The sequence below is a fragment of the Proteiniphilum saccharofermentans genome (assembly GCF_900095135.1).
GTDB classification, from domain to species: domain Bacteria; phylum Bacteroidota; class Bacteroidia; order Bacteroidales; family Dysgonomonadaceae; genus Proteiniphilum; species Proteiniphilum saccharofermentans.
This window is the reverse complement of record NZ_LT605205.1, coordinates 461,371-692,056: the sequence shown is the minus strand read 5'-3', so window position 1 is coordinate 692,056 and position 230,686 is coordinate 461,371. Positions and strand designations below refer to the sequence as shown.

The following is a 230,686-nucleotide window of genomic DNA, read 5'->3' as shown; positions in this document are numbered from 1 at the left end:
ATGTGCCGACCATATTACATAAAATAAAAGTTTTGCAAGAAGTCGGATTAGGATATATCAAACTGGGACAATCCTCCACCACCTTGTCGGGGGGAGAAAGCCAGCGGGTGAAATTGGCTACCGAGCTGGCCCGTATCGATACTGGGAATACCCTTTATGTGTTGGACGAACCCACTACAGGGTTACACTTTGAAGATATTCGCGTACTTCTGGGAGTATTGAACAAATTGGTAGATAAGGGCAATACCGTGATTGTCATCGAACATAATCTCGATATTATCAAATGTGCCGATTATATCATCGATCTGGGGCCGGAAGGAGGAGAAAGAGGAGGTCAGATCCTCGCTAAAGGAACTCCCGAAGAGATTGTCAATAACGGAAAAAGTTATACTGCGGTTTATCTCAAAGAGGAGTTATAATAACTTGCATTTAAAGTTAAAAATGTCATAGCCATGAACATTTAAACCAACTTTTTGTTTAGAGATTACAGAAAAAGGACAATTAAGAATGTTTTCGTTAAGCTAAATGAGAAAGTCAAACTTGTTTGAATGTTTTCGATTAGCATACTTGAACTTTCCCATAGCGAAAATTGAAAATCGAGGAGCAAAGGCGACTCAAAATGACTAATGAAATTGAACAATTTTAAATAAGCAATAATATAATGGCAAGTATTACATTTAAAGGCAATCCCGTTCACACAACCGGAGAGCTGCCCCAAAAAGGTGTGGCTGCACCCGATTTTACGTTGGTAAAGGGAGATCTTTCCGAAGCTAAATTATCGGACTTCAGAGGAAAAAATGTTGTTCTCAATATTTTCCCGAGTATCGATACCGGAGTATGTGCCGCCTCTGTGCGTCGCTTCAACCAGGAAGCCGCTTCATTAAAAGATACGGTAGTGCTTTGTATTTCTGCCGACCTGCCCTTTGCTGCCGGGAGATTCTGTGCGGCTGAAGGCATTGAAAATGTTGTTACACTTTCTTGTTTCCGCGACAAATCATTCGCCGAAAATTACGGACTGCTAATGAGCGACGGCCCATTAAAAGGACTTTTGGCCCGCGCTGTGGTAATAGTGGATCGTGATGGGAAAGTAGTATATACCGAACTGGTTCCCGAGATTGCACAGGAGCCGGATTATCATTCTGCAATCAACTCGATAGTGTAGTTTGTTTCATGAAGATTGTGTTAACAAGGAAGGTCTGCGAAGTGATTCGCGGACCTTCCGCTTTTAAGCAGGTAAGATTATTCCATACATCGCAGGAAGAACAATTATCGGCATCATTCTTAGCAGAAGACAAAGGCTCCAAACAGACGGCCTACATTCAACTGGCCGGGACTGTTATTCTCCTTATCGGAGGTATTTATCTGGTAGGTAAGAAAAAATAGGAAAAATGCTGAATAGTATAAATACTTGGCTATACCGCACGTTGTGGTGCGTTTTTCTTTATTCTTATCAATATTTCTTTTTTACTTTCGCGCTCTTCCTCAATATCATAATCATCCTGTAATCCAAGCCAGAATTTAGCTGTTGTCCCAAAATAGGATGCTAATCTGAGTGCTGTATCAGCAGTGATTCTTCTTTTCCCTTTTATAATTTGAGAAATTCGTGTCTGCGGAATATCTGTGTCTTTAGATAATCTGTATGCTGTTATCCCAAGAGGGTTTAAGAACTCCTCTATTAAAATCTCTCCAGGATGTATGTTTGCTAATCTATCCATTTTTAATCCTCCAGGCTTTAATGATAATCCATTATCTCAACATCGTGTGCATTATTATCAATCCACTGAAAAACAATTCTCCATTGGTCATTAATCCTGATGCTATAGAAGTCAGAACCCTGTAATTTTTCAAGTCGGTTGGATGGAGGGATTCTCAAATCGGATAAATTTTGCGAGTTATTAAGCATTCTTAATTTTCTTCGACCGATTTGTTGAATTTCAACAGGCATCTTTTTGACACGCCCTCCATCCCATATTTTTTCAGTATCCTTTGAACCAAATGAAATAATCATACTATCATTTCACATTACTAATGTCAAAGATAAGTAATTTATTTCAGATTAGCAAGTAATTATAGAAAAGATTAACCGTATTATATTTTCACCACTCGTTATCGTATGCCCTTACTAACCGATCCGTCCTTTTCCATTGTTTTTCTGATGTTTCATAGAAAGTGCTGCATCCAAAAAGTTAAACAACACTAATACTCTTCAGGAAGAGGTTTTCCTGAAGAGATATCAGTGAGAGATATAAATATACAAAAACATGATTTGGCTCCTTCATAAAAATATTATCTGGAATTTGAAAATTCAAGACCCCCACATATAGACAGTCTCTTGATACGATCAATCCCTCAGGCCATACAGGCACAGGATACTAAAACGTTTCATGCAGTTATTAATAACCTTATTGCATCCATAAGGAAAAACTCCTTAAACGGAGGAACCAATCCTTATCCTGACATAAAAGATTATAACCTTATCAACAATGACTGGATGCAGGATTCAATCTGTTTGAATAGGGATATCCAACGAAAATTAGAAAATATTTTTCATTCCCACTCGGGAAAAATAAATCATTTTATTTATAACAAATCAGACATAGGTACTATTCGTCTTACCAACGAACCTGTATATCCTGAATTTCCGGATGAAACGATTCGGCTTGTTGGCTTATTTCGCTACTGGAACATGATCAACTATTTTTATGTTTCCAAGAACTACATGGATAAAAGTTGGGATGAAGCGCTGTATGATGCAATACCCCGTTTTCGTGTTGCCGATGCGGATACCACTTATCGCCAATCGATATACCGGTTAACCAATGAATTGAGAGACACTCATGCTTCTATTCCGCCCACAATAGACACCTATGTTTTTGGCAGTTATCGCCCAAATTTTAGGATGAATTGTATCAACGATACTTTTATTATTCACAAAATAAGAGTTCCCCAACTTCCATCCCAGGATTTTCAAATTGGAGATATTGTATTAAAAGTGGATAACAATGCCATACGGGGTTTATACGACAATTTACTCCAATATGTATGCGGAGGGAACAAATGGTCGAATCAATCATTCGGGTGCAATGCTGTCTTGTCGAGAAGTGACACTACTACAGTATTTACACTCTTAAGAATGAATGATACAATCACTGTCAAATCAAGAAACCATACAGCATATGATCTGTTTCAGCAAGAATTAAATATTGAAAAACAAAATCGAAAAAATAAATTATATAAATGGGTCAATAACAGTATAGTGTATTTTAATTTGGAGTCAGCCACTCCAAAGAATTTCAATAAAAATTATAAACCTATCCAGTCTGCTGCTGTTATTATTCTGGATCTAAGATGTTATCCCAATGGCCGATTAATAGCCAATTTGACAGACGCGTTTGTCCCTCCTGATTCTTTTTTCGCCTATACAACTTATCCTGATACAAGGTTTCCCGGCATGGTACGGTATTGTAAATCTACTTCCCGGAAAATTGGAGATAAAAAATATTTTAAAGGTCGTGTTATCGTTTTGGTCAATGAATATACTGCCAGTTATGCTGAATATACCGTCATGGCATTACAGGCAAATCCAAACATCATCACCGTGGGAAATTCTATGTCCGGGGCAGATGGCAATGTTACATTCTTTGAATTTCCAGGGAAAGTCACAACCACTTTTTCCGGTATTGGTATTTACTACCTTGATTTGACACCCACACAACGGGTAGGCGTACGTATTGATCAGCTTACTGAACCTACCATAGAAAGTATTCAAAATAATATCGATACCGTTTATGAGCAGGCCTTAATTATTGCAAAAGAGCTGTAAAGGAAGAGAGTCCCATAAACAGAATAGCAATAATAGGCACCCCACTTGTTTTAATTATTTTTTCATTCCCATAGTATTTACTTTTGAAAGATACAAATATGAGTCCACTTTAAAAAGTCTTTTTTGCGAAAAACTAACGCCCTTCAGATAGTTCAGGAAGGGGTGAGTTCTATTGTTTTTTTTTCGTAATTCACAACACAGGAACTTATATTTTAGTCTACTTTGATCCCAATTCTATTGAATTTGAACAGTATTCTTTATGGTTTTCTTATCTTTGCATATCATGTAAAACGAACCTAAGATGAAGGGATACAAACTAATTAATTCAATATCAGGCTGGAGCGTCTTTCTTGTATCTGCAATCGTATATTTAATGACTATTGAACCCACGGCCAGTTTCTGGGACTGTGGAGAGTTCATCACCCAGGCCTATAAGCTGGAAGTGGGTCATCCCCCCGGCGCACCTATTTTCATGCTGGTGGGCAATCTCTTCACCCAGTTAACACAGGATCCGTCGCAGGTAGCTAAAATGGTCAATATCATGTCGGCATTGATGAGCGCGTTCACCATCCTGTTCCTTTTCTGGACTATCACCCATCTGACCCGTAAACTTGTGATTGCAAAAGAAGGTGGAGAATACGAATACAGCATAGGCCAAACTATCGCGGTGATCGGCAGCGGCCTTGTAGGTGCGCTGGTCTACACTTTTTCCGACACGTTCTGGTTCTCGGCCGTGGAAGGTGAAGTATACGCCTTCTCATCCATGCTCACCGCCCTGGTGTTCTGGCTGATCCTCAAATGGGAGGATAATGCCGATAAGCCCCATTCCGACAAGTGGATCGTGCTGATCGCCTATGTCATGGGGTTATCTATCGGCGTGCACCTGCTTAACCTGTTGTGTATCCCGGCTATCGTACTGGTCTACTACTTCAAGAAGAATGAGGCTCCCGACTGGAAAGGCGGGATCAAGGCCCTTCTGTTATCCTTCGGGCTTATCGCTATATTAATGTGGGGGATAATCCCCGGTTTCACCAAAGTGGGTGGATGGTTCGAACTATTCTTTGTGAACACGTTGGGATTTTCATACCATACAGGCACACTTGTCTATATTGTTCTCCTGTTTGGCGTGATCGGATGGACACTCTATGAAACGTTCTCCACAAAAGGGCAGGAACGCCGTGCCAGGACTGCTTTCTTTATCAGCCTGGGTATGACAGGAATCCTTTTCATCGGCAGCAATGCCTGGCTATGGGTATTACTCATTGCCGCAGGCCTCTATTTTGCATTCAGACACAAAAAATTAGAGGTCAGATTTATCAATCTTGCGGCAACCTGCCTGATGGTCATCGTTATAGGTTTCTCAGCCTATGCTATAATCCCTATCCGCTCCAACGCCAATCCTCCGCTCGACCTGAACTCGCCGGAGAATATCTTTTCGCTCGGAGGTATGCTGAGCCGCGAACAGTACGGACAGAGACCTCTTCTCTACGGAACTACTTATGCCTCTCAACCGGCAAGGAATGCCGACGGATCGTATATTGTAGAGAGTGAACGTACGTCCTATCGGCCGGTAGTGAAAACTTCGCCCGAACAAAAAGACCGATACGAAAAGAAAGTGACATCTATCAACTATAAATACACCAATACCATGCTGCTTCCCAGGATGCATTCGCACTCCGGGAACCCGTCGTTCAGGAACCATAGCATGGGATATGAACAATGGAGCGGTGTAACCAACCTGAACCAAAAGCCCACTTTCCGGCAGAACCTGAAATTCCTTTTCAGCTACCAGGTCAACCACATGTACTGGCGCTATTTCATGTGGAATTTCTCCGGCAGGCAGAACGATATACAAGGCCACGGCAGCATTACCGCCGGCAACTGGATCACCGGAATTCCTTTCTTCGATGAGCATGTACTGGGCCTGGGGCCGCAGGATGAGGTCGCACCCGACATTGTTGACAACAAGGGACATAACAAATACTATATGCTTCCGCTGCTGCTCGGTATCATCGGTATCCTTTACCAGTTACAACTGAAAAATAAGGGGAAACAGAGTTTCACCGTGGTCTTTCTACTATTCTTTATGACCGGCCTGGCCATCATCCTCTACCTTAACCAGACCCCGTTCGAAGTGAGAGAGCGCGACTACGCTTACGCAGGTTCTTTCTATGCCTTCACCATCTGGGTGGGGATGGGAGTGGCCGGTATCAGCTACTTCCTGAGGAAATATATAAAGAATACCATTGCCGCCACGGCACTTGCCACAGTGGCAACCCTCTGCGTCCCTGTACAGATGGCGTCGCAGAACTGGGACGACCACGACCGTTCGGGAAGGACACTGGCAAGGGATACCGGCATGAATTTCCTGAGCTGCGTGGGTGAGAACGCCATTCTCTTTACCAATGGCGACAACGACACCTACCCGCTCTGGTACGTGCAGGAAACAGAAGGCTTCCGTACCGACGTGCGGGTCACCAACCTCAGCTTCCTCCAGACGGAATGGTATGTGGCCCAACTGTTGCGTCAGGCATACAAATCGGAACCACTTCCCATCAATTGGACACCTCAGCAGTATGCTGGCAAAGAGGGAAGTGCTGCACTTATTATTACACGTCAGGCACAGGAAGATATACTTCGTCAGAATAATATCCCATCCATTTCTTTCGGATCCTATTTCGATGTGAATGCCTTTAAAGACACGCTTTCCCTGAAGCAGACGATGGAGAACCTGAAGACGGGACAAAACAAACCGATGACTCAACTTTACAATATCGATGATATGCTTGTTATCCCGGGCAATGTTCTTTCGTTAGATGTGGATACTGCGCGGGTAAACTGGAAAAGCCTTGCGGCAAAACCCTCGGACAAGATGTATATTGATCTTAAAGGTAAGTCGTATGTCTCTTTTAGTGAGCAGATGATCCTGGAGATGCTCGACAATATCAATGACGGTCACTGGCAGCGCCCCGTCCATTTCGCAACCACCGTCACCCCTTCGCTCTATATGAACCTGAAAAACCGCAACTTCTCGCTCAACGGCCTTACTTATCAGGTGGTGCCCGGTACGCCTCTTTATAACGGAGTGAATATAGAAGCCGCATACGACAATATGGTGAACAAATTCAGGTGGGGAGGGCTTGAAAAGAATCCGGATATCTACTTCGATGAAACCAGCCGGGGGATGCTTTCCTCCTACCGCCTTTCTTTCACACAACTGATCGACACCCTGATTGATGAGGGAGAGAACGAAAAAGCGCTCACAGCACTGGATAAAGTCACAACCATGATTCCCTCTTCAGCCGTAGCTTACGGTACTGACGGGATAATTTTTGCCAGGGCGTACTACCGTCTGGGCGAAAAAGAGAAGGGCGAAGTGCTTATAGCCGACATCAGCGACAGGATCAATAAAAACCTCGACTGGTTCGTACGGTTAAACCCCGTACAACTGTCGAATTCCCTCTCCGATGTGATATGGAACAACATCACCCCCATGTTACAGATCACAAACATTTACCAACAATATGATAAAGAGAAATACAGAATAATGGCCAACGACCTGTTGCAACGGGCGCAAACGTTCTATACATCAGGTATTCCCTATGTTGGGGACACGCTCTTGAAAGAAATCACCGACAGTTCGTTACGCGGATACTATTCCACCTCTGCCGACGATACGTTACACCGGGCTATGGAAGAAGAGACAATACAGAAGGCGCTCAACATGATGCAGCAATTCAGCCCGAGATTATTAAAAGATTATTCTGAAGAAAAATGATACATCTGCAACTATCGAGATATAGGTTCATTTCCAATATAAGGCTCCGAGGTTCCAATGAATTAGTAAACTAAGAGAGATTCTTTAAATCCTTTCTCGTATCCTAATTAGGTGAACATATGTCATAATTATAAGTTGAACTATATGAAATTTAGCACAATACTGATTATTGCCTTAGTAACATTTTGTATAGGTTGCAAAAGGAAACCGGACAATATTGCTCAAGACCAGGGAATGTTCCTTCAAAACTTGGAAACATTTTCTCGATTGTATGGATATGCCCGATGGTTTCATCCAAGTGACGAAGCACAGGAAATAGATTGGGACAAGTTTGCCGTTCTTGGCATTCAAAAAGTTGAAAATGTCAATTCATGTGCAGAATTGAGAGATACTCTTTATCGACTTTTCTCGCCAATAGTGCAAGAATTACAGATTTATGAAACGCAAAAACCGGAAATATTTGATCCTGAGATTCTTCTTTCTCCTGATCCAAAAGCAAAACCGGTAGCATGGCAACATTACGGTGTTTACGTGGATAACCGACCAAATATTTACAATAGTATAAGGACTTATAAAAGCGAAATAGATACAGCGATGTTTGACCGTATACCTCAATTTGGCGAAATCATTAAAGAACCCATTGGTAGTAACCTGATTTGTGTGATTCCTTTGACCTTACTTACGAACGATATTTCTACTTATCCCAAAACAGATAAACCAACATTAGCCCGATTTCAATCTGAATTGGATAATATAAATATCGACGGGCATTTTTTCGATCCGCAGGTAAATTTGGCAAGCGTTATTATTACATGGAATGTGCTTCAACACTTTTTCCCATATTTCGATGTAATTGATACGGACTGGAATGAAGTTTTGGGAGAAACAATAAAAAGTACGCTTACCAACAAACGAAAGAAAGATTTTTTTGTGACACTGAGCCAAATGATTTCGAAAATTGATGATGGACACGGGATTGTTTTTGAAGAACCGATGTATCTTCTGCCGATAAGGACAGAGTTTATCGAAAATAAGATTGTTATTACAGCTTCAAATGATACCACTTTAAAACGAGGTGATATCATCCTCGATATAGACGGAAAATCAGTTATGGATGCATTGGATGAAAAGGAAAAAATAATATCCGGCTCACCCCAATTACGGAGATACAGGGCGTTGAATATCTTGGGAGGCAAACTGGATCAAGGCAATGCAATAAATATTCATACATTTGAATTTGCGAATAATAAGAAGGAAAACAAACCTGAATTGGGTGGCGGAACCCGGCTTTTGATTGAGCGAGACGGTAAAGGACAAAACCTAATCGTTGCAAATTCGAGGGATGGAAGCATAATTTTCAACCCGATAGATGGACGAGAATACTTGTCCGAAACGATTATTGAAATAGAATCCGGAATATATTATATCAACATGTCTAATTGCACCGAAAAAGAATTTGAACAAAAAAAAGACATTTTAGCCAAAGCAAAAGCTGTAATTTATGACCAAAGAGGTAGCAGCAGATTGAGTTTTTTTCAAATCCTGCCCTACTTGATAGAAGAACCGGTTACTTCTGCATGGTGGAATGTTCCGCAAACCGTTTATCCTGACCGGAAAGAGGTGGAATTTCATATCTCAAATTGGACTGTTCAACCTAAGCAACCGTTTTTTAAGTCCAAATCTATCATAATCAATGATCCCTCAGTTGTAAGCGCAGGCGAAACAATGATGGGTATCATTGATCATTACAACCTGGCAACTACCGTAGGAGAACTGACAGCCGGCTGTAACGGTAATGTCAATTATATTAACCTGCCATGTGGTTACCGGGTTATGTGGACAGGGATGAAAGTATTGAAGCACGACGGGAACCAACTTTATCTAAAAGGTTTTGAACCCGACTATCCGGTAAATAAAACCATCAAGGCTATAAGGGAAGGACGGGATGAATATTTAGAAAAAGCGCTGGAAGTTGCAAGACTGTAAAAATAGAAATACAGCTTTTATACTGTTTCCATATATCCACCAGTTATGTGACATTTTTTTGTATTTTTGTAGTAGAGCTTTCATTTAGCGTTTGCTAAGGGAATTGAAATAATTGTAGAAATTCATGTATTAATCCTATATGGCCAAAAGAAAGAGAAAAAGGCAAAGCCCAAGACAGAAACCAAAACAAGGTCAAAAGAAGAAAATCGTTTCCTTTTTGAAGAATGAACGGGTGCATTTCATTTGGGGGGTGATTGTCGCCTTCATCGGCATCTTTATGCTGCTCGCCATTATATCATTCTTCTTTACCGGCGCAGCCGACCAAAGTAAAGTAATAAACAAAACATACATGGAGGTCGTCCGTTCAGGTACATCCGATATAGATAACTGGACAGGCGCGGGAGGTGCCTATATGGCTGAAAGGTTGGTAAATGACTGGTTCGGTCTCTTCTCCGCACTTATCCCCATCTTCCTAATTTATATCGGGCTGAAAATAATGAACGCTACGAGTCTCTCATTCCTGAAAGCCCTTTTTATCACCGCATTTGGCCTTATCGGCGGTTCAGTGTCCAGCGCATTTATCCTTGACAGGCTTTTCCCAAATACGCATGTGAAATGGGGTGGCGCCCACGGTATCCAGATTGAACGGATATTGGAGAACAGCATAGGATGGCCCGGAATTATATTACTCATCCTGTTGTTCATCACAATAATAGTCGTAACATTACGAAAGAGTTCGATGTACAAGATACAGGAAACACTGATCAATGGCACATCCTCTTTTGCACCACAAAATGAGACATCTCCTGCACCAGAGGAAGACGACTGGTATGAGCCTGAAAAAGAAAAAAAACCGGGATTGCTTAAACGCTTCTTCACATGGATGAAAAAAATAAAACCGCTCAGGGAAGAGCAGCATGAGCAGGAAATAGCTGAGGATGAAGAGACAGACCAAATAGTGCAACGTAAAACCCCGACTGCCAATACTACACACAACTTTACGGAGTCCACGACCATATCTCCAAAGCCACCGGTAACAAAGAGACCATTTCCGGTTGAGAATGATTTCGAAGTGATCGTTCCTGAGGATGATGAAACAGCTATCCACATACCCCATGCGGAAGAGAATAAACCAAAGGAGGAGACAAAGAGCCCGGAAGGAATGACACAGGAACTAGAAGAAGATTACGACCCGCGGAAAGACCTCTCTTCATTCAGATTCCCCACCATGAACCTGTTGAAGATATATAATACAGGCGACAGAGCTGTGGATATGGACGAGCAGAATGAAAACAAGGAGAAGATCATTCATACGTTGCGCAACTATGGTATCGAGATCACCTCTATCAAAGCGACCGTAGGCCCCACTATTACGCTTTACGAGATCGTACCTCAAGCGGGCGTGCGTATTTCAAAGATCAGGAATCTTGAAGATGATATCGCGCTCAGCCTCTCCGCACTGGGTATCCGTATCATTGCACCCATGCCCGGAAAGGGAACCATCGGTATTGAAGTTCCCAATAAAGACCCGCAAATCGTTTCGATGCAATCGGTGATCAGTTCTAAAAGGTTTCAGGAATGTGACTACGAACTACCCGTGGCATTGGGAAAGACCATTACCAACGAAGTCTTTATCTTCGACCTTACCAAAATGCCCCACCTGTTAGTGGCAGGGGCCACCGGGCAAGGGAAATCGGTCGGCTTGAACGCCATCATTACCTCTTTGTTGTATAAAAAGCATCCGTCGGAAATGAAGATGGTACTGATCGACCCCAAGATGGTGGAGTTCAATATCTATTCCGCTGTCGAAAAGCACTATCTGGCGAAACTGCCGGATGAAGAGAAAGCCATTATCACTGATGTGACCAAAGTGACCCAGACACTGAATTCACTCACCAAAGAGATGGACGACCGTTATGAGTTGCTGATGAAGGCGCATGTCCGTACCGTCAAGGAATATAACGAAAAGTTTGTCAAACGCCGTCTGAACCCCGAAAAGGGACATAGGTACATGCCCTATATTGTGGTAGTGATTGATGAGTTTGGTGACCTGATCATGACGGCCGGAAAAGAGATCGAGATGCCTATCGCCCGTATTGCACAGAAAGCGCGTGCCGTGGGGATGCATATGGTGATCGCCACACAGCGTCCCACTACCAACATCATCACCGGCACCATCAAAGCGAACTTTCCTGCCAGGATGGCCTTCCGGGTTACTTCCCAGATCGACTCCCGCACCATCCTCGACATGAGCGGGGCCAACCAGCTCATCGGACGGGGGGATATGCTCTTTTCACAAGGAAGTTCGCTTATCCGTATCCAGTGTGCATTTGTGGATACTCCCGAAGTGGAAGAGATCTCCCAATACATCGGAAAACAGCGGGGATATGATGCTGCTTTCGCACTTCCGGAGGTGATTTCCGATATGGAAGCCGGAGCCGGTGCTACCGACCTGGGTGACAGGGATCCTCTTTTTGATGAGGCCGCCCGCCTTATTGTGGTGCATCAGCAGGGATCTACCTCGCTTATACAGCGTAAGTTCTCTATCGGCTATAACCGTGCCGGAAGACTGATGGATCAACTCGAAGCCGCAGGAATAGTAGGTGCCGTACAGGGCAGCAAGCCCCGCGAAGTATTCATTGCCGATGAATATTCACTGGAAAAGTTGTTGGATTCATTGAGATAAGCGACCGGTATAGTTTTTCGGATGTAGACTCTCAGGATGTGAATTCCCAAAATAAACTAACTCCCGTTTTTGCAGTCCAATCCATCAAACAAACAAAACCAAAACAGCTAAAATGAAGACGATCTCATCCATATTATTAATTTTTCTCCTGTCAGGATATACATTCGCCCAGAATTCAAACGATGCCAAGGCGCTTTTGGACAAAGCATATGCCACTTACGAGACTTCCGGCGGCATCAGATTATCATTCAAATCGACACTGACCGATAAGGATGGAACAGTCTATATACCCCAGTCAGGCGAAGCCTATATAAAAGGCGATAAATTCAAACTCGAGATGGAAGCGATGGATATCTGGTTCGACGGAAAAACCCAATGGGTATTGATGAAAGATGTGAACGAGGTAAATATCAGTGTTCCTACAGCCAGTGAAATAGCCTCTATCAGCCCATTGGCGCTTCTGGGGATATACAAGAACGGATTTACGTTGAAAACACCTGCTTCCAAAACAATCAACGGAAGGAGCACACACCTGATCGATATGGTTCCCGCCAGTCAGAATAAAGATTTCAAATCCATCACCGCAGCCATTGATAAGGAGAGCGGCAATATCATACAGGTAATCCTTACCATGGCCGATGGAATGAAAAATAAAATCGATATTTCCGGCTACAACACGAACCATCAATTTAGTGATACCCTATTCAGGTTCGACAAAAACGATTATCCCGGCGTTGAAATAGTAGATCTCAGGTAAGTCCATATTTTCCGTTTACCGCAAATAGATTATGATAATAACCGATGCGGTATATGGAAGAAAAGTTGTAACTTTGAACTAATTAATAATCCATACGCCTTCCCCCGGTATAACAACAGTGAGGAAGGATTTTAAATTCAAGAACAGATATGAGAAATAAGACACGTTGCCTGATCATCGGATCAGGACCGGCCGGCTATACAGCTGCCATTTACGCTTCACGCGCCAATCTCGAACCTATTCTCTACGAGGGCCTGGAGCCGGGAGGACAGCTAACGACTACCACCGAGGTGGAGAATTTTCCCGGTTATCCCGACGGGATCACAGGGCCGGAGATGATGGAAGATCTTAAAAAACAGGCGCAGAGATTCGGTACGGATGTCCGTTCCGGAAGGGCTACTGCTGTCGACTTTTCGGTACGTCCGCTTAAAGTGACGATCGATAATGAACATGTGATCGAAGCTGACACGGTCATTATCTCTACCGGAGCATCCGCCAAATACCTAGGCCTTCCTGACGAAACCAAGTATGCCGGACAAGGTGTGTCGGCATGCGCTACCTGTGACGGTTTCTTTTACCGTAAAAAAGTAGTGGCTGTAGTGGGTGGCGGCGATACAGCCTGTGAAGAGGCCACATATCTGTCGGGGCTGGCGTCAAAAGTCTATATGATTGTCCGCAAGGATCACCTGCGTGCTTCCAAGATCATGCAGGAGCGTGTAATGAACAATCCCAAAATCGAAATACTTTTCGAACATAACGCGGTAGGCCTCTACGGTGAAAACGGAGTGGAAGGCGTCCATTTAGTAAAACGTTTGGGTGAACAGGATGAAGAACGGTACGACCTTCCCATCGACGGATTTTTCCTCGCTATCGGACATACTCCCAATACTGGTATATTCAAAGATTTCATCAAGATGGACAAAGTAGGTTATATCATTACTGAACACCCTACTGCGAAAACCAATGAGGAAGGAGTTTTCGCCTGCGGCGATGCGGCCGATCCCATTTACCGTCAAGCTGTCACGGCAGCCGGAACCGGATGCAGGGCTGCTATAGATGCGGAACGTTATCTTGCGGAGAAAGGCTTGTAAAAAACAGTTTACTATTGCTTATCCTATTCAATAACCGGGAAGGAGAAGAACCCACAGGGGTTTTTCTCCTTCTTTGTTTTGAGACTACTCATAGAAGAGTTGAAAGATATCCGTGATAAGGCCCGTTTTAACATTTCATTTTTTTTCATCACGAATATTAATCGTATTTTTGCCTTTCATATAAAACACGACACATGAAAAAAATTCTGTTACTTGCGGGCATACTCCTATGGGGAATACCTCTCTTCGCACAATTAGACGGGACCTATAAAATCGGGGCAGACTCCATTGCTTTCTCGGGTGAAAAAGTGACCTTCCGCATAAGCGGTTTCGGAGGACTCTCTTCAGCACACGTGGGAGAAGGGAAGTATGAGTTATCGGGGGATTATCTTTTTATCCACACAACGGATTACAGCGGTGATAAGACTAATTTCGAGTTGTTGGACGGTTCGAAAAAAGACACTTGTGTCGTGCATACAGTCAGTTCACAGAACTATGCCGTTCAGGGCATCCTTGTGGAATCACGAACTAAGTCGGGTAAACTGATCAGCGGCAAGGTAACAGGTAACGACGGAAAAGTATTCTTTACCCCTTGCAATAAAATCGCCTCCATATCAGCCACTTCACTGGGATATAACTCCATCTCCCTTGATTACACACCGGGAAAAGATTACCAGATAAGACTTGCAGAGAACGATATAATAGAAAACAGGACGGTTGTTTTCAAGATCAATTTCATTGACGAGGAAACCCTTTCCCTGCTGATGCTGACAGAGGATTTTAAGACCGGCAAAAACAGGGACAAGGAACTACAGAAATTAGAAAAAAGGGCACGAAAAACCAATAAACTGGATAAACGGTTAAAAAAGGTCTATATACCCTATAACAGGAGAAACTAATTCCTTGTACAAAACGTTTGCCGGTTATGCCAGCAAACGTTTTACTGTTTCGGAGATATCTTTTCCTTCGGCCTTGCCTGCAAGTTGTTTGGACGCAATTCCCATCACTTTCCCCATCTCTTTCAGGGAAGATGCCCCTACCTCCTCAATAATACGCTTCACGGCGGCTTCCAGTTCTATAGGGGAAAGTTGTGCCGGAAGGAATTCCCGGATCACTTCCATTTGCGCGATCTCCGGTTCAGCCAGATCGTCCCGTTTTTGTGCGGTATAGATTTCGGCGCTGTCCCTGCGCTGTTTCACCATCTTTTGCAAAATGGCTGTCGTCGTCGCGTCCGTAAGCTCATCCCCCGCACCTTTAGCGGTTTTGGCTTCCAGCAGTTCTTTCTTAATCGCCCTCAATGCTTCCAGCCGCACTTTATCCTTGGCCAGCATGGCTTTCTTTATCTCGTCGGTAATTGTATCTATTAGTGACATATGTTTGATTTGATGATTTAATATTAATCTCGTTCAATCTTACTCAATCGAATAATGAGGATGATTGTTGTTGCTGTACTTCCGTCGAAAAGATACGGGGATTAAAATTGGATTCGCGTTTAAAGACAGGTGTCTTCTCCAACGCCTCCAATACTTTATCATCATCCAACTCGTCGATAGTCAATACGAAAGGCTCTAATCGGTAGTTGACACTGGTCAGTGTCTTCAAACCGGTTTTGCCGTAATATTTCTCGATCAGTTCTTTATCTTTTTTCTCTTGCTCCAGTTTCGCATCCTTCTCGATCTGTTGCTGGATCTGCTCGGCTCTGCTCTTTTCCTGTTCATGCTCTTCGATACCCGGCACGCTGGTAATCGAAAAACCGGTAGCGAGCAATGTCACCTTCACTTCTTCGTCGAGCGACTCTTCCACGGCAGCTCCCCAGATAACCTCTATCTCCCTGCTGAATTTCGACATAAAGTCGTGGAGCGCATTCATCTCTTCCATCATCAGCGGATGTGCTTCGCCAAAAGAGAGATTGATAAGTATCTTCTTGGCACTGAACACATCGTTATTATTGAGTAACGGTGAGTGCAGCGCATTCTTTATCGCATCGTTGATCCTGTCCTCTCCTTTACCCAGACCACTACTCATAATAGCCACACCACCGTCTTTCAGTGTGGTGTTCACATCGGCAAAGTCGAGGTTCACATGTCCGTGCACGGTGATGATCTCGGCGATGCTCCTGGCGGCTGTAGCCAAAGTATCATCCGCCTTGGCAAAAGCGTTCAACATAGTCAGGTCGCTGTAGATATCACGCAGGCGTTCGTTATTGATCACCAGCAGCGCATCCACGTTTTTCGCCATCTCTTCCACCCCTTTCAATGCCTGCACGATTTTCCTTGGGCCTTCAAACATAAAGGGAATGGTTACAATACCAACCGTGAGCACTCCCATATCTTTTGCCACCCTAGCCACCACGGGGGCAGCTCCTGTTCCGGTTCCACCGCCCATCCCGGCAGTGATAAAAACCATCCGCGTGCCGTCGTTCAGGAGATCTTCAATCAGGCCGACACTCTCTTCAGCCGCACGCTGTGCAATCTCGGGTTTATTACCGGCTCCAAGTCCTCCGGTGGTCTGACCGCCCAGTTGCACCTTTACCGGTACCGGCGATTCCATCAACGCTTGGTTATCAGTATTACACAAAGCGAAAGAGACATCGTGTATCCCCTCTTGAAACATATGGTTCACGGCGTTACCGCCACCGCCACCCACTCCGATCACCTTGATAATAGCGTCGGTGCGGCTCTCTATCTGAAAATCCAATAATTCGTCGTCCATCTGCTGCAAATAAAAACAGTGTTATTCATCATCCTCTTCAGAGAAAATACCTCCGAATACATCTTCCATTTTCGAGAAAAATCCCCCTTCCTGCTTCTCTGGCTTGGATTTCTTCACTTTAGGGGGTTTAGGTTTTTTTTCGGGTCTCGAATTTCGCCCTATCCCGCTGAACCAACCGGAAGCACCGGATCTGCCGCTTTCTTCATCTTCAACTTCGACGGGTTCTGATTTTATCATCTCACAATTCTCTTCACCAAAAAGAAGCATTCCCAACGCTTGGGTGAATGCGGGATCATGCATCAGGTCGGGAGAATTATTTATAGAGGTTTTTTTGGCAGATGCTCTTCTTACCGGCATCTTCAGTTTCTGTGTGAGATAGAGGTCGAGGTTTTTGAGTTGCGAGGCACCGCCTGTAATGATCAGCCCTGCACCCAACTGGCCTTCATATCCCGACAGAGAGATCTGTTCCTTGATATTGGCCGTTATCTCATCCAGCCGCATGCCTATCACCTTATTCAGTTCGGTAAGATCGACATCCGGTTTCGAAGAAAAAGGAGACAGGAACACGGGTCCGTCCTGGCTTTCGAAAGCTTTCCCGAATTTTATCTTAAGTTGTTCGGCATCATTCTCGGTAAAGTTCAACGCACAGATATCTTTCGTGAGATTCTTTCCGCCAAAAGGAATGACTACCATCCGACGGAGTATTCCACCTTTGTAGACCGACAATGTGGTAGTGCCTGCCCCAAAATCCAAAAAGACACAACCCAACTCTTTCTCCTCATCATTTAACGCAACGGATGCCGATGCCATCGGCCCTACGATATAATCTGCAATCTCCAGATCGGTTTTAGCTGTAATACTTTTCTTTATGTTTACGAGAAGATTGGGGCGCCCGACAATCAGCTTGAAACCGGCCTCTATCTCGGAGCCTGTTACTCCCACCGGACCCGGTTCCGGTTTATCGTCGATATAATATTCCACATCCGCAATCCTGTAATTGCGTTTCAGTTCGGGCTGGAATTTCTCTGCCAATTTACGTAACCGGTTCACCTCTTCCTCTGTGACCATTCCGGATGAGATCCGCAGCATCTCACTGAATTCCATCGTATGCAATGATTGCCCTGATAGAGAAACATATACTTTACCGATTTTTCGCTCCAGGCTATTTTCGAGCATCATGATCAGTTTGTGTACATTCGCTCCGGCCTGTTCGATATTGTAAATCATACCTCTGCGGATCGAGTTCCCGGAATCGATGGAACTGCTTGCCAGAATGGAGATAACCCCATTTTCGTTTTTACGGCCAACAACTCCTTTGATCTTGGAAGTGCCAAGATCAATTACAGCTATAAATCCTGATTGCGTCATATTATTCAGTCAAAGATGAACCTTGGTTACAGTTACACTATTTTTTTAACAAACGTCCTGACAATGCCTTTTGTTTGCTTTTTAACATCATTTGCACCAAAGCAATTCACGCATACCAACCGGAAATGAAATTTCCACCGGCTGTATACCTATTTTTTCGTACAAACCACCTGGTTATCATACTTCAGATTGATGGAAGAATAGCGATTCCATCCCACCACATTGAGTCCTTCCTCCACAAAACGGGCAAATTTGGCCAGCTTTGCCTGATAATCGTCGAGACTCCCCATAATGATCCTGAAATCACCTGCCCTCGGGATCAACTCCACATCCTGATTCTTTTGCACGACTATCTGCTCTATCCATGCATCCCAATCGGGATGGGAACTGAGGAAGAGGGCAAAGTCATACAGCTGGTTCCGGGCAAACTCCTCGTCAATGACCCCGGTGGCGACAGGTACATACACAGCGAAATTACCGGAGACGGGCATGATACGTCGCTCATTATCCACATAAAAATTACCCTTTACATCAGAGATAACTCTCAATACCGGTTTCCGTTGAGATACCGTCGCCATGACGGAACCGCCCGGGGTGATGAACACCCTTGCAGACTCTACCAGCCTGTTGGTAAGGATGGTATCCCGGATGGCCAGCGTGTTGATCTCACCGAATGTCTTGCCGACCGGATCGAGGTCGTACCGCTTTACCAGATTCACAATATCCTGCGCCGATACAAACCGGTAGTGGGCACTGTCTTCAATCACTACGCCAAAACTCTCACATACTCTGTTTCTCGACATATCCCTGAAATAGGATGCCGAAAAGATCAGGTATCCAATGACCACCACTGCAATCAATATGATGAGAAATTTTTTCACCGGCCAAAAATATTTTCAACTACAAAGATACAATTTGTTATTCAATCGTATGAACTCTTCAAAATCATTTACTTCCCGACAAATATTTTTCTGTCAGTACCTGCTCTATTTCAGGGAGCAATCGGTCAATATCACCTGCTCCGAACGTCACCAGGACCTCCACATCTTTTTCCCTGAGCAATGCGATCAATTCCCCTTTTTTACAAAGCAATTTCTCCTTCGACCTTATCTTATCGAAAATGATCTGAGAGGTAACCCCTTCGATGGGTTCCTCCCGGGCAGGATAAATATCCAGCAGTACCACATCGTCCAAAAGAGACAAACTATCTGCGAACTCCAGCGCAAAGTCACGGGTACGCGAATAGAGATGGGGCTGAAATACAGCTGTTATTTTCTTATCAGCATAAAGCACTTTGATCGAAGTGATGGCAGCCGACAATTCACGGGGGTGGTGGGCATAGTCATCAATGAAAACAATTCTGTCGCTCTTGATATGGAAGTCGAACCGCCTCCCGGCTCCCTGGAACGTGTGTATTGCTTCTTTGACCTCATCCGGAGTAACGCCGCACAGTAACGCCGCTGCGGCAGCAGCCACGCTATTCTCCACATTGATTTTCACAGGAATACCGGGTGAAATATCACTGATTATTACCGAAGGGGTCACCAGATCGAAGACAATCTCTCCATTTCCTATCCGGATATTCTCCGCATGAAAATCGCCTTCCGATTCACCATAACTCCATATCTTTACCGTTTCTCCGGTACGGGGGGTCATCGGTATCCCTTTTTTCATGATCAGGTGTCCATCAGGACGGATGAGAGAGGTAAACTTCTCAAAGCTCTCCCGATATGCTTCCTCCGTACCATAAATATCCAGATGATCGGGATCAGCCGAAGTGACGACAGCAATCCATGGTTCCAGCCAGTGGAAAGAGTGATCGTACTCATCGGCTTCCACTACCGTGATATTACTCTTCTCCGAGAGCAACAAATTATTATTATAGTTCTTCAGGATACCCCCCAAAAAGGCATTACAATCCACTTGTGACTGCCGTAAAAGGTGAGCGATCATGCTCGATACGGTGGTTTTACCGTGGGTTCCCGCCACACAAATAGCATTGCTACTGTTTGTAATCTCACCGAGCAACTGAGCTCTTTTCATTACCATATAACCATTCTTCCGGAAATAGAGCAATTCGCCATGTGATGCGGGGACGGCAGGAGTATAGACTACCAATGTTTTTTCTTTATCGAAAAATAATGCCGGAATGGAGTGAATGTCATCCTCATAATGGATAAATGCACCCTCTTTCTGCAATGACCTTGTAAGTACCGTTTCAACACGGTCATATCCCCCCACCTTTTTCCCTTTCAAAAGGAAATAGCGGGCCAGGTTGCTCATGCCAATGCCACCAATACCTATAAAATATATCGATTCGTAATTCATTTGCTTCAATCTCCTTCAATCTCCTTCAATCTCCCGAGAGAATAATCTTTTCAATCTCATCGACGATCCGTGTTGCCGAATCGTGTTGTGCCAGTTTTATGATATTCTCACTGAGTTTCTTCAATTCCCCGTCATTTCTCACAAGCGCTATCGCTTTATCAAACAGAATAGCAGGAGCCTCAGTATCCGTCACCATAATAGCTGCGTCTTTGTCGACCAGTGCCCGTGCGTTCTTTGTCTGATGATCTTCTGCCACGTTGGGGGAAGGCACCAGAATGACAGCTTTTCCCAGCAGGCTGAATTCAGAGATAGATCCTGCACCGGCACGGGATATTATCAGGTCAGCCACAGAATAGGCCCAATCCATCCTCGAAACAAAATCAAACAGATGTATGTTGGGTGGTATTTTACCTTCCGACTGCAGTTGCTGTATCTCTTTATAATAATATTTCCCGCATTGCCAGATCACCTGAAGATCATCGGCTTTAGCCAACTCTGGAAATGCGTGTATTATACTTTGATTGAGTGTACGGGCTCCAAGGCTTCCTCCCACCATTAGAATAGTCCTTTTGGCGGGATCCAGTTGAAAATGAGCATATCCCTCCGCCCGATTCTCTTCCGATACCACCAGATCCTGCCGGCAGGGGTTACCGGTAAGGACAATCTTCTCTTTTGGGAAAAATTGCTCCATTCCTTCATAGGCTACACAGATAGTGGCTGCCTTGCGTGCCAGCATCTTGTTGGTTACACCGGCATAGGAGTTCTGTTCCTGAAGAAGTGTCGGCACACCCTTCGCGGCTGCCGCTCTCAGTGTGGGGCCACTGGCATACCCTCCTACCCCCACCGCGATAGCGGGTTTGAAATCATCTATGATCTTACGTGCCTTTTGCATACTTCTGAAGAGCTTCATCAACACAGAGAAATTCTTCAGAAGATTCTTCCGGTCGAATCCGGCAACGGGCAGTCCAACGATTTTATATCCGGCTGCCGGCACACGCTCCATCTCCATTCTGTCTTCCGCCCCCACGAAAAGTATTTCACTGTCGGCCCACCGCTCTTTCACGGCATTGGCAATACTTATAGCCGGGAAAATATGTCCACCCGTACCGCCGCCGCTGATGATTATCCGTTTCATACGATCAAAACTATTTATTTTCAAAGGTATCATATGGAACTCGCTTTAATCATAAACTTATGAATTAATGATTTACCTGCTCGTTTCATACCTGAATAATTTCAAATTCAACCTTATCTTCCAACTTGTCGACCGACTCTTTTATTCTATTTGCAGGATTATGGAAATTGTTATTGTTCTCCTCATCCTGCCCTGGTCCTGTTTCAAATGCCTTCCTCTCTTTCTTTTTGCCGATACCAAAACGATCGGCACTCAGGATCAACCCGAAATAGGCACAAGTGATAAGTGTGGAGGTCCCCCCACGGCTCACTAATGGTAACGGCTGGCCGGTGACCGGGATCAGGTTGACTGCCACCGCCATATTGACAAAAGCCTGTATGGAGAGCATCAGTGCCGACCCCAGGACGAGATACTTGGGAAAGAGTTTCTCAGTCTTTCGCGCGATCATTCCCGCGCGAATCAGAATAATTACATAGAGCAACAGGACAAAAAGCCCTCCCAGAAGCCCCATCTCTTCAATGATAATAGCATAGATAAAGTCGGAATAGGCTTGTGGCAGAAAATCGCGTTCGGTGCTGTTGCCGGGAAAGACTCCTAATACACCACCGTTGGCAATGGCTATCTTGGCATGTGCCACCTGATAATTTTCGTCGGTAATTGTAAAATACTCCTCTTCCGACAACTCTTTATGGGTACTGAAATTGGCAATACGGTTCTTCCATGTACCCAAACGGTTTAACGGGCCGGATTCGGTCCAGTTGTCGGGAATCACGTTTAGCATCAGGATAAACAGGAGCACTACGGCAATCCCCACTCCGGCTACTTTTAACAACCGCAGTATCTTCACATTGCCGATAAACATCAACAGATAACAGATCCCAAACAGCAACACAGCTGTCGACAGGTTATCCATGGCGATGATCCCACAGACAACCACCATCAACCCAATCATCCATCGGAAGAGGAGGCCGTCGTTCTCTCCGTTCTGTTTGCTGAGAAGAAAAGCGATGGTTCCCATTAGTGATATCTTGGCTATTTCCGAAGGCTGGATAGTAAAACCCATAAAAGATATCCACCGGTCGGCCCCATTGACGCTGGTACCTATAAATGGCGTCAGTATGAGTAATACAATAGCTCCTATCAATACAAAGATCAACGATGAAAAATAGCGATAGGGTATATTATGGATAAGCAGGATCACCCCCACCCCCCCTATCAGAAACATGGCATGCCGCAATATCGGCCCCCACATATTCTGTTGGCGATAAACTATGGTGCTGGTAGCGCTGAATATCTCTACCAATGAAATAACACACAGAATGATAAAGACCAGCCAGACCACTTTATCACCTTTAAATATCTTACGTCCGAAATCACCTAACGAAGATTCCGTCTCCATTCCCCCTTCATAAAGTTGATCGGGATCGGCCATTTGATTACTGTCGTTAAGCATAATTTGATTTGTTGATTTATTGATTGAGAGATTGAGGGAGATTGAACAAGATTGATTGAGATTGAACAAGATTGAACAAGATTGAACAAGATTGAATTAATAAAATCACCCAAATACTTAGACACTCTCCCCAGTCTCCTTTTCCTCTTAGGCACTTTTCCACCTCAATCACAATCGTCTGACGCACTCCTTAAACTGGTCACCACGGTCTTCGTAATTCTTAAACAGGTCGAAACTTGCACAACAGGGTGACAGCAAAACCGTATCACCTTTCTGTGCCAGTTGATAGGCTGCCTCTACCGCTTCTGTCATAGAACCGGCATCTCTAATCTCATCCACTTTACCATCGAAGAAGGCGTGCAGTTTACTGTTATCTTTCCCCAGAAAGACCAGTGCCCTCACCTTGCTGCGTACCAATTCTTCAATTTCGGTATAATCGTTCCCTTTGTCAGTTCCTCCGAGGATCAATACTGTTTTCGTACGCATACTCTGCAAGGCATACCAGCATGAATTCACATTGGTCGCTTTGGAGTCGTTGATATACTGCACTCCACGTACCGTAGCCACTTTCTCGAGCCGGTGCGGGACTCCTTTGAAATCGGACAGGGATGTACGTAACTGTTCATCGCTGACATCCATCAGTTTTGCGACAATACCCGATGCCATCGAGTTATACACGTTATGCATCCCTTCCAAAGCAAGCAATTCCAGTTCCATATCGAATATATTTTCTTTCGTTTGAATGTACAGTTTCCCATTTTCGGTATATGCAGCCATATGACCGTTTTTTTTCTCTCCAAAGGGATAAGTGGTGGCCGCTGGTTTCAACTTCTCAATTTCTTTCGTCACTAAAGGATCATCTATCCAATAAATGAAAGCATCTTCAGTCCTCTGATTCCGGATGATTCTCATTTTGGCCTCCACATAATGCTGTAAATTATGATCGTAGCGATCCAGATGATCAGGGGTAATATTCAGGAGCACTGCAATATCGGCTTTAAAATCATATACCCCTTCCAATTGGAAACTACTTAATTCCAATACGTAATAGTCATACGACTCTTCCGCCACCTGGCGGGCAAAGCTCTTTCCGATATTACCGCCTAATCCCACATTCAATCCTGCCGAGCGAAGGATATGGTAGATCAGGCTGGTTGTGGTGGTTTTACCGTTACTTCCGGTGATACAGATCATCTTTGCATCCGTATATCTTCCGGCAAACTCAATCTCGGAGACTACAGGAATACCTTTTGCCAACACCTTTTGCATGATGTAGGCAGTGTCGGGGATACCCGGGCTTTTCACAATTTCATCGGCCGTCAATATATATTCCCCAGTATGTTGTTTCTCCTCAAAAGCGATCCGGTATGCTTGAAGCGTTTCACGATGTGTATCGTTCAGCACACCACTGTCGGAAAGAAATACCCTGAAGCCTTTCTTCTGCGCGAGTATGGCAGAACCCACACCGCTCTCACCGCCCCCCAATACCACTATTAACTTTTTATCCATCAATCCTTCATTTAATTGTACAAGCCGACCGGTTCTATACTCGCCTGGACCTACCCGACCATTACCTTTCCCTTACCCGGAACATCATTACCGCATTTTGAGTGTCGCCAGTGCCAATACTGCCAAAATCATCCCTACTAACCAGAAGCGGCTTACGATCTTCGGCTCTGCCAATGGAGCGAAAGGCTTCTGAATAAGGGCATCGATACTTCCATCACCCGGTTTCTGGTAATGATGATGCAGCGGGGTCATCTTAAAGATACGCTTACCGACACCATATTTTTTCTTCGTAAACTTAAAATAGGCTACCTGGGCGATAACAGATAATGCCTCCACAAAAAAGACACCACATAGAATTGGCAACAAGAGTTCCTTGTGGATCAATACGGCAAAGACACCGATAATCCCTCCCATTGTCAGACTACCTGTATCGCCCATAAATACCTGCGCCGGATAAGCATTATACCAGAGGAAGCCGACACAGGCCCCCACAAAGGCAGAAGCAAAAACCATCAGTTCATCACCACCCGGTATATACATTATATTGAGGTAAGAGGCAAAGTCGACACGCCCCGAAACATAGGCGAGGATACCCAATGCCACCCCGATAATCGCCGAGGAACCGGAGGTCAGTCCATCCAGTCCATCCGTCAGGTTGGCACTGTTAGAGACCGCCGTCACGATAAGGATCACCACCAGAATGAAAACAATCCATACCGCAGTATCTGCATAATCTCCCATCCACCTGACAAGCCATTTGTAGTCGAAGTTATTATTCTTTACAAAAGGAATGGTAGTACTGGTAGTCTTTACATCCTCATTCTTATAAGTCACCTCCTCTATCACATTATTGACACGGATTTCAGTATTTTCCCGGACAACCATTTCAGGACTGAAATAGATGGTAAGGCCAACGATCAGCCCCAGCCCGATCTGTGCCACGATCTTGAACTTTCCTTTCAATCCCTCTTTATCCTTTTTGAATACTTTAATATAATCATCGGCAAAACCCAATGTACCCAGCCAGACAGTGCTGACAAGCATCAGGATAATATAGATATTCTCTAATTTCCCAAAAAGTAATGTGGATGCTAAAATGGAAAGGATCACAATAACTCCTCCCATAGTGGGTGTACCCCGTTTGCTATATTGACCTTCCAGATCGAGATTCCGTATGGTTTCCCCTATCTGTCTCCGTTGTAATACGCTGATAATCTTCTTCCCGACAAAAATCCCGATCAACAGGGAGAAGATAGCTGCCATTGCAGAACGAAACATCACGAACTGGAACATGCCCGCTCCGGGAAAATCGAGTTTGTCTAAATATTCAAATAGATAATATAACATACAAATTTAGGATTTGGGATTTGAGATTCAGGATTTGATCAATCTCACTCAATCTCATTCAATCTTTTCACTTTTAGTTTTTAGTTTATTAAATATTTTTTCCACCTCTTCCTTGTCATCGAAATGGTGTTTTACTCCTTTTATCTCCTGATAATCCTCATGCCCTTTGCCGGCAATAAGAATCACATCTCCCGGTTGTGCCAGCGCACAGGCAGTTTTGATTGCTTCCCGACGGTCGGCAATAGTAAGCGTGTTGCCTTTCTGCTCTTCGGTAAGCCCATCGAGCATATCCTGGAGGATTTCTCCCGGTTCTTCAAACCGGGGGTTGTCAGACGTAAAGACTGCTTTATCACTGAGTTGCACCGCCTCCCGTGCCATAATAGGACGTTTAGTCTTGTCACGATTCCCGCCGCATCCCACTACGGTGATGATCCGCCCTTTCCTGTTCAGGACACCATCAATAGCACTCAACACATTGGAAAGAGCGTCCGGCGTATGTGCATAATCGACAATCACCGTATAGCCCTGCGGCGAACGGAGTGTCTGGAATCTGCCTGCCACAGGCTTCAGCAGAGAAAGCGTTCGTAGCAATTCTTCTTCATCGAGCCCAAGCAGGATTCCCGCCCCGTATACAGCCAACAGGTTATACACATTAAATGTGCCCACGAATTGCACGGTCAGTTCTTTTCCATTTATCTCTATATCTGTACCGTCGAAATGCTTTTCGAAGATACGGGCTTTGAAATCAGCCATCCCCCTCACCGAATAAGTGTATTGCGCAGCCTTCGTATTCTGCAACATGACCGGTCCGTTTTTGTCATCGATATTGGTCAGTGCAAAGGCATCAACCGGAAGATCATCAAAAAAGGACTTTTTCACATTGCGGTATTCCAGCATATTCTTATGATAATCGAGATGATCCTGGGTCAGATTGGTAAAAACAGCTCCTGCAAACCGAAGTCCGTGCACCCGTTTCTGGTGAACAGCATGTGAACTCACCTCCATAAAAGCATATTCACAGCCGGCATCGACCATCTTACGCAGGAAATCGTTGAGAGTAACAGGATCGAGTGTGGTATGCGTAGTGGGATACCGTTCCCCGTCCACGTAATTGGCCACTGTGGAAAGCAATCCCGAAGGATAGCCCAGATGGCGGAACGCATCGTACAGTAATGTAGCGATAGTGGTTTTCCCGTTTGTTCCGGTAACACCGACCAGTTTCAGCAATGACGAAGGATGACCATACCATGCCGAAGCTATCTGAGAGAGAGAGATAGCACTCTGTTTTACCTGTACATAGGTCACGCGTGAAAAATACTCCTCGATCATCGGCTTGTCATACACTACTGCCACGGCACCTTGCTCTATCGCCTTACCGATATAAGCATGACCGTCGGTAAAGATCCCTTCTACCGCAATAAAAAGGGAACCCGGCGTTACCGTACGAGAATCGGACGTGATGGATGTCACCTCCACCTCACCGTTGCCACGCAGGGCAATAACATCACAAGCCTCAATCAATTTACTCAGTTTCATTTTTTTTGAATTTTGGATTTCAAAATCACCTTACCACCTTACCGCATCGTAATAGTGACAGTAGTACCCTTCACCAGCTTCTGACCGGGTGAAAGCGACTGGGATACTACTTTTCCTGCCCCGATAAGGTTTACTCTCAGTCCTGACTTCTCCAACAGATAGATTGCATCGCGGGCACCCATTCCCCGAACATCCGGAATTAGGCCGCTGTTCAGCGCTATTGCTTCCGACCGGTAAGTGGTACTGTCGTACTTCATCTTCACCCAATCGGCAGCCTCTGCCGGACCTTCCGCCGGTAAATTCAGAGCGTTCAACAAAGACCGGTTCCGATCCCAGTTCCCATTTTTCAACACCGGTTCTTTATGCAATGTAGAGTCTGTCTTACAATCCTGCACATCCAACTGCACTTTCCTTAAATAGGTCTGCTCCGCAATATTTTTAAATACCATACCGGCCATTCCGCCTCCTGAAGGTACCCCCTTGGGTTTTCTCAGTCCTACGAAAATAGTATACATCGGATCATCCGCCGGAAAATAACCACAGAATGAAACATAATAATTGGCATAGCTTCCTCCGGAGGCGATCTGTGCCGTACCGGTCTTACCGGCTATGGAGAAATAGTCCGAACCCACCACTTTGGCTGTACCGTCCTCTACCACTTTCAACAGCATCTGGTGTATCTGCTCCAATGTGCTCTCCTTACACATCTTCGGATTGACCACTTCTGCTTCAACATTCTTCACCACTTTCCCTTTTTCAAAAAATTGCTTGGCAATAAAGGGTTTTATCATTGTCCCACCATTCGCGATACCATTATAGAACATCAGCATATAGATAGGAGGCACCTGGGTTTCGTATCCAAACGACATCCAGGGAAGGGTGGTCTTCGACCAGTAATTGGTTTTATCATCGGGAAAGCGGATGGATGAAGTACCTTCTATCCCCTTCAATGGCACATCCCATGTGAGCCGCTTTCTTAAACCGATACGGTCGATCCCCTCTACAAATTTTGTAGGGTTGTTTTCGTATCCTTTCAATACAATTTTACTCATTACCACATTCGACGAGACAGCCATCCCCTCAGCCACAGTCATGTAACCTCTATTCTGCCCCCTGCGCCAGTAGTGATCCCTGACCCATCTTCTGTTGTACTGGAAGAGTCCGTTTCCCACATAAAATGAATCGGCGGGAGTAACCACCCCATCATCGAGTGCTACCATCGTAGTCACCGTCTTAAAAGTTGAACCCGGCTCGTTCATATAGGAGAATGCATTGGGGTTGCCTTCGGCATAATTCCCATTACTCAGACGGTCGAGGTTGGCAATTCCTTTTATTTCACCGGTCTTTACCTCCATGATAATGGCTGTACCCGACTCGGCATCCGTCTCAATCAACTTCTCCCGCAAAGCCCGTTCAGTTATATCCTGTATGGCCGCATCTATGGTAGTGACTATATCCCATCCCTCTTCGGCCGGTTTCTCCACTACATCCATCCATTTGCCTTGTATCTTCTGACGGAATTTCACTCCCGGGACACCCCTTAACAATGAGTCATACTTCAATTCCAATCCGCTGGCCCCTCCCTTGTCAATATCCTTATATATACTACCAACTGTACGGTTGGCCAAATTGCCAAAAGGTTTTTTACGGGCGTTACGTTCCTCGGCAATCAATCCACTGCGGTTAGAGCGTTGGTTCCAGAAGGGGTAGGTACGGATCTCCTTTAAATCGACATAAGAGATATCGTTTCGCAATATCCTAACATACCGCGAACGGATCGGCACTCTCTTATCAATCTCTTTTTCCTTATTTTCAAGTATCTGCCGTTCTTCTTTTTCACGCATCGACCATCCATTCATGATCACATTCTTATACTGGGCGGCGGTCCTGTCAGGGAATTTTTTGGACAATGCTACCGAGAGGTCATCCACATATTTAATAAGTGTATCTTTCTGCATCCCATCTGCCCAGAAATCCATATAGATACTGTATAGCGGTTCTGTAGTTGCCAGAAGTTTGCCGTCGTGCGTGTAAATATTGCCTCTTTTGGGCAGGATCACACGATCCCTGATCACAGTCTCCTTTTCACCTACTTCACGCCATTTTTTCCCTTCGGCAGTAAATACGATCTTTCCGGCAGAAAAAATGATCATCACGGCAAACACCATCAACAGGGCAACGATAAAACCGTATCTACCCAAGATGGCCCGTTTGTTATTCCGATTTTGTTTCTTCATTTTCTGTTAGTAGATCAATTACATTAGTCGTTTTGAATCGCCTTCGCTCCTTAATTTTCAAATCTACGCTCGGCAAAACAAATAAATTTGCTTATCGAAAACGTTCTGTTTATTTATCCAAATAGTAAACAGGCTCATTTGTCACTTTCAGTTCCAAACCAGCCTCCTCAATACGTCGTTCAATCTCGCCCTGCCTGCTTGCTTCAGTAAGACTCGAAGAAATGGTGAGCGATTCATATTTTGCATCCCTGAGCTCCTGCTGTAATTTCTCTATCTCAGCCATCTGCTGAAGCACTTTATATCGATGGCTGATAAACAAAAACATCACTAGCACAATAGCAATAACAAATCTCATGTTTTTGAGGAAGAAGTCCTCAGTGAGGACACTCCCCCCAAAAACACGGACAAACGATTTGCGTATGTTATCGAACTTAAATTTCATTATTCCAGATCCAGATTCAAAATTCCGGTCTCTCAATCTCCCCGGTCATATATCATTTTTCCACCTAATCATCTATCCACTTTTTCCGCGATACGCAACTTGGCACTTCTTGATCGTGGATTCCGTTGCTGTTCTTCTTCCGACGGCACAATCACTTTGCGGTTTACCATTGTGAAGGGTGTCTCCACATTTCCGTAGAAATCCCTTATAAGTTCTCCTTCGAAATTGGCTGTCTTGAAAAAATTTTTCACCAGGCGGTCTTCCAGCGAGTGATACGAGATCACACAAAGGCGTCCTCCCGGCTTCAGCACCCGCAAAGCCTGCAAAAGCATCTCCTTCAGTGCATCCATTTCACCGTTCACCTCAATACGAAGTGCCTGAAATGCCTGCGCCAGCGTTTTTTTCTCTTTTTCCCTACGGGTGAATGGCTCCAGAATTGCAAGGAGGTCATCTGTCTCCCTTATCTGTTTATCCTTCCGGTATCTCACCACCGCCGAAGCTATCTGGCGTGCATTTCTCAACTCACCGTACCGGAAAAAGAGTTCAGCCAACTGCCCCTCATCATATTCGCGGAGGATATCGGATGCCCTCTTTTGCGCCTGGCGATTCATACGCATATCCAACTCACCCTGAAAACGAAACGAAAAACCACGCTCTGATATATCAAAATGATGAGACGACACTCCCAGGTCAGCCAGAAGACCATCCACTGCTTCCACGCCGTGATATCGAAGAAAGTTCTTCAGGAAGCGAAAATTGGTATGCACAAAAGTAAAACGGGGGTCGGCAGAAATATTTCGGACAGCATCCTCATCCTGATCGAATGCAATAAGTCGTCCCTTTTCACCTAATCTGTTCAGTATCTCACGGGAATGCCCTCCGCCACCGAAAGTGACATCGACATACACTCCGTTGGGACAAATGTTCAGCCCGTCGACACTTTCATCAAGCAATGCCGGCGTATGATATACCACTTCACCCTGTCCGCCATTCAAAACCATATTCCCCTTTATTTGATTTCATCAGACATTTCCTCGCAACGACATAATCCAAGTAAACTTGTCTTCTGTCCGTATTGCTTAATGGAAATGCTCCATCAATTGCTGCAATTTCAAAGAAAACTCGTCGGGATCAACCAACGGCTTTTCAAGTTTCTCTTTCGCCCAAATCTCAATTGTGTCATCCACACCGAGAAAACGAACATCCGATTCAATGGAAACCATCTGTAAATAACGCTTCGAGATAAGTATCCGTCCGTTCGCATCCATTTCAAGCCTTTCAGCATCCAGCACAAACTGGCGAAAGATCTGCTGTTGTTCTTTATTCCATTTATTTAATCTGCCACGGAGTGTCTCGATCTCTTTCTCCCACACGCTCCCTGGATACAATACAAGACATTCCTGGAAAATATCTTTTCGAAGCACAAGAAATTCCTCCCCCTCGCTCTGCAAACGCTTGCGAAAGATTGCCGGCACAAAGATCCTTCCCTTTGCATCGGCTTTTGCTTCCATATTTCCCAGAAATTGCAGCATATAGTATACCTTATAACGCGGTAAAAGTACAAAATAATCCACTTTTCCCCACATTTCCACACAAAAATTTATAAAAAAGTTTTCAACAGCCAGCAAATATTACAGAAACTATTAATTATCAATACATTAATAAAAAATTAAAAGTGGGGAATTTTACCCGGCTATTTCCAAAATGATCACCCCTTCCCTCTAAATTGAAGATTTTTTGGATGATTGTTCACTTATATCCACTATTTTTGTACTTTTGCGACAAATTAGAAGAAGAGTATGATGCAATGGATCACAATGCATTCCGGGTTGATATTGACCGTATTTTAAGAGATAAATCACCCAGATATTACAATAAAATTCCCAAATTTCTGATCAATTGGCTCAAGCGGACTCTCCATCAGGATGACATTAACGGCATCCTGGAACGGAACCAGGGACTTGAGGGGGTAGCATTTATGCGTGCCCTTATCGATAAAGAATTCAAATTAATGCTTCAAACCAGGGGGGAGGAGAGCATTCCCGATGAGGGAAGGTTTATTTTCGCATCCAACCATCCGCTAGGCGGACTTGACGGTATTTGCCTTTCTGCCATTTTGGGAGAAAAGTACAACGGGAAAATCCAGTATCTTGTAAATGATGTACTTTATTATATTGATCCGCTGAAACCTATCTTTGTACCCATTAACAAATACGGTTCCCAAGCTAAAGATTCGGCACGGGCCATCAATGAGGCTTATGCATCTGACACCCAGATAATCACTTTTCCGGCCGGACTCTGCTCCAGAAAGCAGAAAGGGCTCATCAGAGATCCGGAATGGATGAAAAGCTTCATCATAAAAGCGGTTGAATACAAAAGGGATGTTATTCCGGTACATTTTGCAGGCAGGAATTCCAATTTTTTCTACAATTTTGCCAATCTGCGCAAATCATCGGGTATAAAATTCAATGTAGAACTGATCTATCTGCCCGACGAAATGTTTAAGAATAGCAACAAGTCGTTCACCATCACCTTTGGCAAGCCTATTCCCTACCAAATGTTCGACAAATCCAAAACACCGGCAGAGTGGGCACAATATGTAAAAGATGTGGTTTACTCGATGGCATAACAACGGCTCATTAAAAAAATAAAAAAGAAAAAGTATCATGGAGAAGATCATAAATCCTATCGATAAAAATTTGATAAAAAGTGAACTGACCGTTCAAAAGAGGGTCAGAACGACCAATAAAGCCAATAATGAGATTTATGTATTCACAGCGCACGATTCACCTAACCTGATGAAAGAAGTCGGAAGGCTGCGTGAGATCGCTTTCCGCCACTATGGAGGGGGGACCGGTTTAGAAGCAGACATCGACCAATACGACACGATGGATGTGCCCTATCGGCAGCTGATCGTATGGGATCCCGAGAATGAAGAGATATTAGGCGGCTATCGTTTTATCTGCGGTTCGGATGTGGAGTTTGACGGGCAAAACAAACCGATGCTTGCCACCGCCCATCTTTACAATTTTTCAGAACAATTCATTTCAGAATACCTGCCACATACCGTAGAATTGGGCCGGTCATTCGTTTCACTCGAGTATCAGTCGACATTGCTGGGTAGAAAGGGCATTTTCGCACTTGACAACCTATGGGACGGATTGGGAGCTCTCACCGTGATCGATCCGGGGATCAAATATTTTTTCGGGAAAGTCACCATGTACGGCACCTACAATAAGGATGCACGCAACATGATCCTCTATTTCCTTCACAAGCATTTTCCCGATAACGAAAAGCTGGTAACCCCCATCGATCCGCTCATGACAAATACCGACATAGTCCGGATGAAGCAGCTCTTTACAGGAAAAAAATTCAGTGAAGATTACAGGATACTTAATAAGGAAGTACGTGCGTTAGGGTATAATATACCTCCGCTGATCAATGCTTATATGAGTTTATCGCCCACCATGCGCTTCTTCGGTACTGCCATCAACGATGAGTTCGGAGATGTGGAAGAATCAGGTATCCTCATTGAGATAGACCAGATACTGGAAGAAAAACGGGCACGCCACATTGAGTCTTACCTGAAGAGTAATCCCAGCAAACGTTTTCTTATGTTGCTCAGAAAAAGGATAGCCGGTAGTGCGGGAAGAAGAAAGGTTACACTCCCGAAATTAAAGCGTATAGAAAAAAGGAAAGAGAGAAAATAGGTACCTCCCGGTATTTAATCACCTCTTCACACTATCAAAAAGACAGGAATACATCCAATATTCCCGTACTGGTCTTGCATACCCACTCCTGAACCGGACATTTTCACGCCCCCTCACACCAAATCACAACTAACTGATAATTCAACCCTTATCCTCTAAAATGCAATCGTTTGCACAAGCAAACCGAGTTAATTAACTTCGTTTTAATATTGATCCGCCTAAGAAAATCTAATTTTGATGCCAGAAGTAGGGTGCCAATAATATAGTAAATAAATGTCCATTAACCGTTCGTGTCTTATTGTTGTACCACCTGATAGCTATGTGAAGGACGAAGAGAGTATTAATCAGTTAATCTTATAATGTTAACAATATGTATGTAAATTTCAAAAGAATTACGAGAGTGTTTCTGATGACGATGTTATCAGGAATGCTAATGGTTTTGTCGGCCAGTGCCCAAACCGGCGCTACGATAAATGTGAGAGGAATAGTTACTGATATTGCCGGCGAACCTATTATCGGCGCCAATATCCTTGTACAAGGTACTTCCTCGGGTACAATTACCGACTATGACGGTAATTTTACGCTTCAGGCTCCTGCCGACGGCGTATTGGAGATAAGCTATATCGGCTACAGACCGCAATCGATTCCCATCAACAATAGGAGTACTATCAATGTAACGATGGAGGAAGATACGGAACTATTGGAGGAAGTGGTGGTAATCGGTTACGGAACTGTACGCAAAGATGATGCAACAGGCTCTGTAGTTGCTATTGATGCATCTAAAATAAATAAAGGCCTTGCCACTTCTCCTTCCTCACTATTGGCAGGACAGGTAGCCGGGTTGAGCGTGGTTTCATCAGGCGGTGCACCCGGATCGGCTTCCAATATCCGGATCAGAGGTGGATCGTCAATGTCGGCCAGCAATGACCCGCTAATTGTTATCGACGGTGTACCTGTAGACACTGAGGGTATCAACGGGATGGCTGACCCGTTAAGCACTATCAATGCAAACGATATCGAAACATTTACCGTTCTGAAAGATGCATCCGCTACTGCTATATATGGTTCAAGGGCATCCAACGGTGTGATTATCATCACAACGAAAAAAGGACATAGCGGAAAACTGCAGGTGGCATACAACGGGTCTGTGTCTGTCAGCACCAAAACCGGATTAGTAGATGTGATGGATGCACCCACTTTCAGGAATTATGTTATTGACTCTTTCGGGGAAGACAGCCAGCAGGCCGCCGCATTAGGCAATACCCAGACTAACTGGCAGGATCAGATATTCAAAACCGCTACCAGCACCGACCATAATGTCAGTCTTGCCGGTTCAATATCTAATTTCCTTCCCTATCGTGTCTCGGTGGGATATACCAATGAAAAAGGTATCCTGAAAACTTCCGGATTAGAAAGGTATACGGGAAGTATCAATATGTCACCCTCCTTTCTCGACGGCTCATTAAGAGTACAATTGAATGCCAAGGGTGTTTATAACACCAACCGCTTTGCCGATCGTGGTGCCATCAATTCGGCCACCCAGTTCGATCCGACCATGCCAGTCTATTCCGAGACCAACTCTCCTTATGGAAATGGGTATCATATGTCACTCAAAACCGACGGGACACCTATCGATATCGGATTGGCCAATCCGCTCGCCATACTGGAGCAAAAATCGGACAAATCAAAAGTCTACAGGAGTATCGGTAATATGCAGGTCGATTATAACCTGCCGTTTTTGGAAGGACTGAGAGCCAACCTCAATATGGGATACGATATCTCAGAAAGTAACGGAGACGTAATCATAACTGACAACTCTCCCATGAGTTGGGTATGGGGCAGTTACAAAGCGGGCTGGGGTGAGAATTCCACCTATTACCAATACAAAAGTAATACCCTGCTTGACTTCTATCTGAATTATAACAACAATTTCGGTGTACACCGGATCGATGCGATGGGAGGATACTCCTGGCAACGTTTCTACAGTGAAGAAGAGAATAAATTTCCCTATTCTGCAGCCATGGCTGCACAAACGGGAAATGAGTTCTACAAGGAAGGGAATGATTATTCTACGGAAAGCTATGTAATTTCCTTCTTTGGCCGTTTGAATTATTCATTGCTGGAACGTTATCTTTTTACGCTCACATTACGTAACGACGGTTCTTCCAGGTTTAGTCCGGGCAATAAGTGGGGATTGTTCCCATCTGCAGCCTTCGCATGGCGTATCATCAACGAACCATTTATGGAAAATGCCGGTGATGTGATGTCCGACCTGAAACTACGGTTAGGATATGGAGTTACCGGACAGCAGAACCTGGGTAACGGAGATTATCCGTGGATGGGAAGATATAGTTACAGTAAGGCGGGAGCTAATTATTTCTTTGGCAACACCAAAGTTCCCCTGATTCGACCGTTGGCATACGACGAAAACCTGAAGTGGGAAGAAACAGCCACTTATAATGCCGGATTGGATTTCGGGTTCCTCAATAACCGTATCAGCGGTACATTCGATGTGTACTACCGTAAGACCACCGACCTGCTGAATACTGTAGGTATAGCTGCCGGAACAAACTTCAGCAACGAGTTACTCACTAACGTAGGGGAACTGGAAAACAAGGGAGTTGAGTTCAGCATCACGGGTCGGCCCATCGTAAGCAAGGATTTAAACTGGAATGTCAGTTACAACATCACTTATAATAGAAACAGAATCACTAAGTTGACCATTAATGATGATCCCAGCTATGTGGGTGTACGTTTCGGTGGCATCGACGGCGGTACGGGTAACAATATCGCCATCCACAGCGTAAATTATCCTTCTGGTTCTTTTTATGTATATGAACAGGTATATGATAATGACGGAAGACCTCTGGAAGGAGTGTTTGTGGATCAAAACGCAGACGGACAGATCAATGAAGAAGATATGATCGTTTATAAAAACGCAGCACCTGACCTGTTTATGGGACTATCTTCTCAGTTGTCATACAAAAACTGGGATCTCAATTTCTCACTGCGGTCCAATATCGGAAATTATGTATACAATAACATACAATCGAATCGTGAGTCAAGGTCAATCACCTACGATCCTTCGGGTTGGCTGAAGAACAAAGTGAATAGTGCTACTTTCACCAATTTTGATGCCGTCCACTATCAGTCAAGTTATTATATCCAAAATGCATCCTTCTTAAAGATGGATAACATCTCAGTGGGGTATAATTTCAATAATGTATCCAATTGGCTGCAATCCGCAAGGCTTCATTTAACCGTACAGAATCCGTTTGTGATCACCAAATACAAAGGACTCGATCCGGAATTCACCAACGACGGTATCGACAACAATATCTATCCTCACCCACGCGTATTTATCCTTGGGTTTAATTTAAACTTTTAATTCTTGAAAAATATGAAACGAGTAAAATATAAATTTCTGTTCATCGTAACAATCAGTCTAATGATTGCAGGACTCTCATCCTGTCTCGATGACTTAAACACCATCCCGCTCGACAAGGAAGAGTTAGTGTCGGAAGTGGTTTTCGGAAGTGAAATAGGCCCCTATCAGGAACTGCTCGCCAAGATTTATGCCGGTCTGGCTATCAGTGGTAACGAGGGCGGCGACGGTGATCCCGATGTGGCTGGTGTAGACGGAGGAAGCCAGGCATCTTTCCTGAGAGGGCTTTGGAACCTGCAAACCCTCCCTTCCGACGAAGCGTTATGTGCGTGGAATGACGTAGGTATCCCTGATCTGAATTATATGACCTGGACAGCAAACAACGTATTTATCAAAGGATTTTACTATCGTCTCTATTATCAGATTAACCTGGCTAACGCATTGTTGAGAGAAACAACCGAAGAAAAACTCTCTTCAAGGGGGGCAAGTGAGGAAGTGAAAGCGCAAATCAAAACCTACCGCGCCGAAGCCCGCTTTGCCCGGGCTCTCTCTTACTACTACCTGTTGGATATGTTCAGGAATGTGCCTTTTGTGAATGAAGATAGTCCGGTAGGCAGTACGCTTCCTCCACAGATCATGGCGGAAGACCTGTTTGATTATATCGAAAAAGAACTGACAGAATGTGAAGCGGATATGCTCGATCCATTTGTGGGTTATCACCCAACCTACTACGGACGTGCACATAAAGCCGCCAACTGGGCATTGCTCTCACGTCTCTACCTCAATGCGGAAACATATATGGGAGTGAATAAGTATACGGAAAGTATTACTTACAGCAAAAAGGTACTCGACGAAAACTTTGCCCTTGACCCGGTGTATAAGAATGTATTCACGGCTGACAACGAAAATTCGGTAGAAATGATCCTTCCAATCCGTTACGAAGGGGAAGATACCCAGACCTGGGGAGGAATGACTTTCCTGATGAGCAGTACGGTTCCTTCCGCCCTGCAGGCCGAAATAAATTCAGTGGGCGCATGGCAGGGTAACCGTGCGTTGGTTTCCCTGTTACGCTTTTTCGAAAGAGAAAACAGACATGAAGATGATACCCGTTTCTCTATGGTACGTACCGACCAAACCGAGAACAATGAAATTGTAGACCCTTCCCTGTTCACCAATAACGGAATACCGATCGTGAAATACTACAATACCTACAGCGACGGGACACTCCCGCCCAGTAATATTGTGTATACCGATTTCCCGCTCTTCCGCCTGGGCGAGATCCATCTCAATTATGCGGAAGCTGTCCTAAGAGGCGGAACAGGAGGTGATCAGGCCACTGCACTGCAACTGGTAAACGACCTTCGCCGACGCGCCTATAAAAATGAGGCAGCGACAGCAGCCACAATTACCGCCAGCCAGCTTACGCTCGATTTTATCCTGGACGAGAGAGGTCGTGAATTTTTCTTCGAGGCACAGCGTCGCACCGACTTGGTCCGTTTCGGGAAATTTACCGGCTCCTCCTATATATGGCCGTGGAAAGGCAATGTACCCGCAGGAAGATCCATTGCCGACACTTATAAGGTGTATCCCATTCCTTCCGACGATATAGGAGCTAATCAAAACCTGACGCAAAATCCGGGATATTAGTAATGTGAATAATGTGCCAATGAGACTAATGAGATGATTTGATAATGTAACGATGTGATAATTCAATGACTATTCATTAGCTAATTTTACCATTTACGAATCATCACATCAGTAAATCAACTAATCAAATATATTCTTGACTCTAAACAAATAATCAATCATATGAAGAAGATATTTAGTTTAATAATTCTACTGGCCGGTATAGGATTTTTCCATGCATGCGAGGATAATGAAAAAATTGTCCTGCAGCAGCCGGAGAGTTTCGTGCTCAACATACCCAAGTACGCTTCGGGGATATATGACCTGAAGAATACGGAAACGATCGAGTTTACCACTTCTCAGCCCAACTATGGGTTTACTGCCGCAACCCTTTATGCAGTGCAGATTTCCCTCTCGCAGAATTTCGCGGAATATACCACCCTGCCGGGTACTTATTCCGCAGCCAAATTCGACATATCTGCACAGGATGTAGCCGTAGCATTGGTCGCCTTGCATGACGTGGAAGAGGAAAGTGATTATCCCGCGGATCCGCATCCCCTGTACGTTCGTCTCACTGCCACCATCGCGGGGAGCAAGGTGGAACCGGTCTATTCAAATGTGATCCAACTCCCTCAGGTACTCGGTTATTTTGCACTTGAAGCAATGACGATGCCCGAAGAGATGTACCTGATCGGTAACGTGGCCGGTAACTGGGATTGGAACAGTGCCACCGAGATGATCCCCGTATGGGGATCCCCCGGAAAGTTCTGGGCAATGCAATATCTCGGACAAACCGAAGGTGGCGATAATGCGGAAATCAAATTCAATTACGCTATGGCGTGGAATGGAAATGAGTTTGGCTACAATGAGGTAACCATTGGTGAAGGTTCTGCCGGATTGGCCGGTACATCCGACGCTGGCGGCAATATAGGAATAGGGAATCCCGGATGGTATATAGTAGTGGTAACCACTGCCATCGAAGGGCGTGAGTATACGTTTAGCGTGGACTTCCTTCCGCCCCATGTTTATCTGCAAGGGAATGTAAATGGCGGTCACTGGGGAACTACCGATGAGATCCACCGGTTTGCGATACCCGCACTATCTCTGGGAGCCGATGCAGAATTCATATCGCCTGCGTTTACTGCCGCTGCCCAGGGAGATGACGACGGCGGAGTACGTGCCAGCATCCAGTTGCCCGGCCACGAATGGTGGCAGACAGAGTTCATGGTGTTTGACGGCGTATTCGTACCCCGCGGCGCAGGAGACGACCAGGCTCGTGTAGCTGGAACAGCGGGACAGAGATTATCCATTAACTTTACCAAAAGGACAGGTAAAATAGAATAACTATAAAAATGTGTACAATGAAACCTAAAATATACCTTTTGACAACCCTGCTCGCATTGGTCGGCTTCGGATCATGCGATGATGTATACGACCATATGGCCGCCCCGCCGCAAGCCTATGAACAGGAAGATGCACAATCGGTCGAAGGATTCACCATTGCCCTGGGATCAGGCTTTGGTTCGGCGATAGTATTGACGGGGGAAGCACTGGAAGAGAACACCCCTTTCGAAGCGGTCAAGGCAACAGCTACTCCGCAATTGGCGGAAGGCGCTACCGTCACTTTCAAACTGGAGTTGTCATCTACAGATGATTTCGAACAGGCTTTGGAACTTCCATCGATGAGTGGGAAAAATACAGCTACTATTACCCCCGCAGATCTCGATGAGGCAGTAAAAAGCCTCTATGGGAAAGCACCTTACGCCCGGGAACTCTTTATTCGGGTAAAATACTATATCACCGACGGCGCTTCGTCGGTGATGATGCCTACCCCGGTTATATTGGGCCCTGTTACCGTCACTCCTGTCGGCCCGGTTATTGAAGAGGAGTATTACCTGATTGGCAATATCAATGAATGGAATATTGAAGATCTCGATAACTACAAATTCAACCATAGTGGTAAAGATGTATATGAAGATCCTATCTTTACTATTTTGGTGGAAATGAAACAACCGGAAAGCGGGGATTTCAACGGATATTTTAAGATCGTTCCCAAATCGAGTAAAGAGGCCGCTTCGTGGGATGGTCTGCTGGGTAACCCCGTAGACGGGAACACTGAATTGGAAGGGGATCTTATCATTGAAAATTCCCAGGCTATGCGGGTAATGGAACCGGGTTGGGTAAGGATTACACTCAATATGATAGAGTATACCTATACAATCCAACTTTTAGGCTATACGAAAGATGTTGTTTATATGACGGGAAACGCTATTACTGGTTTGCCGGAGTGGAACAATGAGATTGGTGCAATCGGAAACGGCCTGCAAATCCTCTTCGCCGACAATAGTTCGGCTGATTCGAAATATACCTTCACGGCACATTTTACAGGAGGAAGGGAGCAGAAGTTTCCGATTAAAGCCGGAGTGTGGGATCCTTGCTGGGGCTATAGGGATGGTGCATTGGTGCTGGAAAATAACTCTCCCAATCTACCCGGTCCCGCTACGGACGGTTACTATACCTTAAAGTTAGACTTGGGGACTTTAACAGCTGAATATATACCCTATACAGGTGATGTTAGCGTTACCTATAATTCAATGGGGGTAATTGGAACGGCAACGGCCGGCGGATGGGATACCGATACGGATTTAACCCAGGTAGCCGAACATATCTGGACTTCAAATGCAATAGAACTTATGCCGGGCTTATTAAAAATCCGCGCGAATGATGCCTGGGATGTCAGTTGGGGAGCCACTTCCGAAGATAATCAGTCTCTCCCGTTCGGAACAGGCACAACGAATAATGGAGCAAACATAGCAATAGAAACAGCAGGAACCTATTATATTGCTTTAAATGATTTGACGGGACATTATATTATCATACCGACATCAGAGTTACCATAAACAAATGGTAAATGGGATTATAAAAAGCACGGTGACTGTGCCGTGCTTTTTGTCGCTTTTCGCTTGCTGCACGGCAAAGCAGAATTATCACAGCATTTTGCTTAACGAATCACGATAACGATAGAATAATGCCGCTCAGGTATTTAAATTGGACAAATGATGAAAAAGCTTTTTCTCTTTTGCTTTTATCTATTGGTTCTGTGCCTTTCCTGCCAACAAACGACGACGGAGGTAAAACCGGAAGATATGTTTGCCAAAGGAGCCGATATCAGTTGGCTACCACAGATGGAAGCTGCCGGATACATTTTCTACAACGACAACGGCACTCCCGAAGATTGTTTCAAGATACTCAAAGACCACGGCATCAATTCTGTCCGGTTACGCACGTGGGTGAATCCTTCGGATGATCCGCACAGCGGCCATTGTAGCAAAGAAGAAACAGTGTCCATGGCAAAAAGGGCAAAGGATTGGGATATGCGTGTCATGATCAATTTCCATTATAGCGACAGTTGGGCCGATCCGGGCAAACAACACAAACCCAAAGATTGGGAAGGACTCGATTTCGATCAACTTAAAGAAGCGCTGTACGATTACACTTATGACGTGATAACGGCGCTAAAAGAAGCAGGCGTAACACCCGAATGGGTGCAATTGGGGAATGAAATTCCTACCGGAATGATCTATCCCGAAGGGCATACCGACAACTGGCCTCAATTGGTGCAACTGATCAACCACGGATACGAGGCCGTCAAGGCAGTCAGCCCCACCACAAAAATCATCCTGCATGTCGACCAGGGAAATAACAACGAACGCTTTCGCTGGTGGTTCGATAATGCGGAAAAATACGGGGCAAAATACGATATCATCGGTATGTCGTTTTATCCATGGTGGTTAGAAGGAAAACCCGATTACAGTGAGATCATCGACGATTTGGGCCATAACCTGAACGATATGGCAAATCGTTACAATAAAGAGGTGATGGTAGTGGAAACAGGCGGTGAGGATACCAAACCGCAAAATACGTATGAGATGTTACGTGCCGTGATCCGGAAAGTGAAGGAAGTACCCGACGGTAAAGGAACGGGCGTCTTTTACTGGGAGCCGCAGGGTGCCCGTTCGTGGAGCCGTTATCCGCTCAGTGCATGGGGTGATAACGGGCGGCCGACAAAAGCAATGGATGCTTTTATAGAGTAATGAATCATCAGAGGAATTAAAAATATAAATCCCTGATCATTTTTTCAATCTACTTATCTGCATTAAATATAATAATCGTATGAAGAAAATAATTTTACTTTTTTCCCTTATTGTAATAGCAATATCTACGGCACACGCCCGTGAGGTGCATGTCGAACCCTCGTTTTGGTGGAGTGGCATGGAAGAGCCGGAATTACAGTTGATGGTATACGGCGAAAATATTGCCGGTTATATTCCGGAAGTGACTTCAAAAAATGTGAGAATCAAAGAATCGGTACGGCTGGAAAGTCCGAATTACCTGATCCTTTATCTCGATATCTCGGAAAGCAGCCCCGAAACATTCGATATCCTGTTCACCGACGGAAAGGAGAAAATCACTTATTCTTATGAATTGAAAGAACGTAATCCAGACAGATATAATATAAAAAGTTTCGATGCATCAGATGTGCTCTACCTGATCATGCCCGACCGTTTTGCCAATGGAGATGCATCCAACGACCAGATCCCGATGCGGATGCCATACAAGGTAGACCGCAATCACCACAGCGCACGGCATGGAGGCGACCTGAAAGGCATATCGGACCGGTTGGATTACCTGTCCGACCTGGGCGTAACCGCTATCTGGCTCAATCCGGTACTGGAGAATGATATGGAGGGCGGATCGTACCATGGATACGCCACCACCGATTACTACCGCGTGGATCCCCGTTTCGGCACCAATGAAGAGTACGCAAATCTGATCGCCGACGCCCATTCCAGAGGAATGAAGGTGGTGATGGATATGATCTTCAACCATTGCGGAAGCGACCACCCCTGGGTGAAAGACGTGCCCTCGACGGATTGGTTCAACAACATGGGTGAATATGTGCAGACTTCGCACATGAAAGAGATGTATTTCGATCCCTACGCCTCGGAATATGACAAAAGCAAAATGGTGGACGGCTGGTTCGTACCTACCATGCCTGACCTCAACCAACGAAACCGGCATGTGGCAAAATACCTGATCCAGAACAGTATCTGGTGGATCGAATACTCGGGAGTCGATGGCATCCGGCAGGATACCTATCCTTATGCCGATTATGACATGATGGTCGACTGGATAGAGGCCGTAGAGAAAGAATATCCCCAATACAATATCGTGGGAGAGGCATGGCTCAACAACCCTATCGGCACCTCTTTCTGGCAGAGAAACAGTCCGATCAACACGAACAACACCAAGTTGAGATCAGTGATGGACTTCCGCTTTATGGGATTGTCGCACAGCGCTTTCTTTGAAGAAACGGGGGAATGGAACGGGGGACTGCACGGCATCTACGACCACATGACCTACGATTTTATCTATCCCGATATCTATAATGTACTGCGCTTCCTGGACAACCATGATACCGACCGGTTCCTGAAAGAGTATCCCTCCGATCTGGCCGGATGGAAGCAAGGGATTACGTTCCTGCTCACCATGCCTGGCACCCCGCAGATCTACTACGGCACCGAATTGCTGATGAATGGCAACAAAAGCCGAAGCGACGGCGATATCCGCCTCGACGTGCCGGGCGGGTGGCCCGGGGATAAGACGGATCATTTCACCGCAGAAGGGCGCGACAGGTTACAGAATGAAGCGTTCAACTTCATGAAGAAGCTGCTCCACTGGCGACAGGGCAACGATGTGATCGCGTATGGCGATATGAAACATTATGTGCTGCAAAAAGGCGTTTATGTCTATGAGCGTTACTTAGGGGATGAAAGCGTATTGATTTTTATGAACGGGACATCGAAACAGGTAGAGATAAACCTCGACCGGTACGCCGAGTCAATAGGAAACAGTACCGGATGGACTGACCTGCTCTCGGGTAGAAATGTTTCGCTGGAAAAAACGCTGACACTTGCGCCCAAAGAAGTGCTTGTGCTGGAATGAAAAACTAATTCACTAATAAGCCAATCCCGATAAATAGGGACAAGTAATGAATAAATGTGCCAATACGACTAATGAGACTAATATGAATAATGGATTAATTTAATTGGCATATTAATAAATCAGCACATTAATATAGTCTCTTAAGAAACAAAAGTTTCAACGCATTTTTTGAACGGTGAAAACGTTCTGGAATGCTTAATTCTAAAATATAAAAAATCATATGCAAATATCCTCAAAAGCGTTCTACTTACTGCTTCTCCTGCTTTTCGCTTTTGCCTGCGGGGAAGATCCGGTGGTTACTCCGGAACCCGAACCCGAACCGGAACCACCTGTAGTGATTAAGGCAGGCCTTTCATGGAGTCCCGAAGAGGCAGATGCCGAGAAGGAGCTGACCATCTGGTTCAAGCCACGTTCAGGCACACCACTCTATAATTACCAAGGTGATGTCTATATTCACACGGGCGTTATATCGGAAGGCGTATGGCGATTCGTTCCTGCCGGGTGGAACGAAAATCTGCCGAAATGCAAAATGACGAAGGTAGAGGGTGAACTGAGCACATGGACTATCAAATTCTCCCCATCTATTCGTCAATGGTTTGGTTCGGGAGAAACACCCGTGAACAAACTGGGTATTGTTGTCCGCTCTGCCGATGGATCGAAGCAAACCGAAGATCTTTTTATCCCTGTCACTGATACGCAGTTCAAAGCCTTTGAGCCGGCTGCGGTGAAAACAGGAAACATGCCGGCAGGTCTAAAGCATGGTATCAATATAGTGAACAATAGCACCGTCACATTGGTACTATACGACAAGGATAAGAGCGGAAACCGGAAGGATTTCGCCCATGTTGTCGGCGACTTCAACGGCTGGACATTGAGCAACGATGAAAAATCGCAGATGTTCCGGGATGACGCCGAAGGCTGCTGGTGGATCACAATTAACGGACTGGATCCTGCAAAGGAATATGCTTTCCAGTACTACGTGGGTAAAACAGACGGAGATCCTATCCGCGTGGCCGATCCTTACGCCCGCAAAATACTCGATCCCTGGAACGATCAATATATTTCACCAACCACTTATCCCGATAACAAAACCTATCCGGAGGGAGCCATCGGGATCGTTTCGGTATTCCGGACCCAACCGGAATCTTACAACTGGCAGGTTCCTGATTTCGAGATCCCGTCACTGGACAACCTGGTAATTTACGAAATGTTGTTCCGCGATTTTACGGAGAGCGGTGATATCAACGGCGCCATGGAGAAACTCAATTACCTGCAATCACTCGGCGTGAACGCCATCGAACTCATGCCGGTACAGGAATTCGACGGGAACGACAGCTGGGGATACAACCCCGCGTTCTTCTTCGCCCTGGATAAGGCATACGGTACCGACAGGATGTACAAACAATTTATCGATGAATGCCATAAGCGAGGGATAGCAGTAATATTCGACGTGGTTTATAATCATGCTACAGGTGAAAATCCGTTTGCCAAAATGTGGTGGGATTCCGCAAACAGCCGTACGGCAGCCAATAATCCTTACTTCAACGTAACGGCACCCCACCCTTACAGCGTATTCCATGATTTCAACCATGAATCGGATTTAGTGAGGGAGTTTGTGAAGCGCAACCTGCAATTCCTGCTGGAAGAGTACAATATCGACGGCTTCCGGTTTGACCTTACCAAAGGGTTTACGCAGAAGCAATCAACGGAGTCGAACGCACATGTGTACGATGCTTCCCGTATAGCTATTCTGAAGGATTACAACAATGCCGTCAAAGCGGTGAAACCGGATGCCTACGTCATTCTGGAACACTTTGCAGACGACCGTGAAGAAACTGAACTGAGTGGGGAAGGGATGATGGTCTGGCGTAATATGAACCACGCATACTGCCAAGCGGCGATGGGGTACAAGGAAGACTCCGGTTTTTCAGGAACCTATTACACCTCTTCTTCCCGTCCGATTAACAGTCTGGTCAGCTATATGGAGAGCCACGACGAGGAGCGTGCGGCCTACAAACAGGCCCAATGGGGTAACGGTATCCTGAAGACGAACTTCAACGCACAAATGTCGCAACTGGCAACCAATGCCGCCTTTTTCTTTACCGTACCCGGCCCGAAAATGATCTGGCAATTCGGCGAGTTGGGATATGATGTTTCGATCGATTATAACGGACGTACCGGTAAAAAACCGGTGAAGTGGGAATATATGGATGTACCACAGCGAAAGGAACTACACGATACCTATACGAAACTAATCTCCCTTCGTTTCGATCATCCGGAACTGTTCAATGCGACCGCAGAACTCGATTGGAAAGTAACACCCTCATTCTGGGAGGACGGCCGGTTTATCACCCTTTCCTCTTTTGGCGAGGCGAAACAGGTAGTGGTGATAGGGAACTTCACCAATGACCCTATCTCGGCCACCTTCCCGGAAACCGGTACCTGGTATAATTATATGACGTCCGGCGAACCACCGTTGAATGTAACATCGACCACAAATATCACCGTCCCGGCGAACAGTTTCAAAATGTATACCAGTTTCACAGAATAAACAGGATATCTCAGTAACTGTTTCAATAATGCCCCCAAAAGATCTTTGTCTAACCTTTTGGGGGCATTTCACTTTTGTGGTATACCCTTCTTTTTATTTCAGAAACGGGGTGGCGGTATGTTCAGAATCCGTGTAAGACGATCAGGAACGGGATAGTGGACGATTTCAGGAGTGGGACGGTATAAGGGTTAAGGAATCAGGAACCTGCTCCTCTTCCGCGAACAACTGTCCTGCCATCCGTAAACTATCCAACTGAAACATCACCCTGTCCTGCACAAGCATAAAGCTATCCCTCAATTCAGGCTTCACCGGCAGGTAGGGAGGCGACTCGATGGTAAGGGGATTGACGGGCTGGTTGTTCTTGTGTACCCGGAAATCGAGATGAGGGCCGGTAGAGAGTCCGGTAGAACCTACGTAAGCGATCACATCCCCCTGCTTTACCCGACTCCCTTTCTCAATCCCTTTGGCAAAGCGGCTCAGATGCATATAGGTGGTAGTATAGGTCGCATTGTGTTTCACCTTCAGAAAATTTCCGGCTCCACCACGTTGAAATCCTTTTTCGATCACCACCCCATCACCTATTGTCTTGACCGGAGTACCCACCGGTGCGGCATAATCCACACCGTGATGGGGACGGCTGCGCTTCAAAATAGGATGATAACGTGAATTGGAGAATTTCGAAGTGATGCGGAAAAAATCAAGAGGATTTTTTAAAAACGCTTTCCGCAGACTATTTCCCTCTTCATCAAAAAACTCCATGATAGAATCCTGTTGAAACGGGATGGCCCGGAACTTCTTCCCCTGATGCGTGAAAACTGCCCCTTCGATAGAAGAGATTCCTACCCTAGTAGTATCGTCTATATAGGCTACGTCATACATCAAGCGGAACGAATCGCCTTTTTTGACATCAAAGAAGTCGACCTGCCAGGCATATACATCCGAGAGTTTAAGTGCCAGCAAAGCCGGTGCACCGGTATCCATAATCGCATTCCATAGAGAAGAGGTAATTGTTCCCTCGGCATATTCACGTTTCAGGGTAACCGGTTTTGTATAATCATATACACTGATTGTATCGCCACTTAAGTCTACTACAGCGTAATCGGTACGCGACTTTTCAAAAACAACGTATTTCACGGCCGCCGTAGAGTCGGTAATCGCCGCATACGAATTCCCAACCTGTAATCTTGAAGGAGGATAAATGGAAGATACCGCATCTATAATCTTCTCCCTTTTATTGGCTTCAAATCCCAGATTAGACAGAATAGTGGCAAGATACTCCCCACGCCCTATTTCATAATGGGTTACATCCAGCGAATCGACGCATATCCCATATTCATACACACAGCTTGTCTCTTCCTGACCAGTCTGGCCAACCTGTTGTTCCTCCTTTTTTAATCCACATGAAACAACAGCGACTATCAGCAAAGAATAGATAATCGACTGAATCGTTTTTCTTCTGTTTGTCTTATACATAACTGGTTACATTTACCATTTTTCCGGTTCCGTAACAGGCAAGAAAAATAGATGATTACCTGACAGATTCACAGATACAGCCTGTATTACGCGCTTTTGGATACCGGGAGGCAGAATGGATCCGACTTAGTTAATTGAGTACAAAGATGCACAAAAATCTCAGACAAGCAAAAAAATATCGGTGTTCTGTCACCTCGATCGTACCTCTTTCCTCATAAATGAAATGTAAGCCAACATAAAAAAGAGGAGCGTGATGGAGATCAATCCTGTGAGTTGAGGCCATACCACAAGCAAACTTTGTCCCAATGACAGGGGACTTGGGATAGCACCATCCATCTGTTCGAATGTGAGTGGTCCAAGACTCCTTACCGAAGGCATCAACATGGTCATGGTGATCTCCTGGAACAATTCCCCGGGTGAAAACCGCAGTAAATTCAACATAAACTTCTGGTAGCGGACAACCTGATCAGGCATGGCCATAGGCGAGGGACTCAACGCTTTGCCTACCACATTCATGATAATATTATAAAACAGGCTGAAAAACAACCATACGGCTATCCCCGACAATGCGGAGGTGGCAGGTTGTTTGCTCTTGATGGAGAAGAAGAGCGCCAGATTGAGCCAGAGCGCAATGTAAACCATTGAAAGCAACAGGAAGAGCACGATACGGCAGAATTCTTCAGCAGTGGGTGGTATACCGATAAATATCAATCCGAAACCCATTACCAGAAAGCCGAGAGCAAAAAGCATGATGCCAATCACAAAAAGTGCAGCTATCCATTTTGCATTTAAGATATAGTCCCTGTAGATAGGTTGCGACAGCAGGCGGCTTAAAGTCCCTTTGTTCTGTTCGGTATTGATTGCATCAAATCCCAACGCGATCCCCAGCAAAGGGCCGAGGAAACCTATAAAAACAGCGAACGAAGGCAAAGCGCCGTCTGAAGCTGTAAACAGTTTTAGAAAAAGAAAATTATCATCGGTACTCCCCTGTTTCACAGCTTCGCCTATATTGCTCAGCGCCGTATAGAGTGAACCCATACAGGTCAGGGCAATGAGAATGATCAAAATAACAGCTTTCCAGCTTCCCATATAATCGGATATCTCTTTCCGCACTATTACCCAGAAAGGCTTTGATATATTATTCATGTTCATTCCCTCCTAAATAATGGTTATATACCTCTTCCAATTCTCCTGGTTTATTATGCAACTCATTTATATCGATCAGGGTCAGCAACCGTCCTTTTCCGAACAACCCGACACGGTCACATAGTTGCTGCACCTGATGCAAATGATGCGAAGAAAAGAGTACAGTCAGTCCGTTCTCATGACTTAGATGGCGGATCAGATGGATAAAATCCTGCACACCAGTAGGATCAATACCGGAAGTGGGTTCATCCAGAATGATAATTTCCGGATCTTTAATTAGTACATCAGCCAATCCGAGCCTTTGTCTCATCCCTTTTGAATATTTCCCGGTCCGTTTCTCCGTCTCGTTTCCCAATCCCACACGATGAAGCAGGGACGCAGCTTTCTCACGAGCCTCAGATAGGGGAATCCCATTCAGTTCTGCTGTATAAATGAGGTTCTCCATTCCCGTCATATCTTCATAAAATCCGACATCTTCAGGCAGATAGCCTACTTTTCTCTTTACTTCGACCGGTGAAGTGGTAGAATTGATCCCGCAAACCGAAACACTCCCTGCGGTGGGCTCCGTCAAGCCCAGGATCATCAGGATGGTAGTCGATTTTCCGGCACCATTGGGTCCGAGCAAGCCAAAAATTTCACCCTTCCGTATGTTCAGGTCAAGATTGTCCACAGCCGTAAAATCCCCGTACCGCTTTGTCAGACCGGTTAACTCAATTACATGCTGAGCCATTTCTACCTCCTTCCGTATTTACGGAACAGATAAAAGATTGTTCCCACTACTGCCAGAATAATTGCGACCCCTATCCATCCCCAGAGCAGAGGCGTTTTCACAGTCATCCTGAAACTGGCACTTTTATTTACCTCAGGCGTATTAGCACTGATATTCAATACATAATCACCGGGGATAGCCTTTTTCGAGGCCCTGACAACAGCCTGGATATTTACACTTTCACCGGCTTTCAACGCATCAACAGAAACAGGCTCAAAACTTACCTCCCAGCCGGCAGGTTTACTCGACGACAGTTTGATATCTTTCAATTCTGCAGATCCGGTATTATTCACCACCAAATCGATACGCTTCGTATCTCCGGCCGTGATGTCAGAGCTTAACAATCCCCTTGGAGTGGTAAGTTCCATATCATAAGAGCCGGTCACTACCACTTCAAGTTCCAACTCGTCGGAAGTGGTTCCGGTGGTCGCCTGAACAGGGATTTTATATGTTCCCGCCTCTACATTGCCGGGCGGCGTGATCTCAATACTAATGTTCTCCGTAGTGTTCGGCTCCACCTGTGCCGACGTGGCCTGCTTCCCTCCGGCACGGAAAATAACATTCCATCCCCGGGGTGCAGCAGCCATCAAGGCGTAGAGTTGTGTTTCGGCGGTCTTGTTGTTCAGATTGGCATTGAAGTTGAAATTAGACTTGGCATTGCCCTGCATATTAGGCTGGCTTGTGGTGAATTCGGTTTTAAAGGTTCCTTGTGAAGATACCGTCACTGAAAGCGGGAGTTCAGCTTCTCCTGCACGTACGACAAAACGGTAGTTTCCTTTGTTCACCTGCAGCGGAACAGTCACCTGAAGGTTAAACGATTTTTTATCGCTAGGCATGACGGCAAGCTGATTGACGATATAGCTGCCTGACTTTATTTCCCACTCCCAACCGCGCGGTATGCCGCTGACGGAAATGTCAGGATTTTTGAGACTCTCCGTCTCATTCACAATGTCGATACTGTAATTAATGGTTTCTCCCGGCGGTACGGAGATTTTAGTGTAAGGCGTGTAGAGCAGCATCTGTTTTTCCTTCTCTTCCGCATGTAAGAGGGCAACGAAGCCCACAAAAAAAATCATCCAAAATTTCAATTTACATTTCATCATAGCTCATTCACAATTACGATATATTATTATAATTTATAGCCTATACCGTGCAAAATTTTAACGCAGGATCCGACGACATGCGTTAAAAAAAATCCTGATCAAGTGAACCAGTTAAAAATATATATGTTATTCAGAATGAAAGCTGCGAAAACAGCCGTACAAAATTAAGAAGAAGAAAAGAACAAGATTGTTAATTTTTACAAAAAATAGCCCATTTAATATTTAATTATTTCTAAAGGGTTCTCAGATACAGAAGATAATTCTTGCCGGCCAGAATCTTCTATTATCCGACAATTATCTCCTTCCTCTTTGACCGTTTTAAAACTTATATTAACTTTGCGTAATTAACAAGGATAAAATCACGGTTAGACAGCAAACATCCACTATCCGTATAAGTACGGGTGAATATTTGTTTCAAACACAAAAAAAATAATCTTATGAAGTCGATCGCAATTATTTACGGCTCGAGCACTGAACACACTAAGAATGCAGCGGAAAGAATCGCCGAACTGCTGGCTGATTACTCCCCCACCCTTGCAGATATTTATGATGGCGATGAAACGCCTTTCCTGACCCATGACGTATTGATTCTGGGTGTATCTACCTGGGGGGTACAGGATCTCCAGGACGATTGGAATGATTTCTATCCCAAGTTGGAAAAACTGGACCTGACAGGAAAAACCGTAGCCCTTTTCGGATTGGGTGACGCTTCTATTTATCCGAGTTCCTACGTGGATGCCATGGGTATATTATATGAAATTGTCATTCAAAAAGGAGCAACCGTTATCGGGGAAGTTTCTCCCGAAGGATATGATTTCGAATATTCCAGGGCATTCAAAGACGGTAAATTCATCGGGCTACCGCTCGATGACGATTACGAACCCGACCTGACGGAAGGGCGTATCATTAACTGGATAGAAAAACTGAAACCCTATTTGGAATAGATCCTGTATTCCCAGGGTTTCAATTCCATTTCTTCCACAGGGAGCACTTCGGATGTGTCGGAAAAAGAAGAAAATCCTTCACCCGGCACATTTCCGTTAAATTGTACATTTACGATTTCATTGCTGAAATTGAAAACGCAAACCACTTCGTTTCCATTGTTCACCCGTTTGAACGACCACACCTTTTCAGTACAATCGTTAGGTATCTCTGTCATCTCCCCGTCACGCTCCTGAGCTGAGAGTGCTTTATTCTTCTTTTTGAATCTGTTCAGCTTCCTGTAGAAGTCACTGAAGCTACCCTCATCTTCCCATTCAATAATATCCTTCTCAAAAAATTCCAGCCGGCGGTTCAATCCCACTTCCTGTCCACTGTATATCAGGGGAATTCCAGGGAGCATATAGGTCAGTGCCGCGAAAGGTTTTGCTGCTTCACCCATCCGTTCGAATTCGGTACCGCTCCATGAATTCTCATCGTGATTAGAAGTAAAATACATCGGTATGGCATGGGATGAAAAACGTTCATTCATTCTTTGCAGGGAAGCGCGTAATGAATCGACAGGCTCTTTTCCCTGTGCTATACTATTCATTTTATGATGGAAGTCCCAGGCGTAATAGGCATCGAACACCGACTCGTTCAATTCCGGTTTTTCCGCCTCGGCTAACAGGAAGATATCCGGATTCAGCATGACCAGGGAATCCTTTGCCACCTCCCAGAAATCAGTAGGTATTTCACCGGCCACGTCGCAACGAAAGCCGTCGATACCAGTCTCCCGGATCCAGAATTTCATCACATCGATCATCGCTTCACGCATCTCGGGAACAGAGTAGTCCAACTGGGCAATATCAGTCCAGTCGTACATAATATTCAGATTTCCCAAACTGTCCCTTACATACCATTCGGGATGAGCTTTCACCCATATAGCATCGCGGGAAGTATGATTGGCGACCCAGTCGAGAATCACCTTCATTCCCTGGTCCTGTGCTTGCTTCACTACAGCCTTAAAATCGGCCAGCGTACCGAACTCACTGTTGACCTCAGTATAATCCTTGATGGAGTAATAACTACCCAGCGAACCCTTTCGATCCTCTTTACCGATAGACTGTACCGGTATAAACCAAAGGATATCTACTCCCAGCTTCTTTAATCTGGGCAGATGCTCCGAAAAAGCATGGAGTGTCCCTTCCGGCGTATACTGTCGTATATTTACCTCATATATTACTGCATTGTAAACCCATTCAGGATGTGCACTTTTAACAACATTCCCGTTTTCGTGACTCCTGTCCCGATTGCCGCATGCCACCAACAGCACCGACAAAAGAAATAATAGAAATATTTTTTTCATTTTTAAGAATAAAGACTATTTTAAATTTGGGATTTCGGATTTGGGATTTGGGATTTCGGATCTGAGACTTGGAAATTCAAAATCTCCCGGTCTCCTCAATCACCTCAGTCTCATTTACGCAGCCGATACACATCATCCCTGTCCTGGACAAAAAAGACGGAAAGTCCCCCCAAGACAAGTGAACAACCGGCAAGCACCATCGTCAGAATCACCTGTCCATGGAACAGATCGCGGGTAATAGAACCCAGGATACTGGCGGCCAGTATCTGGGGTATCACGATAAAGAAATTAAAGATTCCCATATATGTACCCATTTTAGCTGCCGGTAATGAACCGGTAAGGATCGCATAAGGCATAGAAAGGATGCTGGCCCAGGCGAAGCCCACTCCTATCATCGGAATAAGCAGCATCATGGGATCTTTGATAAAATAGAGTGAGATAAAGGATATTCCTCCTAATGCCAACGCTACCGCATGGGTTGCTTTCCGGCCTACCTGCCGGGCAATCAATGGCAGAAGAAAGGCAGTCACAGCTGAAACGGCATTGTACACGGCAAACAATACCCCTACCCAATTGGCACCCTGGTTATACAAAACCGATGTAGAATCGGTCGTACCATATACATGCTGCGTAATGGCCGGTGTAGTATAGATCCACATAGCATAAAATGCCAACCAGGAAAAAAACTGTACTACAGCCAGTTGTCCCATTGTCCTGGGCATATGCAACAGATCGTTCATAATCCCTACTAATCCTGTCGGCTCATCCGATTTCCCTCTGAGAAGGCCTGAGATGATCAGGATAATACCGAATAGGAGTAACAGACCTCCCACAATATAAAGCTGTTCATTTTGACTTCCCAGATCGGTAAACATGATCAACAAAGTGGCGGCAACACCTATGATCGTCCATATCGCACCATTCTTTAAAAATTGCGAGGGAGTTACCGCTGCTTTCGCAACCATCTTCACTCCGGTAGTTCTCTCTTTCTCCTCCTCAAAAGCAGCCAGCTCCTCCGGAGAATACTCCTTCGATGTGAAAACGGTATATAGTACTGAAGCAAGCAGTACAATACCCCCTATATAGAATGATAGTTTTACTGACTGGGGAATAACTCCCTCGTCTGCTATATTGGAAACGCCGAACCAGTTGGTCAATATATAGGGTAATGCAGAAGCTACTACAGCACCGGTACCGATAAAAAAACTCTGCATGGCAAAACCCATCGTCCTCTGTTCGGTAGGAAGGTTATCACCTACGAATGCCCTGAACGGCTCCATGGAGATATTGATGGATGCGTCCATGATCCACAGCATCCCGGCAGCGATCCAAAGGGAGGGGGAGTTGGGCATAAAGAACAGTGCCAGCGTAGTAAAAAGAGCGCCTATCATGAAATAGGGCCGTCGGCGTCCGAAGCGGTTCCATGTCTTGTCACTCAAATGGCCGATGATGGGTTGCACGATCAACCCGGTAATGGGAGCGGCGATCCACAGAATGGGTATATCTTCCACTCTTGCACCGAGCGTCTCGAAAATACGGCTCACGTTCGCGTTCTGCAAAGCAAAACCGAATTGGATACCCAAAAAACCGAAACTCATGTTCCAGATCTCCCAAAAAGATAAGCGCCTTTTCTTCATGTTGTAAGATTATTGAATGATATAAATTTAATGGAGTAAATATACTTCCCTTTTAATATCCGGAAACGGGTTTTCATAAAAACCAATTATTTTTTTCATGCAATCGTATGCATTTCTCCACTCGCCCTACTCATACTATTCGGCTTCGTCGTTGTTCATTCGCTCCGTTTATGTTTAACAACTGAACAACTACCGAATAACTATTTTCTGGTCGAACCCTTGATCACCAGGTCAGTCTTGATCAGCCGGCTAACGATCCCCGGTTTGGTCTCTTTGCCTTCAATACGGTTTATCAGCAACCGTGCGGCTACTTTCCCCATCTCGAACCCATGCTGGTCCACGGTTGTCAGGGTTGGATCAGTCACATCCGTAATATAACTGTTGGTAAAGCCGCATACCGATATCTCTTCCGGTATTTTAAATCCGGCAGATTTCGATATCTGCATACAATAGGCAGCTACCTCATCATTGACACAGAAGAAGGCATCGGGATGAGGATTTAACTGCAACATTTCCGGTATTACTTCCCTTGCCAGTTCAGGAGTATCACACACCCTGTTCATCTCCTTCAAAATAGGCAATTTATGTTTCCTTAATGCGTCTTCATAACCCATACGCCGGTTATTGGCGATAGGCATCGATGGATGGGAGCCAAGAAAAGCAATCCGGCTACATCCCGTACTTATCAGGTATTCAACCGCATTGAATGCACCTGCATAATCATCCACCACCACTTTGTCGGTATTGATGCCGGTACAGATCCGGTCGAAAAAGACAAGGCGGATATTATTATCGACGATCTCCTGAAAATGGTGGTACTGCTGTGTTTCTTTCGACTGCGATGCTAAAATCCCACATACCCGTGCATCAATCAGGGTTTCCACACTCTTCACCTCACGCTCATAATCTTCCTGGGAATGACAGAAGAGTAACTTATATCCTTCACTCTCGGCCTCCTCCTGAATTCCTGAAAGTACCGTAGAGAAAAAATAATGCACAATCTCAGGCACAATGACTCCAATGGTATTATTCCGATTCGTCCGAAGTTGCATCGCAAGCGTATTGGGTTTGTATTTGTGCTGTTCCGCATATTTTTGCACAAGCTTTTTTGTATCCTCACTGATGGCAGGATGGTTTTTCATCGCTCTTGAGACGGTGGATGGAGAGAGATTCAGTGCTTGGGCAATATCTTTCAGGGTTATCTGTCCCATATATCAATATTATTGGTTCCTCAAAAATAAGCAAAAAAAGAGAGGAAAGCAACAGATATTTTCTACTTTTGTCTTAATAATCAACTTACCACTATGAACGAAAACAGAAAATGCACTTTACAAGTCCAGTCCGAGACCGGAAAACTGGAAGCCGTATTGGTTCATTATCCCGGTGCCGAAGTGGAAAACATGACTCCCAGACATGCACAAAGAGCTCTGTACAGCGATATACTGAACCTTTCTATTGCCCGCAAGGAATATGACCAACTGTTAGCTGTACTGAAAAAAACATCGGATGTCTATGAAGTGGCAGATTTACTGGAAAAGGTACTGGAGCATGAACACCTAAAAGAGGATCTGATCCGGAAAATATGCATCACAGAACAGGCAACAGAGTATATCGATTGGCTGATGTATCTTCCGGCCTCCAGCCTCACGAAAGTACTGATTGAGGGACTTCCCCTGCAAATCAATACCTTGACCGACTTCTTACGCGAAGAGTATTATGCGTTGCAACCACTCTATAACTATTATTTCACACGCGACCCGTCGGCCGTTATCGGAAATAACGCGTTGATATGCAAGATGGCTAACAGCGTTCGTGTACGGGAATCGCTGATCATGGATGCCATATTTAAAAGCGACCTCTTTTTTACTGGAAATGTGGTGAACAGTTATGACCTGTCGCAAAACAATCCTTTAATAAAGATGGAGGGTGGTGATATCCTGGTGGTGAGAGATGATATTTTGCTGATTGGAAATGGAATGAGGACAAGCACACAGGGAATAGACCTGCTGACGAGGGAATTCTGTAAGACCGGCTCCGGGAAAAAACATGTCATCGTTCAGCAACTGCCCGAGTCGCCCGAATCATTCATTCATCTCGATATGGTCTTCACCCTGCTCGACACCGACAAGGCAATGGTCTACAAGCCACTGATCATGAACGACTCTCCCTATCAGACAGTACACATGCAGATAGACAATGGGAAGGTGACAAAAATATCCTCCGTGAATAGTATCTTAACCATTCTACGTAAACTGGGAGTGGATCTGACACCGATAGTATGTGGCGGTAAGTCGGACGATTGGGACCAGGAACGGGAACAGTGGCATAGCGGTGCCAATTTTCTAGCACTCGCACCCGGTAAAGTGATCTCTTATGCAAGAAATATCCACACATTGGAAGAGCTGGACAAGCATGGGTTTGAAGTGGTGAAGGCAGCCAATGTCATCAACAGTCAATGGGATATTGCCTCTGCAAGCAATTGCGTGATCACCCTCGAAGGATCGGAGCTCCCACGCGGAGGTGGCGGCCCAAGATGTATGACCATGCCGTTACGTAGGACAATCGAATAATCACCGAACAAGCATTGAACAACAACCAAACAACTATAGAATATCTTTTATATCCGCCAGCCTTTGCACAGTGTAAGTAGGTTCAAAGCCATCCGAAGCTATCCCTTTCGGGTTAAACCATACCTGTGCGATCCGGCTTTGGTATGCCCCGACAATATCGGCATCCCAGCTGTCTCCTATCATAATAGTCTGGTCACGCCGCGAATTGGTATTCTTCAAAGCATAAGTAAATATGTCGGGATGAGGTTTATTGATGGCTGCATCCTCCGAAAGGATTACCTTGTCAAAATAAGGTTTTAGTCCCGAGTTTTCGATTTTTTTGAATTGAACCTCCCTGAATCCGTTGGAAAGAATATGCATCCTGTATTTTGGTTTCAGGTAATCCAATAGATCCAGAGCCCCATCGATCAGCTTCGTCTTACGGGTAGTTCTTTCCAAAAAATCATCACTCAATCTCTTTGCATACTCCGGGTCATCAATCCCGAACGCCCTCACAGGAGCCAAAAAGCGTTCCACTACGAGCTTCTCCTTGGTGATCTCCCCTTGCCCGTATAAACCCCAGAGATGATAGTTTCCGGGCAAATAGACACGGTAATATGCTTCAAACGTAGGATAGAATTCCTCATATCCGTAATCCCGATAAATTTCTTCCAGACACTCTTTCCCGTTTCTATGGATATCCCAAAGGGTATCATCCAGATCTATAAAAAGATTTTTATATTGCATCAGTAAACAATCACGGAGTGGTTTCAGGCCACTCCGCAATATTTATTTTCAGTTTGACATTATCTACCTGTTGATCAATTCACTTCAATAATCAAGTATTTAGTAAGGCTCCAGAAACGCTGGGTATCGGTAATCTGGAAAGTGAGATTTCCATCGCTACCTTTCACAAATTCATAGGTACCCTCAGGGTGAGTAGACCAGAGTTTACCCTTTGAAGTATACAGCGGGATTTCAGTCACCTCACGCACATCTATCTTCAGGAAATAATCCTTATTGAATGTATCCTGTAAGACTCGCGTCTGTTGGAGAAATCCTCCGGAAAGTATCTTCTGGTCTTTCAGTTCGCCGGCCGTACCAAAAACATAATAAGCAGTGTGCAATGACCTGTCCTGTTCACGGATAGTGTGTGATTGCTGCTCAGCTTCCACAGCGAGTGAAGCGATATCCTGTGACAATTGGGTGATCTGCTCATCTTTTTGCGCCAATTGAGCCTGTAATTCAGCCAGTCGTGTTGAACTCTCCCTCATCTCGTTATTCAAACGGTTGATGGTATTTTTTAACGAGACTATTTCCTTACTACTTCCGCTGTATTTCCTATTCAGTTCATCTAACTGGGTTTTATTCCTCTGCAGTATCTCATTGATCATCTTGAAATTATCATTCACCCTTTCGCGGGTAGCCTTACTCATTTCACCTCCTTCTGCCGATTGTGTAGAGATATACTTTTCCGCTTCCCTGATTTTGGTGAAATTTTCCTCTACCTCACTGATCACAGCCATCATCTCGGCTGCTTCAGCTTCTGTTCCGGCAGACTGCTGCAACAAAGAATCACGTTGAGCCTGAAGCTCTTTATACTCTTTTGATTCCCTTACGTTTGTACATGAGACAATGAGTCCGATGACAAAAAACAGTATTCCAATCTTCTTCATATGATTACAAAATTTTTCTTCTCTATTAAACGATTGATATTATAAAAAGTTTTATTTGTAGATTATACTTTTATTTTCCTGCTACTACAATAACAAATTCTCCTCTTGGTTCATTTTCGGTAAAATGGATGACCAATTCACCAAGAGTACCTCTGACCGTTTCCGCATAGAGTTTCGATATCTCTCTTGATACCGAGGCCACCCGGTCATCACCCATATTCTCGGCTAATTGAGTGAGCGTCTTCACTACACGATACGGCGACTCATAGAAAATCATGGTCCGGCTCTCCTCTGCCAGTTGTTTCAACCGTGTCTGCCTTCCTTTCTTCTGTGGAAGAAAGCCTTCAAAACAAAAACGCTCGGAAGCCAATCCTGATTCTACGAGAGCAGGTACAAAGGCTGTCGCCCCCGGGAGACACTCCACCTCCACCCCCTCCTCGGCACAGGCTCGCACGAGTAAAAAGCCCGGGTCGGAGACTGACGGCGTACCGGCATCCGATATCAAAGCGATACAATCTCCTGATTTTATCCTCTCCACAATATGCGCCACCGCCCGATGTTCATTGAATTTATGGTGAGATTGCATACGTGTCCCTATATCGAAATGCTTCAACAGAACACCGCTGGTGCGGGTATCTTCCGCCAAAATCAGATCACATTCTTTCAGCACTCTGATTGCCCTTAGCGTGATATCTTCCAGATTACCTATCGGTGTGGGCACCACATAGAGTTTCCCTATGTTCACTGCTTTTGCACTCACTCAAATCCTTTTTTGATAACCAGGAGAAACTCCTTTACCGTCTGACTTTCGAAATTCCAATTCAACTCTTTCTTCAAGTAATTTTCAGCTTCGTCAAAACTACCCAGGCCGTTTAATATCTCCATTACTCTATTCATCTCCTGGCGATTGTTACTGAACAGTTCCCTCTGGAACAAAAAACGATCGTTGAGACTGATCCCTCGTTTCAAATCCAACAAAGCAGGAGGAGCCTGAATAATATCATTCAATGAGCGTGCAACCCGTTTTTCCTCTCCGTTCTTTTCCGGAAGAACTTGCGCCACTTCGACGGAGGGGGGAGTCTCTTTACTGATTCGCGGATCCCGGTATTCAGGCAAGATAATTTTTTCCGTAAAGCTGACTCTTTCTTCTATTACAATCTCATCTGTTGCCGGGGAAGGCTCCATCACTGCTTCGGAATGCTTTGGTTGTTCCGGGTGCTCTGGTTGTTTTGAATGCCCCGATTCTTCTTCTTGGGAAAGTTCCGGTTCCCTGGCAGGATTATTACGTCCGTCCGACTCCGACAGGAATCGTACCAACCGCTCCATCTGCTCTTTCATTTCCCCGATCTGCATCAGTTCCAGTTCATGGAGCGATCGTGAAATCTTTTCTATCCGGTCGAAAGAAGCACTAAAAAATGAGAAAGGCAACGTATCACTTTCCTTGACTGAAAGGAGACGTTGTTCCAACAATTTCAGATCACTCAAAAGCTGATCAATATATTCATTTCTTTTTTTCGACATTTGATATCCTTTTTGCTGGTGATTTCCATTATAGGCTCACTATGAGCATTGTTCCACTTTTACAACTCACAAAAGTAATCATTATTTGGAAAGCTCCACAAAATCATCAGGCAAATTCACAAGAAATAACTTCCTTGAACTGCGGGTAATAGATGTATAAAGCCAACGGTAGAAGCTTTCACCCATATAGGATTGCTGGATATATCCCAGATCGAGAAATACATTCTTCCATTCTCCGCCCTGTGCCTTATGACAGGTAACCGCATACCCGTACTTCACCTGTAAGGCATTGAACCAGGGATTGGATTTTACCTTCTTAAACCTCTCCCGCTTACGGGATATATCGACATAATCCTCCATTACGTTGAAAAAGAGTTGGTCGTTTTGCTCCCGTGTAAGCCCCGGAACTTCGGTATGCAACACATCGAGAATGATTTTCGCTTCAAATTCAATTTCATAATCACGGTGATACAACAACACATTACAGAACCTGAAACCATACATCTCTTCCTCACCCCTCACGCGCTGTACCTCTACAAATTCACCGTTAGCCAGAAAGTCAAGGTCTTCAAAATTCTCTACCCAGAAATAGTTATTTTTGGTGATCATCAGGATGTCTCCCGCAGAAATCTCCTCCTCGCGGTACAAAACCCTATTCCTGATTCCACTATTATAAGCATTCACCCGTTTATTGGAGCGGGAAATGACAATAGTTTCCTCCATACCCTCCTTCTGGTAAGCATGGGATATCTCATCTATCAGTTCTGTTCCTGTAATACGTACTACATCTGCAAAGCCTTCCAATTTTAGTTTCGGATACTCTTCCGTCATCTGAAACCTCAATGCATTCCTCAGTATCGTGGCATTGTACAGGATACCCGACTCTTCCTCCTGGCGCACGATCTGGGTTAGGGTCGCTTCCGTCACTTCAAGCGAATAGGAACGTAACATATCCCTGTCGAGAGCAGGACTGTTTTCCTGTTTCACCGGAGGTAACTGGGCACTGTCTCCCACGAACAGTATCCTGCACCCCTGGGCAGAGTAGACATACTCTATCAGATCGTCCAATAATCTTCCGGTTCCGAAAATAGAAAAATCGGGCGATTCATTACTGATCATCGATGCTTCATCTACAATAAAAAGCGTATGCTTATGCAGATTCTCAGAAAGGGAAAAATGAGGCGATCCCTCTGCAAACTTCTGCTGACGATATATTTTCTTGTGGATAGTGAATGCCTGTTGGGCCGCATAACCTGAAAAAACTTTTGCAGCCCTTCCGGTAGGCGCCAACAGAACGGTTTTTTGCCTGAATTCAGTCATTGTCTTCACAAGACTTCCGATAAGTGAGGATTTCCCTGTACCTGCATATCCGGTCAGTAAAAAAATATGATCGTCGATCCTTGAAAAAAGAAAACCGGCGATCTTTTCCAGGGCTTTCATCTGGTCGTCCGTGAAGTTAAACGGGAAATTCTCGCTGATTTTCTCAATAAAAAACCGATTTACCATTTTTTTTGGTATTTTTTCCCGTAAAAGTAGCACAATTATCATTCTTTTTCTAAATTTGTAGTCTAAAATCAGAAAATCAGAATTTAAACAGTATAAATATTAAAAAGGAAAAGTCCATGAAAGTTGTAATGAGAGTGCTTTTAGCAGTAGCCATTATTCTTTTGGCTTATGTTAGCTGGAGAAGTATCCAAGGACAGATTGATTTTGATGCAGAAGTAAAAAAGCGTGACAGGGCAGTTATCCAGCGTTTGGTGGATATCCGTACAGCGCAAGTCGCTTTACGTGCCCAGTCCGGATCTTACACAGCCAGTTTTGACACACTGATCCAGTTCGTAAAAGATGGAAGAATCGCTACCGTAGTAAAAGCAGGAGATCTCACTGAAGCTCAGTTGGAAGCAGGTATGACAGAGGTAAAAGCCATGCAGATCATCAATTCAGGGGATGAAAAAGCCATAAAGGCTGCGGGGCTTTGGGATGAAACAAAAAATGCTCCTCAGTTGGTAAGAGACTCTATCTACTCCCCTGCCGTTCAGGTTTTGTATCCGAATCGCCGCAATTTCATTCCGGATTCACTGGCATTCGTACCCTATGGAAACGGGGCTAAATTCGAAATGGGAGTCGATTCATTGATTACAGCATCGGGTTACCCTATCCAGGTGTTCGAAGCAAAAACACACTACTCGGTTTACTTGGGAGATCTTGACCAAAGATTAGTGGATCAGAAAATCCAGGAAGTGCTTGATCGTCCGGGTAACAGATATCCGGGAATGCAGGTGGGTTCACTTGAAGTGGCTAACAATAATGCCGGTAACTGGGAATAAGGATCTTCCCACATCAGCGTATGTTTTTACCTGAAAATATTGATCTGGCATATTCGGAAAGATACAATTTATCCATTCGGCTGTCGCCGAATGGATTTTCTTTTTGTATTTATTGTCCGGGTGACCCGTCTATTTTTCATTTTCAGGAAACCGGACTAAGTGGTAAACTCTCCTATATAGACAACATCAAAAAACTGATTTTTGACCTTGGTTTTTTTAGTCAGACATTCAATCAGGTAACAGTTACTGTCGTTTCTCCTTTTTATACGCTTGTTCCCGAAGCTTATTTTGAAAAGAAGCGGATTGAAGAGTTGTTCCGGTTCAATTTTCATGAAACGAACGGTGTTATTCTTACAGATAGTACTCTGGAAAATGATCTCCGGACTCTTTTCAATGTAGATGAAGAAGTACATTCATTCCTTTCACGGAATTTATGGAATCCTACATTCCACCACCACTCTTCTATTCTTACCCGTCTGTTCATATCCCATAGGGGTGATGAAACCGGAAAGTGTTGCTTCGCCGATTTTCACGACAAATATGTCACTATAGTTTGTTTCTCAGGAAACCGGCTGCTCTCTACGAATACGTTTCTGGCAACTGATCCTCATGACGCCACTTATTTTATCGCAAGCGTGTGGGAAAAACTCACTTTCGACCAATCTACGGACAGGCTTTTTCTTTCCGGCAATATCGATTCCCAAAGGGCGACGATAGACCTGCTCAAAAAACTGATCCGACGGGTGGAGCAGGTGGAATTGAGTCCGAAGGTGGTATTGACAGAAGAGCAAAAGAGGACGCTTCCCACTGATATATTGGCTGCCTTATGCGTATAATCGGAGGAAAATACAAATCCAGACGTATTCAGGTTCCACCAAATCTGAAAGCCCGTCCTACGACTGATTTTGCCAAAGAAGGGCTTTTTAACGTCCTCAATAACCTTTTGGATTGGGAAGAAATAACCGCCTTAGATCTTTTTTCCGGAACAGGAAGTATTGCTTTTGAGTTGATTTCAAGAGGATGTACCTATGTAGTGAGCGTGGAACAGAATCAAAATCATTTTAATTTTATATACCGGGCACAGGAAAAACTCGGAGCAAAGGAATTGTTTCCTGTAAAAGCAGATGTATTTAAATATCTGCAATCTCTGAAACAACAATTCGATTTTATCTTTGCCGACCCTCCTTATGACCTTCCCGACCTGGAGAAAATTCCCGAAATTATCCTCAATAAACAATTGGTCAAAGAGGGAGGATTCTTTGTCATGGAACACTCCAAAAACCATCACTTCTCACACCTCCCGCATTTCAAAGAAGAGCGGAAGTACGGGAATGTGCATTTTTCCTTTTTTGAGTTTTAGATCCTGCTTTTTTCCATAAATCAGAGGACATTCCCACCTTTCCGCATGGTTTTTACAAGAAAATAACGTATATTTGCCACAATAAAATAACAAATTGTCAAATGGACGAAGATTCCCGAAAATATAATAACAGTAATACCTTTGACCTGTAAGGGAATACCCTCCTTTCAGGCAAAGCAGAAAGGAGAGTATGATGACAGATACCCGAATCAATTTTCAGAGACTCATAAAAGAGAGGGCATGGACTACCCTGAAAACGGAACTCACGAAACTGGATGTTCCCGATATCACTTACCTTATTGAGCATAGTAACCAACTCCACTCTATTATCTTATTCCGGCTGCTTCCAGGAGAAGAAGCAAAAGAAGTCTTCCGTGAACTCCATCCCGACAAACAGGGCGAAATTATCAACGGCCTGGCACATCATGCATCGCGTCTCAGTGACCTGATGAATAATATGGATCCGGACGACCGCACAGCCCTGTTTGAAGAGTTACCCGGAAAAATAGCCCAACAACTCATGCAATTGTTGAGTACGGAGAATCTGAAGAAAACCACACAATTGCTCGGATATCCGGAAGAAAGCATCGGGCGGTTGATGACGCCCCAGTATGTAGCGGTGAAATTACATTTCACTGTGGCAGAGACATTGCAACATATCCGCCGCTTCGGAAAGGAATCTGAAACATTAGATATAGTATATGTGGTAGATCAACACTGGAAATTGCTCGACGACCTCCCTATCCGCGATATATTACTTGCCGATCCGGATGAAAAGATAGAGGATCTGATCGACCACAAACTCGTGGTATTAAATGCCTTCGACGATCAGGAAACCGCTGTACAGATATTTAAGGATTACAATCGGGTAGCTTTACCCGTTGTGGACAGTACCAATACACTACTCGGTATCGTTACGATTGATGATATTTTCGATGTGGCAGAAGAAGAAGACACGGAAGACTTCCATAAATTCGGTGCGATGCAGAATGCTGTCATCAATCCCGTGCTGGCTACCGTTTCATTTCTCTACAAGAAACGGGTAGGATGGCTACTGGTGTTGGTGTTCATGAATGTCTTCTCAGGATATGCCATGTCACAATTTGAGAATGTAATTGAAACGGTCGTTGCCCTGGTATTTTTCCTGCCTCTGCTGATAGACAGTGGAGGAAATGCAGGTTCACAATCTGCCACCCTGATGATCCGTGCCCTGGCCATAGGCGATGTTCGCCGACAAGACTGGATACGGCTGTTGAGTAAAGAACTTGCGGTTTCATTACTACTAGGTATAACTATGGCAGCAGGAGTCTCCCTGATCGCCACCTGGCGTGCACCAGATATCATTCCCGTGGTTGCTCTCACCATGCTTGCCACAGTGATGGTGGGTAGTATGATAGGCATGCTGTTGCCTCTTATCTTTACCCGGATGAAGTTAGACCCAGCAACGGCCAGTGCTCCCATGATCACCACCATTTCCGATATAATGGGTGTACTCATTTATTTTTCCATGGCTAAATGGTTTTTCGGATTGTAAATGCCATTCTAAGTTCAACTTAGAAGTGCAACACCCGGGTGTTGTTTTTTGAAATGATTTCTTCAAAACAATCATGAAAAACACCGCGGGGGTTTGCCTAACGGCCGGGGGCGCGAAGCCCCCGAGGAGAGTCAAGCGGCAACATAAAAGAAAAAGGAGACCGAAGTCTCCCTAAAATTAACTATTATGTTGCTTATGAGAAAAAAATACAAACAGTTAACTTCAGAACAAAGGTACGCGATTTATTTAGGTATAAAAAATGGTGACAGCCAGCGAACCATCGCAGAGTCCATAGGGGTCAGTCCTTCAACGGTGTCCAGGGAACTGGGTCGTAACAAGAAGAAACATGGAGGTTACTCCTGGCGCTTGGCTCACGAGATGGCACAAGAGAGAAAGGAGCGTTTGCCCGGGAACAGGGACACCCCGGAGTGGATTAAACAGAAGGTGTTCCGGCTTGTCCGTGATGAATGGTCTCCCAAGCAGATCAGCGGATATTTGGAGAAATACAAGCAAATCCGGGTTTCCCACGAGACCATTTACAAGTGGATCCGGGAGGACAAAATAGCCGGGGGTGACCTTTACACGCATTGCCGCCACAAGCTCAAGCACCGCAAGAGGCCGGTGGGGTCAGTCAAGGGCATCCCCAACCGGAGAAGCATCCGGGAAAGGCCCGTGGAGGCCGACGGGAGCCGGTTCGGTGACTTTGAAATGGACACGATAATAGGAGCCAATCAATCGGAGGTGATCTTGACGGTAACGGAAAGGAAAACGAACCTTGTAATGACCAGGGGACTGCCCCGGGGCAAGGACTCCAAGGAGGTGGCAAAAGTGCTTGCTAACATGCTGCTACCCTACAAGGATATAATAAAGACCATCACCACGGATAACGGCACGGAGTTCGCCGCCCATGAAATGATAACTAAAAGACTGGGAGTCCCCGTATATTTTACAGACCCCTATTCATCGTGGCAAAAAGGAGCGATTGAAAATGCTAATAAACTCATCCGGCAATACATCCCCAAGGGGGCATCATTCAAGGACTATCCCCCGGGGAGATTAAAGCAAATACAGCATAAATTGAACAATCGACCAAGAGAAAAATTAAGCTTCAGCACACCAAAAGTTGAGTTTTACAAACAATTAATGTAAATTGCACTTGCTGCTTGACTCTGCTCATCCCTATTTTGATTATACAAACTTCCTACAAACAAAAAATTGGGATATCTTTGCACCGCATTCTTATAAAATCAAATAAATATGCGTAAGAAACAATTGAACACGATGAAGGTATTTCGTTTCAAACGATTTGCCCGTAAGTCGTACAGCGTTTTCAACAGCCTGCACAAAGCGGTTACGATCGGCGTACTGTCCGGTTGTGCGTTGATAAGCGCCCATGCGACATCGGTAGAACCGGCGGAACGGACATATACCGAAACAACCACAGACTCCATTCCTCTGACAGAGCTGGATGAAGTGGTGGTTACCGCTTCAAAGGTCGACCTGCCATTGAACCTGGCAGCCAAGCAGGTAACCGTTATTTCGAGACAGGAAATTGAGCGGGCGCCCGTTCGCAGTATTGAAGACCTTTTGAATTATGTGGCAGGTGTAGATATCCTGCAACGCGGGCCGCACGGCGTACAGGCGGACATTTCCCTTCGCGGCGGGTCATTTGACCAGACAGCCATCCTCCTCAACGGTGTAAACCTCACCAACCCTCACACAGGACATTACAGTTTTAATATTCCTCTCAATCTTTCCGATATCGAACGCATCGAGATCGTACAGGGGCCATCCTCATTGGTGTATGGCGCCAGTGCCTTTTCCGGCGGTGTGAATATCATCACCCGGAAAGACACGGAATCGAACGGTTTCGCCAAATTAGAGGGTGGTATGCACGGACTTTTCGGCGCTGAGGCAAGAGGTGCATATAAAACGGACGGTTCCCTGCATACCTTATCGGCAGGATACAAGCATTCCGACGGATATATCCGGAATAGCGACTATAATATTGTAAATCTCCTCTGGCAAAGCCGCTTTGAGATCAACGGATCCAATCTCGACCTTCAGGCAGGATTGAATGATAAAAAACAGGGCGCCAACACGTTCTATACAGCTGCTTATCCCGACCAGTTCGACGATACGCGGGGCGTTTTTGCATCTATCCGCGGTGAGACCAACGGACGGCTCAAATTCATCCCGCATATCTATTGGAGCCGTCATTATGACGAATTCCAACTTATCAGGGAAGGAACTCCAAACGTGCCTGACTGGTACAAAGACCATAATTATCACCGGAGCGATGTCTTCGGCATGAACCTCAACATGCAATATGTCTCCCTATGGGGGATCACCGGTTTTGGAGGTGAATTCCGTAACGAAGGTATTATGAGTAATGTGCTGGGGAAACCAATGGAAGACACCATCGGGAAATATACCCATTCGGATAATCGCACTAATATCAGTTATTTCCTGGAGCACAACTTCATCTTCAACCAATTCACCTTCTCGGTAGGTGGTCTACTGAACCATAATACGGCGGTAGTGAATAAGTTCGACCTGTATCCTGCGCTGAATGCATCATACCGGCCGTCAGAGTCGCTGAGGATTTATGCTTCGTGGAACAAAGCCACCCGCATGCCCACTTTCACCGACCTCTACTATACAACTGCCACCCATACCGGCAACAGCAACCTTGAGGCCGAGTTGTCGGAAGCATTCGAAGCCGGGCTGAAATATACACATCCCATCATCAGAAGCAGTATTGCTGCTTTCTATATGAAAGGAAGAAATATGATCGACTGGGTAAAACCGTCTCCCGACGCATTGTGGGAATCGAGGAACCACACAAAGATCAACACAAAAGGATTTGAAGCTACCATAGGTCTCGACCTGAAAAAATGGTTCGGAAGCGGACAGCCCTTCGAATCATTCAATATCGGATATATGCATCTTCATCAGAATATGGTAGAAGATGAATTGATTTCTAACTACACTCTGAACTATCTCCGCCACAAATTCACGGCTTCACTACATCATGATGTAGTAAAAAACCTCACTCTGTCGTGGAATTTCCGCTGGCAGGAAAGGGCCGGCTCCTATGTGCAGTATGTCGATTTACAACCCGGGGAACGGGTAGATTTTACACCCTTTTCTTTATTAGATGTAAGGGCCAACTACAAATTCCCCCGTATCGATTTGTTTGTCAATACAAATAATATATTCAACTCCACACATGTAGATTTCGGCAATATCCCCCAGCCGGGATTCTGGTTATCGGGAGGGGCAACTATAAAATTATAAAATTATAAACATAAGAATGCATCGCTGCTACAGGTAGATGGATAGCCTACATGTTACAAGAGGCTATTTCACCTGTGGCGGCGTTTTTATTTTGACAAAGTAAGATCAAAATTGTATATTTGATCTTTTATCTATGAATATCCAAACAGTAACGATATGTTCCGAAAATTAGTTGCTATTGAACCAATCAGCTTAATTCCATCTGCAGAACAAAAGTTGGATTCATTTGCCAGGGAAGTAACTCTTTATCATGACATTCCTGATGATGATAACGAAATCGCACACCGAATCGGGGATGCCGATGCTGTATTGCTCAGCTATACTTCGCACCTCGGCAAACCGGCTCTGGAACAATGTCCCAATGTGAAATATATTGGCATGTGCTGCTCCCTCTATTCTCCCGAAAGTGCCAATGTAGATATCCACTATGCCAACAGCAGGGGAATAACCGTCACAGGCATACGTGATTATGGAGACGAAGGTGTTGTTGAGTATGTGATCAGTGAGTTGGTACGTTGTCTGCACGGATTCGACCAGGAACCATGGGACGGTATGGCAAGGGAAATCACGGGGATCAAAGCAGGTATTATAGGTCTCGGCAAATCAGGGGGTATGATCGCAGATGCTCTCCGTTTCTTCGGGGCAGAGATATCCTATTTTGCCCGCAGTGAGAAAGAAGATGCCAAGGCAAAGGGGTATCGTTTCCTGCCATTAGATGACTTACTTTATGAATCGGAAGTGATTTGCTGTTGTCTCAACAGGAATACCATATTATTGCATGAAGCACAATTTAAAAAATTAGGCAATAAAAAGATACTTTTCAATACAGGTCTCTCTCCCGCATGGGATGAAGTCCCTTTCCTGCAATGGCTTCAGGGAGATAACCTATGCTTTTGTGATACAGCCGGTGCACTGGGAGGAGAACATCTTCTCAATCACCCGAATGTACGTTGCATGCAGACATCTACCGGACGTACACGACAGGCGTTCGGTCGCCTGAGTGAAAAGGTACTCCGGAATCTATCGGATTATACCGGTATCAGAATACAATAGGAGAATCAATATTCTGAAGGGTGCTTACTACCGACCAAGCGGCAATTTCGGGTGTGGCACTATATACATCGACCACAGCATGCACCTGTTCATTCTTTATTTCCACCCGCTGCCTGTCCCCTACAAAGTCGGGGGTCGACTCCATAGCCACCTTCAATTTCTCGGGACCGACTGTCGCCAGTGAAGCCGCTACTGCTACATTCAGGCCGGTAGGAAAGGTCGCTATCGCTTCCCTGGCTGTTCCCAAGAAGACCACCTTATTGGCAGTCTCCATTTCGGGAGTATAAAAAGGAGATCTTCTCAATGCCCTTACACCTTTTACATTCCGAAAATCCGCGGAAGCATTTCCCATCAGTGTAGCGGTTCTGAGCACATCAAATCCGCCTGTGGCACCGGAAGCAATGTATACCCGCGTACCATGGGCAATAGCTGCCCTCTTCACCTCTTCATAAAAGGGCGTATCGGCTAAAGCACCAATCGACAAGGTTACAATAGATGTTCCGTTTTTAAGTGCAGGCAGAGCCAATTCTTTCATCGCTGCAGGAGAAGCAGCTTCTATCAGGAAGTCCGGCTTTAAAGCCAGCAACTCCTCCAATGAGGAACATGCTTTACATACACGCCCTTCTGATTCCATTCTGGCGGCGAGTCGTTCAGCTTTCAACACCGTTCTGGAATAGACACCTACCAGGTCATAACCGGGTAACAACCCTTGTAAAAGGGCGTCGGCCACAATATCGGCCAGATAACCGCATCCAACAATCACTAGTTTTTTCATATATGCAAAGATAGTCACTTTTTGACGGAGTCACAATAATCCGGTAAAACAGCAAAAGCAGATTCCCTTTATTAGTCATAATCCCAATATTTTTCACTTATTTTGCATTTCAATTATATGAGGGATCCTTCCAAGTTGGTGAAAAGAGAGAAAGATATTGCTTCAATTTATACCCTGTATGTGGATGACCTATTCACATATGGTTGTTATTTAGGCTTTGCCAGAGAGATCGTGAAAGATGCCATTCACGATATTTTTATAAAAATCACTACCGACAGCAATAAGTTGGACAATATATCCAATATTAAATTCTACCTTTTCAGATCACTGAAGAACAGGCTTCTGGATATCCATAAAAATCAAAGGGAGCATATTGACCTGGAAAATATAGATCTTCTACAGGAAATACCTTTCAATATACAAGTGAATATAGAAGACCTGATGATCGAAGAAGAGGAACAGATGCAGATAAAAACAGGTATTGAACAGATGCTCAATTCTCTTACCGACCGACAGCGGGAAATAATCTATCTTCGTTATGTACAGGGTTACGATTATCCACAAATTGCCGAATTACTTCAAATTTCGGTACATGGCTGTCGTAAACTGGTATCTAAAGCTATTCTCAGCCTTCGGGAGAAATTCGGTATTTTTTTTCTTCTGGGTTACCACTCCTATTTTCTTCTTACCCTTAAATAATATACCTACAATCAGTCAGCCGGATTACCGTCCACATCACCGACCAGCACACCGGAAATACACCAGTAGCTAAGACTGTTTCCGGCAGGATCGCCCACGGGAATAGTAACCTTAAGTTGATGTTCCCCTGCTTTCATATCACCCACACGGATATATACCGGATAACTTACTGTGCCGGGGCACCAGCCCGACCTGCTCAGGTCGGAAGAAGAGAGTCCGTTTGCAAAGTTGCCCGAAGCCGGATTGAGTTCACGATAGCTGCCACAATCCTCTCTCCACGGAGTGTATGCAATAATCCGTTTTCCATCCAGAAATATCTCGTTCAGTTTCGGGTTGAATTCGTCTCCACCGCCCCAACCACCATGTCCGGTGGATATGTAACGGATATATCCGTCTTTCAGATCCCTATCAATTTTGAAATTGACGGTAAGAGAATCGTTCCGGAACATATTTTCGGGATATGCCTGACCGGCCATCTCCATAATATTAACAGTTGCGAAAAGCGGATAGACCTCTTTTGGTGCGCTTTCCCGTTGTGGGTAATATTTAATGTCAAGCGTAACATTATGCCCGTCATGTGAATAATTACCGATCCATGCACCTACCCATACATCACCTTTAAGGATGGAAGCATAATCAGTAACCTCCTGCTTGAAAACTACGGAATCGGGCCAATTATAATCCGCCACTTCAATATGATTGTATCCGCGTACTCCAAATGAAGTATAGAAGCGCATTAATTCAAACGGGGGAAGATAATCATCGGTCACAACCATCCCTTCATACGGATTCCCATCCTTGTCATGATATACGGGAAGGCTTTCCTTGCCGTGGAGAAGGCCATCGAAGAAGGATCGCTCCCTTTCCGTCGGAATAATAAAAATCGATCCGGTACGGTCATAAGCATCCCCTTCCGAATAATGTGATAACTCAGTAAAGATGGAGTAACCCATATTTTCTTCCGGAAGTTTTACCTTTCTCATCAGGATCGATCCGTTGGCAAACCGGAGGACTTTTTCTTCATCCAACTGTGTCACTTTGGGAATATCCCTGAAATATATGCTTTCGTGATCAAACACATTGACCGCGATCACCCGGCTTTGCTGGATTTTGTAGTTAAAAGCCGGTGCTTTCAACTCAACTCCCCGCAGCGTAGGCTCCAACACTGTCTCTTCGTTGAGCAATTCCACCTTACTTGCCACTGCCGTAGGATTACCATTCCTTACTACTTTCAATACTATCCCTTCGGGGATTGCTACTCCCGGCTGTACGGAGCCATACATACCCAGTTCGGTAGTGTACCAAATTTCGAGAGTATTGGAATTGATGATAGTTTTTGCTTTCTTGCATTTATAACCGGCAATCACCTCCGTCTCATCTAAAAACTCAAGCCCCTCGTTGATGGTAAACGAACGGATGGTATAAATAGATTCTTCACCTTTCAGGAGCGCTGTTTTGATCTCTCTTCCTGTGTTGTAATCGAGATAGGTAGGCTGCACCGGCGCATCGGTGTCCCTTCTGTGGGAGACAGTGGTAATTTTTGCCCAGTTTCCTGATATCTCCATCACGGTTTTGGCTCCGGAAGCACCCTCTCTTGATCCCATAGGATAGGTAATCCTGATCGTTTTATACTCTTTTTCACCTTCAAAAGTATCCTTCCTATCCGTTGACAATTGCATTTTCGATGTTTCTACAGCAAGCACCGCCACAATAGTAAGGATCCCTGTCAAAAATATTGATATAGTTCGTTTCATACGATTATTTATTTAGACTATCATACTCCTCTCATACAATGTGCAAATTTAGGGAAAGTTTCGCCGTCACTTCATCCAATTCATTATTTTCCCATCACAAATATGTTAAAATTATGAGATTTTATCAGAAAAAGGGTATAAACAAAATCCAAAGTCGTCTTAATATAAAAAGGATGCCTTGAAACACTAACATATCCTTTTAGCATACAGTAACAAACACTTGAATGAATACTGACAATACTTATACCAGCTATACGGATTTTTTAAAAGATAAAAAATTCATCCAATGGCAACTGATGCCCAATGAAAATTTAGATATCTACTGGCAAAGTTTCATCGGACACCACGCTGAGCACAAAAAAAATATACAAAAGGCAATTACTTATCTCAAAAAGATAGGGCTAAATGAAAGCGATTTAAGTGAGAATGAACGCACAGTGCTCCTTGAAAAAATTCAGAGGACCATCCGGCAAGAGAAAAAGATAAAGCAGCGCAAACTTTTTTGGTATACATCAGCCTCTGCAGCTGCGATTGCATTGATTATTATTGGAATTACACTGTTTTATCCATCTTCGGTATCCATCGACATTCCGGATAAAGAACTTATTACAGGAGAACTGTTGAATAATGAGGATATTCAGCTTATTACAAGTGGAGAAGCTATTATATTTAAAAATGATGTAGAGGTAACGCTCAATGAAGAAGGAACAGCTGAAATTGTACAGGCCAATAATGAGACCAGTAAAGTGAAAATTGACCGGGATAAGCTTAATTCGCTGGTTATCCCATATGGTAAGCGCTCTACACTCACTCTGGCTGATGGTAGTAGGGTGTGGCTCAATTCCGGATCAGTACTCGAATTTCCGGCACAATTCAGCGGTAAAAAACGGGAAATACGTCTGGCATCGGGAGAGATGTATATCGAAGTCGCCCACAACAAAGAAAAACCCTTCTACGTACAGACCGGTGATTTCAACGTAAAAGTATATGGAACCAAATTCAATATTTCAACTTATTCCGGTTCACCGCAATCGGTAGTATTGGTGGAAGGGAGTGTCAGCCTGCAATCGAAAGATCACAAGGAATTGTTTATAACACCTAGCGAAAAGGCCGTTTATTCCGGAAGCGGTACATTCGATACACAAAAAGTCGATGTAAATCAATTCATCAGTTGGAAGGACGGCTATCTTTCTTTCGACAAGACACCAATGACCGAAGTGTTGCAGCAGATCGGCAGATATTACAACCTTTCGTTCGATTTTGAAAATGATATAAACCTGCAAAAACGGACTTGTACGGGGAAAATATATTTATCTGATAATCTGGATAATGTTATGACGATTATAAGTTTACTATCTTCCACGTCCTATCAGAGAACTGAAAATAAAATCCTTATTACCAATGAACTCTCTTAAATTGATATGCCTATGGATAAGTAAAATGAAAAGTGAAAAAGGTCGAACGATACTGCGAATATCGTCCGACCGGAGATAATTTAATTTTCTTAGTGCAATAATAATTAAATCATGCAAATATATGAATAAACAATCTATTGGGAAAGAAAAAAATTCCAATTATATCCAACGCATTCTAAAAATTATGAGAATAACAGTATTCTTGTTCTTTTTCTGCATTGTCTTTTCTCACGCAGCCACAAGCCATTCTCAGGAAGCGAAACTCTCGCTTCATTTAAAATCGACAACCATAAAAGAGGCTTGTAAAGAAATAGAGAAGCAGAGCGGACTTGTGTTTGTCTTTGCTGACAATACCGAAGACGCTACGGAGAAAAAAGTAAATATCCGTGTAAGCAGCCGATCCATCAGTAATATTATGGATAACCTGCTTTCCGATACAGGACTGGAATATAGGATATTAGATAAACAAGTGGTTCTTTACAAGGAAGAGAAAAAAATCGATGTCTCGGAAATCCGCACTATTATCCTAGAAGAAAAAGTACAGCAACAGAAAAAGACAATTACCGGAAAAGTCAGGGATAATAACAGTGAAGCCATTATTGGGGCGAACATTATGGAGAAAGGCACTACCAACGGTACGGTAACGGATATCGATGGGAATTTCACCTTAAGTGTGGAAAATAATGCCGTACTTCATGTTTCCTATATTGGATACATAACACAAGATATTCCTACGACAGGAAGGACAATTTTAGAAATCGTTTTACAGGAAGACCTGAAATCGCTAGATGAAGTAGTGGTTGTTGCTTTCGGCAAGATGAAAAAAGAAGCCTTTACAGGTTCTGCCGGTGTCATGAAATCGGATGATCTGGTTAAAGCGCAGGTGAGTAATCCCGCCAGTGCGTTGGCCGGACGCGTAGCCGGTGTACAGTTGTCCAACTCTTCGTCTCAATTAGGCAGTTCCCCTTCTATAACAATTCGCGGATTCGGTTCTATTTCTTCCGATACGGAGCCTTTAATTGTGGTGGACGGGATGCCTTTCGACGGAGACCTCAATTTGATTAATTCAAGCGATATTGAATCGATGACTGTACTGAAAGATGCCGCTTCAAATGCTCTTTATGGAGCACGCGGTGCAAACGGTGTAATCATGATTACCACCAAACGAGGTACAAGTGGGGATGCAAAAATTACCTTCGATTCCAAATGGGCCTCCGAATCATCTCGTTACAGTGCGAAAAACAGACTGTTTCCGTCTCCAGAACGGTGGATCCAAGGTCATCCATTTTGCTTCCGCCGGTCGCTCCCGGGAGTTGCGGCTCCCGGGAGAGGCAGGAGATTATTCCGATTCAGTAATGACAATATCGCTCGGTATTTCAAATTTCTCTTGCGGAGGTGCCACCTCTTCCACCGATATAACTTCCGAAGAGGTGGCTATGCCCATCGTCTCACCCTCCATCTTCATCATCACGTTGCCCCACATCACATATTCCACTTCCGTTCCCTTATCGCTCCTTATGCGCATCTTGCGGCATTTATAGCCCAGAAATTTCACCTCTCCGAGATCTTCCATCTTCATCTTTCCCAGCAACTCGTCTGTCAAGCTCTCGACATCCACCCCCAGCGGATTGATTGCCCGGGTCTGCTTATAATGTTCACCGCTCTTCTTGTCCAGGTCGATTTTCCAGTGATCGTCCCCTTTGATGATCTCCAGCGTGTGGGAGGAGTAATCCTCTCCCATCACCTCCATCGGTACTGTTGTCTCGATTGCCTCCCACTCGCCCCACTTATCGAAATAGGTGACGATCTCCATCTTCATGCCCATTGCCTTGGAAGTGGAGCGTATGATTCCCTGCTCGATGGGGTATCTTCTCTTGCCAGCATCCGCTTGCAGCTCTTTTACCGATAACTTTTCTTCTCCGGTATCTTGCCCCCTCTTCTCTCCTGAGCAGCCGCCCAGAAGCAGGGCCAACAATAAAATGGATATTACCTTTTTCATGATTGTCACTCTTTTACAATTCTACTTTTCAGTGATTTATATTTCATGCTTTCTCTGGCAAGCGAGACCAGCTTCTCGACTACCATCTGCGGAACCGCAATGTCATCGCCCTCCGCCTCCAGGGTGAAGAAGATATCCTCCACCCGTCCCGTGTAGTAGCTGGAGTAACGCACCATCTCTTTTCCGTCCCATTCCGCAGTATACCTGTAGCTTCCGCCGGCACCCCACTCCCGGATCCTGATATCCGACAGCTTCCCGTCATGATTTGGATGGATCCTTTTTTTTTATCTTTTCGAGCTTCATGGACAATACCATGCTCTCCATTTCTGTCCGGGCTTTAACCTCTTCGTCGCCGCTTTCCGAATTATAGATATTGAGCGAGACGGTAAAGTTGTACCCCTTGCCGTCATTTCTACCGGTCAACGTATCAAAATTGATAGAGGCAAAAAGGGGATAGAGAATGCAGCTCGCCCTGCCTACCGTGCGACACCCTTCCGGTAGAATATTCAGTAACTCCGACGGCACTTCGAATACCAAAACCGATCCATCCCCTAACTTATGCTGTTCAATCAGATTAACTGCATCTCGAACACCGCCAAGCATCTGCTGCACCATTTGGGCTTGGCTCAACTGATCCTCCAGGGTGTTCAGATCCTGATGAGGCAGCTTGGAATCGTCCGGGACAACAGCCCTGATTGTATCCAGGAGATTCGTTGCAAACGTACAGGAGAGGATCAGCTGACAGAGAGTCAATATCACAAATCTTCTCATGATGATTTTTTTTACAGTTTCACAAACTCTACCCTGCGATTCAACGCTTTGTTGACCGGAGTATCATTAGGTGCCACGGGAGAGGTTTCACCCGCTCCATCGGTCTCCATGCGAGATGCATCGATACCGAACCGGGTTACCAGTTCATTCTTTACCGATTCTGCACGACGTTGAGAGAGTTCCAGATTTTTGGCATCATCGCCATCACTGTCGGTATGACCCACAATCTTTACCCTTACCGATTCATTCTCCTTCAGTACTTCGGCAATGTTTTTCAGGGTGCCGAACGATTCGGCTTTCACCTCGGCCTTGTTCACATCGAATGTGATGCCGTAGGTAATCAGTCTCCCTTCGGTGATCAGCTTGCTGCGGGTGTCGGGCGACGCCGTGGTGATCTTGATATTCGACACGAGAGGGGCGCTGTGGCGGTCCCATCCCGAGAAGCGGATACGGTTGAACTTCACGTCGGGATAGATATTGGTCGGCATGTCCAGTACCTTTGCATTCTGGTGATAGATACGTACCCGCCGTTTCTGTATCCAGATGATTACATGGTTCTCCTGCTCGCGGATCACCGGATTCCGGGTTGCACTGCCTGTAATCCAATCCTCCGAATCCTTGTAGCCATTCGTCTCCCACCGGTCGTGACTGGCAACGATGTGTAGTCCCGCCACACCGGGAAATAGACCATCGTTCATCTCCTTCGGTTTTCCCTCTTCATCCTGGTAGAGCGTGAACTGGATTCCATGACCAAACTCCTCATCGGGAATGATGTCGAACTCCACGATGAAATTGTCGGGAAAATCGATCTGACGGGTGTAACAGTAGCAGGCATTATCCCCGTTCAAGTGAAACCACTTTCCCGGAGCGATATTGACCGTCTTCACTTCACCACTGCCGTCTGTCGTCCACAGTGCCGGAAAATCACCAATGGCGTCCTGCGAGAAATCCTCGAAATAGAGGATCTTGTCGCCCGGGACGAAGTCGTACTGGCTGGTGCTGACCAGCTTTTGCGAGGCTGTCTGCCTTGCCTTCCCGGTCGTCTCCTCCCGGCTCGCTTCCTCCTCCATGTCAGCCTCTTCCTCTGTTACCTCTCTTCTTGTCACTGACTCCTCGGCTTTATTCAGCGTTTTTTCGGTCACCTCTTCCGCTTTCTGTTCCACACGTCGCTCTACTGTATTCTTTGCAGCCTCTTTTGCCGCGTTGCCCAGCTTGTTCAGCCAACTTTGCGCATCTGCCCCGGCAATGAACAGCAGGCAAAAACTTAAAAGGATAATGATCTTTTTCATCTCACTACGTTTAATTAAAAAATGAGTCCTGAAGTTGAAAGGATCAATGCGCCCATGACTGTGGAGAGGATGGCCGAGACCACTATCACACAGAGCAGGCTCACGATGAAATAGGTGCTCTTTTTCTCTTCCGGCGTACTCATCATGGGTACAAGGCCCAGATAAAGCAGGTATAGACCGTAAAGTCCGCACAATGCCGCAACAACCGACAGGTTGGGTAGCAGCAGGAGTATCCCGGCCACGCACATTGGCGTGTAGGAATAGGCTACCAGTGAGAATGACCTGTCGAAATTGTTCGTAGAACCAAATTTATCGGCAAGGTTAGCGATGATCCAGGCCGATAGGTAAGCTCCGCCCAATGTGGAGACGAGCGATGTTACCGCGTGCCGGATGCCCAATCCGATAAAACTCGAGTGAAGACCCATCAGGTTGAATCTGAAGAGTCCGAATCCAATGAATCCCGCAATGGCCGGGATAAGTGCCAGGGGGATCAGGTAGGAGACCAATACTTTTGAGTGTGTGTCGTTTTTCTCCGATATTACTTCCCATTCTGTTTTGGGATTCAACAAAATGTTTTTTACTTTGCTTATGATTTCCATAAAACACTTATTTTAATTTTGTTTGTTCATTGACTGTTTTTCCAGTAGATCTTTATTTCCGGTTCATCGAATACAAAATTAGGGGTTGAAAAAGGGTGAAAATAGACCCAAAAGGGAGTTTTTTAATGCTGTGGATGAATTTAACTTTGTCCTGAAATGACCATCCTGGTTTGCCGGGGCAACGCTGTGATATTAATAATTATAACGTTAAGTAAAATGGGGACTTTCATTAGGAGTAGAGGCTTGATCGTCCTGTTTCTCGGGTTGTTCATGCGATCTCTCTGCGGAACAGCCCAGAGTCTGGATAGCCTAGAGAACCTGTTGAGTGGAAACAGCCTCTCGTCGGAGGAGTACCTGACGGTATGCGATGATTTGAGTTGGGGTTATCTCGACCACGATTTCGGAAAATCAAGACAGTATGCCCTGTTGGGTATCGAGCGGGCAAAATCGGACAAGAATCCGCTCATGGAGGCAAGACTTTACCGGAATCTGGGTGTGGCCTACTACATGAACAGCCAGATGGATACGGCCCTGGCATACCTGAACCGGTCGCTCGAGAAAGCGGTCCACCTCAATGATGAGCAGCTGGAGGCTGCTGTTTACAGTGCCATCGGTAACCTGCACAATGTGTCGGGTGATTACAAAGAGGCACTGACCTATTACCTGAAGGCACTCCCCATATTCGAGAGGTACAATAACAAGGACCGGATCCGGTCGCTACTTGGAAACATTGCAACCCTTTACTTCAGCCTGATCAATCTGAACCAGGCCGAGAAGTATTATATGGAACTCGAAAAGGCGAGCGAGGAGGCCAACGATCTATACAATATAGGTCGTGCATATGAGGGATTCAGCAAGATTGCGCTGAAGCGGAATGATTTTAGGTCTTCGCTGGAATATTCGGAAAAGGCGGCCGAAATATTTCACAAGGGAGGTTACAAGTCATCGGAGGCGATTGCACTTCAAGGGATAGCCATGGTCTACTACCTCGATTTCAAGGATTATGCCAAGGCGAAGGAGTATGCGCTGAAAGCGTTGAAGTTGACACAGGAGATCGGTTACGGTGCCGATATTGTCGGTTCGTTGAATATCTTGTCGAATATCTATTTTAACGAAAAAGATTATGTAAACTGTTTGAATTCGGCACGGGAGGCGATAGCCACCGACACTACGGATGCCAACGTGACCACCAATCTTTATGCAAACATGGTTCGGGCCGGCATATTTCTGAACAATCACCAGGAGACGCTGGAGTATTTCGACAAGTACCGCAGGCTCATCGATATCCGCTCTTCGACAGAGTTCGAACGGGCGATGGCTGAATTGGAGAAAAAGTATCAAACCGAAAAGAAGGAGCTCCGCATACGGAACCTGGAGAAGGAGAAGCGGCTCCATTTTATTATCTATCTGGTGAGTACTTTTGGTCTTTTTCTCTTCCTGCTGGTACTCTATTTGCGTACCAAGACGATAAAGGCCAACGAGGAGTTGAACCGGCAGAAGATTATTCAACTGGAACAGGAGAAGCAGCTCATTGCGGCCCAGGCTGTGATGAGTGGTGAGACTGCCGAGCGCACACGACTTGCCCGTGACCTTCACGATGGCCTGGGTGGAATGCTCTCGGCTGTGAAATTAAACCTATTTGATATGAAACAGAATGTAATCATTGAAGAGGAGGATGTGGCACGGTTCAATAAGGTGATGGAGATGTTGGACGCTTCGATCAGGGAACTTCGGCGTGTGGCACACAACATGATGCCCGAAACACTTTCCCGTTACGGTTTGAAGAGTGCCCTGAACGATTTCTGCAATAACTTCAGAAATGTGAAGTTCCATTACTTTGGAACAGAGCAACGGCTTGAAAAGAAGATAGAGACGGTGATTCACCGTGCTGCGACGGAGTTGATAAACAACGCATTGAAACATTCCGGTGCTGAAACTGTCAATGTCCAGTTGGTGTGCGGACCCGACCTGATTTCGCTCAACGTCCAGGACGACGGCAAGGGATTTGATACTGCTGCCGAAACATCCGGGGCGGGGCTGGACAATATCCGTACTCGTGTGGCCGCAGTAAACGGCTCCATGAATATCCACTCTGCACCGGGTGAAGGAACCGAAGTGGATGTGGAAATAAAGATCTTGTAAGATGATAACCGTTCATATCGTTGATGACCACAAGATCCTGGTGGAAGGATTGAAAAAACTGATCGACAGTTCCGGCTTTGCCACTACTGTTGATCTGAGTTATACCGGAGCTGAATGCCTCTGGAAACTGGGATTTAACCAGCCTCAGGTGCTCCTGCTCGATATCAATCTGCCCGATTGTAGTGGCATTGAACTCTGCAAAACGATAAAAAACAGATTCCCGGGGGTGAAGATAGTGGCACTTACCAGTTATTCCGAATACACCATTGTGAGGCAGATGCTTGAAAACGGAGCTTCGGGCTATGTCATTAAAAATGCCATGCCCGAAGAGATCCTGTTGGGTATCCAGACCGTTGCAGACGACAAGACCTTCTTGTGCGAGGAGATCGACTGCCTGATGAGCAAAAGATCCCTTGAGCAGATCTGGCTGACCCCGCGTGAGAGAGCACTACTGAGACTTATCGTGGATGGATATACCAATCCCGAGATTGCGGAAAAGATGTTTCTCTCCGTGGAAACCATCAACAATTACCGCAAGAAGCTCCTGTGCAAGCTCAACGCCCGCAATACGGCGGTTCTGGTACGTGTAGCGCTGGAGCGGAAACTGGTGTGACTGTCCCGTTACCCTTCGATGTTGTCGCGTAATGGCTTGTATTCTACAAATGCCTCAATCGCTTCGTATGAAGCCAGTCCCAGTTTGTCGTACATGTTGGCCGTGGCCCGGTTGCGCTCTTCGGAACGTTGCCAGAATAACCGCTCATCATCACCGAGGAAAGGTGCGCTCTCCATTTGTGACTGGTGACGCAGGATGGCGTTTCTCTTTTGACGAAGCTCTTCGGGAGAGATCGGTACAGCCATTTCGATGTGGTCGATTTCCCATTCCTTCCAGGCACCACGGTACATCCAGATACGGCAATCCTTGAACCAGTCGTCATCTTTCATCAGGTCTATTGCGGCCAGGATGGCATCGAGACACACTTTGTGGGTCCCGTGCGGATCGGCGAGGTCGCCAGCAACGTATATCTGGTGGGGTTTGATGCTTTCAATGAAGTTCTTGACAATCACCACATCCTTCTCCGAGATGGGATCTTTCTTCACCTTTCCGGTTTCGTAGAACGGCAGGTCGAGGAAGTGGACATGGCTGTGAGGCAGCCCCACATATCTGTCGGCCGAACGGGCCTCTTCCCTGCGGATCCGTCCCTTCAGGAATCGAACTTCAGGAATATCCACATCGTCCGAACCCTTTTCATGGAAAAGGTGATGCAGTATGCTGGATAATTTATCCAGGGCGGCCTTGTTGTCAGGGTCGTACTCCCTGATGAGGTGTTTGAATACCGACAGGTAACGGATCACCTCCTCGTCGCCCACGGCAATATTACCTGAAGTCTGATAGGCTACATGCACATCGTGTCCCTGGTTCACCAGGCGTTGGAAGGTGCCACCCATGGAGATCACGTCGTCGTCGGGGTGGGGGCTGAAGATGATTACACGCTTGGGATAGGGTTTTGCCCTTTCGGGACGGTTGGAGTCGTCGGCATTTGGTTTCCCGCCTGGCCATCCGGTGATGGTGTGCTGTAGGTCGTTGAAAATCTTGATATTGACATTATATGCTGAACCGTAAAGGGTAATGAGCTCGCTCAGTCCGTAATCGTTGTAGTCCTTGTTGGTCAGTTTCAGTATAGGCTTGTTCACAATGCCGCACAACCAGACGATTGCCCTGCGGATAAGCTTGCTGGTCCATTCACAGTTGGTGACGAGCCAGGGTTGGCTGATGCGCGTCAGGTTGCTTGCGGCTGCCAGGTCGATATAGACATCTGCATCGGGATGTGTCTGCAGTACCGATGCGGGAGCCGATTCAGTGACGCTTCCTTCTACCATCTGCTTGATGCTTTCGGCCTTCTGTTCGCCCCATGCAATTAGTGTGATCCGTTTTGCACGCATCATGTCGGCTATACCCATGGTGATGGCACTGACAGGCACCTTGTCCAGCGATTCATAGCTGGATGCAATATCGCGGCGTGAATCTCCGTCGAGCACCACAAGGCGCGTCTGTGAGTGAAGGTTGCTCCCCGGCATGTTAAAGCCGATATTTCCCTTGCTGCCCAGTCCCAGCAGCAGGTAGTCCAACCCTCCCAATTGATGCAGCGCCTCTTCATACTCCTCACATTTTTCAGCGATAAGATCCTTCTCGATATCGGCATCAATCGAGTAGATGTTGTCGGGATCAATATCGATGTGATTCAGGAAGCTATCCTTGATGAACTGCAGATTGGTCAGGGCGGGTTCGGTAACCGGATAGAACTCGTAGATATTGAATACGACCAGATTACTGAAACTGACACCCTCCTCCTTGTGCATCCTGATCAGTTCCTCATACACCTGGATGGGAGAAGATCCACCCGATACGCCAAGGATAAACTTCTTACCCTCTTTCTGATGTTTTAGCATCAGCTTCGCAATATTGGCTGCAATTTTTCTTGCTGCACGATCCGACTTTTCATAGATGTGAACCGGAATCTTTTCGAAGCGGCTGAGCGTATATTCTTCAAAATCGTTTTCAGGCCTGTAATACCTTTGAGGTATTCGATCAAGTGTGATGTAAGAGCTTAAATCTAATCGCATGACATGATTTTAAAAAAAATGTTTCTCGTACAAAAATAGCCATATTTGAGTTATTATTGAAAAATATTTAATAAATATTGATCAGGCAGAGTCAAGCAGCAAGTGCAATTTACATTAATTGTTTGTAAAACTCAACTTTGGGTGTGTTAAAGTCCAATTTTTTCCTCGGTCTTTCATTCAGCCTGTGCTGTATCCGCTTCAATCTGTCGGGTGGATAGTCCTTGAAGGACGCCCCCTTGGGGATGTATTGCCGGATGAGCTTGTTCGCGTTTTCGATCGATCCTTTTTGCCATGCCGAATAGGGGTCGGTGAAGTACACCGGGGCTTCCAGCATCTCCGTGATCCGTTCGTGCGCCGCGAACTCCAAGCCGTTGTCCGTGGTGATCGTCCTTATCACGTCCTTGTAGGGTAGCAACATGCGGCACAGCACCTTGGCCAACCCTTTCGAGTCCCTTCCGCGGGGCAGTTCCCCGATCATCACGAGGTTCGTCTTCCTTTCCGTCACCGTCAGTATCGCCTCCGACTGGTCGGCCCCTATCATCGTGTCCATCTCGAAGTCGCCGAAGCGCTTCCCGTCGGCCTCCACGGGCCTTTCCCGGATGCTCCTGCGGTTGGGGATGCCTCTAACGGAGCCCACCGGTCTCTTGCGGTGCTTGAGCCTGTGACGGCAATGCTTGTAAAGGTCGCCCCCGGCCTTCTTGTCCTCCCGGATCCACTTGTAGATGGTCTCGTGGGAGACCCGGATATTCTCCTTCTTTCTCAGGTGTCCGCTGATTTGCCCGGGCGACCAGTCCTTGCGCACGAGCCGGATCACCTTTTGTTTGATCCATTCCGGGGTGGCCCGGTTGCCGGGCAGGCGTTCCCTTCTCTCCATCGCCATCTCGTGGGCCAGTCGCCACGAGTAGCCCCCGCGCTTGTCCTTGTTGCGCTGCAACTCCCTGGACACCGCTGAAGGACTGACACCTATCAAGCTCGCGATCGTCCGCTGGGTGTCACCGTTTTCTAAACCTAAATAAATCGCGTACCTTTGTTCTGAAGTTAACTGTTTGTATTTTTTCATAAGCAACATAATAGTTAATTTTAGGGAGACTTCGGTCTCCTTTTTCTTTTATGTTGCTGTCCGACTCTCTTCGGGGGCTTGCGCGCCCCCGGCCGTTAGGCAAACCCCCGCGGTGTTTTTCATGATTGTTGTGAAGAATCATTTCAAAAAACAACACGTGGATGTTGCACTTCTAAGTTGAACTTAGGTGGGGATATAACTCCAACGGTTTGAGAAATTATGAGACCACGAACTCTCAACAGTTTTATGAAACATATTATAAAATGTTATATAACTATTATGTAACAGCCGATGGAGGTGATATGTCCGCCGCTGATGCGCATTCCTTGGCAAATAGCCATTTGATCAATTCATCCAGCGGTGTTGGCCCGGGTTATATGGTTTATTCGGTTCCAAATGGAGAGGATTTTATTCAGCAAGGTGGAGTGATGAATCCCAATGCTACTATGGGAACTCTCTATACCTACAACAACCAAAAATTCTGGTTACAAGCCGACGATTGGGAGAAAGAAGGTTTACAGAATGGATTCCGTCAGGAATATAATGTATCAGTCTCAGGAACATCCAATCGTGTCAATTACTATACGTCATTGGGCTACCTCAGTCAGGAAGGAATTCAAGAGGGGTCATCCCAAGATCGATTGACAGCGCGCGTGAAACTGGATTATCAGGCAAAAAAGTGGATGAGAGTCGGAGCGAACTTTAATTACACCAAATATAAATACGGTCAAACATCCGAAGGCACTATCGGTACCGGAACCATCTGGAGTACAATAAAAACTTTAGCGCCTGTTTATCCGGTCTACTACCGTGATGAAAACAAAAATATTATGATCGACCAATGGGGTGAGAAGATGTATGATTTCGCAAGAAACTATGATTTGAGCCGTGCAGGCGGTGTCGGAGGCAATGCTATTTTCAGCAACAAATACAGAAATGATGAGACAAACGGCAATTCAAATACGGCTAGTGGCTTCGTAGATTTCTTATTAACAGACGATTTGACTTTCACAATGAATGCCAATAGCTATATTTATGACCGTCGGAGCACTTATGTAACTAGTCCTTTCGTAGATTACTATACCGACTCTTCCAATAACGGTTACCTATCCAAAGGTTCATATCGTACCTCTTCATATAATATGCAACAACTTTTAAACTATATGAAGCAGTTCGATAAACATGAAATAACGACTCTTCTCGGTCATGAATACTATAACTATAAATATGAGTCTCTAAGCGCTTCCGGATATAATTTTGGCATTGACGGCGTCTATGAGCTCTCTGCTATGCTGAATAAATATTCTAATCCATATTCATATTCTTCGGCATACAATAATGAAGGTTACTTCTTCCGAGGAATGTATAACTACGATCAAAAATATTACGCTTCCGTATCTTATCGCCGGGACGCCTCTTCCCGATTCTCCAAAAAGCATCGTTGGGGTAATTTCTGGTCACTCGGCGGTGCCTGGATTGTTTCCAAGGAAGATTTTTTTAATTCGACTAAGATCAACTCTTTAAAACTCAAACTATCCGTAGGCTCCCAGGGGAACGATAATATCGGAAATTATCTTTATGCCAATTCCTACAATATTGTCAATAATGATAACGAAGTAGCTTACCAGTGGCGTCAGAAAGGCTCTGAGACAATTACATGGGAAACCAATACCAACTGGAATACCGGAGTGGAATTTGAACTTTTTAATCGTCGCCTGAATGGTAGTATTGACTATTTTTACCGGAAAACCACCGATATGCTTTTTTCCTTAAATACTCCACCTTCTATTGGTTACACCAGTTATGTGACTAATATGGGAGACATGCGTAACTCGGGGGTTGAATTTGATTTACAAGGTGTATTGATAGATAATAAAGACCTCCAATGGAGTGTCAATTTCAATATTTCTCATGTAAAAAACAAGGTATTAAGTCTTCCCGAAGCGATCAAGTCCATGAATGTGGAAGGATATAATGGATATGTAAATCTCGATATTTCATTCGTATCTAAATACAAATATTTTGTAGGTGAAGGTCTTTCTCTGTATACATGGTATTTGCCTAAGTATGCCGGCCTGGACACTGAGACGGGGGAATCCCTCTATTACAAGGATATTGTGGATGAAGAAGGCAATGTTACGGGTCAGGAGACAACCAAAGACGTCAACCAGGCTACTGATTATTTGATAGGTGACGCACTTCCATCCTTTTATGGCGGTTTGGGTACCACGCTCAGGTATCGCGGCTTTGATTTTTCGATCAACACCAATTTTCAGCTAGGAGGGAAAGCATACGACTATACCTACCAAACATTGATGCACACTGGTGGAACTACAGCGACTACCTGGCATCTTGACATACTTAAAGCTTGGACTCCTGCTAACACAAATACAGATATTCCACGTTTACTATACTCCGAGAAGTATTCTCAAAATCCTCGTTCCGACCGCTTTATCACCAGCGCAAGTTATCTGAACATACAGAATATCAATCTGGGATATACATTACCATCTTATCTCACCCGCAAATTTGATATTGAAAATATCCGTATCTATTTCTCCGGTGAGAATCTTTTTTATCTCTCCTCACGTCAGGGGTTTGATCCTCGTTATACGTTGAAAGGGTATTCTAATCCGGAACTGTACTCCCCAATACGTACGCTTTCGGGTGGTATTTCGTTGATATTCTAACAATAAGAACAAAACAAGATGAAAAAATATCAAATAATTTTTATAGTAGCCGCTCTGTTATCTTTTAATAGCTGTATACAAGAAACATTACCGACAGAGTATGTGTTGGACTCACAGATACAGGCTTCCGAAACCGCTTTGAAGGGAATGGTAAACTCCATTTATACTACCATGGCCGGTTATTCCAACGAAGACGGAGGTATTGAAACGATCTCATATGGCAGTATGCGTGCCATGCTTGAACATGCTACAACTCCGATGATATGTACGGGAGCAAACGGCTATAATACAATGGGTGCATGGAGCTACGGGGCTGTAAGTGCTACTGGCTCCAATCGCGGAATTTACCCCTCTTACCTCTATTATGGCTATATCAAAAATGTGAATGACGTGATTAGATTGATAGACATTGATGATCTGAATGACACCAAAAAAGGGTTCCTTGGTATTTGTTACGCTTATCGTGCCCTCTATTATATGGATTTAGTACAAATTATGGAATATAAAAAACCCACTGATAATCGTTATACCTATGTGGAACCTGAAAATGATCTCACAAATAAAGGTGTACCCATCGTGACAGAAACCACTACATCAGAGGAGGCTTCCAATAATCCACGGGCCACCGTAGATGAAATTTACGACCTAATTTTAAGTGATTTACAAAAAGCCGAGACCTATTTAACAGGATATACCCGTACCGATAAGACACAGCCTGACCTTGCCGTAGTGTATGGCCTCTATGCACGCGCCTACACCAACCTCGCTTCCCGGGTAAAGATTTCAGCAACTTACAAAGATGAAATTGATTACTGGAAAAGCGCTTTCGAGTATGCAGACCGAGCGATTGTCGCCTCAGGATGTACTCCTCTCACCGAAGCGGAATGGACTGATCCGACAAATGGTTTTAACAATCGCAATTCGCAAAACTCATGGATGTGGGCTACATCAATTTCTGAGAGTAATACTACGGCTTCGTCCACAGGATCCTTCGTTCTTGCAATGATCATGGGAACGGAAACTAACTTTTCTGCCTATGGATGGCGAGTGGGACGTTCATTAGACCGTAAATGGTACGAACGCCTTTCTGACTACGATTTCCGCAAAAAATCATGGTTAGCTCCCAATTTCTTTTATGAATCGACTAACCAGAAAGAAGGAGAACCTTACCTGGTTGAGAAAGATGCGGAAGGTAATTTGGTAAATAATAAATGGACAATGGGGCAAGACAATTCCAGCTCTGTCCAAAGCGATTGGAGTGACGGCTATTCCGGTTTTGGAGTTGATAATTATCAATACAAATTGAACAGTAGTCCTTCTTGGATCCGTTCACGCATTAATAAAGGGTATGGTTTTATGTCTTGGCCATGGCTTTATGTAAATATTAAGTTCCGTCCTAATAAAGGCGATTACAGAACATACGCTGTTGGAGGAGCAACTGATTATCCGATTATGCGTGTGGAGGAGATGTATTTTCTGAAAGCCGAAGCTCTTCTTCATACTTCCGGTATAGCCGAAGCTTCCAAGGCATTGGAAGATATCATAAAAACAAGGAACATCACTTACAGCTTCACGGCCTCTTCTGCTGAAGATTTTATCGACGAATATACATTCCAGAAAGGAATTGAATTCTGGGGGGAGGGTATCAATTACTTCGACGCCAAACGGCTGGAATTGGGAATCCATCGTGGATATTTGGGTACTAATTGTGAACGTTATCAACACGCACTCAATATGGATGACGTATTTGTTGGATGGACTCCCGGCTGGAATCAGGCGGAATTGAATGCCAATCAGGCTCTTTATCGCTACAATAATCCATACACTAACCCATCTGTTTATTATTTTTACAAGTCAAATGATGAATTCAGACCCTATTATGGTATAGATTTAGATTGATAAATCGGGAAAAGGTGGAATTTTAGTTTCCACCTTTTCTCTTTAATCCCTTACTTAATCTACCCTAGATCTATATTTATCATGATAAATAGTCGTTTTTGTTATTTTTTCATGATTAAAAAAATGACCTTTTACCTATTTTCCCAAATAAATAACTCTATCTTTGCTGCAAGAAATCAACTAAATAACTGAGACGAACGCGATTAAAGCTATTATTCCGTTAATAGCAGCTAAAGAAACAAGCGACGAGAATAACCTGATGGTATTCTAAAGCGGAAAACAGGTATAACCACGCTGACCTACTTAAAAACAAAGGATCTTAGACAATGAAAAAAATTACCGTATTAACAGTATGGCTTTTTGCCTCTCTTATGTATGCCCAGCAAAATGTGAATTACGATGAGTCGAAAGTCCCTTCGTATGTGCTGCCCGGGCTTTTGCAATGTGAGAACGGAAAGGTGGTCTCGACCATAGAGCAGTGGGAAACGCAGAGAAGGCCGGAACTGCTGGAGTTATTCACTTCACAGGTGTATGGATGTAAGCCTGAGGGAAAGATCGACGTTACCTACGAAATACTGACGGAGAACCCTGGTGCGCTGAACGGTAAAGCAACCGGCAAGCAGGTGAAATTTACTTTTTCCAATGGGAAGAAAAAAACAGAAGCTATCCTTCTGTTGTATATTCCCAATAAACCGGCAGGCAAAGTGCCTGTTTTTGTCGGCTACAATTTCAAAGGAAATCACAGTACTACTTCAGACACAACGGTTCTTTACTCTCCCGTTTTCCATCTGGTAAAAGAACCGGATCATCCCGATTGGGAAAGAGGGAATCAAACAAGCCGATGGAGTTACGATAAAATTATCGACCGGGGATATGCCGTGGCAACTATGTGCTATCACGATATTTATCCCGATAAACCGGAACTAAGAAACCATAGTATCGTTTCCCTTTTCCCTGATTATAACCCCGATACCATTGTCCCCGATGAATGGCAAGCCATAGGTGCCTGGGCCTGGGGATCGAGCCGGATCGTCGATTTTCTGGAAACCCAGGAAAGGATAGACAGTGACAAGATCGCCATCATGGGACATTCCCGGCAAGGAAAGGCTGCGCTTTGGGCCGGCGCCCAGGACGATCGTTTTCGTATTGTGATATCCAATGATTCGGGTTGCGGTGGCGCGGCACTCTTCCGAAGGGAATTCGGGGAAACCATCGACATTATCAATAAAAACTTCCCACACTGGTTCTGTAAGAACTTTCATCAGTATAATAACCGGGAAGAAATATTGCCGGTAGACCAGCATCAGCTTATTGCCTTGATAGCGCCCAGAAAAGTGTATGTGGCGAGCGCCGAAGAAGATCTTTGGGCAGACCCCAAAGGTGAATTCTTATCCGCCTATCATGCAGGCCCGGTATATCTTCTCTACGGATTGACAGCCATCGATTCTGACAAGATGCCGCAATTGCATAAACCGATCATGGGAGACATAGGTTACCATATAAGAGCAGGCAAACATGATGTGACGGAATATGATTGGGAGTGTTATCTGGATTTTGCAGATAAGCATTTCAAGAATTAATTTGTTTTTAATCAACTTCAACAACATAAGATGAAACTAATTTCATCCATTATTCTCCTGTCGATCGTTTTATTCGGTTGCACAGGTACAGCAGAGAAAAAACTCACTGACTATGTGAACCCTTTCTTAGGTACAGCCACCCTATGGGAACCTGAGGATCTGGGATATGTACGTACCTGGGATGTACGTACCTGGGGGGCCGAAGTCTTTCCCGGAAGTTCCCTGCCCAACGCCATGGTGCAGTTGAGTCCCGTCACCCAGTTCCGGAGCGGAGCGGGATATCAATACGAAGATACGGTGATCTACGGGTTCTCACATACAAATAAAGGGCACTGGAATCTGTTGCATATTCCCCTGTTACCTGTTACCGGAGAGATTGCTCCTGGAAATTATGCCTCCGCTTTCAGTCATGATAACGAATCGGCTCACCCGGGCTACTATCAGGTATTCCTCGAAACATATAGTATCGACGTGGAACTGACTACCACCCTGCGTTGCGGATTTCACCGGTATACCTATCCCAAGGGGGAAGACAAAAAGCTGATTGCCGATATGACCCGTTCCAACAATCGGGTAAAGGACTGGAGCATCCAAAAGGTAGATGAGTATACTTTTTCCGGTTTTCAGGATGCCGAAGGAAAAATGTATTTCTATGCAGTATCCAATTATCCGGTAGAGGATATCCAACAGGTAAAAGACGATCAGCATGAAATTTCACTGGTAAATTTCGGGGAAAACCGTCAGGAAGACCCGCTGGAACTCAAAATAGGATTCTCCTTTGTCAGCATCGAAAATGCAAAGATGAACTTGGAAGAGGAGATGCTGAATAAAAGCTTCAATCAGGTACGGGAAGAAGCCGATGTAACATGGAACAGTTTACTCTCAAAGATCAAAGTATCAGGCGGTAGCGAGCGTGAAAAAGGGATCTTCTACTCTACCCTCTATCGCTCATTCCTCTGGCCTGCCCTGCGCAGCGATATAAACGGGGATTTCACGGATGAAACAGGAGAAGTCACCAATGAAGGATTCCGCTATTATACCAATCCCTCGTTCTGGGACGACTATCGCAACAAGTTGGTACTACTGGCTATGCTATCACCCGATGTGACTGCTGATATCATCAAATCGATTACTGACAAGGGGGAGAAAAGAGGCGGTTATATGCCAACTTTCTTTCACGGCGACCATGCCTCGGTATTCGTGGCTGGCAGTTATCTGCGCGGTATTACTGATTTCGATCTCGAACGTGCCTACAAGCTGTTACTGAAGAATGCCACCGTCCCGGGACGCGGCGGCAGACCCTATCTTGATGAATATATCGAACGGGGTTGGATTGCGGAGAAAGATACTACCAACGTACCTACGTGGGATGAATACAAGGCTGCTGTCACCAAAACAGTGGAATATGCCTATGACGATTATGCCACAGCTTTAATCGCCAAAGAGCTGGGCGATGAAGAGCATTACACGTTGCTGATGGGACGTTCCAACAATTACAAGAACCTGTTTGACCCATCCACCGGTTTTTGGCGCGGGAAGATAGATAATGGAAACTGGATTGAGGATTTTGACCCCTACTATCCCTACTTTGCCTATATGTACCGGGAAGCGAATGCCTGGCAATCGCTCTTTTTCGCTCCTCACGACCCGGAAGGGATGATCGCTTTATATCCCAGCCACCGGGTGGTGGAACAAAAGCTCGACTCACTCTTTACCGAACCGTGGAGAGGATATGAGGCGCACAATATGACCGGCTTTATCGGTAATTACTGTCACGGTAACCAACCCTCCCACTCGATACCTTACACCTATTACTTTATCGACAGACAGGAGAAAGCACAATGCGTGCTGGATAGCATCATGGATCGTTTTTACGATATGGGTGCTGAGAAACTGGCTTATGCCGGGATGGACGATGCGGGTGAGATGTCGGCCTGGTACGTGTTCAACGCTATCGGACTTTATACCTACTCGCCTGCCGATCCGGAATATATCATCTCTGTACCCCTGTTCGACGAAGTGAAGTTCTCTCTGGGTAAAGGAAAGGAATTTACAATCAGAAAAGAAGGCAGCGGAAAGAAGATACGGCAGATCAGATATGGCAATGAACCCATAGAAGGATGGTTTATTCAACACAACCAACTCCTACAGGGTAAAGAATTGGTAATATCTACTGAATAGTATCAGGAATACTCTATTTACAGGACCGGACCCGGGGAAAGGATCCGGTCCTTTATTTTCATACGACTAAAATATTTATTTTCAATGGTGTCGTATGGAACTCGCTTTTAGTCATGCTCTTGTGTGAGAACAATTATCATGCTCGTTTCATACTATAACTATTTGAGAATAATTGTTGTTGATTGAAAGTAGGATGCCGTTGACCGATAAAACCCACCTTAAGGATCCTTTTTGACAAAATTGAATTTCGAAACGACAGAAAACAATTTGGGTTCAATGGACGAGGTTTATTTGATTTTAATAATATCTCAGTTTTAATCAGATACCAGTGACCCAGAGTAACAAATAATTATTACATTTGCATATATATACTTAATCGGGCAATAAAGATGAAAACATATTTTGGATTAATAGCATGGCTGGTTGCAGTGTGTTTATGCGCCCAACAAAATGTGAATTACGATGAGTCGAAAGTACCTGCGTATATCCTTCCCAACCTATTGCAGGCTAATAACGGAGAAAAGATTACCAGTGCGACACAGTGGGAAACGCAGAGGAGACCGGAACTACTGGAGTTATTCGCTTCACAGATGTACGGCCGTACACCAGAAGACAATATCGATGTCGCCTATGAAATAGTAACGGAAAATCCCAATGCCATGGATGGGAAGGTAACCTCCAAGCAGGTGAGATTTATTTTTTCGAATGGAAAGAAAAAAATTGAAGCTCTTTTATGGATGTACATACCCAACAAGCCGACGGGTAAAATGCCTGTTTTTGTAGGGTATAATTTCAAAGGAAACCATAGTACTACTTTTGATACAACGGTACTATATTCTCCTGCTTTCCATTTGGTGAAAGAACCGGATCATCCTGATTGGGAAAGAGGGAATCAGGCAAATCGATGGAGTTACGATAAAATTATCGATCGTGGATATGCCATTGCGACAATGTGCTACCACGATATCTACCCCGATAACCCGGAGCTAAGGGATCACAGCATTGTCTCTCTTTTTCCGGAATACGATCCTGAAGTTATTGCTCCCGACGAATGGCAGGCCATCGGTGCCTGGGCCTGGGGGTCGAGCCGGATCGTGGATTTTTTGGAAACTCAGGAGAAAATAGACAGTGACAAGATTGCCATCATGGGACACTCCCGCCAGGGGAAGGCAGCTCTATGGGCCGGTGCTCAGGACGAACGTTTCCGGATTGTGATATCCAATGATTCCGGATGTGGGGGCGCTGCCCTTTTCAGAAGGAAATTCGGTGAAACCGCAGCCGTCATCAATAAGAATTTCCCCCATTGGTTCTGTAAAAATTTCCGACAATACAACGATAAGGAGGAGACCCTCCCGGTGGATCAGCACCAACTTATCGCCTTGATAGCACCAGGAAAGGTATATGTGGCAAGTGCCGAAGAAGATCTTTGGGCAGACCCGAGAGGTGAATTTTTATCTGCTTACCTTGCCGGCCCGGTCTATCGCCTATACGGATTAACTACTATTGATTCGGGAGAAATGCCGGCGTTGCATAAACCAATCATGAGAGATATCGGTTACCATATAAGGGCTGGCAAACATGATGTAACCGAATACGACTGGGAGTGTTACCTGGATTTTGCAGATAAGCATTTCAAATAACGATCCCCGAAGAGCAGATAATAGCAAATTTGATATTCAGTTTTATTTTTCCTATATCTTTTTAAGAATAACTGTTTTTGCCTGGAAATCGTTCGTTTTCTTCGCAATCAGGAGGATTTCATTCCATCTCTCAAGTGGGACATAAGACTTTCCATATGTCTTACTCGCTGATATGAATAATTTATTTCCTTCGAGTTTATAATCGGAGCGAAACCCACCGTAGTCATTCGAATAGTCGGAAGACAACGCATCTAACCCATCAACGGTATATCCTTCAGGAATCTCTATCTCAATATCATAGTTCAGGCTCATGGCAGTCGGGAGATAGGCTTCAATAGTACGTTTTTCATCCCGTTCTGTGGGTTCCCAATGTTGTCCTATCAGTCTGCCCACTTCAAGGATAAGATTATTCCCTGCATTCTTCACCAATCCGTCCACTGTATAAGACACCATATAATCCAATGCCGGACGGTCGGTTGCTATACCCATCGAACTGAAAAAATAGTCCCCGATCTTTTCCGGTTTTTGTCCATGATATACGGTAAGTTCCAGCTCAACATTCTCTTTTTGTTCCTTCTTATGACTCTCTAACACAGAAGTATACTCATCAACACGCTTGCGGGTTGATTTGTTTTCCTGCAATTCCTCCATTAATGTTTGCCGTATACCCAGCTTTTCTCTCATTTCTTTATCCCAATCTTCATAAAGCAGCAGTTGCCAATAATCTTCTTTCACATTACCCGTACATCTTAAATTACGTTTTACGTTCAGATGGGACGGATTATCAGTTGGAATAATCACTTCAATCCGGGAAGTTAAAAGGTTATCCTCTGTTTTTGATTCAGGGATCTCATATTGTCCCTCACTACCTTCTATGCCATACTTTTTATTGGCAGCATATTTGACCACTTCAACGGTGGATGCTGTCTCTCCCTGATACGCAGGAGGAACTTCGCCGGCGTATCTATATCCATTTCTGAAAAAGAAAAGCTGATGATCATTTGCCAACAGGCCGGTTACAATATCGTCATCCGAAACCACCCCTAAGTTCAACTTAGGATATGGCAATGTTTTACAGAATAACTTACGATTTTTTTTATTTTAAAAACTATCTTGTATTTTTGCCATTCATAACAAAACAGGTTATCACCTTACTCATGTTTCGCACTTCCCTCAAACCATTGACAAAGAAATAGAAGGGAAATGCATTATTATCTATATCTCTGTACTATAACATTTTATATTTTACAATTTCTCAATCGTCCTTAACCATCACCGAACAACACAGTGCAATGATCATGGATTCTGCTTTTGGATTGGCCAACATTTTTTCAAGTAAATCATCGGCATCCATCTCCAATACCTCGCATACTGAGCAGGCTAACTCGATGAACAGCCCCCATAGCCGTCTGTCGAGTGTTTCCCTGAGCACATCGGCGTTCATTGACCGATAGAGTGCCCCTTTCGACTCGTAGTTATCGTACCGGAAACGCAGTGTCAATAACAGATAGGCTATCATGCTGATGGTCGTTTCTGCTACCTGGGCGTCAAAGTTACTGGATTGACATCTTCCCAGGTTCAACAATTGCTTCGATTCTCGATTGAACACCTCCACAACCCATCTTACCTGGTAATGCCTGATCAATCCCTTGAACGTCAGCTTCGTGTCCGTCGTCAACAAAACCTTCCATTTGTCATTTTTGCCCCGACGACTAAAGAAAAGGCAGATCTCAACACCTTGGTACAGCACTTTGGCCTGTTTGTACTGGTAACCCAGGGAACGGCAGCGCCTGGCTTTGCCCAGCATGTTATTGATCTGGGCGTGGGTCAGGCTCTTACCCTGGTACTCAAACTTAGTCTTTGCAAACTTGTACATCCCGATCAGGTGAACTTCCTTGTCCTTCACACCCCGGATAGCCTGTATCAACGCATCGCAAGTAAACCAGCTGTCCACCAGGACGTAATCAACGCGAAGCCCGCGATAGATGGCCGTGAAAAACATCCGCAGGACCATCTGGATCTTGTTCGTGTCCACTTCTTCCACACGTTTAGCGGTATACGAGTCCTTGATACGCTTGCAACTGTATTGCTTGCGGATCTGCTTTTTGCTCATCCCAAAGGGGCGTTCCTGATTCTTCCCTTTCTCCCGGTGAAGACTGAAATCCAGTGGCATGGAGGACTTGCCGTCCCAGTACATCATCACCAACAGCTTGAATCCAAGCACGTAGCTGTTTGTTACATGATCCCATACCTTCCCGATCTTCTCTATACGCTTACCGGTTTTGGACAGGGTGGTGTCATCGAAGATCAGGTAACGGGATGAGGTATCATCTACATCACTATCTTTGGACGTCACCGTCAGAAAACGATGCACAAGATGCCACATAAGCATCCGCCAGCATATAAAGGGACTGTTCTTCAGGCGATAGAACACATCCTTGCCCATGGTGGAACCTTCACCTGTGGGGCTGTTCAGATAGGAGTTGACCGTCTTGTCTGAACTGACCACCATGGAGACCAGCAGGGCCAGGACCATTTTAAAATCATATCCCCGGGTCTTGAACCATTTGAACTCAGAAAGACCTTCGCTTAGCTTCAACGCCTTGAAGCGGCTAAAAATATCTTCCGCGGAAACCCTGCCGGGGGTAAAGTCCGCTTTCAACTCTTGAATCTTTTTAACATCTTTGTCCCGCAGCATATTTTAATGGTTTGGCTTCCATCGCTAAGATAATCATTTTCAATGATATATCAGCTAAAATATGCTGCTTTTTTTATCTCTTATCCTCTGATTATCAACTTCATTTTTAACTGCGAAACATCAGTCACCTTACCGTTTATCAGGCAGGGAATAAATTAAAGAATGGATTCTCAAACTAACAGGAACAGAGGGAACGGCTGGGCTTTGCTCCCTTTCGTACTTTTCCTTATACTTTACGCCATCACGTACGCTATCACACGTGACCTACGCAATATGCCCGTCTCAGTGGCTTTTACAATAGCTACGGCCGTCGCCATTCTTTCTGTGCGACGGACTCCTTTCCCGGAGCGGTTACGTATCTTCTCAAAAGGTGCCGGTAATGAAACTATCATGCTCATGGTCGTCATCTTCATCCTTGCCGGCGCTTTTTCTGCCATTGCCGGTTCAATGGGAGCTGTAGACGCTACCGTAAACCTGATCCTTTATACCATGCCGCCACAGGCCATCATGGCAGGATTGTTCGTAGCGGCATGTGTGATCTCCATGTCAATGGGCACTTCAAGCGGGACCGTTGCCGCGCTGGCACCCATTGCCGTCGGTATTTCAGGGCAAACCGATATAGCCCCGGCCATGATACTAGGTGTAGTAATCGGGGGTTCCATGTTCGGTGACAACCTCTCGTTCATCTCCGACACTACTATTGTAGTAACCAAAACACAAGGCTGTAAAATGACCGATAAGTTCCGTGTCAACTCCATGATTGTTATCCCGATGGCAATCATTATGGTGATGATCTATATCTTCATGGGACGTGATATTACCGTCACCGACAAAGTGGCTTTCGACAGTGCCGACTGGATAAAGGTAATCCCCTATCTCGTCGTATTGATCACTGCATTGGCAGGTGTGGATGTGATTATCGTCCTCCTGACCGGAATAGTACTTTCGTCATTTTTCGGATTGATCTCTCCCGATTTTTCAATATGGGATCTGACGTTATCAGCGAGAACAGGTATTGTCTCGGATATGGGTGAACTTATCATAGTCACTATTATGGCAGGCGGAGTTTTCGAAGTTATCAAATACAACAAAGGGATCGATTGGCTTATCCATATACTCACGCGCAAAATATCGTCGAAACGTGGTGCGGAATTCTCCATTGCCGGTTTGGTGATGTTCACCAACTTCTGCACCGCCAACAATACTATCGCCTGTATCATCACCGGTCCGATTGCCAAAGATATCAGTACCCGTTTCGAACTCGACAACCGCAAAACGGCCAGCCTGATGGATACCTTCTCCTGCTTTGTGCAAGGTATGATCCCTTACGGCGCACAATTACTCATTGCCGCCGGAATAGCGAATATCAATCCTGTAGAAATCGTCCCCAGGCTTTACTATCCCTTCCTGATCGGTATAGCCGCCACTATTGCCATTGCAGTGCGTTACCCGAAACGCTATTCTTAAAAACCTCGGTGCTGCATATTCCCGAAGATCGTGTCGGAATGAAGTATCAGGTCGACGTACTGTGCCCTCTTGTAGATTAACAGATTGTCGTTTTTATTGAGTACACTGTCCGAAAGTTTTCCCCTGAACTGATCCAAAGTATCGTAACCTTTCCTTTCCATCCATTCCTCAATCTCACGGATCATTCCTGTGATCTGTTTCATCCCATGCCTGTAGACAACGCTTACCACCTGTACACAGGTTGCACCGGAGAGGATCAGCTTGATCACATCATCCCCGTTGAAGACACCCCTGCTACCACATACGGCAGCATTCACACGGCCGTAGAGCATTCCGGCGATACGCAACGACTGTTTGTAATCACCCTTTTTACTCAGGTTAAATGCTCTTCTGTGACTCTCCTTCTCAATATCGATATCAGGCTGAAAAAAAGAATTAAAAAGCACCATTCCGTCCACGCCCGCTTCATCGAGACGTTTCGCGAAGTGAAGAATATTGGTATAGTCGGAACTGAGTTTTACACTCACCGGTATGGACAGTTGTTTTTTTATCTCAGTAACCATCGCTATCTGTCGATTTTCGATTTCTGCCGCATCAAGGTCGAACTGCGTGGGTGTCTGATAAAGATTGAGTTCTATTCCGTCCACTCCGGTCTCTTCGATCAGGCGTGCATAGCGGAACCAGGATGATTCGTTCACGGCATTCAGACTGGCTATCACCGGTACGGAAAGGCTTTCTTTCGCATTGCGGATCTTTACCAAGTAATACTCGATCTCGGAACGATCGATATCAGGGTGAAGCGAAGTCATCTCGGCATGGATATCGTTATACTCGTCCTTCAACTCGTCGAATTGCAGATCTTCCAACTGTATCTGTTCTTCAAAGAGTGTTTTATAGACTATGGCTGCAGCTCCCGCCTGCTCGGCTTTTTTCAGTGAATCGATCTCAGATGACAGTTCTGATGCCCCCAGTATGACCGGGTTTTTGAGCGGAATGCCCATGTAGGATGTTTCCAGGTTCTTCATACGACTATATTTTTTATATATTAATTTCTCACGATCAATGCCAAAATACCAGCTTCTATCTTTATATTAATCCTCATGGCCGGTTCAGGCACAGGATTCCCGGCATATCAGTTTATAAAAATTCACCTCAATACAGGTTTAGCATACAAGACAAAGTTACATTTTTTTCACGAAAGAACCATATCGGGATATAAAAATATAGTTGTTAAGCATCATCCAAGAGTTACTGTCGCTGTATTACGGTATCGGGGAATTTGTATCGGGAAAATCGAGCGAAGGGGCTTGGGGAACGGGAGTTATTGGCCAAATCTCGAATCAACCACAACAAGAATTACCCGGCTTGCTCGGTTTTTCGATTGATCACCCCTCTATATCATTAAGGTCGAATTGTTCAAAATAGTCCAAATTCCGGATACTAAGTGCCCTAGCCCGACCTCTGGCACGTTTTTCCAAAAACTCTTCGTAGGATTTTACAGCATAATGGTTGATACGAATAACATCGTGCTGGGGGTTGCGATCTCTGAAATTCTTTCGAACCGATTGACCGTGCGAATCAACAGTTTTTCCGGACATTCTTGCTACTTCATGGCAACCGATAAATGAAAAGACACGACGTGGATTGACAATACTCTTAACATTCCTGTTCAAAATATGGCTTGGTTCCGAATGTCTTTTAAATCGCTCCATGACCCCTCCGGCCACTTTTTTTCTGGCTCCACCGCTACCATATACCAACCAATTAACTTCTACTGCGGACGCACCCTCGAACCTGCACAAAAACTGGGGAATCGTTTTGTCTTGCATAGGCACTATGAACTCATCCAGATCAATAAACGCAATCCAACGTGCATCCAAACGATGTTTTTCCAAGCAATCATCATAGACCGGCAGTTGTTGTTTCACCCCCTTCCTAAACACATATTCCACCAACCCTGATACTATGTAAGGTTCCAATACTTCTTTGGTATTATCCGTACTTTCGTTGTCATATATGTAAAACTTCTCTATTCCTAAATTATGATGCCATTCTATCCATTCCTGAAAATAGGGGCCTTCGTTTTTTGCTATTGCGCAGACAGCCAGATAATGCTTCGGAGATACCGTCCTATTGCGATATACCTTCCAGCGGAGTTTAAGGGCCCGTAGTAATCCATAACGCAAAATTCCCCGCCATTGGTTCCTCGTCATTTTGTGTGGGATGATTCCTGCCATGACCTCCGCAAACCCCTTACGCATCAAAAAGGATAGATCAGATTTTACCAATTCCTCACGCCACTTCTCCCTTTTCGATCTGTTAGGAATAAATGCCGTCAGAAAGTTTGCCATTGATTTATTTATGATCATTCGTTGTCGTCTTCACCTTAATAATGGATTAAAAGAGAAATTCATAATAAAGACACATAAAACTGAAAAACACTGCATTATTTTAGTTTTTTTAATAATAGGATAGCTTTTTCGCTTCTTGTTTCAAGCGTTCTACTTCTTGACCAACTCGCATGATGACTTATAAATTTCTTCACGGACAACCTGTGTAGGGTCTTGTCATTCCAATATTCGGATTTCAACTCAAGAAGGTCGATTGAATTTTTTCAACCGTCATGAAGTGAATTTATTGATAAAATGTTGTAAGCGGGTGAAGATTGATTCCATACCATAATTGCTGAAGTGATGTATTGCAAAAATAAGGATAAAAGGGAAAATATAGGTAAGTGGAACGGGAAAAGAGTGGCTCATGGTTAAAGTTGTTTAAATCTTATATCTCGTTTTCTTTGGAGCCCTTTGGCGTCCTGCAAAAAAGAAAAACTGCTGTAAATCAATTGATTTACAGCAGTTTTTCTTGGTACTCGGAGCGGGACTTGAACCCGCACAACCGTAATGGTCACAAGATTTTAAGTCTTGCGTGTCTACCATTCCACCATCCGAGCGCACCTTGAGCGGAAGACGGGACTCGAACCCGCGACCCTAACCTTGGCAAGGTTATGCTCTACCAACTGAGCTACTTCCGCAATAATATTTAATTCTTTTACCGGATCCGCTGCCCGTTACTTCCTTGCCAAGGTTAGTTCCCATTTCCTTTTTGGGGCAAGGTTATGCTCTACCAACTGAGCTACTTCCGCAATAATATTTAGAACAAAGATTATTAACGCATTAAAAACTCTGCCCTTTTTTGCGACTGCAAATGTAAATATGTTTCTCCGTATTTCAAAGCAATAAGGAGAATTTTTACAAGCAGAACTTAATTTATCTTGTTTATACCGCCCTACACACCTATTTCTATCGTTTCCCGCACAGCATCCTGAGTCAGTTTCTTGGCATAACTGATAAAGAATCCGGTGAGTAACAGATTCAAACACATAGCCAAAACCGAGACAATCAGCAACACACCTCCCAATTGATATCCGATCGCTATAAATAACACTCCGGCACCTACCTCTCCACGGGTAAACATACCCACTGAAACGGCAAGTCTTTCGCCAATCTTGCGATCCCGATAAAAAAGTAATGGAAAGAGCTTTCCTATATTGGAAATCAGAGTTACCAAAACGACATGCAAAGCAATCACTCCCCAGGAAGGTATCGGTATGCGGGAAATTATAGAGGACGACTGCTCCGCAACTGTACCGAAGTCGACTCCAAGAAACAAAGGCATACTCATCCCAACCAATAACATAAAGAGGTAAGATATAGAATTTCCTACCCTTTCACTTTTCAGATCGGGTGCAGCATTATGGTCACCTTTCATAATCATCCCCAGAACAAAAGCCGGAAGAAGAATCTCTATATGAATACTGCCGTCACCGCCGAAAAAATAGGTCGACACCCGGTAAAGGGCTTCAATCAGGGCATACATAATGACAGAATACAATAATATTGACTTCCAGTCCTGACGGAGATTGTAGGTGTTCATCTTTTTCCAGCCCACCCATATCAACATGATGGCGACAATAAGTATCACGAACATCTGCCAACGCATTCCGATCATCAGTATCTGCAAAGGGATCATTAGCAGGATGGTATCCAGGTCGTCAAAAATAGCCAGCACCTGTACCTTTTTATACACCCATGTATGCTTTAATCCGGCAGCAATCAGCATCGTGAACAGAATACCTGCCGAAGTGGGAGCCGCGAAACGGCTCAACAGGAATGTTTCCTTCCAAGCATCTCCACTCCCCCATAGTTGCATCCCGGACGGCGCTACCGCAAACAGATAATACAGGGCTACCAGTATCCAGGGGAATGCAGCCGCTCCCATAGCCACCAGATAATCTTTCGAATAGGATCGCCATTGTTCTTTATTTATTTCGAACTCGCGCCCTACATTGATCATGATAAACGCCAGCGAAACATATAATAATGCATCTAAGAAAATCTTGAACGAATAGAAATTATCACCTAAAAGATGAGGGACAAGCTGTGATAAAATAAGGCCGGTAACCAGCAAGAAAGAGAAAATAAAAACTTTTTTCATTCAGTAGAATTATTAAGGGTATAACAGAAAAATAAGTAAAAAGAATTATACCCGTGAAAAATTAGGGTGCAAAGGTAGTAAAAAAAATCGAATTACCACCACGATAATGGCAGCGGGATCAAAAAAAGGCGTGTTTTTTATCAAAAATAATATTAAATCCCCCTGAGGTTAATTGACTACCCGGTAACTGCCATCCTGCAGCGGTAACACATTGTACCGTTGCAAGGGCTCCGTTGAAGGCCCCGACTCCACACTGCCGAGACCGAACATAGTAACAAAAACGGAACCGCATGAGACACATTTTACCTTACCGTTATATCCCTCATTCTCTTCATAATCGGGGGTTACGGTTATTCCTTTGCTGTCCTCGTGAGGACAGCAAAGATCAAAGGCGTGCAGATCCCCTCTTGCGTCGGAGACGACCAACACCCCGGCGTAGCCAAAACGGTCGGAAGGAAGACGTCGCTCTTCCTCGGTAAAGATTTTATATGAGTGCGGATTATTCAATATGGCGTCATAACCACTGGGGTCAACCCTGAAATTCACAGGTGCATACGGAACGGTCTGACGGGCTGTTTCGTCCCCGCAGGAAAATGCAAGCAGGATAATAACCGAAAGGACAAACACCATCCGTCTCATAATGTAGCTCCGTCAAGGATCGCATCAATCCGTTCCAGTTCTTCTTTCGTGAATGAGGTATTCTCTAACGCCTTGAGATTATCCTTCAACTGCGATACATTACGTGCACCCACAATAAGAGACGTGACTCTCTTATCTCTCAATGTCCAGGCCAATGCCATTTCGGCCATGGTCTGCCCTCTCTGTATAGCCATCGCATTCAACTGCTTCACCTTATCCACAAGCAATGAGGTCACCTGTTCTTTCTGCAAGAAACCGGATGGATTGGCGGCACGCGAATCTTCAGGAATTCCATTCAAATACTTATCGGTAAGGAGCCCTTGCGCCAACGGGGAAAAGGCAATAAATCCGGAACCGAATTCTTCTGTGATGTCCAGGATATCCTTTTCAGGCAGGCGATTGAACATACTATATTTATCCTGAAAGATGAAACAGGGAACATCTCTTTCTTTCAGGTAGTTCATAGCAACACGCGCCTGTACGGGTGGATATTTGGACAAGCCTATGTAAAGAGCCTTCCCCTGTCGCACAATATCGACCAGCGCCTGCATTGTCTCCTCTACCGGCGTATTGGGGTCATAACGATGTGAATAGAAGATATCGAAATACTCCAATCCTGTCCGTTTAAGACTCTGATTGATGCTGGCCATAAGATATTTCCTCGATGAACCGTCTCCATAGGGGCCATCCCACATCAGATGCCCCGCTTTGGAGGAAATGATCATTTGGTCGCGATGGGAAGAGAGATCCTCTTTCAGGATCTTTCCGAAGTTCGATTCTGCTGATCCCGGAGGAGGACCATAATTATTTGCCAGGTCGAAATGGGTTATGCCCTGTTCAAAAGCATGTATTACCATTTCACGTGCAGTCTCATAATCATCGGCAAATCCAAAATTATGCCAAAGCCCCAGTGATATTTTAGGGAGTTGTACGCCGCTGTTTCCACAATAAGAATAATGTGTCATATCTGTTTAATTATGAAGGGTTGAATATCTCATTGCATTCTCTTTTCAATCTCAGCATCCGATATCACGCTGATTATAGTTTGTCCGTCGGGGGTATAAGTAGGAGAAGGTGACGCAAAGAGTTGGCTCACTATAAGCAACATCTCCTCCGTAGTCAATGTATTTCCGTAAGGAATAGCCGTCAGATTGGCAAGCGAAAGCGCTATTGATTCCTGTATTTCCGATTTCACGTCACTTCCCGTCTCCATACTTTTTCCGATCATGGAACGGATCAGTGCGGCAGGAGCAGCATTTTCAATTTCAGAAGGGACAGCCTGTATGGCAAAGCTGTGATTACCCAGATCGCTCAATTCAAAACCCAGCGCCTCCAAATCCTCCATGATGGAAGGCAAGGCGGCTGCCTCGGAAGCCGACAGTTCCAACACTTCGGGGAATAATACCCGTTGGGAGATTCCCCTTTTATTCCTTATCTGCTCCAGATATTTATCGAAAAGGATACGTACATGCGCCTTGTGCTGATCAATAATCATCAATCCCGACTTGACCGAGGTGAGTATATATTTCTGCTTATACTGGTAATGTTCCGGGGAAAGTTCAGTCTCAGGCAAATTACGATCGCCCCCCGCCGGCTTGAACAAGGTAGCGGGGGTTCTACCCTCTATCTCATCAACCAATTCCTTTTCTTTTTCGAATCCTTTATAAAGCTGCTCCCAGCCAAAAGCAGGCACTTTCGGCTGCGGGGTTTCAGTACGGTGACTGTGAAAAGGATTATAACCGGGATCAACATTCACCTTCGGCATCGAAGAGGTGCGGGAAGGGTCGTAGACCGGTATTTCGGGTGCATCATCCCTGTCAAAGTCGATGGTAGGAATCGCATTGAATTTCCCCAGCGACTCTTTTACAGTCACCATCAGTATCTGCCAAAGAGCCTGTTCGTTCTCGAATTTAACCTCCGTCTTGGTTGGATGAATATTCACATCAATCGTATCCGGGTCGACTTGAAAATAGATGTAGTAACCTGGTTTCTCGTTGGCCGCAATAAGCGGCTCAAACGCGGTAGTGACCGCACGGTGGAAGTAGGGATGCCGGATATACCGGTTATTGACGAAAAAGAACTGGTTTACTTTCCCCTTCCTGGCAAATTCGGGCCGGGCTATATAGCCATAAATCTTCCCAAGCGTAGTCTCCTCGTTGATTTCGATCAACTGCTGATTCGTATTTTTCCCTTCTATCTGAACGATGCGTTGCCTCAGTCCCGTTTTGGGCAGATGGAGTGTTTCCACTCCATTTTCAATCAGTGTGAACTCCACATCAGGATTAACCAACACGATACGCTCGAATTCGGTAAAAATATTTCGTCGTTCCGTCTCATTGGATTTCAGGAATTTTCTCCTTGCCGGCACATTGAAGAAAATATTCTTCACGGTGATTGAGGTCCCGGTAGCTGCTGCCACCATCTCCTGTTTTTCGACCTTCGATCCGGAAATGACCAGCAGCGATCCCAATTCATCCTCTTCCCTCCGACTCTTTACCTCTATATGGGAGATCGCAGCAATAGAAGGGAGAGCTTCACCCCGAAATCCCATCGTGGTAAGTGAAAACAGATCATCGGCACTCCGTATCTTGGAGGTGGCATGACGTTCGAAAGCCATCCGTAGATCGGTAGCAGACATCCCTTTGCCATTATCAATAACCTGGATAAAGGTACGTCCGGCGTCCTTCACACTGAGAATAATATGTGTAGCGCCGGCGTCGAGCGAGTTCTCGATCAGTTCCTTCACTACCGATGCAGGGCGCTGTATTACCTCACCCGCAGCAATTTGGTTGGCAATGGAATCCGGAAGGAGATGAATAATATCAGGCATATTCTATATCCGTGCTATCTAACGTAAAAACCAGAAAAAGAAGATCGCGAAAAGAACCACAAGGATAATGATAAGCAATCCATTATTAGCGAAAAAAGAATTTATCCCGGAACTTTCCTTCTCCTTACGTTTTTTCAGATGACGTGTCTGGGAAACAAATTCCGTCTTAAAATCCTTCCTTTCGACCGGTTTTTCCTCCGGCAATACCCCCATCTCCCTTTTAACTTTCTCGATCCTGTCTTGCAAGTTCTTCTTGCGCTCCTCCTCTTCCGGATTATAAAGGATAGGCGTATAATTGAATTTACGCGGTTTTCGGTTATTATAAAAAAAGAAAACACCCATAATAAGCTGCTGTTTGGTTTATGAAAAAATAAAAAAACGAAGTAAAACAGGCAAATCACACAAGATTAGAGCGTGATATCTTCTCTCTCAAAGCGTCCCCGACGGGGTTCTGTGGCTTCGGAGCTACGCCGTTCATTCCTGCGGAAAATATCATCAGAACCAGTAGGTCGCAAATAATTGAGCCAGACAAATTCTTTCAGTCGAGTCTCTTCGGGTTTTAACAGGGGCAAAGGAGTCATGACTCCTGAAGTCGCTGAATACGTCTTTAATTTCGTAATCCGGTCCTTTTCTGTATCCATCTCCAGATAAGCACTCTCCATCCTATTCAACCCGATGATAGTACTGTCTTCCTGCATTGCATAGTATAGTGAAACTGCATCACCTTCCACCAGGACATGATAGAGTTCCCCGTCACGGAAGAAAGCGGTCATATCCCTACCGCTCAATTGATTGAACTGATCCTCTTCCATCCTTTCCTGGATAGCCAGTGCATAATCTCTCACAATAGCTTTTTCGATGGTGGAGTCGTTCAGGAAAACATCGATCCGGTTTCCCAGTATCTGATTATTATCGCTCCATATTACAGGATCACCAATCATATAAAGTATGGAGTCGGCTGAGGCATAGTGCAGCGAGTCACATACACCCTGAAGGTCTGAGCGATAGAAACGTACGTTATAGAAAGCCTTCACATCCCGGTATATTGAATCGGTTTTCATGATGAGCGTGTCACCGTGCACATACAGGCTGTCGCCTTGGGAGTAGTCAATGGCATATGCCTTGTCTGTAGCCATTCCATACTCCGTCTTTTCATCATAATAGCCATAATTCCCCCTCAGGATAGCCTTCTGGGCCTTATCCTCCAGGAACATATCGCCAAACACCTCTCCCTGTCCCGTTTGACGGTTATAGAGTATAGTATCGCCGATAAGTACTTTTGTCCCGTCATTGCTATACACTTCCGAACGGTCCAATAATTTGGAGTCGTCTGTCACAGTATTATACCATCCCTTGCTTGTATGCACATAACCGCTGTCGGATACAATACGTGAAGGACCCAGGATATCGACAAATTTCGACTCGGTGTTGTATTTCAACGTATCGGCATAAATAATATAGTCTTCATTGACCAGTTTCACACTGTCATTGAACAGTGCCTCCTTAGTATCAGGGCTATATTGCCCCCAGTAAGAAGTCAACTCGTTCTTCTCATCCACCAGCATCCCTCCATCGAAGTAATATCCCAGATTGGTAGTACGGTCGTAATCGAGGCTATCGGTAAAGAGCGTAGCAGTCCGGTCTTCCATCCGGATATTATCACGAAGCCGTGCCAACCGGATATTTCCATCGTAGTGCAGGTAGTCGCCATACACAAAAATGGTATCCCCCTGCTCCATCCTCACATTGCTGAATGCTTCAAATGAATTGGCCTGCTGATAGAGGTAAGCACTATCGCAATACATGAATGCCCCTTCGTGATAAAAGACCACATTACCTGTAAAGATTTGCGCATCGAATCCATCCCTCTTGCTCAAAAGATCAGCCTGCCTCATTTCCACAATCTCCACCGGAGGATCCGCAGATTGTTGCCGGGGAGGCTGCTGTGCATAAGTCGACGCTAACATAAGCGAAAGTAGCCCGAACAAAAGTATGCCTCCTCTGAAAGATTGCAAGCGTTGTTTCCTCATTGCCGTAAGAACACAGTTATTTTAGCCAATCCTTGTATTTATATTCGCATCCTTGCCATTCGGGATCTATACGAACATACGTTTTCCTGATTTTATCCTGCAGCCATTCATCCACCAGCTTTTGCTGTTTGGCATTCTCGGCCATCTGTTTGATGATCTGGTAATCGTTATTGATATTAGCCCTATGCCCTTCGTTACGGTCGGTAATTTTAATAACTGCTGCCACCTCCCGCCCTTTATCATTTATCATAATAAATGGCGTGGACACGTCTCCTTTCTTCATTTCGCCCGCAACCTTCGCAATGTCCTGATTTAACTCGTTCAGGGCAAACCGTGGCGTACCGGCATTGGCACTTCTGGGGGTATTATTCACCATGATCCCTCTGTTATTCCGGGTGTCTTTATCTGCAGAGAGGTAAGTGGCTGCATCGTCAAACGTAATTTTCTTGTCCATGATTCCAGTCCTGATAGAGTCGAGGCGGATGATCGCCGTATCGAGAGACACCTTAGGTGCTTTCGGCTTCAACAATATATGCCGGAAGTTTCCCATATCGTTTCTCCGTTCGATCAACTGGATGATATGAAAACCATATTCAGTCTCCACAACATTCGATACTCTTTGCGGGTCATTCAGCGCGAAGGCCACATTGGCAAACTCAGGAGACAAAGAAGAACGGTTCATAAAGCCCAATTCTCCTCCTCTCATAGCCGATCCCTGGTCTTCGGAATGGAGTATGGCCAATGTAGACATGCTATTTTTGCCACTGGTTATCTGTTCCGTATAATCTCTCAACTGCGCCTTGACCCTATCAATTTCCTCCAATGGAATTTCCGGCTCTACCGTGATGATCTGCACTTCCAGTGTCGTCGGAATGAAGGGAAGGCTGTCCTGGGGAAGGCTGTTATAATATTTCCGGATTTCGGAAGGTGTCAATTGCACGCTTCCGAAATGCTTCTGTTGCACACCTTCTATGAGTTGCTGTTCACGGAGCTGCTCACGCAGGTCTTCCCGGATGGCAGTCATACTTTTACCCCAATATTCTTCCAACCTCTCTACTGAACCAACGGAAGCAATATATTCATTGATCATGTACTCCAGTGAACGGGTCACCTGTGATTCCTGCACTTCAATACTGTCGAGCTTCGCCTGATCGAGAAACAGTTTCCTAATAGCCAACTGCTCGGGAATAAAACAATAGGGATCACCTTCAATACGCTGATTCTGCATCAGTATCTCTTTGCGGTATTCTTCCACCTCTGATTTCAGGATAGCTTCATCGCCTACCACCCATACAATCTCATCGACCACATTATTCTGGGCAATCATCAGACTGGGAACGAATAACATCGCCATAAAAAAGAACAATATCTTCACTGAATATTTCATATGATTATTTTATTGTTTTATTTCGGTATATGGAACCTTTGATGTTCAAAATAATCATTACCTTCGGGTGTTTAATGATTATTTTAAACATGTCGGTTTCATACGATAATATTTAATTTTTTACACTGTGCCCGTATGGAACTCGCATATTATCATGTTCTTGAGCGAGAACAATTTTCATGCTCGTTTCATCTGAAAAACTACATTCCAACTCTTACACCCCAATTCTGGGAGTGTAAAAGTAATGATAATCCCCTTAGCAGCAAAATAGTTTGATGGTTAAAAGTAGTTATATCGGCAGAAGGGAAGGTTCGCCGATTTTAAAAAAGCAAGCAGCCTTTTGATTTAAAATAAAATTTCTTTTTGTTTTTCTTTTTTATTTATAGATATTTGTCCTTTTAATATCTTAGTAAGATGAAAACAACCTTAAAAGAGATTTACGTTCTGTTGGCATTGATGCTCGTTATATTTTCTTCATCTACGACTTCAACAACAGGGAAATCGGACACCCCTCCAAAAGTGATTGTAGCATATGTTACTTCCGGGAGTTCAATTATGCCTGATCCGGCATATATGACACATATTAATTACGCTTTCGGACATGTAAACGATTCATTTAACGGAGTACGTATCGACAATCCAGACCGATTAAAACAAATCGTTTCCCTAAAAAGGAAAAAACCGTCCCTAAAAGTACTACTGTCGATTGGAGGATGGGGCAGCGGCCGATTCTCCGAGATGGCCGCCACGGCAAAGAACAGAGAACAGTTTGCGGAAGAATGCCGGCAGATTGTAAATGAATTCAATCTTGATGGTATTGATCTCGACTGGGAATACCCTACGAGTTCTGCCGCAAATATCTCATCTTCTCCCGATGACACTGACAATTTCACCCTCCTTATGAAGGATATAAGAGGCGCCATTGGAAAAGAAAAGTTGCTAACATTGGCTTCTGCAGCATCTGCCAAATATATCGACTTCAAGGCCATTGACCCCTATGTGGATTTTGTGAACATCATGGCTTACGATATGGCTACTGCCCCAAAACACCTTTCAGCACTGTATCCTTCCGAGCATAGTGGCCGTTTAACATCCGACGAAGCGGTAAAAAGACACCTTGCGGCAGGATGCCCCAAGCATAAACTAGTGCTTGGTATGCCATTTTATGGCCGAGGCGAGAAAAACAAGATCCCTGACTTCATCGATTATAAAGAGATTGAGAAACTGACAGGTTTCACCACTCTTTGGGATGAAAGAGGGCAGGTTCCCTATCTTGTCGATTCAATCGGACAATTGGTCTGCGGTTTTGAGAATCCTCGTTCATTAACAATCAAATGCCAATATGTAAAAGACCAGGGACTGCTAGGCGCCATGTATTGGGAGTATAACTGTGACAACGAAGCGGGAGACCTAAGAAAGGCCGTTTACGAGACAATTATGCATTGATTTCCCCGTTGGCCACTGGATAAAAACAAACAGAGGCGCCATCAAGACGCCTCTATAGCAAAATATCTAACCTGAAGTTATCCTTCGATTGCTGCCTGTGCTGCGGCTAAGCGTGCTATAGGCACACGGAACGGGGAACAGGAAACATAGTTCAGTCCCACCGTATGGCAGAATTTCACTGACGACGGTTCGCCCCCGTGCTCTCCACAAATACCGCACTTAAGGGTGGGTCTGACTTCACGTCCTTTCTGCACAGCCATACTTACAAGCTGTCCCACTCCATTTTGGTCGAGTACCGCAAACGGATCATGTTTCAGGATTCCCTTATCCAGATACATCGGCAGGAATTTAGCTACGTCGTCACGACTATAACCGAAGGTCATTTGCGTAAGGTCGTTCGTTCCGAATGAGAAGAAATCGGCTTCTCTGGCAATCTTATGCGCCGTAAGCGCTGCACGTGGTATCTCAATCATCGTACCGATCTTATACTCTACCGAATCGTTCTTTTCTGCAAATACTTTTTGGATAGTATTTTCGATGATGTCTTTCTGGGCTTTGAACTCATGGACGATACCGGTGAGGGGAACCATGATTTCAGGACAAGCGGTAATACCTTCTTCCTTCAGCTCAATGGCCACTTCCATTATGGCTCGGGCCTGCATCTCGGTGATCTCCGGATAGAGGTTTCCAAGGCGGCAACCACGCAATCCGAGCATCGGGTTTGATTCGAGCAATCCTTCCACCCGTTCGTGAATATCTTTGTAAGAGATCCCCATTACCCTGGCCATTTCCATCTGCCCTTTTTCATCGTGAGGGACAAACTCGTGCAATGGCGGATCGAGCAGGCGAACAGTAACGGGCAGGCCGTCCATCGCCCTGAAAATTCCGGCAAAATCCTTTTTCTGCAATGGGAGCAGTTTCTCCAGCGCTTTTCTACGTCCCTCTTCATCTTTTGCGAGGATCATCTCCCTCATGGGAATAATCTTATCTTCTTCAAAGAACATATGTTCCGTACGGCACAAACCAATACCTCTAGCTCCAAAATCGCGGGCCACTTTGGCATCACGCGGGGTGTCGGCATTGGTTCTCACATCCATACGGGCATATTTATCGGCGATCTCCATCAGTTCGTTAAAATCGGCATCCAGTTCAGCATCCTGGGTTTCTATTCTACCTTCATATACAAGACCGGTGGAACCGTTCAATGATATCCAGTCTCCCTCTTTCAGTTCCTTGCCGTGAATGGTCATGGTACGTTCTTTATAATTGATCACCACATTGTTGGCAGCCGAAACACAACATTTACCCATTCCTCTTGCCACTACGGCTGCATGGGAAGTCATTCCGCCGCGTGCGGTAAGGATTCCCTGCGCAGTAGCCATACCGCGTAAATCTTCAGGCGATGTTTCAATACGGCAAAGGATTACTTGTTTACCTTGCTTGCTCCATTCTTCGGCCTCATCGGCATGAAATACCACCTGACCGGTAGCAGCTCCCGGGGAAGCAGGCAGACCATTGGTCAGCGGTTTTGCCTGAGCTAACAATTTCTTATCGAAAACAGGATGGAGCAACTCATCCAACTTTTCAGCGTCACACCGTTTCAGTGCAGTTTTTTCATCAATATATCCCTGGTGGAGCATATCAATAGCGATTTTCACCATCGCAGCACCGGTACGTTTTCCACTACGGGTCTGCAATAACCAGAGTTTTCCGTCCTGGATGGTGAACTCAAGGTCTTGCATATCCTTGAAATAGTCCTCCAGTTTCTGCTGAACTTCAATTAATTCCTTTGCACATTCGGGAAGCGCTTCTTCGAGTGAAGGATATTTTGCAGCACGCTCCTCTTCTGAAATACCCTGCAGTTTTGCCCAACGACGGGACCCCTCGATAGTAATCTGCTGAGGTGTGCGTACTCCGGCAACCACATCTTCGCCCTGGGCATCGATCAGATACTCACCGTTGAAGATATCTTCCCCGGTAGCAGCATCGCGGGTGAAAGCAACTCCTGTACCGGAGGTCTTACCCATATTACCATACACCATTGCCTGCACATTGACAGCGGTACCCCACTCTTCAGGGATATTGTTCATCTTACGATAGAGGATCGCACGTTCGTTCATCCAACTATCGAAGACGGCACAAACAGCTCCCCACAACTGATCCCAGGGATCTACCGGAAAATCATTACCGGTATTTTCCTTTACGGCCGTCTTGAATCTTTTCACAAGTTCTTTCAGGTCATCGGTGGTAAGATCGGTATCCAGTTCTATTCCTTTGGATTCCTTCACCTCATCCATAATCTCTTCGAAAGGATCAATATCTTCTTTGCTTTGGGGTTTCATTCCCAATACCACATCCCCATACATCTGCACGAAACGGCGATAGGAATCCCAGGCAAAACGCTCATTACCCGACTTTTTGGCAATTCCCTCCACGGCATCATCATTCAGGCCAAGATTTAACACGGTGTCCATCATTCCGGGCATGGATACACGCGAGCCGGAACGGACAGATACCAGACAGGGGTTCTCCTTGTCTCCGAACTTTGTTCCTGTCAACTCTTCAATCTGGGCTACTGCTTGCTCAACTTCCTCCTTCAGGAGACCTACCACATAATCTCTACCCAATTCGTTATATTCCGTACAGACTTCAGTAGTAATAGTGAAACCCGGAGGAACGGGAACGCCAATTAAATTCATTTCTGCAAGATTCGCACCCTTCCCGCCAAGCAGGTTTTTCATATCTGCCCGCCCTTCAGCTGCACCGTTTCCAAAGGTATAAACTCTCTTTTTTTTCATTTTGATATTAAGTTATGACAAGTAAATGTTAAAATTTTATTATTATTTTTATTATAATCCGGCAAATATAGCAATTTATCTAAAATATAAATCATTATGACATATTACTTTTCTCTATAGGGTATTATATTATATCTCTTGTATGGAATCCGGGACTGGAAGCCTCGCAGAATCAGGATTTAACGGTTCTCCGTCCAGAGTATCCAACCCTGCCGTTAAAGTATCTGTTTCTAAAAAAGCGGATTGTTTACCTCCAAAAAATACATCATATATCTGAATATGAGGCATTAAACCCGTCGGATCCTGCAGGTGTACAAAACCCCTTATTTCGGTGATAGTATCTCCCGGAATATATTTTGATCCGGAAAGTTCATATACTTTATTTTCCCTTATTTCCTGAAACCGATAGATGGTAGTATCTGAATAAACCATTGTAAGCAATGATATAAGGGAAGGGGATAAGTTTGGTGAAATTCCGACTGCACTGAATCTAAACACAAAATCATCTCCGGCAACTCTTGAGGAAATTTCAGAGGAGTCGAAATGAAACCTGAATCCTCTTTTTGTGTCGGGCATCGAGAATATATAAACAGGAGGCAGGTAAGAGGGTGGCAGTAGTGCGGGATCGACCTGCTGCCCCTGATTCTGTTGTGCCACCATAGCATCAATCTGCTGCCGGTTCCGCTGCAAACGGGCCTTTACTGAATCGTTCATTTTCAGATAAAGATCAATCCTATCGGAATACCACGATAATGAGGTATCCCATTGTGCCTGGGTAGTCCTATGTGCCTGGAATACCTTATTGATATATGCTTCTTTCTTTTCGGGAGTGTTGAAATTCTGGTAGTCGTTTTCCATAGTTGCCTCGGCGATATACACGTCATACATCAGCCGCTCCATCTGCTTCCTGTTCAACACCTCCTTGGGGCGATTCTGACAGGAATAGGCCAGTCCACCTAACAGAATGAACAGAAAAAAATATGCAACACTCTTTTTACTCTTCACTTCTGATTTGCTGATCTTGTTTCTCGTTTTCCAGTTTTTCACGCTCAACTTTCGAGAGCAATGAATAGGATAATGTTCTTCTGTAAAAAAGTAGTATCAGGATAACCCCCACAGTAATAGCCGAATCGGCAATATTAAATATGAACCGGAAGAAAAGGAATTCCTCTCCCCCCAGAAAAGGGATCCAATCGGGGTATGTACCACTGATCAAGGGAAAGTAGAACATGTCTACCACTCTCCCGTGCAACAGTGAAGCGTATCCTTCTCCCCAGGGAACAAAGGAGGCGACATGTCCCGGATAACTGGCTTCAAAGATAACACCATAAAAGATACTATCAATAATATTTCCCGAAGCTCCGGCAAGGATCAGCGCCACACAGGCAATAAATCCGGCTCCGTAATTCTGCTTTATCAGCCGCGACAAATAAATGACAATAAAAACCACGGCAATGATACGGAAAAGCGAGAGAAACAATTTTCCTCCCGCCTCAATACCGAATGCCATCCCGTTATTCTCTACAAAATAGATCTTAAACCAGTCGAAAACATCAATGGCATCATACAGACCCATATGTGTTTTCACCCATATTTTAGAAAGTTGATCGACAAGGAGCACCGCCACAACAACGGCAATGGCAATCCATCTATTTCGTATACTATTCTTCATGCGCTTTTCTTTGTTTTACGGGCACAGAAAGCCTGAGAAGAGCTTCACCCTTCTTCCTACTTTCACAAGTACCGCCCACATCTTCATCGGGAAAGTGATTATTTCTTCTTTTGCGATTTAGCTTCAATACTCAATGTGGCATGGGGTACGGCACGAAGACGTTCTTTCGGGATCAGCTTGCCGGTTTCACGACATATGCCATAAGTTCCGTTCTCAATGCGTACCATGGCAGCCTGAAGATTCTGGATAAACTTCATCTGACGTTGTGCCAGCCTTCCCGCTTCTTCTTTGGAGAGGGTAGACGCACCTTCTTCCAACACTTTATAGGTAGGGGAAGTATCCACCGTATCGTTTCCGTCGGCATTGGTGACGGCAGCACGGTAATTTTCATACTCCTGTTTGGCTATCTGCAATTTCTCATTAATGATAGCACGGAATTCTTCCAATTCCTCGTCTGAATATCTCGTCTTTTCGCTCATAATAGTTCATTATTTATTTTTTGCAAATATAGGCATAAATCACATAATTCTCAACTGTTTCTTACAATGCTGATAGTGAGCGTTTCATCATCAATCTCTATCACATCTTCAAGCGGTCCGCTCACCATGATGATCTCATCGGCCAGCACCTGATTTTTAATATAAGCGGCATTATGGGTAACAGCATCATCAAAAGCAGGATTGGACGAAATCCTGACATTGATCCTATCAGTAATTTCGAATTCCTTCGCTTTGCGCAGGTTTTGTATCCTGTTCACCAATTCGCGGGCGATCCCCTCTTCTTTGAGTTCAGCCGTAAGGGTGACATCCAGTGCCACCATCAGCCATCCTTCGTTAGCCACCAGCCATCCCGGGATATCTTCTGAGATGATCTCCACATCATCGAGTGTCACCAACGCTTCCTGTCCTTCTATAGTTAAACCGAAGCGACCGTTCTTTTCCAGTTCCTGGATCTCTTGGGGTGTCATGCCCTGTATTCTCGGGGCAAGCTGCTTCATTATTTTCCCGTAGCGTGGGCCCAGTTTCTTGAAATCGGGCTTCACCCGTTTCACTAATATCTCGCTTGCCGTATCGACAAACTGCAACTCTTTCACATTCACCTCACTGAGGATCAACGACTCTACAGCCTGGATATTTCTTTTCTGCTGCTCATCTACGACGGGGATCATAATCTTGGAGAGCGGCTGGCGCACCTTGATATTCACCTTACGGCGTAACGAGAGTACAATGGACGAAGCAGTCTGGGCAAGATACATCTGTTCTTCGAGTTGCTTATCGATAAGCGAATCGTCCCACAATGGAAAATCAGCCAGATGTACCGATTCAAACTGCTCACTATCTGTTGCTGAAGTCAGATCGAGATAGAGCCGGTCAGCATAAAAGGGAGCGATAGGTGCCATCAGCTTTGCCACGGTCACCAGACATTGGTACAGCGTCTGGTAGGCCGACAACTTATCATCGGTCATCTCTCCTCCCCAGAAACGTTTACGATTGAGGCGTACATACCAGTTGCTGAGATGATCGTTCACGAAATCTGCAATAGCACGTCCCGCTTTGGTGGGTTCGTATGCCTCATAACTTTGATCGACCTCTTTTATCAGCGAATGTAACATCGACAAAATCCAACGGTCGATTTCGGGCCGTTCATCGAGGGCGATCCGCTGATATTGATCGTGGAAATCATCCACGTTGGCATATAATACAAAGAATGAATAAGTGTTATAGAGTGTCCCGAAAAATTTACGACGTGCCTCTTCCACTCCTTCTATATCGAATTTCAGATTCTCCCATGGAGCAGCATTGGTGATCATATACCAGCGTAACGGGTCGGAACCATGCCGTTCTATCGTTTCAAACGGATCTACCGCGTTACCCAGCCGCTTCGACATTTTATTGCCGTTCTTATCGAGCACCAACCCGTTGGACACCACATTTTTAAAAGCTACGCTTCCTTTTACCATTGAAGCGATGGCGTGCAGGGTATAGAACCATCCGCGTGTCTGGTCTACTCCCTCCGCAATAAAATCGGCAGGAAATATTTTTTGAAAATCATCTTCTGCAATATGGGGATAAAATACCTGCGCAAAAGGCATGGCACCACTGTCGAACCATACGTCGATCAGGTCCGTCTCACGCTTCATCGGTTTGCCGCTATCGGACAACAGCACGATATCATCCACATAGGGACGATGCAAATCTATCTTATCATAGTCCGCCCCCTGGCCTTCTTCCAGATTCAGGCCACTCCAAGGCAACTCTTTCATCACACCGGCATCCATTGCCTTGCGTATCTCTCCAAACAATTCCTTTACGGAACCGATGCATTTCTCCTCTTTACCATCCTCGGTGCGCCATACCGGAAGGGGCGTACCCCAATAGCGGCTGCGGCTCAGATTCCAGTCCTGCAGGTTCTCGAGCCATTTCCCGAAACGTCCGGTACCGGTAGATTGCGGCTTCCAGTTGATGGTGTTATTAAGTTCTATCATCTTATCGCGACATGCCGTCGTACGGATAAACCAGCTATCCAGCGGATAATACAATACCGGTTTATCGGTCCGCCAGCAGTGCGGGTAGTTGTGCACCTGTTTTTCTATACGGAATGCGCGGTTCTGCTGTTTCAACATGACCGAGAGATCCACATCGAGCGTAGCATCCTCATCGGTAAGCGAATCGTCATAGGCATTTTTCACATACCGGCCGGCATATTCACCGTATAGTTCTGTATTTACATTATGCCGCACAAATCCGGGATCGAGGTCTTCAATACGGAAATATTTCCCGGTGAGGTCAACCATGGGGCGAAGATTCCCTTCTTTGTCGGTAAGGGTTAATCCGGGCACATCATTCTCCTTTCCTACTTTCGCGTCGTCCGCACCAAAAGTAGGGGCTATATGTACGATACCTGTACCGTCTTCCGTGGTTACGAAATCACCCGTCACCACTTTCAAACCGTTGTCCGACACTTTCACCCAGGGAATAAGCTGTTCATAAGCTATACCGGCCAGTTCAGCGCCTTTCCACTCCTTATCAATTACACGGAAAGGAATATTCTTGTCGCCCAGCTTATAATCATCCCACGAAAGTTCAGCGTTTTTCGCGGGGAAATAGGTATTCAGCAGGTTTTTAGCCAGCACGGCAGTCATCGGCCTGCCGCTGTAAGGATTATAGGTCTGCACCGCTACATAATCGATCTTGGGTCCTACAGCGAGCAGTACGTTGGAGGGCAGAGTCCAGGGCGTAGTGGTCCATGCCAGGAAGAACGGCTCCCCGAATTCAGTCCACTCCGGCAGCGGATTCTTTATTAAGAACTGAGCCGTACAGGTCGTATCTTTTACATCGCGGTAACACCCCGGCTGATTCAGTTCATGTGTACTGAGGCCTGTACCGGCCGCGGGCGAGTATGGTTGTATGGTGTATCCCTTATAGAGATATCCTTTTTCGTATAAATCTTTCAGGAGATACCACAGGGTTTCGATATAACGGTTGTCATAAGTGATATAGGGATCGTTCATATCCACCCAGTATCCCATCTTCCGGGTAAGGTCTTCCCACTCCCGGGTATATTTCATTACTTCGGTACGGCACGCCGCATTGTACTCTTCGACCGATATTTTTTTACCGATATCCTCCTTGGTAATTCCCAGCGATTTCTCCACACCTAATTCCACGGGTAACCCGTGCGTATCCCACCCTGCTTTCCGGTTGACCAGAAAACCTTTCATGGTTTTATAACGACAGAAAATATCTTTAATGGAACGTGCAATCACATGATGGATGCCCGGCATCCCGTTAGCCGAGGGCGGCCCTTCGTAAAATACAAACGGCGTATGTCCCTCCCGCGTCTCCAGACTTTTCCTGAAAACCTCTTTTTCATCCCAGGCTTTCAACATCTCCCTGTTTATTGCCGAGAGGTCTAAATGGCTGTATTCCGGAAATTTCTTATTCATTGTCAATGAAATTTATACCACACAAAAATTAAGGTGCAAAGGTAACAATAAATTGAGAAACGGCAATTGAAACCCGGTACAAAAAAAACTTATTTCTGCAATTTACACCCCCGATTTGATACAAAATTCAACAATTTACACCCCCGATTTGATACAAATATTACCATTTTCTACCCCCGATTTGACACAAAATATTATATTTGCAGAAATATTGAAGCTATGTTTGAACGAAATATTATTGCAGAATTAGAGAAATGGGCTGCAAAATCGAACCACAAACCATTGATATTAAGAGGATCTCGTCAAGTTGGCAAAACTACGCTTGTGGACTGTTTTTCGAAGAATTTCACAAATTACCTGTATTTGAATTTTGAAAAAAATCCGAGCACAATGGCTTTGTTCGAAAAAGAACAGGAAATTGACAATCTTATGGCTGAAATTTTCCTTTTTTGCAACAAGGAAAACAAACCGGGCAAAACGCTTCTGTTTATTGACGAAATTCAAAATTCAAACAGGGCCATCACTAAACTCCGTTATTTTTATGAGGCAAAAATACCTGATTTATATGTGATAGCAGCGGGTTCACTATTGGAAACGATGTTGAACAAAAAAGCATCTTTTCCTGTCGGACGGGTAGAATATTTGGCTGTCCGCCCCTGCGTTTTCAACGAATTTCTGAGGGCTATCGGCGAAACGCAACTTGAAAAAGCCTTGCCTGACGGTCAAATACCCGAAGCATTACATGCTAAAACAATAAATTTGTTCAACACTTTCACACTTATCGGCGGCATGCCTGAAGTAATTGCAGACTATGCCGCAAACAAGAATTTTGTTGGCCTGAACAGCATTTATGAAAGTTTACTGACAAGTTATCGTGATGATGTTGAAAAATATGCCCGAAACGATACAATGAGTCAAACTGTCCGCCACATTTTACAAGCGGGATGGAAATTTACCGCAGAACGCATTACTTTAGGAGGTTTTGCCGGATCCTCGTATAAGGCACGTGAAATGGGAGAAGCGTTTCGCACATTGGAAAAAACCTTTGTCCTGGAACTTTGCCATCCGACAACCGATACGGTTGTCCCCATAACAAAAAATTTGAAACGCTCGCCGAAATTATTCTGGCTCGATTGCGGTCTGGTAAATTATGCTGCAAATGTGCAAAAAGAAGTGTTTGGGGCAACCGACATTTTAGACGCGTGGCGGGGAAAAATTGCCGAACAAATTGTGGCGCAGGAACTACTTGCTTTAGATAACCGCGTTTCGAATCAACGGAACTTTTGGGTACGAAACAAAAAAGACTCCGATGCGGAAGTGGATTTTGTATTGCAATATGACAGTCAGGTTATCCCCATAGAAGTAAAATCAGGACATAATGCTAAACTCCGGTCCTTACATTTGTTTATGGAAGAAGCGCCGCACGATATTGCAGTAAGGATTTGGTCACAGCCGTTTTCAATTGACAAAGTCACGACACAAAAGGGGAAAAAATTCAAACTGGTCAACCTGCCGTTTTATTATATCGGCGTACTCAAAGAAATATTGAAAGAAGTACAAAAAACAGTCTGACTTCAGTGGACAAATAGGACTTCAACCACTATACCACTGGGCAGAATTATTTATCTTCAATACCATGCTGCACATCATTAGAACAGCTCTTTTTTAAATCATCGATTTGCGCAAGCAAGCGCTGGTTGGTTTCATGGAGATGTTTGTTTTCATTGATTTGGGCACCCAATTGAACGGATAACTCCTCTATTTTTCTTATCAAATCGGATATATCTATTGGTCGGATATATTGTTCCTCTTTTTCATTCAACTCATTATCAGATATAAGCATAGGAGCGTCCCCCGGGAGAAACCAAGCCGGATTCAAATCATGATAAATATCTAATATCTCTCTCAGTTTATCCACACCCAAGCTCTTTCCACTGTCTAAAAAACCTACCGACAAACCTGTTTTCAGGTAAAATTTATTTTTACTAATTCCTTTATATTTAAGGTATTCCAATATTTTTTGCTTATCGGTCATGATTTTTATCTTTAAAAATTTGGACAATATAGATAATTATCTTTATCTTTGCAGTGTGAATACTCACCACGTCTTCAAAGGTAGATATAATTGTAAAAAATCTAAGAATATGGAAGCAAAAAAATTACCGCCGCCTAAATTACCCCTGCTTTTGCCGCACGGCTGGAAAAAAGAAGTCGCCCTGACGCTGGGCATCCATCCGAATACCGTCAGCCGCGCCTTGCGTTCCCAAAAAGGGATAACCTATATAAAGATCGTAAAGGCAGCTGCGGCAAAATATGGAGAAAAAACGGAGACCTGATAACAATACAACAAAGAAAAATCTAAACGAATGGAATAATACTCTATTGATAATAAAATCTAATTCAATGAGATTGAAAACATACGGATTAATTTTATCAAAAAAAACACTCGATCCCGCTCCAGAAATGGAATGTTAAGTAACTTATTCTTCATTTTCTCTTCACGGGTCCTTAACATTATTAGCCTTTCTTTGCGGTCGAATTTCAATAATCAGTTATTTTATTAAAAGTTTATTCAACATGACAGAAAAACAAATGACATCAAAAAACATGTTACGTGTGAATCTACTTGCAGCCTGCGTTTTATTCTGGTGTACGGTGTATTCGCAAAACGTGACGTTAAGAGGAACGGTTAAGGATGCAAACAACCTGCCTCTTATCGGAGTGAATGTGGTAGAAAAGGGTACCACTAACGGTACCATTACCGATATCGACGGGAATTACACCTTGTCTGCGCCTTCCGGAGCAACCATCGTTTTTTCATATATTGGCTTTGCTACACAGGAAGTCCAATGGGATGGGCAATCCGTCTTAAACATGGTATTACAGGAAGATGCGGAACTTCTGGATGAAGTGGTGGTAGTCGGATACGGAACTTCAAAAAAAGTAAATCTCACAGGGGCTGTAGAACAGGTAACCAGTGAGGTTTTTGAAAACAGGCCGGTGAACAATATGACCCAGGCGTTGGTGGGTGTTATACCTAATCTAAATATACAATTAAGCGATGGAAAACCCACTCAATCACCTTCATACAATGTCCGTGGTACAACCTCTATCGGTCAGGGAGGCAGCGCCCTGGTCCTGGTGGATGGCGTAGAGGGAGACCCCCGTATGCTCAACCCGAATGATATTGAAAGTGTTTCGGTGTTAAAAGATGCAGCTTCCGCTTCAATCTACGGTGCAAGAGCCGCATTCGGCGTAGTGCTGATTACGACAAAATCAGCATCCAAAGGAAGAACATCATTGAATTATACCGGGAATTTCACCTCCAAACGGCCTACAACGGTTCCGGACAACATCACAGATTCCTATCCATGGGCAAAATCATTCAGTGATGCGTGGGCTAACTGGAACGATAACGGAAATACGCCCACTGCCATCAACAAGACAATGTCATTTTCACCTGCTTATCTGGAGGAGATCAAAAGAAGGTGGGAAGACCCGTCTCTTCCCCGGATTGAAGTGAATCCTGTTACGGGCGCATATGAATATTATTATAGTACGGATTGGTACAAAGAGCTTTACAAGGATAGTTTTTTTGCACAGGATCACAACATATCCATGTCCGGCGGAAATGATCTTGCTTCATTTTATCTGAGCGGACGCTATAATGGAGAGGATGGGTTGTATAAATATAATACCGATAAGTATTCAATGTATAATCTGAGAGGGAGAGGCAACATACAGATATTCAAATGGTTGAACATCGATAATAATGTAGAGTATTCCTCTATGAAATACCGGCAGCCTGTCAATGTGGGTGAAGGATCCAATATATGGCGCAACATGGCGGACGAAGCCCATCCTTTGGCACCGCTTACCAATCCGGACGGGACCTTATCATTTCCTGCCGCGTATACCTTAGGGGACAGGTATCTGGGAAAAAACGGCGCGGATCTGCATCAGAACATAATAAAGAATAAAACCGCATTGGAAGCTGTTTTTCTCGATAAAAGCTTAACGCTGCGTGCGGATTTTACTTTCCAGAATACGGAGTACGGCCACCAGCAGGTAAGGGTACAGGTTCCGTACAGCCGTTATGAAGGCCAGACCGGGTATACCGGAACCAACACCAATGATTTGCAGGAACGTCGCAGCACAACGGATTACCTGGCTACAAACGTGTATGCCAATTATATCAAATCATTTGAGCAAAAACATAACTTCGAATTTCTTGCCGGGTTCAACTATGAACAATCCGTATATAAAAACGTGACCATGACCCGGAACGGAATCGTTTACGAAGATGCCAGGGATATTAATCTTGCATTGGGGAATAATATCACCACATCAGGCGGATACAGTAAATGGCGGATTGCAGGCAGCTTCTTCCGGATAAATTATAATTTTATGGAGCGCTACCTGCTGGAGGTAAACGGTCGTTACGACGGTTCATCAAAATTCCCCAGCAACCAGCAATGGGCTTTCTTTCCTTCCATATCTGCCGGATGGAGATTATCGGAAGAATCTTTCTGGCAAGTGGATCCAAATGCAATTTCAAATGTAAAATTCAGGATATCTTACGGTTCATTAGGTAACGGATCGATCAGTCCTTATACATTTACGGAAAATTTCGGGATCAGCCAATCCGGGAGGATACTAGGGGATACACGTCCTCAACGTACCGCCCAGCCCGGGGTGATACCTAATTCCCTGACATGGGAGACTGCCACGACGGGAAACATAGGATTGGATATAAACGCGTTAAACAACCGCTTATCATTTACCGGCGATATTTACAGACGATGGACGGATGACATGTATACCGTGGGACCCAGCGTGCCTGCTATTTTCGGTACCAGCGTCCCCAAAGGCAACTACGGAGCACTGGAGACCACAGGCTGGGAAATATCCTTACACTGGACAGACAGATTCATACTGGGAGGAAAGCCGTTCAACTACAGTGTCAGGGCAACATTGGCAGACTCGAAGTCGGTTATCACAGACTATTATAATCCCGATAAAAACCTTACGGACTATTATATCGGCCAGACAATCGGGGAAATATGGGGATACCGGGTAGAAGGCCTGTTCCAATCGGAAGAGGAGATTGCCAATTCACCCTCTCAATCCAATATCCTGGCTCACAATACCCGAAGAAATTATGTAGGTGATTTAAAGTTCAGGAATCTCAATGGAGATGATGAGATTTATCACGGTTTGAACCGCGCGGATGATTCCGGCGACAAAACAATTATCGGCAATAACTCCGCCCGGTATGTTTACGGATTTAATCTGGGTGCCGACTGGAATCGCTTTTTCCTGACGGCCTTCTTTCAGGGTGTGGGTAAACAGCAGTGGTATCCTTCCAGAGAAGCTCGCTTTTGGGGACAATACAATCGTCCTTACAACGCTTATCCCCGCTGGCAGGAAGATCAACAATTCCGTCCGGAGCTGCAAAACTTCGATGCTTACCTGCCGCTTATATCGGGTTATACCGCTCAGAATGCAAACGGTCAGTTAGCCCTTCCCAATGACCGGTACCTGCAGAATGTAGCATATATAAGATTGAAAAACCTTCATTTCGGATATACGCTCCCTACCGGTATCTCTTCAAAGATCCAGGCGAATGATATAAAAATTTACCTCTCCGGGGAAAACTTATGGACATGGTCGCCTCTCTATAAAATTACGCGGGACACGGATGTTACAAACATCTGGGGTGCCGGTACTCAACTAACCGGACTCAACAGTGATGATAGACGGACTGATGGCGACGGTTACAATTATCCTACACTACAATCAATCTCTTTAGGTTTATCTATCAACTTTTAAAACAGAGTACAATGAAACGATATATTTATATATTTTTAAGCTTCTCTTTTATATTGAACTTTATAGCCTGCGACCTGGAAGAATTGCCCCAGGCTACCGCGTCGCGCATCGCCATTTTTGAAACGGCAAGCGGTCTGGAACTTTATTCCAATTCGTTTTATGAAATGCTGCCTACCCCTTACGACGGTGTTTTTGCCATAGACGATAACAGTGATTTGATCGCGCGTAATAATGTTGATTCTCGTTTCATGCCTAACGCATTAAGCCCCGCTACAAGCAGCGGGTGGTCATGGAGTAACTTACGGAATATCAACTATTTTATTGAAAACACGGAACAAAGCTCCGTCGCGGAGAAAGAGCATTACCTGGGATTGGCCCGTTTCTTCAGAGCTTACTTCTATTTTGGAATGATAAAGCGTTTCGGAGATGTACCCTGGATTGACCGCACGATAGATGTTGATGACGATGAAACCCTGTATGGTCCCCGCCATGACCGGTTTGCGGTGATGGAGTATGTACTGGAAGATCTGAATTACGCCATAGAGCATATCTCAACAATCTCGGAGCCTACCCGCACTCTCATTACGAAGGATGTGGCGAGAGCCTTCAAGACACGCGTCTGTCTTTATGAAGCTTCTTTCAGGAAGTATCACACGCAATATGGAAAAGAAGGCACAGCCAACACTTGGTTTGAAGAAGTGGTGAAAACAGCCGATGAGATCAAGGGTTACTCCTTGATAGAAGGGGCTAACGCCTACCGCAATCTGTTCCTCCAGAAGACTCCCAATAGCAATGAAACGATATTGGCAGTTACTCTGGACGCAAATTTACAGGTATTCAGTTCCAGAAACAGAAGAACGATAAGCCCTACTTACGGGAACCGCCCTTCCCTGACGCGCCGGTTTATCAATACCTATCTGAATATCGACGGTACTCCCTTTACAAGCGATCCTGATTATAGAACAACCCCATTTACAGAAGAGGTAAAAAACAGGGATCTGCGTCTCGGTCAAACCATCCGGATCGGGGATTACCACCGTACCGAAAACGGAGTACCGATCATTGCTCCTCCTAATCTGGAGCAGGCATATACAGGTTACCAAATCATAAAAGGATGTTACGACGAGCGATTCCCGTATGACGATGAAAGCCGGAATGAGAACGCACACCTCATATTCCGTTATGCCGAGATCCTCCTGAATAAAGCGGAAGCTTTAGCCGAACTGGGTACGATGACAGATGCCCAGTGGGCATCAACGATCGGCTCTTTAAGAGCTCGTGCCGGGATACAAGGGGCGACACTCACTCAAAAACCTTCGACAGCCGATCCTTATATGATTGAGTTTTATGATGGTAAATTCACTGATCCGGTTTTATTGGAGGTGCTCCGCGAACGCGCCGTGGAAATGATCACGGAAGGGTTAAGACCCGACGACCTGATCAGATGGCGTTTAGGCGAATTATTTGCCGAAGCTCCCATGAATGGAATGTATGTGCCTGCATTGGGCGATTATGACCTGAACGAAGACGGCATAATGGATGTCTGTTTTTACCGGGGAGAACGGCCTTCCTCTTCGCAAGCCTCAGTTTTTGTTGATGTCACCTCCGCCGGGGTTGGCAGCAGGATTTTATCGAATGGCACTTCCGGAGAAATTATCTGGAATCCGGGAGCAAGAGAGTGGTTGGATAAAAAGTACCTATACCCAATCCCTGAGGCGGATTTACTGAAAAATCCCAATCTGGGACAAAATCCCGGATGGGAATAGTATTGTCACCGGTATCTCAAGCAAGCCTGTCAATTATTTTCACAGGCTTGCTTGTTTTTCTTGATCGGAAAATGTAATTTCGGGCTTTAAAACATTTACCGAGTCTCTCCATCGGTACAGGTGCTTATCAATGACGATGAGACCTACCTCGACATCACGGTAGACTCCAGGATAAATGTACGGCAGAAAGATTTGTCAGGAAAAACATTACATACACATATAATCAACGGAAAAAAATGAAAAAAACAGTATTTATTTTAGGTTTGTCTCTTATGACAATAATAGCAGCAGCCTGCACGAATAACAATAGTGGGGAAGAATGCAACCTGAGAGTAGCATCGTTCAACCTGAGGATGGACACCCCAAACGATGGTGAGAATGCCTGGCCGAACAGGAAAGAGATGGTGAAAGGCCTGATCAGATTCCACGATCTTGACATTATCGGCACTCAGGAAGGATTTAAGCATCAACTTGATGATATTCTTGAATTGAACGGCTATACCTATGTGGGAGCCGGGCGTGATGACGGTAAAGATGCCGGTGAGCATTCGGCCATCATCTACAAAAAAGATCGTTTGGAATTGCTTGACAATGGTGATTTCTGGTTCTCCGAAACACCTGAGGTGCCGGGAAAAGGATGGGATGCCACCTGCTGCAACCGCATCTGCTCATGGGCAAAATTCAAAGACCAGGTATCGGGAAAGGAATTTTTCGTTTTCAACTCACACTACGACCACGAAGGAAAAGTGGCACGCAAGAATTCTTCGCTGTTACTGATAGAAAAGATCGGGCAAATTACGGGAGACAGCCCGGTATTCGCTACCGGCGACTTTAACGCCACCCCTGACGATGAACCTATTCAAACCATTTATAATGCAGGTAAACTTAACGACTCCTACCTTGTAACCGGGGAACCGCCTTACGGGACAGAAGGCACTTTCAACGCCTTCAGACCGGACGCACCTTCAAATAGCCGGATCGATTATATCTGGGTCAGCTCCGGCATCACAGTCAAAAAATACGGGGTACTCAACGACAGGCCATACGGACGGTTTCCTTCCGACCACTTTCCGGTAGTAATTCAGGCAAAGATGTAAGAGGCTTGACCAAGGTACACTTGCAAATCATACAATAAGATTTAAAACCCGGTTTGAATAAAATCAACCGGGTTTTAATCTATAAGCATATTGTAAAGATCTAAATGGTCTGAATCTTTACGATAACTTTCCCAACGCCTTTTTGATACGTGCTATCGCCTCGGTAATGCTCTCATCGGAAGTGGCATACGACAAACGAATGCATCCGGGTGCGCCGAATGCATCCCCCCCGACACAAGCCACGTGAGCCTCTTCCAGTATATACATTGCCAGATCTGTAGCTGTCTGTATTGTTTTTCCGTTATACGACCGCCCCAAATAGCTTGAGCAATCAGGGAAAATATAGAAAGCACCCATCGGGCTGTTCACTTTCAATCCGGGAATCTGTCCCAGTAACTCTACGATAAGGTTCCTTCTCCTTTCAAAAGCTATCCGCATCTCTCCCACGCAGGATTGATCTCCGGTATAGGCTGCCAGGGCTGCTTTTTGAGAGATTGAAGACGGGCCCGATGTATATTGCCCCTGCAACATACTGCAAGCCGATGCGATCCACTGCGGTGCGGCAATCCATCCTATACGCCATCCAGTCATGGCATATCCTTTCGACACACCGTTTATCACTACCACCCGGTCACGAACAGTACTGAACTGCGCGATCGACTCATGTTGTCCAATATAGTTGATATGTTCATATATCTCGTCGGCAATCACATACACTTGTGGATATTTTTCCAGTACACCGGCTAATGCAGCTAATTCTTCTTTGGTATATACACTTCCGGTCGGATTCGACGGAGAACAGAGGATCAGCGCTTTGGTCTTCGGAGTGATAGCTTCTTCCAGTTGCTGCGGAGTGATTTTAAAATTCTGCTCAATTCCGGCATAAACGAAGACCGGTGTTCCTTCCGCAAGTTTTACCATCTCCGGATAACTCACCCAGTAAGGTGCGGGAATAATCACCTCTTCACCCTTGTCCACAATAGAAAGGATAACATTACACAACGACTGTTTTGCTCCACCGGAGACTACAATTTGAGCAGGAGTATATTCCAGCTCATTTTCGGCTTGCAGCTTTTCGCAAATCGCTTTCTTCAGGTCGGGAAATCCGGCCACTGGAGAATAAAAAGAGAAATTATCGTCAATCGCTTTCTTGGCCGCCTCCTTTATATGCTTAGGGGTATTAAAGTCGGGTTCCCCCACACTCATGTTGATCACATCAATGCCCTGAGCTTTCAGTTCATTGCTCTTTTGTGCCATCGCGAACGTTTCAGAAGGCGATAGGGCGGTCAGTCTGACTGATAATAAATCCTTCATAAATTGTAATAAATTTAGACTTTTTGTTAGATAACGGAGGCAAAGATATATAAAAATATTATTTCAATAGACGATTTCCTATATAAATGATTATAATACAATCGCACTGCTTTACAAAAAGCAAAAAAGGCTGTATAAAACAGCCTTACTATATATTTTATTCAATTAGTTTCTTAAATCAAAGCTTTCGTAATCCCTTTTCGGATTACTCAGCTTCAGACACCAGTCCTTTTCATCAGCTCGCCATACGCAAGCCGGCTCTCAAACTCCTAAGCCTGTTCACCCTGTTTGCACGGTATGCAGCAGACCCGTTTGAGATGTTCTGCTCCAGATATTTTATCTGAGACAGAATTTCTTCTTTAGTTAGGCTTTTGATAGTCATAATTTTCCTTTCATTTAAAAGTTATGATTTATCGGCAACCGTTCACAAGTTACAAGAAGCCCTTGTCAGTAAATTAATTGATAACCTAAAAGTGATTTCAAATAACTCGCTTGCCATTTAAATCGACACAAAGATACAACAAAAAACATGTTATACAACATATTTTTGATAGATTTTTGCATAATGAGATAGAATTAGTCTATCACAAAGATATTTTAATACAACATTTTCGTTAAGCAATATGAACAGAAGACAAGCTTGCTTGGACTATGTCATTGCGAGAAAATGCCTAATTTTAATGAACAATTCAATTTGTATGGGATACTGATAAAATCCCGGCATATCCAGAGGGACGGATCATGATGGAAATTTGTTGGTAAATTTTGTTAAATAAATTATCCTGATGCAAGGTTTCCTTGTTTCCGGGATTTAGTATTTATAGAACGAGAGAAATATAAGATGTATAACAATTTATCAATATTAAAGTTATGAAGATTACAAAACCACTTTTATTGACAGGAGGTCTTCTTTGTTTCCTCCTTTTATTTCAGTCATGTCTGAAGGATGATTCGGAAAACACTTACTGGCCAAATGCGCTTGTGACAGTCAAACTGATCGACGATAACTCTGTGTATCTGCAATTGGATGATAACACAACGCTACTGCCTGTAAACCTGACGAAACATCCCTTCGATTCCAAAGAGGTCCGTGCCTTGGTGAACTACAAAGAAGTCGATGAACCCAGTGGAATATATAGCAAAGCAGTGCATGTGAACTGGATTGACAGCATTCGGACAAAACCGATGGTTCCTGATTTGGGTGATGAAAATAATTCTGTATATGGAAATGATCCGGTGGAGATCATCAACGATTGGGTAACGATTGTCGAGGACGGTTATCTAACCTTGCGTTTCAGGACCTTATGGGGAGGAGATCCGACAAAGATCCATTATGTCAATCTTGTTGAAAGCCCGGATCCCGAGAAACCGTATGAAGTGGAATTCAGGCATAATGCCTCTGGTGATGTACATGGAACAATGGGAGATGCTTTGGTAGCATTCAAACTGGATAGATTGCCTGATACGGAAGGCGAAACAGTGAAATTGAAGTTGAAATGGAATTCATTCAGCGGAGAGAAGTCTGTAGAATTTGACTATAACTCCCAAGCTTCATCGCCCGTCCAATCAGCAACAACATACAACAGGAGTGAGATTAATATAAAATAGGTAACGATAAAGACAAAAAACGGGATATCTGTGCCTGTAAAATAAAAAGTTTTTTTACAGGCAGAATAATTATGAGGTTGTACCTTTGTAAAATGGTACAACCTCTGGTTTAGAAAGTTTTTTGATGTCAATGTTAGAGGAGAAAGATAAGGAGCAAGAGCTACTGAGAAAGATCTTATCGGGCGATATCATTGCTATGAAAGAGTTCTATAATAATTATTCTGGGTATCTTACCACAGTATGCTCTCGTTATATCTCTAACACGGACGATGTAAAGGATGTTCTACAGGAAAGTTTTATAAAAATATTCAAATCAATAGCCAATTTTAAATATAAGGGAGTGGGATCTCTAAAGGCATGGAGCAGCCGTATAGTGGTCAATGAATCATTAAAGTTTCTCAAAAAAAATGAGAAATTGAATGTCATCAATAGCCCGATATGGGATTTACCAGATATCAGTGAAGAAGAAGCTGATTTTGAACAAATTCCGGCATCCGCTATATTGGAGATGATCCGAGCCCTTCCGGCGGGATACAGGACAGTGTTCAACTTGTATATTTTCGAAGAGAAAAGCCATAAAGAAATTGCATCGATATTGAATATTACGGAAAATACCTCGGCATCACAGTTGCACAGGGCTAAAAGTTTTTTAGCAAAGCAGATTAATGAGTACAGGTCTTTAAAATAATGAAGTCATGAATAGTCAGTGGTCGGATAATCTGCGCAAAAGGATGGAAGCTCATGAAGAACCTTCTCCGGACGGGTTATGGGAGGATATTGAACGGATCGCAGCCAGAGAACTCCCTTTCCGGACGGAAGGACACCCTGTTCAATTTCCATCAGGACAAAAAAAGGCACTGTTGTGGGCCAAAAGAATCGGTGCGATAGCCGCCATCCTGTTAATCCTACTTTTTGTCGGGAATCTCTTCCTGAAAGAAGACACCCTGCACTCTCCTGCAATTTCCCAGAGACCGGAAGTGGGACACAAGCCGGGGAGCAATCTCTCCATAGACCACGATAACGAGGAGATTCTTCTCCCGGAAGAAGGCCACCGTGAGTCGCTTGCCCCTGACAACCATACCATAACCTTCACAGCATTGGCTTCTACAGCATCTGTAGAAAGAAAAATGGATGATTTCTTTAGTGATAAGGAAGAGGACGAGCCTGACAGTGGAGACCAAAGCGAACATCCCGAAGAAGGAGCCGGTATAGAGGAAAAAGCTACCGATAAATACGCTGTATCAAGAGACCAGCATCACGATTATCATACGCCTGAACCCGATATCCATCATCCGATAACTACACGGCGGAACAAACCGGCAAGGTGGCAGACAAGTCTTTACGCCTCAAATACCTCATCAGGCCCTTCAAAGACATACAATGGTTATAGAAGTTTTCTGGCCGAAGAGGTTTCTATGGGAAAAGATGATGTGGTGCCTCTTTTAGTAAAATATCCGCATGAAGGAATTGTTGATGCAAATAAACAGAGTACGGTCTATACTGAGGCGAAACACAGGCAGCCCGTGACAATGGGAGCTTCCATAAAGTATAATTTAGACGAAAAATGGAGTCTTACAAGTGGATTAACCTATACCATACTATCCTCGCAACTCCGGTCGGGCAGTGACAGTCATTATTATATCAGTGAACAAACCCTGCACAATATTGGTATCCCTCTGAGCATTAATTATAATCTCTGGAAGGTCAGGAATGTATCAATCTATGTATCAGGAGGAGGAATGGTAGAAAAGAACGTTTCCGGCAAATTAAGCACGGATTATGTCGTTAATGATAAACTTGAATCCACCGAAAAAGATAATATATCCATAGACCAGTTGCAATGGTCGTTCAATACCTCGGTGGGTGTAGAATATAATCTTTTTTCAAAGATAGGATTGTATGTAGAACCGGGTGTGATATATTATTTTAAGAATGGAAGTGAAGTTGAAACAATATACAAGGAGAAGCCGGTGAACGTTAATCTTAGGGTGGGTCTCCGTTTTTCATTGGGCAAATAAACAAGAACTCCCTGTAAACTATTCTCCTACAATGTATTACATGTTTCATGGAAGCGGAGGATTCGAACCTCGCACTAAAAAATATTAGAAAGAACTTTTTGCGCAATCAAATGTATTGAGTAAATTTGCTAACTATATTGAGTAAATTTACAACACATGTTTGAAAGACCTTATTTAAAGTCAATTAAAGCAAGAATTGAAGAACCCAGAAAGTTCATTCAAGTCATTTTAGGCCCTCGTCAGGTGGGTAAAACAACGATGGTTACCCAACTCTTATCCCAATTATCCATTTCCAATCTATTTGAATCTGCGGATGCTATCTCAGCAACAAATCCAACGTGGATTGCACAAGTATGGGAATCAGCCAGATTGCAAATGAAAGCATCTGGTGCAACAGAATTTCTATTGGTTATTGATGAAATACAAAAAATAGATAACTGGAGCGAAGTCATCAAACAACAATGGGACAAAGACACTCGTGAAAACACCAATATCAAAGTAATTATTCTTGGTTCTTCTCGCTTATTAATTCAGAAAGGATTAACAGAATCTTTAGCCGGACGGTTTGAAGCATTGTATTTGAGACACTGGTCATATGTAGAGATGCAAGAAGCTTTTGGGTGGAGCATAGAGCAATATGTTTATTTTGGAGGATATCCGGGATCAGCATCCTTAATTAATGATGAACAACGTTGGAAGAACTATATAAGAGATTCTCTTGTAGAAACCAGTATTTCCAAAGACATATTAATGCTGACAAGAGTAGATAAACCTGCCTTACTGAAACGTTTGTTTGAACTTGGCTCTCTATATTCGGGCCAAATTCTTTCTTATACAAAGATATTAGGCCAACTTCAGGATGCAGGCAATACAACTACGCTGGCAAATTACCTAAAGCTTTTATCAGATTGTGGCCTATTGGGAGGTTTAGATAAATATGCCGGAGACATAATCCGTAAACGAGGCTCAAGCCCAAAGTTTCAAGTCTATAATAATGCTTTGATTACTTCTCAAGGTAATGATACTTATGAGAAAGCGATCATTCATCCGGAACTATGGGGGCGACTTGTCGAATCTTCTGTTGGAGCACATTTGATTAATCATTCCATTTCTGAAAGATATAATCTTTACTATTGGCGGGATGGTAATTACGAAGTCGATTTTGTTTTGGAAAAAGGAGATAAAGTGATTGGACTTGAGGTAAAAAGTGGTATGAAAGCCGATAATGCAGGTATGGGAATATTTACAGGAAAATTTCATCCGGAAAAAGTCTTACTTGTTGGAACTGGAGGGCTTCCTTATGATGAGTTTTTGAAAATAAATCCAAAAGAGTTATTTTGATTTATAAAGAAAAGATGGCAATTAAAAATCAGACAAGGCCTACAAGTCATTGAACTTGTAGGCCTTGTCTGATTTTTGTCGCCTTTTGGCTTTGTATTTCAGCGGAAGCGGGGGGATTCGAACCCTGCTACCCAACCTATTCAAATTCAATATTTTATTTCTTTCATTGGATCTATGGGGTACGGCTAAGAGCGCATTCTTAATGATTGCTCCTATCTTAGCTTTGTCACCATAATACTCAGGTTCAAAGTTACTCCTATTTTTTTAATTTACAAATACCTATGGAATAATGTTTTAAGTTTGGTGCAAGGTGCAAGTATCTATATATAGATGGCTTGCACCTTGCACTAAAAAACGGGCTTACTCTCTCCTAGTACCTGATCACCTACAACAGAATCGGCTTAATCCAATCTTTAATTCACAATATCATTCACAAAATTTGCAAGAGTATTATTATTAATATATCTTTGAATTATCATTGATAATTTATTTATTGTGAAAGTATCTGAAATTCTTACAGTAAAGAGCTACATTGAAACTCTAAAGGACTTCTCTGTTGGAGATGTTCGGAAATTTCGTATTGTAGGAACTGACTATACAGGATTTCACAATGCAAAAAGCCGGTTGTTAAAAAAGGGACTTGACTTTCAATTCAATAGGATTGATGAAAAGTCAGATTGTTTTATGATAATAAAGAGAACCAAATAATATGGCAAATGAACGAAAAACAGATTTCTTTATTGGAAAGTTATTAACCGATTCTGGAATCAATTTCACCCCTAACGGAAGTGATATAAAAGAAATACATGAGGCCTTGAAAACAGCATCAAAAAAAGGTACTGGAAAAGTAGGATTTCCTGAATTTGTCTGTAAATCAAAAGACTTTATTCTAGTCATAGAAGACAAACATGATACAGACAAACATGCAATCTATCTCAATGATGATAAAACAAAATGATTATCCGCAATAGTTCCTATTGTAAATTCTTGACTTGAAATCAGGAGCATACGTTACAGCGGCTATCAACAGTCTTTCAAACTGGTTTTCCCCGAAGTAACGCCTGTTGAATTTATAACAGAACTGGTTGAGATAATATTGCAAGTATTCCGGTTTTATCTTGTAATACACGCCCAAGAGCTGTCGTTTGGCATTGCTGATCGCGGTATGGACCCAGGGCAGCACATTGGAAAGATCCTCGTGTGGAATAACGGATGCCGTATGTGAATGGACATGCTCTTTCAATTTAGTGTAAGAAGTTGAGTCATCGGTGGTCAGGTCCGCCGTGCTTTCAACGTGCTCTTTGACATTCCTTGTAATTGTACCGGCTTTCAAGTCGTTGATGACTTTCATCTTCAGGTATCTGACCTTCTTGGGTTTCTTACCCGGTTTGGGGTTTTCAACGGTTTTGCTTTCAGCCATTACCAGCACTTTGGTCTTTTTTTGGCTCCCGCGGCCGCGCTTCAACGGTTTGTCCCTCTCTTGAAGGGATATTTCGGTGGAAAAGAAGGCGTCGTCCAACTCGATGGCTCCCTCAAGGGTGTACTCATCATCGCGTTTGCCCATCACGTCACGCAGTTTATTGACCATTTCCCATATGGGCTGGTAACGCTTGTGCCCCAGCTGGCGCTGCAGCTCCGCCGCGGAAAAGGAGCCCTTGGTCGCCGTGAGCAGGTGCATGGCCACGAACCAGTAACGGTAAGGCAGGTTGGAGTGCTGCATGACGGTGCCTGAACGCAAGGTTTGGCGTGCGCGACAACGCTTGCATTCATAGGCCTGCTTGTTTTCCAGCCAATAATGTTCTTTACAATTGCAATGCCGACAGGTTACTCCCATTTGGTCTCTTTGTTCTTTGAATTTTTTCCGACAGGATTCCTCATCGGGGTAATTTATAGCAAAATCCAGGATATTCATAGCTTGAATCTTTATATCGTTATCGATGTAAATATAATGAATATCAGTGAATTGCACAAGCATTTTCGAAACTTATTTATAACTTTTTCCCGCTAAATTCTTTAGGAATAACTGCGGATAATCATATAAAACAATATTAGCGGAAGATGCAACATCAATCTCAAATTACGCAAAAAATGGAGCATTGCATTATGCCAGGCATATAATTGCAAATACCGAGTATAAGCGGATATTTGCGTTTGGCTGTTCAGGAGATGAGAAACACCATGAAATAACTCCCATATTTGTAGATGAAAGTGGATATATTATACTACACGAGGTTGAAAATTTTGAAAATTTTTCCGAGAAAAACATTGAACGATATTATCGAGAGCAAGTTTTAGGAGAAACTCCTATTGAAACATTAGAATTAGAAGATATATTAAAAAAATCAGCAGGTCTACATGAGGATTTACGGAATTACGGTCAATTAGGAGATAATGAGAAACCTTTAGTAGTTTCTGCTATTCTATTAGCTTTGAGTGATAAAGACTTTAATGTAGATTCTCTTACCGGAGATGATTTAAATACTGATGGCAAAAAGATATATTCGGCCCTATCCAATTATATGGATCGTGTAGAAGTCACACCTACTTTCAAAAGAGATAAAGTATTGGGACAGTTTAACCTTATCAAAGATAGAACAATATTAAATACAGTAAATGATTATTTGCAAGAGACCCCATTGAAGTATTTCACTAAATATTTAAAGAAAAATGTACTTGCTTCTGTGAAAGCTAATCACACAGAAGATGTTTTAGGTCGTTTTTATGGTGAATTTATTCGGTTTAGTGGTGGAGATGGACAAACACTAGGAGTTGTTTTAACTCCTTCTCATATAACAGAGTTATTTTGTGATCTGGTAGAAATAAAGCCTACGGATCGCGTGTTCGACCCATGTTGTGGAACAGGAGGCTTTCTTATTGCAGCAATGCACAAGATGCTTCTGCAAGCAAGTTCTGAAAAACAGAAAAAAGAAATACGTAAAGAACAACTCTATGGAATAGAAATCAGAGAAGACATGTTTTCTATTGCAACAACTAATATGATTCTGAGAGGTGATGGGAAAAGCAATCTGGAGAACCTAGATTTTCTGAAACAATCGGTAGAATCTCTACGAGAAAAAAATATTACTGTTGGCTTTATGAATCCACCTTATTCTCAGGCCAAAAACAAAGAGACTGCATATCTTTCAGAAATACATTTCATAAAACATCTTTTGGATGGATGTGCTGATGCTGCTCGATGTGCAGTTATTGTTCCTCAATCGACAATGATTGGAAAAACTAAGGAAGACAAAAAAGTGAAAGCTGAAATATTAAAATATCATACACTTGAGGGAGTTATAACACTTAATAAAGAGACATTTTATCGAGTAGGCACAAATCCATGTATTGCCGTTTTCACTGCCCATAAACCTCATGATAAAAATAAATATTGCAAGTTTGTAAATTTTGAAGATGATGGTTATATCGTCAGTAAACATATCGGATTAGTAAAAACAGAGCGGACTATTGAGAAAAAGCAGCAATTATTAAATTGCTGGCTTCATGATGCACCATCAGAGAGTCGATTCATGGTAAAAACGACCGTAGAAGCTAGTGATGAATGGTTGCATTCATTTTACTATTTTAACGACGAAATTCCCAAAGATAATGATTTTGAAAAAACGATGTCAGACTATCTTATTTTTGAATTTAATATGGTTTTACAAGGTAGAGGTTATTTATTTGAAGAGGAGAAATAATTATGAAACTGAGTTTAAAAGATCGAGATTGGGGAGTTTTTTTTCTTGATGATCTGTTTGATATTTATTCAACATCAAGTAGCATAGACAGAAATAAGCTGAATGCAAAATCAGGGAGATTTCCATACATAACACGAACTGATAAAAACAATGGTTATGATGACTTTGTGCAAATACAAGCAGAAAAATACAAAATAGATAAAGCAAATGTAATTACTGTAGGTTTAGACACTCAAACTGTTTTTTATCAACCTTACCCATTTTACACAGGGCAAAACATTCAGATCTTATCAAGTGAAGAACTAAATAAATATATTGCGCTATATTTAATTCCATTGATATCAATACAAATGACCAAGTTTAATTGGGGTGGAAATGGAGCTACTTTATCACGATTAAAAAGAAGCAAAATCCTTTTACCTATAACCCCTCAAGGAAAACCGGATTATCCTTTCATGGAAGCATTTATGCGTCAAAAAGAAAAAGAAAAAAAAGAGGTATATAAATATTTTATACAAAAAAGATATTCTGAAATAAAAGATGTTCGAATCATACCTCTATCAGAAAAAGAATGGGGAGAGTATAAGATTGGTGATCTATTCATATTGGAGCAAGGTAAATCTAAAGGACTTAATCATTTACAAAAAACAACTCATGGGATAAGCTATCTTGGTGCAACTAATAATAATAATGCTGTTCTTACATTTGTAGAAATGTCCGAGAATTTAGTTCAAAGAGGAAACTGTATTGCTTTTATAAGGAACGGAGAAGGCTCCATGGGGTATTCTGTATATAAAGAAGAAGACTTTATTGCGACTTCTGATATTTCTGTGGGGTACAATGAACACCTGAACAGATATAATGGGTTGTTCATTACAACAATAGCAGATAAAGTTAGGGGTAAATACAACTTTGGCTATAAAAGAAGTGGGGAAAGGCTCGCAAAAGAGGTCTTGAGGCTACCTACAAACTCAAAGGGAGAACCTGATTATAACTACATGGAACAATATATGAAATTACAGGAATACAAAAAATTAAAAGAGTATCTTAGTCTTTCAAACGAATATTTGTCGCACTAAAGGACTCCTTATTTTTCTTTTTGTCAAAAGACGGTTTAGGAATGAATGTTACTATTTGTCCTGTTTTTGAACCAGATGGGAGATCTCGCTTTTTACAGAAGAAAGATTCACCTTTTTTTGTTTCAATGAAACAAAATGACCTATCATCATACAAATTGAGGATTTTACCTGTAATTCTTTTTTGAGAGTTGTCATACGATGATTGCAGAGGGATGTATGTTCTCCATATATTTTTGCACTTGTCTTCTAAGTCTTTTGTGGACATACCTTCTATATTTTGAGACGGATTTAACATTCTCAATTTATCGTTAATGTCCTTCAAACCCCAGCCATTATCTTCTCTTATATTTTTAGATAAGAGCAAATGAATGTAAGCATCATCATCATCATTCTGGTCAATAAAAAAATCTGCAATATTGGCATATAGTGTCACTTTCTTTGCAGTAAACATAGGCTTAGATGCTGCAGCCCTAATCATGTAAGAAAGAGCTTCTTCCTTCTTATTTTGTAGTTTTAACAACATGCCATATTCTTGCAATAACCACCAATCAACATTTCGGGAAAAGGACATGGCCTTCTTATATGATTCTCCAGCTTTTTCATAATCATCTAACCGCATATAAGCTTTTGCTTTTAATCTTTCAAAATAAAGCCCTTTACGAGTAATTTTATCTGAATTTTCAGCAATGATGGAAATAGCTTGTTCTTCATTCTTCAAATTTATCAAAGCTTCAACTCGATAATAATACCAACGCTCAATTTGGCTCCATCCCTCATTTTCCCGCTCTAATGTTTCAGGATCAATTAAGACAATCCACTCATTCAAGACAGACCAATCTTTAATATTCTTTGCAAATTTCAGTAGTTTGAATATCGTATAGTTATGGGCAATAGTATCTGGATTAGCTTTTAGAATATTATTAACGATGGCTATTAAATCATCTAAAGAGCCAGTCTCCGGAAAGCTATTCAATTGATCCTGAATTAATGTCCAAGCATATTCATTACGCCCCCATTTAAAATCTGGATATTTTTCTATGATTTCATCAGCCAAAGGGGTTGCGTCTTTAAAACGCCCTGTTTTCCTATAACAGTTTATAAGTCCTGATATATTGTATTTATCAGGATTGTCTCTGTACAACTCTTCATATAAAGGGATTGCTGCAACAAAATCTCCTTTCTTTCTTAATTCATTTGCTCTTTCACTTTTATCAGAAAGACTTTCCATTTACTTAAGCTTGAGAAATTACTGATTCCGTTGTTTTAAAGTGGATTTTTGCTATTTTTCGCAGGGTATTTTCTCCTAGATTATTGAATATTACTTTTGCTTGCTCTACAACGTCTTTCGACACCCCTTTAGATAAAGCTATATTATATTCAATGGATAGCTTATTAAGTTTTTCAAGAAATCTGGCTCGAGCTAACACAGATGCTGCAGCTACTGCAATATTGCTCTCTGCTTTATGTTCTTGACGAAGCGTTATTTTTTTCCCTTTTTCTTGGAGTTTACTGATAATAAACTTTTCGTCAGCGAATTTATCAGATAGTGCATTATCACAATCCACTTTAGTTAATACTTCTTCAATGGCCTTAGCATGCCCCCAAGCTAATAAAGTATTTAAATTTTTACCTTCTTCTTTAAACTTATCATATAAATTATTATATGTTTCTGGAGAAATCTCAATGACAGCAAATCGGTCTTTACAAATTGCTTTAATTTTATTAGCTAGAAGAGGAATACTTTTATCACTAATTTTTTTACTGTCCTTAATTCCAATTTGCTCTAATAGAGGTTTTTTATCTAAATCAACAAAAACTCCGGCTGCTACCAAGGGGCCAAAATAATCTCCTTTACCAGACTCATCCGTTCCTATCAAAGGAAAAAAATCATTATCTTGGATGCTACCTTTGGGGACAGGGGCTACTTCCATATTACCTATCTCTTGCTTTCCTTCGAGAATATTTGCTATCTCTGATTTTATCAAAAAGTCATTTATCGGAGAATAATCATAACGAATATTTCCTTTATTATTAGAGAAGATTCGGACTATTGATTTTGAACCAGCTTTACTAAGAGATAATTGAACTCCGTAATTTATTTCTTTGATTTCTAAAATCGAATATCCACTACTCTCAAGCTTAGGTCTTGATATAAGAACTACTTCATTTAATTTTTTTCTTAATTCATCCATGATCACAACATTTAAGGATTTTCTTTTACCAGTTCTCCAGACGAATTATTAATAGCAAGTTTTCTTTTAAAAAAAACTTTTTGAATGCGAGTTAGAACAGATTTTTTTTCTACTACCTCCCAATGTTCTGCAAAGTAATTATTCGCTATTTTTAAATATTCATTGGGTATCTGTATTTTTCTAAAAGTTTTTACGTTCAATTCTCCATTTTCGAAATTAGCAAAATAGAATCTATCCTTCAGCCCATTGTTTATAAGAAAATCAAAATATAAATTAGCATCAGATATACTATTTTTTAGATCGGAAACTAAATCTTTTAGATAAACATCCGGTCTTTCCCAAGTTTGAAATATAACCAATATTTCTTTTTGAGAAAGTATCAAAAAAGTATATGATGTATTATTAGATCTCATATAAATTCAATTCCAATTCTTACACAAGCTATTTATGAGTCTTAAACACTCTTTTGTTATTTCAAGACTCTCGTCATACCCAATTATTCTAGTTCCTTCAACCAAATTATCCGCGTGAAATAAGGGATGTCTAGTTTTATTAAAGAATGAATAAGCATTCTCTAAACATCTGCAAGTTGATTCATTTGCAAACAGGGCTTCTTTTTCCGACTTTAGGATAAAAGACTTAGTCTTTTTCTTTTCTTCGAAAAATTCACCGATTTTTTCAAAGTTTGACCCGATTTCATCAACAAATCTTTTCTTTATAATTCCTTCCAAAGCTTTTAAAGCAGAAAAACAATAAGAGCTATAATCTGGAAGTTTAATAATGGTATTAATCAACAATAATGACGTATTGAGAAACATCTCAATTTTTCCTTCAATTTTGTCATAATTATACATTATATGTTGTCTCAAATCACTATTTAAAATCTCTGATTCAGTATCTGTTATGGATAATAGAGTTTTTAAATCTTCAATAGTATCATTACTGCTCAATAATGGAGTATATTGAACTGTAAAATCAAGAAAAAGAGGTGTTATACGCCCTTGAGCAAGTAACGTTCTATTATTATAATAGTTTACATTTAATTCATCCTTGTATTTTCCTATAATTTTATAGGAGTATTTAATATTAGGATCCTTTATATCTTTATTTTTTATAGTATATCCAGCTTCTTCGAGAGTCTCTATAAATGCTAAAAAATTATCCCCTCCAACATTATTTAGAGTCACACTTTTTCTTTCAGCAAACTCCAATTTTGTTTCTTGTATAATATAATTTTGGCAATTCTCACATACAGTATATAAATTCTTTTTCCCTGCAATAGAGAAAGAAATTTGTCCTCTTTTAATATAATAGAATAATATACCCTTGTCCTTCCCTTTGCTTATTTCTATTCTCTTCTTAGTATCGGTTTCACTTATATGAGTGAATTTATAGTCCTCTCCTAAATTAGACACAAAATCTTTAGCTGCAGGCTCTATTTCGTCAGGGATCAATGAATAAACTGGATTTGCCATAATTTGTAAAGATAAATTACCGCAAATATAAGCATAAATATTAATATCACATTCAAGAATACCATTAAACATCTATCCTTTAAATGATTATAGTTGTACCACATTCGTCTATTTATAACAAAGTATGCACCTAACTTGTTTTACTCTTTGATTTTAGAATAACAATTCTGATTCATAACACAGACACAACCAAAAACACAGCACCCTTATTTACGGTTAATTAACAGCAGTCTCCTTACTTATACATGTTTCTAACTTTAATACTATCATATCAATTCCGGCATTTGGTCTAGTCCGTCTTTTATACCAGTTAAGGTTGTCCTATTTTTGCTGGTAAGAAAACTATGTGGAACCATAAACACTTTGAAGAGATTTATTCCCGTTACCAGTCATAGACCAAAATAATACTCAAAAGCAAACGACTTCGGAGATTGCTTCCCCCCTTGTGGGGAAAGCCATTTTTTGCTGCAAAACTCGTTTCTTGCAGCAGAAAATACAGCTTGCTATTTGTCCGGTTGCAAATAATAAATATAGTGAAGCTAGCACAATTATTAATATAAAAATGAAATAAATAGCTGGCTAAACGGCTAAACAGTTAGCCAGCTAATCAACTAAACTGACGTACAAACAGACAAATAGGAATATATCCGGATGGACGTATAAACAACCAGACAGTCAAAAAGATAAACCAATAATCGGGATAACCTAAACTGCCAATTGATTATCGTTATTCTCCTTTGCTTCGAGCTTATCAGCAAATAAGGCCATATCCTGGCTTACTTTCTCGTCTATGATTCTTGCATAAATTTGAGTTGTTTTGATATTCGTATGACCTAACATCTTGGAAACGCTCTCTATGGAAACTCCTTTGGTAAGAGTAAGAGTAGCAAAGGTATGCCTTGCAAGGTGAAATGTCAAATCTTTGGTAATACCACATATAGAGCCAATTTCTTTAAGATACCCATTCATCTTTTGGTTACTCAGGACTGGCAGCACTTTATCATCGGGTAAAGTATCTTCGTACTTGTCAAGAATATTTTTGGGTATATCCAACAGGGGTATATTAAAATTTACGCCGGTTTTCTCACGTTTACCCATAATCCACAATCTATCATCAAATGATGTGCTTATATTGGATTTACGCAAGTTCTTTACGTCTATATATGCAAGCCCCGTAAAGCAACTGAAAATGAAAATATCCCTTACCTTTTCAAGACGTTCTGTAGAGAACTTCTTTTCCATGATGGTGTAAATCTCATGTTGCGTCAAATAACCACGGTCTACTTTCTTAGTGCGGATTTTGTAATTGGCAAATGGATTTGTTGTTATCCAGCCGTTGTTTTTAGCGATTATAACCATCCGTTTGAGAAATTGAATAAATTTGGCTGTCGTATTTGGATTACATTTACACGTAGACAACAGATAAACCTCAAAATCAATAATAAACTGATGGTTGATTTCCTTAAAAGAAATATCGCTAAGGTTATACTCCTCTTTGATGAAGTTTGTAAGATGCTTTCTGGTTACTTCGCATTTTTGGTAGGTTGCTTTTGACTTACTGATCCCTATCAGTTTTTTAACGTCTTCGTTATGACGTTTAAATTGTGCAAGCAGGTTGTGATCTTTGATTGTGCTTCCAAGAAAATGATTTTTCACCTTTTCGGCAGTAACATCCACATCACTTAAAAGAATTTCATTATAAACATTGAACAGAGATGTTCTAATCTTGTCAATAAGGGTATTGACCTCTACGGCCTCATCCGTCCGTCCAATTGCCCGTCCTGCCTTCACATTCCAGATTGCAGGGTTAATGTCTTTTTTAATTCCGAAGCGTGTTTCCTTTTTGTTGATTGTAATTCGACAAAAAATAGGCACATTCCCATTGGCTTTTTGCTTGTCTCTTTTCAGGAAAAAGAGCACTCTAAATGTACTTCTCATAACTCAAACTTTTAACATGTAAAACTAATTTAACTTGCTTAATTTGAGTATTATGACAGCACGCCAATAACAGACAGCACAACGCCAATTTCAGACAAATCATACCCCTTTTTGAGAACATACACTAAGGGGTACGATTTGGAGCGCAAAATATGTCCTTTTATGTCTTTTTCCTGACTTTCAGACCCGACAAAACGAAATAAAAAAACCTACAAGTCATTGAACTTGTAGGCCTTGTCTGATTTTTGTCGCCTTTTGGCTTTGTATTTCAGCGGAAGCGGGGGGATTCGAACCCCCGGTACAGTTACCCGTACGGCAGTTTAGCAAACTGCTGGTTTCAGCCACTCACCCACACTTCCTTGTGGATTTCCGCGAAATCGGATGCAAATATACATGTTTGTTTTTAACTTGTCAAAGAAAAGACAACATTTTCGTGGAACAACATTCAAATAATCGAATGAAATCGACCTTTTCAAATGAATCTTTCATTAAAGTTCGTCATTTTCAATTTCTATTGTACTATGGCATAACCAAACAAGTTTGGCTATGCTCATTTAGTTTACCGAAAATGTGCTATTTTTGTACCGACTCTTATCTATCTCTCCATAAAAATGGAACGAGCAACACTCCCGGGCAATTGTCCATCCGTGTTCTCGCGAAACATGATATAAAATGGAACAAATAAAAAAGAAAAAAAGGAATAAAACCGTGCTGCTGATCATCGGTATTCTGCTGTTGGCAGTCGTTGCAGCAGGAATTTTCCTGTATAATACGATCTTTCAACCTTTTTCCCTTCCGGAAACAGCATATATCCATATCGACCGGGAAAAGAACTATGAAGAAGTAGTCCGACAATTAAAAGAAGAGGCGGGACTCCCCTCAGAAAAGATATTCCGGCTGCTGGCCGACCGGATGAATTATCCCCACATGGTAAAAACCGGGAGATATGCCATTGAAGACGGCATGACAATGCCCGATGTGATACGCCGGCTGCGATCAGGCATTCAGGCGCCGGTAAACCTTACGTTCAACAACATGCGGACCAGAGAGAATCTGGCAGGACGTATCTCGCAGCAGTTGATGATCGACAGCCTTTCGCTGCTGAATGCTCTCAACGACGCTGCCAATGCCGAAAAATTCGGATTTGACGAACATATGTTCATCACAATGTTCATCCCGAACACCTACGAAGTATATTGGGATACAAGCATCGACAACCTGTTGAGGCGTATGAAAAAGGAATATGATCTCTTCTGGAACGAAGGGCGAAAAGAAAAAGCCGGAAAAATCGGGCTTACGCCGGTGCAAGTCTCTACCCTGGCATCCATTGTGGAGGAAGAAGCCACTTATGCCGACGAATATCCCATCGTAGCAGGACTATACCTGAACCGGTTAAACAGGGGTATGCGATTGGAAGCCGATCCGACGATAAAGTTCGCAGTGGGAGATTTTTCGTTGCGCCGCATTCTATATAGGCATCTTGAAGTGGAATCGCCCTATAACACTTATAAAAACGGCGGACTGCCGCCGGGGCCGATCCGGATCCCTTCCATCCAGGCGATAGAAGCCACATTGTCGCCTCAGCAACACAGATATCTGTTTATGTGTGCCAAAGACGATCTCTCCGGCCGACACAACTTCGCAACCACCCATGCCGAACATGCACGCAATGCTGCGGCATACCAGAGAGCGCTGAATGCACGGGGAATCTATTAAATTATCTTCAGTAAGATAAACGGTTTTCCGCGATAAGGTTTTGAATGTACGGAAAGTCTGCTAAACACAAACCGGCTTTTGTCATTTTTTACTTTTCAACCGTTGCTTCACAGACTCCTTATCCTGATGGATTTGCACTACCAATTCTTCTTTGGTCTCGAATTTCCGGTCGGTACGGATAAAATCGATAAATTCCACACTCATTGACTGATTATACAAATTACCGTCGAAGTCAAAAAGATTGACCTCTACGCTGATCTCGTTATCTGAATGCAATGTAGGGCGTCTTCCGATATACAGCATTCCGGGATAGATAAGATCACGCAAATGTACCATCACGGCATAGACGCCCAACTCAGGTACCACCTTATAACGTTCCCAAACCCGCATATTGGCCGTAGGGTAACCGATAGTACGCCCTACCTGATAACCCTCCACAATTTTACCCGACAACCTGTAATTATACGACAACAGTTCGTTAGCCTCTTTGATCTTCCCTACTTTCAACAACCGGCGTATCTGCGACGAACTCACATCATCATCCCCAAATTGAAGTTCGGTAGCAAGAATCACGTTTATGCCCAGATCCTTTCCATATTGATTGTATTCGGGATAACTATCCTCCCTGTTGTGCCCGAAACGATGATCGTATCCGACAAGCAGCGTATCCACATGAAGTTGCTCTTTCAGTACCTTTTGCATGAACTCCTTTGCGGAGAGTTGCGAAAGCTCAACGGTAAACGGAAGACTAATGCAATAATCGACACCTGTGGTAGCCAACTGTTCAATTTTCTCATCAAACCCGCATAAGAGCGCCGGCTGATAATCTTTTTGCAGCACTTTACGGGGATGTACCGGAAAGGTGACCACAGCCGAGGGCAATCCGCGCCTCTCCGCCTCCCTCTTTACCTGATCGATCAGATGCCTGTGTCCTATATGTACACCATCAAAAAAACCTACAGTCGCCACGAATGAAAGATCGGTAATCTCTTTCTCTATAGCTAAATCAATAAATTTCAAAATCGAGTAAATTATTTATTAAACCGCGAATATAAAACGAATTTAGCGAAGCTTTGTTTAAAAAGAAGGATTCTTTTCTTAATCCTTTGTTTAATCTTAGTATAAGAGGTTAATTTCGGAATGGAAAGAAAGTCAATTTTTTTATCTAAATTTGTGATTAATAATATTTCTATTTATTCGATTTTGCCATGTTAAAAGAAGAGCGTCATAGAATTATTATGAAAGAGATTAACCTTCATAATAAAGTATTGTCTGTCGATTTGAGCACGTTACTTAACGTTTCAGAAGATACTATCAGAAGAGATTTAAAAGAATTGTCCGATGAAAATAGGGTTATTAAGGTTCATGGAGGTGCTATAAGCAAATCTTTTGTGAGACCCTTTATAGCCGATAATAACATCTATGCACATGAGGAAAAGAAAAAAATTGCATCAAAAGCCCTTGCATTGATACAAAACAATATGACATTGCTTCTTGAGGGAGGTACAACTATTTTGGAATTAGCCAATCAAATTCCCCAAAAACTAAATCTTACCGTTTTTACTGTCAGCCCTCAGATTGCGATTACTTTGTCTGATCACGAAAACATCAATGTTTATACTATAGGCGGTAAATTAAATAAAAATGCCAATATACACATTGGGGCAAGCGTTGTAAACGCAATTTCAGAAATTCAGTGCGACATTTGTTTTATGGGAGTTAATGCCATCTCCTTAGAAAATGGATTTACAGATATTGATTGGGAGACTGTGCAAGTAAATAAGGCAATGATAAAAGCGGCAGACAAAACCGCTTTATTGGCAATTTCTGAAAAATTGAATATCTCTAAGAGATACAAAGTTGCCGATTTATGTGATATTTCATATCTCATTACAGAATTGAATCCAAGAGATAAAGAACTTGCCCGGTATCGAAAACAGATCGAAATAATTTAATATTGCACCTTTACAACCACACCTATAAACCTCCATCAGTCCGATAATTATCATTACATTTCTCTTTTCCGGCAGGTACCAGTATTCAAAAGTATACCGGGTCTGTCAAATTTAGAAATGGCCAACTGATTATCAAATACCTATCGAAAAACCAAACAAAATCTTAAATGATATAGGAGATATGAGTGCCTAACCCTGAATAATATTCTAAATTTATATTTAAAAATATAAATTTGAATTTAGACCTAATTTAATAAGTTTTAATCATTTTAACGGTAAACCTTTATTTGGAGCAGCATAATACTTTTTTCACTTTCCTTACACTTATTCGCTTAAAGTTATATTTTGTTAATATGTTTATTTTTTATTGTTTTTTTGAATTTTTATTCTCCAATGATGCATATATTTGCGTGATTTATTTTTTCAAAAACGCTAATAAACGCATACCGATGTGGCGATGAATCCTATTTCTACTTGTGAATCTGGTAAATTGCAAAGAATAAAAATCTAAACTGAAATGCCTATGAAAATTTAAGGAACAAAGAATTAAGTATTTAAAAAATAAACGTAGGAAGACATGGTCCAAAAAGTAGACATTGTCTAAAACAGCAAACAGTAAGTATGAGTGAAAAAAATTGCTCAAAACCAATTATCTACTGCCGATGGTTATTTTGATCAGATTTATAGCCGTTACCGACGCAATTTCTTTTAGAAAAAATTGTAAAGTCAAAGAATATTATCACCTGCTAAGCAGGAAGGTCTAGAGTTACACTAAAAATAATTTAAAATGTATGAACAAATTAGATCTGTCAGGTAATAGAGTAACAGATAAAGTATGTTTCAAACAGTTCATTAGTTTGACTATTACTTTATTGTTTATACCTGCATTTTGCGTAAAAGCCAACTTGAACTTTAACGACAAGTCATTTATAAATGATTTAGACAATGACGGATATGGGATATATGAAGAGCCTTTATTCTTTCAGCAACAAAAAAGAGAGATAACAGGCACTATAACCGATGTTGATGGAAATCCGGTCATTGGAGCAAATGTAATAGAAAAAAGCGAAATAAGTAACGGTACGGTAACCGATATAAATGGGAACTTTAAACTGAATGTTGCCGAAAATGCCGTTATTCATATCTCCTATATAGGATACCTGGAGCAAGATATAAATACGACAGGGAAAGATGTTTTCAATGTTACTCTACAAGAAGACACAAAGGCCCTGGACGAAGTGGTGGTAGTAGGGTATGGAACCCAGAAGAAGCTCACACTTACAGGCTCGGTTGTTTCTACCACAGGAACCAGCATTCAAAAAAGCGCATCGGTCGATATCTCATCATCACTTGCAGGACGCATGCCGGGCGTAATTGTCAACAACCGGAGCGGCGAACCGGGTGTGGAAGCAACCACCATATTTATCCGTGGCCGCAGTACATTAGGAGATAACTCTCCGTTGATCATTATTGACGGGGTACCCGGTCGTGAATCACTCAGCTTCTTGAATCCGAATGATATAGAATCCATTACGATATTGAAAGACGCTTCAGCCGCCATTTACGGATCGCGCTCTGCAAACGGCGTTATTCTGGTGACCACGAAACGAGGGCAAAGAGAAAAAAAACCTGAAATCACTTTTTCCTACGATCTTGGGATCCAACAGCCTACCCGTCTGTTGGATATGGTAGATGCTCCTACATTCGCCCAGTTATATAATGAGCGCAACGAAAAATTAGGTGTAACCCCAAGATACACGGAAGAAGAAATCCGAAAATTCGCCGATGGATCGGATCCGGTACTCTATCCTAATACTGACTGGTTTGCCGAAATTATTAAACCGGCATCTTTCCAACACAAATATAATCTTTCTTTTGCCGGTGGAACCAATACAGTGGCTTATTTTGCATCTATAGGCGCAGTTACCCAGGATGGCATTTACCGTGAAAGCGCCACTAAATACGACCAGTTGAATTTACGATCGAATATCGATGTGAACGTTACCTCGAATTTTAAAATCGGGGTAGATGTTTCAGCCCGGATACAAAACAAACACTATTCGGCATATCCCAGTGATGAATACGGTATTTTTTATAGAACCCGCGACAGATACCCAACCTTGGCTTCATATTATCCCAATGGATTACTTGCCGGTTCGGGCAATCCGATAGCGTTGGTGAGTGATCGCACCGGATATGATAAAACCCGTTTACAACGCCTGAATACTACTCTTTCGGCAGACTGGGATTTAGGTAAATTTGTGCAAGGTCTGTCGGTAAAAGGACATGTCGCTTATGATAATACCAGCTCTTTCCGGAAAAAATGGCAAACACCCTACACATATTATGTATTTAATGAAACAACTGGAGAGTATGATCAATACAAATCACAAGATGTGGTTACTCCCCAGTTATTGGAACGGTACGTACCGGCATGGGCATTGACGTTGAATGCCACTATGAATTACGACCGCACCTTCAACGATATGCATCATGTAGGAGCAGTAATAGGGTTTGAACAAAGCGAGTCCCGGAACGATGTTTTGCAAGCTGAACGGAAGCAATACTCTCAGGATGCCTTGGATGAATTATTTGCCGGGGACCTGGATAAGACCTACTATGACAATACCGGCTCGGCATCTGAAACGGCACGAAGAGGTTTTTTCGGGCGACTTTCCTATGATTTTAAAGATAAATATCTGACCCAATTTATTCTACGATACGACGGTTCAGAAAACTTTCCGAAAGATAAACGCTGGGGCCTTTTCCCGGGCCTGTCCGTAGGATGGAGGCTATCTGAAGAAGGATTTATAAAAGATAACCTGTCGTTCATCGATAACCTGAAGATCCGCGCTTCTTATGGCGAACAAGGAAATGACAAGATTGATCAGTTTCAGTATATGACAACCTATCAATACGGACGTTCGCAGGTATTTGACGGCAAACAGGTAAACGGTATTTACCCGGGCGTTTTCCCGAATGTGAATGTAACCTGGGAGGTGGCGAAAACCTACAATATCGGATTGGACGGAACCCTGTGGAAAGGAAAGCTCGGCTTTGAAGTAGAAGCATTTAAAACCCGACGCTCCAATATCTTATGCGCCAGAAATGCTTCCGTTCCGGTTTATACGGGATTGACGTCTCTTCCGGACGAAAATATAGGAATAGTGGACAATAAAGGCTTTGAGTTCCAACTTTCACATGCTGGAAGATCAGGAGATTTCATATATAATCTGTCGGGCAATTTCCTTTTTGCCAGAAATAAAGTTGTTTATATGGATGAAACTCCATATGGAGAAGGGTATGATTATCTGAAACTGGAAGGGCATCCTATGGGAGCGATGTTGCTTTATGAAGTGATCGGAATCAATAAGACGGAAGAAGATCTGGAAAAATATCCTCAAATTGCCGCCAGTGCTACATTAGGGGATTTTATTTTCAAACAGAATGATCCCACTCCTTCCGATCCGAATAAAATTACCAGCAAAGATATGAAACGGATGGATCTGACCACGGTACCGGAAATCGTATTTGGCTTATCATTCGACGCCCGCTATAAAATGTTCGATTGTACACTTCTTTTCCAGGGACAGGGACGGGCAAAATACTATATATCGCCGCGCATCGATCCTGCCGAAGGGAATATCATGCAGGATATTGCCGACGGGCGTTGGTCAAGTAGTAATCCGACAGCGGATAATCCGGGCGTGGGAGGCACCATTAACAATGCCGGTGTATATCCTTCTACCTATTGGCATCGCGACGCTTCATTCTTACGGTTGAAAAATATCGAACTTGGGGTGAATTTACCCGGAAAATCGCTGGGAGGAAGTATAACCGGAGTGAATAACCTACGCATTTATATTGGCGGTTATAACTTACTGACCTTTGATAAATTAAAAATCGTCGATCCGGAGACCAGCGATAGTAACGCGCAAAATTACCCACAAGTAAGAATTTTTAATGCAGGGGTTAAATTAACTTTTTAAAAATGAATGATATGAAGAAGATAATATATTACTTGGTATTAATAACCATCATAGTTTTTTCATCTTGCAATGATGATTTTCTTGACCGGAAACCGCTTGATAAATTATCGGAAGAAGCGGTATTCACGAATGAATCCCTGATGGAGCAATATGTCAATGCACTTTATAATGTGATTCCACACCCCTTTACGGAAGGGACAATGGCGGCCATTACCGATGAGGCTTTTTTCCGCTTCGGGGGTACTTCCACCAATTATATTGTACGGGGTGAATTGTCACCGGATAATGTCATTTTTATGAGGGACGGAGGCCCGGCACATAATACGCGTATGACTTTCCTTAATCTGTGGCCCAGAGTGTTTTCCTACGTCCGCGATATGAACCTTTTCCTTTCACGGGTAGACGATGCCCCCATCGGCGAGGAGGTAAAAAAACAGCTCAAAGGTGAGGTATACTTTCTCCGGGCATGGACCTATTCCAATCTTCTGGCAAGGTACGGCGGCGTCCCGATTATTGAAAATGTTTTTCAGCTTGGCGATCAGTATGATCTGGTAAGGGACAATTATGATGACTGCGTCGACTTTGTGATTTCAGATTTAAACGAGGCGATCAATTTGCTTGACGATAAGCCAAAGGTACAGGGCAGAGTAGGTGCAGACATATGTATAGCATTGAAAGCGCGTACCTATCTGTATGCTGCCAGTCCTCTGTTCAACGATCCTACAGACCCCACCGGGAATGTGTTTAAAGGAACCTACAACAAAGAGAAATGGAAACTGGCACGCGACGCTGCAAAAGAACTGATCGACCGCGCCAATACAGGGGCTTATGAACTTGCCGCCACCTATGATGATTATTGGACAAATACCGGTTCAAAAGAAGTCATCTGGGCAAAATATTTCCTGCCTACTTCCGGTAACCTAGCACAACTCTTTTATGCCCCTTCCAGAAATATTGGCGGATGGGTCAGTTGTACACCGGTTGAAAACTTAATATGCGACTATGAAATGGCTGCAACCGGGAAAAAACCGTTTGAAGAGGGTTCGGGATACAACCCGGAAGATCCCTGGGGTGGACGCGATCCGCGGTTCTATAAATCGATCCTGCCACCGGAAACCGAATATATGGGGTATGTGCTGAATATGTGTGAACCAGCTCCGGAGAATACAGTCCTCAAAACCAATGACCCTTATCAGGCGGAAGCCAATCAATGTACCGGATACTGGTTACGTAAATGGTTGATTGATGATGAGCCGGTAAGCGAATCGGTTAATGCTACGTTAATGTACCCGTGGTTCCGGTTGGCGGAAATATACCTGATCTATGCCGAAGCAAGCCTGGAATACAATAGTGATGTGGCTACTTGTGCGGAATATATTAACAAAATACGCGACCGGGCAGATGTCATGATGCCTCATGTATCTTCGTCCCTGTCAGTCGAAGAAATGAGAGAAAAACTGATCCAGGAACGCCGTATCGAATATGCTTTCGAAGATCAGCGTTATTTTGACCTGCGCCGCTGGAAATTAGCTGAAAAGTATGAAAACATCATGACATATGCGATAAAAGGCATCCGCCATGATAATGGAACTGCCGACCTCCAAGACGATCGAATCGAATGGAAGATCGCTAAAAAAGGGACTGACGGAGAACCTGACTATAGCGAATGTCTTGAAAAGTTCACGGTCCGTAAATTTTTACCTCAGCATTACTTAATGCCTATTCCCCGTAATGAATATACAAAAAGTGAAGGAGTAATCGTACAAAATCCATTTTACGATTAGGTTTGAAGTATTTAGAATGAGAAGTGTCATTCCTCTCCGTCAATTGGCGGAGAGGAACCTGCAAGAATTTATTTTTATTATATATCAGTGGGTGCATTGATTCTTTACTTTATTTAGAATCCGAAAAATCGGTTTGTGTCAATGACATAACGATTTACTTTTGAGACATTCTTTTATAAATGATTAAGAATAGATTTACAATGAAACATTTAATATTATATATACTTCCGGTAATTGTATATGTTTTGACGTTTGCGGGTTGTTCTTCGTCCCCTGATCAATTAAGATGCAATATCGGCATTGCGGATATCACACCCGAAGAATCCGTTGTTCTGGCAGGATTTGCTGCGCGCAAAGGACTTTCAACCGGTATTCACAGGCCCTTGAAAACGCATTGTATCGTGATTGAAAACGACTCGGTAAGGGTGTGCATTATCTCCAACGATATGATGGAGATATCCATAAACATGGCCGGCGAATTACGTGAGGAGATAGCTACGCAAACAGGTATCCCATACGATCACATATTTATCCATTCCACCCATACCCATTCCGCTCCGCGTGCAGGCGGAAGCAGCGCGGAAAAAGGAGGAACGAATTACGCTTTTGTAAAAAAGTTACGTGAAACCGTTGTAAGGAATGCGGTGCAGACGGCAAATAACAAAAAAGCTTTTATCCCGTTCACCATTGAAACAGGTAAAGGAGAGTGTGAGATCAATTGCAACCGCAGGGAAAAAGACGGACCCTGCGATCATGACGTGTACCTGTCCCATTTTCTCGATAAGGAGAAAAAGCCCATTGTTTCGCTGCTTAATTTTGCCTGTCATCCGGTCAGCCTGAATCACCGCAGTTTGGTGGTATCTACCGATTTTCCGGGAATAACCGTTGAAGAGTTATCCAAAGAATGGGGAAACGATGTATTCTATTTTTCGGGAGCTGCCGGCAATGTCGATCCGTGCGGAGCACTAAGGACCGACACATCCTATACGCAGGCAAGAGGCATGGAACTGGCGGATGCCGTACGGAATATCCGTACCGAAAAAATAAAAAAGAGTAATATTCTTCGCGTTAGCAGCATGGAGGTGAAATTGCCATTCCGTGTTTCCAAAATTACCCCGGAGATAGTCAACGATCATGCCGACGAAATAAAGCAGTGGAATGCATTCGGTACCTGGAAAAATGATGTGGAAAGATGGCGTTCCGCAACTTTGGAAAAAATCGCAAAAGACGAAGTGAAAAATTGGCTGCCTTTTGAAATAGCAAGCGTAAATATCGGAGGGCTGGTCTTATTCTTCTCACAAGGAGAGCCGTTCAATGAATACCAGACATTGCTTCGTGAAAATAATCCGGGTATCACTCTGTTTTTTATCGCGTATACAAACGGCCAGAATTCTTATCTGCCCAGTAAATATGCCTTTGGGCGTGATGCCTACGAATATGAGAAAGAGCAAATGCATATATACATCGGGGCGCCTTATCCGCTTTCCGCCGAAATGCCGGTAGTCTATGAAATGGCCATGAAACAGGTCGTAAATGATGTAGCCAGTAATCAATGAAATATAATGTATCGTATGAAAAAAATAATTTCTTGTGTAGTTGTAATCATTGTATGTTGTAACGTTTTTGCAACTGACAATGTCCGATACGGGATCATTCCCAAACCGAAGTCATTAAAAGAATTAGCCGGTGAATTTAAAATCAACAAACATACGGCAATTATCATTCCTGAGGGAGACACTCTGGTAGAAGAAATAGCGGTGGACTTTGCCGACCGGATAAAAACCTGTACCGGAATAGATATAAAAGTGCGTACCTTCCCCTCTTCCGGGACAACACCTAACAGCATTATTTTCAAAAAGGATGAAGGAATGGGCCATGAAGAATATACCCTGCATATTACCCCGCAAAATATAGTCATAACGGCTACTACACCCAACGGGATGTATTATGGAATCCAAACGATATACCAGTTGTTGCCTGCCGAGATTTACGGTGAAACAAAAGCAGGTGGTTTGAAATGGGAGATTCCCTGTTGTGAGATACAGGATGCCCCAACGTTTCCGTATCGCGGTCTTATGCTTGATGCCGGACGTTATTTTATGCCCAAAGAACTGGTCATGAAATTTATTGACGTCATGTCCATGCACAAGCAGAATTTCTTTCATTGGCACCTTACGGAAGACCAGGGTTGGCGGATCGAAATAAAAAAATATCCACGGCTAACCGAAATAGGAGCTTTTAGAAAAGAAAGCCCGATAGGGGAAACAAAAGAAGGGGATGGCATTCCCCACGGTGGTTTTTATACCCAGGAAGATGTGAAGGAAGTGGTGGAATACGCCCGTAAAAGATATGTCACTGTTGTTCCTGAGATTGAACTGCCGGGACATGCCACAGCGGCTATTGCCGCCTATCCCGAATTATCCTGCTTTCCCGACAGAGAATATGAAGTGGCGACGACCTGGGGTATCAAAGAAGATGTCTTCTGTCCTTCGGCAACCACCTTCCGGTTCCTCGAAAACGTCTTTACTGAACTGTTCGACCTTTTTCCGTCCCCTTATTACCATATTGGAGGTGACGAATGTCCACGCGCCCGGTGGAAGGAAAGTCCTTATTGCCAGGATTTGATGAAAGTATTGGGATTGGAAAACGAAGACCAGTTGCAGATATTTTTTGTCCAACGTATGGCAAAGTTCCTGAAGGAGAAAGGCAATAAAACCGTGATCGGGTGGGACGAAATTCTTGATGGGGGAGCTGTCCCGGGAACAATTGTCATGTCGTACCGCGGACACAATCCTGCCGTTCGTGCCGCCAAACAAGGCTTGAACACTATTGTGACTGCCAACCGTTGGAATTATCTTGATTATTACCAGGAAGACCCGGATACGGAAGAATTGTCCATGTTTTTGTTTTTGCCGTTGGAGAAAGTGTACAATTATTTCCCGATACCGGATACCGTTCCGCAACAATATCACCCATATTTCATCGGACAACAGGGAAGTGTGTGGACGGAATACATACAAACACCACGCAGGGCGGAATATATGGCTTTCCCAAGGGCTGTGGCCATGTCTGAAGTAGCCTGGTGCGCAAAAGAAGACAAGGATTGGGATTCTTTTTGCAAACGCATGGTCAAAGGGTTTGCACGACTCGATCATAAAGATATCCATTACAGTAAAGCATTCTATAATGTGATTTTCCATTTCGACCGTAAGGCGGATTTTCCTAAGAAAATCCGGTTGAGCATTGACTATCCCGGTGCAGAAGTCTATTATACCATAGATGGTAACCGGCCGACCATCCGTTCACTGGTTTACTCCGACTCCATAACAGTAAACCAGGGTGACATAATCCGTGCCCAGGGATTTCTGAAAAACGGCCGTAAAGTAGGTAAAATGATTGAAAAGAAGTTTTGAAAAACAAATGGTTTATGAGAATGAAGACAAAATTCATATTTATAGGATGTTGGTTCGTCGTATTACTGGTATCTGCGGGATGTGCAGGAAAAAGTAATGATGGTACTCTTTCCCCTGAAAATTTGCGATGTGAGTATTTGATTAATCCGTCCGGTATTGATATAATCAATCCGCATCTGTCGTGGTATTCCGCTTCAGAGGAAAGGAATCAAAAACAAACGGCATACAGGATACTGGTTTCAAGTTCACTGGAAAAATTAGGTTCGAATGAAGGCGATTTGTGGGATTCAAAAAAAGTGGGGTCGGATGAAAGCATACACATAATCTATAATGGAAAAGAGTTGAATTCGGAAGAAGAGTGCTTTTGGAAAGTGAAGGTGTGGGATGGCGAAGGAAAGGAATCTGCCTGGAGTGAACCGGCAAAATGGAGTATGGGGTTACTGGACGAAGCCGACTGGGAAGGTTATTGGATAGGGTTAGACAGCCTGGTGGGAAATGATAAACAGTTCGGCTTGTCTGCACGCTATCTCAGGAAAGAATTTGCCGCTGCAGAAAAAGTTAAACGGGCAACAGCATATATCTGCGGCCTGGGGTTGTTCGAATTGTATATCAACGGGAATAAAACAGGCGACCAGGTATTGGCCCCGGCATTGTCGGAATACCCGAAAACGTCGTATTACATGACGTTTGATGTTACAAAAGAAATCAGTGAAGGCCAAAATGCCGTGGGAGTCATTCTCGGCAGCGGCCGCTATTTTGCCCCGGTCAAATGGGATCAAAATTACGGGTTTCCTAAAATGATTTTTCAATTAAATATAGAATTTGCTGATGGCAGCAGGCAAAGTATAATAAGCGATACCACATGGAATATGACCGCAGATGGCCCGATTACCTTTAATAATGAATTTGACGGTGAAGAATATGATGCCCGGAAAGAAATGCCGGGCTGGAACAGGGTTCATTTCAATGACTCCCGGTGGATAAAAGCCGAAAGGGTTTCAAACCCGTCGGAGAAATTAAAAGCCCAGATGATCGAGCCCATCAAAATAATAGAAACGGTGAAGCCAAAAGCAATCAAAGAAATCAAACCCGGGGTGTATGTGTATGATATGGGGCAAAACATGGTAGGTTGGATAGCATTAAGGGTCAATGCCCCGGAAGGGACAGAAATAAAATTACGTTTTGCCGAAACGATACATCCGGATGGGGAGCTTAATGTGGCTAACCTTCGGCTGGCAAAACAAACGGATGTGTATATTACAAAAGGCGAAGAAATGGAAGAATGGCAGCCGAGTTTCACCTACCACGGATTCAGGTATGTAGAGCTTAGCGGATATCCGGGTAAACCGGACTTACACATGATCGAGGGAAAAGTGGTTCACGATAACCTTAAGGTAACAGGGCAGTTTAATTGTTCTTCGGATATGATCAATAGGATCTATAATGCTGCCTATTGGGGAATCCGGGGTAATTACCGCAGTGTCCCGACCGATTGTCCCCAGCGCGATGAACGCCAAGCCTGGTTAGGGGATCGATCTGCCGGCTCTTTGGGTGAGAGTTTTATTTTTGATAATAATGCAATTTACTCCAAATGGATGGCTGATATTTCCGACGGACAAAAAACAAGCGGAAGTATCTCCGATGTAAATCCGACGTACAGAAAGGTATATTCCGATAATGTAACCTGGCCTTCGACATTTATCATGGTTCCGGGTTGCCTTTACCGGCAATTTGGGAATAGTAAGGTCATTGCCGGCAATTATGATGCTTTGAAGAGGTGGATTTCCCATATGCGGGATAACTATATGAAAGACGACCTGCTGCCAAGGGACTCGTATGGCGACTGGTGTATGGTTTCAGAAGACAGGAGTGTCATCCATTCCAAGGATCCTGTTACCATCACACCGGGAGATTATCTCGGCTCATCTTATTTCTATTATGACCTCATCCTTATGGAGAAATATGCCCATCTTTTAGGCAAGACAGAAGATGCAGGGGAATTCAGGCAATTATCAGACAAGATGAAAGAGGCTATTAACCGTACTTACCTTCATAAAGACAGCATTTATTATGCGAACAATACCGTAACGGCAAATGTGGTAGCGCTGGCTTTTGACCTTCCCCCGATTGCACTGAGAAGTAAAGTTTTTGATCACATCGTTCACCGCATTGAGCATGATTATGACGGTCATACAAGCTGCGGTGCAATTGGCCAGCAATGGTTGATGCAAACTCTTACCGATAACGGCCGGCCGGATCTGGCGCTAAAAATAGCAGAGAATACAACATACCCGGGTTTTGGATACATGCTTGAAAATGGTGCGACCACAATATGGGAACTCTGGAACGGGGATACTGCGCCGCCAAAGATGAATTCGGCAAACCATGTAATGTTGCTGGGTGATTTTGTGACGTGGCTATACCAACGTTTGGCCGGGATCAATGCCGATCCTGATAATCCGGGCTTTAAAAATATCATCATGAAACCAATCCCGGTGGAAGGATTGGATTACGTGCATTCCGAATACCATTCGATACACGGGTTGATTAAAAGCTCATGGAAGAAAGAAGGCCAATCTTTTATTTGGGATATCACCGTGCCCTGTAATACTACTGCAACCGTTTATATTGCCGCTCTATCAGAAAAAGATGTGGCTGAAGGTAGTAAAAGGGCATCTTCGGCCGAAGGGGTAAAATTAATAGGTACGGATAACGGATATGTCGTTTATAAAGTCGGCTCGGGGAATTATCATTTCATTGTTGAATAAAAAAATAGTGTCAGTTAATACGGAGTTCTTCTGTTTTCGAACTCTATCCAATCTTTAAAAAAATAATAATTTATAAAAATAATTATATGAAAAAGTTTATAACAAGATATAGTATCGTATTGCTCTTGTGTTTGAGTTTTTCTTTGGTATATTCAGGTTGTAACCGGGAAAAAACCGAACCTGCCGGGTTTCCACAAGGAGTATGGATGTGGGGAAACGCTTTATCTGATGAGGATGTTCAGACAGTTGTAAATAAATTGGTTGAAAACAATATTCACCAAGTTTACTTTTTAGTCAAGGGCACCGCCGGTAAAAAAACTTCCGCCGAAAAATTGACTGAATTCATCACACAAGCACATGCCGAGAAAATAAAGGTTCATCTCTGGTATATAATCAGTGACGATGATGTCTATATGGCTGCAAATCCTCAGGCAGGCATTTATCATTGTCCAAACCCCTCTGTAAATACCAGACCATATCCCATGAATAACAACAAAGTCAATCTTCTTTATCCGCCATACAAAGAATATGTATTGGATAACATCCGGTATTTTCTGACCAATTTCAATTGTGACGGAATCCATCTCGATTGCATTCGATATAGCCACTTTGTTTATTCATTCGATCCCTATTCCCTTCAAAAAGCCGCGTCCTTAGGTTGTGATACGATCCGTTTATTGGGTTTCTTTGATACGGAGCCCAATTATACAAACTATGTCACGAATAATGGTTTTGTGAATCTGTATGTCGACGGGGATCCGGATGTGGTTAAATGGGTGGAGATGAGAAAAGATGTAGTCTATGACTATATCGAGGCGATCAGGGAAACCATAGAACAGATTAAGCCCGACCTTGAGTTAAATGCGGCTTTCATGCCCGAAGGAGCAACAGATCCGGCATATTCGGATGTTTTTTATGCCCAGAACTACAAGCTTCATTCCACTATTCTGGATATGATCAGCCCGATGGCGTATTTTAAGTCTTTTGGAAAGTCCACCGATTGGCTACAGACCATAACGGAAGGAGCAAAAGGTCTTGTCGATCCACAATGTAAAATTTATTCCGGCGTCCAGGCTTTTGACGGGGTTACTGCCGAACAACTGAAAGAACAGATCCAATATTCATTCGACGGAGGTGCTGAAGGAATCATCGTGTTCAGATACGGGACCATCACGGATGATAGTTGGAAAGCGATAAAAGAAGAATAGAATAAATACGAACAGTAATGAAAACGATCAACAGAAGAAAATTCCTTCAAACTTCGGCGATAGCCGGAGCCGGTTTAACTTTGATGCCCAATCTTACCTTTGCAAGAAATAGCAGCAGCAATAATAAACCCGTTTTATTAGGAGGGAAGAAAAACACCTTTGGATTCTCCCGTTGGCCTGTTTATGACCAAACGGAAGAAAAAGCATTATTAGACGTCCTGCACAGCAATAAATGGGGGCGTCTGGACGGAAGCGTGACAGCTGCCTTTGAAGAGGCTTATGCAAAACAGATCGGCGTCCATCATACGCTTGCCGTATCCAGCGGGACCAGTGCACTTTACACTATGTTGGGAATATTGGATGTGGGTCCCGGTGATGAGGTGATCCTTCCTGTATATACTTTTGTGGCTTCTTATAACGTAGTGGTTCTCAACTATGCACTACCTATTCTGATTGATACGGATCCGGAAACTTTTCAGATCGATGCGGATAAAATTGAACCTGCCATCACTAATCAAACAAAATTAATCATGCCGGTACATATCGGAGGGTCTCCTGCTGACATGGACAGGATATTGGATATCGGTCGTAACCATAATTTGCCGATTATTGAGGATGCCTGTCAGGCACATCTGGCAGAATGGAAAGGGAAGAAGGTCGGATCTTTAGGATTAGGCGGGGCTTTCAGTTTTCAATCTACTAAAAATCTGAATTGTGCCGAAGGCGGCGCGATAACCAGTAATGATGAAGGATTTATTCGTAAATGTTATGGTTTTCATAACCAGGGACAAGGAGGTACATCTACTTCTTACACTACCGGAGAGGGAACAAGGGGTACCAATCTCCGCCTCACCGAATTTCAGGCAAATTTATTGTTGGCGCAGATGACAAGATTAGCGCAGCAAGTGAAAAGAAGAAGTGAAAATGCAACTTATCTGACGAATTTATTAAATGAAATACCGGGTATTATTCCGGCTAAACTATATAAGGGAACGACCAACAGTGCTTATCACCTGTACATGTTCCGCTATGATAAGACCAAATTTCAAAATCTGAGTCGGAAGCGATTTATAGAAGCATTGTCTGCCGAGGGTATTCCATGCAGTAGCGGATACGGACAAATGAATAGTAGCGCATATGTGCAAGGTCTCGCCGGAAACAAACATTACCTGAAGATTTATGGAAAGAAAGGCATGCAAGAGTGGTTAGAGCGTATCCAATGCCCGCAGAACGATACATTAACCGGGGAAGAGTCGGTGTGGTTTACACAAACTACATTGCTCGGCGGTCGTTCCGATATGGAAAAGATAGCAGAAGCCGTCAGACGTGTTCAGAAATACGCAAAAGAATTAAAGAAATAAAAGTGTTTCAATAGATAACAAGTCAAACATGATATTAATAGCCGATAGCGGATCCAGCAAAACCAGCTGGACATTAGTTAAAGAACAGCAGATTGTCTTTCGGTTCGAAAGTGAAGGATACAACCCGTGTTACAATGATCCTGAGGAAATTACCGGTTCCCTTCGCAAAAGTTTGCCCATGGAATATGACTGGAATAAGATCGAATTAGTTGCTTTTTACGGGGCAGGCTGTTATGAAGATAAATACGCGGTAATTGAAAATGCCCTGCGTCCCTTATTTTCCAAAGCCCGGTTTGATGTGGCCATGGACCTGATGGCTTCGGCACGGGCACTCTTGGGACATGATCCCGGATTTGCCGCCATTCTGGGGACAGGTACGAACTCATGTCTTTACGACGGAAAAAGAATTACACATAACGTCGACTCGATGGGCTTCCTTCTTGGCGATGAAGGAAGCGGGGCATATATGGGCAAACGTCTTATAAAAGACTTTATCCGTGGACATATGCCGGATGATATCAGAGGGATTTTCTACGATACGTACCGGCTGTCACCCGATGAACTGATCGACCGCGTCTACGCTAATCCCATGCCGAACCGTTATTGTGCGTCTTTCGCCCGGTTTCTGAGCGGGGAGCAGGTATCCGGACATACGTATATTGAAAATGTGAAACGGGACTGCTTCCGTGACTTTTTCAGGAACATTGTCGTGTATTACCCGGATTATTCCGGGTACCTGTTTAACTGTGTAGGCAGTATCGGCTGGGTATTCATGGATACCCTGACGACTGTGGCGGAAGAGTTCGGGATGAAAACGGGAAAGATCATCCAAAGTCCTATGGAAGGCCTTATTGCTTTTCATCAAGTTTAGGAGCGGAAGTTTCAAACAATTAAATACTTTATTTTGGAAACTACACTTTATGCACAACTAAATAACCATTATGAACAAAAAAAATAAATCCAATTATTTATTCCCGCTCCTGATTATCGGGGTCGCTTTTTTCATTATTGGCTTCGGTGTGGGGATCAATGGTATTATGGTTCCTATCCTTGAAGGGGCTTTTTCTTTGAGCAAAGGAATGTCTTATCTGGTGCTGACGGCTACTTTTTCCGCCTTTTTGATCTTTGGAAGGCCTTCAGGCGTGCTGATAAAGAAGATCGGCTACAAGAAATCCATGGTCATAGCCTTGCTGATCATGGCCCTGGGAATGCTGTTATTTATTCCTTCGGCCAATATGAGCGCTACCATGGCTGGTTTTTACATGTTCCTAGTTGCTTCGTTTATCGGGGGAATAGGAAATACCTTGTTACAGACGGCTGTCAACCCGTATGTTACTATTTGCGGGCCCATAGAAAAGGCTGCACAACGCATGTGTTTTATGGGAATCATGAACAAATCGGCATGGTATCTTGGCCCTATTTTCCTCAGCTTGTTCATTGATGTGAAAAATCCGCTAATGGATCAGGCCTACATTCCTTTCGGACTTGCTGCGGGAGTGATCATCCTTCTGGCAATCCTTATTTATTTCGTCTCCCTGCCTGAAGTGAAAGCCGTTGGAGAAGAAGAGGATACGCAAGACGCAGACAGCCACAATGAAATGCTTGCGACAAATAAGAAAACAAGTATCCGGCAGTTTCCGCACCTAATTCTGGGCGCTATCGCATTATTTATTTACGTAGGTGTGGAAACTCTTCCCATGGCGTCGGCGATTGATTTTTCCAAGGCTATCGGTCTTGATAATCCGGCGCAGTATTCGGGTATTGTTTCCTTAGGATTGGTGATCGGATATATTGTCAGTATCTTTCTCTTACAAGTGATGCATCAAAAAAAGGCATTGATCTTGTTTACCCTGATCGCCTTGTCCGCATCATTTTGTCTTGTCCGGATTCCCGCGCAACAGGCAATCTACTGTCTGGGAGTATTGGGATTTGCCCATTCCCTGATGTGGGGTACGATCTGGGCATTGGCCATCGATAAGTTGGGAAAATTCACCAAATCGGGGTCATCCATATTGGTGATGGCTATTGTGGGAGGGGCCATTCTTCCTCTGGTGTTCGGATTTATCCTCGATGCCGTTAAGATGACAGGCATGGTGAGTGAAGCAATGGATTTTCAGAAAGCTTACTGGTTATTTATCCCCTGCTATCTGTATATTCTTTATTATGCGATAGCCGGGCATAAAGCGGGACTAAAAAAATAATATCAGGATATGAAACCAACCATCAAAAGATGGATGCAACAAATTGAGAACAAATGGTCAGATTAACAGAACAACCATCCAGATATGATGATCTGGAAAAGAAAACGGTAGATGAACTAATCCGGAATATCAATACCGAAAACAAAATCGTGGCCTTGGCCATCGAAAAAGTTTTACCGGAAATAGGGAAATTGATAAGTGCCATCGAGCGGCAATTAAAAAACGGGGGCAGGATGTTTTATCTGGGATGTGGGTCCGGAGGACGGCTGGCCGTACTCGACGTCATTGAACTACCCAATACTTATGGGATAGAAAAAGGGATCATAAATGTGATTCTTGCCGGGGGAGTACAAAATCTCGTCTTCGCCCTCGAAGAAAAAGAAGATGATGAGATAGAAGGCTGGAATTCCCTGCAAAAAGAAAATATATCTCCCAAGGATATCGTAATAGGCATATCTGCCAGCGGAATAACTCCTTTTGTATTGGCCGCTTTAAAAAAATGCCGTGAAAACGGTATTCCTTGCGGTTCGATCGTCAACAATCCGAACTCACTCATTTCGCAATACTCCGATTTCCCAATCGAAGTGATTACCGGACCTGAATTTGTTACAGGAAGTACCCGAATGAAATGCGGAACGGCACAGAAAATGATCTTCGACATGATCAGCACTACAGTATTGATACGATTGGGAAGAGTAGAAGGAAACCGTATGGTAAATGCCCGGTTGATCAATAATAAAGTAGTGGATCGTTCCGTTCGAATGCTCATGGAACGTAACCCACAAATCACCGATTACGAATTTGCCAAAGAAGTCATTAAAAAATGCGGCAATGTAAAAAAGTCAGAACAATACCTTAAAGAACAAGGATGGTTATCTTCCTGAGAATTTTCATAAAAAAACTTTCAAATTAACATCATTTCCGTACCTTTGTATTCAATATTATCCCACTATAAAGTTTAATCCTTTAAAAAAGAAGCGATGAATTCTAAATTTATTTTATTGGCTCTAATGAGTATGATTATGGTAATGACAGGTTGTACAGGCGAAGCAAAGCACAACACGCTGACGCAACAGGAGATTGCCGACGGATGGGAACTGCTGTTCGACGGCACTACACTCAATGGGTGGCGCGATTACAATGGCGAGGAACTGACTGCTCCCTGGTTTGCTGAAGACGGCATGATACAGGCCAAGGGCGAAGGCGCCGATGAACACGGTTACATCGTTACCGAAAAAACGTATGAAAATTTCGAACTGGTATGGGACTGGAAAATTGCTGACGGCGGTAACAGCGGCGTGCTGTACCACGTGGTAGAACATCCGAAGTTTGCTGTTCCTTATGTGACCGGCCCGGAATACCAATTGATCGATGATCTCGGATTTCCCGAACCGTTAGAAGATTGGCAGAAAACAGCGGCCGATTATGCCATGCATACCACCGATCCGGAAAAGACCATTATCAAACCGGCAGGAGAATGGAATACCTCCAAAATCGTTTTCGATAACGGTCATGTGGAACATTGGCTGAACGGTGAGAAGGTGATTGAGTTTGAGGCCTGGACGGAGGATTGGTTTGTGCGCAAGCACAGCGGCAAATGGGAAAATGCCCCTGAATACGGATTGGCGCGAAAAGGTGTGATCTGCCTGCAAGACCATGGTTCGGCTGCATGGTTCCGCAATGTAAAGATCAAAGAACTACCCCGTAAAACCAAAGAGGTGAACCTGTTCAACGGAACAGACCTACACGGATGGGAAGTCTATGGAACCGAAAAATGGTATGTACAGGATGGTCTTTTGGTGTGCGAAAGCGGCCCGGACAAACAGTACGGGTATCTTGCCACACGTGAATACTACGATGACTTTGACCTGACCGTCGAATTCAAACAGGAAGCTGACGGTAATTCCGGTGTCTTCATCCGCTCATTCGTGGAACCGGGCGCTATTGTAAATGGCTGGCAGGTGGAAGTGGCTCCCAAAGGGCATGACACCGGTGGCATCTATGAGTCCTACGGACGTGGATGGCTGGTACAGATTCCCGATGAAAAGGAAGAAATATTAAAAGAGGGCGAGTGGAATACCTTACGTATCCTGGTAAAAGGTGACAATGTAAAGACTTTCCTGAATGGAGAAGAGATGGTTGACCTGACCGACGAGAAGATAGGCAAGGCACAAGGACGTATCGCTTTGCAAATCCATGACGGAGGAGGTATTAAAGTGCTTTGGAAAAATCTCCAGCTAAAAACATTGTAATAATTGAACGTTCTTCCTCTATCTTAATAATATATAAGTCGAAGCCTCGTCTTAAAAAGACGGGGCTTTTTTCGATTTTATTTTAAAAAAGAGCCTATCTTTGTATAATCAACTCACTTAAAATAAAGAATGACAGAAAAAAACGAACTCTTACAAAGTATTATTGAAGGAATTCAGGAGAAGAAAGGAAAAAACATTTGTACTATCCACTTAAAAGGCATGACGGGTGCTGTATGTGATTATTTTGTAATTTGTGAAGGCAATACACCCACCCAGGTATCGGCCTTAGCCGATTCAATAGATGAGATTGTGAAGAAAAACACCAAAGAAGATCCTATCCGTGTGCATGGGCAACAGCTTGCTGAATGGATTGCAATGGATTATGGTGATATAATTGTACATATATTCCTACCCGAACTCCGCAATTTCTACAATATCGACAACCTTTGGGAAGATGCCAATTCAGAACGTATTCCATCCATAGATTAAAACTTATTTCCCAAAAAATTGTTACAATAACTCAGAAGAAATAGAGAGTCACCCAAATGAACAATACGAACAAAGAAAATAAACAGGATAAACAACCTACCCTGCGACCTAAGATAGGTGGCAATAATAATCCCAAGAGACCATTCAATCCTTACTGGATTTATGCCGTAGTACTGGCATTACTCATGGGAATGTGGTTTTTCGGACAAGATACTACTGTAAAAGAGGTAAAATGGTCGGAGTTTCAGGAATATGTGAGAGACAACCGGGTGAAGAGCGTAGTGGTGTACAGCAACAAAGAGACTGCGGAAGCAATCGTCCGAGAGGAGTCTGTAAATTATGTTTTCGGAGATGATGCCGGTAAATCAATGAGAACGCCTCTGATTCTGATAAAGATTCCTTCGACGGATGCCATATCTGAATTTATAGATAATGTAAAGGCCGAAAAAAACTATGACATTGAAGTACGCTTCGACACAACATCGGAACTCTGGGGCATATTACTTACTTTTGCTCCTTTTCTTTTGCTCATCGTATTTTGGGTATGGATGATGCGCAGGATGCAGGGTGGAGCCGGCGCCGGTGGAGGTGTTTTCAATGTAGGCAAATCAAAAGCCCAACTGTTCGACAAGGACTCCAGCCAGAAAGTGACTTTCAAGGATGTCGCCGGGTTATCCGAAGCCAAGGAGGAGGTACAGGAAATTGTAGAGTTCCTGAAGAATCCCAATAATTACACCAATCTTGGGGGAAAGATACCCAAGGGTGCATTATTGGTCGGTCCTCCCGGAACCGGAAAGACATTGCTGGCAAAAGCGGTAGCAGGTGAAGCGAACGTTCCCTTCTTTTCCATCTCCGGATCTGATTTTGTGGAGATGTTTGTGGGTGTGGGTGCATCCCGCGTAAGAGACCTTTTCCGCCAGGCAAAAGAGAAAGCGCCCTGTATCGTATTTATCGACGAGATTGATGCCGTAGGCCGTGCCCGTGGAAAAAACAATAATTTCGGATCGAATGACGAACGGGAAAACACATTGAACCAACTTCTTACCGAAATGGACGGTTTCGGATCAAACAGCGGGGTAATCATCCTCGCGGCGACTAACCGTGCCGACGTGCTGGACAAAGCGTTGCTGCGTGCAGGCCGTTTCGACAGGCAGATCTACGTGGAGCTTCCCGACCTGAACGACCGGAAGGAGATATTCAAAGTACACCTCCGCCCCATCAAAATAGATGAATCTGTGGATGTCGAATTCCTGGCCCGTCAGACACCCGGATTTTCCGGTGCCGATATAGCCAACGTCTGCAATGAAGCAGCACTGATCGCTGCCCGAAAGAAAAAGAAATTCGTGGAGAAAGAAGACTTCATGAACGCGGTCGACCGTATTGTGGGTGGACTGGAAAAGAAGAATAAGATCATCACCCAGAATGAGAAAAAATCCATTGCCATCCATGAGGCCGGACACGCCACGCTAAGCTGGTTCCTGGAACATGCCAACCCGTTGGTGAAGGTGACTATCGTGCCCCGTGGGAAAGCACTGGGAGCAGCCTGGTACCTGCCGGAAGAACGGCAGATCACGACCAAAGAGCAGATGCTCGATGAGATGTGTGCTCTCCTCGGAGGAAGGGCCGCCGAAGAAATATTTATAGGATCGATCTCCTCCGGGGCAATGAATGATCTGGAGCGCGTGACCAAACAAGCCTACGCCATGATCACCTATATGGGGATGAGCGAAAAACTTCCTAACCTCAGTTACTATGACTCATCGGGACAAGAATACACTTTCTCAAAACCATACAGCGATGAAACGGCCAAGTTGATCGATAACGAAGTGAAAGCAATGATCAACCAGCAATATGAGAGAGCCAAACAAATCCTTACGGATAAAGCGGGAGGGCACAACCAATTGGCCGGCATCCTGCTGGAAAGGGAGATTATCTATTCTGACGACCTGGAAAAAATATTCGGCAAACGTCCCTGGATATCCCGCTCTCAGGAAATCCTCGAGAATGAGAAAGGATCTTCTTCGGGCATACAACTCCCGCCCAAACCTCACGGTTCCGGAGATCATATATTCATAGACACCGATGAGAAGATCCCTTTTCCCGACTCTTCTCAAGAGAATAAGGAAAGAGCGGATGAAAATAGCGAAGAATAGGTAACTGATAGCCTGGCTTTTTACGGTCAGGCTATTTTTTGTATCCTATTTCATCTAAAATAACAAGGGTCATTCTCATCAAGGATGAACATTTCACGGATTCTTTTCGTTATAAATAGACAACAAGGTTGATTTAGTGATGTGATGATATGATAATTAATCATCAATGGATCGTTAATATCAACAGATTATGATGGGTTCATATACCGAAATAAAAAAGAAAAAATTTATGCAAACAATTCATTATTATTTATTGTCAGGCTTATTTGCGTTATCGGCAATCAGTTGCAATAATTCCAATGCAAAAAACAAAGAAAATGACAATACAAAAAAAAGTGTAAACATGAAATTCGAAAAAGTAGCATTACCTTATGCTACCGATGCGTTGGAGCCGGTTATCAGCAAACAGACAGTAGAGCTCCACTATGGCAAACACCATCAGGCCTATGTGGATAATCTGAATAAGTTGGTAGTAGGTACGAAATTTGAAAATGCAGATCTTGAAACAGTAGTAAAAGAGAGTGATGGCGCTATTTTTAACAATGCGGGACAGATTCTCAACCACAATATTTACTTCACCTCTTTCAAAAAAGACGGCGGTGGTGAGCCAAAAGGGAAATTGGCAGATGCAATCAACGAGCAATTCGGTTCATTCGAGAAGTTTAAAGAAGAATTCAATGCAGCCGGAGTTTCCGTGTTCGGTTCGGGATGGGTATGGCTGGCAAAGGACCAGGATGGCAAACTTTCTATCTTGAAAGAAAGTAATGCCGGTAATCCGGTTACAAGCGGTCTGGTTCCTATTTTAGGTTTTGATGTATGGGAACATTCATACTATCTTGACTATCAAAATCGCCGTGCCGATCACCTGAAGGAAATATGGAAAATAATTGATTGGGACGTGGTAAGTGCACGTTATTAATTGCAAGCAATCTACCGGTAAAAGTCACAATAGTCAACTGAATGGGAGGGAGTGGATATCAACAATTCACTCCCTCTTTTTTATCATCTCTTTATCATAATTCCCGTAAGCATCCTTCCTGAGTGAATAGTTTGCCTGCGGGCGGAAAAGAAAATATCTTCCCTATCGAATGTACATAACGGGCTCTTCTCTATACAGCCTGCATCTATTCCTAGCCTGATTAGTTCCTTCCGGTTGATCTCCTTCAGATCGACATGATATTTGGAGGATGGTGTTTTTCTGGAGAAAGAGGCGACATCTGTAAGGTCGAACCCCTCCTCATAAAACCTGTCCACTACTTCATTTCCTACTTCGTAATTCGACATTCCAATGGCCGGACCGATACCTGCAATCATATCCTCTGGCAAAGAGCCGAATTGTTTCTCCATCGCGATGACGGTTTTCTCTACAATCCGTCCTACAGTACCTTTCCATCCTGCATGGATTGCCGCAATTATTTCATTATGCCTATCATAAAGAATTACCGGCACACAATCAGCTGTGGTAATACAAAGATAAATTTCTTTTTCCCTTGTAATAACAGCATCGACACCATACAGAGTCTCAATAGCGGAAGCATGGTCGAGACTGAAAAAATTACTGTCAATCGTCAGCACTTTGGTCCCGTGTGTCTGGTGAGGAATGATAAACCTGTTTATATCGGCATAAAGCATACGGGCGAGGATCTCCCGATTCTCGCTGATATTCAATGGACTGTCATCCGAGAAGTTCCCCATATTAAAGGAAGAAAAAGAGCCTTCACTCACTCCACCCTCCCGGGTAGTAATGAAATGGGTAATATTCTCCTCCTTGTCGAACAGGTCGAACAGAAGCAAGTTATTATACAGGGGATGAGGTTTCATTGCCAAATACTAAAAGTCCTCTTCATAGTAGTTGTACTCATCTCCATCATCTTCATCCGATCCGGAATTATCGTCGAAAAGTTCCTCTTCCGGATCAAATTCAAACTTGGAAATATCGAGATTCCTATGTACCAACGCATCACGTGATGCCGATATCGGCACATAATCATCCGAGTTAAGTGCACGCCAAAGCATATCTTTAAGTGCCGGGATCCCATATCCCGTAATAGAGGAGATAAACAGGTAGGGAATATCGGGAAGATCCAATGCTATTTCCTGCATCAATTCCTCATCAAGCATATCCGCTTTCGATATGGCCAAAATATGGGTCTTATCCAATAATTCGGGATTATACCGGGTGAGTTCATTCAATAAAATATGATATTCCTCTTTTATATCGTCGGCATCGGCAGGTATAACGAACAGTAATAGAGAGTTACGTTCTATATGCCGAAGAAAACGTAAACCCAGTCCCCTTCCTTCACTTGCCCCCTCGATAATTCCCGGGATATCGGCCATCACGAACGACTTCCCATCGCGATACTCCACAATGCCCAAATTGGGTTGGAGAGTGGTAAAGGGGTAATTGGCGATTTTCGGCTTCGCAGCCGAGACAACCGAAAGGAGTGTCGACTTCCCTGCGTTCGGGAAACCGACCAATCCCACATCCGCCAGTAACTTCAACTCAAGGATTATCCACCGTTCTTCATACGGTTCTCCAGGTTGTGCGTAACGCGGTGTCTGATTGGTAGACGATTTAAAATGGACATTCCCTAGACCACCACGCCCACCTTTCAAAAGGACCACCTCCTGTCCGTCATCGGTGATATCACATAAATACTCTCCGGTATGTGCGTCATAAGCCACAGTACCGCAGGGGACTTCAATAATCTTGCTTTCGCCTTTTTTCCCGGAACGTTGGGCCTTTGATCCCCCTTCGCCATGCCCGGCAAAGATATGGCGTTGATAGCGCAAATGAAGCAGTGTCCAGTAGTTACGATTACCACGGAGGATAATGTTACCGCCATCACCCCCGTCCCCCCCGTCAGGACCACCTTTCGGGATATACTTTTCTCTTCTGAGGTGGGCAGAACCGCGTCCACCCTTTCCTGATCTACAGAAAATCTTTACGTAATCTACAAAATTTGTTTCTGCCATTTTTATTTTTCTAACCGGTCGATCTCTTTCTCGATGGATCCGAAGATATCATCAATAGAACCAACCCCTTCAATATTTTTTAATGTGCCGCGTGTCCGGTAAAACTCCTTGAGCGGCTCGGTCTGAGCATGATACACTTTCAGCCTCGATTCAATGGTTTCACGGTTATCATCCGCCCTGCCGGAGATCTGTCCCCGTTTCAGCAGGCGGTCGATCAACTCTTCTTCCTCCACTTCCAGGCTGAGGACAGCATCTATGGCCTCACCATGCTTCTCCAACATCTTACCCAGCGCTTCGCCCTGGGCAAGCGTACGGGGAAATCCATCAAAGATAAATCCTTTGGCGTCTCTATGCTTGCCAATCAGATTATCCAATATATCAATCACCAACTCGTCGGGAACAAGATGTCCTTTCGACATATATGAGTCCGCCAATTTTCCCAATTCCGTGTCTGCTTTAATCTCGTTGCGCAATATATCTCCGGTAGAGAGATGCTTGAGTCCATATTTCTCAACTAATTTCGCGCTTTGTGTCCCTTTTCCCGATCCGGGAGCTCCAAAAATTACAATATTCAACATATTCGTTTTTCGTTAAGATGCAAAGATACGATTTTTATTTTTTTCCGGACTGTAGCTCCATCACCGTTTTTATACTCCCTCATTCAATTGAAGTTGAACTAATTTTTTTGTCATCTGTTTATAGAGTAGAAGTTAAATCCATAACACTCTCTACAATGAAAAAAGAAGAATTCAAACAAAAAACGCGCGATGTACTGGACGAATTGGCTGATTACATCACGAAATTGGAAGACAAAGCAGGTGAAATTGCGGAAGATGCAAAAGAAGAATACCGTGACCGCCTGGAGAATCTCAAAGAGATTAAAAATAATCTGGCCTCAAAACTGGAAGAATATGAACAGATAGCCGATTCGAAATGGGACGTGGTAAAAGAGAGCGCCGGCAGTTTCTTTGCTACGGTCGCTGATGCATGGAAAGAAAATTTCGGCAAAGTGGCAGAAGCATTCAAAAAGGAAAAAAACGAAGAATGTTGCGACGACAATAATGCCGATACAAAGGCGTGATACAGATTATAAGTTATATTGAAAAAATCCGGCACTGGTCAGTGCCGGATTTTTTAATTTTGAGGTACCTGGCGGATTCGAACCGCCGTCAACGGTTTTGCAGACCGGTGCCTAACCACTCGGCCAAGGTACCAATACTCATCAAAGAGGCTGCAAAGGTAGTATATTTTTTTGATTTATAAAAGGATGTTCTATGAAAATAATAATCTGAAAGCGTCACTCACCCTTTTCACCTGCTGAATATCGATCTTCATCTTCTTATTGAATCCTTTCAGGTTGTTGAAAGGCACAAGAATACGGGAAAAGCCCAGTTTTTCGGCCTCCTGAATACGCTGTTCTATACGATGTACAGGCCGGATCTCACCCGACAAACCGACCTCTCCACAGAGACAGGTCTCGTTTTCAATTGTCATATCAAGGCTGGACGAGAGCACAGCACTGATAACCGCGAGATCCATACCAGGATCGCTCACTCGCAACCCCCCGGCAATATTAAGGAAGACATCTTTTTGTGCCAGTTTAAACCCTGCCCGCTTTTCCAGCACAGCCAACAGCATATTCATCCGCCGGATATCAAATCCGGTAGCGGAACGTTGTGGCGTACCGTAGGCGGCAGTACTTACCAAAGCCTGCGTTTCGATCAGAAAAGGACGAACACCCTCAACCGCTGCGGCAATAGCTACACCACTCAGGCCATCATGGTTCTGGGTAAGCAGCAGTTCCGACGGATTACTCACCTCGCGCAATCCCGACCGGTTCATCTCATAAATAGCCAACTCCGCAGTACTTCCAAACCGATTCTTGACTCCACGAAGGATACGGTACATATAATGCTGATCGCCTTCAAACTGTAACACCGCATCCACCATATGTTCCAGTATCTTAGGGCCGGCTATGCTGCCCTCCTTGGTGATATGGCCGATAAGTAACACAGGTGTACCCGATTGTTTGGCAAATTTGAGGAGCAACGAAGCACACTCGCGCACCTGAGAAATACTACCGGGAGACGATTCCAGCACTTCGCTGTAAATAGTCTGTACCGAGTCGATAACCAACAATTGCGGCGACACTTTCCTTACATGCTTAAAAATTTCATCGAGGTTGGTCTCACACACGATGAGACAATCATCATTTTGTATACCGATCCGGTCGGCACGCAGTTTCAACTGACCTGCGCTCTCTTCACCCGATACATAGAGAGACTTCACACCGGAGAGCTTCAAAATAGTTTGGAGCACCAATGTCGATTTTCCGATGCCCGGCTCTCCTCCGATCAGCACAACGGAGGCAGGCACCAATCCTCCGCCCAACACACGGTTTAACTCCCCGTCATCCATATCGATCCTCGGCAGTTCTTCGGCTTTGATCTCGCTCAAAGTCACCGGTTCACTCCTGACCTCCCCGAAAGAACGGGTATCTTCCTGTTTCGAAGCAGTATCCTTACGTACCAGTTCTTCAACAAAAGTCGACCATTCGCCGCAGGCAGGACATTTCCCCATCCACTTGGGAGATTCATATCCGCAACTGGAGCAAAAATATACAGATTTCAGTTTCGCCATGCAGTTATTGTTTAGAAAGGTAAAGATAGAGAAATTTCTTGTATTTTTGTAGCGCATATAAATCGATTACAGATGTCAGTTATTCATACACTCATTTCCAAATCACTGAATATTCCTATCAGAAATGTAGAGAACAGTATCAAACTGCTGGAAGAAGGTGCCACCATCCCTTTCATCAGCCGCTACCGGAAAGAGGTGACAGGAGGTTTGGATGAGGTGAAGATCGCCAATATCAAAGAGCTGAATGAAAAGTATACAGAACTCGAGAAACGAAAGGAATATGTACTTAAGTCGATTTCTGAGCAGGAAAAACTGACGCCCGAACTCGAAAAAAAGATCACTGATTGCTGGGACAGCACGGAACTCGAAGATATCTACCTGCCCTATAAACCGAAACGTCAGACCCGCGCTGAGATTGCCCGCAAGAACGGACTGGAACCCCTTGCGAAATGGTTGATGGCACAATACCACGGTTCACCCGAAGCGAAAGCGACACAATATCTCAATGAGAAGGTAGCCGATACGGAAGCTGCTTTGAAAGGTGCGCGTGATATCATTGCCGAATGGGTGAACGAAGATGCGCATGCACGCCAAATGGTACGGAATATGTTTGCGCGTGACGCGATAATCATCTCAAAAGTGGTGAAGGGAAAAGAAGAGGAAGGAGAGAAATACAGGGATTATTTCGATTTTTCCGCACCGTTATCCCGCTGTCCGTCGCACCGAATCTTAGCGATTCGTCGCGGTGAAGTCGAAGGATTTCTGCGTGTATCTATTTCTCCCGATGATGAGAAATGCCTCGACAGGCTTGTACCGCGCTATGCAAAAAATGACACTGAAGCAGCCGATCAGGTGGAGGATGCGGTGACCGACAGTTACAAACGCCTGTTGAAACCTTCCATAGAGACGGAGTTTGGCAACCTCTCCAAAAAACAGGCCGATGAAGCGGCCATCGCTGTTTTCGCGGAAAACCTGCGCCAATTACTTCTGGCGCCCCCTTTAGGGCAGAAACGTATCCTGGGTGTCGATCCCGGTTACCGGACTGGATGCAAGCTGGTTTGTCTGGATGAACAGGGAAATCTGCTGCATAACGAGACCATCTACCCTCATCCTCCGCAGAACGAGTTTACCAAATCGGCAAGTAAAGTAGTAAAACTGGTTTCCACCTACCGGATCGATGCCATTGCCATAGGGAACGGTACGGCCAGCCGCGAAACAGAACGTTTTATTACCAGCCTGAGATATGAAAAAGAGGTGAAAGTATTCGTAGTAAGTGAAAGCGGTGCGTCGGTCTATTCCGCCTCGAAGATAGCACGTGAAGAGTTCCCCGAATATGATGTGACTGTAAGGGGTGCCGTCTCTATCGGGCGGCGGTTGAGTGACCCGCTGGCAGAATTGGTGAAGATCGATCCCAAATCGATTGGCGTGGGCCAATACCAGCACGATGTAGATCAAACAAAGCTGAAAAGATCTCTCGACCAGACCGTGGAAAATTGTGTAAACCTCGTGGGAGTGAACCTCAATACGGCCAGTAAACACCTTCTCACCTATATATCGGGGTTGGGTGAGGTACTGGCACAGAATATCGTGAATTGGCGCACGGAAAACGGTCCTTTCCGTTCGCGCAAGGAACTGAAAAAAGTAGCGCGCCTGGGAGAAAAAGCGTTTGAACAATGTGCGGGATTCCTTCGTATTCCGGATGCGGAAAATCCGTTAGATAACTCTGCCGTGCATCCCGAAAGCTACGCGATCGTGGAACAGATGGCCGAAGACCTGCAATGTACGGTGAAAGAATTAATCCGCAACAAACCGCTGATCGGAACCATCGATATCAACCGATACAAAACAGAAAAAGTAGGTGAAGAGACACTTACAGACATATTACAGGAATTGGAGAAACCGGGGCGGGATCCGCGTACCAAGGTTCAGGTATTAGAGTTTGACCCCAATATCCGGGCCATTAACGACCTGAAAGAAGGAATGATATTACCCGGCATCGTCACCAATATTACTAATTTCGGTTGCTTCGTGGATGTGGGTATTAAGGAGAATGGGCTGGTACATATCTCTGAACTGGCTGACCGTTTCGTCTCCAGCCCTACTGATGTAGTTTCCCTCCACCAGCATGTAAAAGTAAGGGTGTTGTCTGTCGATTTGGAACGCAAGCGGATCCAGTTAAGCATGAAAAAAGTTGAGGCTGATTGCTGAGCGGCCTGGAAAAGAGGCAAAAAAGAAGGAAAATAAACCCCCAAAAGTTCATTGTTCAACTTTTGGGGGTCAGATACGACATAACGCAAAGGTTCTGCCTTAAGATCCGCAGATTCTATCTGAGATTTTTATATAGCGATTTTGGGAAATATATTTGAAACCCTACGTTCAAAGATAATCCGTTGGAACTACCATCTCCAAACGTCCCGTTATAAAGCAACAACGCTTCTACAGCTACATTCTCAGTCAGGAAATAGGCATAACCGGGACCAAAGTTCACATTAAAACCGAGATCAACACCTCTGGCACCACCAACTCCTGCTCCGGCTTCTAAAAACCAACGGCCCTGCTTCAGCAGTGTGTCAAATTCGTCCGGCCCGAAATAATAACGGCCAAAAGCATTCACATTATACCCATAGGCATCTTCTCCGGGTTGTGCCGTATAAGTAAGGCCTACCTTACCTCCAATGGCAACATTATCCTGGATAAAATATCCTACACGCGGGGTCAAAGTAATATTGAAAACATTTTCATCACCTAATCCCATACTCAAATCTCCGATGCCACCACCTACCAATGTACTACCTTTTTGAAGTTGAGCAGTAGCCACACCTACAGAACAGGCAAAAACCAATAAAGTACTAAACAAAAATTTTTTCATTTCTTGAAGTTTTAGTGATTCTACATAAATGTTATTTAATTTCTGAGACAATTCAACTCGGTCTCAATTTCTATTACAACAACCACTTTTAATTTTTGTTTAAACTACTTTTTATAATTTACTTTCAAAGGCATTACATGTAGCGTTCCACAAACGGGATTTTTAGAATCAGGAACCAAGACTTTTACAATTTGATTACATAGATTTTAACTACATAGATTGTTAATTCAAAATTTCAAATTTCAGGATTTGGCTTCGCTGATTTACTTAAAAATCCAATGTCAACTGCTGCTCAGTAAGGCGGAAACTCTTCCGGTGATAGGGAGTAATTCCATATCGACTTATCGCTTCACGATGCGCCTTGGTTGGGTATCCTTTATTACGATGCCAACCGTATTCGGAATGGATTTCATGGAGCTCTTTCATATATTCATCACGGTATGTTTTTGCAAGGATTGAAGCTGCCGCAATAGAGCGGTATTTAGCATCCCCTTTGATCACACAGGTATGGGGTATACTACCAAAGGGGCGAAAACGGTTACCATCTACCAGAATATATTCAGGCAGTATATCCAGACGTGCTAATGCCCGATGCATCGCCTTTACGGAAGCCCATAGGATATTCATTTCATCAATTTCTTCCGGGGAACAACTTTCCACGGCATGACACAAAGCATTTTCTTCGATGATCTTCCGTAATTCATCTCGTTCTTTTTCCGAAAGCTGTTTGGAATCATTCAATCCGTCACAATGAAAATCATCAGGCAAGATCACCGCAGCGGCAAAAACGGGTCCGGCCAGGCAACCACGCCCGGCTTCATCACACCCGGCCTCCAAACGGCCCGGTTGCATACAAATCATTAATGGATCAAACTGTTTCATCCCATTTTCAATCACTGTCCACCACCACTTAGGCACCAAACCACCCGGCACTTTTTCACTTTATTGAAGAGGTATCACCACCCGGTTATCTTCCGGCGGAAAATCGAATATGAACAATTCGGGATCGGCTTCGCTTCCCATCTGGTCAGCAAAAAGGCGGATTGCCATCTGCATCTCCGGATCCAACTTTTCATCACCCTTCACATGCATCAGGCTCAACTTCACAATCACATCTGTAAGCGCCTCGATAGTCTCCTGATACATAGGAATACCCAACTCTTCCAACCTGTTTTTAGCCACCCGCCGGGTTATAGCCTCCAGTTTATCGCGATATATCGCTGCCAGGTCAGGATTACCGGGAAGAGAGGTCACAAAACGGGTATCGATGGAAAGGACAGTATCAGTCAACTCCATCAGTCTGTAGGCAAAAGGATATTGTGCCAACGAAGCAGTCTCCACATCATAGATAACATTTCCGGCAGAAGAGGTATGCATAGTGATATCATTGGCGTGAAAATGTCCTGTAAAAACTACTTTCAGTCCGGCATCGGCAAGAAGACCGGCATTCTTTTCCCACCCATCTATCAGATACTGCGGAAAGAAGGCTGCCTGATAGGGCATATGTTCCACCAGGCCATGATGCATCATTCCCAACACTATAATTCCTTTATCTTTTGCCTCGTCGAGGATATCAATCGCCCAATCCATTGTTTCAGGAAGGAGACGACCACCGGTAATAGATTTTGTCGTATGCTCTTCATAGCGGTTGGTGTCAAAACAGAGAAACCAAAGAGAATCGTTTATCCCGGCGAGATAACTTAGTGAGGCCTCATCCCTTTTCAATGCATCCGAATAACCGAAGGGTGCATATAGCTCTATGAATTCCTCTTTTGAAATAGTTTCGGTGGGGGTAGCCTTGTTACCCCGATAGGCTTTTGTGTCGGGGATATTGATATCATGATTACCGGGAATTACAAGAATACGGGTTCCCTGGTTTTGTAACAACCGGAGTTTTTCTATAAAACCGAGATGACTTTGCTTCTCTCCGTGATTGGTGATATCACCTGTTATCAGTAATAAATCAGGCGCTTCCCTTGTCAAATCGGCCAGCACTGTATCCAGCACGGCATGTAAATCGGCAATATTTCTACCAGTCGCCCTCTCATATGCAGAGAGTGCTTCCCCCTCTGCAACAAGGTTTTTATCAAGAAAATGAATATCAGTTATTACAGCAACCTTTACCGTTCCGGCAATTCCGGACGATGCATAATATCCGAGAAAGAGGATAAAAAGAATAAGAATAGTTCCTCTTTTATGAATTAAGCAAGTTTTCGATTTCATCGATATCGGATCGGAATCCTTTGTCTACTTCATAGAAATCCTTTACTGTATTGCAGGCATGGAGTACGGTTGCATGATTGCGGTTACCAACCTGGGCTCCTATCTGTGAAAGTGACAATTCTGTATGTTTCTTGATAAAATACATAGTCACCTGGCGCGCCTGCACTATTTCACGCTTACGGGATGCGGACTGGATAAGCTCTTTTTTCACATGATAGAAGTCAGACACTATATCCTGGATCTTCTGCACAGTAATACGCTTCTTTTCGAATTTAATACTTTGTTCTACCACCCGCCGTGCCAACACCAGGTCGATCTCACGATTATTGATGATGGAATGTGCCATCAGGGAGACCACAATCCCTTCCAGGTCACGCACATTTTCAGTGACGTTCTCGGCAATAAATTCGATCACGTTTTCCGGGATGATGAGTCCATCGGCGAGTACCTTGTTCTGAAGGATCTTCTTTCGGAGTTCCTTATCGGGACGCTCCAGCTTGGTAGTAAGCCCCCAGCGGAAACGGGTAAGCAGCCGCTCTTCCACCCCCTGCATATCCATAGGCGGACAATCGGAAGTCATAATCAACTGCTTGTTATTCTGATGCAGGTGATTAAAAATGTGGAAAAAAGTGTTCTGCGTTTTCTCCAATCCCGCGAGTTCCTGAATATCATCGATCAAAAGTACATCGATACTCTGGTAAAAGTTGATGAAGTCATTGATTGTATTGAACCGGCGCGCATCGGTATATTGCACCTTAAACAGATGGGCGGAAAGATAAAGCACCTTCTTATCGGGATAAAGTTCCTTTACCTTTGATCCGATGGCATGACAGAGGTGAGTCTTTCCCACACCGGAATAACCATGCACAAACAGCGGATTGAACGCCGTCTTTGCCGGGTTCAAGGCAACCGCTTCGGCAGCTGTACGAGCAAGGCGATTACTTTCGCCTTCAAAAAAATTGAGAAAGGTATATTTGGAATTGATCTGGGAATCGAACTCCGAAGTCTCCACTCTGTCAAAAGGGCTGGGCACTTTCGCAGACACCTTGCCGGCAGCATTCCTGTCCGTCCCCCCCGCATAGGACTTGGTCTCCCCCCGGAGTTCAACGGCTGTATTATTTTCTGTCTCTACCAGTATCCGATAATTGAGGATAGTACCCTCTCCTATTTCCCGGTAGAGTGTATGCTGAATAAGATCAAGGTATTTATCTTCCAGATACTCATAAAAAAACTGACTTGGAACCTGGACCGTAAACACATGATCTTGATACTTTAGCGGAACAATGGGTAAAAACCACGTATTGAACGCCGGTTCGGGGATATTATCCCGGATGACATTCAAACAATTATTCCATAAAAGTCGGCAATCTTTATTCATTAGTAAAAATGATCTTTTTTTTTCGCAAACGGATTACAAATTTTCAAAAAAAAACCGAGATAAAAAAATAAACTTCAGGTCAGGATTTTTCTCATTCCAAAAAAACGCTATTTATCAACAAAATAGAACCAAAATATTATATATCAGATAATTAACCAGTGACTCAATATTAAACAGGACTGATTGACAATAGGATATAAAAACCCTACAATTACTCCACAATTATCCAAAAAGTTACGATATTGTTACTTAGCTTCGATCAACCAAAGAGTTCACCTCCATTTCCGGACAAGGCATTATTTAGAATGATTCTATTTAAATTTCCAAAGGAGTATCAATTCAAAACTTCCGTCCCCTAGAAAAGACGTAATCGTATGGTCAAATAACGATCCGGATTCTGCCGGATATCTTCTAACAATTTGGTTGCCGTATCAATTGTCACATTGAGGCTATCATGTAGTTTCGTATCGTTCAGCAGCAGCCCAAGAGAATTATCGTCACTATTGATTTTGGCTGTCAGTAGTTTCAGATTATTTACTGTCTCGTCGATAGATGCGAACGTGCTCGCCATATCCATCTCACTCAGTTCCTTGCTGACCTCTTTCAAATCGGAAGAAACGGACGTAAGATTCCTGCTGATCTCGGGGAGATCCCGTTCCAGGGAGCCAATCATCCTGTTCAGGCTCGCGCTTGAGTTATTGAGTTGCTCCACCGTACTGCCAATCCCTTTAATCGACTGTTCCCAACCGGGATTGGCCACGATTTTTTGTAGAGAATGGATCAATGAATCTACCCGTAGCAGAATAGAATCAGCCTTAGGCATCACAGTAGCTACACCATCCATCAACCCGGCCTCTTTTCCACCCGTAAGGGTATCTCCCTTTTCCAGATAGACATCGGATTTTGCCATTATGAGATTCACAGTAGAGGCCCCGAACAGATCGAGACCATACTCGAGGTGGCTCCCTTTCGGGATCCGTATATCTTCCGACAGGTTAAGCCCCACGGAGAAACGCATCGGATCATCACTCACCATCTCTATCTTATTGATCAGCCCTATCTGATAACCTTTCACATAGATAGGTGATGAGATCAATAACTTCGATACGTCATCAAACAGGGCATAATACTGATTCTGTTTTTTGAGAACATTCATCCCTTTCAGAAAATTGATCCCGAAATAAATCATGACAAGGCTGGCAATAAAAGCCAGTCCGATAAGAGCATTCCTACTTAATTTGGTTCTCATATATTGAAAATCTGTTTATTTCACGCGTTCTCCGTTTTCGAACTCGATAATAAAGGCATCTTTGAAATTCTTCCGCACCTTACTCAATAATTTCCGGCTTTCTTCTGGATTGGTTGTGCGTCCATATGTATATTTATAAGTCTTACCATCGGTATAATAGTCGACAGGGGTTAACCCTTTGAACACCGAAGCACCGTTCTCATACTTCCGGGATGAAGTAAGAAACTGAACCCTGTATTCTTTTCCACTCACCGCTTCAGGTGACAGCTGGCTCCCCTGGGACTGCGGATATTGTGCTCCACCGTTAGTAAACACATAACTCTTCTTATCATACTCCCGCTTATACTCTTTGAAGCCATTATAAATACTTGCAGCGAGCGAACTCTGACCGCTCCCGCTCTTCAGGTATTTCTCTTCCTCCCTGTTACTGATATATCCCAACTCCACGAGTACACTTGGCATAGCCACCTCTCTCAAAACGAGAAATCCGGCCTGACGGACATTTCTGTTGATCCTCTTTGAATTGGTAACCAACTGGTTCTGTACCATAGTAGCAAAATAAACACTCCGGTCGAGGAACTCGTTGGCCATGAATTCAAAAATAATATAAGACTCCGGCTCATTAGGATTAAACCCCTCGTACTTGACTGAATAGTCCTCCTCGTACATAATCACCGAGTTCTCCGCCTTTGCAACATCCAGGTTGTCTTTGCTCCTATGTAACCCCAACACGAAAGTCTCCACTCCCTGTGGAGATGTTCTCCTGCGGTCGAGAGCATTACAGTGAAGCGAGATAAACAGGTCGGCATGTGCCTTATTGGCAATCGCGGCTCTCCGATTCAACTCCACAAACCGGTCGTCTTTTCGTGTATATACGACATTTACATCGGGATGATTATTCTCGATGAGCTTCCCCAGCTTCAGACCTACCGACAGTACAATATCCTTCTCTTTGGAACTCGATCCTACAGCTCCGGGATCCTTACCCCCATGACCGGGATCAATCACAACAGTAAATTTCCTGGTTTGAGCAGGTAGCGGCTGTACTGTAACAAACAAAGCCGGCATCAGAATCCAAAAAAGAAAAAATAACTGCTTTCTGTGTAATGCCATACCAATTGCTTTTTGCAAAAGTAGATATAAATTTTGTATTGAAAACAGTTTCAGGGCACGCGCCAGATGAATTTATCCAACTTTGAAAGAATTTAACATGAAATAAACCTTCATAGCGTTTAAATTCAAACCCAAAAGCTCTTTCAGATTTAACCTTAAGGCAATCACTTTATATAAAAGTGTCCACCGATTCAATTTTTACTTCTTTTTATTTCGGGATCAGCCGATTCATTCACCGGGACTATTATGGTATCTCCCGGCTGAACTTCAAACTCTTTGGGCTGTCTTTTTGTGGTTACAGGTTGGGACTGATTGTTGGTATCTTTTTTCTTTTTTGAAAACAACCTGAAAATCCAACTGTCTGCTATGGTCTCGGCTGCCCTGGTAACCTCAAAAACACCCTGGTCCACTCTTGTTAAAGCCGTATCCACACTCAATCCTAATTCTTTGTCGTGAAGTAAGCGGGGTAAAACACCTTCTCCATAATTTATAGCATGCACTGTCTGCTGTAATTCTTCAACAACTGCGTTGGCTTTTACGGAAGTGGCATGTAGGTCCTTCATGATTCCTGACAACTGGCCTGTAATGGCATCATCGTTAATCAGCTTACCTAAATCTCCCTGTCCACTGCTTACCTTCCTCGTTATTTCATTTACATCGGACATTGAGTTATTCAATTTACGGGTGGCAATGCCCAACTGCGTAGTTAAATCATTCCCATTCAGCAAACGGGCTATATCCCCGTCCCCTTCATTAATCTTATCAGTGACCGAATTAAGGTGCGATACTGTTTGGGTAGCTTCCCTAAGCATCGTCTGGGCCTGGGCAATCATCCCCTGTATATCCAATCCTTCAGCCACGACCAGGTAGTCATTCTCCTCAATTACGCCCGTTTCGGGGGTTCCGGAAGAGATCAGTACGATCTTTCCTCCCATCAGACCTTCCTGTCCGATCTGTACTTTGGAGTTCTTATAAATATACTTTGAATAATCTTCACGTATTGACATCGTTACCACAACAGAGGTATCGGATATAATGCGGATATTTTTCACCGTACCCACATTGATGCCTGCAAACCTGACATTGTTTCCCACCACGAGGCCCCGTATATCTTTAAATGATGAGAATACATCCTTGGTAGGACTGAACAAGTTTCCCTTACTCCCTATTAAATATACGGCTACAACAAATAAAATTAATGCCGCAGCGACAAAAATACCTAAGCGTAAAGCTTTTTTTGTATTCTTCATAACTGTCTGTTATCTGTTTTATTACTATATAAAATAATCACGTATTTCTTTATCCGCACTCCTGCTTAGCTCATCGTACGTACCTTCCACAACAAAAACACCCTCTTTCATGATTCTGATTGTATCGGTAGCTATTTTGGCGCATTTCATATCGTGGGTAATAATAATAGAGGCAGTATTATATTCTTCCTTTATTTTGAGGATAAGTTCACTGATCTCTCCTGATGTCACAGCATCTAAACCGGTGGTCGGCTCATCATACAGAATAATCTCAGGCCTTAATATCAGGGTCCTTGCCAAAGCTATCCTTTTCTTCATTCCACCCGATAATTCTGCCGGCATCTTGTCTATGGCATCCAACAAGCCTACACTCCTCAAAGATCTTTCTACCAATTCTTCACTATCTTGTTTTTTATCTATAAATTGGGTTCTTCTTATCGGAAAAAGCAGGTTTTCCCTTACACTCATTGAATCATACAACGCACCTCCCTGAAAAAGATAACCCACCTTTTTCCTTATCTCGTTCAGTTCAATATTATTACAAGCCAGGACATCGGTTCCAAGTACATTGATCTCACCCGCGTCAGGCTCTATTAATCTCACTATGCATTTTGTAAGTACCGATTTTCCCGTGCCCGATTTGCCCACAATACCCAAATTCTCACCTTTATGCAGCGTAAGATCAATCCCCTGAAGAATATGCTTATCCCCGAAAGATTTATATAACTCCTTTACTACAATTACTTCTGCCCTTTCCATACAAAATCAGAGAATATTGGTGATTAAAACAAAAATCAGGTCTATCACGAAAATAGTAAGAGAAGCCACCACTACCGCTGAATTGGCGGCACTTCCGACCGACTCCGTTCCTATCCCTGCATTATAACCTCTATAGCAACCTATCAGTCCGATAAAGAAACCAAAGAAGACTGTTTTTATAGTAGCCGGGATCAGATCCCGGAAGCCAAGCATGGCAAAAGCTCTGTCAATAAACAAGGTAGAGGAAGTATCTTCGAAAACATTTACAGCAAGAAATGCCCCAAAAAAACTGAATGCATCGGCAAAAATAACCAGAAGAGGAACGGTTACGGTTGTTGCCAACACACGGGTAGCCACCACAAAACCCAAAGGATTCGTTCCCGAAACTTCCATGGCATCTATTTGTTCGGTTACTCTCATGGCTGCAATCTCAGCTCCAATACCGGAACTCATTTTCCCAGCACAAATAAGTCCTGTTATTACCGGTCCCAATTCACGCACCATCGCTACAGAAATAGCACTCGGCAATAAAGTTTGAGCGCCAAAATCCGCTAAAACCGGATTCATTTGCATGGTTAATACTAATCCCATTATAAAACCGGTAACACTTACCAGGGCGAAAGATTTATTCCCCAGTAGAAACCCTTGTTTTATCAATTCTTTATGCTCAAAAGGTGGACGAAAAAATTGCTTTATTACGTTTATAGAAAAAATGACCAACTCTCCCAAATCAATAAAAAGTCCATTATAAAAATGTCGGGTTTCTTCTTTTATACGGATTTTTTGTGGTGCTAATTGACGCACTTTGAGGTGTTTCATACGATTAAAATTATTTATTTTCAAATGTATTGTATGACAATTGAGCGAAGCGAAATCGCCGACTTCTTTTAAAATCTTAGCCGGAGGCAACTCGCTTTAATCATTATCTTGTGTGTGATGATGTTCATGCTCGTTTCATATGATTATTATACTTTTACATTTCTGTGTATGGAACTATTTAAGCAACTATCTCGATAAACGAATAGTGCAATAAAACTTGGAATAGTAAAACAAAATTAAAATATCTAACTTTAGTAAACCATTGATATTTATAGCATATTAGAATTTCTATTAGAACAATAAAAAGAATACATTTGTTTCACGATACCTGCACATACATCATACCTTGGGTTAAACCTAAATTATGAATATAAAAAAAGAGCCCGCCTCAAATGTATTATTGAGACAGACTCTTTTCTTTACCGGTTCCCGGTGAAGCGGCATATAGGGTTTATACCCGCTCTGTTAAGGCATCAACTCAGCCAATTTAGCATCCAGCGCTTCCCCTCTTAAATTCTTTTCAATAATCTTGCCTTCTTTATCAAGAAGTACTGTATGGGGTATTCCCTGTATAGCGTACAGATCCACTATCGGGCTATCCCAGTACTGCAGGTCGGACATTTGCGGCCAGGTCATATTCAAATCTTTGATTCCCTGCACCCAACGATCATGCTCCTGATCGAGTGATACGCCTACCACCTCAAATCCTTTTGCTTTATATTTGTCATATGCCGCAACAACATTAGGCATCTCCTGGCGACAAGGTCCGCACCAGGCAGCCCAAAAATCGACCAAGACATAATTCCCTTTACCGGCATAATCGGAGAGAGAGATGTCATTTCCTTCAGTATCCTTTAAAGTAAAATCAACAAATTTCTTACCCACAGCCACATTCTCAAGATTTTCAAGTCTCTTTATTACACGCTGAATCCTCTCTGTGGATTTGAATTCTTCGCTGGCAAGATCAAGGATTTCTTTTTGCTGTTCTGCCTCAAACATGGAAGAAGAGTTTTGAAAAACAAATTCTCCCAGTTTATTATCAATATTATCCTTGATAAAATTGAAATTGAGATCGGTCAATTGCTTACTGATTTCTTCGTAAGATTGTTGCAATTCGGCATCCCGCTCTTCAGTCATTGTACCTGCTGCATTTTCGCTGTTGAATTGTCCTATAATACCTCTGATATTTTGTACCAGTTCTCTTTGTTGCAACCTGAAATTGGTATAAGCATCATTTATTTTTGTACCTTTTACAGTAACTACGGTATCGAAAGTCACTTCCAGTTTGCCCGGTTCTACCAATACCGGTATTCTGCTTTCCTGTTGCGGATTTACAGTCTCATCCAGTGCGATAAAACGAAGCCCCGTGGTATCGGCCATTCCCGAGAAAGAGAAAGCCCCATTTTGGATAATAGCCGTATCAGTTGCCACCATTGCATTCTCCGTCATTTGCTGCAAATAAACGTTGGTTCCTTCATAAGCGTCACCGGCTACAGTACCCTTGATTGTATATTTATTGTTATTCTGACACGACAAAAGTGCGCCAACAGCAATAAAAAGATAAACTAGTTTTCTCATTTTCATTCTTTTTTATAATTAAATCACAGCAAAGATATGTAAAATGGTTTGATGAAAAGTGTTTTTTGCGTTTTTTTTCAACCTGTTACAATAAAGGGTCTTTGCAAGCGTTCTAATCTTACCAGATAAATCAGAAGGCAAGTTATGCGTAGCAAAAAAAAGAATCCGAACAAACCAACAGATATGACCGTTGAAATAAAGCCATCGGCATTATCCCTGGCTTGTATCAGCCAATTTGTCCAATGCTCTCATGTTGAAAAAGGGTTGCATATACCGGATAATATATTGTTTGTAAATTAATTACTAATTAATAATTACTAATTACCAATGAATTGCAAAATTCTGAATTAATAATCAACGTAGTGAAATCTTAAATTTTGAATCTTAAATCTTAAATCTTAAATTTGAAATTATTCTCCTGCAACACGCACCGCCTCTTTAAGGAATTCCGGGATTGAACTGCCATGATTTTTACCTTCGAACAGAATAAAACGGCAGTCCGGAACTTCTTCTGCAATGATCACAGCCAGCTCCCGGGAAGAGATACCACCCTTTCGCTGCTCTTTTTTTCTCAATATCTCCGGTGCTAAATTCTTTCTGGACGGATCCAAACCGGGATTCTCCTCATACTCTCCCAGTGTAATAGTCACTGAATGAGGAATATGAGAAAAGAGTGGTCTGTGTTCCGGCACTATTGCCCCCTCTCCCCACCAGATAGACGGACTGGCAGCCAGATAATGTTGAAAACTCCGGGTGTGATTAAACATCACATAAAGTGTAAAAAGCCCTCCATGAGAATGTCCGCACAATGTCTGGCGTGTGGTATCCATAGCATAATTCGCTTCAATAAAAGGCTTTACTTTATCAACAATAAATCTGTAAAAATCTTCGGCCCCTCCTCCCTCGACATTTCCTTCAATGGGGATCGTATAATCCCGGGTACGCTCTTTAGGGTATGCCTGTAACGAAGGATAGCCAATACCCACAATAAGCGGGGTATTTTCCGAAACTTCGTCTACGGCATTTATCAGCATGGGAAACTGGCCGTTCCCATCCAGCATATAAAGTACCGGATGGGAAGTCTGCCCGCTACCAGACGGTTGTGCTATATAGAGACGATATTCTCTCTCGTTGTAAATCAAGTCATGTTGTTCCAAATCAAATAACTGTTTTGCAGATTCTTCAATAGGGGTTATCACCTGGCTCGGTTGTCCCTGAACAGGATAAATAGTAAAAAGAAGTAATAAGAGAAGAATGGTCTTCATATCATACAGATTCTCTGAATATAACTATTCCCCCCGCCATTCGTTCAAATCACAAAAGCGGGAGGAATAATAAAAATATGTATGCCGGTATCAGTTACCTGACACTTTCAGTTTACCGATAGCAGCAATTTCAGTGGCTTGTACCGTAAGTCCTTTGGTTGCTGTCGCTGTTTGCGGATTGATGCTGTACACTGCTGGAGAAACGCCGTCGGTAGTAGTAACTGCAATATAGGTCGTTCCATTTTCCACGTAGGGAGTATTGGCAAATCCCTTGATCTTATCGGGATCGGGCAAGCCGGTTACATAAGTGAGCTTTCCGGTTTCACCTTTAAAGATAGCCAAACGTGATGCAGGCGTATTAGTAGCATCAAAGTTATCGTGGAACGGCTCATCATACATCAGCAACAGGAAATAATCGTCGCCGATATGCCAGGTACGCAGAAAAGAGTTACCATTGGTTTGCGCTTCTAGATTATAATAGTAGTCACTGTCAAACTCTTCGGCTCCCGCTTTAATACGGACCACACCTGCAGGCAAAGTAGTCTTCTGTACATTGTCCTTCATCGTCTTGGCAAAACTGGGTGAGAAGACATACACATCTCCGTTATCGGCCGCCCATACCATCTGATAATACTGAGACCGATGGCGCCCGGTAGCATAACTGATCTTATCGGTCTTGATCAATTTCGGATTTTCCATTTTCTCGTTGTCATAAATGGCGATCCATGCTTCATTGGGATATTGCGTCCATTGCAGTTCTCCTTTTTTGTATGCACTACTGGCAGATCCGCCGTCTTCCGTTTTCACCAGTTCGGGATATTTCACATATTTTCCACCTTCGGCTTTCACTCCGTATTGGCTCAATCCCATAGGGATCGGTGCCGAATAGATTTTATTACCGGATTCAAGGAGGCCTGCCAGGGTAATAAATTCACCGTTACCCAAGTAGTTCTCAGCCAGCATTACTTGTTGATTAGAGTTATAGGTTTCTTTCTCCACATCGAGATAAGAGAACTGGAACCCTTTTGGCAGATAACCATTTTCATCGGCAAGATCTGTACCTAAATCGTTTGTCGAAGAAGTGATGATATAGTCTTTATAAGTTCCGTAAGAGGTAAACCGCTTTATTTCATACGTGTTGTTACGCTCTTTCACCTTTCCCTGACCGTCCAGAATATAGGAAGAACTGATACCCGCATTTCCTTGGTTATATACTAAACGGAATAAATATTTATCCTGGTAATATACCCAGTAAGTCCCGGGATCTGTCTCATGTGCATTATTATTATCCTTGGTTGTAATTGTGCCGTTATCCAGCCCACCGGAAGTTAATAGGTAATTGGCAACAGTAGTAGTTCCATCCAACGCGGCAATAACATAACTCTCTGAAACTTCATCCCCGTTTCCATCATCTGGTTCCGGAATATCGTTATCGCAGGAAGAGAATAACAATCCAGCCATCAATAATGCTGGAATCAAATACAATTTAGAACGTTTCATACGATTTATTATATTCTTTTTATTACGGTGTATGGAACTCGCAATAATCATGTTCTTTTGTGCAAATAGTTCAGATGCTCGTTTCATATTATTTTAGTTTTAATTGATAATATTTAATTATTTAAGTAATTTGAAGTTTGTATACATAGGAACCGATCCAATCGATCCATTACAATTTTATTTTACAGAGAAACCCTCAGTTTACCGTAGAATGCCCTGCCCGCCTTTTGCAAGCTAAAGTTATCATACAACTTTTCATCAGTAAGATTCTGACACTCGAATGAGATATTGTAACGCCCCTCTTTCAGAGAGTAGGAGACACTCACATTATGGGAGAACTGAGTAGGTACAACTGATTTACTCTCGCTACTGCCCAGTGCCTCCGAATAGAGGGGAAAACTCTTTACATAGAAATTATCGTAAGAAACCGTCAGCACATTCCCTTTCGCACCCAGGTCGTGACGGTAAAAAGTAATATCCGCATTAGCAAAAAGATAAGGGACATTGGGCATACGGGCTTTATAAGTATTACTGGGTGAGCCGGTAATGGTTGTCGCTACATTATCGCGTGTATTGATTTCGGTGAAGTTTCCTCCCACGCTCAACAGATTTGAAAAATTGTAGCGCGCAGTAAGGGTATACCCTTTCGTAAGCACTTTACCGTGGTTGACATAGGCAGCACCATAGCGTCCACCGCCCAGTCCCGTGATATTACGCTGGATATAATCCTTTATATCACGGTAAATCAATCCCCCCTCCAGGTAAATGGCATGTTTATCAAATGACTCATCAAGACTCACATTGAAGTTGATATTATGGCTGTTCTCGGGCTTGATCGCTATATCTCCGGTTTCCAGGTCTTCATCGCCAAACATTTCATTATTGGTAGGCAGGCGGTACACCTTCTCATAAGATATCTTGGCCTGTAAATTATCCATGATAAAATAGGTCCCGGCCGCACCATAACCGGTAGTGCTGATGGTTTTAGTGGCCCGTACAATTTCATCAAGTGAAGAGGAGGTAGCTATCGGGCCTGCCACATACTGATAGTAATATTTACCGAAGAGCGATGCATTCCATCTATCGTTGGGCATAAGCTGGTAAGAGAGACCGCTGACATTCTTCTGCGTTTCTTTGGGTATCGGGTCAGGGCCGGATCCGGGTGTCAGAAGCGACCTGTTGGAACGCCTGAAGGAGTTGATAATATGGTTGAATGTAAACGAATGGATATCCTTTAACCGGTAACGGGCAGAAACCGTTCCATTCCAGTTATTATTGTCTGATCGTAGATGCATGTATGACTGCTCCCCGGGCGTACCGGTCCGCAGACGTTTTTCTCCCCGCCAGTTAAATTCATAAGAGGAGGTATCTACATTATGCGTATTGTTTTTATTGTAGTTGGCCGTTAGCGTCACATCCAACCCATCCACAAACATATTCCGTTTGCGGTATTCGAGCGACGGCATCACAGAATGGCCCTTGCGGTATTTGCCACCAAAAACGATCTCCTGGCGTACGCCTGTCTGCAACTCTTTATATACCTGTGAATAAGTGACCCCAAATATCAACCGGTCTGCCCACGGTTTATCTACCAGACCGACTTTTCCTGATATCGCTTCATTATGAAAAGTATCATGGAACCGTTTTACATGCTCAATCTTTGACCTGTCGGTACTACTACCTCCGTCTGGCAAAAACTCTTTTACCGGCGTATCCACATAGTAATTATTATCGGAATAGTTTTGAAACGCATTTACCTCATAAGTCAGTCCGTTATCAAATGTTTGTCCGAAATTGAAGTAAGACTTATGGGTATTGAACGAACCATACGAATAGGAGGCATCGAGATGCCATTTCCTATTAAAACCTTTCCTGGTCACAATATTGATTACGCCGCCAATGGCATCGGTTCCAAACTCTACGGGTACTACCCCCTTGTATACCTCTATACGCTCGGCATAGTTTACAGGGATATTATTCAATCCGAACGATGCTCCCACACCTTCCTGAGGAACGCCGTCGATAAAGACTTTCACATGTTTCCCACTGAAGCCGTCCATCATAACCTGCATTTCAGATCCTACCCCACCGGTTTCGCGGATCCTGACACCAGACACCTTATTGAGCATGCCCGACAGATTAGTCGTTAAATTATGTTGTACCGTGGCATCCAGCGCTACGGCATTGTATGCCGACTCATTAATGCGTTGTACGGAAGATTTGGCTTCTATCACCACCTCCTGGAGTGCATATCTCTTCTCAGCCAACTCTACCGAAATCGTCATTCTCCCGCCCGGTTGCACGGTGATGGGTTGTTCATGTGTTTCGTACCCCATCATTTGCACACAAAACGTGTAACTCCCCGGCGCAACCTGCAAAAGGAAATCTCCCTTAATGTCCGATTGTGTACCCTGCTGGGTTTCTTTTATGTAGACGGTAGCAAACTCTACCGGATCACCTTTACTATCCTTTACGCTTCCCCGAATAACGGCCTGGCGGTCTTGTTGTGCAAATAAAGAATGAAAAAAGAAAATGAAAACGATTATCCCGGTCAGCCTTACATAAAGACTCTTTAATTGATTCATTTTTTATATTAATGGAATTACCTAAAATTTTAGGACAAAGATATAGGCAATAACATAAGGCATCAATTGCAAGAAATGAGTATTTTTCCGGTAGAAAATAACCATATATACCCACAAATGATAGAATTTGCAGGTAGAACATAGGCAAATAACCCTATTATAGTAACAACAGAGATTGATTGAGTAAGCGTTTTTGTTAAGCTAAATAAATAAAGACGTTCTATTCAGGCACATAAATTATTTCACCGTTCTCGAGTTCATAAGCCACCCCTACCCTACGACCTTTAGAGCCTGATGACTGATCGTCTGAGGGAGTATATTTATTGATTTTATTTCCTTCTTTAGTGATGATCTCCATGTTATCTTTGCCGGGATTCTTTACGATTGTATAATCTTCCTGCGTAAAGATTTCAGTCATATTCATATGCATCACCATGGCAACCATCAACGCCACAGCAAATACCATCGCTACGTCGAACAGGTTCACGATAACGCTTAGCGGATCGGTATCCTCTTCGCCTGAAAATTTGCTGATCCTTCTTTTTCTGCTCATGATATCAATTATTTTTTTCGGTTAAAATGCGGGAAACGTAATCGAGGTTATTCACATCTTTTGCATACCAACGTTGTTTGGTTTGTAATGTAACCAGTCCGATTGCGGATACCACAAGTCCGACGACCGTAGTAGCAAAAACCACTTGCATATTATACGCCATACCCGAAATATCTCCGGTGGAAAGTCCCACCAACGCCGGGCTCATGGCGATAAGCGTCCCGATCAGTCCGAGTACTGGTCCCATTTTGGCAAGCATCTTCGAGAGAGCCAGGTCTTTATCAGCCTCGTTCTCGAAATTCGAAATCAAGAAATCGGAGTATGCCTCGCTCGGAGGAGTGGTCAGCAAGTCACGCAGATACTTAATGAAAAGCGAATTGTCGTTTTTGGGAATAACAGCTTTTAATTCATCCATACTGAAATTCGACAACTCCTTGATTCTATTCCCTATCGCCTTGTCATTTTTCCGTTTGGTCATGAACTGGTCGTAAAAACTGCCGATGAGCAGCAATGAGCGCCCAAAAAGGAACAACAAAATAATAATATCGGGTATCAATAGACTATTGGCTACCCAGAATAACGTTTTTGAAATAACTTCCATTATTTGAATTTTTTAAACTTCCACTTATATTTGTTCCAGATATATCCTATTGCGAATAATACCACAAACAGGCCAATAGAATAGAGTATCGCCCGGATATTTAGCGGCTCTTTTGCCGCTGTGTAGGTGACATTCCCATTTACGGTTGTCAATAATCCCAATATGGCTACAAACAGGCTTACGAGAAAATGTACCTCCAGCCGCAATTCCTTTTCCGGTATAAAAAGTTTCATACCGCAGGAAGCGGCGGGAATGACAACAAAGGTAATTCCGGCAATGGTGTATGCAATGGTGTTGAAATTGGTTCCTGAGAGGCTGAATATAGCTTGTGTCAGCATATAAAACAGTACAGGGAACAACAAAAGGCTGGGATACCAGTATAATAACCGTACCCAATGCTTTTTCTTCTTGCCGAACATGGTCATCAACGCGGCAAAACAAAAAGCAAAACAGATGGCCGACTCTACCGTGATGAGCACAGCCATATCCTGCAATGCCTGACGGTTCGAGAGATAATCGTGCAACTGCGTTTTGGACTGGACAATAGCATATTGTTGTGCCCAAATCACAAAAATCGCACAAATAGCCCCGAAGATTACCGTCTGCCACCATTTCCAGAAACTAAGCTTCAGGATAGTGTTGATAATGATGAACAGGATCAATATCTGGATGATGATTTCCATCTTCTTTTGAGATACAAGATTCAAGAGCCAAGAACCAAGACTGTATTAATCTACTGGATGTATCTTGATTCTTGGATCTTGGTTCTTTATTCTAACAATTAGCTCCTCCTTTTCCTCCGCAAAATTAATAAAAGAATGACAAATACCAGAAGTACTACCGTGGCAACAATGATTCCGTTGAGTGAATTCTTTTCACCGTTCTCAATTTGCCCAACCTCCTGTTTTTTGAGGACTGTTCCTGCCGGGGTTACGCTCGCGTCGGCTCCGGGGGTTTTCATCGCGCGGATCTGCCTGTTGTAAACCTGGGCATCGGAAGGATCTACAGTCTGAGCAATATAATCCTGCAATTTGGTATTTCCTCCGGCAAAACCCGAGCCGGTCGAACCGAACTCTTTTACCAGATCGGTATGCAGTTTAGCAATATCAGCAAGCTGTTCGGGCGTGGCTTTCCACATACCTTTCCGTGCGGTTTCCATCATAATGGCAGTTACTTCCTGCAATACAGCCGGGCTTTTTTCCCTGAAAAACGCTTCCGTACCCAGATCGAATTTATCTTTTACATATACATCGTAGAGTTCATCCCATAATTCATTATCGATGACATTAGGTTTAGTAACGTTCCATCCGAAGGTATTGGTCACCACTTCGGTAATCTGTGTAGCGCTCGACGCGCCACCTTTCATTACCTCCTTGATATATTCGGGATTGAGTATGGTGGCACGCGATTCAACACCGATGGCCTCTTTCAGATCCTGCATTTTGGCATTATTACGGTTACGGTAATCGGCAAAATAGGCGTCAGGGTCTTTACCGGTCACATTGCGGATAGCAAGATTCATCCCGCCCATAAATTCGTACACATGGTCGAGGCTTAATGCACCCCAGGTATTATTCTGACGTGGTTGGACAATCACATCCGTATTACTGAGAACAGTACGGAGAAGTCCTGCCTGGAATTCGCCCCAATTCTTATCGCTTCCATAATCCGCCCCCATATTATTGATATAGGCATCGGCAATTTCTTTTTCCGATTCCCATTTATCGCTGCTGGTAATCATTTCCTGAATACCTGTACCATACATACCGTTGATCCCTCCGAATACGCGGCGGGTAGACATGACGCGGGCATCTTTGGGCGATATACCCTGTTCAACCAACTGGCGTTCTATCTCAACGGTACTTTTCGACACGAGGTTTTCATACTTTTCATCTTTTGCCGCCGCAGCCATTTCTACAGCTCTCGAAATAAGCATCAGACGCGATGCGGCCAGATCGCGGAACTGCCCTGACGTCTGTACGACCACATCGATACGCGGACGGCCCAACTCCTCAGCAGGTATAAGCCGGAGTTCGGAAACGCGACCGTAGGTATCACGCACCGGTTCAACGCCCAGCATGTACAATACCTGGGCGATGGTGGTTCCTTCGCTTTCGATAAACTCACTGCTCCAGAAGGTATAACTCACCTTACGCGGATACTCGCTATGCTCCTTATGATATTGCTCGAGCGTGGTTTTTACCAACCCCACTCCTCTGTCCCAGGCCACTTCCGACGGAGTGGCTTCGGCATTTACCGAGTAGAGGTTTCTTCCGGTGGGAACCCCGTTGGGGTTTGCCACCGCATCACCGCCCGAAGAAGGCGCTACATATCCTCCGGAGAGCGCATTGATCATTGCTTTAAACTCGAGTTCGGGACTCTCTTCCAACGCCGATTTATAATGGAGAATGTTGCGGATGGTACGTTCAATCTCGGCAATCATACGGGCCTTTTCCTTCTGTTCTTTAGTATATTCAGGCGCTTGGGATTGTCCCGGCATACCCGCTCCAGCCGGACGTGATTCACTTTTTGTCACCGATAAGTCTTTAGTGGCACCTACTTCCGGACGTTTCGGCATCTCAGCTTTAGCAGGGCCGTCTTTCGGCATAGCTGTTTCCGGTTTTTTCGAGTCATCTTTCGGAGTATCATTGCCTGACGCCATCATTGCCGCCATACCTCTTTTGGGTGGATTCAGAATAGTTTTACTCTCTCCCAGCTCTGCAGCGGTAATCCCTGCTACCGCACATACGAGTTCATCATCGACGGTTTTTCCGGCCAGGACCTGATTGACCAGATTTTTTGCCGGATCAAGGTACGCTTGTGTGAAGAATGTTTTGCTCTTCAACTGGTTTTCGGTTACTTTTCCTCTTTGTTTATCGAGAGAGGAGAGGCTGTAAGCAATCGGATCGGCGCTCATAGCCAGCACGGTAGATTTTATTTTTTCGGGTGTATAGGGTTCACCCGAAATATAAAGTTGACCGTTTATCTTTTCATTGGCAATCTCTTCTGCGTAGTTCTCTATCCTCTCTATTTCTTCGATGGTATATGGCTGGGAAATTACGCTGTCCAGACGCAAATCGCGGTGGACACCCATCGCCACAGCAATCTTTTTAACCTCTACCGATGCTGTGGGTTGCTGTGCTTCACCGGTTCTATAATATTCCCGTATCTTATCCTGTAACGATTTGAACTGCGAACGGGTATTGCTCTCCGTGAAAGCAGGAGTAAGATAAGAGATGGTGGTAGCATACGAACGCCGTTTTGCCATCATGCTTTCACCGATATTACCGATAGTGTAATAGTAAAAGTGGGGAATGGTACCGACTAAACGGTCGCCCCAGTCGTTACTGCTCAGCGCCACCTGTTTTTGTGGTGTGAACTCAAGGCTGCCGTGTGTTCCGAAATGGATCAAGGCATCAGCTTTAAACCCGAACTGAGTCCATAAATAAGAGCCGATATAGGTGTGCGGCGGGGGCATTTTCGCCCCGTGAACGATAGCAAAATCATCATCGCCCAATGCAGCCATGGGTTGAGGCAACAAGACCACATTTCCCAATTGTATGCGAGCCACGGCAATGTATTCTTCTCCATTCTCAACAACGCTCATGTAGGCTCCCGGTGCTTCGCCGTACACATCGGTCACTTCTTTATAGGATTCCTTTGATAAGGTTTGACCTACCCATGTTTCGTAATCCTGCTTTTTAACCAGTTGCGGATTACCTTTTTTTAAAAATTCGTCGAATGCTCCTTCGGCATAGGTGCTCAACACCGAACCTTGTGTCATCAACAGATTCTCGAACTCTTTTTCGGTTGCCGGGAGGTTATCCACCTTGTACCCTTCGGCTTTTAAACGCTTCAACAGGTTATAGAGGGCAGGCACGGTTTCCAGACCCTGCGCTGCCAATGTTTCCTGTCCCGCTCCCTTAAAATAATAGATAGCGACTTTTTTTTCCGCATTCTTCTTATGTTTGAGGGCGATCATGTTATTGACAATCGCCGTGAAACTTTTAAGCCTGTCGGGGATTGTTCTGAAAACATACAGACCCTCATTGTTTTTTTCCTGGGCTACCAATGAATAGGGATAAATGGCGCCGTCAAGTTCCGGCATAACAATGGTCTGTCCCATAAAGCCGCCGAACATTCCCATCGGGTCTTTCATCCAGTCTTCCTTGAGTTGCAGAATAGTAATCGGCGTAAAAACAGGAATATTCCGGCTCTTTAACCATTCCACGGCTGCATCCGGCTGTCCCATCAAAAGACGTCCGTGTGGAAAATAAACCACCGCATCGGGATTCACCTGTTCCAGGAAATCCATGCGTTTTGTCATTGAAGAGATGGGGTAGACATTCAATCCCGAATTCTGCAGCGACATGATCAGGCTGTCCAGATGTTCTTTATTACCACTGAACGGATCATGAATGCCGGCTATAATGGCGACCTTATCGGCTCCGTCCTTGTAAAAGGCCTGCTTTTTGAGATATGCCTCATATTCATTCACCTCTTCGAAAGACACATTCTCATCGATATGAAAAAACGCATCAGACACACTTTCCACTACAGGCTCTGCCTCGGTGGCAAACAGGATTTTCTTGTCGATATTCCGGCGTATATAACGCGCCATATTCTGGTAATTGGCCTTATTACCGCTGCTAAGATAACCGGATATCTGCTCTAAATTCGTACTGTCCAGGTTGCAGATATTATTTTGCGGATTGGTTACGGCAAACATATAAACCGGCGTTCCTTTGTCTGCTGCCGATTGGATCTGTGCACGCTGCTCTTCCGATACTTTCAGCCCCATACCGAAACCCAGCACGAAATCATAATTTTTCAATTTACCGACCTCTTCCACCGAAACCTCTTCGAATTTTATAAATTTATCGGCGTTCGATAACGAGATATTCGATACCTGAAAAGACTGGAAATTAAACAAGGCGATTCTGGTGGGGGCAGCCATTTTCTGCCAGGCTATCCATCCTGCAGCAATAATGACCAGGGCGCATAAAGCGATGAGCGTATATTTCTTTTTCATATAGATATAAACTATTTACTGTTTTTTGAGGATGCTTCCTTATAACTTCCATTTTAACCCGATATAATATGTTCTTCCGGGCGATATACTCGAATAAAAACTTGAAAATTTAGGCTTATAATCGAAAAGATTATTTATCCCGGCATTCAACGTCAGGTTGAAAGGAAGCGCCTGTGCAAACGACAAGCAGCAAATAGCATATCCGTCGTAATGCACCTTGTATTCTTCGGAAACTTCCTTCTCAATCCCCGTTTCGTTATCAGTATCCGTAATATCTCCGGTTCCGTAAATATCCATCCCTCCGAAATATTTTCCGCTGAAACTGATTGTAGGATTATATTTCCCGAAAACAGGAATGATATAGTCTATCCGCCCGGTTGACGAAAAAGGACGTATAATCGACCTTTTCCCAAGATTATCGGTCACTACAGAGGAAGCTACTTTCAAAGAAAGGTTATTGGTTATCTGGCTGGTAACCGATAACTCCGTACTCCATACATTGGCATCCCCAATATTGGCATACAGCACTGTATCCTGGTTTGCCCACAATGTACTTACCATATCTTCGATAAGGGAATATTGCGTCATAGCAGTGATAACCGTTTTCCCGAGAGACAGTTCGGCCGAGAGGTTGAAGTTATTACTTTTCTCTGCCTTCATATCTTTGTTACCGATAATCTGAAATCCCCCACCATCGGGATGGAACCAATCGGTATATAATTCTTTGAGAGTGGGCGAACGGAAACCGCCTGAATATCCACCCCGGACGGTGAACCGGGGAGTAAACTTAAACATCGCCGATAGACGGGGCGTAAGATGACCCTTAAATTGTGAATGATAATCGTAACGCAAACCGGTTACGAGTGTAAATTTCTCAGCCAACAGCCATTCCTGCTGGGTATAAACGGCATAAGTCTGCGCGTCACGCTTCGCATTGCTCCCGTCGCTCTCAAACATAAATGTCATCAGATTATCGGAAAAATATTCGGCACCGGCTACCAACGAGTGTCCCGCAGCGAAAGAAAGGGTATACATCCCATTGAATCGCTGTTGGGAATTTTCATAGGTTTTTTCTTTTTCGCTCAACAATTTGTAGTATTTGAACTTGTCATATCGATCGAAATTCCCGGAAATCTGTAAATGCTGAGCATCCGATATTTTGTAATCCGCTTTTAATCCGCCCGAATAGTTATAGTAGCGGTCGGTAACTTTTGTTCCGTCCAAACCTCCGGGATTTCTCTCCTTGAAATAATATCCCCCCTTTGTCTCTAAATGTAACTTCTCAGAGACATCTATCCCTACCCGGGGATTAACACTGTAATCCTTATATCCGGCGATATAAGTTTCACTTAACGGATATTCCACTTTATCTCCGTTGGCAAACCATTGAGTAAGAGGTTCCCGGTCTTTCAGCAAGTAGGGATCCATCGATTTGAATGATGCCGTCAGGTTTGCATATCCCCATTTTCTGCGTGTGCCTACGGTATAGCGGTAATTCTGTTCGTTATTACTCCCGAATCTTACATTAGCTCCTGTTTCAAATGTTTTCCGCGGCTTTTGGGTGATAATATTAATCACTCCTCCCACAGCATTGGAGCCGTAGAGGGAAGATGCTGCTCCTTTCACAATCTCGATTTGCTGCACATTGTCCATATCCACCCGGTTATAATCTATATTATCGAACGTTTCGCCCGCCATACGTTCGCCGTCCACCAGAAACAACACATATTTGCCTCCGAAGCCAAGCATATTGATATTGGCATAACCGCCATTGTTGGTAAACTCTACCCCGGGCAGTTCGTATTCCAGTAAATCCCTGAAATTGGTTATCTGCATGCGTTCAATGGCTTTGGACGAAATCATCTGAGTCTGTATAGGAACATTTTTCAGCAACCGTTCTGTACGGGTTGCCGTCACAACAACCTGATCCAGATCAATCGTCTGTTCGCACAGCGATATGGTGATTATCGGACTTTCATTTTTTGAGGGAACGGAAACCGGTATGCGCTTATCCTCATAACCGATTGATGAAACGGCAAAGGTATAATCACCTTCCGCCACTTCTTCAATAACGAATTTTCCCGATTCGTCGGAAATAGCCCCTTTGGTTGTGCCGAGTATTCCTACACTGACAAGATGTATACCTTCCTGCGACCTGCAATCAATAATCCGGCCTTCTATTCGCTGGTGCTGTGCGTTAAGCCCAATACCAGTGATAAAGAATATTGCCAACAGTATAATCCTCATACCTATTATCTAAAAACAAGATTGCCTGAACAGTGAAAACTATCAGACAATCTTGCCAATTTTCTCTTATCAAGATCTTTTAGTTGAACCTGGTGCTTCCGCCTGCATTATACTGATATCTGAAGCTAACGTAGCCCGCAGTATTCTTCTCATCTTTGTTGTCATACAACCAGAGTTTTACATAGTTACCGTCTGCGGCTTTCACAACATAGATCCAATTATGAACGGTGTATTTGGGAGGCGGGTTACTTGTATCAACCGTCAGCCACGTTGTAACCGTCTGAGAAAAAGGTTGATCCTCTTCCGTTATACCATCCCCTGTAAATGCAGTTGTTATCTTTCCGACCTGGTCTTTTATATAACCACTCGCAGGTGCTTCCGTCACTGCATTCCAATTTGTTTGCTGGGTATTGATTGCTTCCCCTTTTCCTTTACCTGACGCACCTCCATTCAGGCGGACATCACCCCGATGGAAAGCAATATCCCACGTCAGATCGTTCTGATGATCAGTAACGGTAACAAACTCTCCTTTCGAGAAAGAGAAATATTTCCAATCGGTATATGATCTGACATCTTCAAATTTCACATCTTTTACTTCACCCGGAAGAGCCGGCTCTTTGTCATCCTTATCACAAGCAGCCAAGAATAAGACGCTGAGCAACATTAAAAAACCAAACTTTTTCATTTTCTTATATTAAAATTGTTATTAATAATAAAAACGCAAAGTTATTGGCAATTAACCACCACCACAATCCCTATAAATTATCATTTTTTCCAACTTATATTATAATATTAGGGTATTGCTGTTTAAAATCTGCTGATGTCTATCGAGACTCCGGCAGAAAATGTAGTGCCTGTCGTATATGGGGAATTACTGTAATAGTAGTCGGGAACGTAATTGAACAGGTTGTCGATACCAACAATCAGGTTAATCCCCTGTCGAAAGGTTTGCATCAGGCTGAGTTTCCAGATCGTATATCCGGGATAGGTAACCTCCTCCATCTCTTCATAGGAAGTGAGCGACGTATATTCATAAGTGGTGAGCTTCGAAAGGAGACGTCCGTTCAACGCTATATTAAAACCGTATTTCCTCCATGTCTTACCGTATTCTATGCGGGCTGTGGCCGCATGAGGGCGGGTTTGCGACAGCAGAGGCTGTCCTTTTTCTATTTTTTCGTGAGTGAAAGCATAGGAGAGACGGGCACCGATACCGGATGGTAACCGGACAGATGCGTTTGCATCTATGCCAGTAATATTGATTTTGGCAATATTCATGTACTGCATTCCTTTCAATTCCGTGTTCCATATGGTTGTGATGCGGTTATCCACAATATTGTGATACCCCGTCAGCGAAAAATTATAATACTGGCTGGTGTACTCACCGGAAAGGGAAAAATTATGGCTCGATTCGGCTTTCAAATCCCGATTTCCATAAATCATAAAAACACTTGCCATGTCGAAATTCATATACATTTCCTTGAGAGTGGGAGCACGAAAACCTCCGGCATAAGAACTCCGAAAGTTAAAGCGTCCCTGTTTGAACATCAATCCGATTTTAGGCGAAACATGGCTGATATCCGCATCGGAGAAATAGTCATACCGCAACCCGCTGATTATATTCAGTTTTTCAGTGGGTGTCCAGTCGTATTGGGCAAAAATATCCGCTACATGCTGCAGGTAACTGGCATTGTCCTTGAACTGGTAACTCATCAGGTAATCGCGCATATAGTCGCCACCTACCGTCAGCATATTTTTGCTATTAAAAGAATAGTTATACAATCCTTTCAAATTGTGTTGCACATTGCTGTAATTACGCACATCGAGGCGGTCTTCAACCAGGAAACTGCTCTTATCGTATTGGTCAAACGAGTATGCCAGCTCCAGATTACTTTTTTGATGAAAGGCATATTCCCCTTTTGCTCCTCCGTTGAAACTGCGATAACGGTCTTTGCTGCTGACCTGGGAATCGCGTTCACGGAAGAAGTAACCTCCCCGCCCGGTAAGTTTGAAGTTGTCCCCTAAATTGTATTGCAGCCGTTCTTTAACATTCAGCGTGCGGTTGCCGTATACTTTGGAATAGACTCCTTCATTTTTCATTTTAAGATCGCCGGCAGAGACATATTGTACGTTGGTTGCACTGCTCAACCGACCTGTATTGATACTTATGCTTCCACCGTGTCGTTGCTCGTTGTTCGTTGCCAATCGGGTGTTAAAATTAACATGTAGTGGTTCCACAGGTATTTTACTGATAATGTTCACCACGCCTCCCACGGCATTCGATCCGTAGAGCGATGAAGCTGCACCTTTGATGATCTCGATACGCTGCACATTATCAAGGTTGAGCCGGCTGTAGTCTATGTTCTCTAACGTTTCACCCGCAATCCGTTCTCCGTCTACAAGAAAAAGGACGGAATTTCCGCCGAAGCCCTGCATATTGAGCGATACCTGCTGGTTCATGGAATAAGTAAATTCGATACCCGGAAGTTCCGATTGGAGCAACTCTCCGATATGCGTTACATCCACTTTTCGTATCTCGTTTTCAGTAAATACTTTGGTGATAACCGGTGAATTTTTCAGTATTTTAGGGCTGCGTGTACCTGTAACTACTATTTCGTCGAGCATCGTGTCGTATGCAGCACTATCTGAATAAGTCCGGGTATCGATGGATTGTGCAGAAACAGGATTTATAAGGAAACAGCATCCTGTAAGTAAAAATACTGTTACCAATATTTTTTGCATAATAACGTTTTATTTACACTTCAAAAGGATAAATATAGTCTATGGTCATATAGCCTTTTACACCCGAGGCGTTCATAAAGTTCCGAAGCCGGACGGCGACAACGGTATTGTCTTTCAACCTGATAATATAAACCTTGTTCGAGGGATTATAACCGGGAGGCATGGTGCTCGTATCCACAAACAGCCATTTGGAAAGCTCCCGATTGTAGTACGATTCGGCATATTTCAGTTTCCCATCCATCATCCCCGACATATCCACCACAATTTTGTTTGTTGTCCACTCATCGGAGACATAATCGCCTTTGGGAATCTCTCCTGAGGCTTTAAGCGTCGAAAGCCCTGTGAATCCCGTTTCGAGGACGAAAGCTCCGTTGGTTTTGGCGTCGTAGCGGTGGATAGCGATGTCCCAGTTTTCGGGTTCCTGCATCTCTTCACTTATTTCAAGTGAGTCCACAGTAAGTGTATGAAAATCTATGTACGTCCATTTGGTATAGCTTGTAGCGTCTATATAAACGGTACCGGAATTGTTTGTCTCATCCGTTTCGATAAATCCGAACTCGTTCTTTTCTTCGGCTAACGGTTCGTCATAGATATTACCCAAAATACCGTTACATGCCGGGAATGACAGAAAGAGTATTCCCGGCATAATTAGTCTGATGAAAAGAATAACAGGTTTCATCTCTCATTATTGTCCGTTGAAAACAGCATTAATGCTCATCGGCATGGCACCGGGTTTCAGGGTAAATGTGATATTGGCTTTACCGCCTTTTATTACGGTTCCCTCTACATTGCCGGTTACGTTTGTCGTACCGCTCATCGCATCTATGTCCCCAACTAAGGAATAAGTATCATTGCCACCTTTTGTTACTACCACATCCTTTATCACAATATCCTGAAAGCTCATGGCCCCCTCGCCAAATCCTGCCAGGGTGACCTCGGCTTTTCCGTTTTCCTGATGTTTAATGGTTACTTTACTGTTTTCTACCGGATCCATGGCAGTGCTTCCAACCGATAGTGTTAATTGTCCATTATAGACTCCCGCAATATCCTGTGCAAGATTGATTTCAGGTTCATCGTTCTTTTCGCATGATGCCATACACAATATGGCAACTAACATAATCAATTGAGTTCTTAGTTTCATGTTGTTAAAAATTTAACAGGTGATTTGAATTGTTCAGCTAAGCCAAATTATAGTCTTGACTTACGATTGCAAAAGTAAGGGGTATAGAAGAAGCATACAATCCCTAAAAATTATGAAATTCGCGAGGTTTTATCCCCACTTATAGGTATATAAAATAAAAAATAGATTTCATTTATATCCCTGCTCATTTCTTTCCTCTTATTAGTTAAAATTTTAGGTCTTGTTTGCAGATTTGATATTTTGATTACATTTGTGCAATAAATCATGGCAATGCGCTTACAATTAGTATTTTCAAGTCAATACGCTGTCTGCATTTTCAGCGGGATATCTGCTCTTTTAAAAACAGGTGTAATCTTGCTTGTCCTGTTCTTAACTTTTTCATGCGCACAAGACGATAAAAAACAACAATTTTCAGAAGAATACAAGAAAAAATGGGAAGATAAGATCTCACCGGGTTTCCCTACCGACTCTATGCGTATATTGCTGGAACAGAGTATTGCTTCTCAGGACGAAGTGGCCATTTCCATCCTCTGCAGGGAATTAGGGAAACGGATGCGGGAGATGTCCGATTTCTCGAATGCCATCGCTTATCATCAACAGGGATTGGTTGCCGCCTACAATATAAAAGACACCATCGGCATTACGGAGGCCCTGAATAATTTAGGAACTGATTTCCGGCGGATAGGTGCCTTCCCGGAAGCCTCCGGGTATCATTACCAGGCACTGCAAATGGCCGAATCCTATTCCGGAAGAAATGAATACAAAGGCAGGAAAAACCGCGTGATGGCGTTGAACGGCATTGGCATCATTTATCTTTCATTCGACAATTATGATGAAGCCGAAAAGCTGCTCCGTGAAGCGCTTGCAGAAGAAAAAGCGTTGAACAGCCCGGTAGGACAAGCTATGAATTACGCCAATATCGGTGTAATTTTCCAGGAAAAACAGATGTATGATTCAGCCTTTACCTATTATCAGTATTCCATGGAGCAAAACCAGATTGCCCAATCACAGTTGGGAATCGGGTTGTGCCATATCCATTTCGGGCATATCCACGAATTGCAGGAGCAATACGATGAAGCGGAACGTGAATACCAACAGGCTTACGAAATCATGGGAAATATTTCTGACACATGGCACTGGCTGGAGGCCTGCCTGGCGATAGCACGCATCCGGTTGGTGAAAAATGACTTTGCAGCAGCGAAAAAACAGATTGATCTGGCAAAAGAAGCAGCGAATCACATCGAATCGCCGCAACATCTTTCGGAAACATACGACCTGTTGCATCAATATAACCTAAAGCGGGGCAATTTCGCCGACGCACTAAAGAATTACAAACTCAGCGAGGCTTATCAAGACAGTGTCCGTAATGCACAGAAACTGAATCATATCATCGATACACGCGTAAACTACGAGCGTGATAAAAACAGACAATACATTACCCAACTGAACATCCGGAACGAGATGGAAACCCGGCAGAAAAAAATCATCCTCACGGCTTCTTTTATCATTGTCTTCCTCCTCATACTCTTATCGGCAACTCTTTTTTATGCTTACAGACATCGCACCAGAAGCAACAAGATACTCCGGAGACTCAGCCGGTTAAGAACCAATTTTTTCACAAATATAACCCACGAATTCCGCACGCCACTCACCGTAATCCTGGGATTAAGCAGACATTTACAGGAAGAGAAAAATTCCACTCACGCCGAGTCCAGCTATTACCTTAAAGCCATAGACCGACAGGGCACACACTTGCTTACATTAGTAAATCAATTGCTGAACATGGCAAAAATAAATGCGGGTATGGACAACCCTGAATGGCAAAGAGGAAATATATCCGTTTATGTGCAGATGATGGTTGATTCGTTCCGCCTGTACGCGCAAAACAACAATATCAGGTTATATTTTTCCAGTAGCGAACCGGTTATTGAAATGGATTTTGTGCCACACTACATCGATGATATCCTGCAAAATCTATTGTCGAATGCTTTGAAATTCAGCCTCCCGGGTGATGAGGTCTCTGTATCGGTCTCAACGGTTAAAAACAAGGAGGTCGTACTGAAAGTTACCGATACCGGCAAAGGCATTCCGAAAGAAGAGATAGAGCGGATTTTTGATCTTTTTTATCAGAGCGGTCAATCCGATAAAAAAAGAGGAAGTGGTATCGGTTTAAATTATACCCGTCAACTGGTTGAAATCATGCACGGAAAAATAACGGTAGACAGCGAGGAAAAAAAAGGTTCCGTATTTACGGTAACATTACCGTTACGACAATCGGAAGAATGGATTTTGCCGGCATGGAGCCCGGAAGACAGGCAACAACCCTCCCCAACAGAAGCGACCAAGATAACACAACGAAACAGCCGGTTTGTCAGGCCATACGAAAAGGGAAGATCACCTAAAACAGATGTGAACGCGACGATCCTGCTGATTGAAGATAGTGAAGATGTGATACTATACATAAAAGCGTTGCTTTCGCCCAAATATAACACCATAACGGCCCGGGATGGGGAGGAAGGTTTGAAATTGTCCAACGAACTGGTTCCGGATATAATTATTTCGGATATCATGATGCCAAACAAAGACGGGTTGACATTCTGCAACGACATTCGCAACTCGGAACTGCTAAATCATATCCCAATAATTCTGCTAACGGCAAAAAGTGGGATGGACGACCAACTGAAAGGGTTGAAGCATGGTGCAGATGCATATATACGAAAACCGTTCCATCCCGATGAATTACTGGTACAAATTGAAACGTTGCTCGAAAACCGGCGCCTGCTCAAGAAAAAATACATGCGCACAATCTTCAAAGAAGATACTCCCCCGGTAAAGGATGTCAATATGGAATTTCTTCAGAAGACAACAGATATTATTTACCGTGAAATGCATAATCCCGACTTTTCGTCCATAGCACTTGCAGAAAAACTGTGTATAAGCCCGTCGCAACTTAACCGGAAGCTGAATGCCATATCCGGCTACACATCATCTATATATATTACTAATTTACGTGTCGACTACGCCAAGAAGAAATTAATGTCAGAGGATAAATCTATTGCGGACATAGCGGCAGAATGTGGGTTCTACGATGCCGCTTATTTCTCACGCATCTTTAAAAAACACACCAATGTAACTCCTTCTCAATACCGGCGTTTACCCGGAGGACGCTCAACACCCGTATGACCGCAGACAACGCCCGGGGAAATTGCACTTTTTATACTCTTAATATCAATAATTTAAATCTATTTCCTGCACAAATAATACAAATACCATTTTTTGTTAATGCGTGATTTGTACAAATTTTCGAATGAAAAATCCTAGCATTTCAACCCCCATACCTATTATGTTTGCGAATGCCCTTTCTTTGGTGAATAACATTTTATTAAAAATCAAGCGAAGTGAAAAAAGTAATTCTATTTTTGAGTGCGGCAGGTTTGGGTGCATTACTTACTACCGGAATGATTTTAGGAGAAAGAAAAAGTTTGCAAAACGAACAGGATATGCAAGGAATCCAAAATGTCAAAGGTGACGACGGAAATACTATTTTCAGCGGTATGTTCGCTCCACCTGCCAGCCTCGGTAATATCGGAGATTTCTACCTCCACACGTCTGAATCCAACCTCTATGGCCCTAAAACAACAGACGGATGGGGAATACCTGTCAGCCTTAATGGTACCGAAGTAACAGAAGTCGCCGGAACTCCAGTTCCAGGCAATGCGGCAGAAGCAATAGCCAATATGAATATGGATGTTATAGGCGATTACTCCTTCTTTACGACCCGGTGAAAGTAAGATCTTTGAAATTGATTTTGATTTTTTCCTTTCAATAGAAGAAGAAAAAGACGATTTTGCCCTGTAATCATTTTTTACTAACTTTGAATCTATAAACTTTGAAACGTATGGGCACAATGGTAGCGCCGTCGCTGTTGGCGGCTAATTTTCTGAACCTTGAAAGAGACATCGAAATGCTGAATCGCAGCGAGGCCGATTGGATCCACCTGGATATCATGGATGGAGTTTTCGTGCCCAACATATCCTTCGGATTTCCGGTGATCGACCTCTTGAAAAAAGCAACCCAAAAACCGCTGGATGTACATCTGATGATCGTACAACCTGAAAAGTTTATCAATGAAATCGCTGCTACGGGTGCGACCTACATGAATGTGCATTACGAGGCTTGTATACACCTGCACCGGGTGGTACAGGAGATAAGGAAAAAAGGGATGAAGCCGGTTGTCACCCTGAATCCGCATACCCCCGTGTCGGTACTCGAAGATATCCTTCCCGACCTGGACATGGTACTTTTGATGTCAGTGAACCCGGGGTTTGGCGGGCAACAATTTATTGAGCATTCCGTCAGGAAAACAGCTATGCTCAAAGAGATGATCCTGCGACAGCAAACTTCTACCCTGATTGAAGTGGATGGCGGGATAAATCTGGAAACAGGCAAAAGATTGGTAGATGCAGGTGCCGATGTGCTGGTTGCCGGTAGTTTTGTATTCTCTTCAGAGCATCCTGAGGAAACCATCCACCAATTAAAAATGCTGTAAAATCGCCTTTTACCAGGAAAAAGAAGGTATCCGGCTTTTCTTTTACAGAGCATTTACCATGGCATAATGCAGGCAGACATGTTTCTGTCCTATTGCTTAACGAAACAGTCTAATCTTTATGAATGCATTGATCGGAAAAACACCTTTTTTCCGCCTCTTGCTTCCCTTGATTTTCGGTATCATTGCAGGAGCGATTTTTCCCGGAATTCTATCCGTATCGTTACCGACAGCCCTGGCCGGGTTGTCACTTATGTTGTTATCATTTTTTATCCGTCCCGACGATCAATTCAGGTTCAGATGGCTGTTCGGAGCGGGTGTCTGCCTCTTCCTTTTTTCCCTGTCTCTATACCAGTTCCGGCAACATATTGAGTCCGCAGAACTCTCTCCTCCGGGTTACGGCCAATATGACCTCGGCGTTGTGCTCGACATCCCGGAGGTGAAACCACGGAGTATTGCGGTTAATGTAAAAACAGCCTCTCCCGGAGAAAAGAAGGTGATTCTTTATTTAGAGCAGACCGACGAAGCCAGGGGATTAAATCCCGGCGATGAAATTGTCTTTCTGTCCAAAGTAGAACCATTCAGGAATTTTGGTAATCCGGATGATTTTGATTATGCCGGATATATGAAGAACAAAGGATTCGCAGGGTCAGGCTATATTCCTGCGGTTGACTGGCAGAAAACCGGTAGAGAGACGAAGAGCATCCCTATTATGGCTCAACGGTTCAGGGCCAAGGCACTCGACTTTTATCGTTCATTCGATCTGGAAAGCGACGCATATGCGTTTATCTGCGCACTTACCCTCGGCTACAAGGTACACCTCTCCAACGATCTGCAAGAGGCATTCAGGGCATCGGGGACAGCACATGTCCTGGCATTAAGCGGGCTACACGTGGGGATCATTTATGCAGTTATCAGTCTATTGTTCTCGTTCTTTGGAAAAAACGGCAATGGATTCCTTATCCGTCAATGGCTGGTTATTTCTACTCTGTGGGCATTTGTGTTCATAGTGGGAATGTCGGCATCAATAGTCCGTGCAGCCATCATGCTTACCCTGTTTAGCTTGGGAAACCTGTATCATCGCAGCGGATTTACCTATAATTCACTGGCCGCTGCAGCGTTTCTTATTCTCATTTTCCAGCCATCTTATCTATTCGACGTGGGATTTCAGATGAGTTTCGCTGCCGTGTTTGCTATCCTCTTTTTTAATCCGATACTAAACCGGCTCTACCGCCCCCCGAATAAAGTTGTGAAATATATATGGAATCTGTTCTGTATCACCACAGCAGCACAGTTAGGCGTTTTTCCACTGGTACTTTACCATTTCGGTACATTCCCCACCTGGTTTTTCATCACCAATATGCTGGTCGTCCCTCTGGTCGGCATCATCATTTATGCAGCTTTTCCTCTTATTATTTTCGGACTACTCCGTTCCCTGCAATGGGATATCATCACGGTGTTGTATACTTTCTTTCAATGGGTAGAAAAAAACCTGATAGAACTATTATTGAGGATCGTTTACATCTCCGAATCGATCCCTTTTGCCCAAATCTCCGACAAGAAAATATCTTTTCTTCAACTTATACTACTCCTCTTATTTATCTACTCTGTTACCCGGATGTTTGTTTCACGACATCCCCGGCCACTTATCATTTCACTGTCGGCCTTACTCTTTTTCCAATTCACAATCACATATAAAAATCTCACCTGCCCGGCACCACAACTTACCGTATTTAATAGTCCGGGCCGGAGTGAAATAGCTGTATTCCATAACAACAAACGACACTATCTCGATATTACAGAGAACAGCTTTGTCCCCCACCCTGAAAAACGCATCCTGCTGGTATCGGAAACCAATTTCACCACTCATTACACAGGAGAACCATTCCCGCTAGATATTCTGATATTGTCTCGACAAACATCCTTACATATTGAAAAATTACTTGGAATGTTCAGACCCGCCATGATCGTCCTCGACAGTTCGATACCCCGATATACGGCCTTCAGGATAACACAAGTGTGCGCCGCATTCAATATTGATATACACGATGTAACGGAAAAAGGCGCCTTTTCGCTAAATTTTTAGTAATTTTGTCGCCCTATCAAATGACAGAGACAAAATGAATTCTACAGTATCGATCTCAAATGTGATTCAGCCCCAAAAAGTAGAGCAGGTTATGGATGCCATCGCCAAGGCAGAAAAGATCGTCATCACCACCCACCGTTCACCCGACGGTGACGCATTAGGATCTTCGCTTGCGCTTTACCATTTCCTGAAAAGAAGAAACAAAACCGTAAAGATCATCGTACCCAACTCGTTTCCCTATTTCCTTAAATGGATGCCGGGAGTACGGGAAGTTGAAATATATGAATATAATCCCTCCGCAGCGCAGCACATACTCAAGCATGCCGATCTGATCTTTTCCCTGGACTATAACATCTCCAAACGGGTAGGTGACATGGGGCCTTTTCTCGACAAATCACCGGCCAGGAAAATCCTGATCGACCACCATCTTCTTCCGGGAGAGAATTTCGATATAACAGTGTCACATCCCGAAATATCATCCACAAGTGAACTTCTGTTCAGGTTATTCTATCAGGCGGGAAGATATGAAGAGTTGACGCAAGCAGAAGCTGAATGCATCTATTGTGGCATGATGACCGACACAGGCAGCTTCACCTACAATTCAAACGATCCTGAGGTTTTCGAGATCATCAGCCTTTTATTACGGAAAAACATCAATAAAGATGCTATCTATTCACAGGTATTCGATAATTATTCTGAAGAGCGATTCCGCTTGCTTGGATTTACCTTATCGCAACGAATGGAAGTGTATCCTGAACTACATTCGGCCCTTCTTTACCTCTCCAAGGAAGATCAGGCTCAATTTCGTTTCAGCAAGGGTGATACCGAGGGATTCGTTAATTATCCGCTCAGTATCAAAGGTATATTTTTTTCTACCTTTATCCGCGAAGATGAAGATCTGGTGAAACTCTCGTTTCGTTCCCAGAAATCATTCCCTTGCAATGAGTTCGCAGCCGACTTCTTCAATGGAGGGGGACACCTGAACGCCTCAGGAGGTGAATTTTACGGCTCTTTTGAAGAGGCCATCCATGTTTTCAAGGAGGGTTTGAAGTCATATGAGGAGAAATTAAAAAATGTGGCAAACAACCTTTAACCCATTTTTAAGAATAGATAATGTTTATTTCAGCACAACCTCTGTTTTTTTGAAGCAGATTGTGTACTTTTGTGTCTTGATTCTTTACTCTTTATCCTAAATATATGAAACTATTCAATTCCATAGTTCTCATCCTTGTCAGTTTATTTATTCTGACTACCTCCTGCAATAACAGGAAAACATATGCTGACCGTCTAAAAGATGAAAGGAAAGCAATCGACCTCTTTATTGCGAAGAATAATATTGAAGTTCTCAGGGAGTTTCCGGCAAATGGTGAGTTCGATGACAATGATTTCTATAGAGACCCCAATTCAGGTGTCTATTTCAATATTATTGATTACGGTGATTCCGCTATCAAACCTCAATGGAGGGAAAAAATATATATCCGTTTTAAAGGGTTACATTATTTTGCGACCGGAGACACAATCCTATACTCCAATTATCAGAGTACTTTTCCGGAAGAACTGGAATATTTTGGGCCGGTCAATTCAACCACGTTAAGTGCCTATTCAAATTCAACCGCAGGATGGGCAGTTCCGTTATCTTATGTAGGACATAGAGGAAAAGTGAAACTTATCGTTCCTTTCGAAATGGGATCATCATACGACAAAGATCAGTTTACACCCACTTATTATGAACAGGTGGAATACAGATTTGAAAATCAATGGTAACCCTAATGCAACCTTTCGGTTGATATCTTTGATCAACATCAAAACATATAATTGATAAAGATTACCTTTTATGACATTAATCAAATCCATATCCGGGATAAGAGGAACAATCGGTGGTATCATTGCAGAAAACCTGACTCCGCTCGATATCGTAAAATTTACAGCTGCTTATGCCGCATTTATCAAAAAACAGTCACAAAAGCAAAAACCCTGTATTGTTGTAGGGAGAGATGCCCGTATTTCAGGAGAGATGGTGCATCGTATCATCACCGGCACATTGATAGGAATGGGATGTGATGTTACCGATATCGGGATGGCCACAACCCCTACCACCGAGATCGCCGTTGAAAAAGAAAATGCTTCCGGAGGTATCATTATTACGGCCAGCCACAATCCAAAACAGTGGAATGCCCTGAAATTATTAAACAGCAGGGGAGAATTTCTAAATGCAGCGGAAGGAGAAGAAATTCTCAGTATTGCCGAATCGGATGACTTTGTATTTTCACCTGTGGATGAATTGGGGAAAGTCACCCAAAAACAATATCTTCACGATCACATTCAACAAGTGCTGTCTCTCGAGTTAGTGGACAAAAAGGCTATAGAGGCTGCCAACTTCCGGGTGGCAATAGACTGTGTAAACTCTGTCGGAGGGATCGCCATTCCTGAATTATTATATGCATTGGGAGTGAAGGAGATATTTAAACTGCATTGTGCACCGCACGGTAATTTCTCACATAATCCCGAACCTCTTCCACAACATCTGGCCGAACTGGCTTCGCTTACCCGAAGTTCTAAAGCAACCGTAGGATTTGCCGTGGATCCGGACGTAGACCGATTGGCCATCTATTGCGAAGATGGTGAACCGTTTGGAGAAGAGTATACGCTCGTGGCCGTATCGGATTATATTTTACAACATACGCCCGGCAATACGGTATCCAACCTCAGCTCCAGCCGTGCACTAAAGGATATTACACATGCCAGGGGTGGAGAATATAATGCTGCAGCTGTAGGAGAGGTGAATGTGGTGGCTAAAATGAAAGAGACAAATGCAGTTATCGGGGGTGAAGGTAATGGTGGCATTATTTATCCTGCTTTACATTATGGCCGCGATGCGCTTGCAGGCATTGCCCTGTTCCTCACCTATCTCGCCAAATCAGGTAAAACACCTTCTGAACTGAGAAAATCATATCCACCCTATTTTATGGCAAAACAAAAGGTAGAGCTTACCCCGGACATAGATACGGAAATAATTCTGGATAAGGTAAAAGAGAAATTCAGTGATCAACAGATAACCGATATCGACGGAGTGAAAATCGACTTTCCCGACAAATGGGTACATCTGAGAAGATCAAACACAGAACCTATCATCCGTGTTTATTCGGAAGCACATTCCATGCAAGAGGCAGAAGAGATCGGCAAACAGATTATAAAACTCATCCAAGAGTTCTCATAATAAATAAAAATATCACTATTTTTTCCACTCAATTGCCACCTCATTCCGGATGATGTGGCAATTGAATTAAATGAACTAAACAAGTCCGGTATTAATGAAAGAAACATTGATCAGTCGCGAAGAGTTGCGCAGTCTGCACCCTGCATTCAGGGGCAAATACGGAGACAAATTGATAGACTTGGGCTTAAGAATATCTGCATTGAATGTTGCAAATGAAATTTACAACCGATCTAAGCATCTTACCGGCCCTGCTTTTTGTAAAGATCTGCTGGATAAACTCGAAATCACCCGTACGGTAAGAAACACGGAGGTACTCGATGAATTCCGGGATCGTCCCTTCATCACAGTATCCAATCATCCTTACGGACATGTCGACGGAATTGCTGCGATCGAGACCGTGGGCAGCCGGGTACATAATTATAAAATGATGGTGAATGTTATTCTCGGATTGATCGATACGATGGCAGAGAATTTCATTACGGTAAACCCTATGAAATATGCTGAGAAAAACAGTATCACCTATGCCGGCATCAAAGAGAGTATCGCCCATGTAAAGGCAGGATTTCCATTGGGTTTTTTCGCCGCAGGAGCTGTGTCGAATCTTATTTTTAAGAAAGGAAAACTGGTGATTGAAGACCGGGAGTGGCAACCGGCAGTTGTCAAGATTATCCAGAAAACGAAAGTACCGGTCATCCCGATGCATATCTCCGGACATAATAGCCTTTCGTTTTATCTTTCAAAAATATTTGGTTATAAAGTGCGTACCCTTAGGCTGTGCCATGAATTATATAACAAAAAGGGAAAAGAAATGGTAATCACGCTGGGGAATCCCATTATGCCGGATATGATAGCATCGTTTAAGGATGATACATCAGGATTGGGTGAATACCTGAAGAAAGAAACCTATGCTTTAGGAAAGAAATAAATAGGAAAAAGTTCAATTTCATCAGACTATTTCTCGCAACGGCAGAAATCAAATAAATTTTCTTCTGCTCGTTTTGCTTAACGAAATAGTTCCTATCTTTGAATATTCAAAAAACAGCACGCTTATGGCAAAACACTCTTTACAACAGGTGAAGCAACGTTTCGGGATTATTGGCAATGATCCTAAGCTGGATCGTGCTATCGACGTTGCTTTACAGGTGGCTCCCACCGACCTCTCGGTGCTTATCACCGGGGAAAGTGGTACCGGAAAAGAGAATTTCCCGCAAATTGTGCATCAATACAGCAACCGGAAGCATGGCCCCTATTTTGCCATCAACTGCGGTTCAATACCTGAAGGCACCATCGATTCGGAACTATTTGGACATGAAAAGGGCTCGTTTACCGGTGCTACAGGTACCCGAAAAGGTTATTTTGAAGTGGCCGACGAAGGTACACTCTTCCTCGACGAAGTGGGAGAACTCCCGCTCCCAACGCAAGCACGACTACTTCGAGTGCTGGAGAGCGGTGAGTTCATCAAAGTGGGATCCTCAAAAGTAGAAAAGACCAACGTACGTGTGGTGGCTGCTACCAACTTGGATATGATCAAAGCAGTGGAAAGAGGAAAATTCAGGGAAGATCTCTATTATCGCCTCAATTCGGTACCTATCCGTATTCCACCGTTGCGTGACCGGGTTGAAGATATACCTCTTTTGTTCAGGAAATTTGCAGGCGATTGTGCAGAAAAATATATGATGCCTCCTATCACATTGACCGATGATGCAAAAGAGAAACTGAAAAGTTACCGCTGGCCCGGTAATGTGCGTCAACTGAAGAATATCACGGAGCAGATCTCTGTCATTGAGCAGGAACGTCTCATCACAGCCGATATACTTCAGAAGTATCTGCCCAACAACGAAGTAGGAATGCTACCCGTTTCGGTTCATCAAATACATGAGTCGGAACAGAAATCATTCGCCAACGAACGGGAGATCCTTTATCAGGTATTATTTGACATGAAGAAGGATATCACTGACCTGAAACGTGTAGTAAAAAGCATTATGGAGGATTCAGCACAACATACGTCATACAATCCTACGTCATCAGAAATGCATTCTTCTTCTATCATTACAAACGACAATACACGGGTTTCCGTTCCTGTGAAATATGAGGCTGTACCAAAGAAAATTAACCTGGATGAACCTGAAAGGAACAATATCCAGGAAGCCACAGAATATGAGGAAAGTACCCTATCAATCAGTGATGTCGAGAAAGAGATGATCATGAAAGCGCTGGAAAGGCATAATGGAAAAAGGAAACTTGCAGCCAGCGATCTGGGCATTTCGGAACGTACACTTTACCGTAAAATTAAGGAGTACTCACTTTTAGGTTAAGATTATGAAGAAAATTACTTTCATCCTTCTACTGTTACTGGTTTCTGTCAGTTCATGCCGGATATCCTACTCCTTCAGGGGTACCTCCATCAACTATGATCTCACAAAAACACTTCAAATAGCTCATTTCGTCAATCAGGCACCATTGGTTTATCCTCCCCTTGAGCAACAATTCAATGAGAAGATGAAAGATATGTTTACCCGCAACACACGCCTACAGTTGGTAAATCAAAATGGAGATATGGAGATAGAAGGAGAGATCGTAGGATACGAACTGACACCTCTGGCAGTACAAGAGGATGCATTTGCTTCTGAGACACGACTGACTATGACGGTGAGGATGCGATTCCGAAATAATAAAACAGATGATCCCGAGATTGAAGAAAGAATTTCTGCCAATCGAACCTTCTCAAGTAATCAAGTATTTGACACTGTACAGGACCAACTTATTAATGAGCTCATCGACGAAATTGTAGATCAGATATTCAACGCCACCATGTCAAACTGGTAATTATATGCAAAAGGAAGATCTATACAACTGGATGGAAAATCCGGAAAGGCTGGACACTTCCACGTTGGAAGAATTAAAAACGGTTGTGGGGAAGTATCCTTATTTTCATACTGCCAGGCTACTATACACAAAGAATTTAAACCTGATTGACAACCAAGGCTATGAAGAAGAATTAGGCAAAACAGCCGTTCTCTGTAACGACAGAAGAAAACTATTCTATCTTATCTACCGGGAAGAATACGGGAAATTATTGAATAAGGATAAGAGTATCCACCTGAACAGGGCCGACAGGACAGAACAGTTGCTAGAATCATTCCTCTCTTCGCTCGGGGAAAGAGAGATAATTGAACCTGCTATAGAAAACGCAGAATTGAATCTGGCTACGACAGACTATTTTTCATATCTGAAATCTCTTAGCGGGGAAAGGGTCAATCCTGATCAAACTGACGAACAGCAAAAATTACAACATCAGGATATTATCGATGCGTTTATCAAAAAAGCGGAATCAGATATACTATTCGTTCCACAGGATACACCCCCAACCGAAACGAAACAGGAAAGAGAGGAAAAAGAAGAGGGTGGGAGCGAATTCCTGACAGAAACACTTGCCAGGATATACATCAAACAAAAGAAATATGAACAGGCTCTCACAATAATTAAAAGGTTAAGTTTGAATTTTCCAAAAAAAAGTGTTTACTTTGCGCACCAAATTCGTTTTCTCGAATTGTTGATTAGTATTGAACGTTCTCGTCAAGCCAAATGAGTAACGTCAAATTTATTTGAACAAAATAAAGATAAATAAGATATGTATATTTTCATCACAATCCTTATTGTATTGGCAGCGATCTTGATGATCTTCGCCGTATTGGTACAAAAATCCAAAGGGGGAGGACTGGCAAGCGGTTTCGCATCTTCAAACCAAATTATGGGTGTTCGGAAGACTACTGATTTTCTGGAGAAGTTCACATGGACATTGGCAGGAACGATCATCGTTTTGAGTATCCTGACGGCCAAATACACGACCTCACACTCACATACCCCACAGTCTCAGATTGAGGTGGAACAACCGGCTCCGCTGAATCCTTCTACGGCTCCGAATGTAACTCCTGAAATACCTGTTCCGTCGCAAATGCCCGCTCAACCCCAACCGGAAGAAGGCACACAGGGAGAGTAAGGCATGATTTGCCTGACATACGACCTTAGAACGATGATCGTATGAAACGATTGTTTTTTCTTTTTTTCCTGTTCTCAGCCCTGTCAGCCGGGGCCCAGATCATCACATACGACACCATCAGGGTGTCTTCCAATGATGAAAGGAATATTCATCGTAATAATCGTTCAAACGCTAATATAAAGGCAACCAGCGAACCCTTGCGTAGGGAGAATGTACATGCAACCCGGAACCAGCCTGCCACTTTCGACAAAAGCAAACTCCGTTTTGGAGCTAACCTGGGCCTATCGATAAGCAGTAACTACACAAATCTGGGTTTTGGGCCGCAGATAGGCTACCAATTCAATGATTATTTCATGGCTGGTACAGGGGTCAAATACTACTATACCAGAGCTCGTACTAACGAATATGAAATAAGGAATAATTTACTGGGCGCAAACCTGTTTGGTTATTTCTATCCGGTAAACTTCATCACCCTGTTCGCACAACCCGAACTAAATTATATCTGGGCTAAATTTACCTCCAAGACAACAAAGGATTCCATAATGGACAGGGGACTTGTACCTTCACTGGTAGTAGGAGCCGGTTTCCGTCTGGGAAGATCGCATGTCACTCTGAACTACGACCTAGTGCAACACACAAATTCTCCTCATCCGGAAGGGATCTATTTAGGGGTTTCCGCTTTTTTCTAAAGCCTGGGTTTTCCTTTAGGCAGATCATTTCCCAAAAGTCAACGAAACACAATATCATGCACAACAGTCATCTCCGCATGTTCATTCAATTTTTTAATCAGTTCCTCTTTGATCATCATCAACTCAGCGCGTAACACAGCTGAAGTAAGATGGACGTAAAGGGTATCACGGTTGAAATAGAGATTGCCGGTGTACTTGGCTATCCCTTCTCCAAACAATTCACTCCAACCCCTGATAACACGCTGTTGCGCCATCTTTACCCTGAGTGCACTATTCTCACTAAAGAAATCGGAGAGTGCTTCTGACAACGATTGAGCATTTTTCTTCTGCATACAGACTAATCTTTCATCAGGTTTATCTCGCCATCCACTACAGAATAGATATGTGAGTTGTTATTAACCCTCGCCAATATCTTATCAAGCGATCCCCTGTTGGTGTCCGATATGAATATTTGTCCAAATTCCGATCCTGAAACCAATTTTACAATCTCCTCTACCCTTTTCGCATCAAGCCGGTCGAAAATATCATCCAACAACAGGATAGGCGTTGTCCTGCCCGTTTTCAACAGGAAGTGAAACTGAGCCAGTTTCAGTGAAACAAAATAGGTCTTGTTCTGCCCCTGTGATCCCACCTTTTTGATAGGATAGCCATCAAGTAACATCTCCAGTTCATCACGGTGAATACCCACCGAAGTATGACCGAGATAGACATCACGCTGCCTGTTATGTCTCAACTTTTCAAGGAAATCAGCATCATCCAATTGAGAAGTATAGCTGAAGGAGACCTGTTCTCCCGATTGACTGATATTCGCATAGAATTGATTGAAGATAGGAGTAAATTCCTCAATAAATTCTTTCCTTTTATTATAAATGAAGGCTCCGGCTTCGGCCATCTGCTCTTCCCAGAGATCCAACAAAGTGAAATCGATAAGCGATTCCTCATTTTTCAACAACACATTGCGTTGCTGTAATGTTTTATTATACCTTAGTAAAGCACGCAGATACTCCTTGTCAAACTGGGATACAGCCATATCCATAAATCTGCGGCGCACCTCGCTTCCACCTGTAATCAGTTCATTATCGGCCGGAGATATCATTACCAGAGGAATTAACCCGATATGGCCTGAAAGCCGTTCATATTCTTTCTTATTGCGCTTGAACTGTTTCTTTTGCCGGCGACGGATAGCACAATAGACCTCCTCTTTGGTATCATCCTCAAACTCATACTTCCCCTGCAACAAACAAACCTCTTCACCATGTCTTATGATCTGCGAATCCACAGGATTGGTGTAACTTCTGCAAAAGGAGAGATAATAAATGGCATCAAGCAGATTGGTCTTCCCCATTCCATTGTTTCCGATGAAACAATTCATCTTGGGTGACAAAGTAAGATCTGCCTGAGTCAGGTTTTTATAATTAATAAGGGAAAGTTCTTTTAAAATCATAATATTGAAAATTACCAATTACAAATTAGTAATTAATCACAACGACACATTAGGTTAGTCTTCCAACAACAAACGTTGCAGGTCCTCCGGTGAAATATTCATTTTGAGTCGTCCCTGTGATGCAAACGATATCTTCCCTCTCTCTTCGGAAACGATAATCACTCTGGCGTCAGTTTCCTGGGATATCCCCAATCCGGCTCGGTGTCGTAATCCAAGGTGGGTGGGTATATTAGGGTTCTGGGAGATAGGCAAAATACATCCCGCAGCTTTAATCTTCTTTCCGACAACGATCATGGCCCCGTCATGCAAAGGGCTGTTCTTGAAAAATATATTCTCGATAAGTCTCGACGATATATCGGCATTGACAATCTCACCGGTCTGTTCATAAAGTCCTAAATGAAGATCGCCTTGAATAGCAATCAGTGCACCTGTGTTTGTTTTTGACATGTTCATACAAGCGAGCACAATAGGTGTCAGGTACGACTTATCATTCTTCTGTTTATCAGGAAAGAACAGTTTTGTGATAAAATTCCATCCTTTCTTGGATCCGAGTGACATTAAAAAACGTCGAATCTCATCCTGAAAAAGAATTACCAATAGGAAAAGCCCCACACTCACAAATTGGTCGAGAATAGATCCGAGCAATACCATATTAAATATCCGTGAGACCAGAATCCAGATTACCATGAAAACCAGGATTCCGAGAAAAAGGGGACGCATCCCCGAGATCTTCACCAACCGGAACAGATAATAAAGAAGTAGCGCCACCAGCACTACATCAATGAAATCTTTTATTCCAAAATGTATGAACATATTTCTTTATGAATAAAATTGAACGTTTTCGATGATTTTCACACACTCTACAGCCTCTTTCACATCATGCACCCGCAGGATGCCGGCTCCGGAAAGCAATGCCACCGCATTGAGAACAGATGTGCCGTTAAGGCTTTCTTCCGGTGTGATCCCAAGCAGCTTGTAGATCATCGATTTTCGCGATATTCCTACCAGTATAGGTTCCTCAAAGATATGAAAATATTTCAGATAAGCCATCAATTCGTAATTTTGAGATACCGTTTTACTGAATCCGAAACCGGGATCTATGATCACATCATTTACCCCGATCTGATTCAATTTTGCCTTGCGTTCAGAGAAATAGTAAAGGATATCCTGAATAAAATTATCATAGTGGATGAACTGTTGCATTGTCTGCGGTGTACCACGCATATGCATCAGAATATAAGGGACATTCAGCTGAGCCACAACCGGAAACATCTGCTCATCTATCTGCCCTCCCGAAATATCGTTGATGATGTTCACTCCATACTTTTCTACAGCCTCTTTCGCCACATCTGCATAAAATGTATCGACCGAAAGGATCGTATCGGGAAATTCATCACGGATCAACTTCAGCGCAGGCATCAGCCGTCCGGCTTCCTCCTTTGCATCGAGAAAACGGGATGCAGGTGAAGTGGATTGGGCACCTACGTCAATCATCGTCCCTCCTTCCCTGAGTATTTGGGCACACCTCTTTATAATCTCGTTGGCAGCTTCTGTCCTGCTACCTGAAAAGAAGGAATCGGGAGTGACATTCACAATACCCATCACACGGGGTGTGGAAAAATCAAGCAGTTGACCGTTTATATTAATTGTCTTCATTCTTTCAATAATTGTAGAACTGAGAACTAAGAAGTCAAGAAGTTGAGAAGTTTGAATCTTGAATCTTAAATCTTGAATCTTGAATTTTGAATTTTGAATCTTAAAGTACCGAATCGGGATTCTGGCCGGGATAATCAACGGTATAATGTAATCCTCTGCTCTCTTTTCGTGCCATAGCCTGCTTAATAACCATATATCCCACCTTGATGATATTCCTCAATTCACAAATATCACGCGATACCACAGAACGCTGGAAGAGATCCTCAGTTTCCCGGAACAAGATATTCAACCGGCTAAGCGCTCTTTGCAAACGCAAATCTGAACGAACAATGCCTACATAAGACGACATGATCTGTCCTACTTCCCTGTAACTCTGCGTAATCAACACCATCTCCTCGGGAGAGGTCACCCCTTCGGCATTCCAGGAGGGAATATCTTCGCGGAACGGGTACTGCCTGAAGAGCGGAATAGAATGTTTTGCCGCAGCATCGGCGAAAACTACCGCTTCAATCAGGGAATTAGATGCCAGCCGGTTAGCCCCATGAAGTCCTGTACAGGCACACTCTCCGTTAGCATAAAGGCGACTGATACTCGTCTCCCCATCCATATTCACTTTAATCCCTCCACACAAATAGTGAGCCGCAGGAGCCACAGGGATCATATCTTTAGTAATGTCAATCCCGTAGGAAAGACATTTTTCATAAATGGTAGGAAAATGTTTCCGGGTCTCTTCAGGCTCTTTATGGGTTACATCCAGAAAAAGGTGCTCAAAACCTTTCTCTTTCATCTCGGTATCGATAGCGCGGGCAACTATATCGCGGGGAGCAAGTGATCCGCGTTTATCATATTTACGCATAAACTCCTCACCATCAAGCGTCTTCAATACACCTCCGTAACCACGTATCGCTTCAGTAATAAGAAATGAAGGGCGGGCACCGGGATGATACAATGCAGTAGGATGAAATTGCACAAACTCCATCCCCTTGATCTCGCCTTTGGCACGTGCTACCATCGCAATGCCATCGCCTGTGGCGACCAGCGGGTTAGTGGTGGTCTGATAAATACAACCGATTCCACCTGTAGCCATCATGGTAACCCGGGCAAGAAATGTATCAATCTCGTTAGTTTCCTGATTGAGGATGTAAGCCCCATAACATTCAATACCAGAGGTGTGTCTTGTAACAACCTGTCCCAAATGATGCTGCGTAAGTGCCTCTATGGCAAAATGGTGATCGAACACGTCGATATTCGGATGCTTCCGGATGGTCTCGATCAGGCTGTCCTGTATTTCTGCCCCGGTATTATCCTTATGATGTAAAATACGAAATTCAGAATGTCCCCCTTCCCGATGGAGATCAAAATTACCTTTGTCATCTTTATCAAAATCGACTCCCCACCTTATCAGTTCCCTGATTTGATCGGGGGCTTCACGCACCACCTTTTCCACCACCTCCACGTCGCAAAGACCTGCTCCGGCATCCAACGTATCGGCTATATGCTTCTCGAAATTATCCCACGGATTGGTTACGGAGGCAATTCCCCCTTGGGCATAATATGTATTGGCATCTTCAAGGGAATTCTTTGCCGCAATAGCTACTCTTCCATGTTTTGCCACCTTCAGTGCATAACTCATTCCGGCAATACCCGAGCCGATCACCAGAAAATCATATCTATAAACCATTTACCTCTTCTTTAGGATTATTTCGATACAAATTTACAAGATTTTTCCCGGAATCATCAACCATTTCCACAAATACCTCTCCCCTCTCTAGCGCAACATTTCCAAATCTTCCAACGCAGCTCCCGATAGAGCAATCCGCAAGGTTAAAAAACGTTATACATCCAAAAAATCCCTCCTAATTTGTTTTCTTTGTATATTTAATAAATCGACTGTTAAACATCAAGTTACGACCTGTATCACACTCTTAATTATTTTGGTATGAACAATTTATTCCGTCTGATTCTATTTTTCTGCCTCTTATCAACTTCGAGTCTGCTCTCCGGGAATGCAGCACAGCCGGATTCCACCTATCTGATTAGAGGCAGGGTGCTTGGGGGAGATACCAACGAGCCACTGGTCAATGCAAGTGTTTCGGTTCAACAGGTGAATGTATCAAGCGTTACCAATCAGGATGGATATTTTTCCATTCGTGTCCCGGCCTCTACAAAAAATTCACAACTGCTTATCCGATATTTGGGATATGAAAACCGGAATATCCCGATAATTACACTGATCGATAATCCAAACAACCATATCACTTTAAAGCCTTCTCCCATTGAATTGAGTGAGGTCGTCGTGGTATCGGGCGACGGTAAAGAGTTAATAAAAGAGGCATTGCAACGCATTCCGCAGAATTATCCCGATAATCCTCATATGATGGTTGCCTTCTATCGTGAGTCAGTTAAGAAGGGATCGAATTATATCTCGCTGGTAGAGACGGTATTGGATATATATAAAGCTACCTATAGTTCATATAGTAATGATCAGGCCAAGATATATATTGGACGTAAGGCTACTGATATTTCCCCCCGGGACACTGTGCTCTTAAAGTTTCAGGGAGGTATTAGCGACGCACTGATGTTGGACATTGCCAAAAATCCGGAAATCGTTTTCGGGACAGATGCATCGGAATATCAATTTCATATCGAAGGACTCATTAATATTAACGACAAACCGCACTATGTCATTTCATTTGCCCCTCATCCGGGAATAAAAGAGATCCTGTTCAGGGGAAATATTTATTTGGATGCGGCATCTTTGGCTTTTGCCCGTATGGAATTCAATATGAATGTGGAAGACCGAAAAGATGCAGCCAATATCTTTATCAGACGAAAACCATCCAAGATGAGGGTGGACGTAAACAAGGCGCAGTATGTAGTGGATTTTACCGAGAGTGACGGAAAATGGTTCTTTAATTATAGTAGTACCGAAGTTTCATTCCGTGTGAGATGGACAAACCGATTCTTCGGCCTGTTTGCCACCACTTATACAATTAGCTCGGAAATGGCTATTACCGACAGATATGACAACAATGTAGTGAAATTTCCTCGTAACGAGAGGATCAGGTCCACTGATGTGATTGCAGAAAAGGTAGAACACTTCCTCGATCCGGATTTCTGGGGAGAATATAACGTAATTGAACCGAATCAGGAAATAATGGATGCCGTGAAACGATTGAGTGGAAAATTACGGAGGAGAGCGGATTAATGTGGAAAGTGCCTGGGTAGCTAAGTGGTCTAGTGGATTAATTAAGACACAACGAACCTTGGAATGGAAAAATAAAGAAAATTACAAAACTGTTTGGAATTAGGAAATTTAGGTGTACCTTTGCAACCCAAAAGTTTTATATAATTATATTATCTACAAATCAGTATGTATTTAGATTCTGCTAAAAAGAAGGAAATCTTCGCCAAATACGGGAAGTCCAACACTGATACTGGCTCATCAGAAGCGCAGATAGCATTGTTTTCCTACCGTATTTCGCATTTGACTGAGCATCTCAAGTCAAACAAAAAAGATTATAGCACAGAAAGAGCATTGAAAATTTTAGTCGGTAAACGTCGTCGTTTACTCGATTATCTGATCGACACAGATATCGAAAGATATCGTTCCATTATCAAGGAACTGGGGATCAGAAAATAATTTTCTCAAAAAAGGACGAAAAGAGGATGGAACAATTGTTTTTTATCCTCTTTTTTTATTCTTGATCTTTTGCATTAAAGAAAATTAAACATCTACTCAATGATACAAGCGACCAGAGAACAATATATAACGAATAGGATAACAATTATTTACATATATGTTCTCTATGGGAGACAGATGACAGCGCTTAAAAATATGTTACAGAAATATGTCTTATAACATATTTTTTTATTTTGCAGATTCAAAATAGCGCTCTATCTTTGTATCGATAACCTAAAACAATCTTTTTTACCTTAATGCTGATATCACGTTAACCGATACAAAAGAGGCCTTCTCGATCGAGGGGGCCTCTTTTTTTAAAATTTTTGGTTATATAAAAAATTATCTATATTTGGGGCACAGATTGAGGGTCGACGGTTCAAACCGGAGAGCCACAGATAACTATAAGGCACTCTGATTTAATGAAATGAACAGATTACTTCCCTATATTTCTGTAATTTGGATATAACCCTGCT

At 43.6% G+C, this 230,686-nt stretch carries 177 protein-coding genes and 4 tRNA genes (1 of these 181 cut by a window edge); 85 read left to right on the top strand and 96 right to left on the bottom strand.

The features are described from left to right. The 3 genes from uvrA to PSM36_RS02615 form a co-directional block, all read left to right on the top strand. Positions 1–419, top strand: the 3' end of a protein-coding gene (uvrA, locus tag PSM36_RS02625; RefSeq protein ID WP_076932001.1) for an excinuclease ABC subunit UvrA. 2,404 nt of this gene lie to the left of the window's left edge; 419 of the gene's 2,823 nt are visible here — the last part of the coding sequence; its start codon lies off the left edge, out of view; the stop codon is at positions 417–419. A 242-nt stretch (positions 420–661) separates the two neighbouring features. Further along, positions 662–1,162: a thiol peroxidase gene (gene tpx, locus PSM36_RS02620; RefSeq protein ID WP_076928661.1), complete on the top strand. Its 501-nt coding sequence runs from the start codon at positions 662–664 to the stop codon at positions 1,160–1,162. 8 nt (positions 1,163–1,170) lie between these two features. Then, the gene (locus PSM36_RS02615) at positions 1,171–1,383 is read left to right on the top strand and encodes a hypothetical protein (protein WP_076928660.1); all 213 of its coding nucleotides are present in this window, start codon (positions 1,171–1,173) and stop codon (positions 1,381–1,383) included. 29 nt (positions 1,384–1,412) lie between these two features. Here the strand turns inward: PSM36_RS02615 and PSM36_RS02610 are convergent, their stop codons facing one another. Beyond that, positions 1,413–1,715, bottom strand: coding sequence for a HigA family addiction module antitoxin (locus tag PSM36_RS02610; RefSeq protein WP_076928659.1), 303 nt, complete (start codon positions 1,713–1,715; stop codon positions 1,413–1,415). Between the two features lie 17 nt (positions 1,716–1,732). Then, entirely contained in the window at positions 1,733–2,008 is a 276-nt protein-coding gene (locus tag PSM36_RS02605) for a type II toxin-antitoxin system RelE/ParE family toxin (protein WP_076928658.1), read from the bottom strand. Between the two features lie 324 nt (positions 2,009–2,332). Between PSM36_RS02605 and PSM36_RS02600 the strand changes: the two genes are divergently transcribed. The 7 genes from PSM36_RS02600 (at position 2,333) to PSM36_RS02570 (ending at position 15,020) form a co-directional block, all read left to right on the top strand. Continuing rightward, positions 2,333–3,823 (top strand): S41 family peptidase, encoded by a 1,491-nt coding sequence (locus PSM36_RS02600; RefSeq protein WP_076928657.1) that lies wholly within the window; start codon positions 2,333–2,335, stop codon positions 3,821–3,823. A gap of 301 nt (positions 3,824–4,124) precedes the next feature. Further along, positions 4,125–7,601: a protein O-mannosyl-transferase family gene (locus PSM36_RS02595; protein ID WP_076928656.1), complete on the top strand. Its 3,477-nt coding sequence runs from the start codon at positions 4,125–4,127 to the stop codon at positions 7,599–7,601. 144 nt (positions 7,602–7,745) lie between these two features. After that, a complete protein-coding gene (locus PSM36_RS02590; RefSeq protein WP_083710900.1) occupies positions 7,746–9,587 on the top strand; it encodes a S41 family peptidase in 1,842 nt (613 codons plus the stop codon). A gap of 139 nt (positions 9,588–9,726) precedes the next feature. After that, positions 9,727–12,273: an FtsK/SpoIIIE family DNA translocase gene (locus tag PSM36_RS02585; RefSeq protein ID WP_076928654.1), complete on the top strand. Its 2,547-nt coding sequence runs from the start codon at positions 9,727–9,729 to the stop codon at positions 12,271–12,273. A 112-nt stretch (positions 12,274–12,385) separates the two neighbouring features. Then, positions 12,386–13,030, top strand: coding sequence for a LolA family protein (locus PSM36_RS02580; RefSeq protein ID WP_076928653.1), 645 nt, complete (start codon positions 12,386–12,388; stop codon positions 13,028–13,030). A gap of 149 nt (positions 13,031–13,179) precedes the next feature. Then, positions 13,180–14,121 carry a thioredoxin-disulfide reductase gene (gene trxB / locus PSM36_RS02575; protein WP_076928652.1) on the top strand — a complete coding sequence of 314 codons (942 nt, stop codon included), beginning with the start codon at positions 13,180–13,182 and terminating at the stop codon, positions 14,119–14,121. Positions 14,122–14,315: 194 nt separating this feature from the next. After that, entirely contained in the window at positions 14,316–15,020 is a 705-nt protein-coding gene (locus PSM36_RS02570; protein ID WP_076928651.1) for a hypothetical protein, read from the top strand. A 24-nt stretch (positions 15,021–15,044) separates the two neighbouring features. Here the strand turns inward: PSM36_RS02570 and PSM36_RS02565 are convergent, their stop codons facing one another. The 14 genes from PSM36_RS02565 to PSM36_RS02500 form a co-directional block, all read right to left on the bottom strand. Then, positions 15,045–15,494 carry a GatB/YqeY domain-containing protein gene (locus tag PSM36_RS02565; RefSeq protein WP_076928650.1) on the bottom strand — a complete coding sequence of 150 codons (450 nt, stop codon included), beginning with the start codon at positions 15,492–15,494 and terminating at the stop codon, positions 15,045–15,047. Between the two features lie 43 nt (positions 15,495–15,537). Next, positions 15,538–16,833: a cell division protein FtsZ gene (ftsZ, locus tag PSM36_RS02560; RefSeq protein WP_076928649.1), complete on the bottom strand. Its 1,296-nt coding sequence runs from the start codon at positions 16,831–16,833 to the stop codon at positions 15,538–15,540. 21 nt (positions 16,834–16,854) lie between these two features. Then, the gene (ftsA, locus tag PSM36_RS02555) at positions 16,855–18,201 is read right to left on the bottom strand and encodes a cell division protein FtsA (protein WP_076928648.1); all 1,347 of its coding nucleotides are present in this window, start codon (positions 18,199–18,201) and stop codon (positions 16,855–16,857) included. A gap of 149 nt (positions 18,202–18,350) precedes the next feature. Next, positions 18,351–19,082, bottom strand: a complete 732-nt coding sequence (locus PSM36_RS02550) for a cell division protein FtsQ/DivIB (protein WP_076928647.1) — start codon at positions 19,080–19,082, stop codon at positions 18,351–18,353. A 64-nt stretch (positions 19,083–19,146) separates the two neighbouring features. After that, a complete protein-coding gene (gene murC / locus PSM36_RS02545; protein ID WP_076928646.1) occupies positions 19,147–20,529 on the bottom strand; it encodes a UDP-N-acetylmuramate--L-alanine ligase in 1,383 nt (460 codons plus the stop codon). Between the two features lie 25 nt (positions 20,530–20,554). Beyond that, positions 20,555–21,664, bottom strand: coding sequence for an undecaprenyldiphospho-muramoylpentapeptide beta-N-acetylglucosaminyltransferase (murG, locus tag PSM36_RS02540; RefSeq protein ID WP_076928645.1), 1,110 nt, complete (start codon positions 21,662–21,664; stop codon positions 20,555–20,557). 85 nt (positions 21,665–21,749) lie between these two features. Further along, on the bottom strand, positions 21,750–23,117 hold the full coding sequence (locus tag PSM36_RS02535; protein WP_076928644.1) for an FtsW/RodA/SpoVE family cell cycle protein: 1,368 nt from the start codon (positions 23,115–23,117) through the stop codon (positions 21,750–21,752). A 168-nt stretch (positions 23,118–23,285) separates the two neighbouring features. Further along, entirely contained in the window at positions 23,286–24,626 is a 1,341-nt protein-coding gene (gene murD, locus PSM36_RS02530) for a UDP-N-acetylmuramoyl-L-alanine--D-glutamate ligase (protein ID WP_076928643.1), read from the bottom strand. Between the two features lie 87 nt (positions 24,627–24,713). Further along, positions 24,714–25,973, bottom strand: coding sequence for a phospho-N-acetylmuramoyl-pentapeptide-transferase (gene mraY / locus PSM36_RS02525; RefSeq protein ID WP_076928642.1), 1,260 nt, complete (start codon positions 25,971–25,973; stop codon positions 24,714–24,716). 54 nt (positions 25,974–26,027) lie between these two features. Beyond that, on the bottom strand, positions 26,028–27,509 hold the full coding sequence (locus PSM36_RS02520; RefSeq protein ID WP_076928641.1) for a UDP-N-acetylmuramoyl-L-alanyl-D-glutamate--2,6-diaminopimelate ligase: 1,482 nt from the start codon (positions 27,507–27,509) through the stop codon (positions 26,028–26,030). A gap of 38 nt (positions 27,510–27,547) precedes the next feature. Continuing rightward, positions 27,548–29,746 carry a penicillin-binding protein gene (locus PSM36_RS02515; RefSeq protein ID WP_076928640.1) on the bottom strand — a complete coding sequence of 733 codons (2,199 nt, stop codon included), beginning with the start codon at positions 29,744–29,746 and terminating at the stop codon, positions 27,548–27,550. A gap of 109 nt (positions 29,747–29,855) precedes the next feature. Continuing rightward, the gene (locus PSM36_RS02510) at positions 29,856–30,101 is read right to left on the bottom strand and encodes an FtsL-like putative cell division protein (protein ID WP_139233410.1); all 246 of its coding nucleotides are present in this window, start codon (positions 30,099–30,101) and stop codon (positions 29,856–29,858) included. A 155-nt stretch (positions 30,102–30,256) separates the two neighbouring features. Then, positions 30,257–31,189, bottom strand: coding sequence for a 16S rRNA (cytosine(1402)-N(4))-methyltransferase RsmH (gene rsmH, locus PSM36_RS02505; protein WP_076928639.1), 933 nt, complete (start codon positions 31,187–31,189; stop codon positions 30,257–30,259). 78 nt (positions 31,190–31,267) lie between these two features. Further along, complete coding sequence (locus tag PSM36_RS02500) at positions 31,268–31,720, bottom strand: division/cell wall cluster transcriptional repressor MraZ (protein WP_076932000.1); 453 nt, start codon at positions 31,718–31,720, stop codon at positions 31,268–31,270. Between the two features lie 275 nt (positions 31,721–31,995). Between PSM36_RS02500 and PSM36_RS02495 the strand changes: the two genes are divergently transcribed. The 9 genes from PSM36_RS02495 to PSM36_RS02455 all read left to right on the top strand — a co-directional run bounded on the left by PSM36_RS02495 (position 31,996) and on the right by PSM36_RS02455 (position 47,466). Further along, complete coding sequence (locus PSM36_RS02495) at positions 31,996–32,817, top strand: 1-acyl-sn-glycerol-3-phosphate acyltransferase (RefSeq protein ID WP_076928638.1); 822 nt, start codon at positions 31,996–31,998, stop codon at positions 32,815–32,817. A gap of 37 nt (positions 32,818–32,854) precedes the next feature. Beyond that, entirely contained in the window at positions 32,855–33,898 is a 1,044-nt protein-coding gene (locus tag PSM36_RS02490) for a GNAT family N-acetyltransferase (protein ID WP_076928637.1), read from the top strand. 370 nt (positions 33,899–34,268) lie between these two features. After that, positions 34,269–37,286, top strand: a complete 3,018-nt coding sequence (locus tag PSM36_RS02485) for a SusC/RagA family TonB-linked outer membrane protein (protein ID WP_076928636.1) — start codon at positions 34,269–34,271, stop codon at positions 37,284–37,286. A gap of 12 nt (positions 37,287–37,298) precedes the next feature. Continuing rightward, positions 37,299–38,930, top strand: a complete 1,632-nt coding sequence (locus tag PSM36_RS02480) for a RagB/SusD family nutrient uptake outer membrane protein (RefSeq protein WP_076928635.1) — start codon at positions 37,299–37,301, stop codon at positions 38,928–38,930. Between the two features lie 162 nt (positions 38,931–39,092). Beyond that, a complete protein-coding gene (locus PSM36_RS02475) occupies positions 39,093–40,253 on the top strand; it encodes a SusF/SusE family outer membrane protein (RefSeq protein ID WP_076928634.1) in 1,161 nt (386 codons plus the stop codon). Positions 40,254–40,270: 17 nt separating this feature from the next. After that, on the top strand, positions 40,271–41,809 hold the full coding sequence (locus PSM36_RS02470; protein ID WP_076928633.1) for a SusF/SusE family outer membrane protein: 1,539 nt from the start codon (positions 40,271–40,273) through the stop codon (positions 41,807–41,809). 156 nt (positions 41,810–41,965) lie between these two features. Beyond that, positions 41,966–43,003, top strand: a complete 1,038-nt coding sequence (locus PSM36_RS02465) for a glycoside hydrolase family 53 protein (RefSeq protein ID WP_232001503.1) — start codon at positions 41,966–41,968, stop codon at positions 43,001–43,003. Positions 43,004–43,082: 79 nt separating this feature from the next. After that, complete coding sequence (locus PSM36_RS02460) at positions 43,083–44,915, top strand: glycoside hydrolase family 13 protein (RefSeq protein ID WP_076928631.1); 1,833 nt, start codon at positions 43,083–43,085, stop codon at positions 44,913–44,915. Between the two features lie 220 nt (positions 44,916–45,135). Next, on the top strand, positions 45,136–47,466 hold the full coding sequence (locus PSM36_RS02455; RefSeq protein WP_076928630.1) for an alpha-amylase family glycosyl hydrolase: 2,331 nt from the start codon (positions 45,136–45,138) through the stop codon (positions 47,464–47,466). A 165-nt stretch (positions 47,467–47,631) separates the two neighbouring features. On the opposite strand, the gene PSM36_RS02450 is transcribed toward PSM36_RS02455, so the two are convergent. The 4 genes from PSM36_RS02450 to PSM36_RS02435 form a co-directional block, all read right to left on the bottom strand. Further along, positions 47,632–48,939: a peptidoglycan DD-metalloendopeptidase family protein gene (locus tag PSM36_RS02450; protein WP_076928629.1), complete on the bottom strand. Its 1,308-nt coding sequence runs from the start codon at positions 48,937–48,939 to the stop codon at positions 47,632–47,634. 189 nt (positions 48,940–49,128) lie between these two features. Then, positions 49,129–50,085 (bottom strand): ABC transporter permease, encoded by a 957-nt coding sequence (locus tag PSM36_RS02445; RefSeq protein ID WP_076928628.1) that lies wholly within the window; start codon positions 50,083–50,085, stop codon positions 49,129–49,131. Further along, positions 50,078–50,815, bottom strand: a complete 738-nt coding sequence (locus PSM36_RS02440; protein WP_076928627.1) for an ABC transporter ATP-binding protein — start codon at positions 50,813–50,815, stop codon at positions 50,078–50,080. The genes PSM36_RS02445 and PSM36_RS02440 overlap by 8 nt, the downstream gene beginning before the upstream one ends. A gap of 2 nt (positions 50,816–50,817) precedes the next feature. Next, positions 50,818–51,930 (bottom strand): COG1470 family protein, encoded by a 1,113-nt coding sequence (locus tag PSM36_RS02435; protein ID WP_232001502.1) that lies wholly within the window; start codon positions 51,928–51,930, stop codon positions 50,818–50,820. 464 nt (positions 51,931–52,394) lie between these two features. Between PSM36_RS02435 and PSM36_RS02430 the strand changes: the two genes are divergently transcribed. After that, positions 52,395–52,901, top strand: a complete 507-nt coding sequence (locus PSM36_RS02430) for a flavodoxin (RefSeq protein WP_076928625.1) — start codon at positions 52,395–52,397, stop codon at positions 52,899–52,901. On the opposite strand, the gene PSM36_RS02425 is transcribed toward PSM36_RS02430, so the two are convergent. The 3 genes from PSM36_RS02425 to PSM36_RS02415 all read right to left on the bottom strand — a co-directional run bounded on the left by PSM36_RS02425 (position 52,889) and on the right by PSM36_RS02415 (position 57,092). After that, on the bottom strand, positions 52,889–54,244 hold the full coding sequence (locus tag PSM36_RS02425; protein ID WP_076928624.1) for an alpha-amylase family glycosyl hydrolase: 1,356 nt from the start codon (positions 54,242–54,244) through the stop codon (positions 52,889–52,891). The two genes, PSM36_RS02430 and PSM36_RS02425, sit on opposite strands and share 13 nt — an antisense overlap. A gap of 110 nt (positions 54,245–54,354) precedes the next feature. After that, complete coding sequence (locus PSM36_RS02420; protein WP_076928623.1) at positions 54,355–55,881, bottom strand: MFS transporter; 1,527 nt, start codon at positions 55,879–55,881, stop codon at positions 54,355–54,357. A gap of 200 nt (positions 55,882–56,081) precedes the next feature. Then, positions 56,082–57,092 (bottom strand): LacI family DNA-binding transcriptional regulator, encoded by a 1,011-nt coding sequence (locus PSM36_RS02415; protein WP_076928622.1) that lies wholly within the window; start codon positions 57,090–57,092, stop codon positions 56,082–56,084. A gap of 93 nt (positions 57,093–57,185) precedes the next feature. On the opposite strand from PSM36_RS02415, the gene PSM36_RS02410 reads away from it, so the two are divergent. Beyond that, positions 57,186–58,451 (top strand): arginine deiminase, encoded by a 1,266-nt coding sequence (locus tag PSM36_RS02410; RefSeq protein WP_076928621.1) that lies wholly within the window; start codon positions 57,186–57,188, stop codon positions 58,449–58,451. 33 nt (positions 58,452–58,484) lie between these two features. Here the strand turns inward: PSM36_RS02410 and PSM36_RS02405 are convergent, their stop codons facing one another. The 5 genes from PSM36_RS02405 to PSM36_RS02385 all read right to left on the bottom strand — a co-directional run bounded on the left by PSM36_RS02405 (position 58,485) and on the right by PSM36_RS02385 (position 63,133). Next, positions 58,485–59,177, bottom strand: a complete 693-nt coding sequence (locus tag PSM36_RS02405; protein WP_076931999.1) for a YjjG family noncanonical pyrimidine nucleotidase — start codon at positions 59,175–59,177, stop codon at positions 58,485–58,487. A gap of 74 nt (positions 59,178–59,251) precedes the next feature. Beyond that, positions 59,252–60,106, bottom strand: coding sequence for a Cbp1 family collagen-binding glycoprotein adhesin (locus PSM36_RS02400; RefSeq protein WP_076928620.1), 855 nt, complete (start codon positions 60,104–60,106; stop codon positions 59,252–59,254). A gap of 70 nt (positions 60,107–60,176) precedes the next feature. Further along, a complete protein-coding gene (gene rsmI / locus PSM36_RS02395; RefSeq protein ID WP_076931998.1) occupies positions 60,177–60,845 on the bottom strand; it encodes a 16S rRNA (cytidine(1402)-2'-O)-methyltransferase in 669 nt (222 codons plus the stop codon). A gap of 17 nt (positions 60,846–60,862) precedes the next feature. Continuing rightward, positions 60,863–61,627, bottom strand: a complete 765-nt coding sequence (locus PSM36_RS02390) for a hypothetical protein (protein WP_076928619.1) — start codon at positions 61,625–61,627, stop codon at positions 60,863–60,865. A gap of 81 nt (positions 61,628–61,708) precedes the next feature. Then, positions 61,709–63,133, bottom strand: a complete 1,425-nt coding sequence (locus tag PSM36_RS02385; RefSeq protein ID WP_076931997.1) for an ATP-dependent DNA helicase — start codon at positions 63,131–63,133, stop codon at positions 61,709–61,711. Between the two features lie 116 nt (positions 63,134–63,249). Between PSM36_RS02385 and PSM36_RS02380 the strand changes: the two genes are divergently transcribed. From PSM36_RS02380 to PSM36_RS02350, 7 genes are all read left to right on the top strand, one after another. Continuing rightward, positions 63,250–63,954: a hypothetical protein gene (locus PSM36_RS02380; protein WP_076928618.1), complete on the top strand. Its 705-nt coding sequence runs from the start codon at positions 63,250–63,252 to the stop codon at positions 63,952–63,954. 20 nt (positions 63,955–63,974) lie between these two features. Continuing rightward, the gene (locus PSM36_RS02375; protein WP_076928617.1) at positions 63,975–64,790 is read left to right on the top strand and encodes a DUF3822 family protein; all 816 of its coding nucleotides are present in this window, start codon (positions 63,975–63,977) and stop codon (positions 64,788–64,790) included. After that, positions 64,781–65,314 (top strand): RsmD family RNA methyltransferase, encoded by a 534-nt coding sequence (locus PSM36_RS02370; RefSeq protein WP_076928616.1) that lies wholly within the window; start codon positions 64,781–64,783, stop codon positions 65,312–65,314. Before PSM36_RS02375 ends, PSM36_RS02370 begins: the two co-directional genes overlap by 10 nt. A gap of 190 nt (positions 65,315–65,504) precedes the next feature. Next, positions 65,505–66,848, top strand: coding sequence for a magnesium transporter (mgtE, locus tag PSM36_RS02365; protein WP_083710896.1), 1,344 nt, complete (start codon positions 65,505–65,507; stop codon positions 66,846–66,848). Positions 66,849–67,043: 195 nt separating this feature from the next. Continuing rightward, a complete protein-coding gene (locus tag PSM36_RS02360) occupies positions 67,044–67,997 on the top strand; it encodes an IS30 family transposase (protein WP_076931996.1) in 954 nt (317 codons plus the stop codon). A 108-nt stretch (positions 67,998–68,105) separates the two neighbouring features. Continuing rightward, positions 68,106–70,148, top strand: coding sequence for a TonB-dependent receptor plug domain-containing protein (locus PSM36_RS02355; RefSeq protein WP_076928614.1), 2,043 nt, complete (start codon positions 68,106–68,108; stop codon positions 70,146–70,148). Positions 70,149–70,304: 156 nt separating this feature from the next. Then, a complete protein-coding gene (locus PSM36_RS02350) occupies positions 70,305–71,201 on the top strand; it encodes an NAD(P)-dependent oxidoreductase (RefSeq protein WP_076928613.1) in 897 nt (298 codons plus the stop codon). On the opposite strand, the gene PSM36_RS02345 is transcribed toward PSM36_RS02350, so the two are convergent. Next, a complete protein-coding gene (locus tag PSM36_RS02345) occupies positions 71,188–71,976 on the bottom strand; it encodes an aspartate dehydrogenase domain-containing protein (RefSeq protein WP_076928612.1) in 789 nt (262 codons plus the stop codon). The two genes, PSM36_RS02350 and PSM36_RS02345, sit on opposite strands and share 14 nt — an antisense overlap. Positions 71,977–72,093: 117 nt before the next feature. On the opposite strand from PSM36_RS02345, the gene PSM36_RS02340 reads away from it, so the two are divergent. Beyond that, positions 72,094–72,675: an RNA polymerase sigma factor gene (locus PSM36_RS02340; protein ID WP_076928611.1), complete on the top strand. Its 582-nt coding sequence runs from the start codon at positions 72,094–72,096 to the stop codon at positions 72,673–72,675. A gap of 11 nt (positions 72,676–72,686) precedes the next feature. Here PSM36_RS02340 and PSM36_RS02335 read toward each other — a convergent pair whose 3' ends face one another. Next, on the bottom strand, positions 72,687–74,429 hold the full coding sequence (locus tag PSM36_RS02335) for a PNGase F N-terminal domain-containing protein (RefSeq protein ID WP_076928610.1): 1,743 nt from the start codon (positions 74,427–74,429) through the stop codon (positions 72,687–72,689). A gap of 224 nt (positions 74,430–74,653) precedes the next feature. On the opposite strand from PSM36_RS02335, the gene PSM36_RS02330 reads away from it, so the two are divergent. Then, positions 74,654–75,844, top strand: coding sequence for a FecR family protein (locus tag PSM36_RS02330; protein WP_076928609.1), 1,191 nt, complete (start codon positions 74,654–74,656; stop codon positions 75,842–75,844). A 184-nt stretch (positions 75,845–76,028) separates the two neighbouring features. Beyond that, entirely contained in the window at positions 76,029–77,753 is a 1,725-nt protein-coding gene (locus tag PSM36_RS02325) for an STN domain-containing protein (protein WP_232001501.1), read from the top strand. 169 nt (positions 77,754–77,922) lie between these two features. On the opposite strand, the gene PSM36_RS17275 is transcribed toward PSM36_RS02325, so the two are convergent. Genes PSM36_RS17275 through PSM36_RS02310 form a run of 4 tightly spaced genes read right to left on the bottom strand, consistent with a single transcriptional unit; the run spans position 77,923 to position 80,502 of the window. Beyond that, entirely contained in the window at positions 77,923–78,105 is a 183-nt protein-coding gene (locus PSM36_RS17275; protein WP_154670948.1) for a hypothetical protein, read from the bottom strand. Continuing rightward, positions 78,102–78,614, bottom strand: a complete 513-nt coding sequence (locus PSM36_RS02320; protein WP_076928607.1) for a hypothetical protein — start codon at positions 78,612–78,614, stop codon at positions 78,102–78,104. Before PSM36_RS02320 ends, PSM36_RS17275 begins: the two co-directional genes overlap by 4 nt. A gap of 11 nt (positions 78,615–78,625) precedes the next feature. Beyond that, positions 78,626–79,903 (bottom strand): OmpA family protein, encoded by a 1,278-nt coding sequence (locus PSM36_RS17665; RefSeq protein WP_052673086.1) that lies wholly within the window; start codon positions 79,901–79,903, stop codon positions 78,626–78,628. Between the two features lie 14 nt (positions 79,904–79,917). Beyond that, the gene (locus tag PSM36_RS02310) at positions 79,918–80,502 is read right to left on the bottom strand and encodes a Yip1 family protein (RefSeq protein ID WP_071136749.1); all 585 of its coding nucleotides are present in this window, start codon (positions 80,500–80,502) and stop codon (positions 79,918–79,920) included. A 216-nt stretch (positions 80,503–80,718) separates the two neighbouring features. Here PSM36_RS02310 and PSM36_RS02305 point away from each other — a divergent pair, with 216 nt between their 5' ends. Then, positions 80,719–82,644 (top strand): tetratricopeptide repeat-containing sensor histidine kinase, encoded by a 1,926-nt coding sequence (locus tag PSM36_RS02305; RefSeq protein ID WP_161947543.1) that lies wholly within the window; start codon positions 80,719–80,721, stop codon positions 82,642–82,644. 1 nt (position 82,645) lies between these two features. Next, entirely contained in the window at positions 82,646–83,257 is a 612-nt protein-coding gene (locus tag PSM36_RS02300; RefSeq protein ID WP_045089132.1) for a response regulator, read from the top strand. An 8-nt stretch (positions 83,258–83,265) separates the two neighbouring features. Here the strand turns inward: PSM36_RS02300 and PSM36_RS02295 are convergent, their stop codons facing one another. Then, the gene (locus PSM36_RS02295) at positions 83,266–85,266 is read right to left on the bottom strand and encodes a glucosamine-6-phosphate deaminase (protein WP_076928605.1); all 2,001 of its coding nucleotides are present in this window, start codon (positions 85,264–85,266) and stop codon (positions 83,266–83,268) included. 109 nt (positions 85,267–85,375) lie between these two features. Next, on the bottom strand, positions 85,376–86,326 hold the full coding sequence (locus PSM36_RS02290) for an IS30 family transposase (RefSeq protein WP_076931995.1): 951 nt from the start codon (positions 86,324–86,326) through the stop codon (positions 85,376–85,378). 263 nt (positions 86,327–86,589) lie between these two features. Between PSM36_RS02290 and PSM36_RS02285 the strand changes: the two genes are divergently transcribed. The 5 genes from PSM36_RS02285 (at position 86,590) to PSM36_RS02265 (ending at position 96,316) form a co-directional block, all read left to right on the top strand. Further along, a complete protein-coding gene (locus PSM36_RS02285; RefSeq protein ID WP_083710894.1) occupies positions 86,590–89,016 on the top strand; it encodes a SusC/RagA family TonB-linked outer membrane protein in 2,427 nt (808 codons plus the stop codon). 18 nt (positions 89,017–89,034) lie between these two features. After that, positions 89,035–90,915, top strand: coding sequence for a RagB/SusD family nutrient uptake outer membrane protein (locus PSM36_RS02280; protein ID WP_076928604.1), 1,881 nt, complete (start codon positions 89,035–89,037; stop codon positions 90,913–90,915). A gap of 326 nt (positions 90,916–91,241) precedes the next feature. Beyond that, positions 91,242–92,495, top strand: coding sequence for a glucuronyl esterase domain-containing protein (locus tag PSM36_RS02275; protein ID WP_076928603.1), 1,254 nt, complete (start codon positions 91,242–91,244; stop codon positions 92,493–92,495). Positions 92,496–92,525: 30 nt separating this feature from the next. Further along, complete coding sequence (locus PSM36_RS02270) at positions 92,526–94,676, top strand: GH92 family glycosyl hydrolase (protein WP_076928602.1); 2,151 nt, start codon at positions 92,526–92,528, stop codon at positions 94,674–94,676. Positions 94,677–95,065: 389 nt separating this feature from the next. Then, positions 95,066–96,316: a glucuronyl esterase domain-containing protein gene (locus PSM36_RS02265; RefSeq protein ID WP_076928601.1), complete on the top strand. Its 1,251-nt coding sequence runs from the start codon at positions 95,066–95,068 to the stop codon at positions 96,314–96,316. 51 nt (positions 96,317–96,367) lie between these two features. Here PSM36_RS02265 and PSM36_RS02260 read toward each other — a convergent pair whose 3' ends face one another. Beyond that, a complete protein-coding gene (locus tag PSM36_RS02260; protein ID WP_076928600.1) occupies positions 96,368–97,384 on the bottom strand; it encodes a hypothetical protein in 1,017 nt (338 codons plus the stop codon). 187 nt (positions 97,385–97,571) lie between these two features. After that, positions 97,572–99,014 carry an IS4 family transposase gene (locus PSM36_RS02255; RefSeq protein WP_076928599.1) on the bottom strand — a complete coding sequence of 481 codons (1,443 nt, stop codon included), beginning with the start codon at positions 99,012–99,014 and terminating at the stop codon, positions 97,572–97,574. Positions 99,015–99,176: 162 nt separating this feature from the next. Between PSM36_RS02255 and PSM36_RS02250 the strand changes: the two genes are divergently transcribed. After that, the gene (locus PSM36_RS02250) at positions 99,177–100,481 is read left to right on the top strand and encodes a Na+/H+ antiporter NhaC family protein (RefSeq protein WP_076928598.1); all 1,305 of its coding nucleotides are present in this window, start codon (positions 99,177–99,179) and stop codon (positions 100,479–100,481) included. On the opposite strand, the gene PSM36_RS02245 is transcribed toward PSM36_RS02250, so the two are convergent. The 11 genes from PSM36_RS02245 to PSM36_RS02190 all read right to left on the bottom strand — a co-directional run bounded on the left by PSM36_RS02245 (position 100,478) and on the right by PSM36_RS02190 (position 111,861). Further along, positions 100,478–101,506: a dihydroorotate dehydrogenase-like protein gene (locus tag PSM36_RS02245; RefSeq protein ID WP_076928597.1), complete on the bottom strand. Its 1,029-nt coding sequence runs from the start codon at positions 101,504–101,506 to the stop codon at positions 100,478–100,480. The genes PSM36_RS02250 and PSM36_RS02245 overlap by 4 nt on opposite strands. Positions 101,507–101,866: 360 nt before the next feature. Next, complete coding sequence (locus tag PSM36_RS02235; protein ID WP_232001500.1) at positions 101,867–102,832, bottom strand: glycosyltransferase family 92 protein; 966 nt, start codon at positions 102,830–102,832, stop codon at positions 101,867–101,869. Positions 102,833–103,344: 512 nt separating this feature from the next. Then, positions 103,345–103,431, bottom strand: a tRNA-Leu gene (locus tag PSM36_RS02230). A gap of 8 nt (positions 103,432–103,439) precedes the next feature. Beyond that, positions 103,440–103,512 (bottom strand) — tRNA-Gly (locus PSM36_RS02225). Between the two features lie 254 nt (positions 103,513–103,766). Then, a complete protein-coding gene (locus PSM36_RS02220) occupies positions 103,767–104,975 on the bottom strand; it encodes a cation:proton antiporter (protein WP_076928595.1) in 1,209 nt (402 codons plus the stop codon). Between the two features lie 168 nt (positions 104,976–105,143). Continuing rightward, a complete protein-coding gene (locus PSM36_RS02215; RefSeq protein WP_076928594.1) occupies positions 105,144–105,614 on the bottom strand; it encodes a Rieske 2Fe-2S domain-containing protein in 471 nt (156 codons plus the stop codon). After that, a complete protein-coding gene (locus tag PSM36_RS02210) occupies positions 105,611–106,579 on the bottom strand; it encodes an aldo/keto reductase (RefSeq protein WP_076928593.1) in 969 nt (322 codons plus the stop codon). Before PSM36_RS02210 ends, PSM36_RS02215 begins: the two co-directional genes overlap by 4 nt. A gap of 29 nt (positions 106,580–106,608) precedes the next feature. Next, entirely contained in the window at positions 106,609–108,444 is a 1,836-nt protein-coding gene (gene mutL / locus PSM36_RS02205; RefSeq protein WP_076928592.1) for a DNA mismatch repair endonuclease MutL, read from the bottom strand. Positions 108,445–108,462: 18 nt separating this feature from the next. Then, positions 108,463–108,786 carry a hypothetical protein gene (locus PSM36_RS02200; protein WP_076928591.1) on the bottom strand — a complete coding sequence of 108 codons (324 nt, stop codon included), beginning with the start codon at positions 108,784–108,786 and terminating at the stop codon, positions 108,463–108,465. Positions 108,787–108,851: 65 nt separating this feature from the next. Further along, on the bottom strand, positions 108,852–110,474 hold the full coding sequence (locus PSM36_RS02195) for an OstA-like protein (RefSeq protein WP_076928590.1): 1,623 nt from the start codon (positions 110,472–110,474) through the stop codon (positions 108,852–108,854). 16 nt (positions 110,475–110,490) lie between these two features. Next, entirely contained in the window at positions 110,491–111,861 is a 1,371-nt protein-coding gene (locus PSM36_RS02190) for a peptidylprolyl isomerase (RefSeq protein ID WP_076928589.1), read from the bottom strand. 414 nt (positions 111,862–112,275) lie between these two features. Between PSM36_RS02190 and PSM36_RS02185 the strand changes: the two genes are divergently transcribed. Beyond that, positions 112,276–113,307, top strand: coding sequence for a glycoside hydrolase family 18 protein (locus PSM36_RS02185; protein WP_083710893.1), 1,032 nt, complete (start codon positions 112,276–112,278; stop codon positions 113,305–113,307). A gap of 77 nt (positions 113,308–113,384) precedes the next feature. On the opposite strand, the gene ppdK is transcribed toward PSM36_RS02185, so the two are convergent. From ppdK to ileS, 5 genes are all read right to left on the bottom strand, one after another. Then, positions 113,385–116,105, bottom strand: coding sequence for a pyruvate, phosphate dikinase (gene ppdK, locus PSM36_RS02180; protein ID WP_076928588.1), 2,721 nt, complete (start codon positions 116,103–116,105; stop codon positions 113,385–113,387). Between the two features lie 129 nt (positions 116,106–116,234). Continuing rightward, entirely contained in the window at positions 116,235–117,110 is an 876-nt protein-coding gene (locus PSM36_RS02175; protein ID WP_076928587.1) for a DUF4296 domain-containing protein, read from the bottom strand. Continuing rightward, positions 117,100–117,777 carry a lipoprotein signal peptidase gene (locus PSM36_RS02170; RefSeq protein WP_076928586.1) on the bottom strand — a complete coding sequence of 226 codons (678 nt, stop codon included), beginning with the start codon at positions 117,775–117,777 and terminating at the stop codon, positions 117,100–117,102. The genes PSM36_RS02175 and PSM36_RS02170 overlap by 11 nt, the downstream gene beginning before the upstream one ends. Before the next feature lie 98 nt (positions 117,778–117,875). Next, positions 117,876–118,256 carry a TraR/DksA family transcriptional regulator gene (locus PSM36_RS02165; protein ID WP_019541227.1) on the bottom strand — a complete coding sequence of 127 codons (381 nt, stop codon included), beginning with the start codon at positions 118,254–118,256 and terminating at the stop codon, positions 117,876–117,878. Positions 118,257–118,306: 50 nt separating this feature from the next. After that, positions 118,307–121,723 carry an isoleucine--tRNA ligase gene (gene ileS / locus PSM36_RS02160; RefSeq protein ID WP_076928585.1) on the bottom strand — a complete coding sequence of 1,139 codons (3,417 nt, stop codon included), beginning with the start codon at positions 121,721–121,723 and terminating at the stop codon, positions 118,307–118,309. 219 nt (positions 121,724–121,942) lie between these two features. Here ileS and PSM36_RS02155 point away from each other — a divergent pair, with 219 nt between their 5' ends. Continuing rightward, on the top strand, positions 121,943–123,295 hold the full coding sequence (locus PSM36_RS02155; RefSeq protein WP_076931992.1) for an ATP-binding protein: 1,353 nt from the start codon (positions 121,943–121,945) through the stop codon (positions 123,293–123,295). Between the two features lie 46 nt (positions 123,296–123,341). Here PSM36_RS02155 and PSM36_RS02150 read toward each other — a convergent pair whose 3' ends face one another. Continuing rightward, a complete protein-coding gene (locus tag PSM36_RS02150; RefSeq protein ID WP_076928584.1) occupies positions 123,342–123,758 on the bottom strand; it encodes a hypothetical protein in 417 nt (138 codons plus the stop codon). 109 nt (positions 123,759–123,867) lie between these two features. Here PSM36_RS02150 and PSM36_RS02145 point away from each other — a divergent pair, with 109 nt between their 5' ends. The 4 genes from PSM36_RS02145 to PSM36_RS02130 all read left to right on the top strand — a co-directional run bounded on the left by PSM36_RS02145 (position 123,868) and on the right by PSM36_RS02130 (position 130,418). After that, on the top strand, positions 123,868–124,059 hold the full coding sequence (locus tag PSM36_RS02145) for a helix-turn-helix domain-containing protein (protein WP_076931991.1): 192 nt from the start codon (positions 123,868–123,870) through the stop codon (positions 124,057–124,059). Between the two features lie 256 nt (positions 124,060–124,315). After that, entirely contained in the window at positions 124,316–127,555 is a 3,240-nt protein-coding gene (locus PSM36_RS02140) for a SusC/RagA family TonB-linked outer membrane protein (protein ID WP_076928583.1), read from the top strand. 11 nt (positions 127,556–127,566) lie between these two features. Beyond that, the gene (locus tag PSM36_RS02135; RefSeq protein ID WP_076928582.1) at positions 127,567–129,321 is read left to right on the top strand and encodes a RagB/SusD family nutrient uptake outer membrane protein; all 1,755 of its coding nucleotides are present in this window, start codon (positions 127,567–127,569) and stop codon (positions 129,319–129,321) included. A 236-nt stretch (positions 129,322–129,557) separates the two neighbouring features. Continuing rightward, positions 129,558–130,418 (top strand): endonuclease/exonuclease/phosphatase family protein, encoded by an 861-nt coding sequence (locus PSM36_RS02130; protein ID WP_076928581.1) that lies wholly within the window; start codon positions 129,558–129,560, stop codon positions 130,416–130,418. A gap of 117 nt (positions 130,419–130,535) precedes the next feature. Here the strand turns inward: PSM36_RS02130 and PSM36_RS02125 are convergent, their stop codons facing one another. After that, on the bottom strand, positions 130,536–131,732 hold the full coding sequence (locus PSM36_RS02125; RefSeq protein ID WP_076928580.1) for a pyridoxal phosphate-dependent aminotransferase: 1,197 nt from the start codon (positions 131,730–131,732) through the stop codon (positions 130,536–130,538). Positions 131,733–132,602: 870 nt separating this feature from the next. Here PSM36_RS02125 and PSM36_RS02120 point away from each other — a divergent pair. The 5 genes from PSM36_RS02120 to PSM36_RS02095 all read left to right on the top strand — a co-directional run bounded on the left by PSM36_RS02120 (position 132,603) and on the right by PSM36_RS02095 (position 137,657). Beyond that, positions 132,603–133,340 (top strand): NigD1/NigD2 family lipoprotein, encoded by a 738-nt coding sequence (locus PSM36_RS02120; protein ID WP_076928579.1) that lies wholly within the window; start codon positions 132,603–132,605, stop codon positions 133,338–133,340. A 196-nt stretch (positions 133,341–133,536) separates the two neighbouring features. Continuing rightward, entirely contained in the window at positions 133,537–134,028 is a 492-nt protein-coding gene (locus tag PSM36_RS02115; RefSeq protein WP_317042227.1) for an RNA polymerase sigma factor, read from the top strand. A 7-nt stretch (positions 134,029–134,035) separates the two neighbouring features. Then, positions 134,036–135,358: an outer membrane beta-barrel protein gene (locus tag PSM36_RS02110; protein WP_083710892.1), complete on the top strand. Its 1,323-nt coding sequence runs from the start codon at positions 134,036–134,038 to the stop codon at positions 135,356–135,358. 156 nt (positions 135,359–135,514) lie between these two features. Beyond that, positions 135,515–136,699, top strand: a complete 1,185-nt coding sequence (locus tag PSM36_RS02105; protein WP_076928576.1) for an ATP-binding protein — start codon at positions 135,515–135,517, stop codon at positions 136,697–136,699. Positions 136,700–137,408: 709 nt separating this feature from the next. Further along, positions 137,409–137,657, top strand: coding sequence for a hypothetical protein (locus PSM36_RS02095; protein ID WP_076928574.1), 249 nt, complete (start codon positions 137,409–137,411; stop codon positions 137,655–137,657). Here PSM36_RS02095 and PSM36_RS02090 read toward each other — a convergent pair whose 3' ends face one another. Further along, entirely contained in the window at positions 137,658–138,611 is a 954-nt protein-coding gene (locus PSM36_RS02090) for an IS1595 family transposase (RefSeq protein ID WP_076929706.1), read from the bottom strand. Between the two features lie 184 nt (positions 138,612–138,795). Between PSM36_RS02090 and PSM36_RS02085 the strand changes: the two genes are divergently transcribed. Both PSM36_RS02085 and PSM36_RS02080 read left to right on the top strand, forming a co-directional pair. Then, positions 138,796–140,397: an HsdM family class I SAM-dependent methyltransferase gene (locus PSM36_RS02085; protein WP_197684913.1), complete on the top strand. Its 1,602-nt coding sequence runs from the start codon at positions 138,796–138,798 to the stop codon at positions 140,395–140,397. A gap of 2 nt (positions 140,398–140,399) precedes the next feature. Continuing rightward, the gene (locus PSM36_RS02080; protein ID WP_154670947.1) at positions 140,400–141,476 is read left to right on the top strand and encodes a restriction endonuclease subunit S; all 1,077 of its coding nucleotides are present in this window, start codon (positions 140,400–140,402) and stop codon (positions 141,474–141,476) included. Here the strand turns inward: PSM36_RS02080 and PSM36_RS02075 are convergent. The 6 genes from PSM36_RS02075 to PSM36_RS02050 form a co-directional block, all read right to left on the bottom strand. Further along, on the bottom strand, positions 141,445–142,704 hold the full coding sequence (locus PSM36_RS02075) for a tetratricopeptide repeat protein (RefSeq protein ID WP_076928571.1): 1,260 nt from the start codon (positions 142,702–142,704) through the stop codon (positions 141,445–141,447). The two genes, PSM36_RS02080 and PSM36_RS02075, sit on opposite strands and share 32 nt — an antisense overlap. Positions 142,705–142,708: 4 nt before the next feature. Beyond that, positions 142,709–143,668: a ribonuclease HIII gene (gene rnhC, locus PSM36_RS02070; protein WP_197684912.1), complete on the bottom strand. Its 960-nt coding sequence runs from the start codon at positions 143,666–143,668 to the stop codon at positions 142,709–142,711. An 11-nt stretch (positions 143,669–143,679) separates the two neighbouring features. Continuing rightward, positions 143,680–144,081 (bottom strand): type II toxin-antitoxin system RnlB family antitoxin, encoded by a 402-nt coding sequence (locus tag PSM36_RS02065; protein ID WP_083710891.1) that lies wholly within the window; start codon positions 144,079–144,081, stop codon positions 143,680–143,682. Positions 144,082–144,087: 6 nt separating this feature from the next. Then, positions 144,088–145,143 carry a type II toxin-antitoxin system RnlA family toxin gene (locus PSM36_RS02060; RefSeq protein ID WP_161947541.1) on the bottom strand — a complete coding sequence of 352 codons (1,056 nt, stop codon included), beginning with the start codon at positions 145,141–145,143 and terminating at the stop codon, positions 144,088–144,090. Between the two features lie 705 nt (positions 145,144–145,848). Further along, on the bottom strand, positions 145,849–147,081 hold the full coding sequence (locus PSM36_RS02055) for a site-specific integrase (protein WP_076928568.1): 1,233 nt from the start codon (positions 147,079–147,081) through the stop codon (positions 145,849–145,851). Between the two features lie 272 nt (positions 147,082–147,353). Continuing rightward, positions 147,354–147,440 (bottom strand) — tRNA-Ser (locus tag PSM36_RS02050). 313 nt (positions 147,441–147,753) lie between these two features. Here PSM36_RS02050 and mltG point away from each other — a divergent pair. Next, positions 147,754–148,797 (top strand): endolytic transglycosylase MltG, encoded by a 1,044-nt coding sequence (gene mltG, locus PSM36_RS02045; RefSeq protein ID WP_076928567.1) that lies wholly within the window; start codon positions 147,754–147,756, stop codon positions 148,795–148,797. Positions 148,798–148,878: 81 nt separating this feature from the next. Here the strand turns inward: mltG and ribF are convergent, their stop codons facing one another. Further along, entirely contained in the window at positions 148,879–149,817 is a 939-nt protein-coding gene (gene ribF, locus PSM36_RS02040) for a riboflavin biosynthesis protein RibF (protein WP_076928566.1), read from the bottom strand. Positions 149,818–150,035: 218 nt separating this feature from the next. Between ribF and PSM36_RS02035 the strand changes: the two genes are divergently transcribed. The 15 genes from PSM36_RS02035 to PSM36_RS01965 all read left to right on the top strand — a co-directional run bounded on the left by PSM36_RS02035 (position 150,036) and on the right by PSM36_RS01965 (position 173,289). Beyond that, on the top strand, positions 150,036–150,752 hold the full coding sequence (locus tag PSM36_RS02035) for a DeoR/GlpR family DNA-binding transcription regulator (protein WP_232001499.1): 717 nt from the start codon (positions 150,036–150,038) through the stop codon (positions 150,750–150,752). A gap of 791 nt (positions 150,753–151,543) precedes the next feature. Continuing rightward, complete coding sequence (locus PSM36_RS02030) at positions 151,544–154,741, top strand: SusC/RagA family TonB-linked outer membrane protein (RefSeq protein WP_083710890.1); 3,198 nt, start codon at positions 151,544–151,546, stop codon at positions 154,739–154,741. A gap of 11 nt (positions 154,742–154,752) precedes the next feature. After that, positions 154,753–156,525 carry a RagB/SusD family nutrient uptake outer membrane protein gene (locus PSM36_RS02025; protein ID WP_076931988.1) on the top strand — a complete coding sequence of 591 codons (1,773 nt, stop codon included), beginning with the start codon at positions 154,753–154,755 and terminating at the stop codon, positions 156,523–156,525. 200 nt (positions 156,526–156,725) lie between these two features. After that, positions 156,726–158,081, top strand: coding sequence for a neutral/alkaline non-lysosomal ceramidase N-terminal domain-containing protein (locus PSM36_RS02020; RefSeq protein WP_076928564.1), 1,356 nt, complete (start codon positions 156,726–156,728; stop codon positions 158,079–158,081). Positions 158,082–158,096: 15 nt separating this feature from the next. Further along, positions 158,097–159,938 carry a beta-N-acetylhexosaminidase gene (locus PSM36_RS02015; protein WP_161947540.1) on the top strand — a complete coding sequence of 614 codons (1,842 nt, stop codon included), beginning with the start codon at positions 158,097–158,099 and terminating at the stop codon, positions 159,936–159,938. Between the two features lie 20 nt (positions 159,939–159,958). After that, on the top strand, positions 159,959–162,706 hold the full coding sequence (locus tag PSM36_RS02010; RefSeq protein ID WP_076928562.1) for a glycoside hydrolase family 78 protein: 2,748 nt from the start codon (positions 159,959–159,961) through the stop codon (positions 162,704–162,706). Positions 162,707–162,792: 86 nt separating this feature from the next. Next, on the top strand, positions 162,793–163,914 hold the full coding sequence (locus PSM36_RS02005) for a family 10 glycosylhydrolase (protein WP_076928561.1): 1,122 nt from the start codon (positions 162,793–162,795) through the stop codon (positions 163,912–163,914). Positions 163,915–163,931: 17 nt separating this feature from the next. Then, positions 163,932–165,275 (top strand): DegT/DnrJ/EryC1/StrS family aminotransferase, encoded by a 1,344-nt coding sequence (locus PSM36_RS02000; protein WP_076928560.1) that lies wholly within the window; start codon positions 163,932–163,934, stop codon positions 165,273–165,275. 28 nt (positions 165,276–165,303) lie between these two features. Then, positions 165,304–166,146, top strand: coding sequence for an N-acetylglucosamine kinase (locus PSM36_RS01995; RefSeq protein ID WP_076928559.1), 843 nt, complete (start codon positions 165,304–165,306; stop codon positions 166,144–166,146). Between the two features lie 70 nt (positions 166,147–166,216). Beyond that, a complete protein-coding gene (locus tag PSM36_RS01990; protein ID WP_076928558.1) occupies positions 166,217–167,476 on the top strand; it encodes an MFS transporter in 1,260 nt (419 codons plus the stop codon). Positions 167,477–167,529: 53 nt separating this feature from the next. Next, positions 167,530–168,360 (top strand): N-acetylmuramic acid 6-phosphate etherase, encoded by an 831-nt coding sequence (locus tag PSM36_RS01985; protein WP_076928557.1) that lies wholly within the window; start codon positions 167,530–167,532, stop codon positions 168,358–168,360. Between the two features lie 126 nt (positions 168,361–168,486). Next, positions 168,487–169,728, top strand: a complete 1,242-nt coding sequence (locus tag PSM36_RS01980) for a 3-keto-disaccharide hydrolase (RefSeq protein ID WP_076931987.1) — start codon at positions 168,487–168,489, stop codon at positions 169,726–169,728. A 129-nt stretch (positions 169,729–169,857) separates the two neighbouring features. After that, on the top strand, positions 169,858–170,217 hold the full coding sequence (rsfS, locus tag PSM36_RS01975; protein WP_076928556.1) for a ribosome silencing factor: 360 nt from the start codon (positions 169,858–169,860) through the stop codon (positions 170,215–170,217). Positions 170,218–170,273: 56 nt separating this feature from the next. Then, positions 170,274–172,370, top strand: coding sequence for an ATP-dependent zinc metalloprotease FtsH (gene ftsH, locus PSM36_RS01970; RefSeq protein WP_076928555.1), 2,097 nt, complete (start codon positions 170,274–170,276; stop codon positions 172,368–172,370). 343 nt (positions 172,371–172,713) lie between these two features. Beyond that, positions 172,714–173,289, top strand: a complete 576-nt coding sequence (locus PSM36_RS01965) for a superoxide dismutase (RefSeq protein ID WP_026327638.1) — start codon at positions 172,714–172,716, stop codon at positions 173,287–173,289. Between the two features lie 83 nt (positions 173,290–173,372). Here the strand turns inward: PSM36_RS01965 and pgeF are convergent, their stop codons facing one another. From pgeF to PSM36_RS01950, 3 genes are read right to left on the bottom strand one after another with little or no spacing between them, the layout of a single operon-like run. Then, entirely contained in the window at positions 173,373–174,191 is an 819-nt protein-coding gene (gene pgeF / locus PSM36_RS01960) for a peptidoglycan editing factor PgeF (protein WP_076928554.1), read from the bottom strand. A gap of 9 nt (positions 174,192–174,200) precedes the next feature. Next, positions 174,201–175,349 carry a GTPase ObgE gene (gene obgE / locus PSM36_RS01955; RefSeq protein WP_076928553.1) on the bottom strand — a complete coding sequence of 383 codons (1,149 nt, stop codon included), beginning with the start codon at positions 175,347–175,349 and terminating at the stop codon, positions 174,201–174,203. A gap of 2 nt (positions 175,350–175,351) precedes the next feature. Then, positions 175,352–175,927: an adenylate kinase gene (locus PSM36_RS01950; protein WP_019541207.1), complete on the bottom strand. Its 576-nt coding sequence runs from the start codon at positions 175,925–175,927 to the stop codon at positions 175,352–175,354. A 155-nt stretch (positions 175,928–176,082) separates the two neighbouring features. On the opposite strand from PSM36_RS01950, the gene PSM36_RS01945 reads away from it, so the two are divergent. After that, positions 176,083–176,430 carry a sll1863 family stress response protein gene (locus tag PSM36_RS01945; protein ID WP_076928552.1) on the top strand — a complete coding sequence of 116 codons (348 nt, stop codon included), beginning with the start codon at positions 176,083–176,085 and terminating at the stop codon, positions 176,428–176,430. Between the two features lie 62 nt (positions 176,431–176,492). Here PSM36_RS01945 and PSM36_RS01940 read toward each other — a convergent pair. Next, positions 176,493–176,563: transfer RNA gene (locus PSM36_RS01940), tRNA-Cys, on the bottom strand. Positions 176,564–176,621: 58 nt separating this feature from the next. Then, positions 176,622–177,989: a DNA repair protein RadA gene (radA, locus tag PSM36_RS01935; protein WP_076928551.1), complete on the bottom strand. Its 1,368-nt coding sequence runs from the start codon at positions 177,987–177,989 to the stop codon at positions 176,622–176,624. Positions 177,990–178,061: 72 nt separating this feature from the next. Here radA and PSM36_RS01930 point away from each other — a divergent pair, with 72 nt between their 5' ends. Beyond that, the gene (locus PSM36_RS01930; protein WP_076928550.1) at positions 178,062–180,197 is read left to right on the top strand and encodes a Tex family protein; all 2,136 of its coding nucleotides are present in this window, start codon (positions 178,062–178,064) and stop codon (positions 180,195–180,197) included. 115 nt (positions 180,198–180,312) lie between these two features. Here PSM36_RS01930 and PSM36_RS01925 read toward each other — a convergent pair whose 3' ends face one another. From PSM36_RS01925 to PSM36_RS01820, 22 genes are all read right to left on the bottom strand, one after another. Further along, a complete protein-coding gene (locus PSM36_RS01925; RefSeq protein WP_076928549.1) occupies positions 180,313–180,858 on the bottom strand; it encodes a hypothetical protein in 546 nt (181 codons plus the stop codon). A 267-nt stretch (positions 180,859–181,125) separates the two neighbouring features. Further along, complete coding sequence (locus PSM36_RS01920; RefSeq protein WP_076931986.1) at positions 181,126–181,740, bottom strand: ribonuclease HII; 615 nt, start codon at positions 181,738–181,740, stop codon at positions 181,126–181,128. Between the two features lie 60 nt (positions 181,741–181,800). After that, positions 181,801–183,081, bottom strand: coding sequence for a metallophosphoesterase family protein (locus PSM36_RS01915; RefSeq protein ID WP_083710887.1), 1,281 nt, complete (start codon positions 183,079–183,081; stop codon positions 181,801–181,803). After that, the gene (gene dnaA, locus PSM36_RS01910) at positions 183,053–184,459 is read right to left on the bottom strand and encodes a chromosomal replication initiator protein DnaA (RefSeq protein WP_026327449.1); all 1,407 of its coding nucleotides are present in this window, start codon (positions 184,457–184,459) and stop codon (positions 183,053–183,055) included. Before dnaA ends, PSM36_RS01915 begins: the two co-directional genes overlap by 29 nt. Positions 184,460–184,814: 355 nt before the next feature. Continuing rightward, on the bottom strand, positions 184,815–185,708 hold the full coding sequence (locus PSM36_RS01905; protein WP_076928548.1) for an MlaD family protein: 894 nt from the start codon (positions 185,706–185,708) through the stop codon (positions 184,815–184,817). A gap of 15 nt (positions 185,709–185,723) precedes the next feature. After that, positions 185,724–186,821 carry an N-acetylmuramoyl-L-alanine amidase family protein gene (locus PSM36_RS01900; protein WP_076928547.1) on the bottom strand — a complete coding sequence of 366 codons (1,098 nt, stop codon included), beginning with the start codon at positions 186,819–186,821 and terminating at the stop codon, positions 185,724–185,726. Between the two features lie 191 nt (positions 186,822–187,012). Then, positions 187,013–188,071 (bottom strand): MlaD family protein, encoded by a 1,059-nt coding sequence (locus PSM36_RS01895; RefSeq protein ID WP_076928546.1) that lies wholly within the window; start codon positions 188,069–188,071, stop codon positions 187,013–187,015. Between the two features lie 24 nt (positions 188,072–188,095). Further along, on the bottom strand, positions 188,096–188,830 hold the full coding sequence (locus PSM36_RS01890; protein ID WP_076928545.1) for an ABC transporter ATP-binding protein: 735 nt from the start codon (positions 188,828–188,830) through the stop codon (positions 188,096–188,098). A gap of 6 nt (positions 188,831–188,836) precedes the next feature. Next, positions 188,837–189,649: an MlaE family ABC transporter permease gene (locus tag PSM36_RS01885; protein WP_083710886.1), complete on the bottom strand. Its 813-nt coding sequence runs from the start codon at positions 189,647–189,649 to the stop codon at positions 188,837–188,839. Between the two features lie 465 nt (positions 189,650–190,114). Further along, positions 190,115–191,227: a TlpA disulfide reductase family protein gene (locus tag PSM36_RS01880; protein ID WP_076931983.1), complete on the bottom strand. Its 1,113-nt coding sequence runs from the start codon at positions 191,225–191,227 to the stop codon at positions 190,115–190,117. Positions 191,228–191,637: 410 nt separating this feature from the next. After that, the gene (locus PSM36_RS01875) at positions 191,638–192,492 is read right to left on the bottom strand and encodes an alpha/beta hydrolase (RefSeq protein WP_076928544.1); all 855 of its coding nucleotides are present in this window, start codon (positions 192,490–192,492) and stop codon (positions 191,638–191,640) included. Between the two features lie 90 nt (positions 192,493–192,582). Beyond that, a complete protein-coding gene (locus tag PSM36_RS01870) occupies positions 192,583–193,992 on the bottom strand; it encodes a DUF4374 domain-containing protein (protein ID WP_076931982.1) in 1,410 nt (469 codons plus the stop codon). Positions 193,993–194,174: 182 nt separating this feature from the next. Continuing rightward, positions 194,175–196,577 carry a TonB-dependent receptor gene (locus PSM36_RS01865; protein WP_076928543.1) on the bottom strand — a complete coding sequence of 801 codons (2,403 nt, stop codon included), beginning with the start codon at positions 196,575–196,577 and terminating at the stop codon, positions 194,175–194,177. A gap of 220 nt (positions 196,578–196,797) precedes the next feature. Beyond that, a complete protein-coding gene (locus tag PSM36_RS01860; RefSeq protein WP_076928542.1) occupies positions 196,798–197,130 on the bottom strand; it encodes a DUF2149 domain-containing protein in 333 nt (110 codons plus the stop codon). A 4-nt stretch (positions 197,131–197,134) separates the two neighbouring features. Continuing rightward, complete coding sequence (locus tag PSM36_RS01855; RefSeq protein ID WP_076928541.1) at positions 197,135–197,731, bottom strand: MotA/TolQ/ExbB proton channel family protein; 597 nt, start codon at positions 197,729–197,731, stop codon at positions 197,135–197,137. Beyond that, a complete protein-coding gene (locus tag PSM36_RS01850) occupies positions 197,731–198,414 on the bottom strand; it encodes a hypothetical protein (protein WP_076928540.1) in 684 nt (227 codons plus the stop codon). The genes PSM36_RS01855 and PSM36_RS01850 overlap by 1 nt, the downstream gene beginning before the upstream one ends. Positions 198,415–198,512: 98 nt before the next feature. Then, on the bottom strand, positions 198,513–202,763 hold the full coding sequence (locus tag PSM36_RS01845; protein ID WP_076928539.1) for a cobaltochelatase subunit CobN: 4,251 nt from the start codon (positions 202,761–202,763) through the stop codon (positions 198,513–198,515). A gap of 39 nt (positions 202,764–202,802) precedes the next feature. Next, positions 202,803–205,010: a TonB-dependent receptor gene (locus PSM36_RS01840; protein ID WP_076928538.1), complete on the bottom strand. Its 2,208-nt coding sequence runs from the start codon at positions 205,008–205,010 to the stop codon at positions 202,803–202,805. Between the two features lie 79 nt (positions 205,011–205,089). Then, the gene (locus PSM36_RS01835; RefSeq protein WP_083710884.1) at positions 205,090–205,695 is read right to left on the bottom strand and encodes an HmuY family protein; all 606 of its coding nucleotides are present in this window, start codon (positions 205,693–205,695) and stop codon (positions 205,090–205,092) included. A 122-nt stretch (positions 205,696–205,817) separates the two neighbouring features. Then, the gene (locus tag PSM36_RS01830) at positions 205,818–207,749 is read right to left on the bottom strand and encodes a TonB-dependent receptor plug domain-containing protein (protein WP_076928536.1); all 1,932 of its coding nucleotides are present in this window, start codon (positions 207,747–207,749) and stop codon (positions 205,818–205,820) included. Between the two features lie 13 nt (positions 207,750–207,762). Beyond that, the gene (locus tag PSM36_RS01825) at positions 207,763–208,428 is read right to left on the bottom strand and encodes an HmuY family protein (RefSeq protein WP_076928535.1); all 666 of its coding nucleotides are present in this window, start codon (positions 208,426–208,428) and stop codon (positions 207,763–207,765) included. A 6-nt stretch (positions 208,429–208,434) separates the two neighbouring features. Then, positions 208,435–208,890 (bottom strand): calycin-like domain-containing protein, encoded by a 456-nt coding sequence (locus PSM36_RS01820; RefSeq protein ID WP_076928534.1) that lies wholly within the window; start codon positions 208,888–208,890, stop codon positions 208,435–208,437. A 270-nt stretch (positions 208,891–209,160) separates the two neighbouring features. Here PSM36_RS01820 and PSM36_RS01815 point away from each other — a divergent pair, with 270 nt between their 5' ends. The 13 genes from PSM36_RS01815 to PSM36_RS01755 all read left to right on the top strand — a co-directional run bounded on the left by PSM36_RS01815 (position 209,161) and on the right by PSM36_RS01755 (position 223,428). Next, positions 209,161–212,073, top strand: a complete 2,913-nt coding sequence (locus PSM36_RS01815; RefSeq protein ID WP_161947539.1) for an ATP-binding protein — start codon at positions 209,161–209,163, stop codon at positions 212,071–212,073. A gap of 215 nt (positions 212,074–212,288) precedes the next feature. Further along, entirely contained in the window at positions 212,289–212,675 is a 387-nt protein-coding gene (locus tag PSM36_RS01810; protein WP_154670944.1) for a hypothetical protein, read from the top strand. Between the two features lie 113 nt (positions 212,676–212,788). Next, positions 212,789–213,439 carry a ribulose-phosphate 3-epimerase gene (gene rpe, locus PSM36_RS01805; protein ID WP_076928532.1) on the top strand — a complete coding sequence of 217 codons (651 nt, stop codon included), beginning with the start codon at positions 212,789–212,791 and terminating at the stop codon, positions 213,437–213,439. 118 nt (positions 213,440–213,557) lie between these two features. Further along, positions 213,558–215,522 carry a ComEC/Rec2 family competence protein gene (locus PSM36_RS01800; protein ID WP_076928531.1) on the top strand — a complete coding sequence of 655 codons (1,965 nt, stop codon included), beginning with the start codon at positions 213,558–213,560 and terminating at the stop codon, positions 215,520–215,522. A 34-nt stretch (positions 215,523–215,556) separates the two neighbouring features. Then, positions 215,557–216,615: a DHH family phosphoesterase gene (locus tag PSM36_RS01795; RefSeq protein ID WP_394333044.1), complete on the top strand. Its 1,059-nt coding sequence runs from the start codon at positions 215,557–215,559 to the stop codon at positions 216,613–216,615. Positions 216,616–216,719: 104 nt separating this feature from the next. Then, positions 216,720–217,286, top strand: coding sequence for a DUF4827 domain-containing protein (locus PSM36_RS01790; protein WP_076928529.1), 567 nt, complete (start codon positions 216,720–216,722; stop codon positions 217,284–217,286). Positions 217,287–217,356: 70 nt separating this feature from the next. Beyond that, positions 217,357–218,739 carry a phosphoglucosamine mutase gene (gene glmM / locus PSM36_RS01785; protein WP_076928528.1) on the top strand — a complete coding sequence of 461 codons (1,383 nt, stop codon included), beginning with the start codon at positions 217,357–217,359 and terminating at the stop codon, positions 218,737–218,739. 94 nt (positions 218,740–218,833) lie between these two features. After that, positions 218,834–219,664, top strand: coding sequence for a lysophospholipid acyltransferase family protein (locus PSM36_RS01780; protein WP_076928527.1), 831 nt, complete (start codon positions 218,834–218,836; stop codon positions 219,662–219,664). A 124-nt stretch (positions 219,665–219,788) separates the two neighbouring features. Then, on the top strand, positions 219,789–221,054 hold the full coding sequence (locus tag PSM36_RS01775) for a sigma-54 interaction domain-containing protein (protein WP_076928526.1): 1,266 nt from the start codon (positions 219,789–219,791) through the stop codon (positions 221,052–221,054). 4 nt (positions 221,055–221,058) lie between these two features. Then, positions 221,059–221,565 carry an LPS assembly lipoprotein LptE gene (lptE, locus tag PSM36_RS01770; protein ID WP_076928525.1) on the top strand — a complete coding sequence of 169 codons (507 nt, stop codon included), beginning with the start codon at positions 221,059–221,061 and terminating at the stop codon, positions 221,563–221,565. Between the two features lie 4 nt (positions 221,566–221,569). Then, complete coding sequence (locus tag PSM36_RS01765) at positions 221,570–222,328, top strand: hypothetical protein (protein ID WP_076928524.1); 759 nt, start codon at positions 221,570–221,572, stop codon at positions 222,326–222,328. Between the two features lie 42 nt (positions 222,329–222,370). Further along, positions 222,371–222,739, top strand: a complete 369-nt coding sequence (secG, locus tag PSM36_RS01760; protein WP_076928523.1) for a preprotein translocase subunit SecG — start codon at positions 222,371–222,373, stop codon at positions 222,737–222,739. A 41-nt stretch (positions 222,740–222,780) separates the two neighbouring features. After that, positions 222,781–223,428 (top strand): porin family protein, encoded by a 648-nt coding sequence (locus PSM36_RS01755; RefSeq protein ID WP_083710882.1) that lies wholly within the window; start codon positions 222,781–222,783, stop codon positions 223,426–223,428. Between the two features lie 38 nt (positions 223,429–223,466). Here the strand turns inward: PSM36_RS01755 and PSM36_RS01750 are convergent, their stop codons facing one another. The 5 genes from PSM36_RS01750 to nadB form a co-directional block, all read right to left on the bottom strand. Further along, positions 223,467–223,760, bottom strand: a complete 294-nt coding sequence (locus PSM36_RS01750; protein ID WP_076928521.1) for a DUF721 domain-containing protein — start codon at positions 223,758–223,760, stop codon at positions 223,467–223,469. Between the two features lie 5 nt (positions 223,761–223,765). Continuing rightward, entirely contained in the window at positions 223,766–224,872 is a 1,107-nt protein-coding gene (recF, locus tag PSM36_RS01745) for a DNA replication/repair protein RecF (protein WP_076928520.1), read from the bottom strand. Positions 224,873–224,926: 54 nt separating this feature from the next. Then, positions 224,927–225,685: a diadenylate cyclase CdaA gene (gene cdaA, locus PSM36_RS01740; RefSeq protein ID WP_076928519.1), complete on the bottom strand. Its 759-nt coding sequence runs from the start codon at positions 225,683–225,685 to the stop codon at positions 224,927–224,929. A gap of 6 nt (positions 225,686–225,691) precedes the next feature. Then, positions 225,692–226,528 carry a dihydropteroate synthase gene (gene folP, locus PSM36_RS01735; RefSeq protein WP_076928518.1) on the bottom strand — a complete coding sequence of 279 codons (837 nt, stop codon included), beginning with the start codon at positions 226,526–226,528 and terminating at the stop codon, positions 225,692–225,694. A 100-nt stretch (positions 226,529–226,628) separates the two neighbouring features. Then, positions 226,629–228,209 (bottom strand): L-aspartate oxidase, encoded by a 1,581-nt coding sequence (gene nadB / locus PSM36_RS01730; protein ID WP_076928517.1) that lies wholly within the window; start codon positions 228,207–228,209, stop codon positions 226,629–226,631. 258 nt (positions 228,210–228,467) lie between these two features. Here nadB and PSM36_RS01725 point away from each other — a divergent pair, with 258 nt between their 5' ends. Then, complete coding sequence (locus PSM36_RS01725) at positions 228,468–229,736, top strand: carboxypeptidase-like regulatory domain-containing protein (RefSeq protein WP_076928516.1); 1,269 nt, start codon at positions 228,468–228,470, stop codon at positions 229,734–229,736. Between the two features lie 165 nt (positions 229,737–229,901). Next, positions 229,902–230,171, top strand: coding sequence for a 30S ribosomal protein S15 (gene rpsO / locus PSM36_RS01720; RefSeq protein WP_076928515.1), 270 nt, complete (start codon positions 229,902–229,904; stop codon positions 230,169–230,171). The last annotated feature ends 515 nt before the right edge of the window (positions 230,172–230,686 follow it).

Coding starts and splice junctions, on each gene's coding strand:
- PSM36_RS02265 (WP_076928601.1), top strand. CDS start 95,066: ATGAAAACATATTTTGGATTAATAGCATGGCTGGTTGCAGTGTGTTTA.
- PSM36_RS01845 (WP_076928539.1), bottom strand. CDS start 202,763: ATGAAAAAGAAATATACGCTCATCGCTTTATGCGCCCTGGTCATTATT.
- cdaA (WP_076928519.1), bottom strand. CDS start 225,685: ATGTTCATACATTTTGGAATAAAAGATTTCATTGATGTAGTGCTGGTG.
- PSM36_RS17665 (WP_052673086.1), bottom strand. CDS start 79,903: ATGAAAAAGATCATTATCCTTTTAAGTTTTTGCCTGCTGTTCATTGCC.
- PSM36_RS02605 (WP_076928658.1), bottom strand. CDS start 2,008: ATGATTATTTCATTTGGTTCAAAGGATACTGAAAAAATATGGGATGGA.
- PSM36_RS01780 (WP_076928527.1), top strand. CDS start 218,834: ATGAAAGAAACATTGATCAGTCGCGAAGAGTTGCGCAGTCTGCACCCT.
- PSM36_RS01920 (WP_076931986.1), bottom strand. CDS start 181,740: ATGAAACAGTTTGATCCATTAATGATTTGTATGCAACCGGGCCGTTTG.
- ftsA (WP_076928648.1), bottom strand. CDS start 18,201: ATGACGCAATCAGGATTTATAGCTGTAATTGATCTTGGCACTTCCAAG.
- PSM36_RS02375 (WP_076928617.1), top strand. CDS start 63,975: ATGTTTTTACCTGAAAATATTGATCTGGCATATTCGGAAAGATACAAT.
- PSM36_RS02305 (WP_161947543.1), top strand. CDS start 80,719: ATGGGGACTTTCATTAGGAGTAGAGGCTTGATCGTCCTGTTTCTCGGG.
- PSM36_RS02455 (WP_076928630.1), top strand. CDS start 45,136: ATGCAAATATCCTCAAAAGCGTTCTACTTACTGCTTCTCCTGCTTTTC.
- PSM36_RS02005 (WP_076928561.1), top strand. CDS start 162,793: ATGAAAAAGTTTATAACAAGATATAGTATCGTATTGCTCTTGTGTTTG.
- PSM36_RS02210 (WP_076928593.1), bottom strand. CDS start 106,579: ATGACACATTATTCTTATTGTGGAAACAGCGGCGTACAACTCCCTAAA.
- PSM36_RS02195 (WP_076928590.1), bottom strand. CDS start 110,474: ATGAGGAAACAACGCTTGCAATCTTTCAGAGGAGGCATACTTTTGTTC.
- PSM36_RS01755 (WP_083710882.1), top strand. CDS start 222,781: ATGAAACGATTGTTTTTTCTTTTTTTCCTGTTCTCAGCCCTGTCAGCC.
- PSM36_RS02415 (WP_076928622.1), bottom strand. CDS start 57,092: ATGGGACAGATAACCCTGAAAGATATTGCCCAAGCACTGAATCTCTCT.
- PSM36_RS02580 (WP_076928653.1), top strand. CDS start 12,386: ATGAAGACGATCTCATCCATATTATTAATTTTTCTCCTGTCAGGATAT.
- PSM36_RS02130 (WP_076928581.1), top strand. CDS start 129,558: ATGAAAAAAACAGTATTTATTTTAGGTTTGTCTCTTATGACAATAATA.
- PSM36_RS01980 (WP_076931987.1), top strand. CDS start 168,487: ATGAGTATGATTATGGTAATGACAGGTTGTACAGGCGAAGCAAAGCAC.
- rsfS (WP_076928556.1), top strand. CDS start 169,858: ATGACAGAAAAAAACGAACTCTTACAAAGTATTATTGAAGGAATTCAG.
- PSM36_RS01895 (WP_076928546.1), bottom strand. CDS start 188,071: ATGAAGAATACAAAAAAAGCTTTACGCTTAGGTATTTTTGTCGCTGCG.
- PSM36_RS02430 (WP_076928625.1), top strand. CDS start 52,395: ATGAAGTCGATCGCAATTATTTACGGCTCGAGCACTGAACACACTAAG.
- glmM (WP_076928528.1), top strand. CDS start 217,357: ATGACATTAATCAAATCCATATCCGGGATAAGAGGAACAATCGGTGGT.
- PSM36_RS02520 (WP_076928641.1), bottom strand. CDS start 27,509: ATGAAACTGAGTAAATTGATTGAGGCTTGTGATGTTATTGCCCTGCGT.
- PSM36_RS01855 (WP_076928541.1), bottom strand. CDS start 197,731: ATGGAAGTTATTTCAAAAACGTTATTCTGGGTAGCCAATAGTCTATTG.
- PSM36_RS01725 (WP_076928516.1), top strand. CDS start 228,468: ATGAACAATTTATTCCGTCTGATTCTATTTTTCTGCCTCTTATCAACT.
- PSM36_RS01835 (WP_083710884.1), bottom strand. CDS start 205,695: ATGAAAAAGTTTGGTTTTTTAATGTTGCTCAGCGTCTTATTCTTGGCT.
- PSM36_RS02615 (WP_076928660.1), top strand. CDS start 1,171: ATGAAGATTGTGTTAACAAGGAAGGTCTGCGAAGTGATTCGCGGACCT.
- PSM36_RS02495 (WP_076928638.1), top strand. CDS start 31,996: ATGGATCACAATGCATTCCGGGTTGATATTGACCGTATTTTAAGAGAT.
- PSM36_RS01800 (WP_076928531.1), top strand. CDS start 213,558: ATGAATGCATTGATCGGAAAAACACCTTTTTTCCGCCTCTTGCTTCCC.
- PSM36_RS02255 (WP_076928599.1), bottom strand. CDS start 99,014: ATGCTGCGGGACAAAGATGTTAAAAAGATTCAAGAGTTGAAAGCGGAC.
- PSM36_RS02490 (WP_076928637.1), top strand. CDS start 32,855: ATGGAGAAGATCATAAATCCTATCGATAAAAATTTGATAAAAAGTGAA.
- PSM36_RS01795 (WP_394333044.1), top strand. CDS start 215,557: ATGAATTCTACAGTATCGATCTCAAATGTGATTCAGCCCCAAAAAGTA.
- PSM36_RS02470 (WP_076928633.1), top strand. CDS start 40,271: ATGAAACCTAAAATATACCTTTTGACAACCCTGCTCGCATTGGTCGGC.
- PSM36_RS01930 (WP_076928550.1), top strand. CDS start 178,062: ATGTCAGTTATTCATACACTCATTTCCAAATCACTGAATATTCCTATC.
- PSM36_RS01900 (WP_076928547.1), bottom strand. CDS start 186,821: ATGGCATTACACAGAAAGCAGTTATTTTTTCTTTTTTGGATTCTGATG.
- PSM36_RS01765 (WP_076928524.1), top strand. CDS start 221,570: ATGCAAAAGGAAGATCTATACAACTGGATGGAAAATCCGGAAAGGCTG.
- recF (WP_076928520.1), bottom strand. CDS start 224,872: ATGATTTTAAAAGAACTTTCCCTTATTAATTATAAAAACCTGACTCAG.
- PSM36_RS02245 (WP_076928597.1), bottom strand. CDS start 101,506: ATGAAGAACCTGGAAACATCCTACATGGGCATTCCGCTCAAAAACCCG.
- PSM36_RS02570 (WP_076928651.1), top strand. CDS start 14,316: ATGAAAAAAATTCTGTTACTTGCGGGCATACTCCTATGGGGAATACCT.
- PSM36_RS02435 (WP_232001502.1), bottom strand. CDS start 51,930: ATGATTTTTTTTGTGGGCTTCGTTGCCCTCTTACATGCGGAAGAGAAG.
- murC (WP_076928646.1), bottom strand. CDS start 20,529: ATGAATTACGAATCGATATATTTTATAGGTATTGGTGGCATTGGCATG.
- PSM36_RS02370 (WP_076928616.1), top strand. CDS start 64,781: ATGCGTATAATCGGAGGAAAATACAAATCCAGACGTATTCAGGTTCCA.
- PSM36_RS02110 (WP_083710892.1), top strand. CDS start 134,036: ATGAATAGTCAGTGGTCGGATAATCTGCGCAAAAGGATGGAAGCTCAT.
- PSM36_RS01905 (WP_076928548.1), bottom strand. CDS start 185,708: ATGAGAACCAAATTAAGTAGGAATGCTCTTATCGGACTGGCTTTTATT.
- PSM36_RS02535 (WP_076928644.1), bottom strand. CDS start 23,117: ATGCTTAACGACAGTAATCAAATGGCCGATCCCGATCAACTTTATGAA.
- PSM36_RS02510 (WP_139233410.1), bottom strand. CDS start 30,101: ATGAGATTTGTTATTGCTATTGTGCTAGTGATGTTTTTGTTTATCAGC.
- PSM36_RS02585 (WP_076928654.1), top strand. CDS start 9,727: ATGGCCAAAAGAAAGAGAAAAAGGCAAAGCCCAAGACAGAAACCAAAA.
- PSM36_RS02590 (WP_083710900.1), top strand. CDS start 7,746: ATGAAATTTAGCACAATACTGATTATTGCCTTAGTAACATTTTGTATA.
- PSM36_RS02420 (WP_076928623.1), bottom strand. CDS start 55,881: ATGAAGAAAAGGCGCTTATCTTTTTGGGAGATCTGGAACATGAGTTTC.
- PSM36_RS02200 (WP_076928591.1), bottom strand. CDS start 108,786: ATGGGTGTTTTCTTTTTTTATAATAACCGAAAACCGCGTAAATTCAAT.
- PSM36_RS02250 (WP_076928598.1), top strand. CDS start 99,177: ATGGATTCTCAAACTAACAGGAACAGAGGGAACGGCTGGGCTTTGCTC.
- PSM36_RS02165 (WP_019541227.1), bottom strand. CDS start 118,256: ATGAGCGAAAAGACGAGATATTCAGACGAGGAATTGGAAGAATTCCGT.
- PSM36_RS02170 (WP_076928586.1), bottom strand. CDS start 117,777: ATGAAGAATAGTATACGAAATAGATGGATTGCCATTGCCGTTGTTGTG.
- PSM36_RS01950 (WP_019541207.1), bottom strand. CDS start 175,927: ATGTTGAATATTGTAATTTTTGGAGCTCCCGGATCGGGAAAAGGGACA.
- PSM36_RS01830 (WP_076928536.1), bottom strand. CDS start 207,749: ATGCAAAAAATATTGGTAACAGTATTTTTACTTACAGGATGCTGTTTC.
- PSM36_RS01870 (WP_076931982.1), bottom strand. CDS start 193,992: ATGAAACGTTCTAAATTGTATTTGATTCCAGCATTATTGATGGCTGGA.
- PSM36_RS02295 (WP_076928605.1), bottom strand. CDS start 85,266: ATGCGATTAGATTTAAGCTCTTACATCACACTTGATCGAATACCTCAA.
- PSM36_RS02155 (WP_076931992.1), top strand. CDS start 121,943: ATGTTTGAACGAAATATTATTGCAGAATTAGAGAAATGGGCTGCAAAA.
- PSM36_RS02015 (WP_161947540.1), top strand. CDS start 158,097: ATGAAAAAAATAATTTCTTGTGTAGTTGTAATCATTGTATGTTGTAAC.
- PSM36_RS01925 (WP_076928549.1), bottom strand. CDS start 180,858: ATGAAAAAATTTTTGTTTAGTACTTTATTGGTTTTTGCCTGTTCTGTA.
- PSM36_RS02290 (WP_076931995.1), bottom strand. CDS start 86,326: ATGAAAAAATACAAACAGTTAACTTCAGAACAAAGGTACGCGATTTAT.
- nadB (WP_076928517.1), bottom strand. CDS start 228,209: ATGGTTTATAGATATGATTTTCTGGTGATCGGCTCGGGTATTGCCGGA.
- PSM36_RS02610 (WP_076928659.1), bottom strand. CDS start 1,715: ATGGATAGATTAGCAAACATACATCCTGGAGAGATTTTAATAGAGGAG.
- PSM36_RS02030 (WP_083710890.1), top strand. CDS start 151,544: ATGAACAAATTAGATCTGTCAGGTAATAGAGTAACAGATAAAGTATGT.
- dnaA (WP_026327449.1), bottom strand. CDS start 184,459: ATGAATAAAGATTGCCGACTTTTATGGAATAATTGTTTGAATGTCATC.
- murD (WP_076928643.1), bottom strand. CDS start 24,626: ATGGATAAAAAGTTAATAGTGGTATTGGGGGGCGGTGAGAGCGGTGTG.
- lptE (WP_076928525.1), top strand. CDS start 221,059: ATGAAGAAAATTACTTTCATCCTTCTACTGTTACTGGTTTCTGTCAGT.
- PSM36_RS02425 (WP_076928624.1), bottom strand. CDS start 54,244: ATGAAAAAAATATTTCTATTATTTCTTTTGTCGGTGCTGTTGGTGGCA.
- PSM36_RS02475 (WP_076928634.1), top strand. CDS start 39,093: ATGAAGAAGATATTTAGTTTAATAATTCTACTGGCCGGTATAGGATTT.
- ppdK (WP_076928588.1), bottom strand. CDS start 116,105: ATGAAAAAAAAGAGAGTTTATACCTTTGGAAACGGTGCAGCTGAAGGG.
- PSM36_RS02400 (WP_076928620.1), bottom strand. CDS start 60,106: ATGAAGAAGATTGGAATACTGTTTTTTGTCATCGGACTCATTGTCTCA.
- obgE (WP_076928553.1), bottom strand. CDS start 175,349: ATGGCAGAAACAAATTTTGTAGATTACGTAAAGATTTTCTGTAGATCA.
- PSM36_RS02235 (WP_232001500.1), bottom strand. CDS start 102,832: ATGGCAAACTTTCTGACGGCATTTATTCCTAACAGATCGAAAAGGGAG.
- PSM36_RS01890 (WP_076928545.1), bottom strand. CDS start 188,830: ATGGAAAGGGCAGAAGTAATTGTAGTAAAGGAGTTATATAAATCTTTC.
- PSM36_RS01775 (WP_076928526.1), top strand. CDS start 219,789: ATGGCAAAACACTCTTTACAACAGGTGAAGCAACGTTTCGGGATTATT.
- PSM36_RS02275 (WP_076928603.1), top strand. CDS start 91,242: ATGAAAAAAATTACCGTATTAACAGTATGGCTTTTTGCCTCTCTTATG.
- murG (WP_076928645.1), bottom strand. CDS start 21,664: ATGAAACGGATAATCATCAGCGGCGGCGGTACGGGTGGACATATTTTC.
- tpx (WP_076928661.1), top strand. CDS start 662: ATGGCAAGTATTACATTTAAAGGCAATCCCGTTCACACAACCGGAGAG.
- PSM36_RS02350 (WP_076928613.1), top strand. CDS start 70,305: ATGTTCCGAAAATTAGTTGCTATTGAACCAATCAGCTTAATTCCATCT.
- PSM36_RS02565 (WP_076928650.1), bottom strand. CDS start 15,494: ATGTCACTAATAGATACAATTACCGACGAGATAAAGAAAGCCATGCTG.
- PSM36_RS02000 (WP_076928560.1), top strand. CDS start 163,932: ATGAAAACGATCAACAGAAGAAAATTCCTTCAAACTTCGGCGATAGCC.
- rnhC (WP_197684912.1), bottom strand. CDS start 143,668: ATGGATGAATTAAGAAAAAAATTAAATGAAGTAGTTCTTATATCAAGA.
- PSM36_RS02385 (WP_076931997.1), bottom strand. CDS start 63,133: ATGGTAAATCGGTTTTTTATTGAGAAAATCAGCGAGAATTTCCCGTTT.
- PSM36_RS01915 (WP_083710887.1), bottom strand. CDS start 183,081: ATGAAATCGAAAACTTGCTTAATTCATAAAAGAGGAACTATTCTTATT.
- PSM36_RS01850 (WP_076928540.1), bottom strand. CDS start 198,414: ATGGAAATCATCATCCAGATATTGATCCTGTTCATCATTATCAACACT.
- PSM36_RS01885 (WP_083710886.1), bottom strand. CDS start 189,649: ATGAAACACCTCAAAGTGCGTCAATTAGCACCACAAAAAATCCGTATA.
- PSM36_RS02140 (WP_076928583.1), top strand. CDS start 124,316: ATGACATCAAAAAACATGTTACGTGTGAATCTACTTGCAGCCTGCGTT.
- rpsO (WP_076928515.1), top strand. CDS start 229,902: ATGTATTTAGATTCTGCTAAAAAGAAGGAAATCTTCGCCAAATACGGG.
- PSM36_RS02340 (WP_076928611.1), top strand. CDS start 72,094: ATGAGGGATCCTTCCAAGTTGGTGAAAAGAGAGAAAGATATTGCTTCA.
- PSM36_RS01790 (WP_076928529.1), top strand. CDS start 216,720: ATGAAACTATTCAATTCCATAGTTCTCATCCTTGTCAGTTTATTTATT.
- PSM36_RS02035 (WP_232001499.1), top strand. CDS start 150,036: ATGAAAGAGATTAACCTTCATAATAAAGTATTGTCTGTCGATTTGAGC.
- mutL (WP_076928592.1), bottom strand. CDS start 108,444: ATGCCTGATATTATTCATCTCCTTCCGGATTCCATTGCCAACCAAATT.
- PSM36_RS02065 (WP_083710891.1), bottom strand. CDS start 144,081: ATGAGATCTAATAATACATCATATACTTTTTTGATACTTTCTCAAAAA.
- PSM36_RS02320 (WP_076928607.1), bottom strand. CDS start 78,614: ATGAGAAGATTTGTGATATTGACTCTCTGTCAGCTGATCCTCTCCTGT.
- PSM36_RS02485 (WP_076928636.1), top strand. CDS start 34,269: ATGTATGTAAATTTCAAAAGAATTACGAGAGTGTTTCTGATGACGATG.
- PSM36_RS01865 (WP_076928543.1), bottom strand. CDS start 196,577: ATGAATCAATTAAAGAGTCTTTATGTAAGGCTGACCGGGATAATCGTT.
- PSM36_RS02330 (WP_076928609.1), top strand. CDS start 74,654: ATGAATACTGACAATACTTATACCAGCTATACGGATTTTTTAAAAGAT.
- PSM36_RS02080 (WP_154670947.1), top strand. CDS start 140,400: ATGAAACTGAGTTTAAAAGATCGAGATTGGGGAGTTTTTTTTCTTGAT.
- PSM36_RS01820 (WP_076928534.1), bottom strand. CDS start 208,890: ATGAAACTAAGAACTCAATTGATTATGTTAGTTGCCATATTGTGTATG.
- PSM36_RS02595 (WP_076928656.1), top strand. CDS start 4,125: ATGAAGGGATACAAACTAATTAATTCAATATCAGGCTGGAGCGTCTTT.
- PSM36_RS02500 (WP_076932000.1), bottom strand. CDS start 31,720: ATGCTGCAATTTCTGGGAAATATGGAAGCAAAAGCCGATGCAAAGGGA.
- mltG (WP_076928567.1), top strand. CDS start 147,754: ATGGAACAAATAAAAAAGAAAAAAAGGAATAAAACCGTGCTGCTGATC.
- PSM36_RS02450 (WP_076928629.1), bottom strand. CDS start 48,939: ATGTATAAGACAAACAGAAGAAAAACGATTCAGTCGATTATCTATTCT.
- PSM36_RS02060 (WP_161947541.1), bottom strand. CDS start 145,143: ATGGCAAATCCAGTTTATTCATTGATCCCTGACGAAATAGAGCCTGCA.
- PSM36_RS01990 (WP_076928558.1), top strand. CDS start 166,217: ATGAACAAAAAAAATAAATCCAATTATTTATTCCCGCTCCTGATTATC.
- PSM36_RS02310 (WP_071136749.1), bottom strand. CDS start 80,502: ATGGAAATCATAAGCAAAGTAAAAAACATTTTGTTGAATCCCAAAACA.
- PSM36_RS02125 (WP_076928580.1), bottom strand. CDS start 131,732: ATGAAGGATTTATTATCAGTCAGACTGACCGCCCTATCGCCTTCTGAA.
- pgeF (WP_076928554.1), bottom strand. CDS start 174,191: ATGAAACCTCATCCCCTGTATAATAACTTGCTTCTGTTCGACCTGTTC.
- PSM36_RS02380 (WP_076928618.1), top strand. CDS start 63,250: ATGAAAGTTGTAATGAGAGTGCTTTTAGCAGTAGCCATTATTCTTTTG.
- PSM36_RS02190 (WP_076928589.1), bottom strand. CDS start 111,861: ATGAAATATTCAGTGAAGATATTGTTCTTTTTTATGGCGATGTTATTC.
- PSM36_RS02105 (WP_076928576.1), top strand. CDS start 135,515: ATGTTTGAAAGACCTTATTTAAAGTCAATTAAAGCAAGAATTGAAGAA.
- PSM36_RS02215 (WP_076928594.1), bottom strand. CDS start 105,614: ATGAGACGGATGGTGTTTGTCCTTTCGGTTATTATCCTGCTTGCATTT.
- PSM36_RS01815 (WP_161947539.1), top strand. CDS start 209,161: ATGCGCTTACAATTAGTATTTTCAAGTCAATACGCTGTCTGCATTTTC.
- PSM36_RS02445 (WP_076928628.1), bottom strand. CDS start 50,085: ATGAATAATATATCAAAGCCTTTCTGGGTAATAGTGCGGAAAGAGATA.
- PSM36_RS02270 (WP_076928602.1), top strand. CDS start 92,526: ATGAAACTAATTTCATCCATTATTCTCCTGTCGATCGTTTTATTCGGT.
- ileS (WP_076928585.1), bottom strand. CDS start 121,723: ATGAATAAGAAATTTCCGGAATACAGCCATTTAGACCTCTCGGCAATA.
- mgtE (WP_083710896.1), top strand. CDS start 65,505: ATGATGACAGATACCCGAATCAATTTTCAGAGACTCATAAAAGAGAGG.
- PSM36_RS02405 (WP_076931999.1), bottom strand. CDS start 59,177: ATGCAATATAAAAATCTTTTTATAGATCTGGATGATACCCTTTGGGAT.
- PSM36_RS02135 (WP_076928582.1), top strand. CDS start 127,567: ATGAAACGATATATTTATATATTTTTAAGCTTCTCTTTTATATTGAAC.
- PSM36_RS02150 (WP_076928584.1), bottom strand. CDS start 123,758: ATGACCGATAAGCAAAAAATATTGGAATACCTTAAATATAAAGGAATT.
- PSM36_RS01965 (WP_026327638.1), top strand. CDS start 172,714: ATGAAATTCGAAAAAGTAGCATTACCTTATGCTACCGATGCGTTGGAG.
- PSM36_RS01860 (WP_076928542.1), bottom strand. CDS start 197,130: ATGAGCAGAAAAAGAAGGATCAGCAAATTTTCAGGCGAAGAGGATACC.
- PSM36_RS02010 (WP_076928562.1), top strand. CDS start 159,959: ATGAAGACAAAATTCATATTTATAGGATGTTGGTTCGTCGTATTACTG.
- PSM36_RS02465 (WP_232001503.1), top strand. CDS start 41,966: ATGATGAAAAAGCTTTTTCTCTTTTGCTTTTATCTATTGGTTCTGTGC.
- PSM36_RS01840 (WP_076928538.1), bottom strand. CDS start 205,010: ATGAGGATTATACTGTTGGCAATATTCTTTATCACTGGTATTGGGCTT.
- PSM36_RS01880 (WP_076931983.1), bottom strand. CDS start 191,227: ATGAGAAAACTAGTTTATCTTTTTATTGCTGTTGGCGCACTTTTGTCG.
- PSM36_RS02325 (WP_232001501.1), top strand. CDS start 76,029: ATGAGAATAACAGTATTCTTGTTCTTTTTCTGCATTGTCTTTTCTCAC.
- PSM36_RS02025 (WP_076931988.1), top strand. CDS start 154,753: ATGAAGAAGATAATATATTACTTGGTATTAATAACCATCATAGTTTTT.
- PSM36_RS01945 (WP_076928552.1), top strand. CDS start 176,083: ATGAAAAAAGAAGAATTCAAACAAAAAACGCGCGATGTACTGGACGAA.
- rsmH (WP_076928639.1), bottom strand. CDS start 31,189: ATGGTTTTGAATGGCGGACAGGGTGAAGTGGTATATCATACGCCGGCA.
- PSM36_RS02115 (WP_317042227.1), top strand. CDS start 133,537: ATGAAAGAGTTCTATAATAATTATTCTGGGTATCTTACCACAGTATGC.
- PSM36_RS02335 (WP_076928610.1), bottom strand. CDS start 74,429: ATGAAACGAACTATATCAATATTTTTGACAGGGATCCTTACTATTGTG.
- PSM36_RS02360 (WP_076931996.1), top strand. CDS start 67,044: ATGAGAAAAAAATACAAACAGTTAACTTCAGAACAAAGGTACGCGATT.
- PSM36_RS02285 (WP_083710894.1), top strand. CDS start 86,590: ATGTTATATAACTATTATGTAACAGCCGATGGAGGTGATATGTCCGCC.
- PSM36_RS02480 (WP_076928635.1), top strand. CDS start 37,299: ATGAAACGAGTAAAATATAAATTTCTGTTCATCGTAACAATCAGTCTA.
- PSM36_RS01985 (WP_076928557.1), top strand. CDS start 167,530: ATGGTCAGATTAACAGAACAACCATCCAGATATGATGATCTGGAAAAG.
- PSM36_RS02280 (WP_076928604.1), top strand. CDS start 89,035: ATGAAAAAATATCAAATAATTTTTATAGTAGCCGCTCTGTTATCTTTT.
- PSM36_RS01875 (WP_076928544.1), bottom strand. CDS start 192,492: ATGAAGACCATTCTTCTCTTATTACTTCTTTTTACTATTTATCCTGTT.
- PSM36_RS02120 (WP_076928579.1), top strand. CDS start 132,603: ATGAAGATTACAAAACCACTTTTATTGACAGGAGGTCTTCTTTGTTTC.
- ftsZ (WP_076928649.1), bottom strand. CDS start 16,833: ATGGACGACGAATTATTGGATTTTCAGATAGAGAGCCGCACCGACGCT.
- PSM36_RS02095 (WP_076928574.1), top strand. CDS start 137,409: ATGGCAAATGAACGAAAAACAGATTTCTTTATTGGAAAGTTATTAACC.
- PSM36_RS02515 (WP_076928640.1), bottom strand. CDS start 29,746: ATGAAGAAACAAAATCGGAATAACAAACGGGCCATCTTGGGTAGATAC.
- radA (WP_076928551.1), bottom strand. CDS start 177,989: ATGGCGAAACTGAAATCTGTATATTTTTGCTCCAGTTGCGGATATGAA.
- PSM36_RS02220 (WP_076928595.1), bottom strand. CDS start 104,975: ATGAAAAAAGTTTTTATTTTCTCTTTCTTGCTGGTTACCGGCCTTATT.
- mraY (WP_076928642.1), bottom strand. CDS start 25,973: ATGTTATATTATCTATTTGAATATTTAGACAAACTCGATTTTCCCGGA.
- PSM36_RS02185 (WP_083710893.1), top strand. CDS start 112,276: ATGAAAACAACCTTAAAAGAGATTTACGTTCTGTTGGCATTGATGCTC.
- PSM36_RS02460 (WP_076928631.1), top strand. CDS start 43,083: ATGAAGAAAATAATTTTACTTTTTTCCCTTATTGTAATAGCAATATCT.
- rpe (WP_076928532.1), top strand. CDS start 212,789: ATGGGCACAATGGTAGCGCCGTCGCTGTTGGCGGCTAATTTTCTGAAC.
- PSM36_RS02055 (WP_076928568.1), bottom strand. CDS start 147,081: ATGAGAAGTACATTTAGAGTGCTCTTTTTCCTGAAAAGAGACAAGCAA.
- PSM36_RS01750 (WP_076928521.1), bottom strand. CDS start 223,760: ATGCAGAAGAAAAATGCTCAATCGTTGTCAGAAGCACTCTCCGATTTC.
- PSM36_RS02410 (WP_076928621.1), top strand. CDS start 57,186: ATGAACGAAAACAGAAAATGCACTTTACAAGTCCAGTCCGAGACCGGA.
- PSM36_RS17275 (WP_154670948.1), bottom strand. CDS start 78,105: ATGACGGGAAGCTGTCGGATATCAGGATCCGGGAGTGGGGTGCCGGCG.
- PSM36_RS02145 (WP_076931991.1), top strand. CDS start 123,868: ATGGAAGCAAAAAAATTACCGCCGCCTAAATTACCCCTGCTTTTGCCG.
- PSM36_RS02300 (WP_045089132.1), top strand. CDS start 82,646: ATGATAACCGTTCATATCGTTGATGACCACAAGATCCTGGTGGAAGGA.
- PSM36_RS02440 (WP_076928627.1), bottom strand. CDS start 50,815: ATGGCTCAGCATGTAATTGAGTTAACCGGTCTGACAAAGCGGTACGGG.
- PSM36_RS01995 (WP_076928559.1), top strand. CDS start 165,304: ATGATATTAATAGCCGATAGCGGATCCAGCAAAACCAGCTGGACATTA.
- trxB (WP_076928652.1), top strand. CDS start 13,180: ATGAGAAATAAGACACGTTGCCTGATCATCGGATCAGGACCGGCCGGC.
- PSM36_RS02345 (WP_076928612.1), bottom strand. CDS start 71,976: ATGAAAAAACTAGTGATTGTTGGATGCGGTTATCTGGCCGATATTGTG.
- ftsH (WP_076928555.1), top strand. CDS start 170,274: ATGAACAATACGAACAAAGAAAATAAACAGGATAAACAACCTACCCTG.
- PSM36_RS01825 (WP_076928535.1), bottom strand. CDS start 208,428: ATGAAACCTGTTATTCTTTTCATCAGACTAATTATGCCGGGAATACTC.
- secG (WP_076928523.1), top strand. CDS start 222,371: ATGTATATTTTCATCACAATCCTTATTGTATTGGCAGCGATCTTGATG.
- PSM36_RS02020 (WP_076928564.1), top strand. CDS start 156,726: ATGAAACATTTAATATTATATATACTTCCGGTAATTGTATATGTTTTG.
- folP (WP_076928518.1), bottom strand. CDS start 226,528: ATGAAGACAATTAATATAAACGGTCAACTGCTTGATTTTTCCACACCC.
- PSM36_RS02390 (WP_076928619.1), bottom strand. CDS start 61,627: ATGTCGAAAAAAAGAAATGAATATATTGATCAGCTTTTGAGTGATCTG.
- PSM36_RS02355 (WP_076928614.1), top strand. CDS start 68,106: ATGCGTAAGAAACAATTGAACACGATGAAGGTATTTCGTTTCAAACGA.
- PSM36_RS02090 (WP_076929706.1), bottom strand. CDS start 138,611: ATGAATATCCTGGATTTTGCTATAAATTACCCCGATGAGGAATCCTGT.
- PSM36_RS02075 (WP_076928571.1), bottom strand. CDS start 142,704: ATGGAAAGTCTTTCTGATAAAAGTGAAAGAGCAAATGAATTAAGAAAG.